Source organism: Rhodococcus sp. FH8 (genome assembly GCF_019266085.1).
Lineage (GTDB): Bacteria > Actinomycetota > Actinomycetes > Mycobacteriales > Mycobacteriaceae > Rhodococcus_F > Rhodococcus_F qingshengii.
The window spans coordinates 1-230,686 of the sequence record NZ_LPNQ01000057.1 but is presented as its reverse complement, the minus strand read 5'-3'; the positions used below and the strand labels follow the sequence as shown (position 1 = coordinate 230,686).

General features: G+C 63.0%; 210 protein-coding genes, 2 tRNA genes and 1 pseudogene (1 of these 213 cut by a window edge). 128 read left to right on the top strand and 85 right to left on the bottom strand.

Annotation, left to right across the window (positions count from 1 at the left end; all coding sequences use genetic code 11):
* The 3 genes from ATN38_RS03730 to ATN38_RS03720 all read left to right on the top strand — a co-directional run.
* A protein-coding gene (locus ATN38_RS03730; RefSeq protein WP_003943278.1) for a class I SAM-dependent methyltransferase crosses the window boundary here: on the top strand, nt 1-636 show its 3' portion. The gene continues 501 nt to the left of window position 1, outside the view; 636 of the gene's 1,137 nt are visible here — the last part of the coding sequence; the start codon falls outside the window, past its left edge; the stop codon is at nt 634-636.
* 194 nt (nt 637-830) lie between these two features.
* Nucleotides 831-1,682 carry a Bax inhibitor-1/YccA family protein gene (locus ATN38_RS03725; protein WP_003943280.1) on the top strand — a complete coding sequence of 284 codons (852 nt, stop codon included), beginning with the start codon at nt 831-833 and terminating at the stop codon, nt 1,680-1,682.
* A gap of 120 nt (nt 1,683-1,802) precedes the next feature.
* Nucleotides 1,803-2,558 (top strand): enoyl-CoA hydratase/isomerase family protein, encoded by a 756-nt coding sequence (locus ATN38_RS03720; RefSeq protein WP_218747594.1) that lies wholly within the window; start codon nt 1,803-1,805, stop codon nt 2,556-2,558.
* A gap of 66 nt (nt 2,559-2,624) precedes the next feature.
* On the opposite strand, the gene ATN38_RS03715 is transcribed toward ATN38_RS03720, so the two are convergent.
* Together ATN38_RS03715 and ATN38_RS03710 are read right to left on the bottom strand one after the other, a co-directional pair.
* Nucleotides 2,625-3,842: an acetyl-CoA C-acetyltransferase gene (locus ATN38_RS03715; protein ID WP_019744600.1), complete on the bottom strand. Its 1,218-nt coding sequence runs from the start codon at nt 3,840-3,842 to the stop codon at nt 2,625-2,627.
* A gap of 121 nt (nt 3,843-3,963) precedes the next feature.
* Nucleotides 3,964-4,935, bottom strand: a complete 972-nt coding sequence (locus ATN38_RS03710) for an SGNH/GDSL hydrolase family protein (protein ID WP_042448870.1) — start codon at nt 4,933-4,935, stop codon at nt 3,964-3,966.
* 71 nt (nt 4,936-5,006) lie between these two features.
* On the opposite strand from ATN38_RS03710, the gene ATN38_RS03705 reads away from it, so the two are divergent.
* The 3 genes from ATN38_RS03705 to ilvA all read left to right on the top strand — a co-directional run bounded on the left by ATN38_RS03705 (nt 5,007) and on the right by ilvA (nt 8,908).
* Nucleotides 5,007-6,392: a cystathionine beta-synthase gene (locus ATN38_RS03705; protein WP_003943292.1), complete on the top strand. Its 1,386-nt coding sequence runs from the start codon at nt 5,007-5,009 to the stop codon at nt 6,390-6,392.
* A 44-nt stretch (nt 6,393-6,436) separates the two neighbouring features.
* Nucleotides 6,437-7,609, top strand: coding sequence for a cystathionine gamma-synthase (locus tag ATN38_RS03700; protein WP_003943272.1), 1,173 nt, complete (start codon nt 6,437-6,439; stop codon nt 7,607-7,609).
* Between the two features lie 135 nt (nt 7,610-7,744).
* Entirely contained in the window at nt 7,745-8,908 is a 1,164-nt protein-coding gene (gene ilvA, locus ATN38_RS03695; RefSeq protein WP_256931634.1) for a threonine ammonia-lyase, read from the top strand.
* 6 nt (nt 8,909-8,914) lie between these two features.
* Here the strand turns inward: ilvA and ATN38_RS03690 are convergent, their stop codons facing one another.
* Both ATN38_RS03690 and ATN38_RS03685 read right to left on the bottom strand, forming a co-directional pair.
* Nucleotides 8,915-9,709 (bottom strand): FAD:protein FMN transferase, encoded by a 795-nt coding sequence (locus ATN38_RS03690; protein ID WP_003943281.1) that lies wholly within the window; start codon nt 9,707-9,709, stop codon nt 8,915-8,917.
* On the bottom strand, nt 9,706-9,951 hold the full coding sequence (locus tag ATN38_RS03685) for a hypothetical protein (protein WP_153211881.1): 246 nt from the start codon (nt 9,949-9,951) through the stop codon (nt 9,706-9,708). Before ATN38_RS03685 ends, ATN38_RS03690 begins: the two co-directional genes overlap by 4 nt.
* A gap of 205 nt (nt 9,952-10,156) precedes the next feature.
* Here ATN38_RS03685 and ATN38_RS03680 point away from each other — a divergent pair, with 205 nt between their 5' ends.
* Complete coding sequence (locus tag ATN38_RS03680; RefSeq protein ID WP_218747592.1) at nt 10,157-11,257, top strand: bifunctional lysozyme/C40 family peptidase; 1,101 nt, start codon at nt 10,157-10,159, stop codon at nt 11,255-11,257.
* An 88-nt stretch (nt 11,258-11,345) separates the two neighbouring features.
* Here the strand turns inward: ATN38_RS03680 and greA are convergent, their stop codons facing one another.
* Both greA and ATN38_RS03670 read right to left on the bottom strand, forming a co-directional pair.
* The gene (gene greA, locus ATN38_RS03675) at nt 11,346-11,840 is read right to left on the bottom strand and encodes a transcription elongation factor GreA (protein ID WP_007726385.1); all 495 of its coding nucleotides are present in this window, start codon (nt 11,838-11,840) and stop codon (nt 11,346-11,348) included.
* A gap of 227 nt (nt 11,841-12,067) precedes the next feature.
* On the bottom strand, nt 12,068-12,493 hold the full coding sequence (locus tag ATN38_RS03670) for a DUF4307 domain-containing protein (protein ID WP_007726384.1): 426 nt from the start codon (nt 12,491-12,493) through the stop codon (nt 12,068-12,070).
* 279 nt (nt 12,494-12,772) lie between these two features.
* Between ATN38_RS03670 and mca the strand changes: the two genes are divergently transcribed.
* From mca to ATN38_RS03655, 3 genes are read left to right on the top strand one after another with little or no spacing between them, the layout of a single operon-like run.
* Complete coding sequence (gene mca / locus ATN38_RS03665) at nt 12,773-13,651, top strand: mycothiol conjugate amidase Mca (protein ID WP_007726383.1); 879 nt, start codon at nt 12,773-12,775, stop codon at nt 13,649-13,651.
* Nucleotides 13,648-13,962, top strand: a complete 315-nt coding sequence (locus tag ATN38_RS03660; protein WP_003943283.1) for a hypothetical protein — start codon at nt 13,648-13,650, stop codon at nt 13,960-13,962. The genes mca and ATN38_RS03660 overlap by 4 nt, the downstream gene beginning before the upstream one ends.
* Before the next feature lie 19 nt (nt 13,963-13,981).
* A complete protein-coding gene (locus tag ATN38_RS03655; protein ID WP_218747591.1) occupies nt 13,982-16,009 on the top strand; it encodes a thioredoxin domain-containing protein in 2,028 nt (675 codons plus the stop codon).
* On the opposite strand, the gene ATN38_RS03650 is transcribed toward ATN38_RS03655, so the two are convergent.
* Nucleotides 15,976-16,644, bottom strand: a complete 669-nt coding sequence (locus tag ATN38_RS03650; RefSeq protein WP_003945269.1) for a hemolysin III family protein — start codon at nt 16,642-16,644, stop codon at nt 15,976-15,978. The two genes, ATN38_RS03655 and ATN38_RS03650, sit on opposite strands and share 34 nt — an antisense overlap.
* A 172-nt stretch (nt 16,645-16,816) precedes the next feature.
* Between ATN38_RS03650 and ATN38_RS03645 the strand changes: the two genes are divergently transcribed.
* Nucleotides 16,817-17,584 (top strand): isoprenyl transferase, encoded by a 768-nt coding sequence (locus tag ATN38_RS03645; protein ID WP_003945211.1) that lies wholly within the window; start codon nt 16,817-16,819, stop codon nt 17,582-17,584.
* Nucleotides 17,585-17,590: 6 nt separating this feature from the next.
* On the opposite strand, the gene coaA is transcribed toward ATN38_RS03645, so the two are convergent.
* Nucleotides 17,591-18,523 carry a type I pantothenate kinase gene (coaA, locus tag ATN38_RS03640; protein ID WP_003945270.1) on the bottom strand — a complete coding sequence of 311 codons (933 nt, stop codon included), beginning with the start codon at nt 18,521-18,523 and terminating at the stop codon, nt 17,591-17,593.
* A 172-nt stretch (nt 18,524-18,695) separates the two neighbouring features.
* On the opposite strand from coaA, the gene ATN38_RS03635 reads away from it, so the two are divergent.
* The 5 genes from ATN38_RS03635 (at nt 18,696) to ATN38_RS03615 (ending at nt 25,248) form a co-directional block, all read left to right on the top strand.
* Nucleotides 18,696-19,892: a hypothetical protein gene (locus ATN38_RS03635; protein WP_007726370.1), complete on the top strand. Its 1,197-nt coding sequence runs from the start codon at nt 18,696-18,698 to the stop codon at nt 19,890-19,892.
* Nucleotides 19,893-19,968: 76 nt separating this feature from the next.
* Nucleotides 19,969-21,276, top strand: a complete 1,308-nt coding sequence (gene glyA, locus ATN38_RS03630) for a serine hydroxymethyltransferase (protein WP_003945195.1) — start codon at nt 19,969-19,971, stop codon at nt 21,274-21,276.
* Nucleotides 21,277-21,428: 152 nt separating this feature from the next.
* Nucleotides 21,429-22,862 (top strand): amidase, encoded by a 1,434-nt coding sequence (locus tag ATN38_RS03625; RefSeq protein ID WP_214927030.1) that lies wholly within the window; start codon nt 21,429-21,431, stop codon nt 22,860-22,862.
* 26 nt (nt 22,863-22,888) lie between these two features.
* Nucleotides 22,889-23,605 carry a LuxR family transcriptional regulator gene (locus ATN38_RS03620; RefSeq protein WP_037132017.1) on the top strand — a complete coding sequence of 239 codons (717 nt, stop codon included), beginning with the start codon at nt 22,889-22,891 and terminating at the stop codon, nt 23,603-23,605.
* 275 nt (nt 23,606-23,880) lie between these two features.
* Nucleotides 23,881-25,248: a PhoH family protein gene (locus ATN38_RS03615; RefSeq protein ID WP_003945274.1), complete on the top strand. Its 1,368-nt coding sequence runs from the start codon at nt 23,881-23,883 to the stop codon at nt 25,246-25,248.
* Nucleotides 25,249-25,308: 60 nt separating this feature from the next.
* Here ATN38_RS03615 and ATN38_RS03610 read toward each other — a convergent pair whose 3' ends face one another.
* The 5 genes from ATN38_RS03610 to ATN38_RS03590 form a co-directional block, all read right to left on the bottom strand.
* Nucleotides 25,309-25,713 (bottom strand): carboxymuconolactone decarboxylase family protein, encoded by a 405-nt coding sequence (locus tag ATN38_RS03610; RefSeq protein WP_003945227.1) that lies wholly within the window; start codon nt 25,711-25,713, stop codon nt 25,309-25,311.
* A gap of 30 nt (nt 25,714-25,743) precedes the next feature.
* Nucleotides 25,744-26,169 carry a limonene-1,2-epoxide hydrolase family protein gene (locus ATN38_RS03605; RefSeq protein WP_007726363.1) on the bottom strand — a complete coding sequence of 142 codons (426 nt, stop codon included), beginning with the start codon at nt 26,167-26,169 and terminating at the stop codon, nt 25,744-25,746.
* Nucleotides 26,170-26,186: 17 nt separating this feature from the next.
* The gene (locus ATN38_RS03600) at nt 26,187-27,800 is read right to left on the bottom strand and encodes a serine hydrolase (RefSeq protein ID WP_007726361.1); all 1,614 of its coding nucleotides are present in this window, start codon (nt 27,798-27,800) and stop codon (nt 26,187-26,189) included.
* Nucleotides 27,801-27,897: 97 nt separating this feature from the next.
* Nucleotides 27,898-29,469 (bottom strand): MFS transporter, encoded by a 1,572-nt coding sequence (locus ATN38_RS03595; protein WP_047270321.1) that lies wholly within the window; start codon nt 29,467-29,469, stop codon nt 27,898-27,900.
* A 97-nt stretch (nt 29,470-29,566) separates the two neighbouring features.
* Nucleotides 29,567-30,133 carry a TetR/AcrR family transcriptional regulator gene (locus tag ATN38_RS03590; protein ID WP_003945239.1) on the bottom strand — a complete coding sequence of 189 codons (567 nt, stop codon included), beginning with the start codon at nt 30,131-30,133 and terminating at the stop codon, nt 29,567-29,569.
* A gap of 340 nt (nt 30,134-30,473) precedes the next feature.
* Between ATN38_RS03590 and ATN38_RS03585 the strand changes: the two genes are divergently transcribed.
* Nucleotides 30,474-30,929, top strand: a complete 456-nt coding sequence (locus tag ATN38_RS03585) for a nitroreductase family deazaflavin-dependent oxidoreductase (RefSeq protein WP_047270323.1) — start codon at nt 30,474-30,476, stop codon at nt 30,927-30,929.
* Between the two features lie 59 nt (nt 30,930-30,988).
* Nucleotides 30,989-31,708, top strand: coding sequence for an NADPH-dependent F420 reductase (locus ATN38_RS03580; RefSeq protein WP_080552824.1), 720 nt, complete (start codon nt 30,989-30,991; stop codon nt 31,706-31,708).
* 49 nt (nt 31,709-31,757) lie between these two features.
* Here the strand turns inward: ATN38_RS03580 and ATN38_RS03575 are convergent, their stop codons facing one another.
* Both ATN38_RS03575 and glpX read right to left on the bottom strand, forming a co-directional pair.
* On the bottom strand, nt 31,758-33,161 hold the full coding sequence (locus ATN38_RS03575; RefSeq protein WP_003945220.1) for a class II fumarate hydratase: 1,404 nt from the start codon (nt 33,159-33,161) through the stop codon (nt 31,758-31,760).
* A 101-nt stretch (nt 33,162-33,262) separates the two neighbouring features.
* Nucleotides 33,263-34,297: a class II fructose-bisphosphatase gene (gene glpX, locus ATN38_RS03570; RefSeq protein ID WP_003945202.1), complete on the bottom strand. Its 1,035-nt coding sequence runs from the start codon at nt 34,295-34,297 to the stop codon at nt 33,263-33,265.
* Nucleotides 34,298-34,477: 180 nt separating this feature from the next.
* Here glpX and ATN38_RS03565 point away from each other — a divergent pair, with 180 nt between their 5' ends.
* Nucleotides 34,478-35,047, top strand: a complete 570-nt coding sequence (locus ATN38_RS03565; RefSeq protein ID WP_003945206.1) for a DUF4245 domain-containing protein — start codon at nt 34,478-34,480, stop codon at nt 35,045-35,047.
* A gap of 21 nt (nt 35,048-35,068) precedes the next feature.
* Here the strand turns inward: ATN38_RS03565 and ATN38_RS03560 are convergent, their stop codons facing one another.
* From ATN38_RS03560 to ATN38_RS03550, 3 genes are read right to left on the bottom strand one after another with little or no spacing between them, the layout of a single operon-like run.
* Entirely contained in the window at nt 35,069-35,287 is a 219-nt protein-coding gene (locus ATN38_RS03560; RefSeq protein ID WP_003945276.1) for an exodeoxyribonuclease VII small subunit, read from the bottom strand.
* Nucleotides 35,284-36,549: an exodeoxyribonuclease VII large subunit gene (xseA, locus tag ATN38_RS03555; protein WP_003945258.1), complete on the bottom strand. Its 1,266-nt coding sequence runs from the start codon at nt 36,547-36,549 to the stop codon at nt 35,284-35,286. Before xseA ends, ATN38_RS03560 begins: the two co-directional genes overlap by 4 nt.
* Nucleotides 36,546-37,145 (bottom strand): lipid droplet-associated protein, encoded by a 600-nt coding sequence (locus ATN38_RS03550; protein WP_030536251.1) that lies wholly within the window; start codon nt 37,143-37,145, stop codon nt 36,546-36,548. The genes xseA and ATN38_RS03550 overlap by 4 nt, the downstream gene beginning before the upstream one ends.
* A gap of 153 nt (nt 37,146-37,298) precedes the next feature.
* Between ATN38_RS03550 and ATN38_RS03545 the strand changes: the two genes are divergently transcribed.
* Nucleotides 37,299-38,312, top strand: a complete 1,014-nt coding sequence (locus tag ATN38_RS03545) for a 4-hydroxy-3-methylbut-2-enyl diphosphate reductase (protein ID WP_003945273.1) — start codon at nt 37,299-37,301, stop codon at nt 38,310-38,312.
* A 70-nt stretch (nt 38,313-38,382) separates the two neighbouring features.
* Here ATN38_RS03545 and ATN38_RS03540 read toward each other — a convergent pair whose 3' ends face one another.
* A complete protein-coding gene (locus tag ATN38_RS03540) occupies nt 38,383-39,339 on the bottom strand; it encodes a DUF6542 domain-containing protein (RefSeq protein WP_042448843.1) in 957 nt (318 codons plus the stop codon).
* Nucleotides 39,340-39,556: 217 nt separating this feature from the next.
* On the opposite strand from ATN38_RS03540, the gene ATN38_RS03535 reads away from it, so the two are divergent.
* The gene (locus ATN38_RS03535; RefSeq protein WP_054826655.1) at nt 39,557-40,732 is read left to right on the top strand and encodes an exonuclease SbcCD subunit D; all 1,176 of its coding nucleotides are present in this window, start codon (nt 39,557-39,559) and stop codon (nt 40,730-40,732) included.
* A complete protein-coding gene (locus ATN38_RS03530) occupies nt 40,729-43,707 on the top strand; it encodes an AAA family ATPase (protein ID WP_058226020.1) in 2,979 nt (992 codons plus the stop codon). The genes ATN38_RS03535 and ATN38_RS03530 overlap by 4 nt, the downstream gene beginning before the upstream one ends.
* On the opposite strand, the gene ATN38_RS03525 is transcribed toward ATN38_RS03530, so the two are convergent.
* A complete protein-coding gene (locus ATN38_RS03525; protein ID WP_003945249.1) occupies nt 43,708-44,901 on the bottom strand; it encodes an AI-2E family transporter in 1,194 nt (397 codons plus the stop codon).
* A 152-nt stretch (nt 44,902-45,053) separates the two neighbouring features.
* Between ATN38_RS03525 and ATN38_RS03520 the strand changes: the two genes are divergently transcribed.
* A complete protein-coding gene (locus tag ATN38_RS03520; RefSeq protein WP_003945253.1) occupies nt 45,054-45,458 on the top strand; it encodes a hypothetical protein in 405 nt (134 codons plus the stop codon).
* 6 nt (nt 45,459-45,464) lie between these two features.
* Here ATN38_RS03520 and ATN38_RS03515 read toward each other — a convergent pair whose 3' ends face one another.
* The 3 genes from ATN38_RS03515 to ATN38_RS03505 all read right to left on the bottom strand — a co-directional run bounded on the left by ATN38_RS03515 (nt 45,465) and on the right by ATN38_RS03505 (nt 49,649).
* Complete coding sequence (locus ATN38_RS03515; RefSeq protein WP_003945213.1) at nt 45,465-45,674, bottom strand: YbdD/YjiX family protein; 210 nt, start codon at nt 45,672-45,674, stop codon at nt 45,465-45,467.
* A 2-nt stretch (nt 45,675-45,676) separates the two neighbouring features.
* Complete coding sequence (locus ATN38_RS03510) at nt 45,677-47,959, bottom strand: carbon starvation CstA family protein (protein WP_007726338.1); 2,283 nt, start codon at nt 47,957-47,959, stop codon at nt 45,677-45,679.
* A 112-nt stretch (nt 47,960-48,071) separates the two neighbouring features.
* Entirely contained in the window at nt 48,072-49,649 is a 1,578-nt protein-coding gene (locus ATN38_RS03505) for an FMN-binding glutamate synthase family protein (protein ID WP_042449196.1), read from the bottom strand.
* A gap of 92 nt (nt 49,650-49,741) precedes the next feature.
* On the opposite strand from ATN38_RS03505, the gene ATN38_RS03500 reads away from it, so the two are divergent.
* Together ATN38_RS03500 and ychF are read left to right on the top strand one after the other, a co-directional pair.
* Nucleotides 49,742-50,260: a CD225/dispanin family protein gene (locus ATN38_RS03500; RefSeq protein WP_374104613.1), complete on the top strand. Its 519-nt coding sequence runs from the start codon at nt 49,742-49,744 to the stop codon at nt 50,258-50,260.
* A 70-nt stretch (nt 50,261-50,330) separates the two neighbouring features.
* Entirely contained in the window at nt 50,331-51,410 is a 1,080-nt protein-coding gene (gene ychF / locus ATN38_RS03495) for a redox-regulated ATPase YchF (protein ID WP_054188760.1), read from the top strand.
* Between the two features lie 201 nt (nt 51,411-51,611).
* Here ychF and ATN38_RS03490 read toward each other — a convergent pair whose 3' ends face one another.
* Entirely contained in the window at nt 51,612-51,800 is a 189-nt protein-coding gene (locus ATN38_RS03490; protein ID WP_218747589.1) for a hypothetical protein, read from the bottom strand.
* A gap of 5 nt (nt 51,801-51,805) precedes the next feature.
* Between ATN38_RS03490 and ATN38_RS03485 the strand changes: the two genes are divergently transcribed.
* From ATN38_RS03485 to ATN38_RS03470, 4 genes are all read left to right on the top strand, one after another.
* The gene (locus ATN38_RS03485) at nt 51,806-53,725 is read left to right on the top strand and encodes an AAA family ATPase (RefSeq protein WP_218747588.1); all 1,920 of its coding nucleotides are present in this window, start codon (nt 51,806-51,808) and stop codon (nt 53,723-53,725) included.
* 118 nt (nt 53,726-53,843) lie between these two features.
* Nucleotides 53,844-54,596, top strand: coding sequence for a GHKL domain-containing protein (locus tag ATN38_RS03480; RefSeq protein WP_218747587.1), 753 nt, complete (start codon nt 53,844-53,846; stop codon nt 54,594-54,596).
* Nucleotides 54,593-55,990: a phosphotransferase gene (locus ATN38_RS03475; protein WP_218747586.1), complete on the top strand. Its 1,398-nt coding sequence runs from the start codon at nt 54,593-54,595 to the stop codon at nt 55,988-55,990. The genes ATN38_RS03480 and ATN38_RS03475 overlap by 4 nt, the downstream gene beginning before the upstream one ends.
* Before the next feature lie 1,105 nt (nt 55,991-57,095).
* Nucleotides 57,096-57,168, top strand: a tRNA-Asp gene (locus ATN38_RS03470).
* Nucleotides 57,169-57,642: 474 nt separating this feature from the next.
* Here the strand turns inward: ATN38_RS03470 and ATN38_RS03465 are convergent.
* Entirely contained in the window at nt 57,643-58,623 is a 981-nt protein-coding gene (locus tag ATN38_RS03465) for a pseudouridine synthase (protein ID WP_218747585.1), read from the bottom strand.
* A 189-nt stretch (nt 58,624-58,812) separates the two neighbouring features.
* Here ATN38_RS03465 and ATN38_RS03460 point away from each other — a divergent pair.
* Nucleotides 58,813-58,888 (top strand) — tRNA-His (locus ATN38_RS03460).
* Between the two features lie 296 nt (nt 58,889-59,184).
* Here ATN38_RS03460 and ATN38_RS03455 read toward each other — a convergent pair.
* Together ATN38_RS03455 and ATN38_RS03450 are read right to left on the bottom strand one after the other, a co-directional pair.
* Nucleotides 59,185-60,282, bottom strand: coding sequence for a glycerophosphodiester phosphodiesterase family protein (locus ATN38_RS03455; protein ID WP_172827019.1), 1,098 nt, complete (start codon nt 60,280-60,282; stop codon nt 59,185-59,187).
* Nucleotides 60,283-60,344: 62 nt separating this feature from the next.
* Nucleotides 60,345-61,187 (bottom strand): PE-PPE domain-containing protein, encoded by an 843-nt coding sequence (locus tag ATN38_RS03450; protein ID WP_256931555.1) that lies wholly within the window; start codon nt 61,185-61,187, stop codon nt 60,345-60,347.
* A gap of 107 nt (nt 61,188-61,294) precedes the next feature.
* Between ATN38_RS03450 and ATN38_RS03445 the strand changes: the two genes are divergently transcribed.
* The 7 genes from ATN38_RS03445 (at nt 61,295) to ATN38_RS03415 (ending at nt 65,949) form a co-directional block, all read left to right on the top strand.
* On the top strand, nt 61,295-62,260 hold the full coding sequence (locus ATN38_RS03445) for an L-lactate dehydrogenase (protein ID WP_047270326.1): 966 nt from the start codon (nt 61,295-61,297) through the stop codon (nt 62,258-62,260).
* A 40-nt stretch (nt 62,261-62,300) separates the two neighbouring features.
* A complete protein-coding gene (locus tag ATN38_RS03440; protein WP_003945275.1) occupies nt 62,301-62,687 on the top strand; it encodes a phage holin family protein in 387 nt (128 codons plus the stop codon).
* Complete coding sequence (locus ATN38_RS03435; RefSeq protein ID WP_064113484.1) at nt 62,684-63,049, top strand: VOC family protein; 366 nt, start codon at nt 62,684-62,686, stop codon at nt 63,047-63,049. The genes ATN38_RS03440 and ATN38_RS03435 overlap by 4 nt, the downstream gene beginning before the upstream one ends.
* A 75-nt stretch (nt 63,050-63,124) precedes the next feature.
* Nucleotides 63,125-63,601 carry an SRPBCC family protein gene (locus tag ATN38_RS03430; RefSeq protein WP_007726321.1) on the top strand — a complete coding sequence of 159 codons (477 nt, stop codon included), beginning with the start codon at nt 63,125-63,127 and terminating at the stop codon, nt 63,599-63,601.
* A 32-nt stretch (nt 63,602-63,633) separates the two neighbouring features.
* Nucleotides 63,634-64,962: a WS/DGAT domain-containing protein gene (locus ATN38_RS03425; RefSeq protein ID WP_218747583.1), complete on the top strand. Its 1,329-nt coding sequence runs from the start codon at nt 63,634-63,636 to the stop codon at nt 64,960-64,962.
* Between the two features lie 20 nt (nt 64,963-64,982).
* Complete coding sequence (locus ATN38_RS03420) at nt 64,983-65,546, top strand: mismatch-specific DNA-glycosylase (protein WP_003945221.1); 564 nt, start codon at nt 64,983-64,985, stop codon at nt 65,544-65,546.
* A gap of 52 nt (nt 65,547-65,598) precedes the next feature.
* The gene (locus ATN38_RS03415; protein WP_003945214.1) at nt 65,599-65,949 is read left to right on the top strand and encodes a hypothetical protein; all 351 of its coding nucleotides are present in this window, start codon (nt 65,599-65,601) and stop codon (nt 65,947-65,949) included.
* A gap of 60 nt (nt 65,950-66,009) precedes the next feature.
* Here the strand turns inward: ATN38_RS03415 and ATN38_RS03410 are convergent, their stop codons facing one another.
* Entirely contained in the window at nt 66,010-67,707 is a 1,698-nt protein-coding gene (locus tag ATN38_RS03410) for a fumarate hydratase (RefSeq protein WP_042449188.1), read from the bottom strand.
* Between the two features lie 114 nt (nt 67,708-67,821).
* A complete protein-coding gene (locus ATN38_RS03405; RefSeq protein ID WP_047270331.1) occupies nt 67,822-68,943 on the bottom strand; it encodes a winged helix DNA-binding domain-containing protein in 1,122 nt (373 codons plus the stop codon).
* 272 nt (nt 68,944-69,215) lie between these two features.
* Here ATN38_RS03405 and ATN38_RS32585 point away from each other — a divergent pair, with 272 nt between their 5' ends.
* From ATN38_RS32585 to ATN38_RS03370, 8 genes are all read left to right on the top strand, one after another.
* Nucleotides 69,216-69,347 (top strand): hypothetical protein, encoded by a 132-nt coding sequence (locus ATN38_RS32585; RefSeq protein ID WP_256931554.1) that lies wholly within the window; start codon nt 69,216-69,218, stop codon nt 69,345-69,347.
* Nucleotides 69,348-69,680: 333 nt separating this feature from the next.
* On the top strand, nt 69,681-70,685 hold the full coding sequence (locus ATN38_RS03400; protein WP_047270332.1) for an alpha/beta hydrolase family protein: 1,005 nt from the start codon (nt 69,681-69,683) through the stop codon (nt 70,683-70,685).
* 50 nt (nt 70,686-70,735) lie between these two features.
* Nucleotides 70,736-71,668, top strand: coding sequence for an alpha/beta hydrolase family protein (locus ATN38_RS03395; RefSeq protein ID WP_230691681.1), 933 nt, complete (start codon nt 70,736-70,738; stop codon nt 71,666-71,668).
* Nucleotides 71,669-71,753: 85 nt separating this feature from the next.
* The gene (locus ATN38_RS03390) at nt 71,754-72,233 is read left to right on the top strand and encodes a VOC family protein (protein ID WP_218747582.1); all 480 of its coding nucleotides are present in this window, start codon (nt 71,754-71,756) and stop codon (nt 72,231-72,233) included.
* A 109-nt stretch (nt 72,234-72,342) separates the two neighbouring features.
* Nucleotides 72,343-73,305, top strand: a complete 963-nt coding sequence (locus ATN38_RS03385; RefSeq protein ID WP_256931553.1) for an iron-siderophore ABC transporter substrate-binding protein — start codon at nt 72,343-72,345, stop codon at nt 73,303-73,305.
* A 168-nt stretch (nt 73,306-73,473) separates the two neighbouring features.
* Nucleotides 73,474-74,172, top strand: a complete 699-nt coding sequence (locus ATN38_RS03380; protein ID WP_051720844.1) for a CPBP family intramembrane glutamic endopeptidase — start codon at nt 73,474-73,476, stop codon at nt 74,170-74,172.
* A gap of 69 nt (nt 74,173-74,241) precedes the next feature.
* Complete coding sequence (locus ATN38_RS03375; protein ID WP_218747580.1) at nt 74,242-75,642, top strand: amidohydrolase family protein; 1,401 nt, start codon at nt 74,242-74,244, stop codon at nt 75,640-75,642.
* A gap of 1 nt (nt 75,643) precedes the next feature.
* Nucleotides 75,644-76,585 (top strand): antibiotic biosynthesis monooxygenase, encoded by a 942-nt coding sequence (locus tag ATN38_RS03370; protein WP_158170837.1) that lies wholly within the window; start codon nt 75,644-75,646, stop codon nt 76,583-76,585.
* Here ATN38_RS03370 and ATN38_RS03365 read toward each other — a convergent pair.
* The gene (locus ATN38_RS03365; protein WP_007726301.1) at nt 76,573-76,803 is read right to left on the bottom strand and encodes a PLD nuclease N-terminal domain-containing protein; all 231 of its coding nucleotides are present in this window, start codon (nt 76,801-76,803) and stop codon (nt 76,573-76,575) included. The genes ATN38_RS03370 and ATN38_RS03365 overlap by 13 nt on opposite strands.
* Nucleotides 76,804-77,698: 895 nt before the next feature.
* Here ATN38_RS03365 and ATN38_RS03360 point away from each other — a divergent pair.
* A complete protein-coding gene (locus ATN38_RS03360) occupies nt 77,699-78,481 on the top strand; it encodes a DUF1906 domain-containing protein (RefSeq protein ID WP_042920828.1) in 783 nt (260 codons plus the stop codon).
* On the opposite strand, the gene ATN38_RS03355 is transcribed toward ATN38_RS03360, so the two are convergent.
* Complete coding sequence (locus tag ATN38_RS03355; RefSeq protein WP_007726289.1) at nt 78,468-78,968, bottom strand: nuclear transport factor 2 family protein; 501 nt, start codon at nt 78,966-78,968, stop codon at nt 78,468-78,470. The two genes, ATN38_RS03360 and ATN38_RS03355, sit on opposite strands and share 14 nt — an antisense overlap.
* A gap of 235 nt (nt 78,969-79,203) precedes the next feature.
* Nucleotides 79,204-80,633 (bottom strand): annotated as a pseudogene (locus ATN38_RS03350) (MFS transporter).
* 85 nt (nt 80,634-80,718) lie between these two features.
* On the opposite strand from ATN38_RS03350, the gene ATN38_RS03345 reads away from it, so the two are divergent.
* The gene (locus ATN38_RS03345; protein ID WP_003945257.1) at nt 80,719-81,177 is read left to right on the top strand and encodes a MarR family winged helix-turn-helix transcriptional regulator; all 459 of its coding nucleotides are present in this window, start codon (nt 80,719-80,721) and stop codon (nt 81,175-81,177) included.
* On the opposite strand, the gene ATN38_RS03340 is transcribed toward ATN38_RS03345, so the two are convergent.
* From ATN38_RS03340 to ATN38_RS03330, 3 genes are all read right to left on the bottom strand, one after another.
* Complete coding sequence (locus ATN38_RS03340) at nt 81,168-81,566, bottom strand: hypothetical protein (protein ID WP_042448789.1); 399 nt, start codon at nt 81,564-81,566, stop codon at nt 81,168-81,170. The genes ATN38_RS03345 and ATN38_RS03340 overlap by 10 nt on opposite strands.
* Nucleotides 81,567-81,644: 78 nt before the next feature.
* A complete protein-coding gene (locus tag ATN38_RS03335; protein ID WP_003945233.1) occupies nt 81,645-82,388 on the bottom strand; it encodes a hypothetical protein in 744 nt (247 codons plus the stop codon).
* A gap of 271 nt (nt 82,389-82,659) precedes the next feature.
* Entirely contained in the window at nt 82,660-82,962 is a 303-nt protein-coding gene (locus ATN38_RS03330) for a 4a-hydroxytetrahydrobiopterin dehydratase (RefSeq protein WP_003945236.1), read from the bottom strand.
* A 16-nt stretch (nt 82,963-82,978) separates the two neighbouring features.
* Here ATN38_RS03330 and ATN38_RS03325 point away from each other — a divergent pair, with 16 nt between their 5' ends.
* Complete coding sequence (locus ATN38_RS03325) at nt 82,979-83,404, top strand: (deoxy)nucleoside triphosphate pyrophosphohydrolase (protein WP_007726279.1); 426 nt, start codon at nt 82,979-82,981, stop codon at nt 83,402-83,404.
* Here ATN38_RS03325 and ATN38_RS03320 read toward each other — a convergent pair.
* On the bottom strand, nt 83,382-83,558 hold the full coding sequence (locus ATN38_RS03320; RefSeq protein WP_003945207.1) for a hypothetical protein: 177 nt from the start codon (nt 83,556-83,558) through the stop codon (nt 83,382-83,384). The genes ATN38_RS03325 and ATN38_RS03320 overlap by 23 nt on opposite strands.
* Nucleotides 83,559-83,882: 324 nt before the next feature.
* Here ATN38_RS03320 and typA point away from each other — a divergent pair, with 324 nt between their 5' ends.
* The 6 genes from typA (at nt 83,883) to ATN38_RS03290 (ending at nt 90,279) form a co-directional block, all read left to right on the top strand.
* Complete coding sequence (typA, locus tag ATN38_RS03315; RefSeq protein ID WP_007726276.1) at nt 83,883-85,790, top strand: translational GTPase TypA; 1,908 nt, start codon at nt 83,883-83,885, stop codon at nt 85,788-85,790.
* A gap of 151 nt (nt 85,791-85,941) precedes the next feature.
* A complete protein-coding gene (locus ATN38_RS03310; protein WP_030536226.1) occupies nt 85,942-87,726 on the top strand; it encodes an ABC transporter family substrate-binding protein in 1,785 nt (594 codons plus the stop codon).
* Nucleotides 87,723-88,607 carry an N-acetyl-1-D-myo-inositol-2-amino-2-deoxy-alpha-D-glucopyranoside deacetylase gene (gene mshB, locus ATN38_RS03305; RefSeq protein WP_042448784.1) on the top strand — a complete coding sequence of 295 codons (885 nt, stop codon included), beginning with the start codon at nt 87,723-87,725 and terminating at the stop codon, nt 88,605-88,607. The genes ATN38_RS03310 and mshB overlap by 4 nt, the downstream gene beginning before the upstream one ends.
* 107 nt (nt 88,608-88,714) lie before the next feature.
* Nucleotides 88,715-88,873 carry a hypothetical protein gene (locus tag ATN38_RS03300; protein WP_003945210.1) on the top strand — a complete coding sequence of 53 codons (159 nt, stop codon included), beginning with the start codon at nt 88,715-88,717 and terminating at the stop codon, nt 88,871-88,873.
* Nucleotides 88,874-88,965: 92 nt separating this feature from the next.
* The gene (locus ATN38_RS03295) at nt 88,966-89,382 is read left to right on the top strand and encodes a hypothetical protein (RefSeq protein ID WP_030536224.1); all 417 of its coding nucleotides are present in this window, start codon (nt 88,966-88,968) and stop codon (nt 89,380-89,382) included.
* A 51-nt stretch (nt 89,383-89,433) separates the two neighbouring features.
* A complete protein-coding gene (locus tag ATN38_RS03290; protein ID WP_003945251.1) occupies nt 89,434-90,279 on the top strand; it encodes a uroporphyrinogen-III synthase in 846 nt (281 codons plus the stop codon).
* On the opposite strand, the gene ATN38_RS03285 is transcribed toward ATN38_RS03290, so the two are convergent.
* On the bottom strand, nt 90,239-91,810 hold the full coding sequence (locus tag ATN38_RS03285) for a PH domain-containing protein (protein WP_080726593.1): 1,572 nt from the start codon (nt 91,808-91,810) through the stop codon (nt 90,239-90,241). The genes ATN38_RS03290 and ATN38_RS03285 overlap by 41 nt on opposite strands.
* Nucleotides 91,807-92,310 (bottom strand): PH domain-containing protein, encoded by a 504-nt coding sequence (locus ATN38_RS03280; protein WP_042926352.1) that lies wholly within the window; start codon nt 92,308-92,310, stop codon nt 91,807-91,809. The genes ATN38_RS03285 and ATN38_RS03280 overlap by 4 nt, the downstream gene beginning before the upstream one ends.
* An 82-nt stretch (nt 92,311-92,392) precedes the next feature.
* Between ATN38_RS03280 and ATN38_RS03275 the strand changes: the two genes are divergently transcribed.
* From ATN38_RS03275 to ATN38_RS03240, 8 genes are all read left to right on the top strand, one after another.
* Nucleotides 92,393-92,581, top strand: coding sequence for a hypothetical protein (locus ATN38_RS03275; protein ID WP_003945217.1), 189 nt, complete (start codon nt 92,393-92,395; stop codon nt 92,579-92,581).
* Between the two features lie 118 nt (nt 92,582-92,699).
* Complete coding sequence (locus ATN38_RS03270; protein ID WP_003945208.1) at nt 92,700-95,258, top strand: bifunctional FO biosynthesis protein CofGH; 2,559 nt, start codon at nt 92,700-92,702, stop codon at nt 95,256-95,258.
* Nucleotides 95,258-96,016, top strand: coding sequence for a hypothetical protein (locus ATN38_RS03265; RefSeq protein WP_042448778.1), 759 nt, complete (start codon nt 95,258-95,260; stop codon nt 96,014-96,016). Before ATN38_RS03270 ends, ATN38_RS03265 begins: the two co-directional genes overlap by 1 nt.
* A gap of 146 nt (nt 96,017-96,162) precedes the next feature.
* A complete protein-coding gene (gene fdxA, locus ATN38_RS03260) occupies nt 96,163-96,486 on the top strand; it encodes a ferredoxin (RefSeq protein WP_003945248.1) in 324 nt (107 codons plus the stop codon).
* A gap of 5 nt (nt 96,487-96,491) precedes the next feature.
* The gene (gene dapC / locus ATN38_RS03255; RefSeq protein ID WP_003945226.1) at nt 96,492-97,595 is read left to right on the top strand and encodes a succinyldiaminopimelate transaminase; all 1,104 of its coding nucleotides are present in this window, start codon (nt 96,492-96,494) and stop codon (nt 97,593-97,595) included.
* 63 nt (nt 97,596-97,658) lie between these two features.
* A complete protein-coding gene (locus ATN38_RS03250; protein WP_218747578.1) occupies nt 97,659-98,339 on the top strand; it encodes a rhomboid family intramembrane serine protease in 681 nt (226 codons plus the stop codon).
* Nucleotides 98,340-98,351: 12 nt separating this feature from the next.
* Complete coding sequence (locus tag ATN38_RS03245; protein WP_042449178.1) at nt 98,352-99,764, top strand: acyl-CoA synthetase; 1,413 nt, start codon at nt 98,352-98,354, stop codon at nt 99,762-99,764.
* A 213-nt stretch (nt 99,765-99,977) separates the two neighbouring features.
* Nucleotides 99,978-101,579: a substrate-binding and VWA domain-containing protein gene (locus tag ATN38_RS03240; RefSeq protein WP_042448773.1), complete on the top strand. Its 1,602-nt coding sequence runs from the start codon at nt 99,978-99,980 to the stop codon at nt 101,577-101,579.
* Here the strand turns inward: ATN38_RS03240 and ATN38_RS03235 are convergent.
* Nucleotides 101,576-102,796: an HNH endonuclease signature motif containing protein gene (locus ATN38_RS03235; protein WP_225320099.1), complete on the bottom strand. Its 1,221-nt coding sequence runs from the start codon at nt 102,794-102,796 to the stop codon at nt 101,576-101,578. The genes ATN38_RS03240 and ATN38_RS03235 overlap by 4 nt on opposite strands.
* A gap of 211 nt (nt 102,797-103,007) precedes the next feature.
* On the opposite strand from ATN38_RS03235, the gene ATN38_RS03230 reads away from it, so the two are divergent.
* Together ATN38_RS03230 and ATN38_RS03225 are read left to right on the top strand one after the other, a co-directional pair.
* Nucleotides 103,008-103,997 (top strand): ABC transporter ATP-binding protein, encoded by a 990-nt coding sequence (locus ATN38_RS03230; RefSeq protein WP_161120291.1) that lies wholly within the window; start codon nt 103,008-103,010, stop codon nt 103,995-103,997.
* The gene (locus ATN38_RS03225; protein ID WP_099697852.1) at nt 103,997-104,755 is read left to right on the top strand and encodes an ABC transporter permease; all 759 of its coding nucleotides are present in this window, start codon (nt 103,997-103,999) and stop codon (nt 104,753-104,755) included. The genes ATN38_RS03230 and ATN38_RS03225 overlap by 1 nt, the downstream gene beginning before the upstream one ends.
* Nucleotides 104,756-104,764: 9 nt before the next feature.
* Here ATN38_RS03225 and ATN38_RS03220 read toward each other — a convergent pair whose 3' ends face one another.
* Entirely contained in the window at nt 104,765-106,147 is a 1,383-nt protein-coding gene (locus ATN38_RS03220; RefSeq protein ID WP_042450390.1) for an amino acid permease, read from the bottom strand.
* Nucleotides 106,147-107,100 carry a 2,3,4,5-tetrahydropyridine-2,6-dicarboxylate N-succinyltransferase gene (gene dapD / locus ATN38_RS03215; RefSeq protein WP_042450388.1) on the bottom strand — a complete coding sequence of 318 codons (954 nt, stop codon included), beginning with the start codon at nt 107,098-107,100 and terminating at the stop codon, nt 106,147-106,149. The genes ATN38_RS03220 and dapD overlap by 1 nt, the downstream gene beginning before the upstream one ends.
* 49 nt (nt 107,101-107,149) lie before the next feature.
* On the opposite strand from dapD, the gene dapE reads away from it, so the two are divergent.
* From dapE to ATN38_RS03165, 10 genes are all read left to right on the top strand, one after another.
* Nucleotides 107,150-108,220 (top strand): succinyl-diaminopimelate desuccinylase, encoded by a 1,071-nt coding sequence (dapE, locus tag ATN38_RS03210; protein ID WP_174519520.1) that lies wholly within the window; start codon nt 107,150-107,152, stop codon nt 108,218-108,220.
* Nucleotides 108,221-108,236: 16 nt separating this feature from the next.
* Entirely contained in the window at nt 108,237-109,040 is an 804-nt protein-coding gene (locus ATN38_RS03205; protein WP_003945176.1) for a TIGR00730 family Rossman fold protein, read from the top strand.
* Entirely contained in the window at nt 109,034-109,591 is a 558-nt protein-coding gene (locus ATN38_RS03200) for a TIGR00730 family Rossman fold protein (RefSeq protein WP_003945191.1), read from the top strand. The genes ATN38_RS03205 and ATN38_RS03200 overlap by 7 nt, the downstream gene beginning before the upstream one ends.
* Before the next feature lie 112 nt (nt 109,592-109,703).
* A complete protein-coding gene (locus tag ATN38_RS03195) occupies nt 109,704-111,476 on the top strand; it encodes a long-chain-acyl-CoA synthetase (RefSeq protein WP_003945170.1) in 1,773 nt (590 codons plus the stop codon).
* Between the two features lie 30 nt (nt 111,477-111,506).
* Complete coding sequence (gene folP / locus ATN38_RS03190; protein WP_042450383.1) at nt 111,507-112,406, top strand: dihydropteroate synthase; 900 nt, start codon at nt 111,507-111,509, stop codon at nt 112,404-112,406.
* Nucleotides 112,403-113,344 carry a glucosyl-3-phosphoglycerate synthase gene (locus ATN38_RS03185; protein WP_003945188.1) on the top strand — a complete coding sequence of 314 codons (942 nt, stop codon included), beginning with the start codon at nt 112,403-112,405 and terminating at the stop codon, nt 113,342-113,344. The genes folP and ATN38_RS03185 overlap by 4 nt, the downstream gene beginning before the upstream one ends.
* Nucleotides 113,345-113,376: 32 nt before the next feature.
* Nucleotides 113,377-113,754 (top strand): DivIVA domain-containing protein, encoded by a 378-nt coding sequence (locus ATN38_RS03180; protein ID WP_007736086.1) that lies wholly within the window; start codon nt 113,377-113,379, stop codon nt 113,752-113,754.
* Entirely contained in the window at nt 113,754-114,323 is a 570-nt protein-coding gene (locus ATN38_RS03175; RefSeq protein ID WP_003945189.1) for a DNA-3-methyladenine glycosylase I, read from the top strand. The genes ATN38_RS03180 and ATN38_RS03175 overlap by 1 nt, the downstream gene beginning before the upstream one ends.
* Nucleotides 114,324-114,474: 151 nt before the next feature.
* Nucleotides 114,475-114,642 carry a DUF3117 domain-containing protein gene (locus tag ATN38_RS03170; protein WP_003945169.1) on the top strand — a complete coding sequence of 56 codons (168 nt, stop codon included), beginning with the start codon at nt 114,475-114,477 and terminating at the stop codon, nt 114,640-114,642.
* A 117-nt stretch (nt 114,643-114,759) separates the two neighbouring features.
* Entirely contained in the window at nt 114,760-115,599 is an 840-nt protein-coding gene (locus ATN38_RS03165; protein WP_007736089.1) for a putative RNA methyltransferase, read from the top strand.
* 6 nt (nt 115,600-115,605) lie between these two features.
* On the opposite strand, the gene glgA is transcribed toward ATN38_RS03165, so the two are convergent.
* Nucleotides 115,606-116,778: a glycogen synthase gene (gene glgA / locus ATN38_RS03160; RefSeq protein ID WP_003945186.1), complete on the bottom strand. Its 1,173-nt coding sequence runs from the start codon at nt 116,776-116,778 to the stop codon at nt 115,606-115,608.
* A gap of 132 nt (nt 116,779-116,910) precedes the next feature.
* Here glgA and glgC point away from each other — a divergent pair, with 132 nt between their 5' ends.
* The gene (gene glgC / locus ATN38_RS03155) at nt 116,911-118,125 is read left to right on the top strand and encodes a glucose-1-phosphate adenylyltransferase (protein ID WP_003945185.1); all 1,215 of its coding nucleotides are present in this window, start codon (nt 116,911-116,913) and stop codon (nt 118,123-118,125) included.
* On the opposite strand, the gene ATN38_RS03150 is transcribed toward glgC, so the two are convergent.
* A complete protein-coding gene (locus tag ATN38_RS03150) occupies nt 118,122-118,757 on the bottom strand; it encodes an O-methyltransferase (protein ID WP_007736091.1) in 636 nt (211 codons plus the stop codon). The genes glgC and ATN38_RS03150 overlap by 4 nt on opposite strands.
* Before the next feature lie 330 nt (nt 118,758-119,087).
* Between ATN38_RS03150 and sigE the strand changes: the two genes are divergently transcribed.
* From sigE to tatB, 4 genes are all read left to right on the top strand, one after another.
* Nucleotides 119,088-119,684, top strand: a complete 597-nt coding sequence (gene sigE, locus ATN38_RS03145; RefSeq protein ID WP_029255812.1) for an RNA polymerase sigma factor SigE — start codon at nt 119,088-119,090, stop codon at nt 119,682-119,684.
* Between the two features lie 52 nt (nt 119,685-119,736).
* On the top strand, nt 119,737-120,096 hold the full coding sequence (locus ATN38_RS03140; protein WP_003945180.1) for a hypothetical protein: 360 nt from the start codon (nt 119,737-119,739) through the stop codon (nt 120,094-120,096).
* A gap of 30 nt (nt 120,097-120,126) precedes the next feature.
* On the top strand, nt 120,127-121,650 hold the full coding sequence (locus ATN38_RS03135) for a trypsin-like peptidase domain-containing protein (protein ID WP_370852746.1): 1,524 nt from the start codon (nt 120,127-120,129) through the stop codon (nt 121,648-121,650).
* Nucleotides 121,651-121,724: 74 nt separating this feature from the next.
* Nucleotides 121,725-122,117 carry a Sec-independent protein translocase protein TatB gene (gene tatB, locus ATN38_RS03130; RefSeq protein ID WP_003945177.1) on the top strand — a complete coding sequence of 131 codons (393 nt, stop codon included), beginning with the start codon at nt 121,725-121,727 and terminating at the stop codon, nt 122,115-122,117.
* Nucleotides 122,118-122,181: 64 nt separating this feature from the next.
* Here the strand turns inward: tatB and ATN38_RS03125 are convergent, their stop codons facing one another.
* The 5 genes from ATN38_RS03125 to ATN38_RS03105 all read right to left on the bottom strand — a co-directional run bounded on the left by ATN38_RS03125 (nt 122,182) and on the right by ATN38_RS03105 (nt 127,707).
* Nucleotides 122,182-123,318: an Mrp/NBP35 family ATP-binding protein gene (locus tag ATN38_RS03125; protein WP_003945178.1), complete on the bottom strand. Its 1,137-nt coding sequence runs from the start codon at nt 123,316-123,318 to the stop codon at nt 122,182-122,184.
* Nucleotides 123,319-123,342: 24 nt separating this feature from the next.
* Nucleotides 123,343-124,206, bottom strand: coding sequence for a lytic transglycosylase domain-containing protein (locus ATN38_RS03120; RefSeq protein WP_003945171.1), 864 nt, complete (start codon nt 124,204-124,206; stop codon nt 123,343-123,345).
* A 145-nt stretch (nt 124,207-124,351) separates the two neighbouring features.
* Entirely contained in the window at nt 124,352-125,806 is a 1,455-nt protein-coding gene (locus ATN38_RS03115; protein ID WP_230793084.1) for a lytic murein transglycosylase, read from the bottom strand.
* 75 nt (nt 125,807-125,881) lie between these two features.
* Entirely contained in the window at nt 125,882-126,424 is a 543-nt protein-coding gene (locus ATN38_RS03110) for a DUF1003 domain-containing protein (protein WP_003945067.1), read from the bottom strand.
* Nucleotides 126,421-127,707 (bottom strand): magnesium transporter MgtE N-terminal domain-containing protein, encoded by a 1,287-nt coding sequence (locus ATN38_RS03105; protein WP_003945077.1) that lies wholly within the window; start codon nt 127,705-127,707, stop codon nt 126,421-126,423. The genes ATN38_RS03110 and ATN38_RS03105 overlap by 4 nt, the downstream gene beginning before the upstream one ends.
* 72 nt (nt 127,708-127,779) lie before the next feature.
* Between ATN38_RS03105 and ATN38_RS03100 the strand changes: the two genes are divergently transcribed.
* From ATN38_RS03100 to ATN38_RS03075, 6 genes are all read left to right on the top strand, one after another.
* On the top strand, nt 127,780-128,742 hold the full coding sequence (locus ATN38_RS03100; RefSeq protein ID WP_003945087.1) for a CoA ester lyase: 963 nt from the start codon (nt 127,780-127,782) through the stop codon (nt 128,740-128,742).
* Between the two features lie 107 nt (nt 128,743-128,849).
* The gene (locus tag ATN38_RS03095; protein WP_003945065.1) at nt 128,850-129,344 is read left to right on the top strand and encodes a general stress protein; all 495 of its coding nucleotides are present in this window, start codon (nt 128,850-128,852) and stop codon (nt 129,342-129,344) included.
* A gap of 251 nt (nt 129,345-129,595) precedes the next feature.
* Complete coding sequence (locus tag ATN38_RS03090; RefSeq protein ID WP_037131899.1) at nt 129,596-130,933, top strand: ABC transporter substrate-binding protein; 1,338 nt, start codon at nt 129,596-129,598, stop codon at nt 130,931-130,933.
* Between the two features lie 80 nt (nt 130,934-131,013).
* Nucleotides 131,014-131,895 (top strand): carbohydrate ABC transporter permease, encoded by an 882-nt coding sequence (locus ATN38_RS03085; protein WP_044480569.1) that lies wholly within the window; start codon nt 131,014-131,016, stop codon nt 131,893-131,895.
* 1 nt (nt 131,896) lies between these two features.
* Nucleotides 131,897-132,727, top strand: a complete 831-nt coding sequence (locus tag ATN38_RS03080; RefSeq protein ID WP_003945075.1) for a carbohydrate ABC transporter permease — start codon at nt 131,897-131,899, stop codon at nt 132,725-132,727.
* Between the two features lie 4 nt (nt 132,728-132,731).
* Nucleotides 132,732-133,901 (top strand): ABC transporter ATP-binding protein, encoded by a 1,170-nt coding sequence (locus tag ATN38_RS03075; protein ID WP_003945069.1) that lies wholly within the window; start codon nt 132,732-132,734, stop codon nt 133,899-133,901.
* 3 nt (nt 133,902-133,904) lie between these two features.
* Here ATN38_RS03075 and ATN38_RS03070 read toward each other — a convergent pair whose 3' ends face one another.
* A complete protein-coding gene (locus ATN38_RS03070) occupies nt 133,905-134,141 on the bottom strand; it encodes a hypothetical protein (RefSeq protein ID WP_230691567.1) in 237 nt (78 codons plus the stop codon).
* Between the two features lie 126 nt (nt 134,142-134,267).
* On the opposite strand from ATN38_RS03070, the gene ATN38_RS03065 reads away from it, so the two are divergent.
* A complete protein-coding gene (locus tag ATN38_RS03065) occupies nt 134,268-135,533 on the top strand; it encodes a sensor histidine kinase (RefSeq protein ID WP_047268999.1) in 1,266 nt (421 codons plus the stop codon).
* Nucleotides 135,534-135,543: 10 nt separating this feature from the next.
* Nucleotides 135,544-136,650, top strand: a complete 1,107-nt coding sequence (locus ATN38_RS03060) for a winged helix DNA-binding domain-containing protein (RefSeq protein ID WP_218747576.1) — start codon at nt 135,544-135,546, stop codon at nt 136,648-136,650.
* On the opposite strand, the gene ATN38_RS03055 is transcribed toward ATN38_RS03060, so the two are convergent.
* Together ATN38_RS03055 and ATN38_RS03050 are read right to left on the bottom strand one after the other, a co-directional pair.
* A complete protein-coding gene (locus tag ATN38_RS03055) occupies nt 136,643-137,506 on the bottom strand; it encodes a hypothetical protein (RefSeq protein WP_003945080.1) in 864 nt (287 codons plus the stop codon). The genes ATN38_RS03060 and ATN38_RS03055 overlap by 8 nt on opposite strands.
* Nucleotides 137,496-138,194, bottom strand: coding sequence for a metallophosphoesterase (locus ATN38_RS03050; RefSeq protein ID WP_042923373.1), 699 nt, complete (start codon nt 138,192-138,194; stop codon nt 137,496-137,498). Before ATN38_RS03050 ends, ATN38_RS03055 begins: the two co-directional genes overlap by 11 nt.
* Before the next feature lie 71 nt (nt 138,195-138,265).
* On the opposite strand from ATN38_RS03050, the gene ATN38_RS03045 reads away from it, so the two are divergent.
* Entirely contained in the window at nt 138,266-138,850 is a 585-nt protein-coding gene (locus ATN38_RS03045; RefSeq protein WP_007736116.1) for a suppressor of fused domain protein, read from the top strand.
* A 25-nt stretch (nt 138,851-138,875) separates the two neighbouring features.
* Here the strand turns inward: ATN38_RS03045 and ATN38_RS03040 are convergent, their stop codons facing one another.
* On the bottom strand, nt 138,876-139,322 hold the full coding sequence (locus tag ATN38_RS03040; RefSeq protein WP_007736117.1) for an SRPBCC family protein: 447 nt from the start codon (nt 139,320-139,322) through the stop codon (nt 138,876-138,878).
* 134 nt (nt 139,323-139,456) lie between these two features.
* Complete coding sequence (locus ATN38_RS03035; RefSeq protein WP_007736118.1) at nt 139,457-140,527, bottom strand: magnesium and cobalt transport protein CorA; 1,071 nt, start codon at nt 140,525-140,527, stop codon at nt 139,457-139,459.
* Nucleotides 140,528-140,685: 158 nt separating this feature from the next.
* Between ATN38_RS03035 and ATN38_RS03030 the strand changes: the two genes are divergently transcribed.
* From ATN38_RS03030 to ATN38_RS03015, 4 genes are all read left to right on the top strand, one after another.
* Complete coding sequence (locus ATN38_RS03030; protein ID WP_007736119.1) at nt 140,686-141,540, top strand: PHP domain-containing protein; 855 nt, start codon at nt 140,686-140,688, stop codon at nt 141,538-141,540.
* Nucleotides 141,537-142,151: a MarC family protein gene (locus ATN38_RS03025; protein ID WP_164490628.1), complete on the top strand. Its 615-nt coding sequence runs from the start codon at nt 141,537-141,539 to the stop codon at nt 142,149-142,151. The genes ATN38_RS03030 and ATN38_RS03025 overlap by 4 nt, the downstream gene beginning before the upstream one ends.
* 3 nt (nt 142,152-142,154) lie before the next feature.
* Entirely contained in the window at nt 142,155-142,547 is a 393-nt protein-coding gene (locus ATN38_RS03020; protein ID WP_007736120.1) for a hypothetical protein, read from the top strand.
* Nucleotides 142,548-142,953: 406 nt separating this feature from the next.
* The gene (locus ATN38_RS03015; protein ID WP_003945072.1) at nt 142,954-144,147 is read left to right on the top strand and encodes an NADP-dependent malic enzyme; all 1,194 of its coding nucleotides are present in this window, start codon (nt 142,954-142,956) and stop codon (nt 144,145-144,147) included.
* Nucleotides 144,148-144,220: 73 nt separating this feature from the next.
* On the opposite strand, the gene ATN38_RS03010 is transcribed toward ATN38_RS03015, so the two are convergent.
* The 4 genes from ATN38_RS03010 to ATN38_RS02995 are packed head-to-tail and all read right to left on the bottom strand — an operon-like array spanning nt 144,221 to nt 147,683.
* Nucleotides 144,221-144,910 carry an ABC transporter permease gene (locus tag ATN38_RS03010; RefSeq protein ID WP_003945081.1) on the bottom strand — a complete coding sequence of 230 codons (690 nt, stop codon included), beginning with the start codon at nt 144,908-144,910 and terminating at the stop codon, nt 144,221-144,223.
* Nucleotides 144,907-145,590: an ABC transporter permease gene (locus tag ATN38_RS03005; protein ID WP_007736121.1), complete on the bottom strand. Its 684-nt coding sequence runs from the start codon at nt 145,588-145,590 to the stop codon at nt 144,907-144,909. The genes ATN38_RS03010 and ATN38_RS03005 overlap by 4 nt, the downstream gene beginning before the upstream one ends.
* Before the next feature lie 4 nt (nt 145,591-145,594).
* Nucleotides 145,595-146,740: an ABC transporter ATP-binding protein gene (locus ATN38_RS03000; protein WP_003945084.1), complete on the bottom strand. Its 1,146-nt coding sequence runs from the start codon at nt 146,738-146,740 to the stop codon at nt 145,595-145,597.
* A 4-nt stretch (nt 146,741-146,744) separates the two neighbouring features.
* Nucleotides 146,745-147,683, bottom strand: a complete 939-nt coding sequence (locus tag ATN38_RS02995) for an ABC transporter substrate-binding protein (RefSeq protein ID WP_003945094.1) — start codon at nt 147,681-147,683, stop codon at nt 146,745-146,747.
* A 203-nt stretch (nt 147,684-147,886) separates the two neighbouring features.
* On the opposite strand from ATN38_RS02995, the gene ATN38_RS02990 reads away from it, so the two are divergent.
* The gene (locus ATN38_RS02990; protein WP_042923402.1) at nt 147,887-148,771 is read left to right on the top strand and encodes an ABC transporter substrate-binding protein; all 885 of its coding nucleotides are present in this window, start codon (nt 147,887-147,889) and stop codon (nt 148,769-148,771) included.
* Nucleotides 148,772-148,793: 22 nt separating this feature from the next.
* Here the strand turns inward: ATN38_RS02990 and ATN38_RS02985 are convergent, their stop codons facing one another.
* From ATN38_RS02985 to ATN38_RS02975, 3 genes are all read right to left on the bottom strand, one after another.
* On the bottom strand, nt 148,794-149,735 hold the full coding sequence (locus tag ATN38_RS02985) for an alpha/beta hydrolase fold domain-containing protein (protein WP_007736126.1): 942 nt from the start codon (nt 149,733-149,735) through the stop codon (nt 148,794-148,796).
* A 63-nt stretch (nt 149,736-149,798) separates the two neighbouring features.
* Entirely contained in the window at nt 149,799-150,629 is an 831-nt protein-coding gene (locus ATN38_RS02980; protein WP_007736128.1) for an SDR family oxidoreductase, read from the bottom strand.
* Nucleotides 150,626-152,200, bottom strand: coding sequence for an NAD(P)/FAD-dependent oxidoreductase (locus ATN38_RS02975; RefSeq protein WP_218747574.1), 1,575 nt, complete (start codon nt 152,198-152,200; stop codon nt 150,626-150,628). Before ATN38_RS02975 ends, ATN38_RS02980 begins: the two co-directional genes overlap by 4 nt.
* A 71-nt stretch (nt 152,201-152,271) precedes the next feature.
* Here ATN38_RS02975 and ATN38_RS02970 point away from each other — a divergent pair, with 71 nt between their 5' ends.
* The gene (locus ATN38_RS02970; protein WP_218747572.1) at nt 152,272-152,901 is read left to right on the top strand and encodes a TetR/AcrR family transcriptional regulator; all 630 of its coding nucleotides are present in this window, start codon (nt 152,272-152,274) and stop codon (nt 152,899-152,901) included.
* A 72-nt stretch (nt 152,902-152,973) separates the two neighbouring features.
* Here ATN38_RS02970 and ATN38_RS02965 read toward each other — a convergent pair whose 3' ends face one another.
* The 5 genes from ATN38_RS02965 to ATN38_RS02945 form a co-directional block, all read right to left on the bottom strand.
* Entirely contained in the window at nt 152,974-156,726 is a 3,753-nt protein-coding gene (locus tag ATN38_RS02965; protein WP_218747570.1) for a multifunctional oxoglutarate decarboxylase/oxoglutarate dehydrogenase thiamine pyrophosphate-binding subunit/dihydrolipoyllysine-residue succinyltransferase subunit, read from the bottom strand.
* Between the two features lie 175 nt (nt 156,727-156,901).
* Entirely contained in the window at nt 156,902-160,711 is a 3,810-nt protein-coding gene (locus tag ATN38_RS02960; protein ID WP_218747569.1) for an ABC transporter ATP-binding protein, read from the bottom strand.
* Nucleotides 160,712-160,747: 36 nt separating this feature from the next.
* Nucleotides 160,748-161,521, bottom strand: coding sequence for an ABC transporter permease (locus tag ATN38_RS02955; RefSeq protein ID WP_007736136.1), 774 nt, complete (start codon nt 161,519-161,521; stop codon nt 160,748-160,750).
* A complete protein-coding gene (locus tag ATN38_RS02950) occupies nt 161,518-162,519 on the bottom strand; it encodes an ABC transporter ATP-binding protein (protein WP_083059895.1) in 1,002 nt (333 codons plus the stop codon). Before ATN38_RS02950 ends, ATN38_RS02955 begins: the two co-directional genes overlap by 4 nt.
* 68 nt (nt 162,520-162,587) lie before the next feature.
* The gene (locus tag ATN38_RS02945) at nt 162,588-163,337 is read right to left on the bottom strand and encodes a hypothetical protein (protein ID WP_003945111.1); all 750 of its coding nucleotides are present in this window, start codon (nt 163,335-163,337) and stop codon (nt 162,588-162,590) included.
* Between the two features lie 154 nt (nt 163,338-163,491).
* Between ATN38_RS02945 and ATN38_RS02940 the strand changes: the two genes are divergently transcribed.
* A complete protein-coding gene (locus ATN38_RS02940; RefSeq protein WP_003945129.1) occupies nt 163,492-163,902 on the top strand; it encodes a VOC family protein in 411 nt (136 codons plus the stop codon).
* Nucleotides 163,903-163,913: 11 nt separating this feature from the next.
* Here ATN38_RS02940 and ATN38_RS02935 read toward each other — a convergent pair whose 3' ends face one another.
* The gene (locus ATN38_RS02935; protein WP_218747568.1) at nt 163,914-164,948 is read right to left on the bottom strand and encodes a glutathione S-transferase family protein; all 1,035 of its coding nucleotides are present in this window, start codon (nt 164,946-164,948) and stop codon (nt 163,914-163,916) included.
* Between the two features lie 23 nt (nt 164,949-164,971).
* On the bottom strand, nt 164,972-165,661 hold the full coding sequence (locus ATN38_RS02930) for a hypothetical protein (RefSeq protein ID WP_007736143.1): 690 nt from the start codon (nt 165,659-165,661) through the stop codon (nt 164,972-164,974).
* A 126-nt stretch (nt 165,662-165,787) separates the two neighbouring features.
* On the opposite strand from ATN38_RS02930, the gene ATN38_RS02925 reads away from it, so the two are divergent.
* Together ATN38_RS02925 and ATN38_RS02920 are read left to right on the top strand one after the other, a co-directional pair.
* Nucleotides 165,788-166,411 (top strand): PadR family transcriptional regulator, encoded by a 624-nt coding sequence (locus ATN38_RS02925; RefSeq protein WP_007736146.1) that lies wholly within the window; start codon nt 165,788-165,790, stop codon nt 166,409-166,411.
* A gap of 2 nt (nt 166,412-166,413) precedes the next feature.
* On the top strand, nt 166,414-167,898 hold the full coding sequence (locus tag ATN38_RS02920) for a DHA2 family efflux MFS transporter permease subunit (protein WP_003945132.1): 1,485 nt from the start codon (nt 166,414-166,416) through the stop codon (nt 167,896-167,898).
* Here the strand turns inward: ATN38_RS02920 and ATN38_RS02915 are convergent.
* Nucleotides 167,858-169,258, bottom strand: coding sequence for an FAD-binding oxidoreductase (locus ATN38_RS02915; RefSeq protein WP_218747567.1), 1,401 nt, complete (start codon nt 169,256-169,258; stop codon nt 167,858-167,860). The two genes, ATN38_RS02920 and ATN38_RS02915, sit on opposite strands and share 41 nt — an antisense overlap.
* Here ATN38_RS02915 and ATN38_RS02910 point away from each other — a divergent pair.
* From ATN38_RS02910 to ATN38_RS02895, 4 genes are all read left to right on the top strand, one after another.
* The gene (locus ATN38_RS02910; RefSeq protein ID WP_042450357.1) at nt 169,257-170,057 is read left to right on the top strand and encodes an enoyl-CoA hydratase/isomerase family protein; all 801 of its coding nucleotides are present in this window, start codon (nt 169,257-169,259) and stop codon (nt 170,055-170,057) included. The two genes, ATN38_RS02915 and ATN38_RS02910, sit on opposite strands and share 2 nt — an antisense overlap.
* 93 nt (nt 170,058-170,150) lie before the next feature.
* On the top strand, nt 170,151-171,344 hold the full coding sequence (locus ATN38_RS02905) for a class I adenylate-forming enzyme family protein (RefSeq protein WP_030536925.1): 1,194 nt from the start codon (nt 170,151-170,153) through the stop codon (nt 171,342-171,344).
* A 35-nt stretch (nt 171,345-171,379) separates the two neighbouring features.
* The gene (locus ATN38_RS02900) at nt 171,380-172,141 is read left to right on the top strand and encodes a crotonase/enoyl-CoA hydratase family protein (protein WP_042450356.1); all 762 of its coding nucleotides are present in this window, start codon (nt 171,380-171,382) and stop codon (nt 172,139-172,141) included.
* Nucleotides 172,142-172,148: 7 nt separating this feature from the next.
* Complete coding sequence (locus tag ATN38_RS02895) at nt 172,149-173,114, top strand: adenosine deaminase (protein ID WP_003945144.1); 966 nt, start codon at nt 172,149-172,151, stop codon at nt 173,112-173,114.
* 3 nt (nt 173,115-173,117) lie between these two features.
* Here the strand turns inward: ATN38_RS02895 and ATN38_RS02890 are convergent, their stop codons facing one another.
* The gene (locus ATN38_RS02890; protein WP_030536924.1) at nt 173,118-174,431 is read right to left on the bottom strand and encodes a D-arabinono-1,4-lactone oxidase; all 1,314 of its coding nucleotides are present in this window, start codon (nt 174,429-174,431) and stop codon (nt 173,118-173,120) included.
* A 78-nt stretch (nt 174,432-174,509) separates the two neighbouring features.
* Here ATN38_RS02890 and ATN38_RS02885 point away from each other — a divergent pair, with 78 nt between their 5' ends.
* Both ATN38_RS02885 and ATN38_RS02880 read left to right on the top strand, forming a co-directional pair.
* The gene (locus tag ATN38_RS02885) at nt 174,510-175,157 is read left to right on the top strand and encodes a TetR/AcrR family transcriptional regulator (RefSeq protein ID WP_020908434.1); all 648 of its coding nucleotides are present in this window, start codon (nt 174,510-174,512) and stop codon (nt 175,155-175,157) included.
* 70 nt (nt 175,158-175,227) lie between these two features.
* A complete protein-coding gene (locus ATN38_RS02880; RefSeq protein WP_218747566.1) occupies nt 175,228-176,403 on the top strand; it encodes an amino acid deaminase/aldolase in 1,176 nt (391 codons plus the stop codon).
* A gap of 29 nt (nt 176,404-176,432) precedes the next feature.
* On the opposite strand, the gene ATN38_RS02875 is transcribed toward ATN38_RS02880, so the two are convergent.
* Nucleotides 176,433-179,876 (bottom strand): bifunctional RecB family nuclease/DEAD/DEAH box helicase, encoded by a 3,444-nt coding sequence (locus tag ATN38_RS02875; RefSeq protein ID WP_218747565.1) that lies wholly within the window; start codon nt 179,874-179,876, stop codon nt 176,433-176,435.
* An 83-nt stretch (nt 179,877-179,959) separates the two neighbouring features.
* Here ATN38_RS02875 and ATN38_RS02870 point away from each other — a divergent pair, with 83 nt between their 5' ends.
* A complete protein-coding gene (locus tag ATN38_RS02870; RefSeq protein WP_218747564.1) occupies nt 179,960-180,601 on the top strand; it encodes an alpha/beta hydrolase in 642 nt (213 codons plus the stop codon).
* A gap of 5 nt (nt 180,602-180,606) precedes the next feature.
* Here ATN38_RS02870 and ATN38_RS02865 read toward each other — a convergent pair whose 3' ends face one another.
* Entirely contained in the window at nt 180,607-181,224 is a 618-nt protein-coding gene (locus ATN38_RS02865) for a cysteine hydrolase family protein (protein ID WP_218747563.1), read from the bottom strand.
* A 92-nt stretch (nt 181,225-181,316) separates the two neighbouring features.
* Here ATN38_RS02865 and ATN38_RS02860 point away from each other — a divergent pair, with 92 nt between their 5' ends.
* The 3 genes from ATN38_RS02860 (at nt 181,317) to ATN38_RS02850 (ending at nt 184,459) form a co-directional block, all read left to right on the top strand.
* Nucleotides 181,317-182,018, top strand: a complete 702-nt coding sequence (locus tag ATN38_RS02860) for a FadR/GntR family transcriptional regulator (RefSeq protein ID WP_003945110.1) — start codon at nt 181,317-181,319, stop codon at nt 182,016-182,018.
* Nucleotides 182,015-183,385 carry an FAD-binding oxidoreductase gene (locus ATN38_RS02855; protein WP_218747562.1) on the top strand — a complete coding sequence of 457 codons (1,371 nt, stop codon included), beginning with the start codon at nt 182,015-182,017 and terminating at the stop codon, nt 183,383-183,385. The genes ATN38_RS02860 and ATN38_RS02855 overlap by 4 nt, the downstream gene beginning before the upstream one ends.
* 78 nt (nt 183,386-183,463) lie before the next feature.
* A complete protein-coding gene (locus tag ATN38_RS02850; protein WP_256931624.1) occupies nt 183,464-184,459 on the top strand; it encodes an NAD-dependent epimerase/dehydratase family protein in 996 nt (331 codons plus the stop codon).
* Nucleotides 184,460-184,515: 56 nt separating this feature from the next.
* Here the strand turns inward: ATN38_RS02850 and ATN38_RS02845 are convergent, their stop codons facing one another.
* From ATN38_RS02845 to ATN38_RS02830, 4 genes are all read right to left on the bottom strand, one after another.
* Nucleotides 184,516-186,303 (bottom strand): long-chain fatty acid--CoA ligase, encoded by a 1,788-nt coding sequence (locus tag ATN38_RS02845; RefSeq protein ID WP_003945133.1) that lies wholly within the window; start codon nt 186,301-186,303, stop codon nt 184,516-184,518.
* A 139-nt stretch (nt 186,304-186,442) separates the two neighbouring features.
* Nucleotides 186,443-187,141 (bottom strand): hypothetical protein, encoded by a 699-nt coding sequence (locus ATN38_RS02840; RefSeq protein WP_003945151.1) that lies wholly within the window; start codon nt 187,139-187,141, stop codon nt 186,443-186,445.
* A gap of 126 nt (nt 187,142-187,267) precedes the next feature.
* Nucleotides 187,268-187,894 (bottom strand): phosphoribosyltransferase, encoded by a 627-nt coding sequence (locus ATN38_RS02835; protein ID WP_030536915.1) that lies wholly within the window; start codon nt 187,892-187,894, stop codon nt 187,268-187,270.
* A 55-nt stretch (nt 187,895-187,949) separates the two neighbouring features.
* Nucleotides 187,950-188,777: a carbon-nitrogen hydrolase family protein gene (locus ATN38_RS02830; RefSeq protein WP_050656184.1), complete on the bottom strand. Its 828-nt coding sequence runs from the start codon at nt 188,775-188,777 to the stop codon at nt 187,950-187,952.
* Nucleotides 188,778-188,879: 102 nt separating this feature from the next.
* Here ATN38_RS02830 and ATN38_RS02825 point away from each other — a divergent pair, with 102 nt between their 5' ends.
* Entirely contained in the window at nt 188,880-190,655 is a 1,776-nt protein-coding gene (locus ATN38_RS02825) for a DEAD/DEAH box helicase (RefSeq protein ID WP_003945121.1), read from the top strand.
* Nucleotides 190,656-190,756: 101 nt separating this feature from the next.
* On the opposite strand, the gene ATN38_RS02820 is transcribed toward ATN38_RS02825, so the two are convergent.
* The 4 genes from ATN38_RS02820 to ATN38_RS02805 form a co-directional block, all read right to left on the bottom strand.
* Nucleotides 190,757-192,655, bottom strand: a complete 1,899-nt coding sequence (locus ATN38_RS02820; protein WP_193595118.1) for an ABC transporter ATP-binding protein — start codon at nt 192,653-192,655, stop codon at nt 190,757-190,759.
* A gap of 92 nt (nt 192,656-192,747) precedes the next feature.
* The gene (locus tag ATN38_RS02815) at nt 192,748-193,344 is read right to left on the bottom strand and encodes a hypothetical protein (RefSeq protein WP_007736169.1); all 597 of its coding nucleotides are present in this window, start codon (nt 193,342-193,344) and stop codon (nt 192,748-192,750) included.
* Nucleotides 193,345-193,400: 56 nt separating this feature from the next.
* Nucleotides 193,401-193,811, bottom strand: a complete 411-nt coding sequence (locus ATN38_RS02810) for a YchJ family metal-binding protein (protein ID WP_218747559.1) — start codon at nt 193,809-193,811, stop codon at nt 193,401-193,403.
* Between the two features lie 22 nt (nt 193,812-193,833).
* Nucleotides 193,834-195,396, bottom strand: a complete 1,563-nt coding sequence (locus tag ATN38_RS02805; RefSeq protein WP_218747557.1) for a long-chain-fatty-acid--CoA ligase — start codon at nt 195,394-195,396, stop codon at nt 193,834-193,836.
* A gap of 262 nt (nt 195,397-195,658) precedes the next feature.
* On the opposite strand from ATN38_RS02805, the gene ATN38_RS02800 reads away from it, so the two are divergent.
* The 5 genes from ATN38_RS02800 (at nt 195,659) to ATN38_RS02780 (ending at nt 201,907) form a co-directional block, all read left to right on the top strand.
* Nucleotides 195,659-196,432, top strand: a complete 774-nt coding sequence (locus ATN38_RS02800; protein ID WP_003945134.1) for an ABC transporter ATP-binding protein — start codon at nt 195,659-195,661, stop codon at nt 196,430-196,432.
* 4 nt (nt 196,433-196,436) lie between these two features.
* The gene (locus ATN38_RS02795) at nt 196,437-198,971 is read left to right on the top strand and encodes an ABC transporter permease (RefSeq protein ID WP_218747556.1); all 2,535 of its coding nucleotides are present in this window, start codon (nt 196,437-196,439) and stop codon (nt 198,969-198,971) included.
* A gap of 67 nt (nt 198,972-199,038) precedes the next feature.
* Nucleotides 199,039-199,485, top strand: a complete 447-nt coding sequence (locus ATN38_RS02790; RefSeq protein WP_007736175.1) for a hypothetical protein — start codon at nt 199,039-199,041, stop codon at nt 199,483-199,485.
* Nucleotides 199,486-199,592: 107 nt separating this feature from the next.
* Nucleotides 199,593-200,768: an acyl-CoA dehydrogenase family protein gene (locus ATN38_RS02785; protein ID WP_007736177.1), complete on the top strand. Its 1,176-nt coding sequence runs from the start codon at nt 199,593-199,595 to the stop codon at nt 200,766-200,768.
* Between the two features lie 8 nt (nt 200,769-200,776).
* Nucleotides 200,777-201,907 (top strand): acyl-CoA dehydrogenase family protein, encoded by a 1,131-nt coding sequence (locus tag ATN38_RS02780; RefSeq protein WP_030536908.1) that lies wholly within the window; start codon nt 200,777-200,779, stop codon nt 201,905-201,907.
* 58 nt (nt 201,908-201,965) lie between these two features.
* On the opposite strand, the gene ATN38_RS02775 is transcribed toward ATN38_RS02780, so the two are convergent.
* Both ATN38_RS02775 and ATN38_RS02770 read right to left on the bottom strand, forming a co-directional pair.
* Nucleotides 201,966-203,312, bottom strand: a complete 1,347-nt coding sequence (locus ATN38_RS02775; RefSeq protein ID WP_218747555.1) for a DUF5691 domain-containing protein — start codon at nt 203,310-203,312, stop codon at nt 201,966-201,968.
* 54 nt (nt 203,313-203,366) lie between these two features.
* Nucleotides 203,367-204,128 (bottom strand): GntR family transcriptional regulator, encoded by a 762-nt coding sequence (locus ATN38_RS02770; RefSeq protein ID WP_172403418.1) that lies wholly within the window; start codon nt 204,126-204,128, stop codon nt 203,367-203,369.
* Between the two features lie 211 nt (nt 204,129-204,339).
* Here ATN38_RS02770 and ATN38_RS02765 point away from each other — a divergent pair, with 211 nt between their 5' ends.
* The 10 genes from ATN38_RS02765 to ATN38_RS02720 all read left to right on the top strand — a co-directional run bounded on the left by ATN38_RS02765 (nt 204,340) and on the right by ATN38_RS02720 (nt 215,103).
* Nucleotides 204,340-205,089 carry an inositol monophosphatase family protein gene (locus ATN38_RS02765; RefSeq protein ID WP_052416997.1) on the top strand — a complete coding sequence of 250 codons (750 nt, stop codon included), beginning with the start codon at nt 204,340-204,342 and terminating at the stop codon, nt 205,087-205,089.
* An 11-nt stretch (nt 205,090-205,100) separates the two neighbouring features.
* Nucleotides 205,101-205,379, top strand: a complete 279-nt coding sequence (locus ATN38_RS02760) for a hypothetical protein (RefSeq protein ID WP_042450330.1) — start codon at nt 205,101-205,103, stop codon at nt 205,377-205,379.
* Between the two features lies 1 nt (nt 205,380).
* Nucleotides 205,381-206,922: a sodium:solute symporter gene (locus ATN38_RS02755; protein WP_042450328.1), complete on the top strand. Its 1,542-nt coding sequence runs from the start codon at nt 205,381-205,383 to the stop codon at nt 206,920-206,922.
* The gene (locus ATN38_RS02750) at nt 206,915-208,159 is read left to right on the top strand and encodes a M20 family metallo-hydrolase (protein WP_042450326.1); all 1,245 of its coding nucleotides are present in this window, start codon (nt 206,915-206,917) and stop codon (nt 208,157-208,159) included. The genes ATN38_RS02755 and ATN38_RS02750 overlap by 8 nt, the downstream gene beginning before the upstream one ends.
* Nucleotides 208,156-209,565: an amidase gene (locus tag ATN38_RS02745; RefSeq protein ID WP_139799793.1), complete on the top strand. Its 1,410-nt coding sequence runs from the start codon at nt 208,156-208,158 to the stop codon at nt 209,563-209,565. The genes ATN38_RS02750 and ATN38_RS02745 overlap by 4 nt, the downstream gene beginning before the upstream one ends.
* Nucleotides 209,562-210,518 (top strand): phosphotransferase, encoded by a 957-nt coding sequence (locus tag ATN38_RS02740; protein ID WP_064075508.1) that lies wholly within the window; start codon nt 209,562-209,564, stop codon nt 210,516-210,518. The genes ATN38_RS02745 and ATN38_RS02740 overlap by 4 nt, the downstream gene beginning before the upstream one ends.
* Before the next feature lie 13 nt (nt 210,519-210,531).
* Nucleotides 210,532-211,518: a choline/ethanolamine kinase family protein gene (locus tag ATN38_RS02735; RefSeq protein ID WP_231915236.1), complete on the top strand. Its 987-nt coding sequence runs from the start codon at nt 210,532-210,534 to the stop codon at nt 211,516-211,518.
* A 48-nt stretch (nt 211,519-211,566) separates the two neighbouring features.
* Nucleotides 211,567-212,916: an aspartate aminotransferase family protein gene (locus tag ATN38_RS02730; RefSeq protein ID WP_054781664.1), complete on the top strand. Its 1,350-nt coding sequence runs from the start codon at nt 211,567-211,569 to the stop codon at nt 212,914-212,916.
* Between the two features lie 68 nt (nt 212,917-212,984).
* A complete protein-coding gene (locus ATN38_RS02725) occupies nt 212,985-214,196 on the top strand; it encodes a hypothetical protein (protein ID WP_218747554.1) in 1,212 nt (403 codons plus the stop codon).
* A 136-nt stretch (nt 214,197-214,332) separates the two neighbouring features.
* Nucleotides 214,333-215,103, top strand: a complete 771-nt coding sequence (locus tag ATN38_RS02720; RefSeq protein ID WP_003945109.1) for a hypothetical protein — start codon at nt 214,333-214,335, stop codon at nt 215,101-215,103.
* Between the two features lie 2 nt (nt 215,104-215,105).
* Here the strand turns inward: ATN38_RS02720 and ATN38_RS02715 are convergent, their stop codons facing one another.
* A complete protein-coding gene (locus ATN38_RS02715; protein WP_007732210.1) occupies nt 215,106-216,053 on the bottom strand; it encodes an aldo/keto reductase in 948 nt (315 codons plus the stop codon).
* A 183-nt stretch (nt 216,054-216,236) separates the two neighbouring features.
* Between ATN38_RS02715 and ATN38_RS02710 the strand changes: the two genes are divergently transcribed.
* From ATN38_RS02710 to ATN38_RS02700, 3 genes are read left to right on the top strand one after another with little or no spacing between them, the layout of a single operon-like run.
* Nucleotides 216,237-216,662 (top strand): hypothetical protein, encoded by a 426-nt coding sequence (locus tag ATN38_RS02710; protein WP_042450317.1) that lies wholly within the window; start codon nt 216,237-216,239, stop codon nt 216,660-216,662.
* The gene (locus ATN38_RS02705; RefSeq protein ID WP_218747553.1) at nt 216,662-220,765 is read left to right on the top strand and encodes a cation-translocating P-type ATPase; all 4,104 of its coding nucleotides are present in this window, start codon (nt 216,662-216,664) and stop codon (nt 220,763-220,765) included. Before ATN38_RS02710 ends, ATN38_RS02705 begins: the two co-directional genes overlap by 1 nt.
* Before the next feature lie 11 nt (nt 220,766-220,776).
* The gene (locus ATN38_RS02700) at nt 220,777-221,058 is read left to right on the top strand and encodes a hypothetical protein (RefSeq protein ID WP_030536904.1); all 282 of its coding nucleotides are present in this window, start codon (nt 220,777-220,779) and stop codon (nt 221,056-221,058) included.
* Between the two features lie 87 nt (nt 221,059-221,145).
* Here the strand turns inward: ATN38_RS02700 and ATN38_RS02695 are convergent, their stop codons facing one another.
* A complete protein-coding gene (locus tag ATN38_RS02695; RefSeq protein ID WP_065455508.1) occupies nt 221,146-226,629 on the bottom strand; it encodes a carboxyl transferase domain-containing protein in 5,484 nt (1,827 codons plus the stop codon).
* Between the two features lie 542 nt (nt 226,630-227,171).
* Complete coding sequence (locus tag ATN38_RS02690) at nt 227,172-227,945, bottom strand: hypothetical protein (protein WP_225320093.1); 774 nt, start codon at nt 227,943-227,945, stop codon at nt 227,172-227,174.
* 215 nt (nt 227,946-228,160) lie between these two features.
* Here ATN38_RS02690 and ATN38_RS02685 point away from each other — a divergent pair, with 215 nt between their 5' ends.
* The gene (locus ATN38_RS02685) at nt 228,161-228,892 is read left to right on the top strand and encodes a GNAT family N-acetyltransferase (RefSeq protein WP_030536901.1); all 732 of its coding nucleotides are present in this window, start codon (nt 228,161-228,163) and stop codon (nt 228,890-228,892) included.
* Between the two features lie 53 nt (nt 228,893-228,945).
* A complete protein-coding gene (locus ATN38_RS02680; RefSeq protein WP_003945115.1) occupies nt 228,946-229,920 on the top strand; it encodes a sigma-70 family RNA polymerase sigma factor in 975 nt (324 codons plus the stop codon).
* Between the two features lie 90 nt (nt 229,921-230,010).
* Here the strand turns inward: ATN38_RS02680 and ATN38_RS02675 are convergent, their stop codons facing one another.
* Nucleotides 230,011-230,421: a VOC family protein gene (locus ATN38_RS02675; RefSeq protein WP_003945103.1), complete on the bottom strand. Its 411-nt coding sequence runs from the start codon at nt 230,419-230,421 to the stop codon at nt 230,011-230,013.
* Nucleotides 230,422-230,686 lie beyond the last annotated feature (265 nt).

Sequence of the window (230,686 nt, the reverse complement as noted above, 5' to 3'; positions counted from 1 at the left end):
TCGCGTGGACGGCAGAAGTCCCGCGTACTCAAGGCTTCGGAACCGAAGCCCGATGTTGCTATCACGTTCCCGGTGACCGAACGCCTCGACGAATTCGACCTCGACGTCGTTGCTCACGGCGCAGTGTTTGCCGGTGCGAGCCTGGACATCGGCACCCGGTTGCTCCTGGAGAACCTCGGAAAGATTGCGGTCGATCCGCTGAGCGACGTGATCGATCTGGGTTGTGGCAGCGGCATTCTCGCGGCGGCGATCGCGCGGAAGTTCCCGGACGTGCACGTGATCGCAACGGATCAGTCCTCGGCAGCCGTCGCTTCGGCTCTGGCGACTGCGTCCGCAAATGGCGTCGGCGATCGAGTGAGCGGCCTGCGCGACGACGCCGTGAGTTCGTTGCCCAGTGCGAGCGCGGATCTGGTTCTGTTGAACCCGCCGTTCCACGTCGGCGCGGCGGTCCACACCGGCGGAGCACTCAAGATGTTCGAAGCTGCCGGCCGTGTCCTGCGTCCCGGTGGCGAGTTGTGGACTGTTCACAACGCGCATCTGGGGTATCGCGAACCGTTGAAAGCCGCGGTGGGTCCGAGCGAGGCGATGGCGAAGAACGCGAAGTTCATCGTGATGAAGTCGGTCAAACCGTCCTAGTATCGAAAAGGGACGAGTGTCGAGGAGTGTTGATCTTCCGGAAATGCGCCGGGAACTACAACCGAAGCTTCGACGTTGTAAATTACGAGTGCTTTACTTTTAGTCAGGTACACGGACCGTGTCGGAAACTCGGATCCGTCCGGCGAACCCGCGACGCACCCGTCGTAGGCCACCACGATGAAGGGATGATCACGGTGCGCACCACCAGCAACCCGGTGTTCCGCAATCTGCCCAAGCAAGAGGGCAACGGATACGCCTCGTTCGGATCTGCGACGGCGGGCGCCTCGCAGGCAACCCAGCAGTTCGGTCAGCCGCAGTACGCTCCGGCCGAGCCGTACCAGACCGGTCCCACCTCGCGGGCCATGACGATCGACGACGTCGTCACCAAGACGGGCATCACGCTCGGTGTGCTGACGATCTCGGCACTGGTGTCGTACTTCCTGGTCAACAACAACGTCGACCTCGCTACCCCGCTGGTCATCGGCGGCGGTCTCGTCGGCCTCGTTCTGGTTCTGGTCGCTACGTTCGGCCGCAAGATGGACAACCCGGCAATCGTGTTGGCGTACGCCGTCGCCGAGGGTCTGTTCCTCGGTGCGCTGTCGTTCATGTTCACTGATATTCAATTCGGTGGCGTCGGCGGATCCGCACTGATCGCGCAAGCAGTCCTCGGAACGTTCGGCGTGTTCTTCGGCATGCTGGTCGTCTACAAGACCGGTGCGATCCGGGTGACACCGCGTCTGACGCGAATGATCATCGGCGCATTGATCGGCGTTGTCGTTCTGGCCCTCGGTAACCTCGTCGCGAGCTTCTTCGTCGAGGGCGGACTGGGACTGCGTGACGGCGGAACGCTCGCCATCATCTTCAGCCTCGTCTGCATCGGCATCGCAGCCTTCAGCTTCCTGCTCGACTTCGACGCCGCTGATCAGCTGATCCGCGCACAGGCGCCCGAGAAGGCAGCCTGGGGCGTCGCATTCGGCCTCACCGTCACCTTGGTCTGGCTGTACGTCGAGATCCTGCGTCTGCTGAGCTACTTCAACAACGACTAGTTCTCGAGTCGATCCGTAACACGAAGAAGGGCCCCGCGAGGGGCCCTTCTTTTGTCGTCTGTGGACGGTTACGGTGCTTGGATACCTAGCAACTGCTTGGTTTGGAACGAAGGGGAGCGAATGTCGACAAACACCTCTGAACCCATCCTGGTCGCGGATGCCGGAGCAGTGCGAACGCTGACCTTCAATAATCCGAGTCGCCTGAACGCATTTGATGCAGCCGGTTTTCGAGCGTTCACCAAGGCGCTCGACGACGCGGCGTCGGACGAAGCCGTGGCCGTGGTGATCGTCGAGGGCGCAGGCAAGGCATTTTCCAGTGGCGTCGACCTACGGGCACTGGCCGAACCAGACACGGACAATGCCGACTTCGGCCACGCATTCGCGCCGCTCATCGTTGCGCTGGTGGAGTTCCCGAAGCCTTTGATTGCCGCGGTGCACGGTGCCGCCGTCGGCATCGGGCTGACCATGCTGCTCTACTGCGACGTCGTCTACGTTGCCGAGGACGCACGCTTGCGGGCACCGTTCACCTCGCTGGGTACCGCTCCCGAAGCTGCCAGTAGTTGGTTGCTGCCCAAGGTGATCGGAACGCAGCGCGCCGCCGAGTTGATCCTGTCGGCGCGGTGGCTCAGCGGCGTCGAAGCGGCCGACTACGGACTGGCGACCGTGGCCGTACCGGCCGAAGAGGTTCACATCCGTGCTCGGGAGAGCGCCGAGCAGATTGCCGCCAACGTCGGACCGGCAGTCCTTGCCGCCAAACGACTGCTCCGTCAGGGATGGGCGGACGAAGCTCGCGCTGCCGTGCAGCGTGAGGACGACGCTGCGCGAGAGTTGATTCGCGAGTTGGGGAGTTTTGCTCGGAAGTTCACGACTACCTGAAACACGACCACACGAAAGCGGCCGCCCGGCAGAAGCCGGGCGGCCGCTTTCGACGTGCTCAGGGGATCAGCTGAGGCGCTCGATCACCATTGCCATGCCCTGTCCGCCGCCGACACACATGGTCTCGACGCCGAAGGTCTTGTCCTGCTCCTGCAGGTTGTTGATCAGGGTGTTGGTGATACGGGCACCGGTCATGCCGAAGGGGTGACCCAGGGCGATCGCGCCACCGGAGATGTTGAGCTTGTCCTCTTCGATGCCCAGTTCGCGAGCGGATCCGAGGACCTGCACTGCGAATGCCTCGTTGATCTCGAACAGGTCGATGTCGGAGATCGACTTGCCGGCGATCTTCAGGGCGTTCTTGACGGCCTGGATCGGGCCGAGACCCATGATCTCGGGGGACAGGCCCGAGACGCCGGTGGAGACGATGCGAGCGAGCGGGGTCAGGCCGAGTGCCTTTGCCTTGGTGTCGGACATGATCACCAGTGCGGCTGCGCCGTCGTTGAGCGGGCAGGCATTGCCGGCGGTGACGGTGCCGTCGGGGCGGAAGACGGGCTTGAGGCCGCTGATGCCCTCGTAGGTGGTGCCGGCGCGGGGGCCGTCGTCCTTGGAGACGACGGTGCCGTCGGCGAGCGTGACGGGCGTGATCTCACGCTCGAAGAAGCCGCGCGCGATGGCTTCCTCGGCGCGGTTCTGGCTGCGAACTGCCCAGCGGTCCTGGTCTTCGCGGGTGATGCCGGTGGCCGAAGCGACGTTCTCGGCGGTCTGGCCCATGCCCAGGTACACGTCGGGGATCAGGCCCTCTTCGCGAGGATCGGTCCAGGCGACTCCACCTTCGGCGAGCTTGGCGCTACGGGCCTGCGCTGCGTCGAAGAGCGGGTTCTTGGTGTTGGGGAGGCCGTCGGCGTTGCCGGTGATGAAGCTGGAGACGGACTCGACGCCGGCGGAGATGAAGACGTCGCCCTCGCCTGCGCGGATGGCGTGCAGAGCCATGCGGGTGGTCTGCAGCGAGGAGGAACAGTAACGGTTGACCGTGACACCGGGGAGGAAGTCGTAGCCGAGCTGGACGGCGACGACGCGGGCGATGTTGAAGCCCGACTGACCGGCGGGCTGGCCGCAACCGAGCATGAGGTCGTCGATCTCGGTGGGGTCGAGCTCGGGGATCTTTGCCAACGCGGCGGCAACCATCTGAGTTGCGAGGTCATCCGGGCGGATGTCCTTGAGCGAACCCTTCATTGCGCGGCCGATGGGCGACCGTACTGCTGAGACGATTACTGCCTCGGGCATGAAAACTCCTTTTGTGTACTGCTCGCGGGTGGCTTGAAACGCCGTCGAGCAGGGCAAGTTGAATGCAGCTTCGACTTACAATTTACGTTGCCGCTCCCAGATGGTGGTCACGCAGTCTCACTCAGTTGACGTCGGGGCGCTGACCTGCAGGTTTGGTGCGTCTCGCGAAGGCTTTCCACTGGGTTGCCGCCGCCGTCAGTCGGGCCGCGACGGTGCGGGCTTGCGCCGCCTCTGAAACGTGGGGGAGCTCGGGTAGCGGGCCACCCTGCCATTCACCCAGAGCCGACGCGAGAACCGGGACGATCTGCTTCGCCGCGAGTTCGTATCCGGCCGCGGACGGATGGAAACGGTCGGCCGAGAACATCGTGTCGGGCGAGGCCAGGAATTCCTTGGCCAGCAGGTCGGCCAGTGGAACGGGATGACCCCCGGCGTTTCTGGTCGCGGCCGCCTGGGCGAGTGCGAGGCGATGGCCCCATTCGCGCACCACGGAGCGCAGAGGTTGCGGGATCGCCGTGACCACCCCCAGATCCGGGCAGGTGCCGACAACAACGACGGCGCCGCTCTCGCGTAAGCGTCGAACCGCGTCGCCGAGGCGTTTAGCCGACGCGTGAATCGCGTTCTTGGCGGTGACGTCGTTGGCGCCGATCAGGATCACCGCAGCGTCCGGGGGAGGACCGGCGACGAACATGGCGTCAACCTGCCCACTCAACCCGCGGGAGGTGGCGCCCCCGATGGCCTTGGTGCTCAAACGGATTCGCTTCCCGGTTTCACTCGCAAGCAGCTTCGCGACCTGAACACCCGGTACTTCCGAGGCCGTCAGCGCGCCGACGCCGGCCGCAGACGAATCGCCGAAGATCATCAAGTGGAGATCGAAGGGCACGGCCCGCCACCAGAGTTCCGGGTTGTCGGCGCCGGGTGCGTACACCCCGTCCGCCTCGGGTGGCTTGGCGATATTGCGACCGATCACCCCGCGGGCCGCCCCCGCCTGCGACATCAGATAGTTGTAGCCCAACCAGGAGAGCGTGCCTGCACTCGATCCGGCCACCACCGTGGCCACCGACGCTTTCAGTCCGGTTCGACTCACACTTGCCAATCTAGCCGGATTGCACCACCTTCGCCCGACGTCCGCGCGCACCGTTTTCCTTCATCTGGGAACATGGACGAATGCGCATCGCGGAACACGTCGTCGACCTCATCGGCAACACCCCACTCGTCAAGCTCACGTCCGTCACGGGCGAAAACTTCGGCACGGTGGCAGCCAAGGTCGAATACCTCAACCCTGGCGGTAGCTCCAAGGACCGCATCGCCGTCAAGATGATCGACGCAGCCGAGGCTTCGGGTGAACTGAAGCCGGGCGGCACCATCGTCGAGCCGACTTCGGGCAACACCGGAATCGGCTTGGCGCTCGTGGCGCAAAAGCGTGGATACAAGTGCGTTTTCGTCTGCCCAGACAAGGTCAGCGAAGACAAGCGCAACGTCCTGCGCGCCTACGGCGCCGAGGTGGTCGTGTGCCCCACGGCCGTCGCGCCGGACAACCCGAACAGCTACTACAGCGTCTCCGACCGCCTCACCCGTGAGATCCCCGGCGCCTGGAAGCCCAACCAGTACTCCAACCCGGGCGGACCGGAGAGCCACTACGAGACCACCGGCCCCGAGATCTGGGCCGACACCGACGGCAAGATCACGCACTTCGTCGCGGGCGTCGGCACCGGCGGCACCATCACCGGCACCGGCCGCTACCTCAAGGAAGTTTCGGGCGGCAAGGTCAAGGTCATCGGCGCAGACCCCGAGGGCTCCGTCTACTCCGGCGGCACCGGTCGTCCGTATCTGGTCGAAGGCGTCGGCGAAGACTTCTGGCCGTCGGCATACGACCCGTCCATCCCGGACGAGATCATCGCGGTCTCGGATGCCGATTCCTTCGAGATGACGCGTCGCCTCGCCCGTGAAGAGGGACTGCTGGTCGGCGGTTCCTGCGGTATGGCCGTCGTCGCTGCCCTCGAAGTAGCCAAGCGCGAGGGCCCCGACGCCCTGATCGTCGTCCTCCTCCCGGACGGTGGCCGCGGCTACCTGTCCAAGATCTTCAACGATCAGTGGATGGCGTCGTACGGATTCCTGCGCACCCCACTCGACGGCAAGACCAACGTCCCCACCGTCGGCGACGTTCTGCGTGGCAAGTCGGGCGAGCTGCCGGACCTCGTTCACACCCACCCGTCGGAGACCCTGCGCGATGCGATCGAGATCCTGCGCGAGTACGGCGTGTCCCAGATGCCCGTCGTCGGTGCGGAACCGCCGGTCATGGCAGGCGAGGTCGCCGGAAGTGTGTCCGAGCGGGATCTGCTGAGCGCGGTCTTCGAAGGCCGTGCGCACCTTGCGGATTCCGTCGAGAAGCACATGAGCAAGCCGTTCCCGCTCATCGGTTCCGGCGAGCCGGTCTCGGCTGCCACGAAGGCGCTCGGGGACACCGACGCACTCATGGTCGTCGACGACGGCAAGCCGGTCGGTGTCATCACGCGCCACGATCTCCTGGGTTTCCTGAGTTCGGATTCCTGAGTTCGGATTCCTGCGCCGGCACCGGCGCCATTAGGCTGGGGACCATGAGTGAGCAACGCAGCAAGGCCGACAACATCAGCTGGCAGGGTTTCTCCACGAAAGCGGTGCATGCGGGTTACGAACCCGATCCGCTGACCGGTGCGGTCAACGTGCCGATCTACGCGAGTTCCACCTTCGCCCAGGACGGCGTCGGTGGAATGCGCAGTGGCTTCGAGTACGCGCGAACGGGTAACCCCACCCGTCGCCCACTCGAGGCGAACCTCGCCGCGCTCGAATCCGGAACCTACGGCCGAGCGTTCAGTTCGGGAATGGCGGCCACCGACTGCCTGCTCCGTTCGGTACTTCGACCCGGCGATCACCTGGTCATCCCCGACGACGCGTACGGCGGAACCTTCCGTCTCATCGACAAGGTGTTCACGCAGTGGGGGATCGAGTACACCCCGGCTCCGGTGTCCGACGTCGATGCGGTGCGCGCGGCGATGAAGTCCAACACCAAGCTGGTCTGGGTCGAGACGCCCACGAACCCGCTGCTCAATATCGGTGACATCGAGCTCCTTGCCGAGGTCGCCCACGAGGGCAACGCAAAGATCGTGGTGGACAACACCTTCGCGTCGCCGTACCTGCAGCAGCCGCTGCAGCTCGGTGCCGACATCGCGCTGCACTCCACGACCAAGTACATCGGCGGACACTCCGACGTGGTCGGTGGCGCTCTCGTCTGCAACGACGAAGAACTGGACACCGCGTTCGCCTTCCTGCAGAACGGATCCGGCGGCGTTCCCGGCCCGTTCGACGCGTTCCTGACGTTGCGCGGAATCAAGACACTGGCGCTGCGCATGGAGCGTCACAGTGACAACGCGGAGAAGGTCGTCGAATTGCTCGACGGCCACCCCGCGGTTGCCGGCGTCATCTACCCCGGACTGGCTTCGCATCCGTCGCACAAGGTCGCGGCCAAGCAGATGCGACGCTTCGGCGGCATGATCTCCGTCCGCCTCAAGGGCGGCAAGGCGGCGGCTCTCGACCTGTGCTCGCGCACCGAGATCTTCACGCTGGCAGAATCTCTCGGCGGAGTCGAATCCCTCATCGAATTCCCCGGTGCGATGACCCACGCCTCGACGGCCGGTTCCGCTCTCGAGGTTCCCGACGATCTGGTTCGCCTGTCGGTCGGCATCGAAGACGCCTCCGATCTGGTCGGCGACATCGAGCAAGCGCTGTCCTGATCTTCGCTCTACAGTAATTCGACTTCGAATCTGCAGTGCGCCTTCACACCTCACGAGGGTGTGGAGGCGCACTTTCTGGAGGCATGCGTGAATCTCGAACAGATAAAGGCTGCACAGCAACTGCTCGCCCCGGTCATGCGACGCACCCCGGTCGTGGCCTCGCGAGTGTTGTCCGAAACCACCGGCTTCGCCGTGAGCTTGAAATGTGAAAACCTGCAGCGCACCGGCTCTTTCAAACCGCGCGGTGCGTACAACCGCATTGCCAATCTTTCCGCAGAGGAACGGGCAGCGGGCGTGGTGGCGGCCAGTGCCGGTAACCATGCGCAGGGAGTTGCCTGGTCTGCAACAGAATTGGGAATCAAGTCGACCGTCTTCATGCCGACGGGTGCGCCGCTGCCGAAGTTGGTGGCCACCAAGGCATATGGAGCTCAGGTCCACCTGCACGGTTCGACTGTCGACGAAGCGCTCGTGGCCGCTCGCGAATTCGCGGACCGAACCGGAGCAGTTCTGGTCCACCCGTTCGACCACGAGGACGTCGTGGCGGGGCAGGGGACTGTGGGGCTCGAAATCCTCGAGCAACTGCCCGAGGTCGGCACGATCCTCGTTCCCACCGGCGGCGGCGGGTTGATCGCCGGAGTGGCCGCAGCAGTCAAAGCTGTACGCCCGCAGGTCCACATCGTCGGAGTGCAGGCCGAGACCGCGGCTGCCTGGCCGGCGTCGTTGGCAGCCGGGAAGCCGACCGCCTTGGCGTCGATGTCCACGATGGCAGACGGTATCGCCGTTGGCTGCCCTGGCGAGGTTCCGTTCGCCGAAGTTGCCGCCCATGTCGACGCCGTGGTGACGGTCAGCGAGGAAGCGCTGTCCAAAGCGCTCCTGCTGTGCCTCGAACGCGCCAAGCTCATCGTCGAACCGGCCGGCGTTGCGGCCGTCGCGGCCTTGATGACCTGCTCTCCGGAGGAGCTGGGACTGACAGGGCCGGTGTGCGCCGTGCTTTCCGGCGGCAACATCGATCCGCTACTTCTCACGCACGTCATCTCGCACGGTCTGCGAGCGGCCGGACGGTTCCTCGGCGTTCACATCACCATCGACGATCGGCCGGGCGCACTGGTCTCGTTGCTGGAAGTGGTTCGAGCGAACGGCGCCAGCGTGGTCGACGTCATCCATTCCCGTACCGGTGGCGAACTCGCGCTCGACGAAGTGGAAGTCTTCCTCACCGTCGAGACGCGTGGTCCGGACAACAAGGCGGAGCTTCTGACGGCCTTCGACCGCGCCGGTTACGCAGTACGACTGCAGAACTGAGGCGAGTTACTCGTCAGGCCAGCCGCCCAGAACCGTCACGCGGTACTCCTGGTCGACCAGCCTGGCGGGTACGTCGAGTTGATGTAGCCAGTCGATGGCCGAACCGCCCATGCCGACCGCAACCCGACTGAATGCGGCGGCCTGGGCGCAGGAAGATGCAATCACCGACACCGTGCGCCACATCGGCGTCGCCGTCGATTCGCGGTGCAGTGGCTTGACGGTGCTGGCCGTGGCGATCCCGCAGTCGGACGGAAGTGCTACCTGGCAGGTCGGGTCGCCGGGCAGGTCTTGCACCTGAATCTGCCAGCCGTCTTCCGGCGCCGGGCCGGCAACCGCGATGTCCCCGCCGAGGCCGACCAGCACGCCACACCCGAGAAGAGTCGCAGTGGACGCGGCACAGTGGTCCGCTGAACTGGCGCGGGCCGTCGCGGACAGATCGAGAACGACGTCGTCCGGGCTGTACACGCGGTTGTTCTCGACGCGAATCTTCCACCAGGAGTGAGGGTCTGCCGACCCGGCCGTCGGCGTGAGTTTGCCGTCGGTCAGTCGTGCGACAGCCAACGCGTCTTCGAGGAAGTGCGCGAACATCGGGGTCACGGCGACGCCGTCGACGTTGCTCGCGGCGCTGACATAGGTACGAATCTCGGAGTCGGCACGATCTCGATTGGTGGCGGCGTCGGCAGCGGTGAGGTACCCGCGAACCAGGCTGGCCGCGGAGGGAAGGACTTCAGGGTCGGTGACGACGACCCGGGCCTGAACCCCCCACGTGAGCCACTCGGAGGCCGAGCGCGGAGTACTCACGAACCGTTGGAGACGGCGTCCGGGGTTCCGAATCCGGCGACCACGACGGGCCGCTTCGCTACGGGATTCTTGGTGTGAGAAGCCGACGTGTCCGGCGCGAGTGCCGTGGCAGTGGGAGAAGAAACGAGTGAAAGTCCGCCGCTTGCGAGTGCTCCCGCCACAGCCGTGGCTGCGAGGGCGAGGCGAACGGGTCGATACACCGTAGTGCGTCCCCGGGCGGGTCGTGGCCGATCGTCGCTCATGGACTCAGCTTGCACGCCGAACCTGAGAAAAGCCTTGGCGTCTGTAGTCATTTGCGTAACGCCCGCCGAGATAAATGAGACATTGGTTACAGGAGTCGCGAGACTGAGCCGTGTCGAATGCATGTTCGAAAGAGTAGATGTTCGCACCGACAAGTTTCGGGTACGACCACGTACATGGATTTTCAGAGGTTTATCGGAGGTTCGGATGGCAGTCGGTGTCCTGGCGATCGCTGTGTCGATCGGCACCGCACTGGGCGTGATGAGTGGAACTCTCGGAGCGCCCGCACAAGTCGAGATGAACGAGTCTTCGAATGCTGCAGTCTCACTTGCAGCCTGGAACGGACCGGCACGAACTCAGGACACACCTGAGGGAATCGTGCCTTCCGTACCCTCCAACTTTCCGGGAGCGACATTGGCGCCCGTGGGAGCGGTGGCAGTGTTCGCGCCGTGGATCAAAAAGGCCGGTGCTCTGTGCTCGGAGATCACGCCCGCGGTGATCGCCTCGCTCTACTCGGTCGAGAACGGATTCAAGTACGGACCCGATACCGACATCTCACCGGAAGGTGGGCGCGGGCCTGGCCGCTTCACCACCGCAGCGTGGACGGCATACGGCAAGGACGGTGACGGCGACGGAAAGATGGACATCCTGGGCGTTGCCGATCCGGTGATGACAACCGGATACCGGTTGTGCGATCTCGTGAAGCAAGCGCAGTCCTGGCAGAAGTCCGGTGAGGTCGAGGGCGATACCGTCGACCTCGCGCTCGCTGCCTACGACGTCGGGCCGGATGCAGTTCGTGAAGCGGGCGGCGTTCCGGCAGACAAGTCGGGCGAGGTTCCTGCGGAGCAGGCGGTCGCCGCTCCGTTCGTCGCCCAGATCAAATCGTTGCAGGACTCGTTCGCCCTGATGCTTGCGCCCTTCGACTACAACAACCTCGCCGCAGCGGTGGGCGGCGTCGTCGAGGCCGGTCTGAAGTTTCTCGGATTGCCGTACGTGTGGGGTGGCGGAAACATCAACGGGCCGTCGATGGGCGGGTTCGACTGCTCGGGGCTGACGTCGTACGCGATCCACGCGGCCACCGGGGTGACTCTGCCCCGGACCTCGGAGACGCAGTGGGGTGTCGGCGTCGAGATCCCGCTGGATCAGGCGCAGCCCGGTGACCTGTTGTTCGGCAACTGGCAGGCAGGCGGCCCCGGCCACGTGGCGATCTACGTCGGCAACGGTCAGATGCTTCACGCACCCACGTTCGGCGACGTGGTGAAGGTCGGCCCGATCTTCGCCGGCATGAAGGCTCGCCGCGTGGTGTGAGTGGGCAGGAAACAGCGAGCGCCGACAGAGCAAGAAGCGCCACCCGACCGAGTCGGGTGGCGCTTCTTTTCAGAGCTGGTACAGCCGATCAGCTGTGGTAAGGCTCCGCGCTCAGCAGCGTGACCTTCATGGTGCTGCCGTTGGGCAGGTTGTACTCACGCGTGTCGCCGACCTTGGCTTCGAGCAGCGCGCCGCCCAGCGGTGAGTTCGGCGAGTAGACCTCGAGCTTGGCGTCACGTGCGCCTTCTTCGCGGGTAGCGATCAGGAACGTCTCGGTGTCACTCTCGTCGCCGTCGTAGTAGACCTTGACTACGGATCCGGGCAGTGCGACACCGGACTGAGTGGGGGCCTCGCCGACCTTTGCGCTGTTCAGCAGCTCCTGGAGCTGGCGAATGCGGGCTTCCTGCTGACCCTGCTCTTCGCGGGCAGCGTGGTAGCCGCCGTTCTCCTTCAGGTCGCCCTCTTCGCGACGCTCGTTGATCTCGGCGGCGATGACCGGGCGATTGGCGATGAGCTGGTCGAGTTCGTTCTTGAGCCTGTCATGTGATTCCTGGGTAAGCCAGGTCACCTGGGTCTCGGTCATCTCGATCACTCCCTAGTAGTCGGAGCCGGGGGCTCCCTCGACGATCGCTGCAACAGCAGCGAACAACGACGCAGAAGCACCACCAGGGATGCAACCTTGCCGTCAAACCTTGCGTCAATGCAGCAATACACGGTTCCACCCGGAACCGTGTATCGGGCAATTCTATCACGCATGACTACCCGCCCTGTCCGGCGTCAAACGTCCGGCAGGGTGGGTGCGTCCCGAGGTCAGCTCTTGGTCAGGTACTCCGGAACGTCGAAGCTGCAGCCGTAGACGTCGGCCATGCCTGGCGGCTGGGACGTCTTGACCTCGGTGTTGAACTCGAGGGTCTGATGTTCCGACGACGGGACGTAGACCTCACGTCGACCGGTTTCGGAGCCGTCCTTCGAGCGTGCGCGCACGATGCACATCGCTTCACGCGACGAGTCGTCGCGTGTGACGGTGAAACGGATCTTCACCGTGGAGTCGTTGGCGATGTCGAACGAGATGGTCTCGGTCTCGATTTCCTTGACCGCAAATTTTCCGTACGCGTAGTACGCGATTCCGCCGCCTACGACGATGACGAGAGCGGTCAGAGCCCACACCATCCACTTGCGGGGACTGCCCGTGCGAGTTGTGCTCGGGTACCGATCTTGGGGAAGCGGTTTGCTCATCACTCTGCTCTCGAAGACTCGAGTTCGCGTGTCGTGCAGCAACTGACTGTGTCCCGCCGGATTACCGAAGGGGTCACGGCTGCGCCAGGAACTCTCGGGTGGAACTATAGAGGACGTATCCCGTCGCGCCGTCGGTAGGTTTGTCGGCAGTCGGTACGTTTGACGGCAACGGCCCGGAGTAATCCGAGCGGTGCACAGCGTGTGATTCGAAGACTGCCGGTGACGGCTACAGGTGAACTGCCGGCAACGGCTACAGGTGAAGTTGAGGTGAACGAACACGTGAGCGGATTCCGGCTCATGGCCGTCCATGCCCATCCCGACGACGAGTCGAGCAAGGGTGCGGCCACCACCGCCCGTTATGCAGCCGAAGGCCACGAAGTGATGGTCCTGACGCTCACCGGGGGTGAGCGTGGCGACATTCTCAACCCGGCCATGGACGTACCCGGTGTCCGCGATCGAATCAGCGAGGTTCGCCAGGAGGAGATGGCCGAGGCCGCTCGCATCCTGGGCGTGAAGCAGCGCTGGCTCGGTTTCGTCGATTCCGGGCTTCCCGAGGGCGACCCTCTTCCGCCGCTGCCCGAAGGGTGCTTCGCCCTCGTTCCGCTCGAAGAGTCGACGCGCGCTCTGGTGAAGGTGATTCGCGAGTTCCGTCCCCACGTCGTCACGACGTACGACGAGAACGGCGGATACCCGCACCCGGATCACATCCGGTGCCACGAGGTGACGATGGCAGCCTACGAAGCCGCCGCCGATCCCGAGTACTTCCCCGAGGACGGTCAGCCGTGGGAAATCAAGAAGGTCTACTACTCGCACGGATTCATCCGTAAGCGCCTCGAACTCTTCCAGGAGGAGTACGAGCGTCGCGGTGAGCCGTTCCCGATGGCGGACTGGCTCAAGAAGTGGAAGACCGAACGCGGCGACATGATGGTCCGGGTGACCACTCAGGTCACGTGCGGCGACTACTTTCCCCAGCGTGACGATGCTCTGCGCGCACACGCGACGCAGATCGATCCCAACGGTTCGTTCTTCGCTGTGCCGCTCGACATTCAGCAGAAGATCTGGCCCACCGAGGAATTCGAGCTCGCCAAGACGCGGGTCACCACGTCCATTCCGGAAACCGACCTGTTCGCAGGTCTCGAAGAGGACGCTCAGAAGTGAATGCTCTGTCCGCCGAGGTAGTTCTCGGCACCACACAATTTCTTGCTCAGACCCCGAGTAATCCATCCGGCCCGGAGTTCGGAAAGTCGTCTCCGGTCGGCCTGCTGGTGATTCTTGCGCTGCTCATCGGTGTGATCCTCCTGGTTCGGTCGATGAACCGCCAGCTCAAGAAGCTGCCGGAGACGTTCGAACCGGATCATCCCGAACTCGATCAGCAGGCAGACGAAGGCACCGACCGGGGAGCTATCACTGCTCCGAGCCCGGCGGACCCCAACGTCTCTACCGAGAAGAAGCCCAAGCAAGAATCCTGAGACGAACGAGGTAGCGGCGATGGACCCACGGATGCGGAACAACCTGGGTGGGTCCTCGAGCCCTTACCTGCGTCAGCACGCCGACAATCCGGTCCACTGGCAACAGTGGGGCGAAGAAGCGATGGAGTGGGCGCGCGAGCGCAACGTGCCGATTCTCCTCTCGATCGGATACTCGGCGTGCCACTGGTGCCACGTCATGGCGCACGAGTCGTTCGAGAACGACGAGATCGCGGCCGTCATGAACGCGAACTTCGTCTGTGTGAAGGTGGACCGAGAAGAACGTCCCGACATCGACGCCGTCTACATGAATGCGACGGTTGCGATGACCGGCCAGGGCGGCTGGCCCATGACCTGTTTCCTGACTCCCGACGGTTCACCGTTCTACTGCGGCACGTACTACCCGCCGACGCCTCGCGGCGGAATGCCTTCGTTCACACAGCTTCTCGAAGCGATAGTCGACACCTTCACGAATCGGCGCGACGAGGTCGACAACGCGGCGCAGTCGATCGTCACGGAACTTCAGCGCGCGTCGGGCGGGATTCCGTACGGGGGAGCACCCATCGACGCCGAGCTGCTGAACGCGGCGGGTCGGTCGATCCTCGGCGACGAGGACGTCCCGCGCGGGGGATTCGGTGGGGCACCGAAGTTTCCACCGTCGGCACTACTGGAGGGGCTGCTCCGACAGTACGAGCGAACGGGTTCGGGCGAGATCCTCGGCGGCATCGAGCGCACCGCCGAAGCAATGGCACGTGGCGGGATCTACGACCAGTTGGGTGGCGGTTTCTCGCGGTACTCGGTCGATGCCGAGTGGGTGGTTCCGCACTTCGAGAAGATGCTCTACGACAATGCGCTGCTCCTGCGGTTCTACGCGCACTGGGCGCGGCGCACCGGATCGGACCTCGCCACTCGCGTCACCGAGGAGACCGCAAGGTTCCTGCTCTCCGATCTGCTGACAGAGAACGGTTGCTTCGCTTCGGCTCTCGATGCCGACACCGACGGCGTCGAAGGCCTCACGTACGTATGGACGCCGACGCAGCTGGTCGAGATTCTCGGCGCGGAGGACGGGCAGTGGGCGTCGGAGTTGTTCCGGGTCACCGATACCGGAACCTTCGAAGAGGGTGCGTCGGTACTGCAGTTGCTCCGTGACCCCGACGACTGGTCGCGCTGGCAGACGGTCTCCGACGCTCTACGTGCCGTCCGGGCTCAGCGTCCACAGCCCGGCCGCGACGACAAGGTGGTGACGGCCTGGAACGGGCTGACCGTCACGGCCTTGACGGAAGCCGGACTTGCCCTGGACCGACCCGACTGGATCACCGCGGCGGCCGAGTGCGCAGGCGCTCTTCTCGACCTTCACCTGGTGGACGGTCACTTGCGTCGCGCTTCCCTCGGCGGGGCTGTCGGCGCCCCGACGGGCGTGCTCGAGGATTACGCAATGTTGGCCACCGGCCTCCTGGCTCTATACCAGGCAACGGGATTGGCGCGGTGGCTCGATGCGGCGCAGCAGTTGCTCGACGTCACTGTCGACCACTTCGCTGATCCGGCCGAGCCGGGAAGCTGGTTCGACACGGCCGATTTCGCGGAGTCGCTCGTGACTCGGCCCCGAGACCCGTTGGACGGCGCGACGCCGTCCGGTGCGTCGAGCGTCGCGGAGGCTCTGTTGACCGCAGCGGCGTTGACCGATGCCGAGCGCTCTTCTCGTTACGCCCAGGCCGCGGCGGACGCGCTGGCGAGGGCCACGCTGCCGCTCGAGCGTGCGCCTCGGTCGGCGGGGCACTGGCTCGCGGTGGCGGAAGCGTCGTTGCGTGGTCCGATACAGGTGGCCGTCGTCGGGGAAGGTTCGCTGTTGGCCGATGCCCGCCGGCTTGCGCCGGGTGGTGCAGTGGTTGTCGGGGGTGCCCCGGATTCTTCACCGCTGCTTGCAGATCGACCCCTCGTCGACGGTGGTGAAGCCGCGTACATCTGTCGGGGATTCGTGTGTGATCGGCCGGTGACGACGGCGGTGGAACTGGCGAGTCAGTTGAACACGACGAGCCATACCGCGATGTAGTGGCAGATCGCTGCGACGACCGTCGCGGCGTGGAAGAACTCGTGATGCCCGAACGTCGTGGGCCACGGGTTTGGCCATTTCGTCGCGTACAGAATTGCGCCGACGCTGTAGAAGATTCCGCCGACGAGCAGCAGCACCATAGGCGCCACACCGACCTGGTGCGTCAGTTCACCGACCACGGGAACGATCGCCCAACCGAGGAGCAGGTAGAGCGGGACTCCCACCCATTTCGGGGCGGTGGGCCAGAGCATCTTGAGTGCGACGCCGGCGAGCGCGCCTGCCCACACGATCGCGAGGATGATCTTGCCGGTGTGAGTCGGGAGGCCGAGCATGGCGAACGGTGTGTAGCTGCCGGCGATGAAGAGAAAGATCATCGAATGGTCCGCACGCTTCATCCACGTACGGCCCTTGACCGTCTGCCACTGGATGCGGTGATACGTCGCACTGATGCCGAAGAGGCCGCAGATCGTGACGCTGTAGATCGCGGTTGCCCAAGCCGCTTTGGCGCCGACCTGAGCGCCGGCGACGGAGACGAGAACGATGCCCGCGACGACGGAGACACCGAGCGCCCACAGATGGATCCAACCGCGCATGCGTGGTTTGACCGGAAGCTCGTCGAGCCCGAATGCCGTCATGTGCAACCCCTCTCGTTCCGTACTGTTGCGAACCGCGTAACCTACGGTACCGTAGGTTACGCATCAGTAGCATAACCTACCTGCGGGTTTTCGACGCGTACAAAAAGCGTGACGGCGCTCGCATGTGGCTGTCACTGCCGGGCGTAGTCTTTGACACCATGGTGATGTCACGGTGAATCTGCGCGGACTGCTGTACAGCATCTACGAGCGACGACTCCTCAGTCATCTCGACGGTCTCGCGCACCCACGGCACGTAGCCGTGATGTGTGACGGAAATCGGCGATGGGCTCGCGAGAACGGCTTCACCGATGTCAGTCACGGGCACCGCATGGGCGCGCTCAAAATTGCCGAATTGCTCGAGTGGTGCGACGCCGCCGGAATCGAGATGGCAACCATCTACCTGCTCTCGACCGAGAACCTGCGCCGCGAGCCGGAAGAGCTCGACACCCTCCTCGAAATCATCACCGACGTCGTCGAAGAGATCTCCGGACCCGGCAAGAACTGGAGTGTGCAGATCGTCGGTGCTCTCGATCTTCTGCCTCCCGAGCAGTCCAGGCGCTTGCGGGAAGCGGCGGCGGGGACGAGCGGCCGAACCGGGACACATGTCAACGTCGCGATCGGATACGGCGGGCGTCAGGAGATCGCCGACGCCGTCCAATCGCTCCTTCGCGACAAGATCGGTGCGGGCCTGAGCGGAGACGAACTGATCCAGGCCGTCACGGTCGACGGCATCGACGGGCATCTGTACACGTCGGGACAGCCCGATCCGGATCTGGTGATCCGCACCTCCGGCGAGCAGCGGCTCTCCGGATTCCTGTTGTGGCAGAGCGCCTATTCGGAGATCTGGTTCACCGAGGCGTACTGGCCCGAGTTCCGTCGAGTCGACTTTCTTCGAGCCTTGCGCGATTACGCGGCGCGCCACCGCCGGTTCGGCGCCTGAGCCGTCTCAGAGCTTGCGCAGCCGCAGCCGGTTGATCGTGTGGTCGGCGTCCTTGCGCAGCACCAGGGTTGCGCGGGGGCGGGTGGGGAGAATGTTCTCCACCAGGTTCGGGTGATTGATCGAGTTCCAGATCTCCTTCGCCGCGATGGTCGCGTCACGGTCGGAGAGGCCGGAGTAGTGGTGAAAGTGAGCGTTCGGATCGGCGAACGACGTGTTGCGTAGCGCGAGGAACCGCTGGATGTACCAGGCTTCGATGTCCTCGATGCGGGCGTCGACGTAGATCGAGAAGTCGAACAGATCGGAGACCATCAGACGCGGGCCGGTCTGCAGGACGTTGAGGCCCTCGATGATGAGGATGTCGGGCTGGCGGATCAGGTGGTACTGGCCCGGGATGATGTCGTACGACGTGTGCGAATAGACCGGCGCCGCTACCTCTTCCGCCCCGGACTTGACTTCGGTGACGAAGCGCAACAGCTTGCGGCGATCGTAGCTTTCGGGAAAACCCTTGCGGTGCATGATGCCCCGACGCTGGAGTTCCCTGGTCGGATAGAGGAATCCGTCCGTGGTGACGAGGTCGACGCGCGGATGGTGATCCCAGCGGGCCAGGAGAGCTTGCAGCACACGAGCAGTCGTGGATTTTCCGACCGCGACCGAACCGGCGACGCCGATGACGAAGGGCACCTGACGGTCGGGATGCTTCTCGCCGAGGAAGGTCGCGGTGGCCGCGAACAGTCGTTGGCGTGCCGCTACCTGTAGGTGGATCAGACGTGCGAGGGGGAGATAAACCTCGGCAACTTCTTCGAGATCGATCTGCTCGCCGAGACCACGCAGGCCGTACAACTCGTCCTCGGTCAACACCAGTGGCGTCGACTTACGCAGTGTCCGCCACTGCTTGCGGTCGAACTCGACGTAGGGACTCGATTCGTTGGTGCGCGCCATCAGCCCAGCTCACCGGCACGTAGTGAACCCGGGGCCCGGCGGACGAAACAGCTATGCGAGCAAGCCAGGCGCGTGTGCGCACGATCCGAGTGCATAGTCGGATTGTGCTCGGTGCCACGTCCGGGACTTTCGCCGGGTGGCATTCCGGAGCGAGCGACTAGGCTCGGTCGTTATGGATCCAGACACACTTGTTCGCCAATACCTGCTGCTCGGACTGGGTTTCGACCGTCTCGAAGACGGGTTCGTCGACGCATTCACCGGTGACCCGGCGCTGCGTAAGCAGATCGAGAGCGCCCCGAAGCCCGATCCGCGTGAACTTGCCCGCACGGCACGTGAATTGCGGGGCGAGTTGGCCGGAAGTGGTCTGAATGCCGAACGCTCCCACTTCGTCGACGTACACCTTCGCGCCCTGGAATGCTCCGGGCGCAAGTTCGCGGGTGAGGACATCGGCTTCGTGGACGAGGTCGAGGCGTACTTCGACGTCCGAATCGAAAAGGGAAACGAGGACGCCTACAGCGACGCTCACCGGTTGATGGGTGAAGTTCTGCCCGGTCCGGGACCGTTGGCCGAGCGGGTGCAGGCCCATCGCAAGGCCGACGAGATCCCCGCGGCGAAACTGAACGAATGCGTCGAGGCAATGTCGAGTGCGCTGCGCGATCTGGTCCGCGGCACGTTCGGGCTTCCCGCGTCGGAAACCGTCGAATACGAAGTGGTGGGGGACAAGCCGTGGTCCGGCTTCAACTACTACCTCGGTGACTACCGCTCCAAGGTTGCGATCAATTCGGATCTGCCGCAGTTCATGGCCAACCTGCCGCGGCTGATCGCGCACGAGTCCTACCCCGGCCATCACACCGAGCATTGCCGTAAGGAAGCCGGTCTGGTCGGTTCGGGCCAGCTCGAGCAGACACTGTTCCTGGTCAACACGCCGCAGTGCATCATGGCCGAAGGCCTCGCGGATTTGGCGCTGGAAGCGATTGTCGGCCCGGACTGGGGTTTGTGGGCGCAGGACATCTACGCCGACCTCGGCTTGTCTTTCGACGGGGAAAAGGCGCAACGGCTCTCCGCCGCGTCGGGGCAACTGCTGAGTGTCCGGCAGGATGCGGCGCTGATGTTGCACGACGAGGGGCGCAGCCTCGACGACGTGGCGCTGTTCCTCGAACGGTGGTCGCTGTCGACGCCGGAACGCGCTCGCCAATCGCTCAAGTTCCTGTCTTCGCCGCTGTGGCGGGCATACACCAGCACGTATGTCGAGGGATACCGGCTGCTCGGTGGCTGGCTGGACGAGGTGCCGGTGGGCGCGGAGCGCACCGAACGCTTCCGCAGGCTGCTCGACGAGCCGCTGGTCCCCAGCTCTCTGCGTGCTGCCTAGTGCCGGGTGGAGACGGCGGGAGCGAACTTCGTAGACTGGACGCATTCGTTTCCGCATCCAGCTTGGAGATTCCTCGATGACCGCTGTGCCCGGCTCCGACGTCAACTCTGCATCACTCGCCGAACTCGACCCCGAAGTCGCCGAGGCGATGGCTGGTGAATTGGCTCGTCAGCGCGACACGCTCGAGATGATCGCGTCGGAGAACTTCGTTCCCCGCTCGGTTCTGCAGGCTCAGGGCAGCGTCCTGACCAACAAGTACGCCGAGGGCTACCCGGGACGTCGTTACTACGGCGGTTGCGAGCACGTCGACGTCATCGAGGATCTGGCGCGCAACCGTGCGAAGGAACTCTTCGGTGCAGAGTTCGCGAACGTTCAGCCGCACTCGGGCGCACAGGCCAACGCTGCTGTTCTGATGGCACTGATGAACCCGGGTGAGAAGCTGCTCGGCCTCGACCTTGCACACGGCGGTCACCTCACGCACGGCATGAAGCTCAACTTCTCCGGCAAGTTGTACGACGTCGCGTCCTACGGCGTCAGCAAGGAAGATCACCGCATCGACATGGACGAGGTGCGCTCGATCGCCCTCGCCGAGAAGCCGAAGGTCATCGTTGCCGGCTGGTCCGCGTACCCGCGTCAGCAGGACTTCGCGGCGTTCCGTGCGATCGCCGACGAGGTCGGGGCGTACCTGTGGGTGGACATGGCTCACTTCGCCGGACTGGTTGCGGCAGGCCTGCACCCGTCGCCCGTCCCGTACGCAGACGTCGTCTCCTCGACCGTCCACAAGACCCTCGGTGGTCCGCGTTCGGGCCTGATCCTGGCGAAGAAAGAGTGGGCCAAGAAGCTCAACTCCGCTGTCTTCCCCGGTCAGCAGGGAGGACCGCTCATGCACGCCATCGCGGCCAAGGCAGTCACCTTCAAGATCGCTGCCGGTGAAGAGTTCAAGGATCGTCAGGCACGCACCCTTTCCGGTGCGCGCATCCTTGCCGAGCGTCTGGGCAACAAGGACGTCGCAGACCAGGGCATCAGCGTCCTGACCGGCGGCACGGACGTCCACCTCGTTCTCGTGGACCTGCGTAACTCGCAGCTCGACGGCCAGCAGGGTGAGGACCTTCTGCACGAAATCGGCATCACGGTCAACCGCAACGCTGTTCCGTTCGATCCCCGCCCGCCGATGACCACCTCCGGTCTGCGTATCGGTACCGCAGCGTTGGCCACTCGCGGATTCGGCGATGCCGAGTTCACCGAGGTCGCCGACATCATCGGTACCGCTCTGGCCGGCAACGCGGATCTGCCGGCGCTGCGTGCGCGCGTCGCCAAGCTCGCTCTCGACCTTCCTCTGTACGACGGTCTCGAGAACTGGGGCCTGCTCAGCAAGAACGTCTAGGAATTCCTTCACCGACGGCCCGGTCCCTTTCGAGGGGCCGGGCCGCTGGTTTTTTGCCAGTCGCGGATTGTGGCATCGGTCACATGACCGATGGTGGCCGAGTTCGGCGCTTCCTAGCCTGAGAGCATCACCCCTCCGGCGAAGGAAACCCCATGACCGAACAGAATCTGCATTGGCTCTCCGCTACCGAGATGGCGGCGTCGGTCGCGTCGAACAGTCTCTCGCCCAACGAGATTGCCGAAGCGATGATCCAGCGCGTCGACGCCGTCAATCCGTCGATCAACGCGATAGTCCAGTTCGATCGCGAGCAGGTGACGCGCGATGCGGCCGAACTCTCACGGCAACAGGAAGCGGGCGAGAAACTCGGCCCGCTGCACGGCGTTCCGTTCACGATCAAAGATCTGACGGCAGTCGACGGGCTGCCGACCACGTTCGGGATGAAGCCGATGGCCGACAACATCGCGACGGGAAATGCCGTCGTCGTGGACAGGCTGCGTGGCGCCGGCGGACTGTTCCTGGGAAAGACGAATACTCCCGAAAGTGGTTACTACGGAGGCACGGACAACCACCTGTACGGGCCGACGCACAACCCGTGGAAGCTCGGCAACAGCGCGGGCGGGTCCAGTGGCGGTGCGTCGGCTGCTGTGGCTGCAGGCCTCGGGCCACTCGCCGAGGGCAGTGACGGCGCGGGATCGGTGCGTATCCCGTCGGCGCTCTGCGGGGTCGTCGGGTTGAAGCCGACCACCGGCGTCATCCCGCAGACCATCCTGGCCGGGCGCTTCTACAACTGGGCGTATCACGGTCCGATCACCCGGACTGTTGCCGACAACGCGCTGATGCTCGACATCATGGCCGGGCCGGACAATGCGGACCCGCTCTCGATCGAGCGTGCCGAGACCTCGTACGTCGAAGCCTCGAAGGGCGACGTGAAGGGCCTTCGCGTGGCGTGGTCGACGAATCTCGGTCTCGGCCATGTTGATCCGGAGGTGCTGGCGGTGTGTCTCGACGCGTTGTCGGCATTCGAGGAATTGGGTGCCCGGATCACCGAGGCGACCCCGCAGTGGGGAAATCCGTCGGAGTCGATGTGGAACGGCATCTGGGTTCCCGGTTTCGCTTCCGAATACGACTTGCTCGACTGGGAGAACCAGCGCGGCGAGGTCGACGACAACCTGATCGAGATCATGCACGAGGCCGAGCGGCTCACCGGTGTCGACGTCGGGCGGGCCGACGCATTCCGCGGCGTCATGTGGGACACGTGGACCGCGTTCATGAACGACTACGACGTGTTGGTCTCGCCGACCCTGGCTTCGGCCACGTTCCCGCTCAGTCAGTTCGCGCCGTCGTGGCTCGAAGGTGCGTCGCTGCGTGAGCAGTTGCTCGATTGGCTCTTCACCTACCCGTACAACATGCTCAACAATCCGGCGATCACCGTGCCCGCCGGATTCACCGCCGACGGTCGACCGGTGGGGCTGCAGATCGCCGCACGTCACCGCCGGGACGCAATGGTTCTGCGGACTGCCGCGAACTTCGAAGCGGCACGTCCGTGGGCGGACAAGAAGCCGGCCGATTCACTGGTCGTGGCCTAGCTCACACGATTGGCTAGATTGGTGTGATGACGTCTGTACTGCCTGATCGCGGCGCTGGACCTGACATGTTCGCGCCGCGATCGCCGGCGGCCGGGGCGTACGGCATTCTCGGCCTGTGCGCCGAAGAACTCCGCGCACGTGGACTCGCGTACTCGGCTGCGGCGGTCACGTACCGAGACCCGTCGACCGGAAGGCATCGGGCTCTGGCGAGTTCCGGATACGACGCCAGGGTGCTCGAGTTCCTGCTCGAGGACTTCGTCGCCGATCGCAATCTCTTCGGCATCATTCGCGAGGCGTCGGGCGTGCCCGTGTTCTGGCAGGACGTGCCACGATTCGAGCAGGTCGAGATGGTCACCGATGTTCTGCGGCCGTCCGGGTACGCCGAGGGTGCGTCGGTCGCATTGGGGTTCTCCGGCCGTGAGGTGACCGGATTGCTGCACATGAGCTTCGCGGATTCCGGCGTCGTCGATCGCGTACGGGAGGTGGTGGCGGCGTCCAGCGCAGCCTGCTCGCGCGTGGTGGGGGACCAGGTGGCGCTCGATCGTGTCCATCTGAGCCCACGCGAGATCCAAGTACTGCAATTGGTGGCCAGGGGCGCGGGCAATGTCGAGATCGCCGAGGAGTTGTTCGTCAGCCGTCGCACCGTCGCCACCCACCTCGAGAACATCTTCGTCAAGACCGGAACCAATTCGCGGGTTCAGGCAGCGGTGCGCGCCGCCAAGTGGGGTCTGATCGAGTCCTGAGTGACGCCGAATCACACGAGTGGCATTTTGTTACCTGGCGTTCACCAGATGTGCGGCTCGTTCCGTGGCGCGAGTGTCCGATCCGCAGTACCGTCGGCAGTAACGAGTAACCAGAAGTTACTTGTGCGGGAGGTTCTGATCGTGACTGAAACACTCAGTACGAGAGGGCCGGCGCCCGGCCCTTGTTTCAGCTGACACAGCGTCACCTGACACCAGAGCCGTCCGGCCCAGCGAGCTGAGTTTGCGCGGGTGCCGCGCAGACCTAGGAGCCCAACGTGACTGCATCACGCTCCGTCTCTGCCCACTCGGCCCGGGCTGATCTATCAGCCGGGAATCATTCGGGAGATGCACTTCGCACGTACGTCTTGGATACCTCGGTACTACTGTCCGATCCATGGGCTGTCACTCGATTCGCCGAACACCACGTGGTACTCCCACTGGTCGTGATCAGTGAACTCGAAGGCAAGCGACACCACCACGAACTGGGCTGGTTCGCCCGAGAATCGCTCCGCATGCTCGACGATCTCCGGATCGAATACAGCCGCCTCGACCGTCCGGTACCGATCGGCACCGAGAACGGGACACTGCAGGTCGAACTCAATCACACCGACCCTGCGGTCCTACCCGTCGGATTCCGCACGGACAGTAACGATTCGAGGATTCTGGCGTGCGCGCTGAACCTCGCGGCGGAGGGCAAGGACGTAGTCCTCGTCAGTAAGGACATACCGCTTCGTGTGAAGGCAGGCGCGGTGGGACTACCTGCCGACGAGTACCACGCTCACGACGTCGTGCCATCCGGATGGACGGGCATGACCGAGCTGGACGTCGCCTCGACGGACATCGACGAGCTGTTCAACGAGGGTTTCCTGGACCTCGACGAAGCACGAGATCTGCCGTGTCACACGGGTCTTCGTCTGCTCGGTGGCTCGTCGAGCGCCCTCGGTCGGGTGACTCCCGACAAGCGCATCCAGTTGGTGCGCGGTGAGCGCGAGGCGTTCGGGTTGCACGGCCGCTCCGCCGAGCAGCGCATTGCGCTCGATCTCCTCATGGACGAGAGCATCGGCATCATCTCTCTCGGTGGTAAGGCGGGCACCGGTAAATCGGCCTTGGCTCTGACGGCAGGTCTGGAAGCCGTTCTCGAGCGGCGCACTCAGCGCAAGGTTGTCGTCTTCCGTCCGTTGTATGCCGTTGGCGGACAAGAACTCGGCTACCTTCCCGGTAGTGAGAGCGAGAAGATGGGCCCGTGGGCTCAGGCCGTTTTCGACACTCTCGACGGGTTGGCCTCGCCAGAGGTTCTCGAGGAGGTTCTCGCCCGCGGAATGCTGGAAGTGTTGCCGCTGACGCACATTCGCGGTCGGTCGCTGCACGATTCGTTCGTGATCGTCGACGAAGCGCAGTCGCTCGAACGAAATGTTCTGCTGACAGTGCTTTCTCGTCTGGGAACCGGCTCGCGAGTGGTCCTCACGCACGATGTCGCGCAGCGTGACAACCTGCGAGTGGGCAGGCACGACGGAGTTGCGGCCGTCATCGAAAAGCTCAAGGGGCACCCGCTTTTTGCGCACATCACACTCACGCGCAGTGAGCGTTCGCCGATCGCCGAGTTGGTGACCGACATGCTCGAGGAGTTCGGCCCCACTTCCTGAGAAGTGATCTCCCCGTGCGGACTTCGGTCTGCACGGGGAGATGCCTGGGTTTGAAGTTGTTCAGTTTTGCAGCGGTCCCAGTTCGTTGTCGAGAACTTCCTGCACGACACGCATCGCCGCCAGCCCCGCCGGCGCGCCGCAATACGCGCTCGCGTGGATCACGGTTTCGACGATCTCGGTGCGCGTCAATCCGTTTCGCAATGCCCCACGTACGTGGCCTTTGAGTTCGTTCTCGGCGCGCAGCGCGATCAGCATCCCCAGATTGATCAGACTGCGACTGCGGCGATCGAGTCCGGGACGCGTCCATACCGAACCCCAGACGTTGGCCGTCACGAAGTTCTGCAGTTCTTCGCTGTCCGTTCCCCGGGTGCGCTCGAAGGCGGCGTCGACGAAATCGGCCCCCATGACTTCGGTGCGCACAGCCAATCCGGCGTCGAAGGAGTCAGGCGTGGTGTTTTCGGACATGGCAGGTTCGCTCGCTTTCGGCAGGTGATTTCAGGCCGGAGCAAGCCTACTTCGTGTCCCGGTCCCGACGACTGCGCGGCCGACCGCGGTCACCACGCCCCACGCGACGTCTCGCAGACTGAAGTAGTCCCGCCAGACGCAGACCTTGCCGTCGCGCAGTTCGAAAGTTCCGCATACCCAGAACTCGATGCGCAACGGTCCGACGGTGAGGATGTCGGTGCGTTCGGTGAGCACCGTGGACTCGTCGCCGACGATGTGGTGCATCTCCGCCTCGAATTTCAGTGAAGGCTTGGTGACCAGACGTAGCGCTCGCACGACGGTCTTCTTGCCTCGCAGGGTGGGGAGCGAGACGTTCTGCCAGACGATGTCGTCTGTCATCAATTCGGCTGCGGCGTCCACGTCGAAATCGGTGAGGGCCGCGAACATTGCGTTCACCGTGGCTGTCGAACTACTCATGGGGTGTCCTTGGCTGATTATTCGGCCGGTGTTGCCCGGATGAAGGTACCGAGATGATCGTGATCGAAGTACTCCAAGGTTAGCGAGTTTCCGTCGAAGGTGGCCTTCGAGACCGTCCCGGCCGGTGCGTTCTCGCCGCTGAGCGGGAACGTGAAGGTGTTTCCGTCCCAGTGGGTCAGAGGGTACGTCGCGGCCGCGGGACCCATGGTCAAGGTCAGCGCACCGTTCTGCTGCGTCACGAGCGCGGGACCCCAGTACGGATTGCCGTAGTCGCCGGTCAATTGGTCTGTCGGTGGCGCGGGAGCGGGGGAGGCCGGCGGCGTCTTCCCGGCAAGTTCGCCCTCAGGGTCGGCCTGTGAGGCAAAGGACGCTTCGTACAGCGGGCGCCACTCGCGGGTGATCTTCCCGAACTGCACCAGATCGGCGAATTCGGCGGTCAAAGTCTCTGCGACGCCGGTGGGCGTGCCGTTGGTCAGAACGACTATGCCGACGTCAGCGGAGGGAATCGTCACGAAATTGGTCCCGGCACCGAGCAGGAAGGCGCCGGAGTGGCTGGCGGTCACACGGCCTGCCGCGCTGTCGGAAACGTTGAACCCGTAGCCGTAGAAGCCGGAGCGTTCCCCGATTTCCTGCGCATGGCGCGAGACGATTTCCGGGTTGACTGCGGGCACGAGCGCCTCCGTCTGAACGACCTGCTGCCCCTGATACCGACCGCCCGACAGCACCATGTCCAACCACTTGGCCATGTCGTTCACCGAGGAGCTGACTCCACCGGCGGGGGATTGGGCGTCGGCGTCCCGAACCGGCCCTACCTTGTACTTTCCGTCTTCGAGGATGTGGCCGACTGTTCGATTTTCTCGGGCTTGGTAATCGGCGAACCGCGAAGACGTCGAAGTCATACCGAGCGGACCGTAGATCGTGTTCTGCGACAGCGTTTCCCAATCGGTGCCCGCCGCGGCTGCAACGGCCTCTGCACCGGCTGTGACGCCGAAGTTCGTGTACTCGTATGTGATTCGGAATGGATTGAGCGGTAGTTGGCGAAGTTTTTCGAGTACCTGAGCCCGGTTGTAGCCCAGGTCCTCCAGCCCGTCGCCGGCGTGGTCCGGTAACCCCGACCGATGCGTGTAGAGATCGGAGATCGTGAGGTGGTCGGTCACCCACGGATCGGCAAGCGCAAACCCCGGCAGTTTCGAGATCACCGGAGTGTCCCAGTCGACGGTCCCGATTCCGACTTCGTGGGCGACCACCGTGGCCCCGACCGATTTCGACACCGATGCCAGTTGGAACACGGTGTCGGCATCGACGGTGGCGCTCTTACCCAACTCGCGAACCCCGAATCCCTTTGCGTACACAGTCTTACCTCCGTGCACCACGGCCACCGCCATGCCGGGAACACCGGAACTTGCCATGAGGTCGTTCGCGAGGTCGTCGAGCTTCCCGACCGCGTCGTCGATTTGCCCGTCCGGGATCGGCACCCCGGCGTCGAGACCCGGGCTGGCGTCGCTGACGACCGGCCCGGGCGCCGAGGTGGTGTCTGAATCGGACGAGCATCCGGCGAGCAGGGCGACCGTCAGTACTACCGGAACCGCCGCTGCCGACAGTCGCGAGCTGTTTCTACTGGTGATGGACACGAGATTCTCCCTAGCAGGGTTGTCGTCGGTACCACTCGGTCAACCCAGTATCGGGGAACGGCGGGCTGATATTGGGACAAATCGGGAAACCTTGTAGCTACTTCGGGGTCTTGGTTGTCAGACTGCCGAGAATGGAGCCTTCCGTGACCGGCTTCCAAGGGAGCAACAACGCGACCAGCAGAGCGGTGATCAATGCTGCTCCGACTGTGAAGTACGACGCGATGGCGAAACCTTCCAGGCATGCGGTCTTCATCGTGTAGATCAGACTGTCCTTCTGCTGCTCGAAGAGCGGACTGATGTCGCGGGAGCGGATCTCGATGACGCTGAGCACGGACTCACGAGCGAAGCCTTTCTCCTGCGCCGACATCACGGCGTCGGGAATGGCATCGACGATCGGAGCCACCTTGGACGTGTAGTACGAGGCGACGATCGAACCGATGACGGCGACGCCCAGGGTCCCGCCGAGCTCACGCGTCGTGTCGTTGACTGCCGAACCTGCGCCCGCTTCGTCGAGGGGCACCGAGGACATGATGGAGTCGGTAGCCGGTCCCTGGACAATTGCGAGGCCCAGACCCATGAGGACCATCGAGATCACGACGGGTCCGAGGTAGGGCGTCTCGACGGTCGTCCGACCCGCCAGGAACATCCCGCCGCTGAGTACCAGGAGGCCGAACACCATCACTGCAGTCGTGCCGAGTTTCTGTGCCGCCAAGGTGGCGACTGGGGCGCCCACGGCGACAGCTGCAGCGAAAGGCAAAGAGTGAATGCCGAATTCGAGCGGCGAGTACTCCCGAACGCCCTGGAAGTACTGCGTGATCAGGAACAAGAATCCGAACATGCTGAAGTAGCTGACAGCAATAGCCAAGGCGGGGAAAGAAAACCGCCGGATTCGGAAGAGATTCATGTTCAGGATCGGCGCGTCGGTGCGCAGTTCCCATGCGACGAATGCGGCCAACAACACTGTCGCAGAGAGGTATCCCGTGATGCTGAATGTCGACACCCATCCGCGATGTGGTGCGTCGATGATGGTCCACACCAGAATGACGATGCCCAGTAGCGACAAGATTGTTCCGACGAAATCGAATCGGCCGACGTGGAGCGCCTTCGATTCCGGAACAACCAGCAGCACACCCACGATGACCAACAATGCTGCCGGAACGTTCATCCAGAACACCGAGTGCCAGGAGAAGTGCTCGAGAAGCCAGCCGCCCGCAGTCGGGCCGATGGCAATCGCGAAGCCGGCCATTGCGGTCCAGGCCGCGATGGCGATGGCTCGTTCTCTGGCGTCGGTGAAGATGTTGGTGATCATGGCCAACGTAGCCGGAAAGACAGCTGCGGCAAAGACACCCATGGCGGCTCGCGCCATGATCACCTGTTCGAGGTTGGAAGCCAAGGCGCCGACGAGCGACATCGCACCGACGCCGATCAAGCCGATGATCATCACTCGGCGGCGTCCGAAGCGGTCACCCAGGTGGCCGAAAGTGAGTAGGAACCCGGCGAAGGTCAACGTGTACGCGTCGACGATCCACTGCAGGTCGCTGACGCTGGCGAACAAGTCGACGCTCATCGTCGGCAGTGCGACGTTGACCACTGTGTTGTCCAGCACGACAAGGAGTTCGGCGAGGCAGATGAAGATCAGCGCAGTGAATCGACGGGACTTGGTCATCATGGGCGCCGAGGGCGCCGGTGCAAGTGTGTGAGACATGTTTGTACGCCATCTCTGCTCCTGCGCGGACGGCAGCAGCGGTTGGAAGAAAGAGGGTTGGTCAGCTCGGGGCCGAGACCAGAGCCTTGAGGTGAGCGCCGATGCGATCGAGAGGCGCCGTGGTGTGCTGAGCTTTTGCCATCAGCGTCGCGCCTTCGATTGACGCGATCACGACGGTTGCCCACTGTGCTGCAGTCTCGGACGGCTGTCCCTGCTGCCAGAAGAACGATGTGAGAAGCGATTCCCACGAGGTGAAGGATTCGCCCGCAGCAGTTAATGCCGCCGGCGTCGACGCGCCCTCCACTGCCGCGGCTGCGACCGGACAGGAGGAGGTGAAATCGCTCTCTACCAAGCTGTTTCGAAATATCGTGACAACCGCGTCGATGATCTCCGGTGGGGAAGACTGAGCGATCATCGAACTGATGGCGGCACTGACGCCCCGGCCGAAGTAGGCAACTGCTTCGCCGGCCAGCTGTCCTTTGCCCTCGGGAAAGTAGTGGTACACCGACCCGCGGGGAGCACCCGAGCGTTCGACGATCTCGGTGAGCGAGGTCGTCGCGATCCCGTGTTCACGGAAGGCATTGATGGCGCCGACCAGCATCAGAGTGCGGGAATCGGAGTCGGCCATCCCGCCATCGTATGCAATCGCAGTGCTGTTCGAATCATCTGGTGCCGCTGATTCTCTTGGTACTCCCCACTTGCGACGCGCTGCGGCGATCGGACAACGCGTCTGCGGGCCGGTCATGGCAACGAGGCGTCTCGAGGTGTGTTCATCACTGCCTCCCAGTATGTCGATCGGTATAGGAACTAATCTGAGACTAGATGTAACCGACAGACACAGTCAAGTGTTGTGTGCAGGTGGTGGGCATCGACGGAGATTCTTGGTGGCAAAACTCCCCGAACAGTGGTTATATCGTGCGGTATAGAGCTGTTGCTTCGAGCACCAGCTTCGGAGGAGAGGAAACGACATGCCGGTACCGACGTCAGTTGCACGAAAACGAAGAATCGAAGTCGCAGTCGGGAAGTATTTCGCCAATCCGCTGGTCACCGGATTGAATCGGATCGGTTTGATGCCGTCGTTGATGACCGAGATCGAGACGGTTGGACGCCGAACCGGTCTGACCCGCCGAGTGCCCGTTGCGATCACCTACGACGGTGACGAGGCGTGGGTCATTGCGCAGCATGGCACCGGCACGGGGTGGGGTGCCAATATCTCTGCGATACCGAAGGTTCGGATCCGTCGCCGCGGCGAGTGGGTGGACGGACAGGCCCAGATCATGCCGGACGACGACGTGCCGGCGCGGGTGAAGACATTTGCGTCGGGGAAGATCAGATCGGCGCTGACGGCCTCTGCCTTTCGCGGATTGCAGACCGACCCGGTCAGTGTTCGCATCAAACTCGCACTCGATTCGTCAACCGATTGAATCAACGGGAGTTGAAATGGCCGGTGCGGAATGACCCGGTGCGTTCTCGTCGTTGACGAATGCAGCGGTGGCGCGATCGCCACTGCACACGACGAAGGAGCAGGGTCATGCGCATCGGAATCATCGGAGCCGGTCAGATCGGTGGCACGCTCACACGTAGGCTCGCTGCGCTCGGTCACGACGTGCGCGTCTCGAACTCGCGGACACCGGACACGCTTGCAGAACTGGAAGCCGAGACGGGTGCGAAGGCAGTCCGCAGCACCGAGGCCGCCGAGGGTGCCGAGCTGGTCATCGTGAGCATTCCGCAGAAGAACGTGGTTGATCTACCGGCGGGGATTCTCAGCGGTGCGGTCGCCGGTGCCCCGGTCATCGAGACCAACAACTACTACCCGCAACAGCGTGACGGTCTGATCGCCGCCATCGAGGACGGACAGACCGAAAGCGGATGGGTGCAGGAACACCTGGGTGTACCGGTGTTCAAGGCGTTCAACGGAATCTGGTGGAAGCATCTCCTCGAGAAGGGGCTTCCCGAAGGTGCAGAGGGGCGCATTGCGCTACCCATCGCCGGCGACGACGACGCGAACAAGCAGGTCGTCTTCGATCTGATCAATCAGTTGGGCTTCGATCCCGTCGATGCGGGAACGATCGACGATTCCTGGCGTCAGCAGCCGGGAACTCCCGTGTACGGCAAGGATTTCGATCGCGAAGCGACGCTGAAGGCATTGGCCGAGGCGAGCCCCGATCGCACCGACGAGTGGCGGGCAACCACTACGGTGTAGGGAAAAGTGTGGCGGTTTCCGAAGTGGAAACCGCCACTCTTTTGTTTGTTCAGTCCTTGACCTTCGCCATCGCCAGAACGTCGAGACGCTTGTCGAGTTCTTCCTCGCTCAGCTTGTCCGGGACGAGTCCGCGTTCGATGACGACCTGACGGATCGTCTTCTTCTCTTTGAGTGCCTGCTTCGCGACGGCTGCGGCTTCCTCGTAACCGATTGCCGAGTTGAGGGGCGTCACGATCGACGGCGAAGATTCGGCGAGTGTCTTGAGGTGCTCCTCGTGCGCGACCAGTCCGCTGACGCACTTGTCGGCGAACAGTCGAGAGACGTTGGCCAGCAAGGTGAACGACTCCAGCAGGTTGCGGGCCATGACCGGGATGTAGACGTTGAGTTCGAAAGCTCCGGCGGCGCCACCCCACGCGATGGCGGCGTCGTTTCCGATCACCTGAGCCGCAACCTGAGTGGTTGCCTCGGGCAGGACCGGGTTCACCTTTCCGGGCATGATCGAGCTTCCCGGCTGCAGATCAGGGAGTGCGATCTCGCCGAGTCCGGTCAGCGGACCCGATCCCATCCACCGAATGTCGTTGGCAATCTTCGTCAGTGAGACGGCGATGGTCCGCAGCGCGCCCGATGCCTCGACCAGTCCGTCACGCGCGGCCTGCGCTTCGAAGCTGTTCTTCGCCGGAGTCAGCGCGTCGACACCGGTCGACTTGACCAGTTCGGCAACAACTTTGGGGCCGAATCCATCCGGAGCATTGAGACCGGTGCCGACTGCTGTTCCGCCGATCGGCAGCTCGCCGAGGCGGGGGAGTGTTGCGTTGACGCGCTCGATGCCGGCTTCGATCTGACGTGCGTAGCCGCCGAACTCCTGACCGAGCGTGACCGGCACAGCGTCCATCAGATGGGTGCGTCCGGATTTGACGACGGTCTTCCACTCGGTCGCCTTCGTGGCAAGCGCAGCATGTAGATGTTCCAGTGCCGGAACAAGATCGGTGACCGCTGCTTCGGTAGCTGCGACGTGCGTGGCGGTGGGGAAGGTGTCGTTGGAGGACTGCGACATGTTGACGTGATCATTGGGATGTACGTCCACACCGGCGGCCTTCGCGATGGATGCGATGACCTCGTTGGCGTTCATGTTCGAACTGGTTCCCGAGCCGGTCTGGAAGACGTCGATGGGGAACTGATCGTCGTGCTTGCCTTCGGCGATCTCGTTCGCGGCGGCGATGATTGCGTCGGCCTTGTCCGCGTCGAGGAGTCCGAGGTCCTTGTTGACCTGCGCACACGCTGCTTTCAGCAAGCCCATTGCGCGGATCTGGGTGCGCTCGAGCGGGCGCCCGCTGATCGGGAAGTTCTCGACTGCACGCTGGGTCTGTGCTCGCCACAGTGCGTCGATGGGCACCCGAACTTCGCCCATGGTGTCGTGTTCGATTCGGAACTGTTGATCGTTGCTCTCCGTCATGGCTCCACATTGCCACTTTTCGAGAGCGGGTAGGGGACTACGTCCCCCGTGAGCGGTTGAGGAATGCAGGGACTCCCTAACCACTCACGGGGCGGAGCCCATCAGAACGTCGGGGGAACCGCGCCCTCTTCGCCGTCGAAATCGACGGAGCTGTACTCGCGCAGCTTCTCGAGACGGTGGTACGCGTCGATCATGCGAACGGTACCGGACTTGCTACGCATCACGATGGACTGCGTGCTGGCGCCGCCGCCGTAGTAGCGGACGCCGCGCAGGAGGTCACCGTCGGTGACGCCGGTGGCGCAGAAGAAGACGTTCTCGCCCGAGACGAGATCTTCGGTGGACAGGATTCGATCGAGATCGTGACCGGCGTCGATGGCCTTCTGACGCTCTTCGTCGTCGGTGGGGGCCAGCTTGCCCTGTAGCGATCCACCCATGCAGCGCATGGCTGCTGCGGCGATGATGCCCTCTGGCGTTCCGCCGATGCCCACGAGCATGTCGGTGCCGGACTCCGGACGCGCTGCGGCGATCGCGCCGGCAACGTCACCGTCGGAGATCAGACGGATACGGGCGCCGGTGTCGCGAACGTCCTGGATCAGCTGGTTGTGACGCGGGCGGTCCAGGATGCAGATCGTGATGTCGGAGACCGACGCCTTCTTGACCTTGGCTACGCGCTTGATGTTCTCGGCGATCGGTGCGCTGATGTCGATGACATCTGCGGCATCCGGCCCGACAGCGATCTTCTCCATGTAGAACACGGCCGACGGATCGAACATCGCGCCGCGCTCGGCAACAGCCAGAACAGAGATTGCGTTGGGCATGCCCTTGGACATCAAGGTGGTGCCGTCGACCGGGTCGACGGCGAAGTCACAGTCGGGGCCGTCGCCGTTTCCGACCTCTTCGCCGTTGAACAGCATCGGCGCTTCGTCCTTCTCGCCTTCACCGATGACGACGATGCCGCGCATCGAGACGGAGGAGACGAGCTGACGCATAGCGTCGACGGCTGCTCCGTCGCCGCCTTCCTTGTCGCCGCGGCCTACCCAGCGGCCGGCAGCCATAGCACCGGCTTCGGTGACTCGGACCAATTCGAGTGCGAGGTTACGGTCCGGGGTCTCACGATGAGTGCTGCTGGCCGTCATGTGCGGTGCCTCCTGGCGCGGTCGCGGTCGACGGGGTGTGTCGACGCAGTGGTTTCTTCAGGCGTCATTGTCCCAGATGGGAGCGGCTACGTGCGCTGTCGGGTCGCCGCTGCGACGTTTTGTCTCGCTCGAAGGGGACCGGGAATCGTATCTACTGCGCAGTACCTGGATACTGGGGGTGTGGCATCGAAGAAACCCCGCATTCTCGAAGACAACAAAGACATGGTCTGGTCTCTCGTACCGTTGGTGCTGTTCTGCATCATCATTGCGGGCATCGCCAGCCAGTGCACGTTCAGTCCTGGCGGCCCGACACAGGGGCCTATCCCGAGCGTCGACGTGGACGCAGCTCTGAACTACGACGCGAAGGAACTCGGATTTCCCATCCGTAATCCCGGTGTTCCGGACGGGTGGACCCCGAACTCCGGCAGTCGCAAGATCATCTCCGGCGACGGTGGCGGAGATTCGAGCACTGTGGGATTCATCACGACCAGCGGTCGCTACATTCAGCTGACACAGAGCAACGCCGAGGAATTCCCGTTGGTGTCACACGTTGCCGGTGGACAGCGATTCGCGACCGGAGTCGAGACCGTCGGCGCCGATACGTGGAACGTCTTCGGCGGCGAAGGTGTCGAGTCGATCTGGGTCACCGACGTCGGGGATGTTCGCCTGTTGCTCACGGGCGCGGCGACGCCGGAAGAGTTCCGGATTCTTGCCGAGAAGGTCGGCGCAGCGCAGCCGATCACGCCATAGGATTTGCGGTCGGAGCGGACGTTACTCGTCCGCTTCGGCCAGAGCCTTTTCGACGCGGGCCCTCGCGCCGGCCAAGTGCTCTTCACAGCGCTTGGCCAACGCTTCGCCTCGCTCCCACAGTGAGAGTGACGCGTCGAGGTCCAGACCGCCCTGTTCGAGAATCTTCACGACGCTCACCAGTTCGTCCCGGGCTGCTTCGTAGCCGAGTTCGTTGATGTCGGTGTCGGTGGCGTTGCTCATTTTTCTCTTCCCATCACTGCGGCGCGAACGGCGCCGTCTGCAAGTCGAACTCGAATCTGGGTACCGGGTGGCGCGTCCTCGACCGAGCGCAGAACCTCCGGATCGCCATCGGCGACAACACGTTGCACGACTGCGTACCCGCGGGCCAGCGTCGCGGCGGGGCCCAGCGTGGTGAGCCGGGCGCGCAGATGCTCGATCGTTCGGGACTCGGAGTCGATCAACCGAGTCACATCGCGTCGCCCGGCGGCTTGGAGCCTTTCGACCTCCTCGGCGCGACGGTCCACCGCGAGCAGCGGTGATGCCATGACCGGTCGAGTGCGCAACTGTTCGATCAGATGAGACTCACGCTTGACCCAGCTGCGCAGTGCCGCAGCGCTGCGGTCACGCAGATCCGCAACCAGGGCAGCTTCCGCAACCGCGTCGGGTACGACGCGCTTGGCAGCGTCCGTGGGTGTGGCTGCGCGCAGGTCGGCGACGTGGTCACTGAGCGGGCTGTCCGGCTCGTGTCCGATGGCACTGACGATGGGCGTCGTGCAGGCCACGATGGCGCGGCACAGCGCTTCGTCGGAGAACGGCAGGAGATCCTCGACGCTTCCGCCGCCGCGAGCGAGGATGATGACGTCGACTACCGGGTTGGCGTCGAGTTCCTTCAGCGCTTCGATGATCTGGGGAACAGCAGTCGGACCCTGAACCGCGGTGTTACGCACTGCGATGGCAACTGCTGGCCAACGACGATGGGCGACTGAGACGACATCCTTCTCGGCCGCACTGGCTCGGCCCGTGATCAGGCCGATCGTGCCGGGCAGAAACGGAAGCGGCCGTTTGAGCCGCGGATCGAACAAGCCCTCGGCGGCGAGCAAGGCGCGCAGTCTCTCGATGCGGGCAAGCAGCTCACCGATACCCACGGCGCGAATCTCGGTGACACGCAACGACACCGTTCCGCGTCCGGTGTAGAACGAGAGCTTGCCGAACATCACGACTCGCGAGCCCTCGGTCAACGGCACCGGGGAGTTGTGCAACAACTGCGGTGAGCACGTGATCGACAGCGACATGTCTGCCGACGGATCACGCAGGACGAGAAAGGCCGTTCGGGTGCCGGGTCGTGCATTGATCTGGGTGATCTGACCTTCGACCCAGATACTGCCGAGCCGATCGATCCAGCCGGCGACCTTGGCGGAAACCGTGCGGACCGGCCACGGCTGCTCAGCGCTACTGGCGCCGGACGATCGCTGCGATGAAGCGGGGGGCGTTGCGGAAGTCACTTTGCCTTGGCTGTGGTGATGCGGTTGGTGAGCATGGTCTGGAACGGTGCGCGAGCGAGCGTCGCATTCTCGTAGTCCAGGACTGCGGTCAGCTCGTCGATGCTGAGCGTCCGGATGCGCGCACGGAGCTGTGCGAGTGTGAGGTTGGGGTAGTCGAGTTCGGTGACGATCTCGGGCTCTTCGGCAGGTCCGTCCGTCGTAGCTGCCGTGGATTCGGACTCGGCGACGGGTGCGGGTTCCTCGATGGGGGCAGTCGGCTCGAGCGAGTAGAGCGCGAAGCGACCGGCGTTGGTCGGGGTGTCAGCGGTGGTCGATCCGGTGGAAGGCGTCGGGTCAGCAGGCGCATCGACGTCTTCGTCGAAGACCGCCCACTCGGGCTGTTCGTCCTCGGAAGACCAGTTGATCAGTGCAAATGCCTGATCGCCCTTGATGGCCAGCGAGGTGATCGACTGCTGCACGCGCATGCTTGTCTGCAGCATCTGGCTCACGGCGGTCATCGGCAGGGCGACGGCGGTGGTGGGCAACTTCTTTGCCTCTTCCATCGCGGTGACGGCGAGTCCCGCGGCAACGCGCGCCACGAACGGTGGTCGGATCATTCCCACAGCTTGCCGCAAAGCTCCGACAATCGGTAGCCGACTTGCCTGTGACGGCTGTACTCGTTTACTTCGGAACCTTCGATCGGAGCCCGAAACCGAGGTGTTCACGTTTGCCGGAGTGTCTCACGTTCGAGGTGCCAGTAGGCTGGTCACATGTCTTCGGCTGTTCCTCTCAATCTCGGTATCGCGCACTCGGCTGATTCGCCGTCCACCCGCAAGGGCAGCGCCAAGCGCGTGCTCCTCGCCGAGCCTCGCGGCTACTGCGCCGGCGTCGACCGCGCGGTCGAGACCGTCGAGAAGGCCCTCGAGAAGCACGGCGCACCCATCTACGTGCGTAAGGAGATCGTCCACAATCGCCACGTCGTCGAGACGCTCGAAGATCAGGGCGTGATCTTCGTCGACGAAACCGACGAGGTTCCCGAGGGATCGTTGCTCGTGTTCTCGGCGCACGGTGTGTCGCCGGCCGTCCACGACTCGGCTGCCGAGCGGAACCTGCGCACGATCGACGCAACGTGCCCCCTGGTCACGAAGGTGCACCAGGAAGCAAAGCGATTCGCCCGCGACGATTACGACATTCTGCTCATCGGCCACGAAGGCCACGAAGAGGTCGAGGGCACCGCAGGTGAGGCTCCCGATCACGTCACCATCGTCGACGGCCCGGATTCGGTCGACGCGGTCACGGTTCGTGACGAGTCGAAGGTCATCTGGCTTTCCCAGACCACACTGAGCGTCGACGAGACGATGCAGACCGTCGCGCGCCTGCGTGAGCGCTTCCCCAATCTGCAGGACCCGCCGTCCGACGACATCTGTTACGCCACGCAGAACCGTCAGGTCGCGGTCAAGGCGATGGCTCCCGAGTGTGATCTCGTGATCGTGGTGGGTTCGCGGAACTCGTCCAACTCGGTTCGCCTGGTCGAGGTCGCGCTCGGGGCGGGCGCTGCCGCGTCGTACCTGGTCGACTACGCCCGTGAGGTCGATCTCGCGTGGCTCGAGGGTGTCCAGACAGTCGGCATCACGTCGGGTGCATCGGTACCCGAGGTGCTCGTGCGCGGCGTGATCGAACTTCTTGCCGAGCACGGATACAACGACGTTCAACCCGTCACCACTGCCAACGAGACTCTGGTGTTCGCCCTTCCCCGTGAATTGCGAGCAGCGCGCACGTCCTGAATCAAGAAAATGCGGGGCACCTTCCATCTGGAAGGTGCCCCGCATTTTTTGTGCTACCGGGCGCGTCTGTTCAGGGCTCTTCGCGATCGCGGTACCGAACTCGCGGCGGCGGATACGCGGGAAGATCGACTCCGGGTGGGCGGCGGCGAGGGGGCAGCGGCGGCGATACGTCGTCACCCGAAGCGAAGAAGGGCTCCATCCGCTCCTCACGTCTGGGCGACGGAGTGGGCTCGGGCGCCCGGCGGCGACCGTACGACGGGTAGTCGTCGTCTGCCACGGGCCGACTGTCGGGCTGGGGGCGACGCGTAGGCGGTTGGTGCGTGCGATCGACCCTGGGTGGCTGAGGGCTTCTCCGAGGCGGCAGCGGACGCTCGTCCTGGATCGGCTCGCGCCTGGGGGTGCTTCGGTAGGCGGGCTGCTCGTCCACCTCGGGGGCGCGGCGACGCGGGGGCCCGGGGACGGGCGCGTCCGAGACTCTGCGTCGACGCCCGGTCTCGGGTGCGGGTTGTTCTCGCGTGGCAGCCGCAGAGGAGTCACGAGTGGTGGCCGCCGAGCGGCGGGAGCGGGTCGAGCGCGCGGGCCCGGTGGGGCGCTGATTGAGCAGGAAGTACCGGAAGCCACCGATGATCAGCACGACCACGGTTGCGGCCAACATGATCGGAAAGCGGTTGACCAACGGGTACGCGATGTTGATCGCGATATCGCGCAGCGCGGTGCTGTTGTCCTTGCCGATGAGCGTGTGCCCGATCGGCACCGCAGCGAAGAGCAGCAACGGCGGTTGGGCCATCGCGGTGAAGAGGGCCTTGTTCGAAGCGGCAACCACAGCGAAGAGACAGCCCAGGAAGTAGAACGTCGAGAACACCGCGGTGAGCTCTCCGCCGCCTCCGGTGGCATCGATCAGTACGCCGACGGCGGTCACACCGGCAGCAAGCAGGATCACTCCCCACCAGGGCAGGCCGGGGACGGTCACGATGAGCGATCGCTTGTCCAGCGGTACCCCGGAGCGAGCACGTTGGGTTGCAGACACATAACGACATTAGCGGTTCTTGCGTTGTCGGCCGTGTTTGTGCGGGTCGTGGCTGGCGCATTTATCGACGCGATGGCGCGATGGTTTCGGGTTCTTCGTCAAACGAACCGGACGGATTGTGTGCAGGGTCACCGGACGCTCGTGGGTTGGGGCACACCGACGAAGCCGTCAGCGTGGGAGATCGGCGGTGTCGGTGGGCTGCTCTACCGTCGGATTCATGAAGATTCTGCACACCTCCGATTGGCATATAGGTCGCACCTTTCACGGCGTCGATCTGTTGGCCGATCAGGCGAGTGTGCTCGGTTCCATCGCAGATTCCGTCCGTGAACACGGCGTCGACGTCGTGGTCGTGCCGGGCGACATCTACGACCGCTCGATCCCCAGTTCCGACGCGGTCACCGTGTGCAATCGAGGCTTCGAGGCAATCCGGGCGGCGGGGGCGGTCATCGTCGCGACGTCCGGCAATCACGATTCCGCGGTGCGGCTCGGAGCCGGGGCATCCTTTGCCGCTGCCGGCGGCTTGCACTTGATCACTCGCGTCGGCCAGATCGGTACTCCGGTGATGCTGAGCGATCAGTTCGGGCCCGTCGCCTTTTACGGGATTCCGTACCTCGAGCCGGAGATCACGCGCGTCGAGTTGGACGTGCCCCGGGCTCGTACTCATTCCGACATCCTCGGAGCGGCCATGTCGCGTGTTCGGCGAGATCTCGCCGAACGAACGGCTGCCGACCCCGCGACTCGATCGGTATTGCTCGCCCATGCCTTCGTCGTGGGCGGTGAGGCCTCTGAATCGGAACGCTCCATCTCGGTCGGCGGAGTGGAGACCGTCGCAGTGGGCGAGTTCGACGGCGTCGACTACGTCGCCCTCGGACACCTGCATTCTCCGCAGATGCTCTCGGAGAGTGTGCGGTACTCGGGTTCACCGTTGCCGTATTCGTTCGGTGAACGCAGCCACCGTAAGGCGGCGCTGCTGATAGAACTCGACGCAGCCGGCCTGTCGTCGGTGCAGCGCCTGGATCTCCCGGTCATTCGGGGGCTGAGCCAGGTGACGGGAACTCTCGAGGAACTACTCGGTGAGTCGAAGTACACCGATTCCGAGCAGTGCTACCTCTCCGCATTGCTCACTGATCCGGTTCGTCCCGTCGATGCCATGAGGCAACTTCAGGCGCGTTTTCCCTTTGCCGTTCATCTCGAATGGCAAAGGCCGGAAGGGCAATCGGATCTCAAGTACCGTGACGCGGTACGGGGTCGATCCGACATGGAGATCGCCCGCGGCTTTGTCTCGGCAGTGCGTAGTGACCCGTCCGAGCGTGAGGTCACGCTGATGGCCGAAGCGCTCAGCGCTGCCGCGCGCGCCGAGGAGTCCACGGTAGAACTGAGTGAAACCGCGTGAGGCTGCACAAACTCGAAGTCAGCTCTTTCGGGCCCTTCGCCGACACGGTCGAAGTCGACTTCGACCGTTTGGGTGCAGACGGGCTGTTCCTTCTGCACGGCGACACCGGTGCAGGCAAGACCACGATCCTCGACGCGGTTGCGTTTGCCCTGTACGGGCGGGTGCCGGGTGCGCGCAACGAGGGCAAGCGATTGTTGTCCGATCACGCGCCCGCCGGTTCGGTGCCGCGCGTGGAACTCGAAGCGACCATCAGTGGTCGCAGAATCAAACTTGTTCGTAGTCCAGAGTATTCGCGTCCGAAGAAGCGCGGGACCGGTTCGATCACAGAGAATGCAAAGGCCACACTGACGTGGTTGGACGGCCGCGGCGAGAATCTTTCGCGCATCCCTGACATCGGTGACGAGATCAACCGCCTCATGGGCATGAGCGCTGATCAGTTCTTCCAGGTGGTGCTCTTGCCGCAGGGTGAGTTCGCCAAATTCCTGCGTGCCGAGAGTGACGAGCGAGGCAAACTGCTCGAGCGTCTGTTCGACACCAAGCGTTTTGTCTCCGTCGAGGCATGGTTCGACGCCAAGCGAAAGGCAAGTGCGACCGCGCTCGCGGCAAGGGAGCAATCCGTGCGGCTGCTGCTCGCGAAGGTCGAGACAGCTGCGGGACTCGAGGTAGGCGCCGAGGCACACCCACTGGAATGGTCGCGCAAACTCCTCGCCGAGGCTCAGGACACCCGCGATACAAGTCTTGCGGAGCTGGTGACCGCGAAAGATGCAGCAGCCGAGGCTAATCGGGTGCTCACCGTTGCGCAGCGAACCGCAGATCTGGTCGCTCGCCGTAATCGTGCGACCGCTGAACTCGCAGCATTCAATACGGGCGCCGCCCAAAGAGCTGTGATCGGCGCTGAACTCGAGACAGCCAAGCGCGCACTGCCGGTGGCCGCTGTCGCCGGCGATGTGGACGCTGCCGGCTTGCACCTCGCTGCCGCAGTCGAATCGATGACCGCAGCGATGTCGACCTACTCCGCAACGGGCGGTCCGGAGATTTTCGTGCCGGAGGTGTGGCCACCCACCGACGACGAGCGTCAACGCGTCGTAGCTCGGATCCGGACCTGGCGTGACGAGATCGTTCGCCTGGACGCAATGGCGGAGGATGCCCGCAGAGCCGATGCGGCAGAAGCCGAGATCGAGAAACTCGGAGTTCGGCGAGACGCTCTGTCCGAGCGCATCGATGCCATCGCGGTTGAACGCACTCAACTGCCAGAAATGGTGCGCTCGGCCGGCCAACGACTGGAGGATGCGCAACGCGCGCACGCGGCTCTGCCCGGCCTCGAAGCTGCACTGGCCAAAGCATCGGATGCTGCGGCAGCGGCTCATGAATTCGTCTCTCTGCGTGCGCAAGCCGAGAAGATTCGTGTGCAGGTGTTGGATGCGCGCGACGCCCATCAGAGTGCTCGCGGGCGCTGGCTCGACCTCGTGCAGAAGCGTATCGAGGGCATGGCTGCGGAGTTGGCGAGTTCACTCGCGCCCGGTGACCCATGCCAGGTGTGTGGTTCGCGTGAACACCCTGCGCCGGCGCAGTCTGATGTCGTGACGGTCACCGAGCCCGATCTGGAAGTCGCGTCCGCAGCCGAGCGTGCGGCCGAGAAAGCCCTGAGCAAGGTAGTCGACCGCCAGGTAACCGTCGACCGTGACATCGACCGGGTGATCGCCCGCGGCGGGGACGGCGACGTCGCAGAACTCGACAGGCTCCGCGCCGCGGCTCGGAACGCCGTTGACGAGGCGACCCACTCTGCCGGTCAGGTTGGAGGGTTGGCCGACAAGCTCGGGCATCTCAACGAGCGTGACGGCGAGCTGCAACAGGAATCCGCTTCTCTGACGGCCGAATTGGCGGCACTGACCGAGCGTACGACGACTCTGTCGGCCACGGTCGAGCAGATTCGAGCGGCGATCGTCGCTGCGGTGGGAGAAGATTCGACCATCGCTGCTCAGCGCTCGCGGTTCGAAAGGCTTGCCTCCGCTGCCTCGGCGGCGTCTGAGATGCGTGACGACGCCGTTCGTGCGCAGGCGCGATCGGCGGAACTGTCGACCAAACTGGCCGCTGCGGCGGCCGCTGCTGGATTCGATTCGGTCGAGGCTGCGATCGAAGGGGTGAGATCGCCGGCCCGAATCGCAGCGATCGAAACGGAACTCGCCAAAGCACGCGACCTCGAGGTGGCCGCTCGGACGGTCCTCGACGACCCCGAGGTCGTTGCGGTGAGCGAAGTCGAGACAGTCGACGTCGACGGTCCTCGCGAGCGTGCTCTTCAGTGCGCCGAGGTGGTGAACTCGGCTGTTGCAGCTGCTTCCCTGGCCGAGAACCGTGTGTCGGATCTCGAACGGTTCAGCGGACAACTCGAGAAGGCATACGAAGCGGTTGCACCTGAGCGTGAACTGCACGACGAACTCGCGGCGCTTGCCGACGTGATCGCCGGCAAAGGTCAGAACAGTCGCAAGATGTCGCTGCGAGCGTATGTGCTCGCGTCGCGGTTGGAAGAGATCGCCGTGTCGGCATCGGTTCGGCTGCAGCGGATGTCCGGGGGCAGATACGAGTTCGTGCACAGTGACGAGGCAGGTTCTCGGGGTCGCCGCGGCGGTCTGGGGCTCGACATCCGGGACGACTTCACGGGTGTCGTTCGCTCGGCGAAGACGCTCTCGGGCGGTGAATCATTCTTGGCGTCGTTGTCTTTGGCTCTCGGACTTGCCGATGTGGTTGCGGCGGAGTCCGGCGGAATCGTTCTCGACACGATGTTCATCGACGAAGGATTCGGCACTCTCGACGCCGACACCCTCGACTCGGTGATGGCTGTGTTGGACGAGCTTCGCGACGGTGGACGAGTGGTGGGCATCGTCAGTCACGTGGACGAGATGAGGCAGCGAATCCCGAGTCGCCTGCACGTCATTCGCGGACGTGCAGGCTCCTCGGTGAAGGTGATCGCGGGCTGATCAGGCCTTTTTGTTCTCTACCTCTGACTCGGCGTCGTCGTCTTGATCCTCGAGGATGTCCGACGCATCGCCGGCGGGCATCGGCTCGTTGTCGCTTGCGCGTTCGTCGATCTGCTCGCCGATGTACCGGATGACAACTGCTGCCACAGCGGCGACGGGCACTGCGAGGAAGGCGCCGACGATGCCGTACAGCGAGCTACCGGCGGCCACGGCAAGCAGCACGATGACGGCGTGGAGTTTCATCGACTTGCTCTGCAGCACAGGCTGAAGGACGTTTCCTTCGATCTGCTGAACGGCCAGGATGATGATCAACACGATGATGGCGGTGGTGAGACCGTTGGCCACCAGCGCAACCAACACGGCCAGGGCGCCGGCGACAAAGGCACCGACGATCGGGATGAAGCCACCGATGAACGTGAGAATTGCCAGCACCGGTGCCAGCGGGACCCCGAGTATCAGCAATCCGGCGCCGATGAAGACCGCGTCGATCAGACTCACCAGTGCTTGTGTCCTGATGAATCCGCCGAGCGTGTCCCACATGCGGGTGAGGACCTCTTCGAGATGCCGACCGGCACGGCCGCCGCCGACAGCGTGGAGCCAGGGGATGAACCTCGGTCCGTCCTTGATGAAGAAGAAAGCGAGAATCAGGACCAAACCGAGCGTGACCAACAACGAGCTCGCTGTGCTCACGCCGCTGAAAACGCCTGAAGCGATGGCGGTTCCACTTTCCTGCACCTTGGTGATGACGGCATGGACGGCGTTGTCGATCTGGTCGTCCTTCAGGTTCAGCGGCGGACCCTGGAGCCAGTCCTGAACCTGGTTGATGCCCTCGGTGGTCTTGTTCGCGAGCTCGGGGGCCTGGCTGACCACTGACGGAACGATGCCGGCGATCACACCGGCCAGGATTCCGATCGAGAGCACCAGGGTGATGCCGGCTGCCGCGGCCGGTGGCATCCCGCGCTTGATCATGCCGCGGGTCGGCGGCCACATGACTGTCGCAACAACGATAGCCAGAGCCACCGGCAGGATGATGACCCAGAGCTTTTCGATCAGCCAGCCGAAAATCCAGGCGCCCAGCGAAATCGACGCCAACACCAACGACCATTTTGCGAGCCACATACCCCCTTGCCCGATGATCTCGCCGCGGTCGCGCTTGCGCACCCCTGCGGACGTCCCCTTGTCTTGCTCGCTCACTGATCGTCCTTTCCGTCGGCGCAGGGATCTCCTCGCCGATGTGCGAATCCGGTGATCTAGCTGAGCTGATCGTAACGACTGCATGCGATAACTCGTGTGTTGCGCTGCAATACTGTGTTTTGAAGCATGCTGATCGGACTAACATTTCCGTCATGAGAATCGCAGCAGCAGTCGGGGCAGCAGCAATCGTCGTTCTCGGGCTCACCGCGTGTAGCACCGAGGATCAGGACAACGCGCAGAACAAGATCAGCGAGGCAGTCACGAGCGGGCAACAGGCGCTCGAGACGGCGAAACAGTCAGCGGGCAACGCCATCGATCAGGGCAAGACGGCGCTGTTCGTCGCCACGTTCCGTGGGGCTTACGCACCGTTGGCGGAGAACCGCGACGACGCAGACATCGAGGAGATCTTGACGACCACGTGTACCGAGGTCGCCAACGGCACTGACGAGGCGGAGGTCAAGACCAAGATCACCGACCTGGCCGAGAACAACGGCAACAAGCCCACCGACGAGCAGGCCGGCCACATTTACGAACTCGCGAAGGCCACCTGCCCCTGACCGGATTCAGCAGCAGCGGGCGCCTGGGTTGGCGTCGGCTGCTGCGTGACGGCGGCGCCAGAACTCTCGTTCGCTGATCACCGGTGAGTCGGCGTGGTGGCGTCGGGTGTGCTCGACGTAGCGCTGATAGTCGAGATCACCCATCACCGAGCGAACCCACCACAGCGTTCCGCGGAACGCTGTGGTGAGTTTTGCCGTCATGGTCGCCGTCGTCATGGTCAGTGCCCACCTCCGTGTGCGGCGCCGGGCGCCCGGACTTTCCCGGCTTTGATCAGCTCGTCCCATTCTTTCTGGATTTCCTTCTCCGCGGGCGTCGGAATGAAGCTGGCGGGTCCGAAGATTTTCGACGGTTCTTCCGGGGACTCGGTGGTCGGCAGCCCGCCCGCTCGGATTGCCTTGGCACATACGATGATCCCGGCGATGACCACGACGATCACCAGTGACGCGAAGATGATCGACAACGTGCCCTGGATGAAGGTGTTGCGAATGACGGCATCGATGGCCTCCGGAGTCTTCGCGGAACCGTGCGCCGTCTCGCCGGCAGCCTTCGCGTCCTTGAACACGTTGTGCTGAGCCCAGTACCCGATCGCGGGGTTGTCGGAGAAGATCTTCTGGTACGACGCGGTCATGGTTACGACCAGGTCCCACACCAGCGGCACGCCGGGAATCCAGGCCCATTTGAACAGCCCCTTCTTCATGACGATCGTCATGACCACCGTCAGCGCGATCGCGGCGAGTAGCTGGTTGGCGATGCCGAAGAGCGGGAAGAGTGTGTTGATTCCGCCCAGCGGATCGGTGACACCCATGAGCAGAATCGCGCCCCAGGCAGCGACGACGATCAGCGAGCACAGCCACGCGCCGATGCGCCACGACGGGTCCTTGAACTTCTTTGCCGGACCGCCGAAGTTGCCGAGCGAGTCGGAGAGCATGAATCGAGCGACGCGGGTGCCGGCATCGATCGTGGTGAGGATGAAGAGCGCCTCGAACATGATCGCGAAGTGGTACCAGAACGATTTCAGCGAGTCGCCGCCGAAGACATCGCTGAGCACTTCGGACATTCCGAACGCGAGCGTCGGGGCGCCGCCGGTTCGCGAGATGATCGATTCTTCGCCGACGGCCTCGGCTGCCTGAGTCAGCACGTCCGGTGTGATGGGGGCAGTGCCGAGGGGCAGATTGTTGACGTATTCGGCTGCGGTTTCCGGTGTTCCACCGGTCAGTGCCGCGGGAGCGTTGAGTGCGAAGTACAGGTGCTGATCGAGGATGCAGGCGGTGACCAGAGCCATGATCGCGACAAACGATTCGGTCAGCATGCCGCCGTACCCGATCATCTTGGTCTGGCTTTCCTTCTCGAGCAGCTTTGGCGTCGTACCGGACGCGATCAGTGCGTGGAAGCCCGAGAGCGCGCCACAGGCAATGGTGATGAACAGGAACGGGAACAGTGAACCGGCAAAGGCCGGGCCTTCGCCGTTGGAGGCGAACGGCGTCACTGCCGGCATGTTCAGAGCGGGTCGTGCGACCAGAATTCCGATGGCCAGCAGCGCGATGGTGCCGACCTTCATGAACGTCGACAGGTAGTCGCGCGGTGCCAGGAGCAGCCAGACCGGCAGCACCGATGCGGCGAATCCGTACGCGATCATCAGCCACGCGATGGTGACCTTCGAGAGTGTGAACCAGTCTGCGCCCCAACCGGTATCGGCAACCCATCCGCCGGAGACGATGGCAAGGAGAAGCAGGACGACGCCGATCAGGGAGACCTCGGAAACCTTGCCCGGCCGCAGATACCGCAGGTACACGCCCATGAACAGCGCGATGGGGATGGTCATCGCGATCGAGAACACTCCCCATGGGGACTCGGCGAGCGCATTGACGACCACAAGTCCGAGCACCGCGATGAGGATGATCATGATGACGAACACGCCGATCAGTGCGGCGACGCCGCCGACGAGGCCGAGTTCTTCGCGGGCCATCTGACCGAGGCTGCGCCCGCGGCGCTTCGACGAGATCCACAGGACCATGAAGTCCTGCACCGCCCCGGCGAACACGACGCCGACGATGATCCAGATCGTTCCCGGAAGATATCCCATCTGTGCGGCCAACACGGGTCCGACCAGGGGACCGGCACCGGCGATTGCCGCGAAGTGGTGACCGAACAGCACCCGACGATCGGTCGGCATGTAGTCGGCGCCGTTCTCCATGATCTCGGCGGGAGTGGCGACGTCGTCGCGGGGCTTGACGATCTTGCGTTCGATCAACCGCGCATAGAAGCGGTAGGCGATCAGATAGGTACAGATTGCGGCCAACACGAACCACACAGCGCTGATGTGTTCACCGCGGACGATCGCAATCATGTACCAGGCGCCCGCGCCGACCAGTCCGAGAACAAGGAAGACGACGCGCGCAGTCGTGGAGATGGGTGTTTTGTCGATGACGCCGACAGGTGGCAGGTCAGGATCGGTTTTCAGGTACTCGACATTTGGTTCCGGCGCAGTCGTCAAGCTCATCGTCGAACTCCGTCCACTAGTGCACGTGTGGCCGCCGTCACAGCGGGCCATCTGTCACTGTAGGACCAGAAGGGTGAATCCGCGCGATCTGAAACGCGGGAGTCGACCGACGTCAGAATCGGTGAGCGTCGGCGTCGATCCAATCGGTGAGCCAGCTCTGCGGCGGGGAGTCGAGCAGTTCGCCCGGCATCAGCCAGTCGAACAGGTCGGCATAGGTGCGAGTGGTGAGACCGTCGACGCGGCGGTTGAGCATTCCCGGTTGCAGTTGGTCGAAGGAATCGATGCCCATCGACGCGATCATCTGTTGCGCGCTGGCGACGGTTGCCTTCTGGAATCGGTAGACGCGCTCGCTCTTGTCGGGGATGTCGAGTGCGCGGGTGCGTGCCGGATCCTGAGTGGCAACGCCGACCGGGCAGCGGTTGGTGTGGCACATCTGGGCCTGAATACAGCCCACTGCGAACATCATTGCGCGGGCCGCCATCGTGAAGTCTGCGCCCTGGATGATGCGTTTGACGATGTCGGAACCGCTCGCCACCTTTCCGGAAGCGCCGACTTTCACGAGAGGGCGCAAACCAGTTCCCACCAGAGCGTTGTGCACCAGCATCAGGCCCTCGGTCAACGGCATGCCCATGTGGTCCTCGAACTCCACTGGACCTGCGCCGGTGCCGCCTTCGGAACCGTCCACGATGATGAAGTCGGGCGTGATGCCGCGTTCGATCATCGCCTTGCAGATTCCGAGGAATTCACGACGCGAGCCGACACACAGTTTCATCCCGACCGGCTTGCCTCCCGACAGTTTTCGCAGGGTCGCGATGAAATCGACCAGTTCGACCGGGGTGCTGAACGCGGTGTGCGCGGGTGGCGAAATCACGGTCTGGCCGACGGGTACCCCGCGGGTTTCGGCGATTTCGGGGGAGACCTTGACTCCGGGAAGCACGCCACCCAACCCGGGTTTCGCACCTTGCGAGAGCTTGATCGAAATGGCCTTCACCTGATCGAGTCCGGCACGCTCGGCAAAACGGTCAGGATCGAATCGGCCGTCCTCGGTTCGGCATCCGAAGTATCCCGAGGCGATTTCCCAGATCAGATCGCCGCCGTGTTTGCGGTGATACGGACTGATCGCGCCTTCGCCGGTGTCGTGGGCGAAGCCGCCTTTGGCGGCGCCGGCGTTGAGGGCTTCGATTGCGTTGGCGGACAACGACCCGAAGCTCATCGCGGAGACGTTCAGGAGAGCGATGTCGTACGGCTTCGTGCAATCGCGTCCGCCGAGGCGAACTCGGGGAACGGTGTCGGGGGCGGTCCGTGCGCGAATCGAATGCGTCATGAACTCGTAGCCGATCGCATTGACGTCGCGCTCGGTCCCGAAGGGCTCTTCCGCCAGTGTTCCCTTTGCCCGCTCGTAAACCAGATCTCGCGTTTCGCGATCGAATGGCATTCCATCGGTGGATGATTCGACGAAGTACTGCTGGATCTCCGGTCGAATCTTCTCGAGGAGGAATCGCGCGTGCCCCAGGACCGGATAGTTACGGAGGATGCTGTGGGACTTCTGAGTGAGGTCGTAGGTGCCCATCGCCGCCAGCGCGAGAGTGACGACAGCGATCACCCACCATCCGGGCGAGGCGACAATTGCGAGCGCGGCGGTGCCGAGACCCACTATCCATATCAAGAGCACGATCAGCATCCGAGTCACCTCGAGAGCGTAGGCGCTCACTGTGACACGGCAGCGGTAAGTCTCCACTAGGTTCTGCGATAGAGAACCGAATCCGACACTTTGGGGGAATGATGACCGAACCGCAATATCCGACCGACCCGCAGGATCCGAAGGAGCAGCAGTATCCGAAGGAACAGCAGTATCCGGCGGGCCAGCAGTATTCAGCCGGTCAGCAATATTCAGCAGGCCAGGAGTATCCGACGGGCCAGCAGTACCCGACCGACCCGCAGTACTCAGCCGGACACCAGTATCCGACCGGTCAGCAGTACAGCGCGACCCAGCAGTACAGCGCCGCTCCCACGTACGCGGCGCCTCAGTACGGTCCGCCGAAGTCCAACGCGGGATGGGCCGTCGCGTCGATCATCTTCTTCTGGCCTATCGCGTTCGCCGCGTTCAACCATCTCCACGACATCTACCCGAAGTGGGCGATGGGCGATCACCAGGGCGCGCAGTACGCGTCCGAGCGGGTGAAGAAGCTCGGGCAGATTTCGCTCCTGATAGCCGTCATCTGCTGGGTGCTGTTCATCGCGTTCTACGTGATCTTCCTGGTTGCGATCGTGTCGTCCGTCGATTCGTATACCTACAACTGATCACCTGCCGCGACGTGACGGTGGGGCGAGTACCCGTCACGTCGCCGCGAGGCCGTAGAATCCACAGACCGTGAGCCTTACCCTCGGAATCGTCGGACTGCCCAACGTCGGCAAGTCCACCCTTTTCAATGCACTGACCAACAACGACGTGTTGGCAGCGAACTACCCGTTCGCGACCATCGAACCCAACGTCGGTCTGGTCGAGCTGCCCGATCCGCGGCTGCAGAAGCTCGCCGAGATCTTCGGCTCCGAGCGCATCCTCCCCGCGACCGTGTCGTTCGTCGACATTGCCGGCATCGTCAAGGGAGCGTCCGAGGGCGCAGGCCTGGGTAACAAGTTCCTGGCCAACATCCGTGAAGCGGACGCCATCTGCCAGGTAGTTCGCGTCTTCGCCGACGACGACGTCATCCACGTCGACGGCAAGGTCGACCCGGCCTCGGACATCGAGGTCATCGAGACCGAGCTGGTGATCGCCGACATGCAGACTCTCGAGAAGGCTCTCCCGCGTCTGGACAAGGAAGCTCGCAAGAACAAGGAGCTCAAGCCGGCCCACGACGAGGCACTCAAGGCTCAGGCCTTCCTCAACGAGGGCACGACGCTCTTCAGCGTCAAGGACAAGCTCGACTTCTCGTTGCTTCGTGAGCTGAGCCTGCTCACCACCAAGCCCTTCCTGTACGTCTTCAACGCCGACGAGTCTGTGCTCACCGACGAGGCGAAGATCGCGGAACTGCGCGCTTCCGTCGCCCCTGCCGATGCCGTGTTCCTCGACGCGAAGGTCGAGCAGGAACTGCTCGAGCTGGACGAGGAAGATCGCCAGGAAATGCTCGACTCGATCGGTCAGACCGAGCCCGGCCTGCACGCTCTCGCTCGCACCGGCTTCCACACCCTCGGACTGCAGACCTACCTGACGGCTGGTCCGAAGGAAGCTCGCGCCTGGACCATCCACAAGGGTGACACCGCTCCCCAGGCTGCCGGCGTCATTCACACCGACTTCGAGCGTGGCTTCATCAAGGCTGAAATCGTGTCCTTCGACGACCTCGTCGAGGCGGGTTCCATGGCCGCAGCCAAGGCTGCCGGCAAGGTCCGCATGGAGGGCAAGGAATACGTCATGGCCGACGGCGATGTGGTCGAGTTCCGCTTCAACGTCTAGGAGCGTGCCAATTGTATCCGTACGACTGGTGAAACTCCAGGAGCCACGGTTCGAAGAGATGAACAGTGTCTGCCTCGGAGGGTACGACTGGCCGGCTTTGGGCCGGGTTCGGATGAAGTCGAGAAGATGCCAACAGCGGCTTCGTCAATTGTTCACTTCTGCTGAATCCGAAGTATTTGAGCTCCAAGAATATTCGGGTGGCTAGTCCGTAGTCATGGACGCGCGGTCCGCTCGCTGCGGTTCGGTGCGACCGACATTGAAAAGCTTGTGCGAAAAGGGTCGTTGGGCTTGTGTGTTGTCGATATCCAAGGGCATCCGGTAGCCGCCGAACAGTGCGGCGCTGACAGGGAGGTCGCTGTCGAGCCGGATTGCGATGGACTCCGTGAACATTCGAGATGCAGAACCTCCTCGCCAAATTCATCGGGGTTGATTCCGCGTCTCGGCCCTCTTGTATCCTCAAGCGGCGCCTCCAGCACCAAACGAAAGGCACACGGATGTGGATTTCCAGGCTCAGAATTAATGGTGGCTTCCTCAATGGGCTGGACGTGTCGTTCGTCCGTGGGCTGAACGTCGTAATCGGGTCCCGTGGTGTGGGAAAGACGACTTTGCTTGAACTGCTGCGACACGCGTTAGGCGCTGAACATGCCGACAAGCAAAAGCGACAGCAACGCGAGCAGTTCCTAACCGCAGTTTTGGGAGTCGGCGAAGTGATCGTCGACCTCGAAGATGACGCTGGGGCAACGCAGGTCATCGTCGATGCCAAAGGGCGAGGACGGGACCGTGATCTATCTCATTCCGTATTGGTGCTTGGTCAGAGCGAATTAGAAGAGATCGCATCTGATGCTGCCAACCGACTGAAGCTGATTGATCTTCGCGCAGGGCAAGACTCGGTAGATCAGCCGCGCGAAAACCTCGGCACGCTCTCACGCGAAATGTACGAACTTCGCCGTCAGTTGCGTAAGTCTGAAGAGGAGTCGCTTAAGCGTGCCGGTCTGGAAGCCGACAGGCAGATCTATCGATCGCAGGAGGAAGCACTTGTCGGTGATGCGCAAGGGCCGCTCGCATCCCAGAGGGATGCCCTGCGTGACGTTGAGGCGCGTTCCACGGCGATCACTCGAACGAGTTCGAATCTCCAGTCTTTTGGAGAGCTAGTAGGTCAGATGCGAGAAGCGGTCGACTCAGCGCGGAACACCCTTGCGAGGCTTGAAACGCTTCACACTGAGTTCATTGCCGAAGATATGTCCATGGCTTCGAATCTCGATGCAGTTCGGTTGGGCGTGGAAGGCCTGCAGCGCACAATTCGAGTCCTAGCTTCGGATGTCTCCGGGCATATCGTAAATGCAACAGCCGAGGAAGCAAAGCTTCGAGAGACTGCTGCGCCTTTGAGGGAGACACTGGAGCAAGCAGAAGCCGGACTCGGACAGCTCACGGCTCAGGTCCGCAATATCGAAGCTCAGCTACGAGAACTCGATGATAACGACAAGAGAATAGCTACTCTGGTGAGAGAACTTGAATCTCTGAACAAACGACGCGAATCGGCATTTGCGCTGGTTGAGGCCGAAGAAGAAGGCCTATTTCGCGCCCGGGAATCCGTGGCTGAATCGACGTCCCGTCAAATTGACAGTCATATTGTCGTCGCTGTCGAGCATCTCGCGGACTCGTCTGAACTCCGCGATGTTCTGACCGAGTATCTCAAAGGAACTCATACCAGGGCCGCGCTCATCGACTCGCTTTCAGCACGCGTACTACCCAGGATGCTACTGGAAATGGTGGAGTCGCACGACATCGACGGACTAGCCTCCGCTGGTGATATCACTCAGGAGCAAAGTGCTCGTGTGATTGGTGTTCTCGATTCAGCGGAAGGGGTCGAGCGCCTGGCTAAGGTTCAACTCAAGGACAACGTCGACTTCTTGTTGCGCGATGGCGCGGTCGATAAGAGCGTTGACAACCTGTCAGCCGGTCAAAAGTGTGCTGTTACGCTTCCGATCGTATTGTCGGAGAGAGAGCGCACTTTAATTCTTGATCAGCCCGAAGACCATCTTGACAATGCGTATCTGGTCGATCACGTGGTTTCTGCGATGAACCAGCGAACCGCCGACCAGGTTCAAACAATCGTCGCAACTCATAATGCGAATGTCCCGGTTCTAGGTGCGGCGGGCAGAGTCTTCGTTCTCGCGAGCGACGGCCAGCATGGTCAGGTTCGTGACTCTGGTGCATTCGACACGCCGAATGTAGTTTCGTCGATCACGACGATTATGGAGGGCGGACGCGAAGCATTCGATCGTCGGGCTCGGTTCTATGGTCAAAATGAATAGACCTGCTTCGCCGCCCGATTGGCTTGATGAGTCACTGAACTCCAGTTCGCCCTCAGCGAGACTACGAGCAGCTGCGTGGATCAAATCAAATCCCGACGGGGTGCAGGTGCGCGTGCTCATGCGCGCGATGCAGCGAGAGTCCGTGCCCCAAATCCGGCAAGTCTTCAACGATGTCCTGGCTGCACGAGAAACGCTCACGGATTCAGCATCTTCAAATCCCTCGGGCGAAGAATCTTCACTGATGCAAAGGCAGATTCCTGAGCTTGCTCGCTTAATCAGGCATGAACTTTCGCCGCCAATCGGTTGGATCCGCAAGGCAGGTGGGCGAGAGATCGCCCATTTCCAACGAAGCTCGACCAGTGATGCGGTGAATCGACTGGAGCGTCGAATCGACGCGCTCATTGCTCTGATTCGCGAGGGATCCGATCTGGATCTGGTCGAATGTGGTTTGGAACGAACTCTGCGCGAATGCTGGCCAGACATGACGGCTGAGCCCATGTTTATTCCAGCGCCTGATCTCGCTGGGCGCCCGGCACTTATTCACACAGACCTGGGCCTATTTGAGATCCTGCTGGCAAACGCATACCAGAACGCTATCGATGCCTCTCTAGAGGTGGACGAGCCGCGATCAATTGAAGTGAGTTGGAGTGTCGTAGGCGATAGGTTCTGGGTGAGGATCTCTAATCCATTTGCGGGCACTCAGTTTGATGTCCGAGACGTCGAAACAACCGGAATTTCCTCGAAAAGCGGGCACCAAGGAATCGGCGTATCGCTAATCAAGACTGCTGCAGAAAAACTCGGGTATGGATTCAAGATTGCTGGACGTAGCGGAGTTGCTACTTTCACTCTTACTGGAGGGCGAAACACTTGAGCAACCCACTCGCGGTCCTGGTCGACGATGACAAACAGCAACTAGTGGAGGTATCATCGACAATTGTTGATGCTGGCTATGAACTAATAACCTTTGAGTCGCTAGAAGAAGCGCTGAACTTTCTCGATTCAGCCGACGCGCTTATAGACCTTTTCGTCCTTGATCGCAAGCTTCCTATGCGTATCGGCGAGAAGGCCGTTGATGAATTAGGTGACGAGCTCTTCCGGACCGTGACGGTGAGTCACCCGGACGCACGCGTGATCGTCTTTAGTGGATTCACAGATTTTGACCATGCTCAGGAGTCAATGGAAGGGACTGGCTTCGTTTTCGACGATGGTGCTGTGCGAATTAATCGTGTTTCGGTAGTGCGCAAGTCGCAGTTCGACAAATTCGAACGATTTATTCGAGAACTCCGTGAACTGATTACACGCTTCGAAATGATCGAATTCTCGGTAGACGGTGCACTCGAAGATCATCAGAAACGGGTTCTTCGTCGAATCGCGTATCACTACGGTGCATCTTCAATCTCGGCACGGCCGCTTTCAGGAGGACTGAGCGATGCGGCCGTTTGGCGCTGCGAAGTTGCCTCGCCAAGCGGCCCAATCGCTGCTGTTGTCGCCAAAGTTAGTGAGTCGGTTCCAGCAGCAGGCGGGCTGCAGGACCTGCTCCCTAGAGACTGCATCGCGCGTCGTGTCGAGGTGATACGTGGACTCATGGGCGGATCGATTGTTAGCATCTTGCAGCTCGCGGGTACGTCGACCGCTTCACTCATGAGTTTGATCGCTTCCAACGACCTCGAAGCAGCACGAGTTGTTCAGTCCCTTCGTATCGGTCTGGATGCTCTAGAAAGATCGCAAGCTCGGTCGATCCCACTTCGCGAACTTGTGGAGCAGATCCTTCATTGGGATGTTTTTGCACGGGAGCTTTTGGCTATCGGGCTGAGTACGCCTTCCCCAGATCTATGGGTTACCACTTCGACGGTGATGAGTCACACTGATTTGCATGCCGCTAACGTCCTCGTATGCGACGGATCTCCGGTGCTGATCGACTCAGATGAAAACAAGTTTTCCAGTGCGCTCCGAGATCCGGCGGTCCTGTTGATGTCGAGTTGGGTTCATCCCGATTCGCCCTTTCGTAGCGACTGGCCCACTGTCCAAGGGATCTCGGAGCACTTCGGTGAGCCGTCATTTGCGCAAGGATCCCTATCGCCGGCATGGTGCGCGTCGGTGTTAGCTTGGATGAAGGAGCGCAGAGCTTCTACTCGGGAGTACTGGGCAGTTGTGCTCGCATATGGCGCTCGTCAGTTGCGGTTCGAGAATGTTCGATCTAGCGAGGACCTGACCGCAAAGGTGGTTGCACTGGTCGTTCTCGCGCATACCCGACTGCTCGACTAATTACCGATTGACACGCCAAAGGTGGAAGTCCCGTTTACACTGCACCGGATTGAGGTCCAGTGCTGTACGGAATATGAGGTCCTACATTGCACTTCGAATCGCGCTCGGGCGATTTTCTTGAGGGCGGCGCCTTTGGATGCGAGTTCGTCTCCTGCGTAGATTGCGGATGATCTGTTCAGCGCATGCCGTTTACGTCCAGCCATGAGACGAAGGCTTTCACGAACTTGGTTACGGCGGAGGGAATCTCATGGACTGCGGGTCATTTGATGGGGGTTACGTCAAGATCAACAGCGTCCTCGCGGTCGATCTTCATCGCCCGTTGCGCAGCTACCCGTGACCTGAACGCCCGAATCAACCACGGACTCGTGGCCGTCATCAGGGACGACGAGATCGTGCTCTCGACAGCAGACGGCGAGTTCCGAGCCGGGTGCTGGCATCGGCAGGTAGGTGCACCCAAGGAGGTCGCGCGATGTGGCGACGGTCAAGACTGCCAGTCGATGAGTTGTGCACAGCTTCCTATCCACATCGAACGCCGGTACCCCATTGTCGCCGGGATTTTCAGGTTGACGGCTCGGCAATCAAGCCGAGACCGGCAAAGCAGTTTCTCACGGGGTGGGGGGAATCAGCGGCGAGAGGCTGGGGAGACATTCGAGATGACCCTGGTGCGAAATATCGCGGTTGTTCCACGTTAGGAACTGGATCCACGAAGGTCATCTGGCGCTAACTGGTGCTTAGTGTCAGTGGAAGTCAATACGTTGTCGGTCGCCATCGAAGTTAGGTGGTTGGCGAGTCCATCGTGAAAAACCGCCCAGTCGTTGTCGACTGGGTGATTTCTGATGTGGCATCAAAACTATTGTCTCCCGATCATTCCGTTCGGTGGGCGCTCAAGACATCGATCTGAGTGTGGTGGACAACATAGCGTCCTGCTCCGGCGGTTTCGGTGACATTTACGGGGACGTCCCCGCGGGGACGCGTGGATCTGGGTTGGATCGGGCGACCCGCAACCACCCCGCGACATGCGGGGTCAGAAAACCAGTAGCGCGGACTACCAAGGATCCGTATGGCTTGGACAGACAAGACCGCAGTCGAAGAGCTACAGTCCATACCTTCTGTAGCTCAATTGGTGTGAGCCCCGGACTGTCGCTCGGGCGGCGGCGGGACTTAACCGCCCAGAGGGACTCAGTCAAGATATGCAACGAGGGCTTCGGCGAGCGTCTGGTGGGCGACGTGAGGTCCTGACGTGAAACCGAGTTCCCTTTCGTTGCTGAGTTTGCGTATCGCCGCAGTTAGGAGGCATCGGACGTTGTACAGCTGGTTCGGGGAGATGTTGAGGTCGTCCATCAAGTAGGCGAAGCCTTGGGTCCAGTCGTGTTCGCGGGCAGCGAGAGCTGCTGCGGTCCGAGGGTATTCGGCGAAAATGTCTGCTGATGAATCGCTCGTTGTTCTACTGACCGCATATCGTGTGGTCGAAAACGCTGCATGGAAGGCGTTTGATCGCCGCGACCAAACCAAAAGCCGCGGCCGGTGGGCGTACTGCCAGCGCTCAACCTTCTTTGCTCAGTGACCGAGGTGGACCCAGGGCACGAGGGATCGCGGGTTAGCCACGAGAATCTCGAGCAGGGTGCCTGAGTGCTCAGAGGGCAGGCGGGCGCTCAGCAGTCAGACACGGCGGGCATCTCACTCAGCGTCCGACGTGTGACGAACCGCCGCGCTCTCCCCGACAACGGGTCGGTGAATTCGAGTTCCCTCGCGAGCAATTGGAGTGGGAGAGAATGATCGTCCGGGGCGTCGGGAAGCAGGTCGGGGTATCGCCGGTCGCCCAGGATCCCGGCGCCGAGAGCTGCCAGATGCACCCGCAACTGGTGCATCCGTCCGGAGCGCGGACGTAGAACCGTGTGCAGCACAGCACGTCCGGAGGCACTCACGCCCGTCCCTCGCGCCTCGATCATGGTCTCGGAGTTGGGTTCACGGCTGTCGTCGACGAGGACCCGCAACTCGCCACGCCGTGCTTCGATGTGGTTGCGGTAAACGAGGGGACCGTCGGATTCGGCGAACCCCGGTGCATCCTGGCCCCACCGGGACGGTCGCGCCGACACCGCCTCGTAAACCTTCGTGACCTGACGCTTCTCGAACAGTGACTGGTACGCGCCGCGCGTCGCGGGGCGGGCCGAGAACATCACCACCCCTGCGGTGCCGCGGTCGAGTCGATGGATCGGGATCAGATCTGGGTTGTCGAGACGAACCCGCAGGCGGATGAGCGCCGACTCACGCAGGTATCGCCCGCTCGGAGTGGTCGGGAGAAAATGTGGCTTGTCGATGACGACGAGATTGTCGTCGGTGTGCAGGATCTCCTCGTGGAACGGCACCGGGTCCTCCGCCGGCAACTCACGGTAGTACCAGACGAACCGGTGCGCGCTGAGTTCTGTGTTCAGGCAGATCGAGTGGCCGTCGGTATCTACGAACTCGCCGTCGTCGAACCGCCGATACAGGTTCTCGGCGTCCAGATGGTCGAACTTGGCTACGACGTACTCGGCGATCGTCGCCCACGGCCCAGAGAGCGGGATGCGTAGGCGCGTCGGGCCAACCCCGTTCTTGACGGGCAGCGGTGGGGACATGGACACGCAGGTCATCATCCCATCGACTACTGGTCAGCGGTGATTCGGTGTGGCCTCCGACGGGGACGTCCCCGCGGGGACGCGGAAACCGAACTCACAGCGGTGGTCGGTGTAGATCGTCTACTCGAAAATCAGTAGCGCGGACGAGATGCGGGCCCGTATGGTTCGGCAGAGAAAGATCGCAGTCGAAAAGCACTGCGGGCCATACCTTCTGTAGCTCAATTGGTGAGAGCACCCGACTGTGACTCGGGCGACGGCGGATCGTAACCGCCCAGAGGGACCAGCTCAGATACGGTTGAGGTCGGGCCTCTAGGCGCAGAGGCCGGCGGCCCTTTGCCTGCACAGTTGTCGAACGAGCCCGAGCCGGTATTCCCTGAATCGCCGGACCGCATTCCAGTCGCCGGCCATTTCCGCGTCGGCAAGTAGGTATTCGCAGTTGTCCAACTGATCCTTCAAAGACATCATCAGAATTCACCTCCGATCACCCGAGCAAGTACCTGTCCAGGATGCGGCCGACGGGACCCTGGGGACATCGGCCGTAGTACCTGTTCAGGTACCTGCTTCGGTGCGCGGTGGAGGCTACTTCTTGACCGCAGGTGCAGGTAGTGGCATGCCTCGCTCGGCCAGAACGGCTCGGAGACGATCGGGGTAGTCGGTGATGATCCCGTCGACACCGAGGTCGATCAGGGCGTGCATGGTGGCGGGATCATCGACGGTCCACGGGATGACCTTCATGCCACGCGCATGTGCGCTCGCGATCATGTCGGCTGTCGGATAGAGGGTGAAACCGGGATCCCCGACCTTTCCGCCCTGCGGAGTTCCTTGGACGGGGGAGTAGGCGGAGGCACCAAAGGTTGCTACCGCCGCGATGCCGTCGCCACCGAAATCATCGATGTCCAGACCGCCGAGCCACGGTGACGCTCCGTCCTTGCCTACCTGGAGAAAGTCGCCGTTTGTGAGCGCAACGACGGGGACACTCGGCGCGAGTTGACGGGTGAGCATGAGCGAGCCCCAGTCGAAGCTCTGAATGGTGACGCTGTCCAACAATCCGGCTGCCCGGATCGTATCGAGGACTACAGAGACGAACTGCTCACGCGGGGCGGTCTCGTGAGGCGCTCCCGCTTCCACCTTGGTCTCGATGTTGAGCTTGATTCCGGGTGCGTTGTACGACTTCACCAGGGCAAGCACTTCTTCGAGCGTCTGCATTTTCGCTCCCGGAACATTCTGCTGTTCAGGGTATCCGGCAAGGGGGAGAGTGCCGCAGTCCATGGTCTTGATCTGCTGCAGGCTCAGCGTGTTGACGAATTTGCCGACGTACGGGAACTCCGGGTCACCCGCAGTTGCGGGCTCGGTGTCGAGGCATTTCTTGTTCGAGATCTTACGATCGTGCGTGACGACAGCGATCCCGTCCTCGGTGATCTGGGTATCGAGTTCCAGTGTGCTGACGCCCATTTCGAGGGCATTCGCGAACGCGGCCAGGCTGCTTTCCGTGTACAGGCCGAGCCCGCCGCGGTGGGCTTGGACGTCGAACGTCGAAACCGGCTGGGGTGCTGAACTACCGAACGAACCGGACCAGTCGAGACTGCCGGTTGGCGATGCGCCGGCCGGGGCCGCCAGGGCGGTGAGGGGGAGTGCGACGGTCACGGCGGCACACGACAATATTCTGCTCAGTTGCATGAAAGGAACGTAGAGGCGTCGAATGGCTCGCCGGGGTTCGTTAGGTAAACTAACGGTAAAGGTCAGGCCGCGTGAATGCGCTGCCCGACGCCGCTCGCGTGGACCTTCATCCACGACGCCAGAAGCTCACACCCGGTCAGTCCGCTCTCGTCGAGAGGTTCGATCGCGTAGCTGATGTGTCTACCGCCGCGAGGGTTCTTGAGCTGAAATCGGTTCAGGTTCAACTTCGTCGGCAGGTAACCAAGTACTTCGAGGAACGCGGTGCGAATACGTCGTAGATCGGTACGCCACTGTTTGGGACTGAAACGAGTCTTCTGCGCATTCTGGAAAGCATTGCTACGAAGTAGTTCCCAAACCTTTCCTGCCCACACGCGTGCCTGCGAGAAGGACATCCAGCGCGTCAAGTCTGCGATGTCGCGAATGTAGCTGTCGTCGCTGGCATTACAGATCATGTCCTGCGGGTGCCCGATCCACTTGACCGGAATCCACGGCTGGATATCGGGTCCGTCGCCGGCAACTCCGTGTCCCTCACAACCTTCGATCACGCCTGCCGGTTGTTGAGGATCGGAGATCAGTCCGACTCCGATGATGTTGGCGCGGTTCAGCGTCGGAAGAGCCGAGCGGATCACGGTGCATCCCTGTGAGTAACCGATCAGCATGACCGGGCCGTCTGTCTGTGCGATTTCGGCGGTGAGGGCCTTCACACCCATCGCGGTGCTGTGCCGAAAGCTCAGGCCGCCGTCGGCGACCGGACCGTACGACGCAGGATAAGCGACCCAGCGAGAATCGAATCGACCGTCGAGTTCGTCGGTGACGGCGCTGAGGAGTCCGAGCACGCGGGCGCTGTCGTCGCCAACGTGGGATTCGCCGGTGCCGCCAACTGCAAGAACGGTTACCTCAGCCATGTCAGCGATCATCCACGTCGATTCTGAGAGGTCTGCATCCAAACCCTGAGAAGAGACTGGCAATCCGTTGTACTGCGAAATCGTTATCGAGCGAGCACCATTTACCCATGACGACGCCGAATCGTTCATCCAGACGAAAAGTGTCCGTTGTCGGTGCGGGAAGCGTCGGCACCGCAATTGCGTATGCGTGCCTGATACGCGGATCGGCCGACGCGCTCGCCCTCTACGACACCAACAGCGCAAAGGTCCGGGCCGAAGTTCTCGATCTCAACCACGGCACCCAGTTCACACCGCCGTGCACTGTCGACGGAGGCGATGACATCTCGGTCACCGCGGGATCCGACTTGGTCGTCGTCACCGCGGGCGCCAAACAGCATCCCGGTCAGTCGCGGCTCGAACTTGCCGCGGTGAACGTCAAGATCGCGCAGACACTGACCGAACAACTGTTGGCGGTGTCACCGGACGCGGTCCTTCTCTTCGTCACCAACCCGGTCGACGTGGCGACCTACGCAGCGATCCAGGCCGCGGGACCGTCGTACCGCGGCCGAATTTTCGGATCTGGGACCGTGCTGGACACGGCCCGATTGCGATTCCTGCTGGCTACCGAACTCGGAGTCGCGGTGGAGAACGTTCATGCCTTCATCGTGGGCGAGCACGGGGATTCCGAGATTCCGCTCTGGTCGAGCGCAACCATCGGCGGAGTGCCGGCAACCTCGTTCGTGGGACCGTCGGGTGGCGTCCTCGGCCCCGACCTACGCGCGAAAGTAGCGAAGTCTGTAGTCGAGAGTGCTTACGAGATCATCGAGGGTAAGGGCGCGACCAACCTCGCCATCGGATTGTCGAGCGCATTCATCGCGGAAGTCGTGTTGCGGGACGAACAACGGGTTCTGCCGGTATCGACTTTGCAGAGCGGCGTCCACGGACTCGAGCACGTTTGCCTGTCCCTTCCCACGATGGTTGGTCGCGCTGGTGCCGGCCGAGTCCTCGAAGTACCGCTATCGAAAATGGAGGCTTCGGGGCTCCGATCTTCTGCCCGGACATTGCGAGAGGTGCAGGAATCTCTGGGATTGTGAATATCTGTTCTCCTCGATATCCGACATATAGGATCAACAAATGATCAGCTTCCTGATTCGCGCCGCGATCTTCCTGGGTTCTGCCGCTGTCGGGCTTCTAGTTGCGTCGTTGATTCTTTCGGGCTTCTCGGCGCCCACATCCGGATTCATCGTTGCGGTCGTGATCTTTGCGATTGCGCAGTCGGTCCTGGCGCCGTTCATCGCCACGGTGGCAAAGCGCCATGCACCGGCATTTCTCGGCGGAATCGGATTGGTGTCGACATTTGTCGCGCTGTTGGTGGCGTCGCTCTTCTCCAATCTGTCGATCTCCGGTGTCTCGACGTGGATTCTGGGAACCGTCGTCGTGTGGCTGGTAACCGCCGTTGCGACGCTGGTTCTTCCGTTGTTGTTCGTGCGTAAGAAAGTTCAGGAGAAGAAGGCACAGTGACGCGCCCGAACATCGGCATGGACTACACAGTCCTGGACTGCCCGGATCCGGCTGCATTGGCCAACTTCTACGTCCAGGTCCTCGAGTGGAAAAGTGTTCGCGACGAGGATGATTGGCACGTGATCGAAGGACCCGGCGGGGAGCGGCTCGCGTTTCAGCTCGCTCCGGATTTCGTTCCGGTGGACTGGCCGACCTCCGGTGTCGGGATCCATCTGGATCTGTTCGTGGATTCTCTCGACCCCGCCGAGGCTTGGGTGACGAACCTTGGAGCGCAGCGGGTGACCGACATTCCGGAGCATCAGACTTTCCGCGTGTACCGCGACCCGGTCGGTCACTATTTCTGCCTGTGCCTGCGGGACTGAGTGTCGACTCGCTCCGATCTCGTCGACCGTGGATAATTCCGAACACTTGTCACGCCCGAGAATTGGAGATCGACGATGGCTTCGCAGAATTCCAACGAATTCCTGGTAGAACGTACGACGATCGTCAAGGCAGAAGCACCGGTCGTCTTCGCGTTGATCAACGATTTCCATCAGTGGACTCAGTGGTCGCCGTGGGAAGGTCTCGACCCGGCGATGCAGCGGACGTACGCGGGGCCTGACGCGGGCGTCGGGGCTTCGTACGCCTGGGCGGGAAACAAGAAGGCGGGCTCCGGTTCGATGGTGATCACCGAATCCGTCCCGAATGAACGAGTAGTTTTGGACCTGGCCTTCCTCAAGCCGTTCAAGGCGCAGAACGTCACCACGTTTCTCATCTCGCCGAATTCCGGTGAAGTTCAGGTGACGTGGAAGATGACCGGAAAGAAGAATCTGTTCTTCAAGATCTTCGGTTTCATCTTCAGCATGGACAAGCTTGTCGGAAAGGATTTCGAGAAGGGCCTGTCCCAGCTGAAAGCTGCTGCAGAAAAGAGCTGACAAGCCGGTGGTACCGTCTCCCGGTGTTACGGATGACGCCCACCGATGCCCAAACCTTCTGGATTTCGGAGAAGATCCCGAACGATCAGCTGCTGCTCTACTGTTTCGACGGGCAGAGCCAGCACATGGACGAGCTACGACGCTCGGCGGTGGAAAGAGCGTCGCTCATTCCGGATCTCAATGTTCGGATTCGTGAATCGCCGTGGCACCTCGACTATCCAGTGTGGGAGCCCATGCCGGTCGACGCCTCCTTGGTGAGAGTGCATGAGCTGCCCGAAAACTCGTGGCTCTCGTGCATTCACGGAATCGAGAAACTACTCGAGAACCACATCGACCCGCGCGAGTCCCCGTGGACGCTGCACCTGTTTCACGGCGTCACCGGCGTGCCGCGCTGCAGTGGCCCGGCGCTGATCGCAGTTCTGCAGGTCGCTCATTCTCTGGCGGACGGCAAACGCGCGTCGGCGATTGCTCGCCAACTGTTCTCGCCGCAACCGCCCGCGAAGCAGAAGACGGACGTGCGGCGTAGCGGATCAGCCGAGATTCTGGGCCGCGCCGCCCTGCGCCTTCCGGGCCAACTCGTTTCGCTGTTCCGCGACGGCCGGGCGGGGCACCGCGCGCAGTTACAGCTGCAGGCGGACACCGAATCGGGAGTTGTTGCGCCGCAGGCGGCGAGCCGTCCGAAGGTGCGCTCGAACATCCCTCCCGGACCGCACCGACTGGTGCGCATGGTCGTGCGGGACAGCGCCGATTTCCGTGGCGACGGCGTATCCGTCACAGTCGGAGCGATGACAGCCATCTCGGTAGCGATGGCGAACTACCTCACCGAGCGAGACGGCTCGGTACCGCCCGAATTGGGAGCTGAGGTGACCATCGCCAAGGCAGGTACACCCACGGCGCGCAATCACTTCCGCAATGCAGGTGTCGGTCTGTTCCCGGAAGTCGATGATCTTCGTGAGCGAGCCCAACTGATCAAGGAGTCGATGGACGAGCGTCGCGCACGTGCGTCCCATCCATCCAGCGCAGCGTCGGATCTCGCGCTGAACGCGGTTCCCGGCCCGCTGGTCCGTTGGGGCGTGCAGCAATACGATTTCACGGCAGTACCCGACGATGTCACTGGAAACACCGTGGTGTCGAGTGTCGCGCGCGGTGACGCGGATCTGGTGCTCGGAGGCGGCGTCGTTCGGTTCACAGCGGGCTTCCCGAGTTTGTCGCCGGTCATGTCGTTGACCCACGGCGTACACGGGATCGGGGACACTGTGACGATCAGCATCACCAGCAGTCCGGCCTCGATTCCGGACATCGATGTGTACGAGCAGATGATGCACGACGCGATCGGCGAGGTGCGCGAAGCGCTGTCGTGACGGCCTGATGTACTGGCTGCATGGGATTCACGCGCGCCGAACTGGAATCGTTCCGAGACGCCGAGATCGAGGATCTGATCGGGCCGGATTGCCGGCTGTTGTTCGTCGGTATCAATCCGGGACTGTGGACTGCCGCAACAGGCGCGCATTTCGCCAGACCGGGCAATCGGTTCTATCCGGCACTGCTGCGGGCAGGCATCATCGAGCATGCGATCGATCCTTCCGCGGGTATGTCGGACGCTGACACACAGCATCTGATCGATCGGGGAGTGGGCATCACCAATTTGGCGGTGCGGGCAACTGCGCGCGCCGATGAATTGACGTCGGAGGAACTCGCAACTGGCGGAGTTCGGGTCCGAAACATCGTGCGCGCAACCAATCCAGTAGTCGTTGCCTTCGCCGGGATCACCGCCTATCGAACAGCTTTCGGTGACAAGAAGGCGAAGGCCGGGCGTCAGGACCGTGATTTCGAGGGGGCAAAACTGTGGATCGTGCCCAATCCCAGTGGTCTCAACGCACACGAGACGGTGGACACCTTGGCAGCGAAATATCGTTCCGCCGCATCCGAAGCCGGAATTCTCTGAGAGAAGTCGCAGTTCCGTTCGGCCAGAACAAGGTACAAGTTAAAGTGCTTGTATGTCTGTTCTATACAACGTCTTTGTAGTGATTCACCTACTCGGCATGGCTGCCCTGGTCGGTAGCTACTTCACCGTCCTCAAGGCTCCTTCGATCACCGAGGTCATGGTGTGGGGTGCCAGGATGCAGTTCGTGTCCGGCCTGATCATCGTCGGGTTGGGCGAAGGCGCCCTGGACAAGAACTACATTCACGCGAAGATCGCTGTGAAGCTGGTGCTTTCGCTGGTCATCGTGGCGCTTGCCGAGATCACCCGGGCGAAGCAGAAGAAGGGCCAGCCCAATCCGAATCTGGTACACGTCGTCGGCGGGTTGTCGATCGTGACCGTCTTCGTGGCCGCGCTCTGGACCTGACAAAGACACAAAAGAGCCCCGGCGATCGAAACTCGCCGGGGCTCTTTGCTGTTGACGTGTCTACAGGCCTGGACGCTTACCGATCGTCAGGGTCACTTCACCGGTGTGCGCAAAGAAGTCGTTGCCCTTGTCGTCGACGACGATGAACGCGGGGAAGTCCTCGACGTCGATCTTCCAGACGGCTTCCATCCCGAGTTCGGCGTACTCGAGGATGTCGACCTTCTTGATGCAGTCGAGCGCCAGGCGAGCGGCCGGTCCACCGATGGATCCGAGGTAGAAACCGCCGTGCGAGTTGCAGGCGTCGGTGACCTGCTTGGAGCGGTTTCCCTTGGCGAGCATGATCATCGAGCCACCGGCGGCCTGGAACTGCTCGACGTACGAGTCCATACGGCCGGCCGTGGTCGGGCCGAACGAACCGGATGCCATACCGTCGGGCGTCTTGGCGGGGCCGGCGTAGTACACCGGGTGATCCTTGAGGTACTGCGGCATCTCTTCGCCTGCGTCGAGGCGTTCCTTGATCTTGGCGTGCGCGATGTCGCGTGCCACGACGAGCGGACCGGTCAAGGAGAGACGAGTCTTCACCGGGTGCTTGGAGAGCTCGGCCAGGATCTCCGACATCGGCTTGGTCAGATCGATCTTGACCGCAGCGCCCTTGCCGGTACCCGAAATGCCATCCGTCTCTTCGTCGAGCTGAGCGTCCGTGACCTCGGGCAGGAAACGGCCCGGGTTGAATTCGAGCTGTTCCAGGAACACGCCCTCCGGGGTGATCTTGGCCTTCGCCTGTCGATCTGCCGAGCAGGACACCGCAATGGCGACGGGCAACGAAGCGCCGTGGCGGGGGAGTCGAACGACGCGGACGTCGTGGCAGAAGTACTTACCGCCGAACTGTGCGCCGATGCCGATCTTCTGCGTGAGCTCGAAGACCTTCTTCTCGAGTTCGTGATCGCGGAAGCCGCGGCCCGTGATGGCGCCTTCGGTGGGCAATTCGTCGAGGTAGTGCGCGGACGCGTACTTGGCCGTCTTCATCGCGAACTCGGCCGAGGTACCGCCGACGACGATCGCGAGGTGGTACGGCGGGCAGGCCGCGGTGCCGAGTGAGCGGATCTTCGCCTCGAGGAACTGCATCATCGAGTCGGGGTTCAGGATCGCTTTGGTTTCCTGGTACAGGTAGGACTTGTTGGCGCTTCCGCCGCCCTTGGCCATGAAGAGGAACTTGTACGAGTTCTCATGTCCGGCAGCAGTATCGGCGTACAGCTCGATCTGCGCGGGCAAGTTGTTGCCGGTGTTCTTCTCGTCCCACATCGTGATGGGGGCGTTCTGCGAGTAGCGCAGGTTCAGACGCGTGTAGGCGTCGTAGACACCGCGGGCAATGGACTTCTCGTCGTCGCCGGGGGTGAGCACATGCTGTCCACGCTTGCCCATGACGATGGCGGTTCCGGTGTCCTGGCACATCGGCAGAACGCCGGCAGCGGCGATATTGGCGTTCTTGAGCAGATCGAGCGCGACGAACTTGTCGTTGTTCGACGCTTCGGGATCGTCGAGGATGCTCGCGAGCTGCGTCAGGTGATCCGTGCGCAGGTAATGAGAGATGTCGTGCAGCGCCGTTTCGGTCAGCAAGCGCATCGCTTCCGGCTCGACCTGCAGGAAGGTGCGGCCGTCCGGTCCCTCGACTGTCGTCACCCCTTCGGTGGTGAGCAATCGGTACTCGGTGGTGTCATCACCGATCGGCAACAGGTCCTCATAGAGGAAGTCGGCCATCATCTCTCCTGAACAAGGGTGCGTGCGAAGGTCGCATTCAGGTTATCGTTGGGGGTTTCCTTCTCCGAATCGGGGCGGGTGTGAGCTGGAATTATCCGGATGCCACTGGCTCGATCAAGATACTTCGACCAGTTCGGAGAGCTCGACGCCGCGAAATTCGGCAAGTATTTCGGCCTGCTCGGCCACTGCTGCGCGGGCCGATCGTGACCACGTTCCCCACGGGGTGATCGCGACCTTCAGCTTCTTTCCGGATGCTCGTGGTCGCCACAATCCGGTGATCGTGCCACCGACCACCACCGTGCCCGGTCGCCCGAGGGTCGGCCACACCGTCTTCTGGGCGGTCGGATCGGGAACCAGGGTCTCCCGATCCTTGAGCTGTACATACGGATCGAAAGGCCCGAGCAAGCGCGTACTCGAATCGGTGGGGGAGCCGAACAAGTCTTCGCGGTCCTGTTCGAGAATCCACCGCTTCTCGCCGTTCACCTCGATCTCCTCGGCATCGACTGGCCAGTGGGCTTTGACATCCTTGACCGGGGCATCGAGAAACGACGCGACGTGAGCAGGAGTGGCGGGGCCGTAGAACCGCAGATAACCCCGGATCACGTCGAAGCGGGAATCTGCGTCTGCGCCTGTGGCGCTGAATGGGCGTCGGCGCCAACCCGGAATGCGTTCGAGCACTGGGGGAGATGTGTTCGGCTGTAGCTCGAGGCCTGCCTGGAGTGCCGCGAGCCGGAACGGCATCTCGTACAGATGAGTGGCATTGCACGGGCGGCAGAATCTCAGATAGGGCTCGGTCGCTCGGTTGGTCAACTGCGCGGACATCTCGCCCTTGACGGTTGGTTTCGAGACGATATCCCGCATCGCAGTAGCAACTGTTTGCAGGGCAGTCAGCGTCGGGATGCCGGCGGCCTTCAGGGGCCGATTCGCGTCGTAAATGCGTTTGGCTGCATCGGCTTCGCTGAACGGCGACGTGGCGACGGCGATGGCAGGCAGGTCACCCCGACGGTAATAGTGGGGAGCTCCGCGCAACGTCCAGGCAAGAGCGAGCTCAGTGGCGTCGCCGCGGACGCCGCGGATCCGCAGGGCCCAGGCGGCTCCGTCAGGTCCGGTGTTCTGAATCCCGAGATCGAGAATGCTGCAATCGCTGTGATTGGCGTCACCGGCAACCGCTCGGTCGAGTTGATGGCGGTGCCACCGGAAATTAGCTACCTGCGTGAGTGAGGTTGCGCTAGACATGATTTCAGTTTACTGGTGGGTAACCGCAGGATTTGGGGCGGTTGATCAATGCGGCGACAGAATTGGTCAAATTCGACCGATTGGCCGGAATTTTTTCAGTAGCAGACCTTATTAGTCGAAATAATGACCCCATTGTCGGAATCCTTTGCCAACTGGTCGTTCGTATGATTACTGTTACCCACGTCACGGATACATTACAGATGTGACGCAGCTGTCACAGCACTGTCGGGTGCTTTTTGGCAGCTGACCTCTGACTTCTCTAGGAGATTCACATGGGTTCACTGATGTCGATCGTCGAACTTGCACTCAAGGGCATGGGCTCGCTTGGTGCCGGCGACCAGTTGTTCGAAACCTTCATCGGTTCGGTTCAGGCGAACACGGGCAGCCTCAAGCCGCTCGGCTGATTCCGCTCGCCGGAATCGGACTGTTCTGTCGCACAACTTCCGCTCGGGTTACCGAGACCTAAACAACTGTAGGAGTTTTCATGGGTTCCATCGAAATCGTGGGGAACGTCGTCACGGCTGTCAACAGCGTCGGCACCGCATTCTTCAATGCGTTGACCGAGCTCAGCGGCGGCACGGTTACGCCCAAGTAAGCGTCGTCTGACGAGGAAGGCTCACGCACTCGGTGCGTGAGCCTTTCCGTGTCGACCGGATCGAGTTTTTCCGATCATGTCGGGTTTGCCTGTTTCAGGCGGTACCGTTCGAAAGGTTCCGCTGCCGAAGAGAGTGACCCGGATGATCGAGACTCGTGCGTTACGAACGGTTTTCCGTGTCTTCGTGGCGTTGGCCACGGCAGTATGTGGGCTCCAGTTCCTCGCAGCGCCAGGTCACGCTCAGTCGGCGGACAGCAGGCTGGTCGACATCTCGGTGTACTCACCGTCGATGGGGCGCGACATTCCGTTGCAGGTCTTGCGGCCGGCTGATACTTCGACGCCTGCTCCGACGCTCTACCTACTCAACGGAGTAGACGGAGGAAAAGACGACGCGACGTGGTCGGTGCGGACCGACGCACCGAAGTTCTTCGCGGACAAGCACGTCAACGTGGTCACCCCTCTCGGTGGAGCATTCAGCTATTACACCGATTGGGAGCGGCCGGACCCCGGCCTCGCGAAATCCGGCAACAACAACGGGGTCAACATGTGGACCACGTTCCTGACGGAAGAACTACCGCCAGTCATTGATTCGACGTTCGGGACGACCGGCGAGAACGCACTGGCAGGCCTGTCGATGGCAGGCACGTCGGTACTGGATCTGGCTATGGCGGCGCCCGCGCTGTACAAGAGTGTCGGGTCCTTCAGCGGGTGCGCGATGACGAGTCCGGGCATCGGGCAGGACTTCGTGAAACTCGTGGTCGCCGTCGGTGGGGGTGACGCGGAAAACATGTGGGGTCCGTACGATGGTCCGGGTTGGCCGGCTCACGATCCGGTTGTCAACGCGGACAAGCTACCTCGAATCCCGATGTACATCACAACCGCAACCGGAATTCCGGGTCCGTACGACACACTTGCCGATCCGCGGATCGGCAACGACGTCACAGATTTGGCGTTGCAGCTTGTTCTCGGTGGCGGAATCGAGGCGGCAACTAACTACTGCACCACCCAGCTTGCGGACAGGACGAACGCATTGGGTATGAACAAGATTCGCTACAACTTCAAGCCGGCAGGAACGCATTCATGGGGATACTGGGAAGACGACTTACACGACTCGTGGCCGATGATCGCCGCGTCGCTCGGCGTGTGAGGCCCCAACGAGCAAGTCTTCGAAGCGTCGTTCTCGTAGGCGCGCTCGCCTTGATTTCAGTACTGGCGCCGCCTTCGGCCGCGCTCGCCGACGAGACTCCCCGGATAACGAGCGCCACCGAACTGTCTTCGCGCTTGGTGATTCTCGACGTCGCGAGTCCCGCCATGGGGCGCACCATGCAGGTGAAAGTGCTGCTTCCTGCCGACCGCTCGGAACCGCGCGGGACGCTGTATCTCCTGGACGGCAATTCCGGGCAGATCGAGGAGAACAACTGGTTGGCCCCGGCTAACGGCGATATCGTCCCGTTCTTTGCCGACAAGAATGTGAACGTCGTACTCCCCATCGGTGGAACCGGCACCATGTACACCGATTGGCAGGAAGACCACCCGAAATTCGGTCGTCTGAAGTGGGAGACGTTCCTGACGAAAGAGCTTCCCCCACTGATCGACACGAGGTTCGCCACCAACGGGCACAACGCAATCGGCGGGATCTCGATGGGTGCAGAAGCCGCTCTGATCCTGGCCCAACGCTCGGCCGGGTTGTACGACGCGGTCGCGGGCTACAGCGGCTGCTACACAACCGTCGGAGGATTCGGCAAGGCGTTGACCGATCTCGTGGTCATCAACGGAAATGCCCGTTCGGAGCAGATGTGGGGTCCGGCCGGCAGCGAGGCTTGGCAAGAGCACGACATTTTCGCCAATGCCGACAAGCTGCGCGGCACCAAGGTGTATCTCGCCTCGGGATCGGGACTACCAGGTCCGCACGAAACTCTCGATACTCCTGCCCTGGGCCGGGTACTGGTCGTCGGCGGGGTCATGGAACTGGGATCGAACCTGTGCACCGACCAGATCACTCAGGTGTTGCGTGATCGCGGAGTCGATGTCACCCGCAGCGCTCAGCCGGTGGGGACGCACGGTTGGCCGTACTGGCGCGACGAACTCGTTCGTTCCTGGCCGATGCTCGAATCTGCGTTGTCCGCTTGAGCAGTTCCTGGCGATGAGTTTTCGTTTCGGGTCGGGTCTATAACCCTGTACACCTGTTTCGTAACCTCTCCGACAAGGACAGAACATGCCTTCCATCACTCCCTGTTTGTGGTTCGACAACCAAGCAGAAGAAGCAGCCAACTTCTACATCTCGGTGTTCGGTTCCGGGCAGATACTCGGAATCGAACGGTACGTCGAGGGATCGCCCTCCGGAATGCCGGCAGGCTCGGTGATGACCGTCAGCTTCGAACTCGGCGGTCAGCGATTCACCGGATTGAACGGCGGGCCGATGTTCACGTTCTCGGAAGCAGTGTCTTTCGAGATTCCGTGCGTCGATCAGGCTGAGGTCGATCACTACTGGTCCCGGCTGACCGAGGGTGGGGAAGAGGGCCCGTGCGGCTGGGCCAAGGACAAGTTCGGATTGTCCTGGCAGGTAGTCCCGAATCGTCTTCTCGAACTGATGAAGGATCCGGATCGGGCCAAGGCGCAACGCGCCACGGAGGCGATGATGAAGATGAAGAAGATCGACATCGCGGAGCTCGAACGGGCAGCAGAGGCGTCCTGAACACGATCTGGCCGATGGGCGACAGCCTTCGTTAGCTGATGCTAGCCTTCCCTAATTCTCGCTGAGCGTTGGAGGAGTGCTGGTAACCATGCGAATCAAAGTCTCTCGAATGAAGATTGCAGTCACCGCCTTGGCGGCCTCGCTCGCCGTCGCCGGACTTGCCGGCTGCAGCAGCGACAGCGCTGACGCACCCGCGGAGGCGGGAGCAACCGTCTCGACCATGTTCGGTGACGTCGAGGTCCCGGCCAACCCGCAGCGCGTCGTTGCGCTCGGTTGGTCGGACGCCGAGACGGCACTTGCCCTCGGAACACAGCCGGTCGGTGTCGCGGACTGGATGGCGTTCGGTGGCAAGGGCGTCGGACCCTGGATTGCGGACGAGTTCACCACGGACCCGAAGATCCTCGGAACGATGGACTTGAGCGTCGAAGACGTCATCGCGCTCGAACCGGACCTCATTCTGTGGACGCGAAGCGACAACACGCAGGCCACCTACGACAAGCTCAGTGCCATCGCGCCGACGGTCGGGCCGCCTCCAGGTCTCGCCACGGCCTACGGGACGACGGTCGAGCAGCAGACCGAACTCGTCGCCAAGGCACTCGGCAAAGAATCGGAAGGCAAGGCGCTACTCGACGGCCTCAACGCCAAGTTCGACGCCGCGATTGCCGCCAATCCGAACTTCGCGGGCAAGACCGCGGCGGTCGGCGCCTACAGTTCCGACGGTTACGGCGCGTACGTACCCGGCGACGCACGCGCAGACTTCATGACCCGCCTCGGCTTCACGATCCCGACGGCGATCACCGAAAAAGCCACCGGAAACTTCTACATCCCGGTCGCCAACGAGAACCTGAACCTGTTCGACGCGGATCTCACGGTGCTGTTTCCGATCTTCCTCGACAGCAGTGCGTTTGCGAACGATCCGCTACTGCGCGCAATCCCGTCGGCTCAGGAGGGACATCTGTTGATCCTCGATGACCCGGCACTCGTCAATGCGTTCTCGAGTGGCTCGGTACCGGGGTTGACCTACGCAATCGACAACGCCGTTCCGAAGTTTGCGAGCACGCTCGGCGCCTGATCAGAGCTGTTTCGGGACCTGCCCGTCACTGTGAGCGTGTTCGCAAACAGTGGCGGGCAGTTCTCGTGCGCCGGTACACTGGGCAAAGTGAACTTTCAGCTAACGAGCGGCGGCCCAGTGGAGATCGCTCCAGTGGAGATCGAAGCGACCGCTCCTCGTTTTCCGCGGATGCATGCATACGTGGATATCGCTGTTGTGATCGTGGTGCTGGTGGGAACCAATCTGATCGCGCATTTCACCACCGCCTGGGCAAGCATCGCGACGGTACCCATCTCTGCTCTCGTCCTGTTGGCGCTCACCAAGCGCCGGGGAATGGGGTGGGCGGAATTGGGGCTGTCCCCTCGTGACCTGCGGCGAGGTTCGAAGTACGCGCTTGCCGCCGTCGGCCTGGTCCTGACGGTTGTCGCCGTCGGCGCGTTGCTTCCGCTCACACGTCCTTTCTTCATGGCGGATCGCTACGCCACAATTTCCGGCGCGATCGTCGCGTCGATGATCGTGATCCCGCTGCAGACCGTCATTCCCGAAGAGTTGGCTTTCCGTGGCGTCCTGCACGGCACGTTGAACCGGGTCAGTGGATTCCGCGGCGTCGCCGCTGCCGGTTCTCTGATGTTCGGACTGTGGCACATCGCGTCGTCGATGGGTTTGACCAGTGGTAACGAAGGGCTGTCCGGCTTTCTCGGTACCGGAGTCGTCGGCCAGGTCGCCGGCATCCTCGGAGCTGTTCTCGCCACCGCTGCGGCCGGTCTCGTATTCACCTGGCTTCGTCATCGCAGCGGCAGCCTCATTGCGCCGATTGCTCTGCATTGGTCGTTGAACGGTGCAGGTGCGCTGGCTGCGGCTCTTGTTTGGCATGCAACTCTTGCTTGATCCCAATATCTGACAAAAAGGACAGCATTCGCCGCGCGGCGCCGGGTAGTTTTGTGCTTTGCTCAGTAAGTGACGCACCTTCATCGAGGCCATGTCTTCCACATCTCCGGTCGTCCGACGGTAGAGGATGCGGCGCAGTCGCTCGTCTCGATCCCCGACGGCGTCTTGGCGATCGACGATGCCGGAACGATCGTCTACTGCGGAGAATTCGAATCGCTCCCCGGAGACCTCGCGGGCGGCGAAATTCACGACCACCGACCGGGTTTCCTGCTGCCCGGATTCGTCGATGCACACATTCATTTCCCGCAGACCTACGCTGGCGACGCCTACGGCGGCGGCCAACTCCTCGAGTGGCGCGACCTGTGCGTCTTTCCCTCCGAATCGAGATTCGCTGATCCGGAATTCGCCCAGCACGCTGCCGAGGCCTTCTGCGCTCGCCGAATCGCCACGGGAACCACGGCCGCGATGGTGTTCGGATCGGCCTTCCCGCACGCGCAGGACGCCCTGTTCTCGGAAACTCTGGAACGCGGCCTTCGAGTGGTCAGCGGACGCGGGATTCAGACCACCGGCCCGGCCTCCGCCGCTGCACTGATCACCTCGGAAGAGGACGCGATCAGACTCACCCGCGAGGAGATCGACAAGTGGCACGCGGCCGACACCGGCGACGTGAACACTGCGCTCATTCACGTCGCAGTGGTTCCCCGCTTCTCTCTCGCGGTGACAACACGGACGCTGAAGGACTTGGGGGAGTTGTACGACTCCGTCCGTGACCGGGGCGTCTACTTCCACAGTCATCTCAACGAGAACAATCGGCCCGGAACCGGCGAGGTGGCGACCACACTCGCCGAGTACGAGGTCGAGACCTATCTCGACACGTACGACGGCAAGTTCCTCCCCGGCTCACAGGTCGGCGGAAAGAGCTTCCTGGGTCCACGCGCGATACTCGCGCACTCGGTGCACTGCCAGGACTCCGAACTCGCACGGATGGCCGAGACCGGAACCTCGATCGCACATTGCCCTACTTCCCAGCAGTTTCTCGGCTCCGGCACCATGCCGTGGAAACGAACCGTTGCGTCAGGGGTCAACATCGCGATCGGATCGGACTTCGGTGGCGGCGACGAGTGCCTGCTCACCCGAGTCCTCGGCGACGCCTTCAAGGTTCACATCTCCGAAGCCGGCGACGACGGAGTGTCGATGCACCCTGCCGAACTGCTGTTCACCGGAACACTCGCCGGTGCTCGCGCGCTGGACATGGAGAACCGGATCGGCAACTTCGACGAGGGCAAAGAGGCCGACTTCCTGGTGATCGATCCGTCCGGGTGGCCGCCGCTCGCCGGGCTCGTCAACTACGGAACGCGTTCGGATGATCCGATACTCGCCCGCGACCAGACGCTCTTCGGGCTCCTGATGGCGATGCGCGAGCCCGCGATTGCGCACGTGTACGTGCAAGGGCGCCGGATATCGGGCTGACGTGTCCGCAACTGCCATCACCGGGTACCACCGAACGAGTTCGGGATTCCGGGCGTGGGTCGAGCGTGCGGCCGAGACCGCCGGTCGATTCGACGGCTACCTGAGCTGTGGCATCAGTGATCAACCGGAACCGGTGTCGCACGGCGTGTCCGTCACTTTCGACAGTGCCGACGATCTTCATCGTTGGCTGGAGTCGACTGATCGCCGCGATCTCGAAAGATCAGCTGCTGCAACGGGAATTCTGGCGCAGACGAGTGATCTCGTTCTGATCGACGGCCTGCTGCCGCCGCCCGGTATCGGTGTGTACGACCACGCCGTCGTCGTGGGTAAGGAGAACGAGTTTCTGCGAACGCAACGACACCTCATCGATCTCAGTTCGCGATTCTCCGGCTACGAGTCGGTGATGTTGTTGCGGTCGGTCACCGACTCCACCCAGTGGAAGTCCGTCCTTCGGTTTCGGACAGAGCAGCAGTTGGCGGTGTGGATGGCGTCGCCCGAGAGGGCCGCAGCACTACCGAAACTGCGGGCCGAGTTGGCCGAGGACTTCACCGAGACCACGCGGTCGACACCGTTCGGCACCATTCTGCGCACGGAGAACGGGCAGACTCGCGCGACGCCGAATTGGAAGACAGCGATGATCATCCTGCTCGTCCTCTATCCGACGGTGATGACGCTGTCGAGGTTTCTCGGGCCGCTGCTCGACGGGATCGGAGCGCCGCCGTGGCTGTCGATGTGGTTGAGCCAGATAGTCAGCGTCGGCGCCATGACGTGGTTCCTGATGCCGACGGTCACCAGGTGGTTCCGCCACTGGCTCGACCCGGTCGACGGCGCCGTTCCCCGCACCAACTGGCGCGGTGGCGCAGCGGTAATTGCGGTGTACGTCGTGACTCTGACGCTCTTCGCCTCCGTGAAGTGGCTGCAGTTCTGGGACTACTTCGACTGAATCCGGCCTCGGCGGAAGTAGGTGAGCGGTCCGAAGAAGTTGACGAAGATGATCGCCGCCCACTTCTTCTTGCTGCCGTTGACCGTATTGGCAGGGCGTCGCGCCAGGTCTGTCCACGCGGCGATCGCCAACAGGGACTGAATCGTTGCGAGCACGGCGACGACGCGGCGTTGCGCGGGTGACAGCTCACTCCAGGACTTCTTCTTTGTGAGGTTCATGAACTCCACTGTGCCCTCGAACGTCCAATCGGTGTCGAGATCCGGTTGTTATCGGTGCCGGGAGTTCCTCAAATCAGTGTGAATAGCGTCACCATGATGACCGATAGGTATGGTCCCGCGGGCCGTCGGGCCGGTCGTTTTCGGCGTAAAGATCTCGCTAACTGAAGTTATGGCTGAAAAATTGCGCACACGCTCAGGATGCAATGTGCCCTGGATGGGGAAATTTGGCATCGATTCGCAAGTAAGAGACTTTGACGGCGAATCTCTCAGGGTGGGGAAGTCGAGCCCTCTGTTCTTGCAGCACCGGTCCAGCGGTGATGCTGCACGATAACTGATCTCGGCAACCATGTTCGAATTTTGTCAGGAATGCGCAATATGGTGACAAATTGTTCACCGTGACTGGTTGTTACCTGTGGATATGAGGTCACTAGAGCGGGCCTGAAATGTAACGTCCCGGACACATTTGGTGTCGTAAAAGTAACGGAAGGGCTCTAGTGTTAGCCCCGGCAGCCAGCCAGTGGCCCGCCATCACGGACAGTTCATCACTGACAGGAGCAATATCAATGCCTACTATCGGTTTCGGCGACATCTCAGACTTCCTCGGCGCTTTCGCTGACCTCTTCGGATTCCTCGACTTCATCTCCGGAAGCGTTGAAGGCCTGTCGGCAGAGTAAGTCCCGCAGAGCAAGAAGTGCCCCCGAGCCTGTGGCGCGGGGGCACTTCTCTGTTTCGTCGAGCTGCGCGGTGGAGTGGGCACCGAGCCCATTTGTCGCAAATGTGGCTCATGTTGGCCAAGTGCATGGCGGGGATGATGTGACTGTGGTGGAATGCGAGCGAAAGAAGATAGCTTGCCTGCCCGCCACTTCGAGCGGGACACGCCGATGATCGGAGCTTTGTGCACGTCTCGCGAAGAAACCTCTTCAAGTACGCAGCGGCTGGATCGGCGGCTGCCGGACTCGCTGCATTGAGCGGTACGACGTCGGTGGCCAATGCCGGTTCGCTCGGGACCCTGCTCGATTACGCCGCCGGTGTGCCGTCCGCTCAGGCAATCAAGGCCGCCGGGTATGCGGGCGCCATCCGGTACGTCTCGGACAGGCGCCCGGGCGCCGATTGGATGGTCGGCAAGCCCGTACTGGCGCGGGAAACCGACGCGTTGACCGCGGCCGGACTTCAAGTCGTTTCTTGCTATCAATTCGGCAAGGGCGGAACGGCGGACTGGCGCGGGGCCCGCGAAGCGGGCAAGCGTCATGCTGCCCGTGGCCTCGAACTACATGCGGCGGCTGGTGGGCCGTCCGGTCGCCCGATCTACGCGTCGATCGACGACAACCCGACCAGTACTGAAATCACTACGCTGATCGCGCCGTACCTCGAGGGGTGGGCCTCGGTTGTCGGCAACGGAGCGCTCGGCGTCTACGGAAACACTCGCGTGATCGACGCCATGATCAGTGCCGGCGTCGGAACCTGGTTCTGGCAGCACAATTGGGGCTCGCCCGCAGGGTATGTGCACCCGCGGGCAAACCTGCATCAGTTCGAGATCGACAAGCGCAAGGTCGACGGCGTCGGCGTGGATCTGAACTCGATCCTCACTCGGGACTACGGGCAGTGGTCGTTGGCCGGTGCGGTCGGTCCGGCTCAGCCGGTCGGATCCTCGTTGCCGACAGGATCTATCGCACCATAGCGCCGAATTTGGCGAGCCAGGCCTTGGCGTCGTCGGGGAGGGTGCCCGCCGCTTCCGCGGCGAGGCACCATGCTTTTGCCATCGACAGGAAGTTCATCGGGTTGTAGGCGTCTTCTTCGCGAGACCACAGTCCGTTGCCGGCGTAGTGCAGGATCGTGATGTTGGCGGCTCCGTGCTTGGATCCGTCACCCGGATCCTCCATCGGGTTGTCGATCTCGCACACGATCCATCCGCGCTGCTCGTCGACCACGAACCAGTTGGCTGGAAATTCGGTCATGCGGTGCCCCGGGAACTCCGTCATCGTGCGAGTAACCCACTTGCGTACGGCCTCTCGGCCATTGAGGGTGCCGAAAGCGTGTTCCACGTAGACGACGTCCTCGGTGAACATGTCCGCGAAGGCGTTCCAATCGCCGGAACGAGTGCACTCGACAACGGTGTTCTGGTAACCCGCGAAGGCGTCTTCGAGTTCGGTGCGTGTCCAGGTCATGAAAGGCTCCTCGGGTAGTCGTCGCCTCAAATTAGAACACGTTGCAGAATTGATTGTCGGCGATTCGATGCAGGAGGGTTCTGCGGTACCGTCGTTGGCGGGTCGGGGACCCGTTATGTGAGAGGGCACCACGTGGATATCATCATCAATTTCATCTACACACTTCTGTCGAAGTTGCAGACGGGCAGCATCGAAGGCTCTTCGGAGAAGTGAGTCCTCCGCCGGGTTGATTCCCCTACGAGACTTTCTGTTTGGGAATCAACCCGGCGAACACCATCGTCACGACGGCGGCGGCGATGGAGATCAGGAACGTGGTACGAAACGCCTCGAACGAGGGGATCACTGCGGTGCCGACGGTGATGGTCATTCCGGCCAGGACGACGCTCACGATCGCGGCAGACGTCGACGTGCCGATCGATCGCATCAGTGAGTTCAGTCCGTTCGCGGCTGCAGATTCCGTGATGGGGACTGCGCCCATGATCAAGGCCGGCATGGCCGAGTACGAGAGCCCGACGCCCGCTCCGATGAACATTCCGGCCACGGCGACCTGCCAGACGCTCGACACCGTGAAATATGCGAAGGCGTAACCCAATCCGATGACCAGGGCGCCGAGCATCAACGTGATTCGCGGGCCGCGCCAAGCCGAAATTCGAGCGGAGACGGGCGAGAGCGCCATCATGACGAGTCCGCCGGGGGCCAGTGCGAGCCCCGCTGCAACCATGGACAGTCCGAGTCCGTAACCGGTGGACGTCGGTGCCATGAGCAGTTGGGGGAGCGTCAGGGAATTGCCGTACATGGCAAAACCGACGGCGATCGACGCGAAGTTGGTGAAGAGAACTTGCGGCCGGGCCGATACGCGGAGGTCCACCAGCGGTGCGTTGCGTCGAAGTTCCCACCATCCCCACATCGGAAGCTGAGCGCGGAAACCGCAAGGAGCCCCAGGGTTTTCGCGTCGCTCCATCCCCAGGTTCCGCCCTTGGTGATGGGGAGTAACAGGGTGATCAGACCAACGGTGAGGCCGAGCGCACCGACGAAGTCGAAACGTCCCGGGCGTCGTACGGTCGATTCGGGAATGACGAACGCAACCAGTGCGATGCAGATCAGCCCGAACACTGCCGATGTGACGAAGAGGAAGTGCCAGTTGGCATTCTGGGCGATCACCGCGGCGATCGGCAGTCCGATCGCACCGCCGACGCCGAGGGTGGCGCTCATGACCGCCATCGCGCCGGCCACTTTCTTCGGTGGAAGAACGTCACGAATGATGGCTATGCCCAATGGAATTGCCCCGACCGATGCTCCTTGAAGTGCACGGCCGACAACGAGCACGATCAGTGATGGTGCGATCGCGCAGATGGCCGAGCCCAGAACGACCATCGCGAGACTGACCAGCAGCATTCGTTTCTTGCCGAACATGTCGCCGAGGCGCCCGCTGATCGGCGTGATCACCGCGGCGGCGAGGAGTGTTGCGGTGACCGCCCACGAGGTGTCGGCGGGAGTGGAGTTCAACAGGTGCGGCAATTGCGGAATGATGGGGACTACCAGCGTCTGCATCAAGGCGACGACGATTCCGCACAGTCCTAGAACGGTGAGCACTGGACCCGAGGATGCGTAGTTCGTGTCGGGGATTTTCTCGTCGACATTGGACGACCCTGCGTGAACGGACATGCGGCTCCCGCCATGGCGTGTTCTGATTGGTGCGTTCGCCCCAGTGTGCACGCTACACATCGTGTGTAGTCTGCACAATATGAGGATGGACCGGGACCCTGATCTGGTGAATATCGAGTACGAGTTGACTCTGCTCTCGCGTTACCACGCGCTCGCACAACGGGCCGAACTTCATCTGGACCGGTCGGCGTATCTACTGCTCGGTCGACTGGAATTGCAACATCCCATGAGCCTCAAGGAGCTCTCCTGCGCTTTCTCGCTCGACATCTCCACCATCAACCGGCAGATCGGCGCGCTGAGGCGTCAGGGCTTGGTGGAGCGAGTGGAGGATCCGGACGGAGGGCTCGCGCGAAAGGTCCGGCCGACGGCGCAGGGGCTGTCGAAACTTCGTGCTGATCGCGAACATTCGACAGCCGGTGTCGAAAAGGTCCTCCGCGAGTGGACGCCGGAGCAGCGTCTCGCGCTCGGTGACCTACTGCGGCAATTCAATACCTCGGTCGAAGCGCTGGAAGGCCGCGAATGGCCGCGACCGAATCAGGTCTGAGAGTGCGAGACGGATCGTAGTGAGCGGTCCGGATCGCTCGAATCCGATTCCGGCGCAATGACAACAAGTTTCGGGTGTTCTTCGGGGGCTGCATGATTTCCACGCCAGGAGAGCAGTGACCAACGTGAGAGACCGGACAGCGCGGACCCGAGACTGGCGAACGAGCCCGAACTCAGGACCGACGCCGTAGACCCGATGCTTCCGATCGAAAGAAAAGAGCCGACGCTACCGATCGACAGGATCGAGTACGCCGATCCGATCGAGAGAATGGACCCCTCGGATCGGATGGACAGTATCGATCGCGTCGACTTGTGTGACCGTATCGACTGGTCTGGGCCGGATTTCTTCTCTGGACGACCGTGCGTGATGTCCACTCGTAGATGTCCCATCTATCGGGTCTATCACGGTGATCGGAGATGCAAAAGGGACCCACCGAAATTCGGTGGGTCCCTTTCACAAGACTTCGATCAAGCTACCGCGAACATGCCCACGGTCGGAAGGAAGCTGCAGGTGATGCGATCTGCGCCTTCCGGCTGGGTGGTCAGCGAACCGCTGATCACCGAGAGAACGCGTCCGGGGCCGGTATCGGCGATAGCCGACAGAGTGGCTGGGCCGTCCGGGTTGATGCGTGCGGCGTTGGTCAAGTTCTGGGTGGCGCTGCGCTGGTTGTCGATGTTGACCCAGGTGACGGTCATCGGCACCGGCTGGTCGTCGACGGCGGGAGCCGTACCGAGAGCGGTGAAGACGAATCCGGCCTGACCGGCAGCGGGACCGGGAGGAGGCAGGTGAGCCGGGCCGGGAACGGCAAGTGCGGTTCCGACCGAATCGGCGGTGGCCGAGATGCAGCCCTTGCCAAGCGTCGGGTAGAGGAACTGCGCGATGACGGGGGCGTTCTCGTCCGGGATCGCCGGTCCGCCGCCGCCGCTGCCGTCGAGGAAGGTGATGACCTTCTCGAGGGTGGCCTTGATCTCGGGCGGAATGCCGGGGGAGTTCAGGATCGCGCGAGCCTGGTCGAGCAACGCTTGCTGCGGTCCGCCTGCAACATCGGCCGGACCTGCGGCGGCGCCGATGATGGCGGGCGCAAACGATGCGAGGAACTCGATCGGCACACTTTCGGGTGCGGGCGGTGCTGCCGGATCGGCCATTGCCTGTGCCGGCAATGCCAGTCCTGCTACTGCGGCAATAGCGACGGCGGTGAACGCCTTTCGCATACCTCGGGTTCGAAGCACTGTTTCCCCATCCTTAGTCATACCGCGCGGGCGCCTAGGCGAGCTCCGCGTTTGACGGCTCGAGGGGTCACTCTATGTACAGAGCCCCCGGGTTGTACAGCTGTTCAGTTGCTGAGCAGCTACGCACCGGGGGGAGTCTATGGCATGACCGGCCTCGATCGTGATTTACGGCGACCATACCTGTGACTGAAGTGATCTATGTGAAAGTTGATGCAACTGTTACGTCAGATTGCGAGGTTTGTTCACTCGAAGATCAGTCGAAACGGACCGAATCGTCGACGAGTACGTCAATTCGACGGGCAAGGTCGAAGTCCAGTTCCGTGAGACCGCCCGCCGAGTGTGTCGAAAGCGTGTACGTGACCTTTCGCCAGCGAACGTCGATGTCGGGATGATGATCCGCGGCCTCGGCGACTGCCGCGATGCGTTGAAGAAGCGCGATGGCGTCCGGGAATGTCGCGGAGTCGACCGTGCGAGTGATCGACCCTGGCGACAGTTGCCAGGCGGGCAGTTCGTCGAGAGCGTTTTGGATCGCGGAGTCGGACAACAAAGTGGCCATACTCCATCATGGTGCGATGAGTGATGCACCTGCAAGGGATCGGGAAGTTGTCGCCGGTGCGATCTTCCGCGAGGGAAGGCTGCTCCTCGCGCAGCGGACGAGTCCGCCGGCTTTGGCCGGTCGTTGGGAGCTGCCGGGCGGGAAGGTCGAAGAATTCGAATCGCCACAGAACGCGTTGGCGCGGGAGCTGCTCGAGGAACTGGCGGTCGAGGTGAGATGCGGCGCCAGAATCGGTGTCGACGTGCCACTGTCGCCTGGGTTGGTCCTGCGGGCCTACCGGGCGGAGTTGGTGTCGGGAGAACCGGTCGCGCTCGACCATGCTCAATTGACATGGGTCGACGCCGAAGAACTGTTGTCGATGGATCTGGTGGACAACGATCGAGCCTGGATCCCCGAGTTACTCGCGGAATTGAGCGCGCTTACGCCGCACGAGCCTTCTTGAGACCCGCTTTCAGTTCCTTCTTGGATGCGCCCTCGTTCTCGAGCTTCTTCATCCGCATGATGACGACGGGACACTTGATGCACCGCGTCTTCTTGCGGCAGCACTTCTTCTTCGGCTTGAGCTGCGAGACCTTGCTTGCCTTGACTTTTCCCATGTGACGCTGCGGCTTTCCTGTTTCACTACGGCGGAGAGCCCGCTCTTGGAACGAGGTTAGCGTACCCTTAAATGACCTGTTTCTCCAGGTCGTAATCCTACGCGCATCGGCGTGGTGCAGATCACTATTCGCTGGTGGGGGCGGTGATAGAGGCCGCACAATGCAGGAGTATCAGCCCGGAGCGAGTAGTATTTACTAGGCCGCGGTGCCTTCTCAGGCGATTCGTGCCCTGATTCGGATCACACACTCGTGCAGCGGCCACCAGAAGAGCCGTGCGACTTGACTTTCGCGTGGCCGAATCAACTCAGCCAGGAGAGCCATCGCGTGACCATCACCAGCTTCCGTAACGTTGCCATCGTCGCACACGTCGACCACGGCAAGACCACCCTCGTCGACGCCATGCTTCGTCAGTCCGGCGCGTTCGAGGAGCGCGCCGAGCTGGTCGATCGCGTTATGGACTCCGGCGACCTCGAACGCGAGAAGGGCATCACCATTCTCGCGAAGAACACCGCAGTACATAAGGTCAACGAAGACGGTTCCATCACCGTCATCAACGTCATCGACACCCCCGGCCACGCCGACTTCGGTGGCGAGGTCGAGCGCGGCCTGTCCATGGTCGACGGCGTCGTCCTGCTCGTCGATGCTTCCGAGGGACCCCTGCCGCAGACGCGTTTCGTGCTGCGCAAGGCACTCGCCGCTTCGCTGCCCGTCATCCTGGTCGTCAACAAGACGGACCGCCCCGACGCCCGTATCGAAGAGGTTGTCACCGAGGCTCAGGACCTGCTCCTCGACCTCGCATCGGACCTTTCCGACGAGGCCGCCGAAGCCGCTGAGCTCGCACTCGAACTTCCCGTCCTCTACGCGTCCGGTCGCGAAGGCAAGGCATCGACCGTGCAGCCCGAGAACGGCAAGGCTCCCGACGCCGAGGACCTCACCGCGCTCTTCCAGGTGCTGATGGAGTACGTCCCCGCGCCGAAGGGCTCGGTCGACGCACCGCTGCAGGCTCACGTCACCAACCTCGACGCATCCGCATTCCTCGGTCGCCTCGCACTCGTTCGCATCCACAACGGCGAGCTGCGCAAGGGCCAGACCGTGTCCTGGTGCCGCGAGGTCGACGGCGAGCCCGTCGTCACGAAGACCAAGATCACCGAACTCCTCACGACCATCGGTGTCGAGCGCGTTCCCGGTGAGGTCGCCGTCGCCGGTGACATCTGCGCCGTCGCAGGATTCCCGGACATCATGATCGGCGACACCCTCGCCGATCTGGAGAACCCGGTCGCACTGCCCCGCATCACCGTCGACCAGCCGGCAATCTCGGTCACGATCGGCACCAACACGTCACCGCTCGTCGGTCGCGTCAAGGGTCACAAGCTGACTGCACGCATGGTCAAGTCCCGCCTGGACCAGGAGCTCGTCGGTAACGTCTCGCTCAAGGTCCTCGACATCGGTCGCCCCGATGCGTGGGAGGTCCAGGGTCGTGGAGAGCTCGCGCTCGCCATCCTCGTCGAGCAGATGCGTCGTGAGGGCTTCGAACTCACCGTCGGTAAGCCGCAGGTTGTCACGCAGCTCGTCGACGGCAAGGTTCACGAGCCTTTCGAAGAGCTGACCATCGACAGCCCCGAGGAGTACCTCGGCGCCATCACGCAGCTCCTGGCCAACCGCAAGGGCAAGATGGTCCAGATGTCGAACCACGGCGCAGGCTGGGTTCGCATGGAGTTCATCGTTCCTTCGCGTGGCCTCATCGGCTTCCGCACGGACTTCCTCACGGAAACCCGCGGAACCGGTATCGCCAACGCCGTGTTCGACGGATACGGTCCGTGGGCCGGCGAGATCCGTGCGCGCCACACCGGCTCGCTCGTCTCGGACCGCTCCGGCACGGTGACGCCGTTCGCCATGATCCAGTTGGCCGACCGTGGAACCTTCTTCGTCGAGCCCGGCGCAGACACCTACGAGGGACACGTCGTCGGTATCAACCCGCGTCAGGAAGACCTCGACATCAACGTCACCCGCGAGAAGAAGCTGACCAACATGCGTCAGTCGTCCGCAGACGTGATGGAGACCCTCGCAAAGCCGATCAAGCTCGAACTCGAAGCAGCGATGGAGTTCTGCTCCAGCGACGAGTGCGTCGAGGTCACCCCGGAGGACGTCCGCGTCCGCAAGGTGCACCTCAACGCAACCGAGCGCGCTCGCGAGCGTTCACGTAGCAAGGCACGCGACAAGGCTGCTCTGTAGTCTTTCGTCGGTTACAACCTGACAGGCGGATGTGCCTTTCAGCCGAGTTTTCGGCGGAAAGGTACATTCGCCTTCATGGTTTCCAGGCGAAAGATCTGCCAGGGAATCGAGTGCAAAGGGGCGACGCGGCCCCGTACGGAAGGAATTGTCTGTGGCCTCAGGACGTCGCTACCTGGCGTTGGCAGTGGCAGTGACGGCGTTGTCACTGACTGCATGTACAGCCGATCCGCCGCCTCCGGTCGAGAGCACCGAAACCGTCAAGCCCACACCGACTCCGGTCGTTCCGGCGATGAAGCAGGTCACTGTGGCAATCGACGAGGTGGGAGGCGGATTCAACCCGCACCTGCTCGCGGATCAGTCGCCGGTCAACTCCGCAGTCGGCAACCTCGTACTGCCCAGTGCGTTTCGCCCGATCAATTCGCCCACACAACCTGGCGCGACGGAGTGGGCGATCGACGATTCTTTCCTCGTTTCCGCTGAAGTGACGTCGGAGGCCCCGTTCACGATTCGCTACCAACTGCGCAACGAAGCCCAATGGTCGGACGGCGCTCCCATTGCGGCAGAAGACTTTCGCTACCTGTGGCAGCAGATGATCTCGGTTCCCGGTGTGGTCAATCCCGCGGGCTATCAGATGATCGACGACGTGAACTCGTCCGGCGGCGGCAAAACGGTCAACGTCGTGATGCGTGCGCCGTATCCGGCATGGCGAGAGTTGTTCACCGATATTCTTCCGTCCCACCTGATCAAGGACACTCCCGGCGGTTTCAGCACCGGCCTGAGTGAGGGGATTCCGGTGTCGGGAGCCCACTTTCACGTGCGCTCGGTCGACCGCGGCCGGGACGAAATCGTGCTCGAACGCAACGACCGATTCTGGGGCAAGCCTTCAGACCCGGATCAGATAGTTCTGCGACGCGGAGGAACGGCTGCACAGTTGGCGGATGCGCTGCGTACCGACGATGCCCAAGTGGCGCAGGTTCATTCGGGTAGTGCCACGGATATTCAGCTGTCTGCAATCCCGGGTGTCAGGACGGCATTCTCCTACGTTCCGCGCACTCTCGACATCAACGTGAACGGGCGAAGCAAGAACTTCGCAGATGTTCGGGTGCGTAAAGGTGTTCTGGGACTGCTCGATCCGGACCTGCTCGCCGTGGTGGCGGCAGGGAGTGAATCGGCGTCGGCCCCGGTGAAAGCTCAGATCCTCGCTCCGTCGGATCCGGGATATGCGCCCACCGCGCCGCCGAAACCGACCAGGGAGCAGGCGCTGGGCGAGCTGACCGCAGCCGGCTACCTGACGGCACCGCCCACCGGAATCGTCACGGGCACTGGAACGGTCGGATCGATCGTCCGTGACGGCGCCCAGTTGACACTGCTGATCGGCGCTCCCGAAAACGACGACATCGCGATCGCCGTGGCAAACACCGCTGCCGACGAATTGCGTGACGTGGGAATCCTGGCGACCGTCGAATCGGTGGCGCCGGAGGAACTCTACGGCGAGGACCTGACGACAGGACGCGTCGACATGATCGTCGGTTGGAGCCGGGCAGGCGCCGACACGGCCACTTCGCTGGCCTCGCGGTTCAGTTGCCCGAGCGCACCTTCCACTCCGGCAACAAGTTCGGCAGTGCCCGCACCGACGCCGTCGCAGACACCGGAGCCCATCCGAACGACAAGCGTCGAGGCTCCGAGCAACCTGTCCGGGCTGTGTGATCCGGCGTTGCAAGGTCGGATCGACGAAGCGCTCAGTGGCATCGGGGATCTGGGGTCGTTGATCGCCGATGCGGAACCCAAGCTGTGGGATCTTGCGGCGGTTTTGCCGATCGTGCAGAGCCGAGCGCTGGTCGCGGTCGGGACCGGAGTCGAGGGCGTGGTCCTCGACGGGCCGGTGCAGGTGGGGATATTCGGAAACGCTACGGACTGGGTGAGGGTGGAAAAGTGACCGCGTCGGCGAAGCGACTTCTGTTGGTACACGCACATCCGGACGACGAAACGATCACCACCGGTGGCACCATCGCGCGATACGCGTCCGAAGGCGTCGAGGTCACAGTCCTCACCTGCACGTTGGGGGAGGAAGGCGAAGTGATCGGTGATGCGTGGGCCGGGCTCGTGGCTTCCGAGGCCGATCAACTCGGTGGCTACCGGATCGCGGAACTGTGCGCTGCTTTGTCGGCTTTGGGCAGTGCCGCTCCTCGCTTCCTCGCCGGTGCCGGTCGGTATCGCGACTCCGGAATGATCGGCACACCTTCGGCCGCCAATCCCCGTGCTTTTGTCAATGCTCGACTCGACGAAGCAGTTGGCGCGGTGGTCGCCGTCATTCGTGAGATTCGGCCGCACGTCGTGATCACGTACGACCCCAACGGCGGCTACGGGCACCCGGATCACATCCAGGCGCACGCGATCACGACAGCGGCCGTCGAAGCTGCAGGAACGCCCGCGTATCCCGAGACCGGCGAGCCGTGGTCGACTCCGAAGTTCTACTGGACCGTGACCGAGCGCAGCGGACTCGAACGCGGCATCGCGGCGATTTCCGAGTTCCCGGAGAACTGGCGTCTGCCCGAGCCCGGGGAATTGCCGAGCGTCGAGGACACAGACGTGACGACGGCAATCGACGTTCGAGGCGTCATCGATGCGAAGGCGAGGGCATTGAGCGCCCACGCCACTCAGGTGACGGTAGCCCCGAGCCGAGCCGAGTTCGCATTGTCGAACAACGTGGTCCAACCGATCCTGACGGTCGAGCATTTCGTATTGGCCGCCGGCGCGCTCGGTCCGGTGGGTGAGGACGGCCGCGAGCGCGATCTGTTCGGCGGGCTGCACAGCTGACCTGGGCGTCGGCTCACAGGCATTGCGATCGACGCCGTAGTGGTGTGTGATGCGTGTCACCGGATGGGTGGTCCTTTCGGTAACAGCAAAGCCTGGGGGCTGAAGAAATGTACAACTGGGACCTGCAGAACCAGATCGTCGCCTTCGTCGATTCGTTGCGTCCGATGGCTGGTTATTACCACGACTTGTATTACGGGTCGCTCTACGCATTCGCAGATCAGCAGAGTCATTTGCTGACTCTGCTCGGGTTCCCGCCGGTTCCCTGATCAGCTTCGTGCTTTTCGGGCGCGAGCCGGGGTGCTTGTCGGGAGGGACCCCGCGCTCGCGCGATGACGACCGATAGACCACTATCAAAACCATGACGACGGTCGAGAACAACACGGACGCCTCGACAGGAACGTCGCTGTCGTGGCTCGACCCTGTCATCCTCGGCGTCCTGATTTTCGACGGGTTCTTGTGCGCGGTGTTGTCCGTCCTGTTCTTGCCGACTCATCTCGGTACGACGGCATTTCCCATCAGCATTCTCGTAGCCGCGACCGCGAACCTCGTATTGGTGATCGCCGCCCGCACGGTTACGACGCCGGGTAGGGCCGCATTGCCGCTCGCCGGTTGGATCGTCGGGTTCTTGGTGTGCATGGTGGGCGGCCCCGGCGGCGACGTACTCGTGCTTTCGTCCCCTCTGACCTTCCTGCTGCTGGTCGGTGCGATCGCTCCGGCCGCCGTTTTCCTCTTCAAAGTGGCGATCAACAGACTCGCCACCCTCAGCTCGCAATAGTTCTCGGCGCGCGCGTAGGAAACTGACCCGTGCATAAGGGACACTCAGCCTGTGGCTGAACATGATTTGGCGGGTGCGACTATCGCCTTGACCGCAGAACGGCGTGTCGAAGAATTTGCGACGCTCCTCGAACGTCGAGGCGCGGAGATCGTGCGGACACCGGTGATCCATGTGCTGCCGTTGGTGGACGATCGAGACCTGAGGACTCAGACGTCCGCTTTGATTGCCGATCCTCCGGAATTGGTCGTGATCAGTACCGGGATCGGCTTCAGGGGTTGGCTCGACGCCGTCGCCTCGTGGGGTTTGACCGAGGAGTTCCTCGGGGCTCTCGCCCACACGCGCATCATCGCCCGCGGCCCCAAGGCGACGGGCGCCATCCGAGGCGCCGGACTGCGCGAGGAATGGTCGCCTTCGGGTGAGTCGTCCGAGGAAGTTCTGGCACATCTCGGAAGCGAGGGAGTGGCAGGCTTGCGCATCGCAGTCCAGTTGCACGGCACCATCACCGAATGGGAGCCGTTGACGGACCTGAGCGCCTCCCTCGCCGACATCGGCGCGGTTGTCACTCCGGTATCGGTCTATCGGTGGATCCGGCCGCCGGATCAGTCGCCGGTCCGCGCGTTGGTCGCTGCAGTTCGTTCCGGTGCGATCGACGCGCTGACCTTCACCAGTGCCCCCGCGGTCTCCTCGATGCTCAGCACGGCAAAAGAAATGGGCGAGCTGGAGCGGTTCGTCGCAGCGATGCGCGGACCGGTACCGACCTACTGCGTCGGACCGGTGACGGCCGCTCCGCTGGAACTCCTCGGTGTTCCGACCATCCAGCCCGAGCGATCGCGTCTCGGTTCGCTGGCGAGGCTCATCATCGACGACCTGCCCACACGTCGCCACCGCCCGGAGTGACGGCTTCGATCAATTCCCACGCGTTCTCGGCGGGGAGATCGATCACCTCGTAGCTTCCGGTGCCGGCGGGCGTCGCGGCGACGACGGTTGCCACTCCCGCGCGCCTCTGGAAGAACGTCTCGCGCACCGTCCATCCGATGACACCTTCGGATTCGAGACTGTGACGCTGGCGATCGAGCGAGCCGTTTCGGGTGATCAACCAGCCGGGTAGTACTGCGTGGCCGAGGCCGTTGTATCGGTCGTAGGCGAGGGCGGTGCCACCGATGGCGAGTACGGCGACCCCGAACCACGCGTAGATCGGTACATCGAGTCCAGAAGCCGCGCACGCCACACAGACCAGGAACGCCACCGCGGCGAGGAACAGTGCTCGGGTGTACCGGCGACGCCGCGCGGCCGGGCCGTGCGGGATCAGCGGGGCGGACGCCTGGCGTGAGTCACCGATCACGGTGGCCATCACTCGCTCGGCTTCCCTGCGCGGTCCCTGCGGGAGCAGTAGCGAAGATTCCTTCTTCTCGGCGCTGACCCCGGTCATGATGGCGTCGAGCCGCGCGCCGCGGGCCAATCGCAGCAGGAGCGGTTCCTTGAGCGTCGTGCCGCGGAGGCGGGCGCGGTCGAGTGTGGTTTGCCGAGTCTTCAACAGGCCGTGACTGACATGCAGGATGCGGCCGTTGTCGGTGAGTTTCATGTTGCCGAACGCGATCAGGTACTGGACGCAGGCGAGTGCACTCGACAGCACCAGCAGCACGACGAGTGCGATGACGACCATCAGTGCGATGCCGAGGCTCTCGAGTGAGTCGAAGCTGTCGCTCACTGCCGAGGATTTCGCGACGGCAGTGCCGATGCCGTATTGGAACGAGATGCCGATGATGGCTGCGATGATGGCGATTCCGGTGAACGAAAAGGGGGCGTAGCGAACCCAACTCGGTTCCCAGTGACCGATTTCGGTGTCGACCGGTTCGGTGATGCTTTCGACCGGCGTGCCCGGGGTTTCCAGTCGCCGTGCTTGCTGGGCGCCGGCCAACAGTGCGGCGCGTAGGTCCGGAACCAGGGCGGTCGACAGGGCGTTGAGCTCGAACTTGTTCGAATCGTGGCCGCTCCCGGCGCGCTGGCCGGTACCGATGCGCACGATCGACAGTCCGAGCAACCGGTGCATGACCCCGGCCTCGACGTCGACGGATCGGATGCGGCTACGCGGGACGGAGAGCAGCTTTTTCTGGAAGACCCCGGTGCGCAGTTGAACGTGGACGGGTCCGATTCGGTACGTGGTGGTGAAATACCGCAACAAACCGAAGATGACGAGCAGAGTGACGACGCCGAGTCCCCACCAGTGGTTTCCGGATTGGCTGCCGAGAACTACGGAGACGAGTAGGACCGGGAGCAGTTTGACGACTTCGTTGACGGGGTGGACCAGAAGCATGCGTCGGTCGAGGCGGAGCCAGGGCTGTTCCTCTTCCGCGGCCTCGGCAGCTGCCGTTTCCGCCTCTACCGGGATCTCGATCGCGGTCGGGTCGCCCAACTGTTTCTCGTTCACGTCGCGTCTCCCACGTTGGTACCCGCGATCTCCGTCAGTTGAGCCACCGTGCGGTCGGCGACTTCCTGGTCGAGTGCGGAGATCTTCACGGCCCCGGCCGACGACGCTGTCGTGACCGTGACGGTTGCCAGACCCAACATGCGGTCGATCGGTCCGCGCTCGGTGTCCACGGTCTGCACGCGCGAGATCGGTGCGATGCGTCGCTCCTGGGTGAACCAGCCGGTGCGGGTGTATACCGCGGTGTCACTGATCTCCCATCGGTGGACCCGATACCGCCACGCCGGGACCATCAGAATGTAGGTGGCAGCGAAGAGTACGGTGACTGCGAATACGGTGCCGACCACCCAGGACGGGATTCCGGGTACCAAGACGGCACAGACGATTTCGGCGACGATGACGGGTACCCAGAACAGTGAGGCAGTGATTGCCCACAGCCTCGGGGCTTTGGTGCTGGGTCGCCATAAGGGGTCGGCCATGGTCAGCGGTTGCGGCGCAGTCATGGGCACTACTTTGGTCGAGTGAGGGGCGATCTGTCGACATCGGCCCTATCGTGGAGTGTGGCGACCGCGAAGGGAGCACGTGATGACCGAACAAGATGCGACATTCGACCCGGAGGCTCCGGAATCAGATGCGCTCGAACAATCGACACCCGTAGATCCGAACGCCCCTGAAGAACCCGATCTGACCGACATTCCGCTCGACGCGCCAGTGGCTGACGTGGTGGATCAACGAGTCGAGGTTGCGGTCGACGACGACTACCGGCCGTCGTGATCGAGGCGGTGTCGGGGCGGTGAGGCCTCCTACTTCTGGCACCGGGTGGCACTAGTCGTCCCACATGGCGCATGATCGCTAGGTGAACCGAACTGGTGATGACTCCGGCAAACCCACCATGCTTCCGATGCCAGGTATTTCCGCGTCCGCCTCGTCCAGTCCGTCGCCCGGCCCGTCAGCGTCGGCGATGCGGCGAGTTCTCCGTCGTGCACGCGACGGAGCGACCCTGAACGTCGACGAGGCGGCAACGCTGCTGCAGGCACGGGGAACCGATCTGACCGATCTGTGTTCTTCGGCGGCCAAGGTTCGCGATGCCGGTCTGCTGGCAGCGGGTCGGCCGAACACCGTGACGTATTCGCGAAAAGTTTTCATTCCGCTGACCCGTCTGTGCCAGGACAAGTGCCACTACTGCACATTCGTCACGGTGCCGGGGAAGCTGCGTGCCGCTGGGCACGGCATGTTCCTGGAACCGGACGAGGTTTTGGACATTGCCCGGGCAGGCGCCGAATTGGGCTGCAAGGAAGCGTTGTTCACGCTGGGGGATCGCCCCGAGGCTCGCTGGCCGGAAGCCAAGCAATGGCTGGACGAACGCGGCTACGACTCCACCCTCGACTACGTGCGAGCGATGTCGATCCGGGTACTCGAGGAGACAGGCCTGCTCCCACACCTCAATCCCGGTGTGATGAGCTGGCAGGAACTCTCGCGGCTCAAGCCCGTTGCGCCGTCGATGGGCATGATGCTCGAGACGACCGCTACCCGGCTGTTCACCGACAAGGGTGAGTGCCACTACGGCAGCCCGGACAAGGACCCGGCGGTTCGGCTACGCACCCTGACCGACGCAGGCCGACTGAACATCCCCTTCACCACAGGAATTCTTGTGGGCATCGGGGAGAACTTCCTCGAACGTGCCGAGTCGATCATGGCGATACGCAAGTCGCAGAAGGCGTTCGGCCACATCCAGGAAGTGATCATTCAGAATTTCCTGGCCAAGCCCGATACCGCGATGCGCAATACGCCTGATGCTGGACTCGACGAGTTTCTCGCGGCCATCGCCGTCGCACGCCTGCTGCTCGGGCCGACGATGCGGATTCAGAGTCCGCCGAATCTCGTCTCGAACAGCGAGTGCCTCGCGCTGCTCGGCGCAGGCGTGGACGACTGGGGCGGGGTATCACCGTTGACCCCCGATCACGTCAACCCCGAGCGTCCCTGGCCGAATCTCGAGACCTTGGCCGAGATCAGCGCCGAGGGCGGCTTCACGCTGACCGAACGCACTGCGGCTCAGCCGGCATATGTCCTGGCCGGGGCTCCGTGGATCGATCCGCGTATTGCGGGTCACGTGCAGGCGCTGGCGGATCCCAAGACCGGTCTCGCCTTGCCAGACACCAAGCCGGTGGGTCGGCCGTGGCAGGAACCGGACGAGTCGTGGGAATCGAGCGGACGCGTCGATCTCAATACCGAGATCGACACGGACGGGCGCAACACCGAGACCCGCAGTGACCTGGGCAGTGCGTTCGGCGACTGGGAGACCGTGCGCGAACAGGTTCTCGAGCTCAGTGCTCCGATTCGCGTCGACACCGATCTGCTGGCTGCGCTCCGCAGTGCCGAACGCGACCCGGCCGGATGTTCCGACGACGAGTACCTGGCCCTTGCCACGGCGGAGGGCCCGGGCCTGGAAGCCGTTGTGGCACTGGCGGATGCGCTGCGCAAGGATGCCGTCGGCGAGGACGTCACCTACGTGGTGAACCGGAACATCAACTTCACCAACATCTGCTACACGGGCTGCCGATTCTGTGCGTTCGCGCAGCGCAAGGGTGACGCCGACGCGTTCACGCTGTCGGCAGAGCAGGTCGCCGACCGTGCGTGGGAAGCGCACGTCGCCGGCGCAACCGAGGTGTGCATGCAGGGCGGTATCGATCCGGAACTTCCCGTCACCGGTTACGCCGACCTGGTCCGGGCCGTCAAGAAGCGCGTGCCGTCGATGCACGTCCACGCGTTCTCTCCGATGGAGATCGTGAACGGTGCATCGCGCAGTGGTGAGAGCATCAGGGATTGGCTGACGGCCCTTCGTGAGGCGGGCCTGGACACCATTCCCGGTACGGCAGCGGAGATCCTCGACGACGAGGTGCGCTGGATCCTCACCAAGGGCAAACTGCCGACGGCGGAATGGATCGAAGTGGTCACCACGGCGCACGAGGTGGGGCTGCGGTCGAGTTCGACGATGATGTACGGGCATGTCGATCAGCCGCACCATTGGGTCGGGCACCTGAACGTTCTTCGCGGAATCCAGGACCGTACAGGCGGATTCACGGAGTTCGTGCTGCTGCCGTTCGTTCACCAGAGCGCGCCCCTGTACCTGGCGGGCGCTTCCCGGCCAGGGCCGACCAATCGGGACAACCGCGCTGCGCACGCGTTGGCACGCATCATGCTGCACGGCCGCATACCCAATATCCAGACCAGCTGGGTCAAACTTGGCATCACCGGAACGCAGATGATGCTCAACGGCGGCGCCAACGACCTCGGCGGAACGCTGATGGAAGAGACGATCTCGCGGATGGCCGGCTCCGAACACGGTTCCGAGAAGACCGTCGCAGAACTGCGCGCCATCGCCGAGGGAATCGGACGTCCGGCACGCGAACGAACCACCACACATGCACGACGCGAAGGAGCGATTGCCTGATGGCTGACGTACTGGGGGACCGCAAGGTCGTCGAGGTTCTCGATCGAGCGGTGTGGGGGATCAACCCGGTTCTCGACCTCGCCTACAGCGATCCGCTCGGTATCAAGCGTCGGACGTTCGAACCGACCGATCCCGAGCGAAACGCTGCTGCGATGGTGTTGGACGCGGCCGCTTGGGTCCTCGACGTCGTCAAGTTCCCCGGGACGGCGGCGTGGTCGGTGATGACCGACGAGCAGCGCTCGAAGTGGTGGACGACCCGGTTGGGTGCACTCAACACCGTTGCCGTCGCGTTCCCCGGCATCTTCGGCGTCCTCCTCAATCGGTTGCCGATCCAGGACCTGCTGGCCTTCGCGAATCAGGCCGTTGTGCTCGTTGCGGTTGCCCGTGAACACGGAGTGACCGAACGGGATCAGCAGGTGGACCTCCTGGCGTCGGTGCTGTGCCGGCGTGAGACGAAGTCTCGAGAGCTTCTCACCGGAGAGGACTTCGCCGAGAAATCAGCCGGCGGCGCCGACGAGACCTGGCGCCCGTTCGCGCTCATCGGAACGTTGTGGCGCACGTCCAAGACTTTTCGTGCCATCACGGACGAGTTGCACAAGCGGCCGTCTCGGACAAAACCGTACGAGATTTTCGGCAAGATTCCGGTGGTCGGCGTCGTGGCGGATTACCTCGGTGAGCGGGGCGCACTGGTACGCGCGGCCGCTCTGGGGGAGAAGTGGATCGCGATTCGGTCGAGGAACATCACCGCAGTAGGCTGAAATGTGTTACCCCCGCCTGCTCAGAGTCGGTCGGCAGGGGGATAATAGGCTGTTCCCGCGGTACGTGAGAGTCGTATCGGATTTTCGGCCCCTTGCAACTGCGTGTTGCGGCGGCGATGCACGACAGGAAGGCAGGGAGATCGGCAGTGACCTACACGATTGCTGAACCGTGTGTAGATGTGATGGACAAGGCGTGCATCGAAGAATGCCCTGTCGACTGCATCTACGAGGGTGGACGCATGCTTTACATCCACCCCGACGAGTGTGTCGACTGCGGCGCGTGTGAGCCTGTCTGTCCCGTCGAAGCCATCTTCTACGAAGACGACGTCCCGGACCAGTGGAACGCGTACATCAGCACCAACGTCGATTTCTTCGACGATCTCGGCTCACCGGGTGGAGCGGCCAAGCTCGGCAAGGTCGACTACGACACGCCGTTCATCAAGGCGCTGCCTCCCATGGGTGAGGAATAGAGATCTTGTCTCGTACTCCGGTGGCCGCTGGGCTTCCTGATTTTCCGTGGGATTCGCTCGCCGATGTCACGGCGAAGGCGCACTCTCATCCCGACGGCATCGTGAACCTGTCCGTGGGGACGCCGGTGGATCCGGTGGACCCGGTGATTCAGGAGGCTCTGGCCTCTGTTGCCGAGGTGCCCGGATACCCGACGACTCATGGCACGCTCGCGCTTCGCGAGGCCGTGGCGGAGTCACTGGATCGCCGCTACAACATTCCCGACGTCGATCCGGCAGCGGTGCTGCCGGCCATCGGTACCAAGGAAATGATCGCGTGGCTGCCGAAATTGCTCGGTCTCGGAGCCGACGATCTGGTGGTCATTCCGGAGTTGGCGTACCCGACGTACGAGGTCGCAGCGAAACTGGCAGGTGCTCGCGTCCTGCGCGCCGACGGCTTGAACAAGCTCGGTCCCGAGTCGGCGGCGATGATCTTCGTGAACTCGCCCTCGAATCCCACCGGCAAGGTGCTCGGCCTCGAGCACTTGCAGAAGGTCGTGGCCTGGGCGCGCGAGCGCGGCGCCATCGTCGTCTCCGACGAGTGCTACCTCGGATTGACGTGGGAAGCCGATGCGCTCTCCATTCTCGATCCTCGTGTCAACGACGGTGATCTGACCGGTTTGCTTGCGGTCCACTCACTTTCGAAGACGTCCAATCTCGCGAGCTATCGCGCCGGGTTCGTCACCGGTGATCCGGCTCTGGTGTCGGAACTGCTCGAGGTGCGCAAGCATGCGGGCATGATCCTGCCGCTACCGATCCAGGCGGCGATGACCGCAGCGTTGGGCGACGACCAACACGAGAACATCCAGCGCGAGCGGTACCGCGAGCGTCGTAGTGTGTTGATCGAAGCTGTTCGAGGCGCCGGATTCACCGTCGACAATTCCGAGGCAGGTCTGTACCTCTGGGCGACGCGCGGCGAGGAATGTCGAGCGACGGTCAGTTGGTTCGCCGATCGTGGGATCCTCGTTGCCCCCGGTGAGTTCTACGGACCGAGCGGGAGCAAGCACGTGCGGATCGCGCTCACTGCAACAGACGAACGAATCGCTGCGGCAGCAAAGCGCCTCTCCGCCTGAATCGTGTGCTTCCCAGGTGTCAGGTTCCCTGATGTCGGTATCGGTCCGATGTAAGGTCGCGCTGTGACCACCTCAGGGACCGGCGGCTTGGACGCGGTACTGATTGTCGCCGTCGTTGTTGCCTCGATCGCGCTGATGCTCGCGTGGCTGAAGGATCGTCGAATATTCGGAGACCTACCTCTTTCGGCCGTTGTGCTTTGGCTCGTGGTGGCAGTGCCGTCAATTTTGCAGGCGCTGATGCCGGGACTGTTGGACATGTTTCGCCGTGATCCCACGTTGATCCGCGACGGTCAGTGGTGGCGGATTCTGACGTCGGTGTTCGTCCAGGACGGCGGCCTTGCCGGGACGGTTGCCAACCTTCTCACGTTGGCAGTGGTGGCGCCGCCTGCTTTTCGGCTCTGGGGCGCCGCACGTGGCTGGGCTCTCTTCCTGCTCGGTCAACTGTTGTTCGGTTTGCTCACCACCGCAGTCTTCCCGTCGACCGGCGCAGGCAACTCCGGTGCCACGCTTGCTCTGGCAGCGGCGGCCGCGGGCATCGGCGTTCTGGTGCGCCCGCGAATGCCTGAGATTGTTCTGACGGTCGTGATTGTCGTCGGCGGCGCAACATTGGTGACGGTCGACGACGCACACGGATTCGCGGTGCTTTCCGGGGCGCTCTTGGGGGCTGCGCTGGTGACGCTGTTCCCTCCGCACTCGATGGACGCGCGTCGGGCAGGAGAAAGTTTGCGACCATCCGCGCTGTGAGATGCTGTCGTGGTGCTGCTGAGATCCTTGAACCCCCTTGCTGTTGCCCGCGGTGACGACCTCGATGACGCCGTGACGATCGGTGACACGGTTCTCTCGCGGAGTGCCATTCTCGGTGCCGCGACCTCGGTCGCGGAGCGAGTGGCGCAGGCCGATCGGGTTGCCGTATTGGCAACTCCCACAGCAAAAACGATTCTCGCCGTCGTCGGGGCGTTGATTGCCGGCGTCACCGTTGTGCCGGTCCCGCCGGACTCGGGGAAGGCTGAGCGAGAGCACATTCTGCGTGACTCCGGTGCCCAGGCGTGGCTCGGCGAAACGGACGACCACTGCGAAGGCCTGCCCGTGGTTCCCGTCCGATTGCACGCTCGCTCGTGGCACAGCTATCCCGAACCGGCACCGCAGTCCACAGCATTCGTCCTGTACACGTCCGGAACTACCGGCCCACCGAAGGGCGTTCTGCTCAGTCGCTCGGCTATCGCAGCCGGGCTCGACGCGCTCGCCGAGGCCTGGGACTGGACGTGGCGAGACACCCTCGTACACGGGCTTCCGCTCTTCCACGTGCACGGACTGATTCTCGGAATCCTCGGCCCCCTCCGGATCGGCAGCCGGGTGATCCACACCGTCAAGCCGACGCCGGAAAACTACGCAAGGGCCAAAGGCTCCCTCTACTTCGGTGTCCCCACCGTCTGGTCGCGTATCGCCGAAGACGAAGAAGCTGCCCGCGCGTTGTCCGGTGCCCGACTTCTGGTCTCCGGTAGTGCGCCGCTTCCCGTGCCTGTCTTCGAAAAGCTGCGGGAGCGAACAGGATTGACGCCCATCGAGCGTTACGGCATGAGTGAGACGATGCTGACCCTGAGCACGCGTTTCGACGGCGAGCGACGCCCGGGGTGGGTCGGCGTGCCGCTGCGCGGAGTCGAGACTCGTCTTCGTGACGAGAAGGGCAACGATGTGCCGCACGACGGCGAGAGTATCGGCGGCCTACAGGTACGTGGGCCGATGCTTTTCGACGGCTACTTGAACCGTCCGGACGCAACCGCCGAGTCCTGGACGGAGGACGGCTACTTCAAGACCGGTGACGTCGCCGTCATCGACGAGGGTGGGTTCCACCGAATCGTCGGCCGCGAATCCATCGACTTGATCAAATCCGGTGGATTCAGAGTCGGCGCCGGCGAGATCGAGACCGCCATCCTCGGGCACCCTTCGGTGTCCGAAGTTGCGGTGATCGGTGTCCCCGACGCCGATCTGGGGCAGCGGATCATCGCCGTCGTAGTCCGTAAGCCCGGGAGTCCCGAGGTCACCGAAGCCGAATTGGTCGAGTTGGTCGGGGCGGAGTTGTCGGCGCACAAGCGTCCCCGTGAGGTTCGCTTTGCCGAGACTCTGCCACGTAACGCGATGGGCAAGGTTCAGAAGCGTGAGCTGCTCTAGGCGGGGCGGTTTGCTGAAAAGTCGCTGTGACGCTTGAAGGTTCGTGAATTCGGCCGGCTTGTCCCGAAATGTGGGCTCGCCGGTTCTCCGACGATTCAGCGCTAGTTGGAATTTCTGTGTTCTTGGCTACACTACCGCCCGGTAGGGACAGTTCCAGTCGCGCGCATACCGTCGGTATGCCTGAGTGCGAGTGGCCTCGGAAGGGCAGATTTCATGGCGGGCGGACGGCATTCGAGTCCTGACAGCGGGCGGTCGATCGGGTTCTACGCAGTGGGTGGGTTGGTTGCCGTCGCGGTAGTCGCCACCGGGGTGGTGGTCTTCAAGGCAACACAGTCCGATTCCTGCGAGAGCGTCGACGAGTACTCGCTGGCAGCGGATCCTGCGATCGCGCCGGCAGTCACGGAGATCCTCGCAGAATCGTCGCCGGAGCAGACAGGCTGTTCACGGATCACGGTCACCTCTGCGCTGCCCGGGGACGTTGCGGGAACTTTGGGTAAGGGCGTGGACGCTCCGGACATGTGGATACCGGATTCGACAGCGTGGGTCGGCAAAGCTGCATTGACGGCCAAGGGGCCGGTTGCTGCCGCGGGAGGTTCGATCGCCACCTCGCCTGTCGTTCTCGCCTCCGGCGGTGGCGAACAGTTTGCCAGTTGGCTCGCGGCGCTACAGGTTCCCGATCTGGCGTTGGGCAATCCGTTGTTCACAGGGGTTGCGTCGGCGCCCATTCTCGGAGCTCTCGCGGAAACCGGGGCCACCTCCGAATCCGTTCGAGCGGCACTCGTACCCCATGCGCAAGCGGAGAGTGTTCGTACCGAAGACCAGCCGGTAGGACAGAAGATGCTCACCGAATTGGTCAGCTCCGGAAAGGTCGGTGTTTCGACCGAGCAACAGGTCGTCGAGTTCACGAAGGCCGAGTCGAAGATTTCCGCGACAGTACCGGCGACGGGAACCATGATCATGGATTACCCCCTGGTGGTCAGTGCTTCGGCACCGGACCGGCACTACGCCGCAGCCAAGAAGAGTGACGCCATCGCCGAGCTGTTGCACAGTGAATCTGCTCAGGAAGTGCTGACGCGCAGCGGGTTCCGTACTTCCGGCGGTGGAGCCGTCGAAGGTGGAGTCGGTGACGTCACGGCACTGACCGTGTCCGAACAGTCGGTGGCCGATCAGACACTGGGCGCTTGGGCTCTGATGGCCAAGCCGATCCGGACACTCGTTGCGATCGACGTGTCTGCGTCGATGGACTACCCGGCGGCAGGCGGCAAGACGCGCATGCAGTTGACCACTGCTGCTGCTCTGGCCGGCAATCAGGTCTTCCCAGACAGCGTCGCTGCCGGTCTCTGGGCGTTTTCCCAAGGTATGAACGGAACCCAGGACTTCCAGGAATTGGTGCCGATCAGGCGCTACGACACGATCGTCGACGGTGTGACTCAACGAAAGTTGATGGCAGATCAGGCGAACCGGCTCACCGAACTCAAACGTGGCGCCACAGGTTTGTACGACACGACGCTGGCCGCATTCCGTAAGGTTCAGGAATCGTACGATCCGCGAGCGGTCAACAGCGTCATCATCTTGACCGACGGCGCAAACGAAGATCCTGACAGCATCAGCCGTGAACAGTTGCTCGATGTTCTTGCACGCGAGCAGGATCCGGCGCGTCCGGTCATCATCGTCACCATCGGCATCACCGATGACGCAGATGCGGCGGCGCTCGCCGATATCTCCCGCGTGACGGGCGGTTCGACGTACATCGCTCGTGACCCCTCGGAGATTTCCGAGGTGTTCGTGAACGCATTGGCTCACCGAGGAACTTAGGCCGCATCCGGACTGGTCCAGGGTGCCGGAAGTGGCGGAGCCTCAGACGAATACCGGTGCCCGGTAGGTGTCGTTGTGGTGAAGGTGTGCCGGTTACCTGGTACAGGTTCGGCAGTCCAGTCCGATGCCTGTTTCGCGTAATTGCATGCCGCACACAACCCGGCACCGTTGGCTGCGCTGGTGAGTCCACCCCTCGAGTGATCGCGAATGTGGTCGCGGTGGCGAACCGGCGCGTCGCACCACGGAGTACGGCAGCTTCGATCACGGAGTTCGATCAATCGCGCCAACCCCTTCGGGAAGGTTCTCGCCGTGGATTCCATTGCGGTCAGCGCGCCCGTATCGGGGCGTGCGTAGAGCTTTCGGACCGTTGCCACCGTTTCGGAGTCTTCGCTGGCCTTGGTGATCCATTCGCGTGCAATAGCGGCTGGTACAGGTCCGTACCCGTGGACGTACGCCGGGGCGGAATTGTCGCCCAACAATGACTGGTCGGAGACAACCAGATTCACGGTGACGGGTGTCGGTGTGGCGCGGCCGATTCCGGTAACTCGCTCGACCAGGAGATCAGCCATGATTTGCGCTCGGGTGCGCTTGTCCCCGCCGGCAAGTACGGAATCTGCGTCGCGCCTGAGCGTGGCGTGCACGGCGATACCTTCGGCCGCGGGAAGAAACACATTGAGCCAGCACATCGTGTCGGGCGCAGGCCGTGACGTCACTCGTCTGTCTCCCACGGCTTTGCGTGCTCGTCTGGCAACACTGTCGGAGTCTATTTCGGCAGCGCGTGCGCGGATTCTTTGTGTCAGTTGATGGTTGCCGCATCCGTCCAAGATTGCAGCGTCGCAGCAGAACTCGCGATCCAACGTAGCGCGATCCTGGGCGGTGAGACATGAAGTCTCGCGCATGAGGATCGTCGCCTGATGCTCACTGATGGAGCCATCGACGAGTAGTCGAAGTGTGTGCGGCATCTCGTCGTTCAGTGCGCGGGCCAGGTTCAGATGCTGAGTTCCGAACCAAGCCGACTCTCGCCGTGCGAGGGCAATCTGCGCGTTGATTCCACGGCCTTGGTATGCGCGCGGCACTCCCCGTTCGCTGCGGTCGTTGCGGGTGAACGCGTCGAGATCGGCAGCCAGCAATGCCTGGGCACCAGCGCAACTGGCCTTCAACTCTTCCAAAGCGCGCAGAAGATCCACGCGTGCTGCGTTGTCGATGGATCGATCCATGCTGACGAGTGATGCTCGGAATTGTCCGATGGTCTCTTCGGATATCGCCTGTTTGGATATGGCCTGTTCAGATACTTGCGTCGTCACTTTTACCCCCCGGTAGTGTCGAACATACATTCGATACTAGCCTCGACAGCGAACGGACGCAACGCCTTTCTCCGTTGGCGTCTGAAAGTTCCGACAGTTCGGTTTTCATGGTTGACTGGTCCTCATGATCGAGCTGAGGGGATTGACCAAGGTTTACGGACCGACGAAAGCGGTGGACGATTTGTCGTTCACGGTCAAGCCGGGCATCGTGACGGGCTTCCTGGGCCCGAACGGTGCAGGTAAGTCGACGACGATGCGGATGATCCTGGGTCTGGATCAGCCGACGTCGGGTGCGGCGTTGATCGAGGGCAAGCCGTACCGCGAGCTCAAGACGCCATTGCGGACTGTCGGTGCGTTGTTGGATGCGAAGTGGGTGCACCCCAATCGCAGTGCGCGGGCGCATCTGCAGTGGATGGCTGCTTCGAACGGGATCCCGAAGTCCCGCGTCGACGAGGTGCTCGGGTTGGTCGGATTGTCCGAGGTGGCGGGCAAGAAGGCCGGCGGGTTCTCGCTCGGTATGTCGCAGCGTCTGGGGTTGGCGGGTGCGTTGTTGGGGGATCCGAAGGTGTTGTTGTTCGACGAGCCGGTCAACGGTCTCGATCCGGAGGGCATCGTCTGGATTCGTAAGTTCATGCAGCGGTTGGCGGCCGAGGGCCGCACGGTGCTGGTGTCGAGTCACCTCCTGTCGGAGATGGCGCTCACGGCGGAGCAGTTGGTGGTGATCGGTCGGGGTCGGTTGATTTCGGATTCGACGGTCGCGGAGTTCGTGGATCGTTCGTCGGAGTCGACGGTGCGGGTGCGCAGCCCTCAGCTCGATGCGTTGCGCAGTGTGTTGCTCTCGCAGGGGCTGACGGTGCGTGAAGACGGTTCCGGTGTTGCCCCGGCATTGGTGGTGGTGGATTCGACCACCGATGTGATCGGTGGTTTGGCTGGTTCGCAGGGGATCGTGTTGTACGAGTTGGCTTCTGTGCAGGGGTCGCTCGAGGATGCGTTCATGAAGTTGACCGGGGACGATGTCCAGTACCACGCATCCGGTATCGATCCGTGTGCCGGAGCCCACCACGCAAATACACAGCAGGCAAACACGCAGCAGGCTATGGGAGGTGCACTGTAATGGCTGTTCTCAGTGCTGAACGTATCAAGATCACCACGACCAAGTCGCCGCTGTGGTGCACGATCATCATCATCGTGCTCGGGTTGGGACTCGCTACCGTTTTCGGACTGAGCGCCAAGTCGTCGCTCAGCAACCCCAACGGTGCAATGATGCCGACAGTTTCGGGGGCACTCAGTGGAGTGACCGGCTTCGGTGTGTTGGTTCTGATGATCATGGCGGCTCTCGCGATCACCAGCGAATATCGTTTCGGGACCATCCGCACCACCTTCCAGGCGGTTCCGAACCGCGCCTCGGTGCTCATCGCCAAAGCGGGCCTCATCGGTGGGTTCGGAGCGGTGCTGACTCTCGTGTTGTCGTTCGGCGCCTTCGCCCTCACGAAGGCCACATCAGGTGACGCCGGAAGATTCTTGACTCTGTCCGGCGACGAGAACTGGCGGGTCGTCTACGGAACACCGATCTACGCGTTCTTCTGCGTAGTTCTAGCAGTCGGAGTCGGCGCGTTGCTCCGGCAGTCTGCAGGTGCGATCGCGCTTCTGCTGTTGTGGCCCTTGCTGATCGAGAATCTTTTCAACCTGTTCGGAAGTATCGGCGCGAAGATCATGCCGTTCCTGCCGTTCATGAACGCCAACAATTTTCTCGGTTCCGGCGGTAGCGTCGATTTCCACTGGGGACCCTGGGGCAGCCTGATCTACTTCGCCCTCTTCGTGCTCGTCGTATTCGGTCTCAGCATCGTCGTCGTGAACAGGCGAGATGCATAGGCACACGGATCAGGCGGGCTGATTCTGCTTACGCCAGCGGGCGTTGAGGAAACCCAATGCCGCGATCACCAGGAACAACACGGTGGTCGAGATCAACTGTGCACGGGCATCGGCGTCGAAGAGCATGAGGACGACGAAGACGCCAAGCATCGCGAGTGTCGCGTAGCTCAGATACGGGAACAGCCACATCCGAACCGTCAGCTTGCCCGACGCTTCGAGTTGTTTTCGCAGTCGCAGATGCGAGACGACGATGAAGATCCAGATGACCAGCAGCGCAGCGCCGACTGCGTTGAGCAGGATGCCGAGCAGGTCGTCGGGGAGCAGCCAGTTGAGCAGGACGCTGACGAAGCCGAAGAACACCGACAGCAGAACGGCATTGGTCGGAACTCCGGTGCTCGACAGTTTCGCCATGAAGGCGGGTCCGTCGCCGCGGCGCGAAAGTGAGAACGCCATGCGAGAGGTGCCGTAGATGTTGGCGTTGAAGGCGGAAAGCAACGCCACCACTACGACGAGTTCCATGAACCCGGCAACGCCTGGAATGTTCGCCTTGTTCAGGACGGCCACAAACGGGCCGCTCTCGAGTTCGGGGTCGTTCCAGGGCAGCACCAGAACCATGATCGAGATGGCGCCGATGTAGAAGACGCTGATGCGCCACACGACGCTCCGGACAGCGACGGCGATGGAGCGTTCCGGATTCTCGGATTCGGCTGCGGCGATGGTGACGATCTCGATCCCACCGAAGGCGAATGCCACGACGAGAAGTCCTGCGGCAATGCCGGACAGCCCGTTGGGCATGAAGCCGCCCTGGCCGAACAGATTGCTCGTACCGACCGGGTCGGTATCGGGCAGGAGGCCGAACACCAGCAGGACACCGATGATCAGGAAGCCGATGATGACGGTGACTTTGATTGCGGCGAACCAGAACTCGAACTCACCGAAGTTGCTGACTTTCGCCAGGTTCACCACGGCGAAGAACACCACGAAAACCAGGGCGACAACCCATTGCGGGATCGACGGCACCCAGTCGTTCACGATCGCCGAAGCCCCGGTGATCTCGGCGCCCAGCACCATGATCAGCATGAACCAGTAGAGCCAGCCCATCACGAAGCCGGCCCACTCGCCGATCCCCAGGCGCGCGTAGTGAGAGAAGGAACCGCTGGCCGGGATCGCGGCGCCCATCTCGCCGAGCATGCGCATCACGAACACCACGACGGCGCCCGCAAGGATGTAGGAGATCAGGACGGCCGGCCCGGCCTTGGCGATACCGACGCCGGTTCCGAGGAACAGGCCGGCGCCGATGGCCGAGCCCAGGCCCATCATCGTCAGATGGCGGACCTTGAGACCGTGGCCGAGAGCAGTGGTTGTTCCGTCGGAGACGTCGGTGCTACTCATCAGTCGTTAGCGTGCAAAGCAGCGTTCAGTTCGACGCCGGTGCCCTTCCACGGCACGACCTCGACGGCACCCGAGACCGAGTTACGACGGAAGAGAAGGTTCGACTTGCCGCTCAGTTCCTTGGCCTTGACGACGGTTCCGTCCGGGCCGGTGACCTTGGTGCCGGCGGTGACGTAGAGGCCCGCTTCGAGGACGCAGTCGTCGCCGAGCGAAATGCCGAGGCCGGCGTTTGCACCGAGGAGGCAGCGCTTGCCGAGGGAGATCGTTTCCTTGCCTCCACCGGAGAGGGTGCCCATGATCGAGGCGCCGCCGCCCACATCGGATCCGTCGTCGACGACGACGCCCGCGGAGATGCGGCCTTCGACCATCGAGTTGCCGAGGGTGCCGGCGTTGAAGTTGACGAAGCCCTCGTGCATGACGGTCGTTCCGCTGGCGAGGTGTGCACCAAGTCGGACACGGTCCGCGTCACCGATGCGAACTCCGGACGGCACGACGTAGTCGACCATGCGGGGGAACTTGTCGACGCTGAACACGGTCACGACGCCGCGGATGCGCAGACGCGAGCGAACCTGCTCGAAACCTTCGACGGCGCACGGGCCGAAGTTGGTCCACACGACGTTGCTGAGCAGGCCGAACTGGCCGTCGAGGTTGACACCATGGGGTGCGACTAGACGGTGCGAGAGGAGATGGAGGCGCAGGTAGACGTCATGTGAGTCGACCGGCGCCTTGGAGAGATCGGCGATGGTGGTGCGCACGACGACCTGCGATACCTCGCGAGCGTCATCAGTGCCTGCCAGCAGTGCAAGATCGGAAGGAATATCTGTTCCCTCGACGTTCTCGGTACCGGTCTTGTCGAATGTTCCCAGCTCCGGTGCCGGGAACCAGGTGTCGAGGACGGTTCCGTCCGCGGTCACGTTGGCGATACCTACTGCTGTTGCTCCCTGTGCGCTCACGGGACTAGAGATTACTGGGTGGTGGGTGCACCGGCCTAGGCTGGTGCGTGTGAGCATCCTCGATCTTGCTTCGGACCCCATCGACTTGACGGCCGCCCTGGTCGACATCCCCAGCGTCTCGCACGACGAATCCGTCATTGCGCAGGCTGTCGAGGATGCGCTGCGTGAGCAGACTTCGGGCTTCGAGATCATCCGCAACGGCAATGCCGTGTTGGCGCGTACGTCGCGTGGTTTGCCCAGTCGGGTCATGCTCGCCGGACATCTGGATACGGTGCCGATCGCGGACAACGTTCCTTCGCGGCGTGACGGCGACATCCTGCACGGCTGCGGGACCGTGGACATGAAGTCGGGCGACGCGGTCTTCCTGCACCTTGCGGCCACCATCGAGAACCTGGCCCACGATCTGACCCTCGTCTTCTACGACTGCGAAGAGATCGCCGCAACGTACAACGGCCTGGGACGGATCGAACGCGAGATCCCGCAATGGCTCGCGGCGGACGTCGCAATTCTCGGTGAGCCGACGGCCGGTTTCATCGAGGCCGGGTGTCAGGGCACGATGCGGGTGCGGTTGACGGCTTCGGGAACTCGCGCCCATTCGGCCAGGTCCTGGCTGGGGGACAATGCCATTCACAAGTTCGGCGGAGCGTTGGAGCGGTTGTCGGCGTACCAGCCGCGCTCGGTCGACATCGACGGTTGCGGCTACCGCGAGGGCTTGTCGGCGGTGCGGATCTCCGGCGGTGTCGCCGGAAACGTCGTCCCGGACGAAGCCGAGATGGACGTCAACTTCCGATTCGCACCCGATCGCAGCGAGGTACAAGCCGAGGCGCACGTGCGCGAAGTGTTCGACGGTCTGGGCCTCGGATTCGAGGTCACCGACTCCTCGCCCGGCGCGCTGCCTGGCTTGGCGAACCCGTCCGCTGCCGCCCTGATCGAGGCGGCCGGTGGTCAGTTCCGTGCGAAGTACGGGTGGACCGACGTGTCCAGGTTCTCGGCGCTCGGCATTCCTGCCGTGAACTACGGACCGGGTGATCCGAACCTCGCGCACAAGCGCGACGAGCACGTTCCGGTGCAGCAGATCACCGACGTCGCGGCCGTGCTGAGGAAGTATCTGTCGGCCTGACCGTTAGCCTTGCCGCATGGCACCAGAGAAGAATTCGGCTTCGAAGAAGCAGAGCTCGTCGATCAAGCACCGCGGGCCGGTTCAGCTTCGACGCAAGCGCAAGGACGAGAAGACCACGACGGATCAGCGCTTGCTCGACAAGCGCGGACCCACGGATTGGGTACACACCGATCCGTGGCGTGTGCTGCGTATCCAGAGCGAATTCATCGAAGGTTTCGGCGCACTCGCCGAGGTCCCGCGTGCGGTGACGGTGTTCGGTTCGGCCCGCACCACGGTCGATCATCCCGAGTACCAATCCGGGCGCGAGCTGGGAACGGCGTTGGCCGAGGCCGGGTACGCCGTCATCACCGGTGGTGGGCCAGGAGTGATGGAAGCTGCCAACCGCGGTTGCAGCGAGGCCGGCGGGTACTCGATCGGCCTCGGCATCGAGTTGCCGTTCGAGCAGGGACTCAACGAGTGGGTGGATCTCGGAATCAACTTCCGGTACTTCTTCGCACGCAAGACGATGTTCGTGAAGTACTCCCAGGCATTCATCTGCCTGCCCGGCGGCTTCGGAACACTCGACGAGCTGTTCGAGGCACTCACCCTGGTCCAGACCCACAAGGTCACGCGCTTCCCGATCGTCCTGTTCGGTACCGAGTACTGGTCCGGACTCGTCGACTGGATTCGCGGCACCCTCGAGCGGGACGGCAAGATTTCCGAAGGTGACGTGAATCTGCTGCACGTCACCGACAGCGTGGAAGAAGCAGTACGAATCGTCCTCAACGCCGACAAGGGCGTCGACGAGGCCGCAGATCTGGGGAAAGAAGAAGAATGGTGACCGATTCCGACAAGAAGTACTCGATCTGCGTCTACTGCGCGTCGGGTCCGGTGGACGAATCGTTCCTGGCGTTGGCTGCCGAGGTGGGAACCGCGATCGGTCGACGCGGATGGCAGTTGGTCTCGGGTGGCGGCAACGTGTCGATGATGGGCGCTGTCGCCGAGTCCGCTCGCGCGGCGGGTGCCTGGACCGTCGGCGTCATCCCGAAGGCCTTGGTGCACAAGGAAGTTGCCGACGTCGATGCCGACGAGCTGATCGTCACGGACACCATGCGCGAACGCAAGAAGCTGATGGAAGACCACGCCGACGCGTTCATCACGCTGCCCGGCGGAATCGGGACGCTGGAAGAGTTGTTCGAGACGTGGACAGCCGGCTACCTGGGAATGCACGAGAAACCTGTCGTGATGCTCGATCCCGTCGGCCACTTCACCGGCCTGCTCGAGTGGTTGAACAAGCTCGACGGGACCGGCTTCGTCGGGCGTCAGGCGCTGGACACTCTGCTGGTGAGGACGGACGTCGAGGCCGCGCTCGACGCGTGCGTCAAATCCTGATCAGACGCGTGCGTGAAACCCTGACCTGGGGCATGGCGAGCTTTATTACCGTGCAGTAAGGTGGCCGCAGACTGGGCGGCCGAATGGGCGCCGGATACGTGTTAGGGGAGCCATGAGTTCGGAAGCCCGTTCGACCGTCGGCCTGCTCGATCTGGCGGCAAAACTGCCGTCGATGATCACCGAGGTGCCGATCCTGGCGCGGGGGGCCGCCGGGCTCACCCGTAAGCCTTCGGCCAAGGAATCGATCGGGTTGATCTTCCAGAAGGCCGCGCACGCGCACCCGTCGCGCCCGTTCATCCGGTTCGAGGGCCACGCGACCAGTTACGCGGAGGCCAACGAACTGGTGAACCGCTACGCCGACGTCCTCCGCGGACGAGGAGTCGACCGCGGAGACGTCGTCGGAGTGCTGGCAAAGAACACTCCCGAAGCGCTGCTGATCGCCTTGGCCGCGGTAAAACTCGGCGCGGCAGCGGGCATGCTGAACTACAACCAGCGCGACGACGTTCTGGCACACAGCCTTACGCTCCTCGACGCGCGGGTCCTGGTGGTCGCCGACGAGTGCGAAGAAGCCCTCGAATCGTTGCCCGCCGGATTTAGCGGACCGAACCAACTTCTCGTCAGCGAACTCGCGGATCTGGCGAAGACGGCTGATCCGTCCAACCCCGCGGTCACCGCCGAGGTGCTGGCAAAGGAGAAGGCGTTCTACATCTTCACCTCGGGCACCACCGGAATGCCCAAGGCCAGCTTGATGACTCACTTCCGTTGGCTGAAGTCGATGTCGGGCCTCGGGTTGATGGGCGTGCGCTTGCGCGGCTCGGACACCCTGTACTGCTGCCTGCCGCTCTACCACAACAACGCGTTGACGGTCTCGCTGTCCTCGGTGCTCGCGTCCGGTGCGACAATCGCGATCGGACGTCAGTTCTCGGCCTCGCGGTTCTGGGACGACATCGCACTGAACAAGGCGACCGCGTTCACCTACATCGGCGAACTGTGCCGCTATCTGCTCAACCAGCCGGTCAAGCCGACCGACAGCGACAATGCTGTTCGGCTGATGGTGGGTAACGGTCTGCGCCCTGAGATCTGGGCCGAATTCACCCAGCGGTTCGGCATACCCCGCGTCGCCGAGTTCTACGGTGCGAGCGAATGCAACATCGCGTTCGTCAACGCACTCAACGTCGACAAGACAGCAGGCATCTGCCCGTTGCCGCACGCCGTCGTGGAGTTCGACGAGGACACCGGAAAAGCGTTGCGTGGAGCCGACGGTCGACTCCGCAAGGTTTCCACGGGTCAGGTCGGACTCCTGCTGTCGAAGGTCACCGACCGGGCGCCTTTCGACGGTTACACCGACGAAGCGGCGAGCAACAGCAAACTGGTACGCGGCGGATTCAAGGACGACGACACCTGGTTCGACACCGGAGACCTGGTGCGCAAGCAGGGATGGGGCCACGTCGCCTTCGTCGACCGTCTCGGCGACACCTTCCGTTGGAAGGGAGAGAACGTCGCCACCACGGAGGTCGAGGGCGCGCTGAGTTCGCACCCGGCCGTCGAGGAAGCAGTTGTCTACGGCGTCGAGATTCCGGGCACCGACGGTCGCGCGGGCATGGCGGCGGTCAAGCTGCGGGACGGTCAAAGCTTGGAGGGAAGTGAAGTCGCGGCACACCTCTACGGCAAGCTCCCCAACTACGCGGTCCCGCTGTTCATCCGCATCGTCGACTCACTCGAACACACCAGCACTTTCAAGTCGCGCAAGGTGGAATTGCGCAACGAGGGCTACGACGTCGGCGCCGACACTCTGCACGTTCTCGAAGGCCGTGAGGGTGGTTACGTGGACTCGTACGACGAATACGTCGGAAAGGTCGCGGCGGGCTCGGTACCTAAGGGCTAGACCGAGTTCCGTCATGCCAGTATGAGTGGCATGTCTTCACTCCCCGGTTCTACCGCGCAGCCAGGTCCGGCGCCCACCCTGTGTGGGCGTCCGGTCGCGGTCGACCGTGCACTGGTGATGGCCATCGTCAACCGCACTCCCGATTCCTTCTACGACCAGGGCGCGACGTTCTCGGATTCGGCAGCGATGGCTGCCGTCGATCGGGCTGTCGGAGAAGGCGCCGATCTGGTGGACATCGGGGGAGTGAAAGCTGGGCCCGGTGACCTCGTCGACGCCGACGAAGAGGTCAGGCGAGTCGTTCCGTTCGTCGCCGCGATCAGAGCCAAGTACCCCGAGCTGATCATCAGCGTCGACACCTGGCGGAGCGGCGTCGCGCGGTTGGCACGCGGCGAAGGCGCCGACCTGATCAACGACACGTGGGCGGGTGCGGATCCCGACCTCGTCCTGGTTGCTGCCGAGACTGGTGCCGGGATCGTCTGCTCGCACACGGGTGGCGCGGTTCCGCGCACCCGCCCGCATCGTGTCCGCTACGACGACGTCGTCGCAGATGTGGTCACCGAGGTCGTGTCGGCGGCAGAGCGCGCCCTGGCACTCGGGGTTCCGCGTGACGCGATCCTGATCGATCCCACCCACGATTTCGGTAAGAACACCTTCCACGGGCTCGAGTTGTTGCGGAAAGTGGACGTTCTTGTAAACACCGGGTGGCCAGTGCTGATGGCGCTGAGTAATAAGGACTTCATCGGGGAGACTCTTGGTGTGGAGCTTTCCGAGAGGTTGGAGGGAACATTGGCAGCGACAGCAATGGCCGCGGCGGGCGGCGCCCGGGTGTTCCGTGTTCACGAGGTGGCGTCCACCCGTCGAGTCGTCGACATGGTGGCCGCGATCCAGGGACGCCGTGCCCCGGTACGTACGGTTCGAGGTCTGGCATGAGCATCACCGGTGCGGGCCCGACCCGCGTATGGGCAGACGCCAACAGTTGGGACCATCCGAGTTGGACGGTCGCCGAGCTCGAACGGGCGAAGGGGGGCCGAACCGTCTCGGTGGTGTTGCCCGCACTCAACGAAGAGGACACCGTTGCCGCGGTGGTCGACACCATTCATCCGTTGCTCGGTGGTTTGGTCGACGAGTTGATCGTTCTCGATTCCGGTTCGACCGACAGAACCGCCGAGCGTGCTCGCGCTGCCGGAGCAACGGTGATCAGTCGTGAGAGCGCGGTCCCGTCCATCCCGCCGACTGCGGGCAAAGGTGAGGTGCTCTGGCGTTCGGTCGCCGCAACGACCGGCGATCTGATCGCATTCGTCGACTCCGATCTCATCAATCCCGATCCGGCGTTCGTGCCCAAACTGCTGGGGCCACTGCTCACGGTTGACGGCATCCATCTGGTGAAGGGCTACTACCGCCGTCCGCTGCGCGTGAGCGGCACGGAGGATGCCAACGGCGGCGGGCGAGTCACGGAATTGGTTGCGCGGCCCATGTTGGCCGCGCTGCGGCCGGAACTCACGTCGGTACTGCAACCGCTTGGCGGTGAATACGCGGGCACCCGTGAGCTGCTGTCCGCTGTCCCGTTCGCGCCCGGCTACGGCGTCGAGATCGGCCTTCTGCTCGACACGTACGACACGTTGGGGCTGGCGGCGATCGGTCAGGTCAATCTCGGTGTGCGCAAGCATCGCAACCGGCCGCTCGCCGACCTCGGTGTGATGAGCCGGCAGATCATCGGAACGATGCTCCGGCGGTGCGGGATCGAGGATTCGGGTGCCGGGTTGACCCAATTCCTGGTCGACGGCGATTCTTTCGTGCCCGAGACCACCGAGGTTTCGCTACTCGATCGACCCCCGATGAATTCGATAGTGCGCACCGCGGGGGTCTGACCGCTCACACTCGGGTATGGGAGTATCGGTCCATGATGACGATCCTCCTGTACCTGATTGTCATGGCTCTGGTCGGCGCGATGATCTTCCTCGCCGCCAGCGCTGTGTTCGGGCGCTCGGAAGAGCTGCCGCCGCTGCCTCCTGGCACGACGGCGACCGTACTCCCGGCAGAGGACGTCACCGGGGCGGATGTCGACGCGCTGCGTTTTCAGCAGGTGCTGCGTGGCTACAAGGCGAGTGAAGTGGATTGGGCCCTGCATCGCCTCGGGTTGGAAATCGATTCTCTGCGTGCACAACTGGGCCGTGACGAGCGGTCTGAGGTCCTGGTGAAAGCGGATGCTCCGGACAAGGCCGAAGCATCGCAGGAGGAGCCTGAGACCGTATCCGAATCGAAGGATTCCCAGGGCTGATGGCCGACGGACTCGTTCGGTGCGGCTGGGTGGTCGAGACGCCCGGCGACACGCTCTACCGCGACTATCACGACGAGGAGTGGGGGCGTCCGCTGCACGGGCGCGACGAACTGTTCGAACGACTCGCCCTCGAAGCATTCCAATCGGGACTTTCGTGGATCACGATTCTGCGCAAACGCGAGGCGTTCCGCGAAGCCTTCGACGGGTTCGATCCGGACAAGGTCGCAGCGTACGGAGTTGCGGATGTCGAGAGATTGCTCTCCGATGCCGCGATCGTCCGCAATCGCGCGAAGATCGAGGCGACGATTTCCAACGCCCGAGTGCTCGTGAATTCGCCCGATCTGGACCTCGATTCGTTACTCTGGTCGTTCTCGCCGCCTCGACGCACCAGAAGACTGACATCAATTGCAGAGGTTCCCGCGGTCACTCCCGAGTCGACTGCCATGGCTAAGGAACTCAAGCGGCGCGGGTTCAAGTTTGTGGGTCCTACCACGGCTTATGCGCTCATGCAGGCCACCGGAATGGTCGATGATCACGTGGCTGATTGCTGGGTTCCGGCGCAGGTGTGACGGACGACTGAACACCCCTAAATGTGACTCAGATTCCCGGTTCCCGCATCCATAGGGAACAATGGAGGGTACGAGCCTCGCTGATTGTTGGCGGGGCGCACCGTTAGTCGAGGCGCAGAGCAATGCAGCGCAGATCTGGAGGGAGCAGAGGATGGCGGCCATGAAGCCCCGGACCGGGGACGGTCCCCTCGAAGCAACCAAAGAGGGACGAGGAATCGTCATGCGGGTTCCACTCGAGGGTGGCGGACGCCTCGTCGTCGAGCTGACCCCGGATGAAGCTGCAGCGCTCGGTGTGGAACTCACGAACGTCACCAGCTAGTCGGGTCCAGGTTGTAGCAGTACGAACAACAGCACGTGATTGCACGCAGGCTCCGTATCCGTTTCGGTACGGGGCCTGAAGTGTGTGCGCACCGCCGGTAGCCGAAAGGACGGATCAATGCTTGCCGCCGTGATCGATCTTCTGTCCTGCCCGCAGTGTGCTGCTGATCTGGAATTGGTGGACGGCGCCGCCGAGTGCGACCGCGGACATCGATTCGATATCGCTCGCCAGGGTTACGTGAGCCTGATCAGTGGCGGTGCCACGAAGTTCACCGGCGACAGTGCCGAGATGATTGCCGCGCGTGCACGATTGCTCGGCGCCGGCCACTTCGGCCCGCTGATGGATGCCGTCACCCGGGCCTGCGCGACGACGGCGGGGTCGGACCCCGCGCGGATCGTCGAAATCGGCGCAGGCACAGGACAATACCTCGCACACGTCGTGGATTCGCTGCCTGATTCTCGGGCGATAGCGTTGGACGTGTCCAAGTTCGCGGCCCGGCGTGCCGCGAAGGTCCACGAAAGAATCGGTTCGATCGTCGCAGACGTCTGGCAACCACTACCCATTCGCGACGGAGCGCTCTCTCACGTGCTCTGTGTGTTCGCTCCTCGTAACGGTCCGCAGTCCCATCGAGTTCTCGCCGAAGACGGAGTTCTGGTGGTCCTGACGCCCACCGACAGGCATCTGCGCGAGCTGATCGACATTCTCGCGATGGTCCGGGTCGACGACCGCAAAGTGGAACGTCTCGAATCGTCGATGGCCGGATACTTCGAGCGTGTGAGTAGCGACGAGGTCGAGTTCACGATGTCACTCTCACACCAGGACGTCCTCGACTTGGTGGGGATGGGACCGTCGGCGAGACACCTGACGCCCGCCGATCTGGCTGCCGCCGTGGCGAAGCTGCCGCAGCCGAGCACCGTCACCGCGTCGGCGACGGTCTCGACCTATCGCAAGATCTGACGCGGATCAGCGTCTCGTGACGGCGTCCGCGTAGACCTCGAGCGTCTGCTTGGCGATTTCGGCCCAGGAGAACTCGTCGATCGCACGGATCCTGCCCGCACGACCCATCGCGTCGGCGCCTTCTCGGTCGGCGACAACGGCATTGACGGTGGCCGCGAGCGATTCCTCGAATGCGTTCGGCTCGTAGGCGTTGTAGTGCACGAGTCGACCGGTGACGCCGTCGGCGACCACCTCGGGGATGCCGCCGACGTCGGAAGCGACCACGGCGGTCTCACACGCCATGGCTTCGAGATTGACGATCCCGAGGGGTTCGTACACCGAAGGGCAGACGAATACCGTTGCTGCCGAGAGTATTTCCCTGATCTGCTCGGTCGGAAGCATCTCGCGCACCCAGTAGACATTGCCCCGGTGCCGGGCGAGTTCGGCCACCGCCTTCTCCGTCTCGGCGGCGATCTCCGGCGTATCGGGAGCGCCGGCGCACAGCACGAGCTGAATCTCCGGGTCGAAGTGGTGGGCTGCCGCGACGAGGTGCCCGACGCCCTTCTGCCTCGTGATGCGTCCGACAAAGGCCACGATGGGTTTCGCCGGGTCGACGCCGATCGACGCGAGTGCGGACTGTGCTCCCGGCGCAGATCCCCCGGGATGCCATACCTCGGTGTCGATTCCGTTGCGGACTACGTGAACGCGACTCGGATCGACAGCGGGGTACGCGTCGAGGACGTCGAGTCGCATACCGGAACTGACGGCGATGATCGCGTCTGCGTGCTCGACGGCGTTGCGTTCGGACCACGACGAGATCCGATAGCCGCCGCCTAGCTGTTCGGCCTTCCACGGGCGTCTGGGCTCGAGTGAGTGCGCGGTGAGGATGTGCGGCACGTCGTAGAGAGCCGACGCGAGATGCCCGGCCAGTCCGGTGTACCAGGTGTGGGAGTGGACGATGTCGACACCGGCCGCGGCGTCCGCCATGCGCAGTTCGGTGGAGAGCGTCGTCAGGGCCGGGTTGGATCCGGCGAGAGCGGGGTCGGGAGAGTGGACGATCGCGCCTTCGCGCGGGGCGCCCATGCAGTGCACGTCGACCTCGCACAGCCGTTTCATCTGAGCGACGAGCTCGGTTACGTGTACTCCTGCGCCGCCGTAGATCTCCGGCGGGTATTCCTTGGTCATCATCGCGACTCGCACGCGCTAAACCTAACCGCCCGTGGTCGATCCGGCTACCGATCACGTTATCCCCGGCCGTTCGGAGGGGGACACGATCGGACCTCTCGAACTGCTTCGCTAGCGGGAGTTCACCAGTGCGGATAGGTTAGCGGTGTGAGAAGCCAGCCGCATGTGCTTGGAATCGTGCTCGCCGGGGGCGAGGGCAAACGCTTGTATCCGCTGACCGCGGACAGAGCGAAGCCCGCAGTGCCCTTCGGAGGTGCATATCGACTTATCGACTTCGTGTTGAGCAACCTTGTCAACGCGGGATATCTGCGTATTTGTGTGTTGACGCAATACAAGTCACATTCACTCGACCGCCACATTTCGCAGACGTGGCGATTGTCCGGGTTCGCGGGTGAGTACATCACCCCGGTCCCGGCCCAGCAGCGGCTCGGGCCGCGCTGGTACACCGGCAGTGCCGACGCAATCCTGCAGTCGCTCAATCTCGTTTACGACGAGGACCCCGAGTACATCGTGGTTTTCGGTGCCGACCACGTGTACCGGATGGATCCGGAACAGATGGTTCAGCACCACATCGAATCCGGGGCAGGCGTGACGGTCGCGGGTATTCGTGTACCGCGAAGTGAGGCTTTTGCTTTCGGCTGCATCGACAGTGACGAGTCCGGACGCATCACCCAGTTCCTGGAAAAGCCCGCCCATCCTCCCGGGACACCGGACGACCCCAATTCGACGTTCGCGTCCATGGGTAACTATGTGTTCACCACCAAGGTGCTCGTGGACGCCATCCGCGCTGATTCAGAGAATTCCGATTCCGATCACGACATGGGCGGAGACATCATTCCCGCCTTGGTCGCCGCGGGTGAGGCGTCGGTCTACGACTTCAAGGACAACGTCGTTCCCGGTGCCACCGATCGAGACCGCGGCTACTGGCGTGACGTCGGTACCCTCGACGCCTTCTACGACGCTCACATGGACCTGGTGTCGGTGCACCCGATCTTCAATCTCTACAACCGTCGCTGGCCCATCCGCGGCGCCACCGAGAATCTCGCGCCCGCAAAGTTCGTGAAGGGCGGACTCGCGCAGGAATCGGTGGTCGGTGCTGGGTCGATCCTGTCCGCGGCGACCGTGCGCAATTCGGTACTCAGTTCCAACGTGATGATCGAGGACGGTGCGACCGTCGAGGGCAGCGTGCTGATGCCGGGTGTGCGCATCGGCAAGGGTGCCGTCGTACGGCGAGCGATCCTCGACAAGAACGTCGTCGTCGGTGACGGCGAAATCATCGGCGTCGATCTCGAACGTGACCGCGAACGATTTGCCGTCAGTCAGGGTGGCGTCGTCGCCATCGGTAAGGGCGTCTGGATCTAGAGCTTGCTCGCGCAGAGGAGGCCGTCACCGAGGGGGAGGAGGACTCGAATGAGTCGCTCGTCCTCGGTCACGGCCTTTGCCGCTTCTCGGACCGCAACCGTTGTCGCGTCGCGTGCGGAGCTGTCGGCAACGCGGCCGTCGGCCAGGGCGTTGTGCAGAACGATGACACCGCCGGAGCGCAGCAGGCGGACACCTTCGCGGACGTAGTGCGGGTGGTCGATCGCGGCGCAGTCGACGAATACCAGGTCGTAGCCGCCGTCGGCGAGCCGGGGAAGCACGTCGAGAGCCCGTCCGTTGATCAGGCGAGTGCGTGCCGGAGCGATTCCGCTTTCGCGGAAGGTCAGCTTGGCGGCCCGCTGATGTTCGGGTTCGCTGTCGATCGTGGTCAGGACGCCGTCGTCGCGCATTCCGTGCAGAAGCCACAGGCTGCTCACGCCGGCTCCGGTACCCACCTCGACGGCCGTCTTCGCGTCGAGCATCCTCGCGAACATCGCGAGCGTCGCACCGACGGCGGGCGTCACCGGATGGGCTCCGAGATCCAGCGCTCGATCTCGCGCCGCGGTCAAAATCTCGTCCTCGGAAACTACGTCCTCGACGTGGCGGAGTATCTGTTCGGCGTGGGTCACGCTCATGAGGTTATCGGGCGGTTCGGATTGTCGCTGCAAGGCGCGCAGTCACCAGGATTCTCAGGAATCCCTCAGGCTCCTCATATGGCGTGCACACCGCGATGAGAAAAGGTGTATACATCGCCGGATCGAAGATCGCACGGCGGTATCGATTTCTACCAAGTTGATCTTTCGCAGCTCGGTGATCGGGAACAAATCACAGCATCGGCTGGTTCTCCCGAATATCGCGCATCACGTGATTCGGACAACGCGGTGATCGAAATACGCGATCCCGAGCAGGAGGATCAACTTATTTACCAGGTCAACGACGAGCCTCGCCCTCGAGAGTCGGAAGTTTTGACGACGGAATCGGCTGTGGATTCCGAATTGATCGGCACTGCTGTGTTCGATGCAACTGGTGAGAAGTCCTCCATGCCGTCTTGGGACGAACTCGTGCGTCAGCACGGTGACCGGGTGTACCGCCTGGCCTACCGGTTGTCAGGCGATGCCCAGGATGCCGAGGACTTGACGCAGGACACCTTCATCCGGGTGTTCCGCTCGCTCTCCGATTATCAGCCCGGAACTTTCGAGGGCTGGTTGCACCGCATCACCACAAACCTGTTCCTCGACATGGTTCGCCGACGCAATCGCATCCGTATGGAAGCGCTGCCCGAGGACTACGACCGCGTTCCCTCGCCCGGTCCCGACCCCGAGCAGATCTACCACGACGCGCGCCTCGACGCAGGTCTGCAAGCCGCACTGGACTCGCTCGCACCTGAATTTCGTGCCGCTGTCGTGCTCTGTGACATCGAAGGTCTGTCGTACGAGGAAATCGGTGCCACACTGGGAGTGAAGCTCGGAACGGTTCGTAGCCGTATCCATCGTGGGCGACAGGCGATTCGTGATCATCTGGCAGCGCAGCGCGCAGCCGAATCCGAACTCGTCGGTTTCTGACGGTCGGGTTCGAGCTACAGAGCGGGACGTGGTCAATCACCTGGAGGGACGAATGACGGAGGCGCGGGCACATCGCCAGTTCGGTTCGACCGAACATCTGGCCAGCGAGGCAATCGCTGCCTACGTCGACGGAGAACTCCGAATGCAGGCCTACTTGCGGGCCTCGCATCACATCTCGATCTGTGCCGAGTGCGCTGCGGCCGTCGATGCTCAGCAGCAGGCACGTGGTGCGCTGCGTCGAAGCGGCGAGATGACGATGCCGTTGTCCCTGGTGGGACTTCTCAGCCAGATTCCTTCGTGCAACAGTCCGACTACCGGGCCGAATTCGGAAAACGCCGACAGTTCCGTCGGTAATCAACCCGCCGGCTTCTCCACCATCAGCAAGAGGTTGTCCCGTCGCTGGCGCAAATGACGCCGCGCGCCAGCTTCCCGGCGCGGATCAGTGATACTGGACCATGTGACTGACGGAAAAAGGGGGCACTCCGGAGTGAGTTCGGATTCTTCGGCAAACGGTTCGGTGGACAGACCGGCAGATGCGCCGGTTCTCGACCCCCGTCCGGTCTATCGACCCCAGATCGATCCGGCCTCGCGCCAGGTGTTCGGTCGGCCGAGTGGAGTCGAGGGCTCGTTCACTCCGGTGGCCGCGCGATCGACTCCGTCCTCCGATGTCGTGATCGGGACTCCGGACCCGGTTCTGGCCGAAGCGTTCGGTCGACCCGCAGACGCCACCGAGTCGATCGGTCGCGATCCCGATGCGACGGCGAACAACACGCCCGACGAAGAACCGCCGCGTGATCCGTGGCGTGATCCTGAATCCGCCGTCTCGCTGGGCAAGCCCGCAGAGTCCGAGGCGCCGGTGCAGTTGCCTCCCGCCCAGAAACTCGACGTGCGTGAGCTGTTGTTCGGTCGCAAGGTCGCCCCCTCGGCACTGGCCGCGCTTGCGGGCATGGCGCTTGTCATCGCTCTCGTCGGTGGGTTGCTTGCCACTGTCATCACTGCCGATCGCAGTTCACTCACCAGCTCACGTGTCACGCTCGTTCAATCCGGCGGTGGGGAACAGCCGGAGTCTCAGGTGGCGAAGGTCGCCGACGCGGTACTGCCATCAGTGGTGTCGATTCAGGTCGCCGTCGGCGACCAGGGCAGCACGGGTTCCGGTGTGGTCATCGACGGCGCCGGATACATCGTCACCAACAACCACGTGATCTCCTCGGCCGTTCCGCCCGCTCAGGACGCGAAGATCCAGGTGATCTTCTCCGACGGAACCAAGACCGACGCCCAGATCGTCGGACGTGACGTCAAGACAGACCTCGCAGTGCTCAAGGTGTCGGCGAACAATCTGACGGTCGCTCAGCTCGGAAAATCCGAGGATGTTCAGGTGGGCGACGACGTCGTCGCCGTCGGCTCACCGCTCGGATTGAGCAAGACCGTCACCCGCGGAATCGTCAGTGCACTGAACCGGCCTCTGCGGTTGTCGGGTGAAGGCACCGACACCAACGCCGTCATCGACGCCGTCCAGACCGACGCGGCGATCAACCACGGCAACTCCGGTGGTGCGCTCGTCGACGACGAAGCCCGCGTCATCGGCATCAACACCGCAATGCTCAGTGAGTCCGGCGGTTCGGTCGGGCTCGGCTTCGCGATTCCGATCGACACGGTGACCGAGGTGGCGCAGACCATCATCCGCGACGGCAAGGTTCATCACCCCGACATCGGCGTGAATGCCCGCACCGCGGTCAACGACGCGACCAGTGGTGCGGCAGTGGCCAATGTCCGCGACGGCAGCCCCGCTCAACGTGCGGGGATCGTCGAGGGGGACGTCATCGTCAAGGTCGGTGACCGACCGGTGACAAGCGCCGACGAATTGGTGGTTGCGGTCAACGCGACGACCGTCGACCAACCCGTCAACGTTCAGTTGATCCGCGACGGACGGCAGGTCGACATTTCGGTCACGCCGGTGTCGGACTGATCGGCCCCTGCGATCTTCCTGTGAGGTTGATCCGGACATGCGCGCACCGAGCGAGCACACAGTAGGCTGACCCTGTGTTTGGCAACATCGGTTGGGGCGAGTTCATGATCCTCCTCGTAGCGGCTCTGGTCATCTTGGGACCTGAGCGGCTTCCTGGTGCGGTCTCCTGGGTCACGAAATCCCTGAGGCAGGTGCGCGAATATGCTTCGGGCGCTTCCAATCAGCTCAAGGAAGAACTGGGCACCGATTTCGAGGATCTGCGTAAACCGCTCGCAGATCTGAACAAGCTGCGCGGAATGACGCCGCGCGCTGTGATCACCCAGCACCTCCTCGACGGCGACGACTCCATCTTCACGGGCAACTTCGACAAGAAGCCGCAGAGCGGAGTGCAGGAGCCGAAGACGCTGTCGAAGGACAAGCCACTCACCGCCGGCGAACGTCCTCCTGTGGACTTCGACGCCACCTAGATTCGACATACGCAAGGGCGCCTGTCACCGATCGGTGACAGGCGCCCTTCCGTATGAGGGGGTTCTACAGGTTGCGAACCGTGTTGATACCGAGCGACATTCCGGCCAGCCCGCGCTGACGGACGGCCAACTTGTCGGCGATGTCCTTGAGTGCGATGGCTGCGGGTGAATCGGGAGCGCTGAGGACGATCGGCGTCCCGGCGTCGCCTGCCTCGCGGACGGACGGATCCAGCGGGATCTGTCCGAGAAGCGGAACCTTGGCGCCGACGGCCTTCGTGAGGCGATCGGAGACGGTCTGCCCGCCGCCTTCGCCGAAGACGTCCATACGGGTGCCGTCGGGAAGTTCGAGCCAGGACATGTTCTCGACGACGCCGGCGACGCGCTGGCGGGTCTGCAGGGCGATCGCGCCCGCGCGCTCTGCGACCTCGGCAGCAGCCTGCTGCGGTGTGGTGACGACCAGGATCTCGGCGCTCGGGATGAGCTGAGCCACAGAGATGGCGATGTCACCGGTGCCGGGCGGCAGATCGAGCAGCAGCACGTCCAGATCGCCCCAGAACACGTCGGCGAGGAACTGCTGGAGCGCGCGGTGCAGCATCGGTCCGCGCCAGACGACAGGTGTGTTGCCCTGGGTGAACTGCGCGATGGAGATCATCTTCACGTCGTGGGCGACGGGCGGCATGATCATGCGCTCGACCTGAGTCGGCTTGGCGTCGGTGCCGAGCATGCGGGGGATCGAGTGGCCGTAGATATCCGCGTCGAGTACACCCACGGACAGTCCGCGCGCGGCCATTGCTGCCGCGAGATTGACTGTCACACTGGACTTTCCGACGCCACCCTTGCCGGAGGCTACGGCGTAGACGCGGGTGAGTGAGCCCGGCTGGGCGAACGGGATGACGGGTTCGGCGGAATCGCCGCGAAGCGACTTGCGGAGCTCGGTCCGCTGGGCGTCGTCCATGACGTCGAGTTCGACGCGAATCGCGCCGACCCCGGCGACGTCGGCGACGGCCTTGGTGACGCGTTCGGTGATCTCGGTGCGCATCGGGCAGCCGGCGGTCGTGAGATAGATGCCGATGTCGACGCTGTTGTCACTGGAGAGGGAGATCCCCTTGACCATCCCCAGTTCGGTGATGGGTTTGCGGATCTCTGGGTCCAGAACTCGCGCGAGCGCGGAGCGAACGTCGGACTCGGTCAGTACAGACATGACTCCATGGTAAGTCCAGGTAGGTCAGTGGATGCGCGGCAGGTCCGATGCGGCGGGCACGATGCCGGTGGAGTACCCGAGCGACCAGGCCAGAACGTTGGCGACGTAGGCGGCCGAGTTGTTGTAGCGGTGGATCGCGGAGGCAACCTGCGTGACGTCCTGCATGTTGAGTCCGCCGTCGCACAGGTACTTGCCGGTGGTCAGTGCGGAGTCGAAAAGGTTCTGCGGGTCGGCGATTCCGTCACCGTTGCCGTCACCGGCGTATTGGTTCCACGTGGACGGGATGAACTGCATCGGGCCGACTGCGCGGTCGTAGACGGTGTCGCCGTCGAGGGCGCCGCCGTCGGTGTCCATGATGACGGCCTGGCCGGGGAGGCTGCCGTTGAGTGGCAGGCCGATCACGGGCTTGTAGAGGTTGCCGTTCGCGTCGGCGTCCTTGCCGTCGTTGGCGTGGCCGGATTCGACGCGGCCGATACCGGCGAGGAGCGTCCAGTGCATGTTGCAGTTGGGCTTCTCGACAGCGAGGATTCGCTCGGCGTTCTGGTAGGCGGCGACGCTCACGCTCGGGATTCCGAGTGCGCCCTCGGCCATCGAGGCGGGGAGCGGGGGAGTTGCCTGCACGGGAGCCAGCGGCGCGGGTTCCGGCGCGGGGGCGGGAGCCGGCTCGGCGATTGCTTCGACGGCGGGCAGAATCTGCGCCTGCGGTTCCTGCGTGGCTTGTGCGGCGGTGTCCACCGTTTCGGCGGAGCTGGTGTTGAAGAACGGGACCTTGGGAGCGGCGCCGGCCGTGTTGGCTGCGGTGACGAGTCCGATAGGGATGAGTCCGGTGAGCGCGATGACCGAATTTCGACGGATGTGCGAATCTGTCTTCTTGCTGTGCCGACCCACTGTTTATGCCTCCTGAACCTCCGCGAGGAGGTTTTCCGTTCAACTGACGGAGTCGAGGCTACCTGATTTGTTGCGTTTCCGTTATTCAACCGTGATCTAGAAGGGCAGTTTGGGGCATATGCACTGTTCTTTCGTGATTTTTCGGTTACAGAGCGGGCATGCCGGGCAGGCCCGGGAAGAACGGCACGAATGCCGGAGCCGGGGCCGGAGCGGGCTCCAGTGCGGGTGCGGGTGCCGGTGCCGGTGCGGGCTCCGGAGAGGGGGCGGCGGGTGGAGAGGATTCCGCGGGAGCCGCGTCGGTGGCGGCCACTGCCATGCCCGGGATCGTGCACGGCAGAAGGATGCCGTCCTGCAAGGCGTCGAGGGCTGCGGGGTCCGGAAGGATCACACACATGTCGTCGGGCCAGCGCCATCCCTCGGCCGTCAGAATCGGCCACACGAGACCCCGTGAGGTGAGGACGGGGAGCGGGATGATCGGACCGGGAGCCGCATTCCGGGCGGCGTTGGGTCCCGGAGCGGGGCTGGTCGGCATGACGCCCGGCGGGATCAGTGCCTGGATCTCGGGTGAGAGTGCAGGCATGTCCGGCAGACCCGGGAAGAGGGGAGTGGTGGTCGGGGTCGGCGTCGTCGACGCTGATTCCTTGTCGCCGGCCGCCGGATCGGTAGCCGCAGCCGCGGCGAGTACGGCCGAAGCGGCGGAGTCTGCCGAGGCGGCGGCGTTGATCGCGGAGCTGCCGGTGTTGATGCCCGAGGTGTACGGCAGCTGACCGGAAGGAATGACACCGTTCTTGTATGCCGTCGACCACATGATCACGTTTGCTGCGTAAGCGGCCGAGTTGTTATATCGCAGAACAGCTTTGGTCTCCTGGGCGACATCGCGCAGGTTGAGTCCGCCGCTGCAGAGGTACTTCGCTGCCGAGAGCGCCGCATCGAAGACGTTGTTGGGGTCCTTGATTCCGTCCCCGTTGCCGTCGCTGGCATATCCGGCCCAGGTGGCCGGAATGAACTGCATCGGCCCGACGGCGCGGTCGTGAGTGGGGTCGCCGTCGATTGCGCCCTTGTCGGTGTCCCGAATGACTTCGTTGCCTGCCAGCCGTCCATCGAGGACGGGGCCGAGGATCGGGGTGACCGTCGTACCCACCGAGGTCGTCTTGCCGCCGTTGGCGTGACCGGATTCGATGCGTCCGATGCCGGCCAGAAGATGCCAGGGGATTCCGCATCCCGGTGCCTCGGTCATCATCACCAGCTCCGCGGAGCGGTACGCGTTCAGGACGATCTCGGGGATGCCCAGAGAGGTGAGGACGACGGCCGCAGCGTTGGGCGCTGCCTGGGCGCCGGCGACCGTATCGCTGGGCGGGGCCGATCTTTGCGTTCGGACCGTGCGGGGCGTCGGGAGGAAGTCGACAGAGTCCGGCTGCGCAATCGAGGCGGAGCCCGCCAGTGCGATCGGAACCTGTGACCCTCCGGTCGGTGCGCTTCCGGCAGTGAGGGCCGCTGGACCTGTGACGACGAGCAGTCCCCCCACCAGTGTGGATGCTGCAATCATTCCGCGTACTCGCACGATTCCCCTTTGCTGGCGCTCCCGCTCCGGAGTACCCACCGTGATATCCATATTGCTGTGACTTACGTTACATATCGGTCACGGTGCGTGCAGCAAAACTCAGCGAACGCTCAGCTAGTTGTGACTTTGTTTCGCAGTATTCGAGTCACGGTGCTTCTTCTTCGGGGTCGGTTCGCCGTCGGCAGCAAGGATCGACTTGATCTCCTCGAGCTCCCGTCGCAGGTAGTCGCGGGTGGCAACCTCGCCGACGGCGATACGCAGAGCTGCGAGTTCTCGGGCGAGGAATTCGGTATCCGCCTTGGTTTGCTCGGCGCGTGAGCGGTCCTCCTCGAGCGAGACCCGGTCGCGGTTCTCCTGACGGTTCTGGGCCAGCAGGATCAGCGGCGCCGCGTAGGCGGCCTGGGTGGAGAAGGCCAGGTTGAGCAGGATGAACGGGTACGGGTCCCACTGCAGGGCCACCGCGAACACGTTGATCAGGATCCAGACGATCACGATGATCGTCTGGATTGCGAGATAACGCCCGGTGCCGAGGAAGCGGGCGATGCGTTCACTGACGCGCCCGACAGCTTCGACGTCGAAATCGAGATTGAACCGGCGGCTTCCGCGAGGCGTTTCCAGTCGTTGCCGTGCGGTCGTGCTCGACGCCCGTTCGCTCATCGGAGTAGTTCCTCGTCGTCGGAGTAATCCTCACGCCAGTCTTCCGGCAGGAGGTGATCGAGCACGTCGTCGACCGTCACGGCCCCGATCAGGTGGTTCTCGTCGTCCACGACCGGCCCGCATACCAAGTTGTACGTCGCGAAATATCGGGTGACCGACGCCAACGAGTCGTCCGGGGCCAACCGGGGCATGTCGGTGTCGAGTAGTCCGCCTACCAGGCTGGCGGGAGGCTCGCGGAGAAGCTTCTGCAAGTGGACGCAGCCGAGATACCGCCCGGTCGGAGTCGCCGTCGGCGGACGTACGACGAAGACCATGCTCGACAGCGCCGGGGTCACGTCGTAGTTGCGGGCGCGGGCAAGGGCCTCCGCGACCGTCGTCGAGGCCGTCAGTACCACCGGTTCGGGCGTCATCAGACCACCGGCAGTGTCCGGGGAGTGCTCGAGCAGGCGTCGAACAGGTTCGGAATCCTGCGGGTCCATCAACTGAAGCAGTGACTCGGCCTCGGTTTCGGGCAGCTCGCCCAACAGGTCGGCGGCGTCGTCGGGATCCATCGCTTCGAGTAGATCGGCGGCGCGTTCGACTTCCAGGTGCATCAGCAGATCGGTCTGGTCGTCCGCCGGCAGTTCCTGCACGACGTCGGCGAGGCGTTCGTCGTCGAGCGCCACGGCCAGTTCGTGGCGGCGCTTCTCCGGCAGTTCGCGCATGGCGTTGGCCACATCGGCGGGTCGCATGCCTTCGTACTGGAGAAGCAGGTGAGCTACGCCCTGGCCGGGGAGTGAGAGGTCGCTCTGGGTGAGGCCGGCGACGTGCTGCCAGTCGACGATGTGAATCGCCGCGCGTCGACCGAGGCGTCCGCGATGGCCGCGAACCGCGACCTTGGAGACCACCCAGTCTCGCGTCCGCGTCGATTCGATTCCGAGATCGACGACTATCGTGTCGACGCCGTGAAGCTCCTCGAGTTCCGGGTCGTCCACGCGCACATGCGAATCGAGTACCTGCGCCAGAGCGAGCACTTCGCCCGGGCGCTGGTTGAAGCGCCGCAGACTGACGTTACCGGTGGTGAGGGTGACTGCACTCGGTTCGATTGCTGTCACACGCAACATCGGAACGAAAATACGTTTGCGCGTGAACATTTCGATCACCAGACCGAGAACGCGGGGTTGCTGGCGTCCGATGCGGACCGTGATGACGACGTCGCGCACACGACCGATCGATTCGCCGTCCGGGCCGAGTACAACCAGGCCGGCAAGCCTGGCTGCAAATACCTTGCCTGCTGCTGCCATGATTGCAAGGCTAATTCGTCCAGCGTCAAAATCTGCAACGGCGCCACCGAAAATCGAGAAGGGCAGTCCGCAATGACTTCACGCAACCGTTCCCGTCGATCGGTATTGGCAGTTCCCGGCAGCAGTCGGAAGATGATCGACAAGGCGAAGGGATTGCCCGCCGACGAGATCTTTCTCGACCTCGAAGATGCGGTGGCGCCGCTGGCGAAGCAGGCGGCCAGGGAGTCGATCGGCGACGCGTTGGCCGAGGACGGGTGGGGCAAACAGGTCAAGGTCGTCCGGGTCAACGACTGGACCACCGAATGGACGTATGCCGACGTCGTGGAGGTGGTGGGCCGCGCCGGAGCGCATCTGGACGCCATTCTGCTGCCCAAGGTTCCCGATGCGAGTCACGTCCAGGCGCTCGATTTGTTGTTGACGCAGGTCGAGAAGGCCAACGGTCTCGAGGTCGGCAGGATCGGGATCGAACCGCAGATCGAGAACGCGATCGGCTTGACCAACATCGACGCGATCGCCACCGCGAGTCCCCGCGTCGAGGCGCTCGTGTTCGGCCCGGCCGACTTCATGGCGAGCTTGAACATGCGAACTCTGGTCGTCGGTGAGCAACCGGACGGCTACGACCGCGGTGACGCGTATCACCACATCCTGATGACCATCTTGATGGCCGCGCGGGCGCACGGCGTCCAGGCCATCGACGGGCCGTACCTGCAGATCCGCGACGTCGAGGCTTTCACTCGGTCGGCTGCGCGAACGGCAGCGCTCGGTTTCGACGGCAAGTGGGTTCTGCACCCCACGCAGATCGAGGCGGCCAACGAGGTGTTCAGTCCGCGCCAATCCGATTACGACCGTGCGGAACTCATCTTGGACGCGTACGCGTTCCACACCTCGGCTGCCGGGGGAGGGCGGGGCGCCGTCATGCTCGGCGACGAGATGATCGACGAGGCGAGTCGCAAGATGGCACTGGTGATTTCGGCCAAGGGCCGCGCCGCGGGGATGACGCGCACCTCGGAATTCACGCCGCCCGAACACGCCTGACGCTCGCATAGCCGAACGAATCAGGTCTGTAAAGGGCACAATAGGGGGTAGATGTACTTGCGTCATCCGCGTGGATGACGTGCCCGAAAAGAGGAGCGCAGCCAGCCATGTCCAATCCGCTCGGTCAATCGTCGAATGGGTCGCGCCGTGGAGCGTTGCCGACACCGCCTTCGGGATGGCCCATCGGGTCGTACCCCACCTACGCCGAGGCGCAGCGCGCAGTCGATTACCTCTCCGATCAGGAATTCCCGGTTCAGGACGTCACGATCGTCGGCGTGAACCTCATGCAGGTCGAGCGAGTTCTCGGTCGGTTGACGTGGGCCAAGGTGATCGGTGGCGGCATCGTCTCCGGTGCTTGGCTCGGTGTCTTCTTCGGCCTGGTGCTCGGAATCGTCACCGGTGGTTTCCTCGCTCCGCTGATCGCGGGCATCGTGGGCGGCATCATCTTCGGTGTCATCTCCACGACGATTCCGTACGCCGCGACGCGTGGGCAGCGGGACTTCGCCTCGACGATGCAGTTGGTCGCCGGACGTTACGACGTACTGTGTGAGCCCAAGACGGCGGAGTCGGCGCGCGACCTGCTCGCCAAGCTCGCCATCTGACATTCTCGCTCGGGCTGCCAACTTGTGTGATCTCGGTTACTTTATGTACACGCGGGCGAGGTAGTACTCGCTTCCCGTGACCGTTTGCCGGACAAGGAAATAGGTCCCTTCTCCGGCAAAAGTGCCGATGTGTGGTGCGTCGGCCAGCCGTAACGACTGCGCCGTCTCGCCGCCCGAGGAGGACGGCTGTGCAGAACAAGAGATCGCGGGCGGGGCAGAACGAGAGATCGCGGGCGGGACAGAAGAAGAAATTGCGGGCGGGGCTGCTCGGCGCGGCAACATTGTTGTTGGCGCCCTTGCTCAGTGCGTGCGGATCGGACAATGACGACGGCGTGGTGCTGTCCTTCTACACCGCTGCCGACGGCGCCGAGCAGTATGCGGAGGCCGCCGCCAATTGTTCGGCGGCGTCGAACGGCGCGTACCGGGTCGAGCAGAAAACTCTGCCCAAGGGTGCCGACGACCAGCGACTTCAGTTGGCCCGGCGTCTGACCGGCAACGACAAGTCACTCGATCTGATGACGCTCGACGTGGTGTGGACTGCCGAATTCGCCGAAGCGGGATGGGCATTGCCGCTTCCTGACGACGTGGCGGCCGAGGTCAGCAACGGGACGCTCGAGGGTCCGCTGGAGTCGGCGAAGTGGCAGGACCAACTCTATGCGGCGCCATTGAACACCAACACCCAATTGCTCTGGTATCGAAAGGATTTGATGCCGGACGGGCAACCACCCCAGACCTGGGATCAGATGATCGACATCTCCGAAGGCCTGGCCGCGGAGGGGCGCCCCAGCTGGATCGGTGTGCAGGGCAAGCAGTACGAAGGATTGATGGTCTGGTTCAACACCCTTCTCGCCAGTGCCGGCGGATCGGTGGTGGGGCCGGACGGAACAACCGTGACGGTGGCCGACGGTGATGCTGCCCAGCAGGCGCTGACCGTCATGAAGCGCGTCGCTACCGCCAAGGGTGCGGATCCCTCGATCTCGCAGGGGGATGAAGCGTCGTCGCGACTGGGTATGGAGAGCGGCAAATCTGCCTTCCAGGTCAACTGGCCGTTCGTGCTGCCCGGCATCATGGAGAACGCCGAGAAGGGCGATCTGCCGTACATCGACGACAAGGGCAACGTCACCAGTGAGAACACCGGAAACACGGTGCTCACGGTGAACGGAGAACGGAATTTCCTTGCCGCTCCGTATCCCTCGGTGATCGAGGGTAAGCCGGCCGAGGTCACGATCGGCGGCTTCAACGTAGCGGTGGCCAAGACCAGCCAGCATCCGGACCTCGCGTTCGAGGCGCTCACCTGTCTGCGTAACGAGGAGAATCAGCGCAACAACGCGGTAGCCGGTGGCGTTCCGCCGACTCTCGAGAGCCTGTACGACGACCCGGCGTTCCAGGAGGCGTACCCGGCGTGGCGTGAGGTTCGCGACAGCCTGGACACCGCTTCGGTTCGTCCGGTTTCTCCTGCCTATCAGAGTATTTCGACGCTCATCACTGCCACGCTGAACCCTGTGGGAAACATCGATCCGGAATCGACCGTGAACGATCTTGCCGAGCAGGTACGCAAGGCAGTCAATTCCGAGGGGCTGATTCCGTGACGATCGACAGCGAAAATTCGGGAGCTGCACCAACAGTCGCGACGGCATCGCCGGAGCCGAAGCACTCCGCGAAGTCGAAGATGTCGGACGGAAAGGCGGCCGAGCGTCGCCTCGGTCTCTGGCTGGTGGCCCCGGCCGCGATTCTCATGATCGCGGTGACCGCATATCCGGTGGTCTACGCCGTGTGGCTGAGTTTGCAGCGCTACGACCTGCGCTTCCCGGATCAACGAAAGTTCGTGTGGTTCGACAACTACGTGTCGGTGCTGACCGACGGTTACTGGTGGCAAGCGTTCGCGGTGACGACGTCGATCACGGTTGTCTCGGTCGTCATCGAGTTCGTTCTCGGACTGACCATCGCACTGGTGATGCACCGAACGATCGTGGGTAAGGGGCTCGTCCGCACCGTTGTGCTCATCCCGTACGGCATCGTCACCGTCGCGGCGGCATACAGCTGGTACTACGCGTGGACGCCGGGGACCGGCTACCTCGCCAATCTCCTGCCCGACGGCAGTGCGCCGCTCACCGACCAGATCCCGTCGCTCGCGATCATCGTCCTTGCCGAGGTCTGGAAGACGACGCCGTTCATGGCGCTGCTCCTGCTCGCCGGCCTGGCGCTCGTGCCCGACGACCTCCTCAAGGCGGCTCAGGTGGACGGCGCCGGTGCGTGGACCCGGTTGGTACGCATCATCCTTCCGCTGATGAAGCCCGCCATCCTCGTCGCTCTGCTGTTCCGCACACTCGACGCGTTCCGCATCTTCGACAACATCTACGTGCTGACGAAGGGAGCGAACGACACCGGGTCGGTGTCGATTCTGGGTTACGACAATCTGTTCAAGGCATTCAACTTGGGTATCGGATCCGCGATCAGCGTGCTGATCTTCGTGTGTGTGGCAGTGATCGCGTTCATCTTCATCAAACTTTTCGGTGCTTCGGCTCCCGGATCCGATACGGAAGGACGCTGACATGACCGTGACTCCCAGACTCAAGATCAGCTGGTCCGTCGTCAACCTTCTGGTCTTGCTGTACGCGTTGGTTCCCGTCCTGTGGATTGCGAGCCTGTCCTTCAAGCCCGCCGGAACCATCAAGGACGGCAAGTTCATTCCGGAGAAGTGGACCCTGGACAACTACCGAGGAATCTTCGACACCAGCGCCTTCACCAGTGCTCTGATCAACTCCATCGGCATCGGACTCATCTCGACGGTCATCGCCGTGGTGATCGGAACCATGGCTGCTTACGCGATTGCGCGCCTGGATTTTCCGGGCAAGAAGCTGCTGGTGGCTGTTGCCCTGCTGATCGCGATGTTCCCGCAGATTTCATTGGTGAGCCCGCTGTTCGACATCGAACGACGGCTCGGGCTCTTCGACACCTGGGCCGGACTCATCCTGCCGTACATCACCTTTGCGTTGCCGTTGGCGATCTACACGCTCTCGGCGTTCTTCAAAGAGATTCCTTGGGAACTCGAAAAGGCGGCGCAGATGGACGGCGCGACGCCGGGGCAGGCGTTCCGGAAGGTGGTGGCTCCACTGGCCGCGCCCGGCATCGTCACTGCGGGAATCCTGGTGTTCATCTTCTGCTGGAACGACCTGTTGTTCGCGATTTCGCTGACGTCGACCGAACGCTCCATCACCGCCCCTGCGGCCATCGCAAACTTCACCGGCGCTTCACAATTCGAGGAGCCCACCGGGTCGATCGCCGCGGCCGCCATGGTCATCACCATTCCGATCATCATCTTTGTTCTGTTCTTCCAACGTCGTATCGTGGCCGGGCTTACTTCCGGCGCAGTGAAGGGATAAGCCTGTGGCCGAGATCGTGCTGGACAAGGTGACCAAGCTGTACCCGGACGGAGCCAAGGCGGTCAGTGATGTCGACATCACCATCGCCGACGGAGAATTCATTATTCTCGTGGGCCCGTCCGGTTGTGGAAAATCCACGACTCTCAACATGATTGCCGGGCTGGAAGACATTTCGACCGGTGAGTTGCGGATCGCGGGTGAACGCGTCAACGAACGCGCCCCCAAGGACCGCGACATCGCGATGGTCTTCCAGTCGTATGCGCTGTATCCGCACATGACGGTGCGCCAGAACATCGCGTTCCCGTTGACCTTGGCGAAGATGTCCAAGGACGAGATCAACGCCAAGGTCGACGACGCGGCGCGGGTCCTCGACCTCACCCAGCATCTCGATCGCAAACCGGCGAACCTGTCGGGCGGTCAGCGTCAGCGTGTGGCGATGGGACGCGCAATCGTGCGCAGCCCGAAGGCGTTTCTCATGGACGAGCCGCTTTCCAACCTGGACGCCAAACTGCGCGTGCAGATGAGGACGGAGATCGCCCGTCTGCAGCAGCGGCTCGGTACGACAACGATTTACGTGACCCACGACCAGACCGAGGCGATGACGCTCGGCGATCGGGTAGTCGTGCTGCGCGGCGGAATCGTGCAACAGATCGGTGCGCCGCAGGAACTCTACGATCGTCCGAACAATCTGTTCGTGGCGGGGTTCATCGGGTCCCCGTCCATGAACTTCTTCCCCGGACAGTTGACGGCCGACGGTGTGAGCACGCCGATCGGCGATGTTCGCCTGCCCGCGGCGGCGCAGTCGAAGATCTCGGGCAGCGGCTCGGGCAAGGACGTCGTGGTCGGTATCAGGCCGGAACATTTCGAGGACGTGGCGCTGGTCGATGCAGCGCAGAAGCCGCACGGTGGGACGTTCACCGTCGACGTCGACGTGCTGGAATCGATGGGTTCGGACAAGTACGCGTATTTCCTCGCTGGTGGCCCCGCCGTCAATTCTCGTGAACTCGAGGAACTCGCCGCCGATTCGGGAACGGCCGTCGCTGGTGGCGGTCAACTGGTTGCCAGGCTCTCGTCCGAGTCCACGGTGGCCCAGGGCAGGTCTGTCGATCTGTGGTTCGATCCCGCCAAGATCGCAGTGTTCGACGGCGGTACGGGAGCCAATCTGCTGCTGTGACCTTTACCCGGGCAAGGTGACCGAATACGTCGCGCCCCAGGTGAGCGGTACCTGTTCGGGGCCGGGCGCTGCGTCGGCCGGCTCGGGTAGGGGGACCAGGCGGCCGAATTGTTCGTGATGGGTGGAGGCCGGGGCGGCTTGCGCTGTCCCGGCGACCACGGCGATCGGCGCCGCTGCCAGGGCGCCGGCGACGGCAAATCGAGTGGCGATGCGGCGCTTGCTTGCTCGGGTCGAGATCATGAGCACTCCTGCGTGGTTTCGAGGTTCGGTGAATGCTGTGCCATTCACGGTATTGCGGGTTGATTGTGAAATCTCGTGTGCGAAGCTCATTCACAGGGAACTGGGATGGGCGGCACAGGAGGACAGATGAACGAATCCTCGGTACGAACCGAGCACCTGCCCGGTGGCCCGGACCTCGAGCGGATCATGCGCGAACACGCCTACCGCGGTGCGTACCTCCAACTGACGGTGCGCGGCGCTCTGGTGCTGTTCATCGCCCTGACACTGATTTTCGTCCCGCCGATGAACGACGCGGGATGGTGTTTCGCGATTCTGGGCGCCTATGCACTCTGGTCGGCAGCCGTGGCGCTGTGGATCCGCAAGGGCGGCACCGGCCCGGTGACGATGATCTGGCTCGGCTTGTTCGTCGACCTTGCCGTGCTCGCAACTCTGACATTGCTGACCGGTCTCGCGGCCGAGCAGAGTTGGACCGCCGACATCTTGAGTAACGGGCTCTTCGTCATTCCGGTTCTGGCGTGTACGCAACTGCGGACGGACGTGTGTGTCGGCGTCGTTGCCTGCACGATCGGTGTGTTCTTCGTTTCCAGCTGGGCAACGATGACTTCGAACTCCGAGCCGTGGCCGTCGATCCTGCTGAGCACCATGGCCTTGGCCGGAGTGGGCGCAGGCGCAATCGGACTGACTCGGATTCAAAGATCACGCGTGTTGACCATCGGACAACTCGTCGGGCATCGAACCAGCCTTCTGGCCGAACTCATGGGGCTCGAGCAGCGAGAGCGCACGGAACTGTCCGAGCAGTTGCACGACGGGGCGCTCCAGTACGTTCTCGCCGCGCGGATGGATCTCGACGAATTGGCAGACAATGCGGAGCCTGTCGCGTTGGCGCGAGCCGGAAAAGCGCTCGGTGAAGCGACCACGCTGTTGAGATCCTCCGTTTCGGAGCTGCATCCCACAGTCCTCGTGCACGTGGGTCTCGCCCGTGCAATCGGAGACCTCGCGCGCTCGGCGCAGGGACGCGGCGGAGTGGTGGTCGACGTCGACACTTCGGGCTGGAACGACGATCTGCGCACGTCTGCCGACGACGTCCTGTTCGGCGCCGCCCGAGAGCTCCTTGGCAATGTCGTCAAACATGCCGGCGCGCACAATGTTCGGATCGAGCTCGCACGACTGGACCACCGTGCGGTGCTCGTGGTCTCGGACGACGGTCGGGGGATCAGCGCCGATCGGATTGCCGAACGACGGGCCGCCGGCCACATCGGACTGCTCTCGCACGAACTGCGAGTGGTTGCCGCGGGTGGCTCGTTCTCGGTCGGACCGGGTGAAGAGTCCGGAACCCTCGCGCGAGTCGAGATACCGTTCGAGATCGTCACCGCCACTGACCACGATCGTTGAGGAGTTGTCGATGGCTGCACTGATCACCGATCGCGAGCTCAACCTGGCGACTCTGGCGCGGCAGTTCCTGCTGCGGAGGGCCGAGGTCAGTGCGTTGGATGCGATCGAGCACCTGGCAGGTCTGCAGGCCCAGGCGCCGAACCCGCCCTACCTGGCGCTGTGGGCGCGGCTGAAGAACTTTGCGGCAGAAGACCTCTCCATCCTTGTCGAGAAGCGCCAGGTGGTGCGGCTTGTTGCCATGCGGGGCACGGTCTTTGCTCTTTCGGCCGCGGATGCGGGCCCATTCCGGGCCACGGTTCAGACGATCATGGAACGCGATCTCCACACCAACAGCACACAGCGTGCGGCGCTCACCGGGTTGGATCTCGACGCTCTGGCGCAGGCGGGACGGGACCTCGTAGCGGACGGGCCGCTCACCCAAATGCAGATGAGGCCTCTACTGGCGGAGCGCTTTCCCGGCCACGCGCCAGAAGGGTTGGCACACGGAGTTCGCGGACTGTTGCCGATGGTGCAGGTTCCACCGCGAGGGTTGTGGGGCCAATCCGGCGCACCGGCGCTGACGACGTTGGAGAATTGGCTGGGCGCAGAAGTGGATTCGATTCCGGTGCCCGACACACTGGTGCTGCGTTACCTGGCCGCGTTCGGCCCCGCGAGCGTGAAGGACGCTCAGGCGTGGTCGGGTCTGACCAGACTCGCCGAAGTCTTCGAGAGGCTACGTCCCGGCTTGATCACCTTTGTCAACGCGAAAGGGGCCGAGGTGTTCGACCTGCCGGATGCGCCACGACCGAACTCCGGAACACCGCCGGTCAGAATCCTTGCTCCGTTCGACAACATCCTGCTCTCGCACGCCGACCGCTCGCGAATCATGGACGAGCAGTACCGAACTCGCGTCTTCACCGTCAACGGCATCGTCAAGCCCGCCATCCTGGTGCGCGGAAAGGTGGTGGGATTCGCGACGGTGACGCCGGACAAGGAGACGGTCGAATTGGGCGCGACTCTGTTTGCGCAGCAACCGAAGACCGCGCTCGCATCCATCGAGAAGGAAGCGCGTGCGTTGCTGAAATTCATGCACCCGAAGATCCCGAACCGAGAGGTGCGGTTCGCTGTCGCTACGTAGCGGGCTTGTGCTTTCGCGGTGCTCGATCGCGTAGTTCGGCCACGATCTCGTCGTTCCACATGTGACGCCGCACCAGTCGGTACCGCTCCCGGGCGATCCACAAGTAGGCCTCGGCGTCGGTGTGCTCGGGCAACATGTCGGCACCCCGCAGCATTCGCACGACGGGCAGAAACTCCTCGCCGAACCAGCGGCGGGCGACGGTGTCTCGGCCGAGGAACTCACCCTTCTCCTGCATGAGCCGAAAACCCCACGCCTCCACACACTCACTGAGTTCGGCGTACTCCCACGGGTCGGTGACCTGGACGGCTTCGCGTTGTGAACCCTGCAGCGGAACGCGGGTGAGGAAGAGTCGGCGATGGTCCTTGATGAGCAGATCGGCGCGCTGAGTGATGCCTTCCGGCGAGATACGCGTGATGATCTCGGTGACGTACGCGTCGATTGTCTTCTGGTGCATCGCACACGCAATGGACACTCGGTGGTGTCCGTCGATCACGAAGTGCATGGAGCCGACACGGTACAACTGAACGGGTGGCACCGATTCGCCGCGTCGTTGCGCCACGGCAAGCCGTTCCCAACGCGCACGAGAGTGAGTTGACGTCGGCCGGAAGTACCTGTCGAAATCACCTGTGCGGTCGACACTTCCGACGATCGATTCGATGGTGACGACCTGCAGACCCAGAGACTTCTCGCCGACCTTGCCCAGAGCTGCGACAACCTCGTCGAACGGCAGGATCGCGTTGACGTCGTCGGGTTCGCGTCGTAGCCAACTGACCAGACGGGCAACGTCGGCACGTCGACGCTGACGAGCGAAGTCGTTCTCCGCGTCGGCTGTGGGAAATCCGGTGTCACGAGCCATGTCGGCGCCTCACGATCGTCGGCGGAGTACCTGGGGAAATCTCCATCAGCGTGAAGCCGACGGTATTGAGCACGATAGTCCGGCCTACCGCCAGATCGAGAGGGGTTCGCCCGTGCGGGTGGATGTGTCCGTGGACCATCACCGTCGGATCGAGGTTGTGAATCAAAGGCGTGAAGCATTCGAACCCTCGATGTGGCCGATCCTCGGCGTCGCCGACACCGCGGGCGGGGCTGTGGGTGAGCAGCACATCCACGCCCGCCCGGCCGCCGGGAAGCCGCGATTGCCAGGCGTTTCGCCAGGCGAGCGAGCGAGCGCGTCGGCTCTGCTGGCGCTCGGACCACTGATTGGGACCCGTGTTGTATCGGATGGAACCACCGAGGCCCGCGATCCGCAGACCGGCGACGGTCACGATGCGTCCGTCGGCGTTGACTGCGCCGGTAGGCCCTGGCCACTGCGCCGGCATCCCGGCCCGCGTCCAACCCGATCTCTTGTTCGAATATCCGGACAGATCGGCGTCGTGGTTCCCGGGAACGAACACGCAAGGCGCATTCAGTTGGTCAGACAGGTACTCCAGATAAGCAAACGGCAGATCGCCCGCGCCCAGGATCACGTCGACTCCGAGTGAACGAACCTGACTGCTCCACAGGAATTCGACAGTCTCGTCGCTGACAGCGAGAACGGAGACCATTTCGACGACGCTACCGCCACCGCGAGGTATCTGCGCTGCGAACCTCGCGGGCACGGTGTTTAGATGGACGAGTGTCAGACAGCGTCGTATCTTCCGTCCGGGCCCATCTCGTCAGCAGCATCGAGGGGCCGGACCCCACCGCGGCCTCGGTGACGTTCCTCGGTGTCGAACCGCTGGACGTGCTGCGTTTCGAATCACCCGACGGCCTGGTCCGCTACGTCACACTGGGGTGCTCGCGTCATCCGATGGGCGACCCCAACGAACTGGTCGCAGACCCCACACGCGGACCCCGCGCCGAGTTGGTACTCACGCTGCGCGGTGGCACCGGTGTGGCGTCAGGTGTGGCCAGGACGCTCGCGGTGCTGGCTGCGGCGCCGTCCGTCGAAGGGGTCGTGCTGCTCGAGGACGCACTGTTGGACCTGGGTGAGCCGCTGTGGAAGGACACTGCGTTCACGGCGGTGCTTCTCGGTGACAGCGGGATCGAAGACCTGACGCTGCCGGAGCCGTTCGACCCGGTGCGCTTCCTTGGTGTGGTCCCCCTGACCGGTACCGAAGCCGCCTGGGTGCGTCTGCGCGGCGCGGAGGCACTGAGGGAAGCGTGGACCGAGGCGGGGATCGACATCCGCGATCCGCACCGTTCTGCTGCCTCGCTCTAGCTGCGCTGGCGCTTTGTCCGTCAGATCATTCGGCGTGCACGAGGATGTCCGCCAAGTTCTCGAGACTTACCCGAACCGTCCGTGAAAATGCTTTCGTGACGATCGGGTCGGCCATCTTGCCGAATACTCCTCCCAGGCCGCTTTCGCTGTCGAGTCGGTAGGTGACCCGAGTGCCGTCACCGACTTCTTCGCAGGTCGTGGTCTGCGAGAAGCTGACCGGACTTTCGACGGACGTCGATTTCGACGATCTCGGTGGGTCGTACTCGGTGAATTCGGATGTCCACTCGAGACGCTTGCCCAGGATTCGCGAGACACCGTGCCAGCGGCTTCCCACGCCCATCGGGCCGTCGGTGATCTGTTTGCACTCGACCATCGAATTCTCCCAGTTGGGCCAGTTCTCGGCGACGGCGATGTACTCCCAGACGTCCTTGGGTGGCAACGCGATCTCCACGGATTGCTCGACTGTAGGCATGGTTGCTCCTCCACTTCTCCTTGGATCTGAATTTGCTTGTCGCAAAATGGATTTCGGGAACGGAATGAAAATGCGTACCCATATCCATTGTCCGCCTGCGACGGTGGCAAGTACAGGGAGTCAGCGTGCGAGGTTCACAGCCAGTTGTTGCGACGGAAGAGAAAGAACAAGCCGACACACACCGACGCGATGAGGAACAGGATGGACTGATAGCCGTACTTGTAACCGAGTTCCGGCATGTTCTCGAAGTTCATCCCGTAGATACCGGCAACGCCGGTCGGCACGGCGGCGATAGCGACCCACGCGGAGATCTTGCGCATGTCGGTGTTTTGCTGCACCGCGATCTTCGCGAGTGCGGCGTCGACCAGCGAACTCAACACCTCGTCGTATTCCGAGATACGTTCGGCCACGATCGTGTGGTGATCTCGTACGTCACGGAAGTATCGCCGGATCTCCTTCGGGACGAGGCCGCCCGCGGGCTGGGTCAGCTGGAGCAGTGGCAATCCGAGTGGAGTGACCGAGCGTCGTAGTTCGACGATTTCACGTTTGAGCAGGTAGATGTGCTCGACGGCAACGGTGTTCCGCGGGTTGAACACCAACTCTTCCATGCTGTCGACGTCCTGTTCGACGAGTTGGATGACGGAGAGATAGCTGTCGACGACGTGGTCGGTGATCGCGTGCAACACCGCGAACGGGCCCATGGTGAGGCGCTCGGGGTTCTGCTCGAGTGACTTGCGCACGCTTGCCAGTTCGGAGTGATCCCCGTGCCGGACGGTCACCACGAAGTCGGGGCCGACGAACACCATGATCTCGCCGGTTTCGACGATCTCGCTCGCCGTCGCGACGGACTCGTGCGGCACGTAGACGACCGTGCGCAGCACCAGGAACATGACGTCGTCGTAGCGTTCGAGTTTCGGGCGCTCGTGTGCATGGACGGCATCCTCGACCATCAGCTCGTGGAGTCCGAAAGTTGCTGCGACATCTTGCATCTGACCTTCGTCGGGAGCGTGCATTCCCACCCAGACGAACGCGTTGTCGCGACTACGAACCTCGGCCAACGCAGCGCGGTGCGTGTACTTGCCCGGCAACCGCACGCCGTCCACGTAGACCGCGCAGTCGACGATCGCGCGGGCTGCCGGAACGGGGATCTTGGGCGCATCGGCTTGCGTCGATTTGCCGTTCGACCAATTCGGCAGTGACGGCATGGTTGGCACGCTCGCTCCTTCTCGGTCTGTAATGCAGGGGAACGGCACTACAGCGACACCTGATCGAATTGCGCTGCCGCTGCGGCGTAATCGTACGTCAGCTTCCGGCTCGCCCACCGGAGCGCGATGAAGTTGCCGATTGCTGACACACTGGAACAGTGCGAATAGATCTTCACACCCACTCCAACGCATCGGACGGCACCGACACCCCGGCTGCCCTCATGCGCGCCGCAGCCGACGCCGGACTCGACGTCGTCGCCATCACCGATCACGACACGACTTCGGGCTGGGCCGAGGCGGCGCAGGCCTTGCCGGCCGGCGTCAGCCTGGTTCGTGGGATGGAGATGTCGTGCGAAGGTCGAGGTGAGCGTGGTTGGCCGGTCGCTGTACATCTGCTTGCGTACCTGTTCGATCCGACGCACCCCGAATTCGCAAAAGAACGTGAGCGACTGCGCGCCGAACGCGTCGAACGTATCCGGGTGATGACGACCATGATGGCGCGTGACGGTCTGCCCGTCGATCCCGATCAGATCCTCGCCGACGCCGGTCCGTCCGTCGGACGCCCGCACGTCGCAGCGGCCCTGATGCGGGCCGGTGTGGTGTCGAGCATCAGCGAGGCCTTCTCCGACCTGTTGTCCAGTCGAGGACGATACGACGTTCCCAAGTACGACACTCCGCTCGAGTACGCCGTCGAACTGGTGGCAGCCGCCGGGGGAGTGACCGTCCTTGCGCATGGACGGGCTCGTTCGCGCGGCGGATTGCTTGCGCTCGATCACATCCGCGATCTGGCCGAGTTGGGTCTCGGGGGTCTCGAAGTCGATCACCCGGACCATCGCAGCGACGATCGTGACGTCCTGCGCCGCCTGGCTGTCGACCTCGGTTTGGCAGTCACCGGATCCTCTGACTACCACGGCGAGAACAAGACGATCGGACTCGGCGACGAGCTCACGGACGAAGCCGAGTTCGACAAACTCGTCTCGGCTGCCACCGGCGTGGAGGTACTGGGGCGCTGATGCTCGACACCACGCTCTACCTCACCGTGTTCATCACGCTGTTCGTGATCATGGACCCGCCCGGAGTCATCCCGGTGTTTTTGTCACTCGTCGGACGTAAAAGTCGTGAAGATCGCAATCGAGCGGCATGGCAGGCCCCCGCCGTCTCCCTGGCGGTCATCTCGGTCTTTGCCATCGGCGGTCAGGCGATCCTCAACTACCTCCACATCGGCATTCCGGCGTTGCAGGGCGCCGGCGGACTACTCCTGCTTCTCATCGCACTCGAACTGCTGACCGGCAAGGCCTCCAACCGTCCGCAGGGAGCCGACGACGTCAACGTCGCACTCGTTCCTCTGGGAACGCCGATGATGGCCGGTCCCGGTGCGATAGCGGCCGTCATCGTCTTTGTCGCCCAGGCCGACGGTGAAGCGGCGTCGTATCTGGCGATCGCGTTGGCGATTCTGTCCATCCACCTCGTGCTGTTCGTGGTCCTGCGCTTCTCGACCGCACTGATCCGGATACTGGGCGAGGGTGGCATCAGTCTGCTGGCACGCATCGCCGGTCTTCTGCTCGCCGCCATCGCGGTTCAACTCATTGCGGAATCAGTCCGCGGATTCGTCGCGGGAGCGTAAGAGATGACATACGACGACAGGTACGACCGGAACGACAGGTACGAGGACGACTACCAGTACCAGGAATATCAGGACTATCAGTACGAAGACGATTACGACTATCCCGCCGACAAACGACAATGGCTGCTGGTCCGCGCTCTACGCGCCCTGAGTGGCACCGTGGCGGCCGGAATCGTGGTCTTGACACTTGTGATCATCGGTTCGGCATATCTGGGCGGCAACCGCGGATTCCCGGGTCCGGGAACAACGTCGATCACCGCGCACATTGCGGCCTCGGTGGTTGCTCTGGCCGCGCAGATCTGGTGCGACCGCAGGCGGGGTATCGCGGCGGTTGCCGGATCGGTGGTCGTGCTCGTGGTGGCGGGGCTGTTGTTGGTGACGCAGTGGTGGGGATGACTGGGTGGGGATGACTGGGTGGGGATGACACGGTGGGGATGACGGCTCGGGTTCGAGTGTGGTGAGGAATCCGACCGCTTGGAGGATTTGATTGTGATCCGACTCTGGTGGCAAACTGGAGTTACTTCGAGGCGGCGCCACAGCCCGGCCCCGAAGTGCAGGTTTCGTCAGAATTTCTCCCGAAACCTAGATTGCATGGATACGCCAGGGCTCACCCGCCCCACACCATGACGCTTCGGATGTATTGCGGCCCACTTTCTCGCGCACGCCGAATGCTCTTCTTCTCAGTAGTCGTTCGCGGAAGAAATGATCTCTGACCGTTGTGAACGTAGTTTCGCACCGGTCCGAAGGATTACTTCCCAGTAACCCAGCCCCGCTTGAGGCTGGACTAATCAGGAGTGTCATCGTGTCCCTCGTGACTGAAGCCATCAACGTACCCAAGGTCGAGTTGACCGACGAAGAAATCTTTGCCGCTCACGTCGGTGGCAAGCTCTCGGTCGAGACCACAGCACCGCTCGATACGCAGCGGGCCCTCTCGATCGCCTACACGCCGGGTGTTGCTCAGGTGAGCCGCGCCATCGCTGCAGACGAAACCCTTGCCGATCGATACACGTGGACCAACCGACTCGTCGTCGTGGTCAGCGATGGCACCGCGGTTCTCGGACTCGGCGACATCGGCCCTCGCGCGTCGCTGCCCGTCATGGAGGGCAAGTCGGCGCTGTTCAAGAACTTTGCCGGACTGAACTCCATTCCGCTGGTTCTCGACACCAAGGATCCCGACGAGATCGTCGAGACACTCATCCGACTGCGTCCGAGCTTCGGCGCGGTCAACCTCGAGGACATCTCGGCGCCGCGTTGCTTCGAGATCGAGAAGCGCGTTATCGAAGCTCTCGACTGCCCCGTCATGCACGACGATCAGCACGGAACCGCCATCGTGGTCCTCGCGGCACTCAAGGGCGCCGTGAAGGTCCAGAGCCGCGACATCACCACACTCAAGGTCGTCATCTCCGGCGCCGGCGCTGCGGGTGTTGCCTGCGCGAACATCCTGCTTGCCGCCGGAATCAGCGACGTCATCGTGCTGGACTCGAAGGGCATCATCTCGGGTGAGCGCAGCGACCTCAACGACGTGAAGGCAGAACTCGCGGCCCGCACCAATCCCCGTGACCTGCATGGTGGTGCCATCGAGGCTCTCGAAGGTGCTGACGTGTTCCTCGGTGTCTCGGCGGGCAAGATCCCCGAGGAGCTCATCGCTTCGATGGCTCCCGAGTCGATCGTGTTCGCACTCTCCAACCCGGACCCGGAGATTCACCCCGAAACCGCGTCGAAGTACGCGGCGATCGTGGCGACGGGCCGTAGTGATTTCCCGAACCAGATCAACAACGTTCTTGCCTTCCCCGGTGTCTTCAAGGGCGCGCTCGACGCCGGCGCCCGTCGCATCACCGAAGGTATGAAGCTCGCTGCCGCCGAGGCAATCCTGTCGGTGGTCGGCGACGAGTTGGCGGCGGACAAAATCGTCCCCAGCCCACTCGACCCTCGCGTGGCACCCGCAGTAGCGGAAGCCGTCGCGGCCGCAGCGCATGCTGAGGGCGTGACCAGCTAAGAGGGACTACGAAAGCCCCGATCGGAACCCGCACACAAGGTTCCGATCGGGGCTTTTTCGTGTGTACCGAGAGCTACAGACGAGTGAGGTCGGGTGTTCGGCGCAGCCTGCCGGTCCCGGGAACCGATGCCCAGACCACCAGCGCCAGTAAGCCGTCCACGACGAGAGCCACAACCGCGACCAGGATTGCGCCGACGACGACTCGGTCGTACTTGTAGAGTGCGAGACCGTCGAAGATGTACCGGCCGAGGCCGCCGAGGTTGACGTAGGCGGCGACCGTTGCCGTGGCAATCACCTGCAGTGTTGCGTTACGCAGTCCGCCGAGAATCAATGGCAGCGCATTGGGTATCTCGACGCGGAAGAGCACTTGGAGTTCGGTCATACCCATCGCCCGTGCGGCCTCGACGACGCCGCGGTCGACGCTGGCGATTCCGGCGTACGTGCCGGCGAGTAGTGGGGGAATACCAAGAATGACGAGGGCGAGAATCGGCGGCATCACTCCCAGACCCATGAGAAGAACGAGGAAGGTCAGCAGGCCGAGAGTGGGCAGTGACCGCAGTGCGTTGACCAGACTGACGACCACGATCTCACCGCGACGCAGATGGCCGATGAGTAATCCGATGGGCACCGCGATCACAGCCGAAAGTGCCACGGCCAGAACGCTGTACCAGAGGTGCTGGAGGATGCGGGTGCCGATTCCGGTGTCGCCGCTCCAATTTCCGGGATCGACGATGAAGTCCCAGGCCCCGGTGAAGATGCTCATACGGGTTCCCCCTCGGCTGACAGGACGGCGGGAACCTTCGACGAGGTCGACGTTCTGGTCCACGGGGTCAGGAATCGGCCGATCAGATACAGGATCAGATCGAGCGCCAGTGCCAGCACGACGATCGCGATGATGCCCGCAACGATCTGGTCGGGATAGTCGCGGTCGTAGCCTTGTTTGAACAGGACTCCAAGCCCGCCGATTCCGATCAGAGATCCGACTGACACCAGCGAAATATTGGTAACGGCAATAACTCTGATGTTCGCGATCATCACCGGCAGCGCCAATGGCAACTCGACCGTCAGAGCGCGTCGTAGTGGTGTGAAACCGACGGCGGTGGAGGCGTCGATGACGTTGTCCGGCACCGAGTCGAGTGCTTCGGGTACTGCCCGGATGAGCAGTGCCGTCGCATACACGCTGAGTGCGATCACGACGTTGAGAGGATCAAGGGTCTTGAGTCCGAACAACTGGGGGATGGTGACGAACAGCGCGAGCGACGGAATCGTGAACGCAATGCTCGCCAGGGTCAACGTGATTCGGCGCAGCCATCTGACGTTGCGGATCGCTGTTCCGACCGGAACGGCAATCAGGAGACCGATCAGCAAAGGAAGCAGTGCCAGATACAGATGGGTCTTCGAGTAATCCACGACCGTCGAGAAATTGTCGATGAGCCAGCGCATGCCGCTACGACCCGAATCCCTCGGTGAAGGCGACGCGGTTGCGTTCCTCGTCCTCGCGTCGACGCTGATCTGCCAATTTCGCCACGACTTCGGAACCGAGGATCCCGCCGATGACCGCGCCCTCGCCGTCGACGGCAACGCCGATACCGGAAGGCGACGAGATTGCCGCATCGAGTGCTTGGCGGAGATCGCCGCCGGGGGAGAACAGCGAACCACCGGCAGACGTCGACTGAGCAAGGGTTCGTCCCGAGCGCAGGCCTTCGACGCCGGTCACGTCGATCCATCCCTGCGGAGTTCCGTTGTCCGTGACCACGAGAACCCATTCGCCCAATTCGAGACGTAGAGCCTTCAATTCGTTCTCGACGGCCGTGCGTACAGGGTGCAACGGAACCTCGTCGGCAGCGCGGAACGACAATCCCCGATAGCCGCGATCGCGTCCGACGAATCCGGCGACAAAATCCGTTGCCGGAGCGGCCAACACGTCGCGAGGTGCCGCCACCTGCTGAAGCCGCCCGCCGGGACCGAAGACGGCAATGTGATCACCGAGTTTGACTGCCTCGTCGATGTCGTGGGTGACAAAGACGATCGTCTTCTTCAGTTCGCTTTGCAGACGGAGCATTTCGGTCTGCAGATCCTCACGCACGACGGGGTCGACGGCGCTGAACGGCTCGTCCATCAACAGGATCGGCGGATCGGCCGCCAATGCACGCGCAACTCCCACACGCTGTTGCTGTCCACCCGAGAGTTGCCCGGGGTAGCGGGTGGCAAGTGAGATGTCCAGACCGACTCGTTCGAGCACACCCAACGCGGCTTTACGGGCGGCGCGGCGGGACTCACCGCGCAGCACCGGAACCGTTGCGACGTTGTCGATCACGGTGCGGTGCGGAAGCAGGCCGGCGTTCTGGATGACGTACCCGATACCGAGACGCAGTTTCACCGCGTCGGTCTGGGCGATGTCACGACCGTCGACGAAGATCTTGCCCGACGTCGGTGTGATCATCCGGTTGATCATGCGCATCGACGTCGTCTTGCCGCACCCGGACGGCCCCACGAACACCGTGAACGACTCGGCCTCGATGGTGAGATCGAGACGGTCGACGGCGGTGGTGCCGTCCGGATACTGCTTGGTGACGCCCTCGAAGGTGATCACGTGACTACGAGACCGGCTTGTCGAGGCCCTGCGCCGTCACCCACGCCTTGGCCGCCGCTGCCGGCTCCGTCTTGGTGTCGCCGGACACCTGGACGTTGAGTGCCAACAACTCTTCGGTGGTGAGCTTGGCGGACACCGCATCGAGGACTGTCTTCAACTTGTCGGAAGACTTCGACGCGCGCAGCACCGGCACCACGTTCTGAGCCGGGAAATTGTTCTTCGGGTCTTCGAGAACCACGAAGTTGTTCTCCGGGATGGAGGCCGACGTCGTGAAGATGTTTGCCGCGGTGATGTCACCGGAGGAGAGAGCCTTCACGGTTGCCGGTCCACCGCCGTCGGCGATCGGAACGAAGTTGGCTGCCGAGATGTCGAGGCCGTAATTGGACTTCAAACCGGGCAATCCGGCTGGACGTTCCTGGAACTCGGCCGGAGCACCGAACTTGACCTCGGCGGAATGCGGAGCCAGATCGGCGATCGTCTTCAGGTTCCACTTGTCAGCGGTTTCCTTCGTGACGACGACGGCGTCCTTGTCCTCGGCGGATGCAGGCGTCGCAATTGCCAATTCCGACCCGAGAGCTGCGGGAAGAGCAGCGAGGACGTCAGCGGAGCTGGTGGCCGTGCTGTCGGGATCCAAGTACTGCAGGAGATTTCCCGTGTAATCCGGAATGACACTGATGGACCCGTCCTTGAGTGCCGGAATGTACGCCTCGCGGCTGCCGACGTTGAACGACGTGGACACATCGAACCCGTTGACACGCAGTGCTTCGGCGTAGATGTTGGCGATCGTCTCGGATTCGGTGAAGTTGGCGGAGCCGACGACGATCGCGTTGGGATCGCTGTTGGAGTCACCGTCGCTGCTACCGCACGCTGTCAGTGCAGTCAGAGAGACAACGGTTGCCGCGGCTACGAGCCAACGGTTGGAACGAAATCGTGAGGTGCGCATGAGCGTCCTTCCGGTTTTTCGGGCGTCCCGTGTTTCGGGCGTCGGAAACCATTCCCTTGTGGCGAAGCCACCCGAGTGACTCCGACGGCGCCGCCACCGAGTGGCTGCGTCAGGACTGGTTACCGCGCATCGCCCGACAAGTGTAACGATAGGTACCGACATGGCACGGTTTTCGATCCATGGGATTGGATGTGAGGATTTCGGTGAAGAGCACACGCACGAAGTATTCGACTGTTGTTGCAGCACTGATGGTCCTGCCGATTCTCAGCGGATGCGCAAACGGTGATTCGGTGGTAGAGGGTGCCGAAGCGGAGTCTCGTGACCAGATCGTGGTGGCTGCTGACGCATCGGTGGAGAGTTCGGTGTTGGCCGAGGTGTATTCGACGGTGCTCTCCTCCTCCGGCCTGTCGGCTCGCGTCGAATCGGTGGGTGGTGGCCGAAACCAATCACTCGAGGCTCTGGACGCAGCGCGAGTCACTTTGGTGCCCGAGTTCACCGGCGCGCTGCTCGATCACTACGACCCTTCATCCCCGGCCCGCAAGGCCGACGACGTCTTCGAAGCCTTGAGTCGCTCTCTGCCGGAGGGTCTTTCGGTCTCCGACTATGCGATGGCCGAAGATCGTGCGGTCCTCGCACTCGACAACGGATACGCACAGTCGTTGGGAGCGAAGACGATAGAAGCCTTTGCTCCTTCGTGTGCCGCGGCGACGCCGCTCGTCTCCGCGAGATTCGTCGAGGACGGGGCAGTGGAACAGTTGGCCGAGGGCGCCGAGTGTGTCTTCGCCGGTGTCGATCAGGCAACGCCGGCAGACGTACCCGGTGCACAAGTATTCGGAACCACGACGCTGTCGGCGTTGGCACAATCCGATGCCGTCACAGTGCTCGCTGATTCGAATCACGTTCTGGCTGCGCAGAATGTCGTTCCGCTCTTTCGAGCGGGCGCACTGGGAGATTCGGCTGTCAAGGCGCTCAGCGTCGTTGCCGGTGAACTGTCCACCACCGATCTCGCCGCAATGATCGAGCAGGTGCGGACCGGCAAGGCGTCAGCCTCGGAAGTCGCCCGCACCTGGTGGGACACCCGTCAGTGACATGGACGGAGTGGGCCACCCGTCAGTGACTGTTCGAGCCCACTGCTGAACTCGAATCATCCTTGGCACGAATCAGTTTCGATGCGATGAACTGGCCGAGGTCGGAAACGGCGTCTGCTGCTTCCTTCACCAGTGACGCCTGTGCGTGAGCCACGTGCCAGAGTCTTGCGTACTCGACCAGGGACACATCGACGCCGGCAGCGGAGAGCTTGTCGGTGAACGTCATGATCTGCGGGTAGAGGACTTCCTCGGAACCGACGTGAATCCTGGTGGGTGGCAACCCGTCGAGCTTGCCATGCATCGGTGCGTAGCCGGGATCAGTACGGTCGCCTCCGGCAAGGTAGGCGTCGGCGGCGTCGAAGGACCACGCTGTGTTGACCACCAGGTCGGCCTTTTTGGTAGCACCCCGATCGCCGGGATCGACCCACGGTGAGATCAGGGCAAGCGCGCCGGGGGTCACGCCGTGACGCTCGATCAGACGGATAGCGGTCGCCGCGGCCAGGCCGCCACCGGCCGAATCGCCGGCGATGGCAACGCGGTCTTCCGAATAGTCGAACTCGGTGACCAACTGCATGAAGGCTGAGACCGCGTCGTCGAGAGCGGCGGGATACGGATTCTCCGGCGCGAGACGGTAGTCCAAGGTGAAGACCGCACTGGACGACTCACGGGCGAGATGAGCTGCGAGAGAACGGTGTGTGGACAGCGAACCCAGCGTGTACGCCCCGCCATGCAGGTAGAGAACTGCGGTGGGGCGCTCGGTTGCGCCGACGGTGATCTTCTCTGCCGGTCGGCAAGCCAGCTCCAGCGGGCGCACGACGGCGCCCGCTGGAACCTGCTGTAGCGGTGCCCCGGCCTCGAGCAACAGACGTTGAATCCGATACGGCAGCCGCGAGTTGAAAGCCAGACGGAAGTACGGCTTCAACAAGAATGCGACCACGGGCAGCGGAAGGGTGAACGTGCTCACCGGCAGGGCTCCTGACTCTTTGTGCGAACTGCGCTGTGAAACGAACTGCGCTGTGAAACGAACTCAGCTGGACTTGGGCATCATTCGGCCGGCGACGATCGCGACGATGCGCTGGTAGCCCGATCCTACGAGGCGAACCCAGGCGTCGAGTGCGATTGCGTCCATCCCGATGAGAACTCGCGGCTTGCTCTTCCGAACACCGTTGACGATCGTCTTGGCGGCGTCCTCCGGTGTGGTGCGCGCGAGCTTGCGGTCGAAGAACTCGGAGAAGACCGCAAGATCTTCACCTGGGCCTGCGGTGGCGTTGCGTGCGATGGCGGTCTTGATTCCGCCCGGGTGCACACAGGTCACCTTCACCGGGTGCTTGGCGATCAGCATTTCCTGGCGAAGCGACTCGGTGAAACCGCGAACGGCGAACTTGGCCGAGTTGTATGCGCTCTGACCCGGCATCGACAGCAGACCGAAGAGGCTCGACACGTTCACGATGTGCCCGTCGCCGGATGCGATGACGTGGGGGAGGAATGCCTTGGTGCCGTTGACAACTCCCCAGAAGTCGACGTCCATGACACGTTCGAAGTCCTTGAATTCGGACTTCTCGAAAGTGCCGTGGTAGGCGATTCCGGCGTTGTTGTAGATCTGGTTGACCTTGCCGAAATGGGCGACAACCGCGTCGGCGTACTCGAGAACCGCTTCGCGCTGGGTGACGTCGAGATGGTCCGACTTCACCTCGGCGCCGATGGCTTCCACCAGACGCGTTGTCTCGGCGAGCCCGATGGTGTCCACGTCGGAGATTGCCAACTTGGCGCCCTGGCCGGCCAGGTTCAGTGCTAGTGCGCGACCGATGCCCGATCCCGCTCCGGTGATGACTACGACCTTGCCTGCAAAATCACTCATTGTGCTACTGCCTTCTCGTCGTCGAGGTCGATCTGTGAAGTGGTCGCGGTGCCGACGGCGCCAAGATCCGAGGTGGCGACGCTGCGGTATGCCGCGAGGTCGAAATGCTTGGTGGCATTGCGGAACTGGAAGGTGAAGCCAGGCCACAGGGTGGTGTTGTTTCCGTGCTTGTCCATGTACCAGCTGGCGCAACCGCCGTTGTTCCACACGCTCTTGGACATAGCTGCCTGCAGGTCCTTGTTGTACTTGTCCTGCTTGTCCTTGCGCACCTCGATGGTGCCGATGTCGTACTTGTCGATGGTGGCGATCGCGTCGACCAGGTAGCTGATCTGCGACTCGATCATGAAGACCATCGACGAATGTCCGAGGCCGGTGTTGGGTCCGACGAGGAAGAACATGTTGGGGAAGTTGGCAACTGCCGCGCCCTTGTATCCCTGCATGCCGGTCTCTTCGAAGACCTCGGCGAGCGAGCGTCCGTCCTTGCCGAAGATTCCCGCGAAGGTGGGGGAGTCGGTGACGTGGAATCCGGTCGCCACGACGATGGCATCGATCTCACGCGTGGTGCCGGTCTTCGAAACGATCCCGTTGGCGGTGACCTCCTCGATGCCTTCGGTCACCAGGTCGACATTGTCCTGGGCGAGGGTGGGGAAGTAGTTGTTCGAGATCAGCATGCGCTTGCAGCCGATCTGGAAGTTGGGCATGACCTTCTTGCGAAGATCCTTGTCCTTGATCTGGGCCTTCAGGTGACGCTCGGCGGCGAACTGCAGCGGCTTCATGAAGACCGGCGCCTTGGCCAGGCCGACGACCTGCGTCTCTCGCATCCAGTAGATACCGGTGCGGCACAACTTCTGGAAGCCGGGGAGGTACTTGAACGCGAGGTGCTCGATCTTGGTGTACTCGCGGTCTGCGCGGGGCAGGATCCACGGCGCCGTGCGCTGGTACACGTCGAGATGCGAGACCTTCTTGCCGATGGCCGGCACGATCTGGATGGCCGAGGCGCCGGTTCCGATGACGGCCACACGCTTGCCGGTCAGATCGGCGTCGTGGTTCCAACGCGAGGAGTGGAAGATCTCGCCCTTGAAGCCGTCGATGCCCTTGATGTCCGGAAGTGAAGGCTCACACAATGCGCCGACGGCCGAGACGACGATCTTTGCGACGAATTCGCCCTTGTTGGTGCTGACGTGCCACCGAGCAGACGCCTCGTCCCAGCGTGCGGAGAGAACATCGCAGTCGAAGATGTGCTTGTCGAGCACCTTGTGGCGGTTGGCCACCGACTGGATGTACTTGTAGATCTCGGGCTGAGTGGAGAAGGAGCGCGTCCACTCCGGATTGAGTGCAAAAGAGTACGAGTACAAATGCGACGGCACGTCACACGCGGCGCCCGGGTAGCTGTTGTCACGCCAGGTTCCGCCGACGTCGTTGCCGCGCTCGAGAACGACGTAGTCCGTGATGCCGGCCTGTGCCAGTTTGATCGCCGCACCGAGACCGGCGAAACCACTGCCGATGATCAGTGTGCCGACGTGGCGAGTATCCGCGGCAGGTGCTGAGGTATCTGTAACTGGAAGACTCATGTAGGGAACGATATGCCTTTATTGAGTCACGGTCAATAGCTTATTGACGAATATTCAGTAGTCTATTGGGCATGGACGCAGTAAAGCGAACGCGGCTCGACCCTGCGCAACGCCGAGCGCAACTCATCGACCTCGGGGCGCGGATGCTGGCCGAACGGCCGCTCGAACAGATTTCCGTCGAGGACATCGCCGATCAGGCTGGTGTCTCGCGGGGGCTTCTGTTCCACTACTTCGCGTCGAAAAACGAGTTCCATCTGGCGATCGTCCGACACAGCAGTGAACAGATGCTCCAGCGCACCGAACCGAGCGAGTCGGACGATCCGATGCTCACCCTCCGCTCGGTGCTGGCGTCGTACGTCGACTACGTGACCGAGAACCGCAATACCTACGTCTCGCTGCTCCGGGGGACCGCCAGCGGGGATCCGCAGATGCGTGAGGTGTTCGAGCAGACTCGCGACATCATGGCCAAGAGAACCCTCGATCAGCTCCCGAAGATCGGCCTGACTCGAACACCTCAGGTGGAGTTGGCCGTTCGCGGTTGGATCGCGTTTGTCGAGGAAGCCACCATCAGTTGGCTCCGAGCGCCCGCCATCACCCGCGAGGAACTGATCGACCTGACGGTTCAGTCGTTACCTGCGTTGGCACTGGCCGCCGTCGGCTTCGATGCCGGGCCGGATCTGGGTCTGCTGCAAGCGAATTGACGTGAACGCAGAAAGGCCGGGCCCCACACTCCTTGCGGAATGTGGGGCCCGGCCCTTGTCAAATTACTGAGATCAGTTGGTCGGCAGGAACGCCTCGTCCAAGATCTCCTGCTGCTCCACCGCGTGGACCTTGCTCGATCCCGAAGAGGGAGCGGACATCGGACGACGCGAGATGCGCTTGATACCGGTCAAGGTCTCCGGCAGAAGGTCCGGCAGAGCCAGCCCGAGGAACGGCCACGCACCCTGGTTTGCGGGCTCTTCCTGGACCCAACGGAACTGATCCGCATTCGGGTAACGGTCCAGGGTCTCCTTGAGGCGACGCTTCGGCACGGGGTAGAGCTGCTCCATGCGCACGATGGCGATGTCGTCTCGCTCGTCCTTGTGCTTCTTCGCCAGGAGTTCCCAGTACAGCTTGCCGCTGACCAGCAGAACCCGCTTGACCGATTCGCGTGCGCTTTCGCCGCTCTCGTATGCCGGCTCCTCGAAGACCGAACGGAACTTGCCCGTCGTGAAGTCCTCGACGTTGCTGACGGCAGCCTTGTTACGCAGCATCGACTTGGGCGTGAAAACCACCAGCGGACGGCGGATGCCGTCGAGGTGATGGCGACGCAGCAGGTGGAAGTAGCTGGCCGGAGTCGACGGAACCGCAACGGTCATCGAGCCTTCTGCACACAGCTGAAGGAAACGCTCGATGCGACCGGAGGTGTGGTCCGGACCCTGACCCTCGTGACCGTGCGGCAGGAGCAGCACGACGTCGGAGAGCTGACCCCACTTGGCCTCACCCGAAGAGATGAACTCGTCGATGATGGTCTGCGCGCCGTTGACGAAGTCACCGAACTGCGCTTCCCACAGGACCAGAGCGTCGGGGTTACCGACCGAGTAGCCGTACTCGAAGCCCAGACCTGCGTACTCGGTGAGTGCGGAGTCGTAGACCATGAACTTGCCGCCGTTTTCGGCGTCGGCAGCGATCTTGGCGATCGGGCTGTACTCGTTGCCGGTCTTGCGGTCGATGAGGACCGAGTGACGCTGCGTGAACGTTCCTCGCTTGGAGTCCTGACCCGCGAGGCGGATCAAGGCACCCTGCTCGGCCAACGAGCCGAACGCAAGCAATTCTGCGAACGCCCAGTCGACATGTCCCTCACGGGCCATCTCGCGGCGCTTCTCGGCAACCGGCTTGACGCGCGGGTGAACGGTGAAGCCGTCGGGGACGTTGACGAACGCATCACCGATGCGCTCGAGGACCTCGGGAGCGACAGCCGTGGTCAGGCGAGCCGGGGGAGTCTGGTCGAGTTCGACGGACTCGGACGGTTCGGGCTGGAACTTCTCGAGTTCACGGACCTCGTTGAAGACCCGTTCGAGCTGGCCCTGGTAGTCGCGAAGTGCGTCTTCGGCTTCCTTGAGCGAGATGTCACCGCGGCCGATGAGGGACTCGGTGTAGCTCTTACGAACGCTGCGCTTGGTGTCGATGACGTCGTACATGGCCGGCTGGGTCATCGACGGGTCGTCGCCCTCGTTGTGACCGCGACGGCGGTAGCAGATGAGGTCGATGACAACGTCCTTGCCGAACTTCTCACGGAAGTCGACGGCCAGCTGAGCAACCCAGACGCAAGCCTCGGGGTCGTCGCCGTTGACGTGGAAGACCGGTGCGGCGATCATCTTCGCGACGTCGGTGCAGTACTCGGACGAGCGTGAATGTTCCGGAGCGGTGGTGAAGCCGACCTGGTTGTTCACGACGATGTGCACGGTGCCACCGGTGCGGTAACCGCGAAGCAGCGAGAGGTTGAGCGTCTCGGCGACAACACCCTGACCGGCGAATGCAGCGTCACCGTGCAGCATGAGCGGCAGGACGGTGAAGCCTTCTTCGCCCTTGTCGAGGATGTCCTGCTTGGCGCGGACCAGGCCTTCGAGAACCGGGTCGACGGCCTCGAGGTGCGACGGGTTTGCGGTCAAGGAGACAGCGATGTCGTTGTCGCCGAACATCTGGATGTACGTTCCGCTGGCACCCAAGTGGTACTTCACGTCGCCGGAGCCGTGAGCGGCTGCCGGGTTCATGTTGCCCTCGAACTCCGTGAAGATCTTGGAGTACGGCTTGCCGACGATGTTGGCAAGGACGTTGAGTCGGCCACGGTGCGGCATGCCGATGACGACCTCGTCGAGCTGGTGCTCGGCGGCCTGGTCGATCACGGCGTCCATCATCGGGATGACTGCTTCTGCGCCTTCGAGCGAGAAGCGCTTCTGGCCGACGTACTTGGTCTGCAGGAACGTCTCGAAGGCCTCGGCGGCGTTGAGCTTGCTCAGGATGTACTTCTGCTGAGCGACCGAAGGCTTGGCGTGATGGCCCTCGACGCGGTCCTGGATCCACTGACGCTGATCCGTCTCGAGGATGTGCGTGTACTCGACGCCGACGTGGCGGCAGTACGCGTCGCGCAGCACGCTCAACACGTCGCGCAGCTTCATCTTCTCTTGACCGTGGAAGCCGCCGACCTTGAACTCACGGTCCAGATCCCACAGCGTCAGGCCGTGGCTGATGACGTCGAGGTCGGGGTGGCTGTGGAACTTGTCCTTGACGAACTGCAACGGGTCCGTGTCGGCCATGAGGTGGCCGCGGTCACGGTATGCAGCGATCAGTTCGAGAACGCGGGTGTTCTTGTCGACAGCGCCTTCCGGCACGTCCTTGCGCCACCGCACCGGCTCGTACGGGTTGCCGAGCGCGTGGAAGATCTCGTCGTAGAACTCGTCGCTGATCAGCAGGTTGTGGATCGTGCGCAGGAAATCGCCCGACTCGGCACCCTGGATGATGCGGTGATCGTAGGTCGAGGTGAGAGTCATCAACTTGCCGACGCCCATCTCGGCCAGCTTCTCGTCGCTGGCGCCCTGGAACTCGGCGGGGTATTCCATCGCGCCGGCACCGATGATGGCGCCCTGGCCCTTCATCAGGCGAGGAACGGAGTGAACCGTGCCGATACCGCCCGGGTTGGTCAGCGAAATGGTGACGCCGGTGAAGTCTTCGCCGGTGAGCTTGCCTTCACGGGCGCGTCGGACGATGTCCTCGTATGCCGCGTGGAACTGGACGAAGTTCATCGACTCGGTGTTCCGGATGGCGGCAACTACCAGTGAGCGGTTGCCGTCCTTTCCGGGAAGGTCGATCGCGAGTCCGAGATTGGTGTGCTCGGGCGTGACCGCGTTCGGCTTGCCGTCGATTTCGGCGAAGTGCCGGTTCATGTTGGGGAACGCGTTGACTGCCTGGACGATCGCGTAACCCAAGAGGTGGGTGAACGAGATCTTGCCGCCGCGGGTACGCGCGAGGTGGTTGTTGATGACGATGCGGTTGTCGAACATCAGCTTCGCGGGGATGGCACGCACGCTGGTTGCAGTCGGGATCTCGAGCGAGAGCGACATGTTCTTGACGACTGCGGCTGCGGCGCCGCGGAGAACCTTGGTTTCCTCGGCTCCGCCGGCAGGGGCGGGCTTGGCAGTAGCGGCCGCGGGCTTGGCTGCTGCGGGCTGGGCCGGGGCGGCCTTGGCGGCGGGCGCTGCCGTCTTCGCGGGGGCCGGAGCGGCAGCCTTGGCAGCCGGTGCGGTCTTGGGGGCGGGAGGCGTGGCCTTGGGAGCAGCAGGCGGAGCTACAACAGCGGCGGGTGCAGCCGCGTTGCCGTTCGAGGCAGTCCCGTTTCCACCTCCCGTGTTCGCCGAGTCCGGCGAGTAATCGGTCAAGAATTCGTGCCAACTGGGATCCACGGACGACGGATCGTCCTGGAAGCGTTGGTACATCTCGTCAACCAGCCACTGGTTCTGTCCGAATTGGGATGTAGAACTGCTGCTCACGGCAGGTGTTCGCCTCGTTTCTATTTCGGTACCCGATCAGAGCGCCTATATACATGAGATTAGCCCGAGCGTGTGACGAGCAATTGTGCGGCACACAATTTGTGAGCTGTCTCACGGAAGTCCGTGATCTTGCGATCGCGCACTACCTCTCGGCGGTACAAATCCGTGCCGACTGTCACGCGACGGGGTTGCCTTCGATGACAGTTCTCGACGTCAGATTATTCCCCTCACGCGCCTGCGATGCATCCCAGAGTCCCGAGTAGTGACCACCGGCATACCGCAGAACATCGTGCGGGCCGTATTCAACGATACGTCCCCGGTCAACTACGACAACGAGGTCCGCTCGGGCAGCTGTCGCGAGGCGGTGAGCTACGACGACGGAAGTCCGTTTCCGGGTGACCGACCGACTTGCTTCGAGCACCATTCGTTCGGTCGCGGGATCGAGCGTCGCGGTCGCCTCGTCGAGGAGCAGAAGGTCCGGGTCGACGAGTTCGGCACGGGCCAATGCGATCAGTTGGCGTTGGCCCGCCGAGAGCCCCTGGCCGCGCTCGCCGACGGGATGATTCATGCCTCCACGCATGTCGGCTATCGAATTCAGTGCGCCGACGGAACGTGCCGCTTCCTCGATCTCCGCGTGCGACGCCGACGGCCTGCCGTACGCGATGTTGTCGGCGACCGTGCCGGTGAACAGATGGGCTTCTTGTGGGACCACGCCGAGGCGACGTCGGTACTGCGAGAGGTGGAAGTTCCGGATGTCGGTTCCGTCCACGTCGACCGATCCGGACGTCGGGTCGTAGAAGCGGGCGAGCAACTTCACGACCGTCGACTTCCCGGCACCGGTTCGGCCGACCAGAGCGACGGTCGTGCCCGGCGGGATTTGCAGATCGAAATCGGAGAGGGCGTCGACGTCCGCACCCGAGTACCGGAACCCGACCCCGTCGAGATGGACGGCGCCGTCGAGTCGTCCGGAGATCGCGATCAAATCCTCGCTGTCGGCAGTCTCGATCGAACTGCGAGTGCGCAGCAGGTCGCCGATTCGTTGCAATCCGACGTTTGCCTGTTGGTAACCATCGAACACTTGTGAGAGTTGCTGAATCGGTCCGAACAGCAGACCGAGGTAGAGCACGAAAGCGATCAGTACGCCGGGCGAAGTCGATCCGTTGGCGATCTGGTGCGCACCGACGAACACGACCGCGGCCAACGCGAGGTCGGACAGGAACGAAATGAAAGGGAAGTAGATCGAAATGGCTCGCTGCGACCGCATCCGCGATCGGCGGTAGCTCTCGGAGCGTTCTGCGAACCTACGCGCAGCACCTTCTTCGCGGCGGTAGGCCTGAGCTGCTCGCAGACCGGCGATGTTCTCCTGGAAGTCGGCATTGACGAGCGAGATCCGTTCGCGGGACTGGCTGTAGGCAACCGAGGAGATCTTGCGGAAGACCACGGTCGCGACCACGAGCGGTGGGATGACGGCCAGCGCCACCAGGCCGAGCGTCACGTCGGTCGCCAGGAGGGCGATCGAAATTCCGCCGACGGTCAGGACGCTCACGATCGCCGTCGACATACCGGTTTGGATGAACGACGAGAGCGCGTCGACGTCGGTGGTCATACGCGTCATGATGCGGCCGGACAATTCCCGTTCGTAGTAGTCCAGACCCAGGCGCTGCAAGTGTGCATAGCTGCGGACGCGGAGCCCGAACAGCACGCGTTCACCGGCTCGGGCCGTGAGCACCGTCATGACCGCCACGATGACCCAGTCTGCGGCGACCAGGAGCGCGCCGAACGCCGTCGCGATCCAGAGTGTGGTGCTGTCTGCGGTCACGACTCCGTGGTCGATCGCATATCTGACGAGGGAGGGAAATGCGATCGCCGCGGCGGAGTCCAGGGCAAGGCACACGACAACCGCCAGTAGAACCCAGCGGACCGGCCTCAAAATCTGTCGTAGTGAGAACTGTGGATTCGATTCGCGCAGGCTCTCAGGAGCGATTCCGGGGTCTTCGCGTGCGGGTGGGAGAGCGTCGACTGCTGCCCGCAGAGACGGAGTCACCGCGATTCCGCTGAGCGCTCCGGCCATCGGTCCGCCCGCACCCTGCGTGGTAGCGGCTGTGCTGTCGGCTTCGGATTCCGGTGCCTGCGGCCACAACTGCTCGGTTGTCGGCTCGCTGCGGTCACGTCCGAAAGCATCGGAGTCGACGTCGTCGAGTTCGGCCGGTAGTTCCGGCGGCGAGGAGAACAGTGCGCGAAAGAGCGGACATCGCGCTTCCAGTTCGTCCACGGTTCCGGAGTCGATGATCCGTCCGCCGTCGAGAACCGCGACGCGATCTGCCAGCGTCAAGGTGGATCGCCGGTGCGCGAGGATCAGCGTGGTTTGCCGTCGTCTGGCCCGGAACGCGTCGAAGATCGCAGCCTCGGTTGCCGCATCGACCGCGGAGGTGGCGTCGTCGAGGACCAAAATCCGCGGGTCGACGAGGAGAGCTCGGGCAAGCGCGATGCGCTGACGCTGGCCGCCCGACAGCGTCAGACCTCGTTCACCGACAACGGTGTCGTATCCGTCCGGGAGTGCCTCGATGAAGGTGTCTGCCTGTGCCAATGCAGCTGCGGCGCGGATGTCCTCGTCGGAGGCGTCCTCGCGCCCCAGTGCGATGTTGGCGGCGATGGTGTCCGAGAACAGGAAAGGTTCGTCGAAGACCAGGCTGACGGCGGCACGAAGCTGTTCTGTGCGCAGTTCGCCGATGGGGAACGTCTCGCCCGCGGTATCGACGGTCACTACACCCGAAGTCGGGGCGTAGAACCGGGGGAGAAGCAAGGACAACGCGGTCTTGCCCGACGCGGCCGGCCCCACGACGGCGACGGTCTCGCCCGGTTCTATGCGGAGGTTCAGCCCGGTCAGGACGTCGCGTTCGGTGTCGAACCCGAATGCGACGTCTTCGAAAGTGACGCCGAGCGGACCGTCGGGCAGGTCCACCGGATGGTCAGGATCGGCGATGTCCGGCTGAGCGTTGATGACGTCGTAGACACGCTCGACAGCGGCGCGCGCAAGCTGCGCCATGACGATGACCGACGACAGAGTTCGGGTGACTCCGGTCATCGTCACGATGTAGGTGGCGAACGCGAGAAACGTTCCCACGGTGATCTTGTCGTGCAGTGCGAGATACCCGCCGAGAGCGATCACTCCCACCTGCCCGAGCTGGGGCAAGGCGGCCATGGTCGGCGCGAATTTCGCGTTCAACCACGCGGCGCGAAGACGCTCCGAATACAGCGTGCGGCTGTGCTTTTCGAGTTGGTCGACGGCTCGTTGTTCCTGCCCGAATCCCTTGACGACGCGCACGCCCGTGACGGTTTCCTCGACATGTTGGGCGAGGTCGGCGGCCCGCTGCTGCGCGGACCATGTTGCGGCGAAGAGCATCGGTCGCATCAGGAACACCACCAGCCCGACTGCGGGGATGACGGCGACAGCGACGAGAGTCAACAGCGGCGAGAGCCACGCCATGATGCCGATCGCGAGCACGAATTGCAGGAGCGCACCCGCGGACATGGGCACCATCGCGAGCAAACCCTGGACGAGTTGTAGATCGGTGATGGACCGGGATACCACCTGGCCTGTGCGGATCTGATCCTGCCCGCGTCCGTCGAGGCGTTGCAGCGAGCCGAGCAGGGCGAGCCGCAAGTCGTGTTGAACATCGAGCGAGAGTCGGCCGGCAAGCATCCGTCGGCCGTACTGGCACGCGAAGCGCACGACCGCGAGCAGCGCGATCGCCAGCGCGACGAACCCGATCACCTTGCCTGGGTTCTCCTGGCTTGCGGCGTCGAGCGCATAGCGGGTCAGAAGAGGAAACGAGATGTCGATCGCCGAAGCGATGACGGTCACCAGAAGCGCGCCGATGGCAACTCTTCGGTGCAACCAGCATGCGTGCGCCAAGCGGCGGATCCAGCCCGGAGCTCGATCGACCTCTCCAGCTACCGGACTGTCCGTGTTGATCGTGTTCATCGAGATCCACGGTAGACCCGGCCCCAGACAGCCTTTTCAGGTGATGTCGCGGGTCCTGGTCCGCAGCCAACCGAGCCCGCAGAACAGAACCACCCAAGCTGCCAGCATCATCGGGCCGCTCGGCCAGGACGCAAACGCGTCGACGTCGATCGACGGGGCCGCATTGATGATCGTGCCGATCGTGGCCGACACCGGAAGCGCGGCCCCGACCCCGCCGAGATCCATCGCGAGCAGCACTGCGCGGACGATCCATTCACCGAAGACGAACCACAGGATGACCGAGAGGGCACCGGCCATCGACGAACCGGTGAGCAGTGCCACCCCGGCGCCGAGCAGTGCCCACAGAGCGCACGCCAGAATGCCTGCGGCGCAGATGGCGAAGAGATCGGTGGTGAAGCTGAAGTCCCGGCCGAAGAGCAACATCGCGCCGATGCTGACTACTTCGACCGCCAACGCGTAGCCGACGGCGAATACCGCGACGACGGCAAGTTTTGCGCCGAGAACTCCGTCACGGCCGCGAGCTGTGAGGAACGTCGTGGTGAGAGTTTTGTAGCCGAATTCGGATCCGGCGGTGAGTGCTCCGAAGACAGCCGCGAACACCAGGACAAGCGTGTTGGAGACACCGAGGCTGACGCCGGTGGACACGACATCGACGTCGAAGGTGGTGTCTGCCGAATCGGCCACGGCTTCGACGAACGTCCTGGTGGAGGCAGCAATCAGCACGGCCACGACGACCGGTGCGATGGCCAGTGCCCACCAGTAGCGCAGGGTGAGAACTTTGAGTGTCTCCGCGCGCACGAGCGTGGTCATCGGTGTCCTCCGGTAGGTCCGTATGCGGCAGGGCCGTAATAGCCCGGTCCGGAACCGGGACCGGGTGGGCGGTGGTATCCGACCTGGGGAACCGCGTACTGCGGTGTTGTCATCGCGAGGAACAGTTGCTCGAGATCTGCGCCTTCGGTTGCGACGCCGAAGATCGTGACACCGGCGGCGGATGCCACCGGTGGGAGCACCGACGTGTCGGTGCCGCCCACGGCGAGCCGTCCGTCCTGCGTGATCTGGGCGTCGATGATTCCGCGAGCGGCCAATGCCGTGGCGAGGAGCGCTGGGTTGGAACACGAGACGAGCAGTCGACTGCGCTGCGAGCGGCGAAGTTCGTCCATGGTCCCTTGGTAGACGAGTGAGCCGGCGCTGACGATGACCACGCTGTCGACGGTCGCTTCCACTTCACGAAGCGCGTGACTCGAGATCAGAACCGTTCGGCCGGAACCGGCGAAGGTCTGCAGGAACTGACGAAGCCACGCCATGCCCTCGGGGTCGAGTCCGTTCGCGGGTTCGTCGAGCACGAGGATCTCGGGATCACCGAGCATCGCGGTGGCAAGGATCAGGCGTTGGCGCATTCCGAGCGAGAAGGTGCCGGTCTTGTGGGCTCCGACCGATCTCAGACCGACCATGTCCAGCACCTGCGCCGCGCGCTGAGTCGGCATGCCGATAGCGGCCGCGTAGATCTCGAGGTGTCCGAGGGCCGTTCGTTTCGGATGGAGACTGCCGACGTCGAGTACTGCGCCGACGGTCCGAGCCGGGTTGGGCAGCAAACGCATCGGGGTGCCGTTGATCGTGGCCGATCCCGACGTCGGTGACACCAGTCCGAGGAGCATCCGCAACGTGGTCGTCTTGCCCGAACCGTTCGGACCGAGAAACCCGGTGATCGAGCCCGCCTGAACGTCGAAGCTCAGGTCGTTGACCGCGCGCGCCGCCTTGAACGTCTTCGTCAACCCACGAATCTCGATGGGGGCAGAGAAGGATCCCATTGCGGTGTTCGTCAATGCTGCTCCCGGGTCGGCGGCGAATACGTGATGCGAGCCTACGGCCCGGACAGCTATCTGCGGATGGCCCGGCGTGTCTCCGTCTGGGGAAGCACTGCGGCATCGTCGGCAGGCATCACGATCAGGTGGTCGGTCCACCTGGCCGGTGCCGGTCCGAAGGCTTCGCGCGCATTCTTGACGACGCCCTTGCCGATTGCACGGTTGCCCGCACCGCCGATGACCGCACCGATTCCGGCCGGAACGAGCTTGCCGAGGATCAGTGCGCTGCGCTTCGCGGCGTACTTGGTCACGAATTTCCGCACGAGGGTGCTGTTCATTCCCCTCATCGTGGGTCCGGGAATCTTGCTCGTGATTGCCGTTCCCCAATTCTTGGCTGTGATTCCGGTGGCCTTCTGCACGATCTCCATACCGGATTCGCCGAGGGCGACTGCCAGGACCAGGGCACGTCGTTGCTGGTGATCCTGTACGGAGATTCCATGCACTGATGCAATTGCCAACGTCAGCAGCGCTGACGCCTCGAGGAAGAAAGCCGATTCCGCACCGACGGCAGCGATGGACGCGACCGTTCCGACGCCCGGCACGGCGGCGGTGGCGCCGACGGCACTGCCGCTTCCGGTCACGGCGAGAATGAACATCTTCTCCATCCGCTCGACGATCTGAGCAGGTGACTCGTCGGGGTGGGCCTTACGGACATGGTTGACGTATTTGGCCACTGCGGGCGCTTGCAGGCGGCTTCCGTTGTCGAGAACGGAAACGAGGACCTTCTCGATACGCCCGCTGTCGTTGTTCGTCGACTTGCTCATTGCTGCCCCTCCACAGTTGTCCTCCTCTGAAGCGAGGTGGACCGTATCTCGAGAATAGGTGAAGTTTTCGCTGGCGGCGGTGATCACCGGGGCCATAGGCTCGTACGAGACTCGGTTTTCTTCGTGAGTTTTCCCAGGCAGGAGTTCGAGTGTTATGACCGCCACTTCGGAATCTCGTTCGACGACCATCTGGCCGACGCTGCGCTACCTCGACGCCCGTGCGGCAATCCACTTTCTGGTGAGCACCTTCGGTTTCGTGGAGAAGGCCGTCTACGGAGAGGGAGACGTGGTGGACCACGCCCAACTCGACTGGCCGGGCGGTGGCGGCATCATGTTGGGTTCGCCGCGCACCGATTCTGCGATCGCCGGCCTGCCGCCTGGAATCGGTTCGGTGTACATCGTCGTGGACGACGCGGACGCCGCCGATGCACTCCACGAACGCGCTGTCGCGGCGGGCGCCACGATCACGCAGGGATTGCGCGACGAGGACTACGGTTCGCGGGGGTTCACCTGCCGTGATCCCGAAGGCGTGTACTGGAGTTTCGGCACGTACGCAGGGGAGTAGCCCCCCGCGACCTACCTGGTGGCCCAGTGCTCTGCCGGAACCACTTCCGACGGGATGGGCGGATGAGGTGGTGTGCCGTCCCCGAACGGTCGGCCACCCAACTGTTCGCGTCCGTGCGGTTCGAGCCAGTGTGTCAATTCCGGTCCCTTGGGCACGATTCCGGAGGGATTGATCTCGGAATGCACGATGTAGTAGTGCGCTTTGATCTGTGTGAAGTCGATGGTGTCACCGAATCCGGGGGTTTGGAACAGATCGCGCGCGTAGTCCCACAGCACCGGCAGCTCGCTGAGTTTGCTTCTGTTGCACTTGAAGTGGCCGTGATAGACGGGATCGAACCGCGCCAGCGTGGTGAACAGGCGCACATCGGCTTCGGTGATGGTGTCGCCCACCAGGAAACGTTGCCGGGCAAGACGTTCGGTGAGCCAGTCGAGGCGAGCGAACAGCGTGTCGTATGCCTCGTCGTAAGCCTGCTGTGAACCGGCGAAACCGCAGCGGTAGACGCCGTTGTTGACGTCGCGAAAAACGTACTCGGCCACTTCGTCGATTTCGTTTCGCAGAGGCTCCGGGTACAGATCCGGTGCGCCTTCGCGGTGGTACTTCTTCCATTGCGTCGAGAAGTCGAGGGTGATCTGTGGGTAGTCGTTCGTGATCACCTTGCCCGTGGCGATCTCCACCATGGCGGGCACCGTGATTCCCCTGGGGTAGTGGGGATCTCGGGCGAAGTATGCGTCCTGCAGTCGCGGGATCTTCAGTACGGGATCGACGCCGCCCGGGTCGAGATCGAAAGTCCAGCTTCGCTTGTCGTGAACCGGACCGCAGATGCCCATCGACAGTACGTCTTCGAGGCCGAGTAGGCGGCGGACGATGATGGCGCGGTTTGCCCACGGGCAGGCACGTGCCACGATCAACCGGTATCGCCCGGGTTCGACGGGGTACCCGTCGCGGCCGTCCTCGGTGATCCGGGTCGGGATGTAGTTGGTGTCGCGTTTGAATTCACGACCCTCTTCGACGAATGTCGGTTCGCTCGCGCCGTCTTCCGTACTCATCCGCGGTCCCTCTCGTTCGAGTGTCAACTGGGCAGGTGCACGTGTACCCGAGCGTATGCCCCCAGAACGTCGAATTTGGCTTTACGTGGAAGCGTCGCTCCGATCGCACTGCCGCGACTTGTGCGTAGCTGCGGGATCAATCCGGAATCGAGAGCGTCCTCCGCAGCGAGAAGCGTTACTGCGCAGCCGATTCCGTGACGGCGATGCGCTGGAGCAGTCAGGGTCGTGAGATCTGCCACGAATCCCTGAAATTCGGAGTACGCCGCGCATCCGAGCACCTCGGCGGAATCGGTGAGGGCGGTGAACCACCGCGTCCGGTTCCCGAGGTCGGCTGTGGTGCTGTCGTCGGGTGGGCACAGCGCAGCGACGGCGAGGGCATCGTCGATGTCGTGGGAAATCAGTAGTTGCTCGTCGGGTGGCGCGTCCGTGTAGTCGCCGAGGAAAGCGAGATCGACGGGGCCGGTGATTCGGCCGCCGTGATCGCCGGCGATCTCGAGCAGACGCGCCGGTTGCAGCAGGGCGTCGACGGAGATGTCCTCGGTGCGCTCGATGAACCACTGCGGCCCGACGATTGCACCTGAGCCTGCCAGATCGAGAACGTGGATGTCGTCGCCGACGACGCGGGCCGTGTGTGCCGGCCGAAGTGCCGAGTCGCCGAGGCCCAGTTCACGTGCCCAAGCGAGTCGGATGATGTCGAGGTGATGTTCGTCCACTCGCTACAGGCTAGTCCGATTCGAACGGGTTGATCGAGATGGACAGAGGTCGTATATTCCAGGTGGACTATTTCAGGTGGAATAGTCAAGAAATAGTCAATTGCGGCTTGTCAGGGAGGGGGACTCATGGGTGACGTGTCTCTGACGCCTCTGGGAATCACCGTTCTGGGCCTGCTGTCCGAGCGTTCGATGCATCCGTACGAGATGTATCAACTGGCCTCGGTTCGCCGGGGCGATCAGTTGGTGAAGATCAAGCCGGGATCGCTCTATCACACGGTTTCCCGGTTGGAGAAGCAGGAACTTCTGGCTTCGATCGGGACCGATCGTGAGGGCAACCGGCCCGAACGGACGACGTACGAGATCACCGCCCGGGGCCGTGAGGCCCTCGAGCATCAACTACGTGAGATGTTGGCGGTTCCGGTGCGGGAGTATCCGCGGTTGCCGCTCGCGCTCGCCGAAATGCACAACCTCTCCGCGTCCACCGCGTGTCAGATGCTTCGAATTCGTCTCGCGCACCTCGACAAGACGATCGCGAAATTCGAGGCCGACTACGAAGCGCTGAAGGCGGCGGAAAAACCACGAATCTTCACGGTGGGCGCGGACTACGCCCACGCACTGACCGTCGCCGAAAGAGAGTGGATCGGCGCGTTGGTGACAGACATCGAGAGCGGCGAAATGCCCTGGCTCTCACAAGAACTTCTCGACCGGCTGGCCGGCTCCGCAGGCTCGTCCGCACTACCTAAGGACTGAAGATGGAAAAGCAGGTCAATCCCTGGCACGCGCTGTGGGCGCTGTGTATCGGGTTCTTCATGATTCTGGTGGACAGCACCATCGTCGCTGTCGCCAACCCTGCGATCATGGAGGACCTCGGCACCGACATCAACAAGGTCGTCTGGGTCACCAGCGCGTACCTGCTGGCGTACGCGGTGCCGCTGCTCGTCACCGGCCGGCTCGGTGACAGGTTCGGACCGAAGAACCTGTACATGATCGGCCTCGTACTGTTCACCGGCGCTTCACTGTGGTGTGGTCTGTCCGGCAGCGTCGAGATGCTCATCGTGGCAAGAGCTTTCCAGGGTCTGGGCGCCGCAATGATGACGCCTCAGACGATGGCCGTCATCACACGCACGTTCGCGCCGAACAAGCGTGGCGCCGCAATGGGCCTGTGGGGCGCGGTTGCCGGTGTTGCGACGCTGGTCGGTCCGCTTGCCGGTGGTGTGTTGGTCGACAATCTCGGCTGGGAATGGATCTTCATCGTCAACGTCCCGGTCGGTGTCATCGCCTTCCTCCTCGCGTGGAAGCTTGTTCCGTCGTTGCCGACCAGCGAGCACAAGTTCGACATCCCCGGCGTGATTCTCAGCGCCGCAGGCATGTTCCTGCTCGTGTTCGGAATCCAGGAAGGCAGTTCGTACGACTGGAACGGATTCGTCTGGAGCCTGATCGGCGCCGGTGTGGTGTTGCTCGCGGTGTTCGTGTTCTACCAGTCGCGCAACAAGAACGAGCCCTTGCTCCCACTCGAACTCTTCAAGGACCGCAACTTCTCGCTCGCCAACGTCGCCATCACCGCGATGGGCTTCGCGATCACGTCGATGGTCCTTCCGCTGATGTTCTACACCCAGGCAGTTCGCGGACTCTCCCCGACGCAGTCGGCGCTCCTCCTCGTTCCGATGGCCGTGCTGACCGGCATTTTTGCGCCGATCATCGGCAAGCTCGTCGACAAGACGCATCCGCGCTACATCGCGGGCACCGGCTTCCTGCTGTTCGCGATCGCCCTGGGCTGGCTGGCATTGGTTATGTCTCCCGACGTCGCGATCTGGGAACTGCTCCTGCCGATCGGCCTGATCGGCTTCGCCAACGCATGCATCTGGTCGCCGCTCGCGGCCACCGCCACACACAACCTGCCTCCGATGCAGGCCGGCGCCGGCGCCGGCGTCTACAACACCACCCGGCAGGTGGGTGCGGTTCTCGGCAGTGCCGCGATCGGAGCACTGATCACCGCACGATTGGCGGCTCAGGGTCTGACCGGCGGCAGTTCCGAAGCCGGAGTGGGTCACCTACCCGAGTTCGTCCGTGAACCGTTCAGCACGGCGATGTCGGAGTCGATCTGGCTGCCCGCAGGCGTGCTGCTCATCGGCTTCGTCGCTTCGGTGTGCTTCGCTCGGCCTCTGCGCGGCGACGCACACGACGACGCGATGGCCGTCAGTGCCGAAGCGCGTCGGGAAACATCACTGCACGATTGAGATAGTCGCTCGGGTCCAGGGCTCGCTTGATCGCCCACATCGTGGCTATGTCCTCCGCAGAGAGGGCCAGGTCCAGATAGTTGCGTTTGAGCGAGCCCACCCCGTGCTCGGAACTGACGTTTCCGCCGTGATCGCGAACCAGTTCGAGGACGCTGCGGTACACGGTGTCGGCGTTCGGGCAGTTCAGGACGTTGAGGTGGATGTTTCCCTCGGCGACATGTCCGAAGAGGATCGGAATTGCCTCGGGGGCACGACTCGCGATCACCGCCGCGGCGTCCTCGGCGAAGGTGGCAAGCGAGTCCAGCGGCAGCGCCGCGTCGAATTTCAGTGGGGGACCGAACAATCCGACCACCTCGGCGAAGCATTCGCGCGCCGCCCACAAACGCGTCGAGCCGGGATCGTCGACCGCCACTGCCGGGGTCTGCGGTGGGTCGATGCGTTCGAGCAGCTCGGCCAGGTCTTCCAGCGGATCGTGGGCCGCGGACACCTCGGCGAGAAGGTACCACGGTCGCCCCGTCGGCACCGCGGCGTTCAAATGGTGGGCGGCCAGTTCGAGACCGCGCCCGTCCAACAACTCCAGTGCGTCGACGCCGTCGAGAGTGCGCAACACTCGCCCCGCCTCGACGACGTCTTGGAGTGTGTCGAAACCGGTCAGCGATGTGACGCGGTGAGTCGGTATCTTCCGTAATTTCAGGTCGACGGAAGTGACCACCCCTAGAGTTCCCTCGCTGCCCACCCACAGTGCGGGCAGGTTGTATCCGGAATTGTCGGACAACACTTTCGGTGACCGGCGCACAGGAGTTCCGTCGGGGAGTACCACCTCGAGTCCGAGCACCTGTTCGGCCATGTTCCCGTATCGAACCGTGTGCAGGCCACCGGCATTGGTGGAGACCATGCCGCCGATCGTCGCAGTGTCCCGCGAGGCTATGTCGACACCGAACTTCAAACCGGCGGCGGCGGCCGCCGAATGTACCTCCGCGAGTGTCGCTCCCGCACCGACGGCGATCCGACCGGCGGCAACATCGACTTCGCCGATCGCCTCGAGGCGTTCGGTGGAGAGCAGGACGTCGTCGTGCTCGGGCACCGTCCCGGCGACCAGACCGGTTCGCCCGCCCTGAACGGTGACCGGTACGCCGCGCGAGCGGCACACGTTCAGCACTGCCGAGACTTCGGCGGTATTTCCGGGTCGGACCAGAGCGCTGGCGCGCCCGCTGTAGCGCCCTGTCTGGTCGGTGGAACGGGTCGCCAACACGTCGGCGTCGTCGACGACGAACCGGTGTCCCACAACGTCCGCGAGTGCATTTCTCAGACCGTCCACCCGACGATCGTAGGCCGGTTCGATGTGGCAGTGTGGCGGCATGACTGCTCCCGAATCGCATCCCACCCGTCTCGAGCGCTTCACCACCGATGGTGGTGCCGAGGTGGCTGTCCTGACGTTCGCGCACGGACCACTCAATCTGTTCGATCAGGCCATGTTCGACGCCGTCATCGCCGATGTTGCAGCGCTGACCGAAAACCCACCGCGCGCTGTGCTTCTGCGCGCCGAGGGCAAGGTCAACTCGGCCGGCGTCGACGTCCATGTATTCGACGGACTGAACCCGGAGCAGGGCGCGGAGTTGTGGCGCGAACTGTTCGCCCAGATCTGCCATCCGCTCGAGGCGTTGCCGTGCCCGGTCATCTACGCGGCGCACGGGCTGACGCTGACTGCTGCCTTCGAGATCTCCTTGGCCTGCGACATCATCCTCGCGGCGCCGAAGGCGAAGTTCGGACTGGTCGAGACAGTGGTCGGTCTGACGCCGTCCATGGGTGGACCGCAGCGTTTGGCCGAGCGCGCCGGTTCCGGACGGGCTCGGGAGTTGGTCATGACCGGCGATCTCTACGACGCCGCAACCCTGCACTCGTGGGGCGTCGTCAATGCCGTTCACGACGATGTCGATGCTGCGGCGCGTGCCCTGGTGGCCCGGTTGGCGGACGGGCCCACGCGAGCCCACGACGCCACCAAGCAGATCGTGGCGGCCTGGCGTTCCGGCGGGATCGCCCACGCGGATTCGGTGACTCCCGGGGTGTCCGGTGCGCTGTTCGCCACCGATGACCTACGCGGCGCTGTCCGCAGTTTCCTCGAGGTCGGACCGGGCAAAGCGGTCTACTCCGGAAAGTAAGTTTGCGACGATTATTGCTAGAGACCTCCACGAACTGTGATCCACGTCATATAGTCGAATGGCCGGTGGGTTGTCAGTGACGTGGAGGTATCGATGCGGTCGACACTTGTGGAATACCCGTGTTCGACTCAGCTCCTCGCCGACGCCCGTGTCACCCGTGCGGGTGACGGGGTGCTTCGGTACAGCCAGCTCGACCCGTCGCTGTCCGAACTCCTCGATATCGCCGTTCATCGATTCTCCTCACGCATCGCGGTGGAGGAGGTCGACGGCGAGCAGGTCACCTTCGCGGAGTTGTGGGCCGAGGCGTCGCGGGTCGCAGGCGGGCTGAAGTCGCGAGGCGTCGAGATCGGTGACCGTGTGGCCATTCGCGTCGCCGCCGGGGTGAGGTGGATGGAGGCGTGCCTCGGCGTCATTCTCGCCGGCGGTGTTCCGGTCTCCGTGGGTGTTCATCTGAGCGACGACGCGGCGGACTTCGTCATCGCGGACAGTGGCTCGGTGTTGGTGCTCGACGGGGAACTCCCACACGGTGTTCCGTTCATCGACGACGGTGCCGCCCCGGAGGAGATGGCGATCCTCGCGTACACCGCCGATTCTTCGGGCGAAATGCTGGGCGTCGAGTTGAGCAACGAGAACGTGCTCTCCGCCATCGTCGGCATTCTGCACTCGCGCGATTACGGCGTCGAAGGTGTGCGAAATCTGTTGGTGGACAATGACTTCAAGTCGGTGCGGCAGTTCGTGCACGTGCTCGCGACGTTGGTGGTCGGTGGAACGGTGGTCCTCGCCGGCGACTTCTGGCGTGAGAGTGTGCATACCGTCGACATCGTGACCGGGCGGCCCGAGGACCTGCTCGAGCCACGGTTGCTCACCCTTGGACCGGCGGCGCGTGCCGGTTCGAGGTCGGTTCAGTGGATCGATTGCAGCGGGTCGCCGATCACGGCCGAACAGGAATCCAAGCTGCTGACCCTGTTCCCGGCCGCTCGGCATGTGATCGGGTGGGGCAAAACCGAGACCTGTGGGGCTGGTCTCATTCTGCCAACCGAGTCGGCGCCCACCCACCTCGGAAGCGTCGGAATCGCTTTCGGTGGAATGGAAGTGGCGTTGTACGGCCCGGACGCTCCAGGTGGTTTCGGTGAGTTGCTGTGCCGTGGACCGAGTGTCACGCGTCGGTATTGGAACTCGCCGCAAGCGACCTCGACGAGGTTCACCCAGGGGTGGTTCTGCACTCACGACACCGCGCAGATCGACCCCGATGGCTTCGTCCGTATTGTCGAACGCAACGTCGCGTAGTCACGCGAGCGTGGTCGACAAACGAGAGGGACATCATGGCGGACGAGGTTCTCACCGAGCGGCGCGGGCGGACACTGATCATCACCATCAACCGACCCGAGGCGCGTAACGCCATCAACTCGGCGGTCAGTCACGCATTGGCCGCTGCGGTCGAAGAGCTCGATGCGGACGACGATCTGTCCTTGGCGGTGCTGACAGGGGCCGGCGGAAACTTCTGTGCCGGTATGGATCTGAAGGCATTCGTGGCCGGCGAGAACGTACTCGTGCCGGGACGCGGTCTCGGATTCACGGAAGGGCCGCCGCGTAAGCCGATCATTTCGGCGGTCGAGGGCTTCGCGTTGGCAGGCGGCACGGAACTCGTGCTTGCCACCGACCTGGTGGTCGCGTCGTCCGAAGCGAAGTTCGGTATCCCGGAGGTCAAGCGAGGGCTGGTCGCAGGTGGAGGCGGATTGTTGCGCCTGCCCAAGCGGATTCCGTACCAGAAGGCATTGGAACTGGCCCTGACCGGTGACAGTTTCACAGCCGAGGAGGCCTACCGCTACGGCTTCGTGAACACGGTGACCGAGCCGGGTAAGGCGCTCGAAGGCGCGCTGGAGCTGGCTGATCGCATCACCCGCAACGGACCGCTCGCGGTTGCGGTCACCAAGGAGATCATCGTCAAGGCCGGCGGTTGGTCCGACGACGAAGCTTTCGCGAAGCAGTTGCAGGTCATGGCGCCGGTGTTCGCGTCCGAAGATGCACGCGAGGGCGCGACGGCGTTCGCCGAGAAGCGCGCCCCGGTCTGGAAGGGGCGGTAACACCGACATGGCTACACCTGTCGCAGAGCTGCACATGCACATCGAGGGTTCTCTGGAACCCGAACAGATTTACCGACTTGCCGAGCGCAATCGAATGGACTTGCCGTACAAGGACATCGACGATCTGAAGTCGAGGTACGAGTTCACCGATCTGCAGTCGTTCCTCGATCTCTACTTCGCCAACATGGCCGTCCTGCGCACCGCGGAGGATTTTGCCGACCTGACGCGAGCGTACTTCCGCCGCGCGGCTGCCGCCGGCGTCGCGCATGCCGAGTTCTTCTTCAATCCACAGGCGCACGTGGTCCGTGGTGTTCCGCTGACCGAGGTCCTGGACGGGATCATGGATGCGGTGGCATCGAGTGAGCGCGAGTTCGGGCTCAGCAGCGCGGCAATCGCCGCCATCCTCCGAGATCAGCCCGTCAAAGACGCCGAGGAGATCTTCTCCGAGATAATTCGCCTGCAGGCTCCGATCGTCGGGCTCGGACTCGACTCCGCGGAGGTCGGCAACCCGCCGTCACTGTTCGAGGACGTGTTCGCCCGCGCGCGTGCCGAGGGTTTGCACGTTGTGGCTCACGCCGGTGAAGAGGGACCGCCCGAGTACATCTGGCAGGCGCTCGACATTCTCGGCGCCGAGCGGATCGACCACGGAGTCCGGGCACTCGAGGATCCTGCCCTGATCGAGCGTCTGGTCGACGAGGAGATTCCACTGACGGTCTGCCCGTTGTCGAACGTTCGTCTGCGGGTGTTCGATTCGCTGTCGGATCATCCGCTTCGATCGATGCTCGAGATGGGTTTGATCGTCACGGTCAACTCCGACGACCCGGCCTACTTCGGGGGATATGTCGACGACAATTTCACCGAACTGGGCCGAGCCCTGGGTCTGACGGAGGCCGAGCGAGACACCCTCGCCCGGAACTCGATCAAAGCCTCGTTTGCGAGCGATGCGCGAAAAGCGGAACTGCTGCGGCACTGACCGTCAGTCGCCGAGTACCTGACGCAAGTATTCGTTGTCGAACACACGATTCGCGTCGTACTTGTCTCGAACGGCGACAAAGTCGTCGAGTCGGTCGTACGTAGGACGCAGGTCGTCGACGGTCCGGTTGTGCATTTTTCCCCAATGCGGCCGGCCGTCGACGGCGCGCGCGATTGCCTCCACTGCAGCGAAGTATTCGGTTTCGGGTCGTCGGTGGTACTGGTGTACGGCGATGTATGCGGTGTCGCGTCCGTGAGCAGTGGAGAGCCAGAGGTCGTCGGCGGCAGCAAAACGTACTTCGACGGGGAATGCGACGTTAGTTCCGGACTTCTTCATCCAGCGGTCGATTTCGTGGAGTGTCTCGGTGACGTGTTCGCGGGGGATCGCGTATTCCATCTCCTTGAACTTCACCCGGCGCGAAGACGCGAATACTCGGTAGCTGCGATCGGTGAACTCCCGGGCGCCGAGCAATCGAGACGACACGTTGTTGATTCTCGGGATCGCGGCCGGCGCCAGGGTGGCAACGCGGTTGACGCCTTCGAAGAGTGTGTTCGAGAGGAGTTCGTCGTCGACGAACGCGCGGACCTTGCCCACTGGATCGGGTTCGGTATCTCCGGGCAGTCGCGTATTGCTCTTCGTCAGGACACGGTCGGTGTGCGGAAACCAGTAGAACTCGAAGTGGTCCAAGCCCAGACGATCGCTCTCGAGGGTGTCCAGTATGTGAGACAGCGTGTCGGGTTCCTCGATTGCGCGAAGTGTGAATCGCGGAACGCAGGCGAGAGTGATCTTCGAAATGATGCCGATTGCGCCCAACCCGAGGCGGCCCGCTTCGAACAACTCGACGTTTTCGTCGGCGCTTGCGGAAACGACGGATCCGTCGGCGAGAACGACCTCGATTCCGCGAATCTGTGTGGCGATGCCGCCGAATCGTGCGCCGGTGCCGTGCGTGCCGGTGGACGTCGCGCCGGCCAGTGACTGGACGTCGATGTCACCGAGATTTGCCATCGCATATCCGCGTTGCCACAAGGCGTCGTTGAGAGCATGAAGGCGAGTGCCTGCAAAAACAGTGACCAGCGCACCGTCGTCGGTCGGTGTGATCGAGTCGATTCCGCTCAAGTTGTCCAGGCTGACGAGGACACCGTCAGTGACCGCGACACCGGTGAACGAGTGGCCGGCGCCGACGGCCTTCACACGTTGGCCACGCGAGGCGGCCTCGGCGACCAACGACGAAAGTTCACGGGTATTTGTCGGCGTCGCAAAGCGACGCGGCGCGGCGCTTTGAGTGCCCGCCCAGTTCTGCCAAGTGTCCGAAGCCATTACGCAATAATGTACTTGGACGGTCGTCCAGGCAAGTATTGCGCGAAGATTTTGTCATTTGCGTTCTACGATCATTGGATGCTGAACAGGCTCCCGGCGGACGAACGCCGCACACAATTGGTCGAGTCCGCCTTGTCTATTGCGGAACAGCGCGGTGTCAGTTCTGTGACGGTAAGGGCGGTGGCAGAGGAGGCCGGGGTATCGCTCGGCGTCGTTCATTACTGCTTCGAGAGCAAGGAAGCGCTGATCGCGGCAATGGGTGAAACGCTCATTCTGCAGCTCAGTGCGTCGATGCAGTATGCGTTCGCGCAGGTCCGCCATGCGCCGGATCTCAGTGGCGTGCAGGGGCTCAGGGAATTGCTGCACATCGGCCTGACCGGAATGTGGCCGACCATCGAGGCAACCCCGGATCGCCAGTTGTTGACCTACGAAATTACCGCGCAGGCACTGCGTAGTCGCAATCTCGGAGCCGAACGTGCTGGGGCGGTTGCATTTGAGCAGTACCGAATCATGGATGAGCTCGCGGTGTCGTTTCTCGAAGAGTGCGCCAAGATATCGGGCACGGTGTGGACGGAGCCGTTGAGTTCGATTGCGCGACTGAGTCTTGCAATGATCGACGGCCTTGTTCTGCGATGGCTGGTCGATCGTGACTCCGACGCGACTATTGCCGAGTTCGGAGAAATGGTTCAGGTAATCGCCAATAAAGCCGTGGTCGCACCTCAGTAGAACCGCCATCCTGGACATACGTCCAGTATTGGTGATTGACTGGTCGCACGCCGCGACGATTGGATCATCTGTGACCAGGACCCTTGATCGACTCACTGCTGCCACGCGAGAACTCGACCCGCCTCTGGCTGCTCTGGATCTGACCACACTGCGCAGTAATGCAGCCGACCTGGTGCGCCGCGCCGGTGGAACCCCGGTGCGAGTGGCGAGCAAATCGGTTCGTTGTCGTACGGTTCTGACTGAAACTCTCGGTGACACACTGACTGCATCCGGCGGGTTCCGCGGAATCATGGCGTACTCACTGCGCGAGGCTCTGTGGCTGGTCGGGCTCGGCGCACGGGACATCCTGATGGGATACCCGACCGCCGATCGTGGCGCCATCGCGGATCTCACTGCCGATGACACCGCTCTCGCATCGATCACCTTGATGGTCGACGACGATGCGCAGTTGGATCTCATTCGTTCGGCGTCGACGGGAGATGCGCCTGTCCGGGTGTGTCTCGACGTCGATGCGTCGCTTCGGATCGGTCCGATCCATCTGGGCGTACGACGCTCGCCGCTGCGCGAACCTGCCGCGGTCGCCGCACTCGCGGCGCGTGCGCGCCAACGCGGATTCTCCGTCGTCGGAGTGATGTTCTACGAAGCCCAGATCGCCGGCCTTCCTGACACCAATGCTCCGATCGGTTGGGTCAAGAAGGCCTCTGCCCGCGAACTGGCGTCCAGAAGGGGCGCTGTGGTCGCGGCCGTCACCGATGCCGTGGGTGCACTCGAGATCGTCAACAGCGGCGGTACGGGGTCGCTGGAGGTCAGCTCGGCCGATCCTGTGGTGACCGAGGTAACAGCAGGCTCCGGACTGTACGTACCGACCCTGTTCGACCGCTACCGTGCCTTCCGTCCCGATCCGGCGCTGTTCTTCGCGCTGTCGGCCGTGCGCAAACCGACGCCGTCGGTCACGACCCTGTTCGGTGGCGGATACATCGCGTCCGGACCTGCGGGAGCCACCCGCGTTCCGTCACCGGTCTGGCCCGCTGGTCTCAAACTGCTCCGCAACGAAGGGGCAGGCGAAGTCCAGACGCCGGTCACCGGGAAGGAAGCCGGAAACATCGCGATCGGCGACCGCGTGTGGTTCCGTCACGCCAAAGCCGGCGAGCTGTGCGAGCGCTTCGACCGCGTGTACGTGGTCGAAGCCGACGGCACCCGAACCTCGGTTCCCACCTATCGCGGCGAAGGGCAGTGCTTCGGGTAGGGAAGTGTTTCGGGTAAGACAGGCTTCGGCTAGCTCGTCAGCCTCATGAACGCGCCCAGTTCGACCAATCCCGCAGGCGTACTGGGCATGTACTGCGTCAACGCGTGCGATCGAACGATGATCGCGCACCACTTGCCGCGTGAGACAGCAACATTGAGACGGTTTCGCGACAGCAGGAACGACATCCCTCGCGGGACGTCCTCGACGGCAGATGCGGCCATCGACACGATTGCCACCGCAGCCTCGCGGCCCTGGAACTTGTCGACGGTCCCGACCTCGACCTCCGTGAGACCGGCCTCGGTGAGATCGCGCTCGACGGTGCCCACCTGGGCGTTGTACGCCGCGACCACGAGAATGTCCGACTGCTCCAGCGGCCTGGTTCCCTCGAACTCGCTCGGGTCGGTCCAAGGCGTGCCGAGAAGGCCCTGGATCTGGCGAACGATTTCCTGGGACTCTTCCGGGGAGTAGGTGGAATTGCCGCGGTGATCGACGAACACCGTGTGTACTCCGGCAGCGAGTCCGTCGAGCTTCCTTGCCGCACTGACGGTTTCCTGGGAACGCAGCTTGCCCTCGTACGACAATGCGGACACGGGCGCACACAGATCCGGGTGCATCCGCCACGTTTTCTCGAGGAAGTAGCCGAGTTCGGGTGGCAGTGCGCCGTGTCCCTCGGCGAGCCAACCGAGTGCCGATTCGTCGACAGGTTCGGGGTGAGTACCTTGGCTCACCTGCGGCAACTGCTGCGGGTCGCCCAGCAGCAACAGGTTTCGCGCGGAAATCGCGACGGCAATGGTGTTCGCCAGCGCGAATTGACCTGCCTCGTCGACCACGAGCAAGTCCAAACTGCCGGCGGGAACACGATCGGTGTTCGCGAAGTCCCATGCAGTGCCGCCGATGACGCAGCCGACGCCTTCCGCTTCGGCGATGAATCCGGCGTATTCCTCGGACGCGATGTCCTGCCATTCCGCGGTCTTGCTGCGGCTGCCCTTCTTTGCGACCAGTGCGGGGTCCACGCCGGCCTTCAGAATGCCGCCGAGCATGTTCTCGACCACCGAATGTGATTGTGCCACCACGCCGATTCGCCAATGGTGTTGTTCGATCAGTGTCTTGACGACACGAGCGCCCGTGTAGGTTTTGCCGGTACCGGGAGGACCTTGCACCGCCACGTAGGAATCGTCGAGGTCGAGAAGTGCGGCGGTGATGGCGTCGGCGTAGTTGTTGTCGGTGCGGACAGGTGGCAGCGCTGAACCCGAGAGGGTTCTCGGGGTGCTGCGCCTGAGAATGTCGACTGCCGCGATGTGTGGCAGTTCGGGCAGGCTCTCGCTGGCGTCGGACGCGGCAGCGGCGATGGACTTCTCCATGCGTCCGGTGGGAATCGGACGACCAGGTGCCAACGCGACCGGGGAATCGAGGTATTCGTCACCGCTGAGCAGTTCTTCCACGGTGACCACGTCGAGCCCTTCGGACTTGACGACGGCGGTGACCTTGACGCTGCTGGTGCCGCGCTGGGTGGGGTTCTCGCTTGCAACGGCATCCGGGGAGGGGGTTGCGTAGAGCGCGAAAAGATCACTGCCCGGGCTCAAAGACGTTCCGGTGCCGAAACTTCCGGTCAATTGGATGTGGCGACGAAACTTCTTCTGCCGCGCGGTGCTCTTGTGCCAGTCCGTTTCGATTTCGGACTGCTCGACCACCATGACGTCGCGGATGTCCACGAGGTCTTCGATCGGTGTGACCAATCGGTCGAAGTGGGCCCACCAGTACGGCTTCCGCTCGCGATTGTGGTAACCGACTGCTGCGGCCAATAGAGCAGCAGCCTGCTGATCGGGGGTGCGTGTCGAACCGGCCTTGTGGCCGGCGAAGTCGCGGAGTGCGATTTCCGATTCGGTGAGTTCTTCGAGTGGAATCTTGATCTGTCCGGTCGGCTCTCGAAGTTCGACACCATGTTCTGCGGCGCGCTCGGCGAGCCAATCGCGCAGGCGGAGAGTGGATTCGCAGTCGTACTCGTTGTAGTCGGAGATGCCCTGAAGAAGTTCCCTGGCCTGGTCGGCTTGTCCGCCGTCGCGCAATTCGCAGTAGTCGGCATAAGCGACGACCGAGGCGGCGGCGTTGGTCACGTCACCGTCACGGCCGTGCTCACCCATGTAGAGCGGCTCGAGTTTCTTGATGCTGTACGAGCGTTGTCCGATCCGCAGGCACGCGCGGACGATCGGGTACAGGTCTACGAGCACGTTCTCGCTGAGCAGGGTGTCCACGGTCTGCTCGCCGACACCGTGACGTGCGGCCAAGCGCAACAGCGCCGATTTCTCGTACGCGGCGTAGTGGTAGATGTGCATGCCTGGATGAGCTTCTCGACGCGCGGTGACGTAATCGAGGAAGTCGAGGAGCGCCTGGCGCTCACCCTCGCGATCGTGTGCCCAGAACGGCTTGAACACGTAGTCGTCCGCAGGCCCTTCGACCACACCGAACAGATACTCCAACCCCCAATCGGTGGACCCGTCCTCGGCCCAGAGCGGATCGCCCTCGAAGTCGAAGAAGATGTCGCCGTCGTCGGGGATGGGGAGTCCGCCGAGCGCCGAGGGTTCGTAGACCTCGAATTCGGCGTCGCCGGACAGTTCCTGGCGTAGTTGAACCGCTGCCTGTGCACGGAGCTTGTCGAGTGTTTCCCGGCGGATTCCCTCGACTGGGCCGGTGCTCGCGGCGAGTTCGTCAATTGTCGTGATCCCCGAGACGATCAGCTGTTCACGCTGATTGCCGCGGACACCCGCAACCAGCAGCAGGTCTCGATGGCTTTCGACCTCGACGCTGCAGGTGTCGCATCGACCACAACGCAGGTACCGATCGTCGAGCCACTGTGTCGGTTTCCCCTCGGCGCGGTGCTCGTCGAGGACTCGTTCGAGTTCAGCTCTACGTGCCGCGAATACCGGCGCGATGTCTCCGATGTCGTGCGACGACGTGCTGCCGTCGCCTAGCAGTAGATGAACTTGATCGGAGGCGGCAATTGCATTGCGCTCCAACGCATCCGCGTATGCGGCGAGTTGTAGAAGTGCCGACACCTTGGCGTGCCGGGAGAGCTTGCTGTCGTAGACCGCGTAGGTGTCGCCTTCGCGGACGAGGAAATCGCAGAACCCGAGGAATCGGCCGTCGAAAAAGGTTCCCTGATAAATGACTGGCGCGCCCGATCGTGCTGCCTCGACGGTGGCCAACGTGGCAGCGGTCAGGCCTGCGCGTGAGTGTTCCGGTCGCGGCATGACGACGACGCCGTCTCCGTGCTGATCGATGAACTTCTGAAGCTGTTCGCGCTCGTGCGAGTCGCCGAGGCTCGACGTCCGTTCGAGCATCGGATCCGCCTCGGCGGCCTCGGCCGCGATCAGACCGGTTCGGGCGTCGAGTTGCCGCAGCAGTGCGAACTCGCACGAGGCCGCAGCCGAGAGGTCGCTGGCGCTGTAGACGATCTGATCATCGAGTAGGAACACAGGGCGATTGTGCCATCGCTCACCGACAAGGCAACCCACCAGTAATCGCTCACGAGCCGCGGATATCGGTAGTGGGGTGCAGAATGACGATCATGCCTTTCTTCGACGGACGAACCGGTCAGGTGCACTTTCGGCATTGGCCGGCGGCAGGGGGTGCGGTGCCCACGGTGTCACTGGTCTTTCTGCACGGTCTCGGCCAGCACAGCGGCCAGTATCACCGCTTCGCGGGCGCAATGACGGCGTCGGGGATCGACGTGTGGGCGATCGATCACACCGGGCACGGTTTGTCGGAGGGTGATCCGGGAGTCGGGGCTCCGCTCTCCGATCTTGCTGCCGATGCAGCCGCGCTGGCTGACATCGCCTTGGCGGAACTGCCCGAAGTTCCGCAGGCGGTGATGGGTCATTCGTTAGGTGCCGTGACGGCGCTGACGGTGCTGGCTCATCGCGATCACGATTTTGCCTCCGCAGTGCTGTGCGGCATTCCGCGCAGTGCGGTCGAGCAACACGGGTGGGCGGAACTCTCCGACGCGGGCATCCCAGTCCTGGTCGTTCACGGTACCGACGACCGGATCGCCCCGGTCGATCCCGTCCGGGACTGGGCGCGGACGCTGCGCAACGTCGAGATGCGCGAGTTCGAGGACGCCGGTCACGACCTGCTGCACGAGAAGGTTCACGCCAGTGTCACCAACGTCAGCCGTGAATTCCTTCTCGCGCATTCCAGGTAGTCCTCTCAGGAGAGCGCGCCGAGCACCTCTTTCGACGTGACGGGATGCGAGAACATCGGGTAGTCGTAGGTGATCGCGTTCACGTGTTCGGCGACCGAAGTTCCGGCTACACAATCGGTGAGGGTGATGACCCGGTAGCCGTTCTCGTATCCGGTGCGCATGGTCGATTCGACGCAGCAGTTGGTCAGGAAACCACCGAGAAGGATCGTGCGAATTCCTTTGCTACGCAGAATGAAATCGAGGTTGGTGCTGGCAAAAGTGTCGAGTCCGCGCTTGCCCTCGATGACGATGTCGCCGTCTTTCGGAGTGAGGTCGTCGACGATCGCAGCTCCCCAGGAACCCTTCACGAAAGCCTTGCCGTCGACGACGCCCTTGAGGATGCCGTACGGATGCGAGGTGATTTCGTTGTATCCCTCGGCGAAGGTGATCGGTGCGTGCATCACGGTGACACCCGCCGCCCGAGCCGCATCGACCAGCGCAGTGGTGTTCGCGAGGAGTCCGTTCGATTCCATGACTGGTGCGACGGCCTCGTGAAGAACACCGCCCTCGGTGGTGAAGTCGTTCTGGTACTCGATGAGCACGACGGCGGTGGTCGCGGGATCCAATTCGAGCTTGTCGGTCATGGTCGGCACCTTCTCTGTTGTGGTCCGGGTCACGAATCTCCTCAATTAAACAGTTTGTCAGACAAGCAGGCAAGGGGTGGTAGCGTCGCGGCATGGATACGACTCCGTTGTCGCGCATGCCGCTCAGCCTTGCCGTGTCGGGACGAATCCGCGCTGCCATTCTCGACGGTTCACTCCCGGTCGGTGAGGCATTGCCCACCGAACAGGAACTTGCACAGACGTTCTCGGTGGGTCGATCGACGGTCCGTGAGGCCCTTCGGGTCCTGCAAGCGCAGGGATTGTTGACCGGCGCGGACACCACTTCTACTGCCAGGCCTCGGGTGACGCACGAGCATACGGCCGATTCCGCGGCCACAGCTCTCAGCACGGCGTTGCAGGTGGGTGCAGTTCCATTGGGCGATCTTGTCGAATTGCGAGTGCTGCTCGAAGCTGCTGCGCTGCGCACCGTCGTCGCGGTGCCGAACGGCGCCCGGGCTGCGATTGAGCGAATGCGCGTCGCAACCCTTGCCGACGACTCGGTCGCATTCCACGACGCCGATGTCGACTTTCACGTTGCGCTGGCCGGAGCGGGCGGGAACAAGGCGTTCGGGTTGGTCATGACGGTTCTCCGCGACAGCATCGCCGGCTACCTGCTGAGCGAACTCGACTCGCGCGAGAACTCGGCGGCCACGCTCGGCGCACTGTTGGCCGAGCACGAGGGTATCGCCGACGCGATCGAGCGCGGTGCAGCTGACGAGGCCGCCGTTTTGGTCGAGCGCCATGTGCGCGGATTCTACGAAGGACGAACACAATGACCACGAGTATCGATCTGTTGGGCGAGCGTCTGCAGAAAGCGGTGGGGGACAGGGCGACAACCGATCCCGACCGAATGGGTGCGTACGTCCGGGATCAATCACTGCTCACCGCAGCCGGAAGGCCCGCCGCGCTGGTCAAGGCGAAGACGGTCGACGACGTCGTTGCGGTCATGACGGTGGCCCACGAACTCGCCGTTCCGGTGGTGACACGAGGGGCAGGTACCGGGTTGGCCGGCGCCGCCAACGCACTCGACGGATGCATCGTCTTGAGCGTCGCGGGCATGGATCGAATTCTCGAGATCGATCCTGCCGCGCGCACCGCCACGGTGGAGCCCGGAGTGATCAACGGTGACCTGGCGGAAGCTGCTGCACAGCAGGGTCTTTGGTACGTACCGGATCCGGGAAGCCGGTCCATCTCGAGTATCGGCGGCAATCTGGCGACAAATGCAGGCGGCATCTGTTGCGCCAAGTACGGCGTCACCGGTGATCACGTTGCGGCCCTGACGGCGGTACTCGCCGACGGGCGTGTGATCCGTACCGGTGCACGGACGCGCAAAAATGTTGCGGGGCTGGACTTGACACATCTGCTCGTCGGGTCGGAGGGCACTCTCGCGGTCATCGTCGAAGCCACGATGCGGTTGCGTACGGCGCCCACTGCCGCGACCACTGTGGTCGCCTTCTTCGATTCCGCGGAGTTCGCGATCGATGCCGTCCTCGCCGTGTCGGCAGTGGCCGAACCGTGTCAGATGGAGTTGATGGACGACGTCACCATCGGCGCCGTCAATCGGCTGACCAAGATGGGGCTGGACGAATCGGCCGGGGCGATGCTGCTCATCCAGTGCGACGGTAGGTCGGCGGCCGCCGAGGCAGCGGACTGCGCCGCGGCGTGCGAAAGTGCCGGGACCCGAGAGGTTTTCCACACCGACGATCCGGTGGAAGGTGAAGAGTTCACCGCCGCGCGCCGCATGGCCTTGCCGGCTCTCGAGGCGTTGGGCACGGTACTTCTCGACGACGTCGCGGTGCCGGTGCCGGCGTTGCCGTCCATGTTGGAATGCATTCGTGAAGCGGCCGATCGCCACGGCGTCACGATCGGAACCTTCGGTCACGCCGCCGACGGCAATCTCCACCCGACCATCGTGTTCGACGCTGCCGAATCGGGTGCGCAGGATCGTGCGCGCGGAGCTTTCGACGACATCGTTGCCGGCGCACTGGCGTTGGGCGGAACGATCAGCGGTGAACACGGTATCGGGGTTCTCAAAGCGCCGTACATGGCGGACATGGTCGGCCAGACCGAACGCGAAATGATGCTTGCAGTCAAGGCCGCATTCGATCCGAAGAACGTTCTCAATCCCGGACGAGGTATCTGAGCGGTTCGTCCGTGCCTCAGTCGCCGGAAATTGCGCTACCAGACGAACGTGTTGCCGCACGACGCTTTTCAAGTGACGATGGCCCTCATGAAGCTGTTGATGCTCGGAGGAACACGGTTCCTCGGCCACGCTCTCGTCGATGACGCTTTGGCTCGGGGCTGGGAAGTGACAGTGCTCCATCGTGGGCTCACCGGAGCGCCACCACCTACAGCGGAGGTCCTGTTCGCGGATCGCACCGATCAGCGTGCGATGGTTGATGCGCTCGGTGATCGTCGATGGGATCTTGTCGTCGACACCTGGTCGGGTAGCCCCCGAGTGATCGGGGAAAATGCGCGCGTCTTACTCGGTCACGTCGACCGGTACGCATACATCTCCAGTGGATCCGTCTACCAATGGGGCTTGCACGTAGACGAGACCTCACCAGTGGTGGCCGCATCTGCGACCTCCGATGACTACAGCGATTACGCGTCCGCCAAACGTGGGGCCGAACTCGCTGTCCTGGAATCCTTCCCGGACGCGTTACTCGCGAGGGCAGGTTTGATCCTCGGCCCGCGCGAGGACATCGGGCGGTTGCCGTGGTGGCTGCAGCGTATCGCGGCGGGCGGACGTGTCGTTGCTCCCGGAGTGCCGACCAGACCGTTGCAGTACGTCGATGCCCGCGACATCGCAACCTTTGTCCTGGCCGGACTGGCCGCCGGGATCAGCGGGGCATACGACGTCATCAGCCCGTCCGGCCACACCACTACCTCCGGGCTCCTCCAGTCGTGCGTGGATGCCACCGGTTCGGACGCTGAACTCGTGTGGATTGACGAGGACAGGCTGGCCGCTGCGGGAGTGCAGCCGTGGACACAACTTCCGTGTTGGGTTCCGCAAGAGGGCGAGTTCGCGGGCTTCCTCGAAGCCGACACCGCCATGGCGGGGCAAGCAGGGCTGCGGTGCCGGCCCGTCGAAGACACCGTGCGCGATACCTGGGAGTGGATGCAGCGAGAAACTCTGCCGACTCAGCGGGAGGATCGTGCGGTGCACGGCCTTCCATCCGAGATCGAAGAGGAACTACTCTCCGCCGGACAGTGAAACGAGTCTGGCCCGGTTCGCATTCGAACCGGGCCAGACTCGTGAAAGACGATCGATCAGGCGTACAGGTCGCTGATCTTGGTCTTGTGAGCTTCGTGAATGATGTTGCGCTTGAGCTTGAGCGTCGGCGTCAATTCACCGGTCTCCTGGGTGAAGTCGACCTCGAGGATCGTGTACTTCTTGATCTGCTCGGGGTTGGAGACCTTCTTGTTCGCGTCGGCAACGGCCGAGTCGATCTCGGCGATCAGGTCGGCGTTCTTCACCAGATCGGCAATCGGGGTGCCGGCGGGCAGGCCGTTGCGCTCGACCCAACCGGGCAATGTCTCCGGATCGAGGGTGATCAGTGCACCGATGAACGGCTGACCGTCGCCGACGACGAGGCACTGGCTGATCAGAGCGTGCGCACGCAGGGAATCTTCGAGGCCTGCCGGTGCGACGTTCTTGCCGCCCGCGGTGACGATGATTTCCTTCTTGCGTCCGGTGATGGAGACGTAGCCCTCGTTGTCGATCGAGCCGAGGTCGCCGGTGTGGAACCAGCCGTCGACGATGGATTCGGCAGTGGCCTTCTCGTTGTGCCAGTAGCCGGCGAACACGACCGGGCCCTGCAGGAGGAGTTCGCCGTCCTCGGCGATCCGTGCTGCATGGCCGTTGATCGGCTTGCCGACGGTGCCGACGCGCTGCGCGCTCGAGGTGTTGACGGTGATTGCGGCGCTGGTCTCCGTGAGTCCGTAGCCCTCGTAGATCGGGATGCCGACGCCGCGGAAGTAGTGGCCGAGGCGCGCGCCGAGGGCTGCGCCACCGGAGACTGCACGCTCGCACTCGCCACCCAGAGCTGCGCGCAACTTCGAGTAGACGAGCTTGTCGAATACCGCGTGCTTGAGCTTGAGTGCCAGTCCGGGGCCACCCTTTTCGAGGGATTCGCTGTATTCGATGGCGGTGGCAGCAGCCTTGTCGAAGATGCTGCCCTTACCGCCGTCGACTGCCTTCTGGCGAGCCGAGTTGTACACCTTCTCGAACACGCGGGGCACCGAGAGGATGAAGTTGGGCTTGAAGCCGGCGAACTGCTCGAGCAGCGTCGTCAGGTCCGACGTGTGGGCGACGGTGACCTTGGCGTCGAAAGCGCCGAAGGAGATCGCTCGCGCGAATACGTGGGCAAGCGGCAGGAACATCAGAGTCTTCTTGCCGGGGACCATGGACTCCGGCATCGCCAGGCGGCAGGCGTTGGACTCGGCGTAGAAGTTGGAGTGCGTCAGCTGGACACCCTTGGGGCGTCCGGTGGTTCCGGAGGTGTAGATCAGGGTCGCGGGCGAGGCAGCGGTGACCTGGTGACGACGAGTGTGCAGTTCTTCGTCGGTGATTGCCGAACCGCGACTGGACAGCTCGTCGATCGCACCCGACTCGATGACAAGAACCTCGCGGAGGGCTTCTGCGCCGTCGGTGACTTCCTTGTGAGTCTCCGCGTGCTTGGCCGTTTCGACGACCAGAAGGGTTGTCGCTGAATCCTCGAGGATCCACTGCGCCTGATCAGGGGAGGAGGTCTCGTAGATCGCGACGGTGCATCCGCCTGCAGTCCAGATGGCGTAGTCGAGAACGACCCACTCGTAGCGAGTCGCGGACAGGATAGCGACGCGGTCGCCGAGCTCGACGCCCGAAGCGATCAGGCCCTTGGCAACTGAGGAGACCTGCTTCGCGAATTCAGCTGCAGTGACGTCGACCCATCCACCGTTCGACGGCCTCTTGAACGGCACGAATGTGGGGTCTTCTTCGGCGTGACGGAACACGGAGTCGGCCATGGATACGTTCTCCGGAATTGAGAACGACTGTGGAACTGAGAACTCGCGCACTATTGACCCCTCCAGTGACTACTGACATTTCTGATGTGCATTGCATCACATTAGTCGTCATTTTGCACTGTCGTTACTATTCGGTAGAACTGGTCGGGCGCTGACCTGCAGTTTAGTGTGACCGCCTGTTTACAGGTACTCAGGCGACGTGTTGGAGCGTGCGACCGTGCACGGACAGCCACCGCCGAATTGCGTAGTCCAATCGGTCCGGATCCACTCCGAGTTGCTCTGCAGTAGCTGCAAGGATCTCCGAGGTGTCTCCCGGCAACTCGGTGGTGCCGAGTGTCGCGCTGATGAAGGTGTCGGCAGCGGTTCCCAGATCGGTGTGCGGAATTCCGGCCAACATCAACAGGTGGGCCCAGGTCACTTCGGAACCGTCTCCGCACGCGTCCACCCAGGCATGGTGAACGGCTTCGAGAGCGTTGTCGGAATCGGCGGCCGACAGCAGGTCCTCGACGCTGTTGATCCGCAAGTGATGGAGTTTCTCGGCGACCTGTTGGATGTGCCGTGCCTCGATCGGGACACCCGTCGCCGTGTAGCGACGCTTGTACGAGCCGATCTTGCCTGCCCACTGGTCCGAACTGCCGGCTTCCTCGAAGGTGCGGAGTAGTTCACGTGCGCCATCCGTGACGGGTTTGTCCTCGCGGGCTTTCCGGTACGCCAGGTAGCGATCGACGACGGTCACTTCGCTGTGACCCGACGTGGACTGAACGGATTCGATGATGCACAGGGCGAGGCTCTGTCGATAAGCGTCTGACGCAACCCAGGCGGAAGGGTCGCCCAGGCGGTCACGGCACGCAGCTGCGACGGCGTCGACGGTATCGGTCGAGATGGTCACGGTTCCTCCAGAAAGCCGAATTCTTTTTGTTCCATTTGGGCTATCGGCACCGAGGAGCGAAATGTTGCACACATCACAAATTCACAGAGATCTCTTGGACTGTGCTCAGGCTGGAGAGGTGTGCACTCAGGCGAGGAAGGACAGCACTTCGTCGTCGCTGAGTTGATGAAAGTCCTCGAATGCAGCACCGACGCCGCCTAACAGGGCAGGAACGAAGGGGCAGACGACCCGATCGGCGGAGCACGCGATCACTCTCATGGCTTCGGGGGAGGCTACTGGGACCGCGACGATCACGGCGGCAGCACCCGCGGTGCGCGCGCATCGGCAGGCAACCGCGGCACTCGCGCCCGTAGCCATTCCGTCGTCGACGATCACCGCAGTGCGTCCGTGGAGGGAAACCGGGGTCCGCCCCTCGCGCAGGAGATGCGCCCGCCGTTCCAATTCGGTTCGCTCGTCGCGTTCGACGGCGACGAGTTCTCTTTTCGAGACGCGAACCGCTGCGATGACGTCGTGATTGAGGACCCGCACGCCGCCCTCACCGATGGCGCCCATCGCCAGTTCCGGGTTGTACGGACTGCCGAGCTTGCGCACCACCACGATGTCGAGCGGAGCGTTCAATGCCGCAGCCACCTCGGCTGCGACCGGAACTCCGCCGCGCGGGAGTCCGAGAACGACGGGCTTGTCGATACGCAAGGTCTCGAGCCGCCCGGCCAGAAATCTGCCGGCGGAAGATCGATCCCGATACTGGGTCACTGCGTTGTCCTCGAGAAGCTCGAACCCCGACCAGTTCGACGCTACTCGCTGCAGGTCACCGCGACGAGACTGTGAACCTCCGCAGCGCGAGAGCGGGATTCTTCTCGCGTACCTCGGCGATGCGAGCAGCCGAAACGAGTGCGGTGGCGACCCCGACCTGCTCGCCAAGTGAACACATCACGACGCCCATCGGGTCGACGATCATGCTGGCACCCGCGCCGCCGCGCGCGCTCTGATCTGCCGCTGCGATGTACATCGTGTTCTCGATGGCTCGGGCGCGCACGAGAGTGGTCCAGTGGTCTTCCTTGAGCGGCCCCGGCACCCACTGGGCGGGCAGGAGCAGGATGTCTGCGCCGACGTCGACGATGCGCCGGGTGACTTCCGGGAAGCGCAGGTCGTAGCAGGTCTGGAGGCCGAAGGTCAGGCCGTCGCACCCGAAAGTCTGCGGTTCGGTGATCTCGCCCGCGCGGATCACGGCCGACTCCTGGTAACCGAAGGCGTCGTAGAGATGCAGTTTCCGGTAGGTCGCCACCAGTTCGCCGTTCGGGTCCATCGCGACGAGGGTGTTGGAGATTCTGCTCACGTCGTCGATCCGCTCGTTCATTCCTGCCACGAGGAAGATTCCGAACTCCGCGGCGACCGACGCCAGCGCCGAACCGAATTCGCCGTCCAGGTCCTCCGCGGACTCGATCAAACGCTCATCCGTCTTCGGTGCGGTGAACATCGAGTATTCCGGCGCCACGACAACTTTCGCGCCGCGTGCTGCTGCATCGGAAGCCAGTGATCGCAGTGATTCGAGGTTGGCTTTCTTGTCCGTCCCCGGGGCGAATTGGGCAATCGCGACAACGGTCTGGGAGGGGGTGGCTGCGGTGGCTTCGGTCATGCTTCCTACGCTAGGCGAAACCCGCTGGGAGGGTGGATCTGTCGTAAAAGCACCCCCGGTATGTCGTCGTGTCTATACTCTATCCGCTAAACTGCTGGTCAAATGAGTGATATTGAGCGTGACCCCGAACCCCCAACATTTGCCGACCTCGACATCGATGATCGGGTACTGAAGGCACTGTCAGACGTGGGCTACGAGTCGCCCTCGCCCATTCAGGCTGCCACCATTCCGCCGCTGCTCGAAGGCAAGGACGTCGTCGGTCTCGCACAGACCGGTACCGGCAAGACCGCAGCCTTCGCAGTTCCAGTCCTGTCGCGGATCGACACGTCGATCAAGCAGACCCAGGCGCTGGTGCTTGCTCCCACGCGTGAGCTGGCGCTTCAGGTTGCCGAGGCATTCGGCAAGTACTCCGCGCACATCCCCGGACTCAACGTGCTGCCGATCTACGGTGGCCAGAGCTACGGCGTCCAGCTGTCGGGCCTGCGCCGCGGCGCACACGTCGTCGTCGGTACCCCGGGTCGTGTCATCGACCATCTCGAAAAGGGCACCCTGGATCTGACCAATCTCAAGTACCTCGTTCTCGACGAGGCCGACGAGATGCTCAAGATGGGGTTCCAGGAGGACGTCGAGCGCATCCTCCGCGACACCCCCGGCGACAAGCAGGTCGCTCTGTTCTCGGCAACGATGCCCGGCTCGATTCGCCGGATCTCGAAGCAGTACCTGAACAATCCGGTCGAGATCACCGTCAAGTCCAAGACGTCGACCGCCTCGAACATCACGCAGCGCTACATTCAGGTTGCTCATCAGCGCAAGCTCGATGCACTGACCCGAGTCCTCGAGGTCGAGGCATTCGAGGCGATGATCATCTTCGTCCGTACCAAGCAGGCCACCGAAGACCTGGCGGAGAAGCTGCGGGCCCGCGGGCACTCGGCTGCCGCGATCAACGGCGACATCGTCCAGGCACAGCGTGAGCGGACCATCGGTCAGCTCAAGAACGGCGCCCTCGACATCCTCGTCGCGACCGACGTTGCCGCTCGAGGCCTCGACGTGGATCGAATCTCCCACGTCGTCAACTACGACATCCCGCATGACACGGAGTCGTACGTCCACCGCATCGGTCGTACCGGCCGCGCCGGTCGTCAGGGTGACGCGTTGCTGTTCGTCGCCCCGCGTGAGCGTCATCTGCTCAAGTCCATCGAGAAGGCGACCCGTCAGCCGCTTGCGGAGATGCAGCTTCCCAGTGTCGACGACGTCAACGCCCAGCGCGTGGCCAAGTTCGGTGACTCCATCACCGAGAGCCTGGCCTCGGAGAATCTCGCGATGTTCCGCAAGATGATCGAGGACTACGACCAGGAACACGACGTTCCGCTCATCGACATCGCTGCCGCTCTGGCGTTGCAGTCGCGCGACGGCGAAGCATTCTTGCTTTCTCCCGAGCCGCCGGCACCGCCGCGTCGTGAGCGCGAGCCTCGTGAACCACGTCCTCCCCGTCGTTTCGACGACGGCCCGGCCCCGCGCTCGCGTGGGCCCGAGGGCCAGGAGCTGGCCGCGTACCGCATTGCAGTCGGCAAGCGTCACCGCGTCGTTCCGGGTGCCATCGTCGGTGCCATCGCCAACGAGGGTGGGCTTCGTCGAAGCGACTTCGGGCACATCAGCATTCGCCCGGATCACAGCATCGTCGAGCTGCCGGCCGACCTTTCCAACGAGACTCTCGAAGCTTTGCGTCGCACACGCATCTCCGGCGTCCTGATCCAGCTGCAGCCTGATTTCGGGCCGCCGCAGGGACGTCCGAGTGGCCGTGGCGACCGTGGTGGCCGGGACGATCGTGGTGGACGTGACGACCGCCGCGGTGGCGGACGCGATCGCTACAACGACTGACCTACAGCTTCAACGACTGTCATGAAGACTGAAACAGGCGCTGCCCTCCGCGAGGAGGACAGCGCCTGTTTTCTGTGTGGGGGGCAAGGCGCTGCGCGGTATCAGATCGGCGTCGGTGCGAGGGCGCCGTTCTTCCGGGTGTTGGTGTCGAACTGCGTGCGGTACAACTCGGCGTAGCGGCCACTGCGCGCGAGCAGTTCCTCATGGTTGCCGCGCTCGACGATCTGGCCTGCCTCGACGACAAGGATCAGGTCCGCGGAACGGATCGTCGACAATCGGTGAGCGATCACCACCGCAGTCCGCCCGGCGAGTGCTTCGCCGAGTGCTTCCTGAACCGCAGCTTCCGACGTCGAGTCGAGATGCGCGGTGGCCTCGTCCAAGATGACGACGCGAGGCTGGGCCAGGAGCAGGCGTGCGATGGTCAGGCGTTGACGCTCGCCGCCCGAGAGGCGGTATCCGCGTTCACCCACCACCGTCTCCAATCCGTCGGGTAGCGACGCAACCAGGTCGGTGAGCCGTGCGCGCTCCAGAACCTCACGCAGATCTTCTTCGGTGGCATCCGGTCGCGCAAGGAGCAGGTTGGATCGAAGGCTCTCGTGGAACAGGTGCCCGTCCTGCGTGACCATGCCGACGGTCTCCCGGATGGAATCGGCACTGAGGTCGCGGACGTCGACGCCGCCCAACTCGACCGAACCGGAGTCGATGTCGTAGAGGCGCGGAATCATCTGCGCCACGGTCGACTTTCCGGCACCGGACGTGCCGACCAAGGCGACCATCTGTCCTGCTTCGGTGCGGAACGACAGGTCGTGCAACACGTCCTCGCCGCCGCGGGTGTCGAGGATCGCGACTTCCTCCAGGGACGCGAGAGACACCTTGTCCGCGGATGGGTAAGCAAAAGTGACGTTCTTGAACTCGACGGACACCGGGCCCTGCGGCACCGTGCGTGCATCGGGCTTCTCGGTGATGAGCGGCGCCAGATCGAGAATCTCGAATACCCGCTCGAAGCTGACCAGGGCGCTCATGACGTCCACCCGGGCGCTGGCCAGTGCGGTCAACGGTGAGTACAGCCGCGTCAACAACAGTGCCATCGCCACGACGGCGCCGGCGTCCAACTGTCCGCGCAGCGCGTAGAAGCCGCCGAGTCCGTAGACGAGGGCAAGAGCAAGGGCCGAGACCAGCGTCAGTGCTGTGACGAAGACGGACTGCAGCATTGCGGTCCGGACTCCGATGTTGCGCACACGCCTGGCGCGCACCGCGAACTCCGCAGATTCTTGCGACGGGCGGCCGAACAGCTTGACCAGAGTCGCGCCGGGAGCGGAGAACCGCTCCGTCATCTGGGTGCTCATGAGCGAATTATGGTTGGCTGCTTCACGATTGAGTGCTGCAAGTTTTGCGCCCATGCGCCGTGCGGGGATGACGAAGATCGGGAGAAGTAGCAGCGCGAGGACGGTGATCTGCCAGGAGATCCCGAGCATGACGATCAGCGTGATCACCAGGGTGACCAGATTGCTGACCACTCCGGACAAGGTGTCGCTGAAGGCGCGCTGAGCGCCGATGACGTCGTTGTTGAGACGGCTGACCAGTGCTCCGGTTCGAGTTCTGGTGAAGAACGCGATGGGCATCTTCTGGACGTGATCGAAGACGGTGGTGCGCAGATGCAGGATCAGGTCTTCGCCGATGCTGGCCGAGAGCCACCGGGTCAACAGTCCCAGAGCGGCTTCGAGAAGTGCAACCAGTGCGATCAGGGCGGCAAGTTTGACGACCACGTCGACGGCGTCGCCGCCGACTATCGCGTTGACCACGCGCCCGGCCAGGACAGGTGTTGCCACGGCAAGCGCAGCAGTGACGACACTCAGTACGAGGTACCAGCTGAGGTTGCGTTTCTGTGGAACTGCGAACGTCGCGATCCGCTTCAGTGTCGCCTTCGAGAACGGGCGCCGATCTTCTTGCGCGTGCATCGCGTTGTACATCGCGTTCCACGCGGTGACTTCCATACTCATGACTTCGCCCCTCCGGTCGCCGGCCACGAAGATTACGTGGCCGGTACGACACGAAGGTAGAACCTCAACCAAACTTCAGGTCAAGTGCGGCCTCAGCGGGCCACGTCGACCACCACGCGAGGAGGGTCGCTGAGCGTCGTGACCGTGAACGGCTGCTTCTCGGTCACGCCGATGAACGACTGCGTGACTCCCTCGAAGACGTTGGACCCGTTGACCTCGGTCACGACTCCGCCGACGCCGGGGACCGGGTTGGGGCCGGAGTACTGCTCGACTCCGCTGTCGAAGGGATATGCGGAACCGTCGATCAGGACCTGGATCACTGCGGCACCCTTGATGTCCACGGGCTTACCGCTGCCTTCCTGCGTCGCCGCGTCGACGTACTTGACGCGCCAACCGGGTGTGCCGGTTCCGCCCATTTCGTAGACGACACGATCGAATCCGTCGTGCTCGCCCACTCTGATGTCGACGACGGTGAGCTTGGATTCGGTGCCCGCAGCCGACGTCTTGTCGGAGCTGTCCGTCGGGACTGGTTCTGTGGTCGACGCTGCTGCACTCGAGGTCGAGGTCGAGGTGACGGCCGAGGTGGCTGCCGTGGGAGTGGTCTCCGCGTCCTGCGAACAGGCAGTCAGGCTCACGCCCACTGCGATGGCAGCGACAGCGGCAAATGATCTCGTCCGGTTCGTTGTCATGACTCGATCGTAGGGCTCGCGTTATCGGGATCCGCGGCGGCGGTGCCCGGAGTTACCTAACCGATATCGCCGTCGACATAGAGCCACTTACCCTCTGTTCGCGCAAATCGACTGCGTTCGTGGAGCATTCCCCGCTCGCGTCCGAATGTGTAGTGAGCGCGAAATTCCACGACGCCGTCGGAATCGAACAGCCCGCCCCGTTCGGTGTCCAGGATCTCCAACCGGAGCCATTTCTGGTCGGGGTCGAGATCGAGTTGGGCTGGGCGATGGTCGGGATGCCAAGTCTGCGTGAGATATTCGTCGTCCATCACAGCGAAAGCCGTGTAACGCGAACGCATCAGGGTTTCGGCGGTCGGTGCGTGCGCTACTCCGCTGATGTACTTGCCGCAGCATTCGGCCAACGCGTTGCCGCTGCCGCACGGGCACGGATCGGTCGGATTGGGTGCGGTGGGGCGGCGCGAAGTCACCGCCCCATTACAGCACGCGAACTCAGACCAGTTTGTGTTCGCGGTTCTCCCAGTACGGTTTGCGGAGGTCGCGTTTGAGGATCTTTCCGGTGGGATTGCGGGGAAGAATCTCGACGACGTCGATACTGGTCGGGCACTTGAACTTTGCGAGGCGTTCCTGTGTATAGGTGATCAGTTCGGCTTCGTCGATCTGCGCTTCGGCAGTGAGAACCACGACAGCCTTGACGGTTTCACCCCAACGGTCGTCGGGAACGCCGATGACCGCGACCTCGGCGATTGCCGGATGCTCCACCAGTACTCGTTCGATCTCGGGGGAGTAGACGTTCTCGCCGCCGGTGATGATCATGTCCTTGAGGCGGTCCGCGATGAAGACGAAGCCGCCGGAGTCGGCGCGGCCCATGTCGCCGCTACGTAGCCACCCGTCTGCGGTAATCGTTTCGGCCGTCGCCTCAGGCTTGCCCAGGTATCCGGGTGTGCACTGTTCGGATCGCCACCACAGTTCACCGGTCGTTCCGGTGGGCACGTCCTCGAGCGTGACGGGGTCCACCACGCGCATCTCGACGCCGGGGATCGCCGTACCTGCTGATGCCATGCGCTCGACCTGCGACTCGTCGCGGTGAACGTCCGGCATCAACGCGGTAATGACGCCTGCCATTTCGGTCATGCCGTAGACCTGCACGAATTCGGTGTCCGGCCACGCTGCGAGTGCCGCGCGCAACAGTGGGAGCGGCATGGGGGCGGCGCCGTAGGTGATGCGTTTGAATGCTTTGAAGGCGGCGACCGCCTGCTCGCCTGCGGCCAGGACTCCGGCAATGACCGGTGGGACGAGAAAGGCGATGTTGGCTCCGGCGGCGAGACCGGCGAAGATCGACGGTCCGTCGGCTTCTCTCGTGAAGTAACAGCGGCCACCGGTGTGAATTGCCATGATGGCGTAGCACGTTCCGCCGACGTGGAACATTGGCATCGCGATCAAGAATCGGTGATCCTCGTGGGCCGGCAGGATTTCGAGGACATTGTTGCTGTGCGCGAACAGGTTTCGATGCGTGAGCTGGACACCCTTGGGGCGACCGGTCGTCCCGGAACTGTAGAGAACCAGAGCGGTGGCATCGGGGCTCACCTCGGGGCGGGAGTGCAGCGGTGTGACCTCGTCGATCCACGGCTCGAATTCGTCGTGTTCACCGCCGACGGCGAAGATCGATTCGACGGCCGTCAAGCGGTCTCGCATCGCGACGACCTGGGGGAGTAGTTCGCTGCCGACGAACAGAATGCGAGCGCCACAGTCCGCGAGAACGTAATCCAGCTCTTCGCTCGAAAGTCGCCAGTTGGGAACGACATTCGCGGCGCCGAGCAGTGAGGCGGCGTAGGTGACTTCGAGACAGGACAGATGATTCTTGTCGACGAACGCGACAGTGTCGCCGGCACCGATGCCTGATTCGGCGAGGGCGGCGGCGATACGCAAGATGCGCTCCCGCCACTGAGCCCACGTGAATTCGGTCCCTTGGAAGGTCATCGCTGCTTGATCAGGCTTGACCGTCGCCCAGTGCTCTAGCCGATCGAAAATGATTCCAGCGGTGGCGTCGGACATTCGGCCGCCTCTCTCGTGTGATTGGTGTCACAAGGTTAATGTGCGCCCGGTCTTCGTATCGCTGTTTCCAGTCAATGCGCACAAGCAGGAGGGGTCGCATTCCCCCGACCCTGACCGGCTCGGCCGCAGATATCAGGGTGGTCCCCGATGGCGGGCGCGCCCGCCACCCGACAGGATGGAACCAACCATTGCGGGCGTCCGTGTTTTCACGGGCGCCCGTCACGCCCGCAAAGTAGCACCGAAGTGAACAGGAAAGGCGATCATGAGTTCGCACGCCCAGGATGTCGCGGCCCGCGCAGTCGGCCTGTCCAAGACCTACGGCACCGGAGATACCCAGGTGCACGCCCTCAGTTCGGTGTCCGCAGATTTCGCCCGCGGTGAGTTCACGGCGATCATGGGGCCGTCCGGTTCCGGTAAGTCGACGCTGATGCATTGCCTCGCCGGTCTGGATTCCGCCAGTTCGGGTTCTGTTCTCATCGGTGACACGGAACTCACGACGCTTTCCGACAAACAGATGACCCAATTGCGACGCGATCGCATCGGTTTCGTTTTCCAGGCGTTCAACCTGGTGCCGACCCTGACCGCGCTCGAGAACATCACGTTGCCGCTCGACATCGCGGGACGCAAAGCGGACCCGACCTGGTTGAACAGCGTCCTGACCAAGCTGGGTCTCGGGGATCGCCTCGATCATCGGCCGGGAGAGCTCTCGGGTGGTCAGCAGCAGCGTGTGGCGTGTGCGCGTGCGCTGGCGGGTCAGCCGGAGATCATCTTCGGCGACGAGCCGACCGGAAACCTCGATTCGAAGTCCTCCGGTGAGGTGCTCTCGATCCTGCGGGCGGCCGTGGACGAGTTCAACCAGACCGTGGTGATCGTGACGCACGATCCGCGGGCAGCGGCGTACGCCGATCGTGTCGTGTTCCTCGCGGACGGCAAGATCGTCGACGAATTGCGTGAGCCGACGGCGGATTCGGTCCTTGATCGTATGAAGCGGCTCGACGCTCCGCAGGCGGTCGTGAACGTGGAAGCCGGGGCTTGAGCACATGGCTTCGGTAAGTAACTCGCCGATGCGCAAGGTTTCCCTGCGCAACCTGGCGGCACACAAGGTGCGACTTGCGCTGACGGTTCTCTCCGTGGTGCTCGGCACGGCTTTTGTCGCGGGGTCGTTCGTTTTCACCGACACCCTCCAGAAGACTTTCGATTCGATCTTCGAGAACACCGCCCAGGGCGTCGACGTCCGGGTATCGATGGAAGAGCGCAACACCAGTGGCGTTCCGGTCGAGGATGTCGACAAACTTGCCGCAGTCGACGGTGTCCGAGCGGTAGCCCCGGCCGTCAGTGGACAGATCGTCCTGATCAACGCAGACGGCGGCGCTGTTCAGACCGGCGGCGCGCCGAGTATCGGTCAGTCCTACCTACCGCCGGGCCAGGCGATTGCCGAACCCGACACCTTCGTCGAGGGCGCGCCTCCGACGCAGACCGGTCAGGTCGCGCTGAACACCAGCGCCGCCGAGCGAGCCGGACTGAAGGTGGGGGACTCCGCCAAGGTTCTGGCACCGGCCCGCGGAATCGTGGACGTGACGTTGTCCGGCATCTACGAGGGGGCGGGCAGTGACACCGGCGGGTTCATCGGCGCGCTCTTCACCGACGAGCAGGCCCGTGGACTCTTCACCGACGGCCAACACGTCGAGTACATCGACGTCGCGGGCGACGGGGTGTCGCAGACGGAACTGCAGCAACGCGTCGAGCAGGTTTACCCCGATCTCAAGGTGCAGACCGGCGACCAGGTTCGTGAGGAGACCAAGGCCGAGGTCGACTCGGCGCTGAGCTTCATCAACTACTTCCTGTTGGCGTTCGGCGCGATTGCTCTGCTCGTCGGAACGTTCATCATCTACAACACCTTCTCGATGATCGTGGCGCAGCGTCTTCGTGAGCTGGCGCTGCTGCGTGCGATCGGTGCGAGCCGAGCGCAGGTCGGCCGTTCGGTGGTCACCGAGGCGCTCGTGGTCGGACTCATCGGCAGCATCATCGGTCTGCTCGGCGGTATCGGTCTCGCCTACGGATTGCGCAGTCTCCTCAACACATTCGACGTCGGTCTGCCGGAAGGCCCGCTCCAGGTGGGTGCCCGCACGATCATCGTCGCGTTGGTGGTCGGCGTCGTCGTCACGACGCTCAGCGCTTACGCCCCGGCTCGTCGTGCGTCGAAGATCCCGCCGGTGGCGGCCATGCGTGAGGAGTTCGCCTCCACCGGTGACTCACTGCGAGTGCGGACGTTGATCGGTGCGATTCTCGGCGTGATCGGTGTGGCACTGCTCGTGTTCGGCTCTCGCGGTACCGGTGGTGGCGCGGCGCTGATCGTCGGCCTCGGTGCGTTCTCGTTGATCATCGCGGTGCTTCTCGGGGCTCCCGCGCTGTCGCGGCCGATCGTCGGCGCGCTCGGTGCCGTGTTCGCCAAGCCGTTCGGTGCCATCGGGCGATTGGCTCGTACCAATGCGGTGCGCAATCCCCGTCGCACGGCCGCAACGGCATTCGCGTTGACTCTCGGTCTGATGCTGGTGACGGTCATCGGAGTGTTCGGTTCCTCGGCCAAGGCGAGCATCAATGCTCTTGTCGACGTGGGTGTTTCGGCCGACTACATCCTGACCGGTCCCAACGCGATCGGCGTGCCGCGAGGTGCGGCCGACGCAGTCCGACAGGTGCCCGACGTGCAGAGCGCGACGTCGTTGCACGGAGTGCGTGCGAAGGTCGACGGTGAGGACGAGCAGGGCGCTTCGTTCGACGGTCCGATCGAAGGCGTGCTCGAATACAAGATCCTCGAGGGCACGGTCGATCTGACCGGCAACAACATGCTCGTCTCGAAGTCGACTGCGGACGACAAGGGTTGGACTGTGGGTTCGACCCAGACGTTGACCGGTCCCGGCGGCGTCGAGTACCAGACGGTTGTCGCGGGAGTGTTCGAGGACAACCAGCTGATCGGCTCGTGGATCGTCTCGGACGAGGCGTACAGGAAGCTGATGCCGGCCGAGAGTCTGCCGGACTTCGTGGTTCTGGTGAAGGCGAAGCCTGGCGCGGATCTGACAACGCTGCGATCCGAGCTCGAAACGGCCACGGAGAAGTACGTCGTCGTCCAGGTGCAGGATCGTGAGGAGTTCAAGGGAACTCAGGGCCAGCAGATCAACACGTTGTTGGCGATCCTCTACGGACTGCTTGCACTCGCGGTCGTGATCGCAATCCTGGGCATCATCAACACCCTGGCACTCTCGGTGGTCGAGCGGCGACGAGAAATCGGAATGCTGCGAGCTGTCGGCATGCAGCGCGGACAGATGCGACGCACGATCTACCTCGAGTCGGTGCTCATCGCGGTGTACGGCGCGGCGGTCGGAGTTGTTCTCGGCATCGCGTTCGGTTGGGCCTTCGTGAGCACTCTCGCGGATCAGGGCCTCGACAAGATCACGATCCCGTGGGGTCAGGTGGTCGGAATGCTGATCGGCTCGGGTGTGGTGGGTGTCTTGGCGGCGCTGTGGCCGGCCAACCGAGCGGCCAAGACGAAGCCGCTGGAGGCGATTGCAGACATGTAGGGCCTTCGGCCCCGTGCGCACTTTTGGTAGCGGAAGCAGCCGAAAGTGCGCACGGTACCGTTGCCACATGAGCACCCTTCAAGAAGTCGGCGAACGTGAATCCTGGCGCTGCTGGCTGTGTGACGAACCGGTCGATCCCGATATGTCCGTCAATGATCCGCGCGGCCCGAGTATCGACAGCATCAACACCGCAAAAAAGGGTGGCAAGACCAAAGGTGGCGTCGAACGCTTGGCGCACCGCGCATGCAACACCAAGAAGGGTGCGGTCAAACCTGTTGTGGAATGGCCGGATCGGCTGTTCGTCGTGGATCCCGCCCCGATCATCGGGGTCGTGGAGCAGCTCGAGCGAAAGGGTGGCCGCGTCGCCGTCGCTCGCTGCCCCGGCAAGGACGACGCCCAGGAAGCGTCGGATTGGTTGATCGATCGGTTGTCGCGTCTGGCTCCCGCGTTGAATGTCGAAACAAGTATCGACGCCGCGGGCGGGGGTTACCTGTTGGTCCTGAAAACCGTGTAGGGGGTCGGCCCTGAGTGCCGTCTTTTGCGGTACCTGTTCCGCCTCCATAGCTGTCGGGGTACGGTCGAACCGAACATGAATCCGGTTTCGAGTGCGAAGGAATCCCGATGAACCTGGCATTGACCGACGAGGAACTAGCGTTCCGCGACGAGATGCGGACGTTCTTCCGTACGCAAATCCCCGCGGACATCAGGGAGGCGTACGCCCACGGCGAGGAGTTGGGGCGCGACCGTATGGTCGAGGCGCAGCAGATCCTCAACGCTCACGGTCTGGCGGTACCGCACTGGCCGGTCGAGTGGGGCGGCAAGGACTGGACCCCGGTCCAGCACAACATCTGGCTCGACGAACTGCAGCTTGCGTCGGTTCCCGAACCTTTGGCGTTCAACGCCAACATGGTCGGTCCGGTCATCGCGGCCTTCGGCTCGCAGGAGCAGAAGGAGAAGTTCCTTCCGGCGACTGCGAACCTCGACATCTGGTGGTGCCAGGGATTCTCCGAACCCGAGGCCGGTTCCGATCTCGCTTCGCTCAAGACCCGTGCGGTCCGCGACGGCGACGACTGGGTCATCAATGGTCAGAAGACCTGGACGACGCTGGGACAGTACGCCGACTGGATCTTCTGCCTGGTGCGCACCAATCCCGATGCGCCCAAGCGTCAGGCCGGCATCTCGTTCATCCTTGTCGATCTGAAGACGCCTGGCGTCACGGTCCGCCCGATCAAGCTGATCGACGGCGGCTACGAGGTCAACGAAGTGTTCTTCGAGGACGTCCGCGTTCCGGGAGAGAACCTGGTCGGTGAAGAGAACCAGGGCTGGGGCTACGCCAAGTTCCTGCTCGGTAACGAGCGCACCGGTGTCACCCGCGTCGGTTTCTCGAAGGTTCGTCTGGCCCAGGCCAAGGCCCGCGCTGCCGAGGTCAAGGTCGGCAACGGAACACTGCTCGAAGATCCGCTCTTCGCTGCTCGCCTCGCCGAACTCGAAAACGAATTGCTTGCCCTCGAGCTCACTCAGCTCCGAGTGGTAGCCAGTTCCGCTGACGGCCAGCCGAACCCGGCGTCGTCGCTGCTCAAGCTTCGTGGCTCCGAATTGCAGCAGGCGAGCGTCGAACTGCTGATGGACGTGGCCGGCCCTGATTCACTGCCGTACGACGCGGGCAGCGACATCGCCTCCGCGAGCTGGGCGCAGCACACTGCCCCGACGTACTTGAACTACCGCAAGGTATCCATCTACAGCGGATCGAGCGAAGTGCAGCGCAGCATCATCGCCTCCTCGATCCTCGGATTGTGAGGCGTGGCATGGACTTCGAACTCAACGACGAACAAAAACTTCTCCGCGACACCACCAAGGATCTCCTCGCGCGTAGCTACGACGCCGAGAAGCGCAACGCGATCATCGACTCCGATCCCGGGTGGAGCCCGCAGGTCTGGAAGCAGTTGGCCGAGGTCGGCTTGCTCGGCCTGACATTCTCCGAGGACGACGGCGGCATGGACGCCGGCCCAGTGGAAATCGGCGCGGTCATGACCGAGATCGGTCGACGCTTGGCACCCGAGCCGCTACTCGACGCGGTCGTGACGCCGGGCGGCCTCATCTCCGAAGGTGGCAGTGCAGAGCAGCGTTCGTCGATTCTTCCCGGAGTGGCCGAGGGCACCACGTTCCTCGCGTTCGCCGACCAGGAACCCGGAATCCGTTGGCCGGCAACCGAACGGGCCACCGCGGCGGCCCAGGTCGACGGCGGCTGGACCATCACCGGTATCAAGAATCCCGTCGGCCACGGCGCGACGGCGGACATCTTGGTCGTGAGCGCTGCGCTCCCCGGCGGTGGCGTCGGACTGTTCCTCGTCAAGAGCGATGCCTCCGGTTTGGTACGCAAGTCCTACGCCACTCACGACGGGTTGCGCGGGGCGCAGATCGAGTTCACCGATACGCCGGCCGAAGCACTCGGTGAGGGCGGTGACGCTACTGCTCTGATCCAGGCCGCGCAGATCCGTGAGCAGGCCGCGCTGTGCGCCGAGGCTGTCGGAGCGATGGAAGAGGCGCTACGCCTGACCACCGAATACCTCAAGACGCGTAAGCAATTCGGGGTTCCCCTCGCAAAGTTCCAGACACTGACACACCGCGCCGCCGACCTGTACGTCTCGCTCGAGTTGGCACGCAGCATGAGTCTGTACGCAACGATGTCCCTTGCCGACGGCGTCGTCGATCCAGTGATCGCTTCGCGGGTGAAGTTGCAGATCGGGCGTTCGGCTCGGCTCATCGGCCAGGAGGCGATCCAGATGCATGGTGGTATCGGTATGACCGCCGAGTACCCGGTGGGGCACTACGTGAGCCGACTCGTCGCCATCGAGCACACCCTCGGCAGCACCGAAGATCACCTTCGGGTGTTGGCCGCCGGTGTGGCTGATCACGAGATGGTCAGCGTGGTCTGATCTTTCACGAACGACGAAGGGGCCGCATTCCGTTCCAAGGATGCGGCCCCTTCGTCGTTCAGCGGTGATTGCGCAGGACGTCCAAGCGGAGTCGGCGCTGCTCGATGTTGACGGCGCTGTCGGTGAACGCTTGTTGCCACCCGGGGTCGCTCGTTCGTGCCGCCGCGTCCTGCAGAAGCGGTATGGCGTCGAAAGGGAAGCGCGCCTGCACGCTTCGCAGGGTGGAAAAGTGACTGTGACGCGAGTGGATGCCCAAGTCCTCACCCGTCGCAGCATGATCCAGAGCTTCGTTCTCCAAGGCATTCAACAACTTTTCGGCGACGGCCAGGGGCCATGGGCGGTCGATGCCGTCGAGCAGTGCGCTGCCGTCGACGCCCAGAAGGTATTCGTCTGCGTGTCCGGCGACGATGTACTCGACACGCTCGCGTGGGTCCGCGATGGCGACGATTCTCCGGTCCGTCGTGCGCCCGTCCCGCTCCAGAAATGCCGACGCCCACGCGGTGTTCTTCTGGAGAACGGTTGCGGCAGTCCATGATTCGATCATCACCGCGCGCCATTGCTTCTCGATGGGGATGGTGAGGGCCTCGCGTGGCGAACCGGCCATCGATTCCCACAGCGTCAGCGGAGTGGCGGTCACGACTTGCCGTAACCACCAGCGCCGGATGCCCTTGTTCTTGTAGTGGACGTCTTCGATGCCGTCACGAAATGCGAGGTCGTCGAGCGAGCCGGGCAATCGGACGGCAAGGCGCGGCCGCAAGGGCTTCGTCTCGAGCCGCACCCAGGACCGAGCCCGAGTGACCATTCGAGAGGCAAACGGAGATCGGGGGAGTTGCCGTAGTAGTTGAATTGCACGCTCACGGACCCGCACGGCTGGATCGTCGAGTGCACGCTCGAGGAGTGCGTAGTCGTGTTCACCCAGCCCGACGTCGAGATGGTCGAGGAAGTGCAGCCGGCTTGCCGTGGCCTCGTCGTCCCAAGCGATCTCGAGCTCTTCGCTCGCCAGTTCCGGGTCGACCGTACGTATGTAATCGAACCAGGCCGTGCGGTCGTCCGGATCGGGCGAAAGCCACAGCTCGTCCCGGCGTGATCCGATTCGTCGTAGCTGGGCCCAATCCGGGTTCTGCTCCGCCAGGTACTGCCCGCGTCGACCGGCGAGGCGAAGTAGCGCCTCGCGGTGCTCGGGATACTTCAGCGCGGCTTCCATGAAGAGCGGAACGCTGGCAGCGGGCGCGAGGAATCCGCGTTGGTCGGCCATCGCGAACCATTCCGCGAGAGTCCAGGAACGAACCTGCAACAAGGACTGAAGTTGTTCGATCGCGAGGTCGGGAAGCAGCGGTTGAACTGCTGGATCAGTCTTCGGTGCGCGCGAGTGACCTGCGTGCGCGTCTGATCGCAGGGAGGTCACCCGCCTACGGTATGGCAGAGGTACGTCGACTTTGGGGGCAGGGTCGGCCTGGGCTCACACACGGTGTCCCGGCCGCGTGCTCACGCTCAGTCGTGTTCGGTCCGCACGGAAGAGGTCTACCGAGTACTCGACGGGACGCTCATGCTGGTCGTAGCCGATTCGTTCCAGCTTGAGCACCGGGGCCGGCATCGGTTGTCCGAGAAGCGTCGACACCGAGGAGCTGACTTCTGCCAGTTCGATGGATTCGTCGGTGGCCGAGATGTCGATTCCGAATTTGCAACGCAGGGCTTCGTAGACGGAATCCATGTGCGTTCTGAGCAGATCGCGGCATCCGGGGTCGCCCAGATACATCCGTTCCAGCGACAACGTGTCACCGTCGGCAAATCGTAAGCGCAACAAGGAAATCACATCGCGGTCCGGGGAAACTCCGAGTATCTGGGCGGCTCGCGGGCTGGGTCGCTCCAGACGTGCTGACAGCACTCTGGTGCCATCCTGGAATCCTTGTTCCTGGAGCATTTGCGGTACGCCCATGACTGTATTCAGATTTCGGGACAGTCGTCGGCTGGCACACAGGGATCGTGCGTTCTCCGGAGTGGGGGCGTCTGCGTGGACGCTGGTGAGAAAGGCGCCGCCTGCTCGGCCTTTGACCCGATGTACCAATCCTTCACGTTCCAGCGCGTCGAGTGCGCTGCGCACTGTCGTGCGAGATGTCCCCAGTCGTGCTGCCAGTTCGCGCTCGGGCGGGAATTTGCCCACGGAGCGTCCTTCGAGTTCCTGAGCGAGCCGTAACAGCGCAGATCGAGTCTGCTCCATCATCGACATATGGCGTGACCTCGCAATACGGCAGTTCGTTGAACCCCAAAACTAGTGAGGCACCCGATCCACCACAACACGAAGTGTGATCTGTAACACGCCGTTAACAATTGGTGAGAGAACCAGAAATGGTCTAGCCCGAATCTCTGGGGAGTCCGAAGTCGTCGGTTTCGGACTCCTATTCAGGGAATGGAGGGCACCAGCAGTGAATCGAATGCTTTCGACCCGTGCCGAGATTGCGTTGGCGATTACTCGAGAAGCAGGAGATCTTGCCAGGCACTGGTTCGACAAGTCGACGCTTCGGGTCGACACGAAGTCGGATGGATCGCCAGTCACCCAGGCTGATCAAGAGATCGAACAGATGATTCGCGATGCTTTGTCCGAGAACTTCCCCGATGACGGCATCATGGGCGAGGAGTTCGACGACGTCGTGGGTTCGAGCGGAAATCGGTGGATCATCGACCCGATCGACGGAACGAAGTCGTTTGTCCACTCGGTGCCGCTCTATGCGAACCTCCTCGCATACGAAGAGGCGGGTGAAATCACATTCGGGGCGATCAATCTGCCCAGCGCCGGTGTGCTCGTGTCAGCAGAAAAGGGCGGTGGATGCTGGAGAAACGACGAGCCCGCCGCTGTCTCCGACCGGACGGATCTCGACGGCGCGTATCTGATGGCCACGTGGCTCGAGGACTGGAAGCCGGATACGATCCGCGATCTCAACTCGCGGGGCGTCATTCTCCGCACCTGGGGTGACGCGTACGGCTATGCGATGGTCGCCTGCGGGCACGCCGATGCGATCGTCGATTATACGACCAAGGCATACGACCTCGCGCCGATGCCGGTGATCATCGAAGAGGCGGGTGGTCGCTTCTCGAGTCTCGACGGTCGTCGGAACTTCGACTGTGGCAACGGAATTGCATCGAACGCTCATCTGCACGACTCCATTCGCCAGCTCGTCAACTGAGGGAAGGTCCGATGAAGGATTTCATCCGCGGGCTCAGTCACCGAAAGATCATGGTGTTCTTCGGGTCCGTTTACGGTATTGCGCTGCTGTTTGCACTTTTCCCGCCCCTTTATCTCTGGGGCAGTGGGGTTTCGACGCTGGTGTTCGGAATCCCGTTCAGCATCATGTACTGGATTCTCGACGCGTTGGTTCTCGGGTTGGGCCTGTGGGGCTTGTACAGGGTCGAAGACCTTCGCGGTGAACTCGACGAAGAGCTGGCGCTGACGCCGGCCGGTCCGAATGGAGAATGACATGGCAATCATGCTCGGAATGCTGGCGTTGTTCTACGCCGGAGTGCTCTTCATTCTCTATGCGACTCAGCAGAAGACGAAGCCGACGTTCGAGGAGTACTCGGTCGGCGGCCGTAGCTACGGCCCGTGGTACGTGGCCATGTGCTACGTGAACTCCTGGTGGCCGGGCGCGGTATTCATCGCTTTCTTCGGGATGGCTGCGGGTGCAGGAGTTTTCGGATTCTACGGCCTCGCCTACTCCAGTCTCGGTGTCGCGATGATGTACTTCATGGCTACAAGAGCGTGGCGATGGGGTGCCCGATACAACCTTCGATCACAGCCGGATCTTCTTGGCTTGCGGTTTAATTCACGTTCGGTGAAGATGATCGCCAGTCTCATCGGAATCGTCTCGGTCTTCCCGTGGGTGGTTCTCGGAATGCAGGCACTGGGGGAGGTATTTCAATACGCGAGTGAGGGTCGATGGTCGGTGACCACCTGCCTGCTTGTCGGGTTGGCGCTGATCCTGATCCGTCAGTACTGGACAGTGAAGATGGGCATGCGTGGGTTGATCATGACCGATGCGTTCCAAGGGATCGTCGCGTACGTGATTGCAGCACTTGTATGTCTGGTCTTGTTGTCCGGCGTCGCCGGCGGCCCGATCAGCATGAATGCGCTGGCGCAGGTCCCGATCGAATTCCTGCGGGTGCCCGGCGACGGCGACGCTTACGGTCCGTTCTACCTCTTCAGCCTGATCTTCACCGGCGTAGTCGGATCGTTGTGCTGGCCGATGAGTTTCCAACGGATCTACACCGCGTCGGGAGTCCGTGCAGTAAAAGCGGGGACTATACGTACCGTGTTGATCTCGAGTGTGTTCTACACGCTGTTGATGTTGTTGGGTATCGCCGCATCTCAGATGCCGGAGGTCATCGCAAACCCGCAGGCTGCATGGTTCACGATCATGGAGTCGTACGGGGGAACCTGGCTACTCGGTCTGGGTGTGACAATGGTGTTCGCGGCGTCGATGGGCCACATCGACGGAAGTGTCCAAGTGTGTGGTCTGCAAATTGCGAACGATCTCGTCAACTCCGACAAGCGCAAACTTTCGGATTCGGCACTTACCGTGGTCGCAAAAGTCAGCATGGTGGGGTTCATGGCATTGGCCGGAGTGGTGGCCTACGTAACGTACGACATGACTCGGTTGCAGCTCCTTGCACAAATCTCCTACCAGGGCGTAGTCCAGTTGGCCGTTCCGCTCTTCTTCGGAATCTTCTGGCGGGGTGGCAACAAGTACGGGGCAGTTTCGGGCATGCTGTCGGGTTTCGGGATTGCATTGGTGTTGACCTTCATCTACCCGGATGACATCGCCGGACTTGGCTCACTGACCGGCGGTGTAGTCGGAATGGCCGTCAATCTCATCGTGTTCCTGGTCGTCTCCGCTTTGACCGGCATCTCGGCGGCTGAGCGAACTCGGGTGGAAGAGATGTTCGATATCGCCGCTCGTTCGGTTGTTTCGAATCATGTCTCCAAGGTGGAGGATTCCTCGGTGAGGGTAACGAATGTCTGATTTCCTCGCAGACTTCGACGCGATGTCGAGATTCGGCGCCACCGAGGGAGGTGGAGTGGAACGTCAAGCCGCAAGCGCGGCGGACGGGCAGACCAGAGACTGGTTTCGTATCTGGTTGACGGAGAATGGTTTCAATTGCCGCGTCGACGCAGTGGGCAACCTTTTCGGCTCCCTCGAGTGGATCGAAGGCGCTTCGCACATCTTGGTCGGCTCGCACCTCGACAGTCAGCCGAAGGCAGGTCGCTTCGACGGAGCCTTCGGCGTTCTTGCCGGGGCGCATGCTGCCGCCGCTGTCGCCGAACGAGTCGCCGCCGGAAGTATCACACCGTCCTTCAACCTCACGGTCGTCGACTGGTTCAACGAGGAGGGATGCAGATTCAGCCCCAGCTTGATGGGCAGTGGGGTTTTCACCGGGAAGTTCGCGGCGGGTGAGGTCCTCGACACCGTCGATTCGGACGGTCGGACGGTCCGCGGCGCACTCAGTGATATCGGCTACCTGGGTTCGGACGAGCCGCCGGAGTGCAGTGCGTACGCAGAAATCCACATCGAGCAAGGGCGAGTCCTGGAAGAGAAAGGGATCTCGATCGGCGTGGTCACCGCCAACTGGGCAGTACGCAAGTATCTCGTCCGAGTTCGCGGCGAACAGGCACACACCGGTGCGACGTTGATCGAAGACCGTAGGGATGCGCTCCTCGGCGCAGCACAGATGATCGTCGCGGTTCGTGAAGTGGCGTCGGCGTTCCCTGCGGGGGCTGTTCTCACATCGATCGGAAGATTGACCGTCCAACCGAACTCACCCGTTGTGGTGGCGTCCGACGTAGTCATGTCAGTGGATATCCGGTCAAGTGAGGAAGCGGCTCTCGACAAGGCTCATGAGCTGTTCCTGCAGGCGAAAGCTGATATCGAGGCGCTGGGCGAAGTCTCCGTCGACATCGAATCGGGTTCGCTGCGCCCCAGCACCTCCTACGATCTCGCCGGTATCGAGCTGTCCGAGTCGGTTGCCGGCGGATTGGGTCTGAGCGCCCGGAGAATGCTCACCAGAGCAGGACACGATTCGATCAATCTCAAAGACCTGGTGCCGACGGTGATGCTATTCGTGCCCAGCGTCGGCGGCATCTCGCACGCGGAGAACGAATACACCAAACCCGAAGATCTGTTGGCTGGACTGAACATGTTGACGGGTGTGCTCGAACGGCTTGTAGTAGAAGGATTGTCGTCGGAACAGGAGCAATCGTGATTGACAAGGTACTTCCGCAGAACATGTCGTCGCTCGTTGAGGGGTACCGAACCGGTGAGTTCACGCCCGTGGATTCATTGAGTGCAACTCTCGCGTTGATCGACGCTGTGAATCCGTCGATCAACGCTATGGCGATGGTCGACGTGGACGGCGCCCGATCAGCGGCCGCAAAATCGGCGGCACGATGGGCGACCGGCACCCCGTTGAGCAGTCTCGACGGAGTCCCGGTCACCATCAAGGACAGCGTCAATGCAGTCGGTATGCCGTGGCGTCACGGGAGCGCAGCGCACTCGGATGTTCCTGATGCCGAGAGTGATTCACCGCCCGCGGCGCGATTGAAGGAGGCAGGCGCCGTCATCGTGGGCAAAACGACGATGCCGGACTTCGGCATGATGGCCGCCGGCGTCAGTTCGCTGTACGGCATCGTTCGCAATCCCTGGGATCTCTCACGCAACACCGGTGGCTCCAGTGCCGGAGCAGGTGCGAGCCTTGCGGCGGGCATCGGATATGCCGCGGTGGGCACGGACATCGCCGGCTCGGTGCGATTGCCGGCTGGACACTGTGGGTTGGTCGCACTCAAACCAACGCAGGGGAGGATTCCGCACTTACCGTCTTCGATGATGCGCTCACCGGGTCCGATGGCCAGGACGGTGGACGAGGTGGTCGACATGTACCGGGCCATCGCGCGCCCTGACAGCCGTGACGCCTGGTCACTCCCAGCGCAGTCCATCGACGAATCCCGCTGGGAGACAGAGGTGAGAGGTCTGAGAATCGGCGTGATGACAGGAATGGGCTACGGATACGAAGCGGAACCCGCGGTCGTTGCCGTGGTGGATGCTGCTGCGCAGGTGCTCGCGGCGGCGGGGGCAAAGGTGACGAGGGTGACCCCGCCGTTCGAGTCCGATCCCTATGCACCACTGGATCGATTGTTTCAGGTTCGCGCCCGGGCGGAGTGGGAGTCGATACCTGAGGAACGGAGAGCGGAAGTGATTGCTGCAGTGTCCGAGTGGGCTGAACCGGCGTCGCTCGCGAGCGCTACCGACTATTCACGCGATCTGGACGCGGTGAACACGGCACAGGCACGACTCCAACGGCATCTCGAGCCGTACGACTTCGTGATCAGCCCGGTCATTCCGGTGGTGGGGTTTGACGCAGATACGGTCGGTCTCGACCCCGAACGGCCCTTGGCGCATTGCAGTTTCACAGCGTGGTTCAACCAGACCGGGCAGCCGGCGTCGACGGTGTGTTTCGGAATGGTCGACGGTTGCCCAGTCGGGGTGCAGATCGTCGGATCACGTTTTGCGGACATTGATGTTCTCGCGATGACCAAATGGCTCGAGGACAGGCGGCCTTTCGACATGACGTGGCCTGACGTCACGCTACGTGTATCCGGAGGTGTCCGATGACTGACATCAAACAGCTTGTTCAACAGGAATTGTCGGCGGGTGGGCTGTTTCTCGATACCGAAGTAAGACTGGACGCTGGATCGCCGGTCATGGCCAGCCCGAGTTGGTGGGGCGCCGACTCCGATCATTGGATCGTCGATGACGCAACGCCGAATTCGGTTGGCAGTGACCGGGTCTTCGTCAAAGTGATGCAGCAGCATTCGCTAGAGTACGTCGACGTCGGAGCGTCATTCCGCGCTGCGGTCGCAGCGGGACTAGCGGGTATCGGTCCTCGAGTCCGCCACTCGAATGCCGCAACAGGAGTGCTGGTGATGGACGATCTAGGGCAGATGGCATCGACGGCGACTCTTGATCTCTTCGATGACGTCGAGGCGATCGAACGTCTGGTGCATCTGCGACGGGCAGTCCACGCGCTGCCTCCGTTCACGCGAACATCAACGGTCTTCGAAGATCTCGATGCTGCCTTGCTCATTGCGCAGCACGCCGGTTCGTCACTGCCAGTTGACCTCGACTGGATGCTTCGGGCCTTGGATCCTGCCCGAACACGAATAGCGAGCAGTGGATTCGACGCTGTTCCGTGTCACGGCGACGGCAATGTGTCGAATGTGCTGGTCGTGGAAGAAGGCGCATCGTTGAGATTGGTCGATTGGGATTGTGCGGCGATGATGGATCCGCTGCAGGATCTCGGCGTATTACTCGCGGAGTTGGCTCCTTCCGATCTCGAGGCGCGCCCTGTCTTCGAAATGTACTGGGGAGAATGGGATTCAAGCCTGTTCGATCGTAGCCGCATATACGGGATTGCGGATTCGTTGAAGTGGGGTCTCATCGGCTCCTTTGTCGATGTGATTCGACCGGGAACATTGGAGTACTCGAAGTTCGCAGACTGGCAATTCCTACGTGCTCGAATCGGTTTGCGCGATCAGCATTTCGACGACCGAGTCCGAAACCTGTGAGGCAAGGATGACCATGACCGAGAACACTCAGCAACCTGACCTGACGCACTGCATGGCCGACGAGCGTGTGTGTGGTACTGCTCGAACGGATTTCGAGAGAGGCGTCGAAGAGGCCTTGGCTTCGATCGCAGACTGGCGCGGACGAGAGATCCGATACGCGCCGGTGCACGGTGGCCTGCAGAACAGTAATTGGCGAATCACTGTCGAGGGCATCGACCGCCGGTACTTCTTGAAGATTCCCGGTGCCGGGAGCGAGTCGTTTGTCGATCGCGTTGCGGCGAACGAGGCCGCGATGCTGGCGGGTTCGCTGGGAATAGCTCCGGAGATGATCCTGTTCGATCATCGGACGGGAATCGAGGTGATCGAGTACATGGAAGGGTATCGCGGCTGCACAAACGGAGATCTCAAGCGTCCGGAGATCGCGTTGCAGATCGTCGACCTGTATCGGACACTGCACTCGGCCCCGCTGATGTCCCTGACGAAGACGATTTTCGACATGATCGACGAGCATCTCGATCAAGCGCGCGAACACGGCGTGATGCTTCCTGGGGACTTCGCCCTGATCGAGCGTGAGTATTACACCGCAAAGTCTGCCTTGTTGGCTTCCGGTCTGGATCTGGTTCCGTGCCATAACGATCCGATGCCGGGAAACTTCCTGTATTCGGAAGGGCATCCGCTCAAACTTGTCGACTACGAATTCGCAGCCAACAACGACAGAGCGTATGAGCTGGCGATTTTCGTCACCGAAATGTTCTTCGACGAGCGCCGGACGTTGGAACTGATAGACGCCTTTTACGGAAGCAGCGAGTGGTCCGTCGTGTCGCGTGTTCACTTGTTCGGGGCGTTGGCAGATGTCAAATGGGGCCTGTGGGGATGCATCAACAATCGACTCAATTCGGGTTGGGATTTCGACTATCACAAGTACGGAGTGTGGAAACTGATGCGTGCTCGCGCGAAGATGTCCGATCCGAGATGGGCCTTGTGGCTCGACTCGGTGTGAACGGCGCGGTTGGCCAGCCTATTTCGTATACCCACTTCGGAGGAATTGATGACGGCTCACTTTCGCGATGCGAGAACATCACGTGTCTCGCCACTCGACGCAAACGGTTACGTGCCCGAAAACGCTGCAGGACTCGACGCGCGGACACGAGATCTCATCAGGCGTAGAGCAGATGTTCTCGGCCCGGCATCGCCGTTGATGTATCGAAATCCGGTGGAAATCGTTCGAGCACAGGGACTTCGGCTCTACGATCGTGACGGTACGTCGTACCTCGACATGTACAACAATGTCGCGAGCGTGGGACACTCGCACCCCAAGGTCGTCGACGCCGTGCGTAGACAGATCGCTGAATTGAACACTCACACAAGATATCTGAACGAGGAAATTGTCCGGTACGCCGAAGATCTGGTGTCCACGTTTCCGAGTCAGCTCTCCACTGTGATGTTCACCTGTACGGGATCGGAGGCAAACGATCTTGCCCTGCGCATCGCGAGGGAAGCCACCGGGAATACCGGTGTCATCGTCACCGAAAATGCTTATCACGGAGGCACGATCAACATTGCCGCGTGCTCACCGTCGATGGGTTCCGCTGATTCGGGCGATGAACCATGGGTCCGTGTCGTGCCTTTGCCTGATCCTCGTGTCGTAGCGGACATCGACCGAGAATCCTGGTTCGCTGACCGTGTCAGAGAGTGCATCGACGGACTGAACCGCGACGGCATCGGTGTAGCCGCACTACTAGTCGACACGATATTTGCTTCCGACGGAGTATTGACCGACTCGTTCCTCACAACGGCTGTCGATCAGGTGCACCAAGCGGGTGGTCTGTTCATCGCGGACGAGGTGCAGCCGGGCTTCGGTCGGCTGGGGTCCGGTATGTGGGGGTTCGCGAGGCATGGGGTCGTCGCAGATATCGCCACCCTCGGAAAACCGATGGCCGGTGGCGTACCTCTCGCCGGGGTGGTGCTTGGTGACAATTTGGTCGAGCTGACGGCGGGCGAGCTTCGGTACTTCAACACGTTCGGTGGGAATGCCGTGTCGATTGCTGCGGCGCAGGCGGTGCTCGACGTGATTCGGGGAGAAGAGCTGATCGAGAATGCAGCAGTGATGGGGGCTCGTTTGACCGATGGGTTGCGGACGTCTGCACACCGCGACCCGCGCGTGGGTGCGATCCGTGGAGCTGGGCTGTTCGTTGGGGTAGACGTGGTCGATGCGGATTCGGGCGAGCCAGATCCGTCCGGTGCGCTCGACATTGTCAACGGATTGCGTGCACACGGTGTGTTGATCTCGGCGACAGGCAGACACGGCAATGTTCTGAAGATTCGGCCACCGCTCCCGATTTCGGCCTCGGATGTCGACGAGTTCCTCACGCGGTTCGAGATGGTGTTGGTGGCGTAACGGAGGGTCGACGCGCGTTCGGGCAGATTCTGGAACAGTGGTATCCGGCGACCACAAGGAGGCGTGAGATGACAGACGGAACTGATGACGTCTTTGTCGTGGCGTCGGTGACCGAACGGCGAACGCTCATCTCCACCCGAGTGAGGGAGTGGTGTGAGGCGGGGACAGTCGAGTCGAACCGGCCGGAGTTGTCCGATGATGTCGCGCTGCTGATCGCCGGCGGCTATGCGGACGAGTCGACGCGGTCGATCCTGGCGAACCGGCGCAGTGTCGGACGTTCGTTCCCGGAGATCGGCGGCTTCTCGGAGTTGCGGTATCTCACCGACGAGCTGGCCCGCACCAGACGTCGACTGCTCGCGACTCGCATCGGCCCTGTTCAGGTTGTCCTCGAACGACGGGTGCAGGCGCTCGAGAAGCGCGTTCAGTCGATGCGGTCGGCGATCGTGCATTCCAATCGTCACTTCGCGAGCAGTGTCCGTGCCATCCGCAAGGACCGGCGCGACGGCCTGCATCTCGACGTCGAGCAACGCGAGGCTCTCTTTGCCGGGCTCACCCGTACACCGGTTCCAGCCAAGCTGCCGGTGGGGCTCGGTGTCGTGGCCAGCAGTGGAAACGCAGCACTCGACAAACTCGCCGCCCAGTTCGGGAAGGTCCAGGGAACCGGTGTCATCGCCGATGCCGGAAGGCGCATCGCGGAAGTCCTCGACGGACTGGTCGATTCAGAACCCGAGGGACGCGCCGGTGAGTACGACGCCTTGCTTTACCTCGCCGGGAATCTGTTCGACCGGATCGAAAGCTCCAGCGCGTGGCATTCCGACCACTTCGTCATTCAACGCAACCAACTCGACCTGGCCGACGAGATCACCCAGATCGCGGTCGACACCGTCGCGCTGCGTTCGATTCTTGCGGAGTTGGACGACGCGGCTGCACTGGCACGCGACGAGGGAACCCGAGCCGGAATCGCTTCGCGCAGGGAAGCGCTCGGCGCGGTCTGGGACCAGCTGGTCGAGCGCGTGGCGGCCCTCGCGCGGATCGGTGACCTGGTCGCACGGGCCGAGGATCAGTTGAGTTCGCAGCGCGCGGTTGCGCATGCAGCGAGCCTCGACAGCCGGATCGACGACCTACTTGCGCGCTCCGGCTCACGTGAACTTTCGGCTGCAAACACGCACTACGTCGGGGATCAATTCGACGGTGTGGAAGAGCTGATGTTCGCTCACCGGGCGGCGCTTTACGGGGACATTGCACTGCTGACCTCTGGGAACGAGCGTCGGGCGCCGTAGTCAGGCCGTCGCCGGAGCTGTAAGGTCGGGGGTACTGACCGGCCACACGATCGAAGTAAAGGCCGGAATTTCGCTCAATGCTCGACCCCGATGCCGATCCGGTGATGCGGGCGTACCCGCTCGAGACAGGTCGATCATGGAAGACACCGCAAGCCGCGGCATCAATGCGTTCATTTCCGAAGCTACGCAGCGTGGGGGCAAGGCTGTCCGTCTCACGCACTCACGTCGTAATCCCGTCGAGGTGACGGGCGCTGACGGTGTCAGCCGAATCGTCCGCGTGCGTTCCAAGCTCGACGGTGACTGGCAGGCCAGGCGTCAGGACGAGTCGCTCGAGAGTGACGACACCCGCTCCGAGTTCTGGGTGTTCGTCGATCTGGCAGCAGATCCGCACGAGTTCTACATGTTGCCCTCCAACGAGGTCGCCGACGACATCCGTGCCGAGGTCGACCTGTGGATCATGGACAGCCCCGGACGTAATCGCACCGGCCATCACGCGATTCCGCGTGGGCGCGTCGTGCACGGTCACGATCGTTGGGATGCGCTGGGCTTGGCCGCGGTCAAGGATCCGAGCATTTACGTCGAGACCCCGGTTGCGACCAAGCGTAAGACGTCGCCAGTCGCCGCGAAGAAGCGTCGCGCCAGCGGTGTCGAGGAGATCGAAGTCGTCGACAATCGCCTCGAGATGACAGCCGATTGCCACGGATATCGCTGGGTCGGGCGCTTCGACGAAACCACCGAGGTCGTCGAGATCATGCGCGGACCGATGGAAGGCCGCCGATTCCCTGATCCGACCGCGGCCGCAAATGCCGTCACCGGTCACATCTCAGGCGACACCGAGAGCCATGACGGTTGGTCGTTCTGGACGATCAACAACACGGCCCTCGGCGCTCATCTCAAAACTGCCTGATCTCAGGCTCCGACTGCCGCCGACACCCGTTCGAGAGTGTCCAGTTCGTTCGACGAGAGCACCAGATTCGGGGCGTCCAGTAGCGCCGGGAGCTGCTCGGGCCGGCTGACGCTCGCGATCGGTGCGGTGATGCCCGGTCGAGTCAGCAGCCAGGCCAGCGCGACGGTCGAGATCTCGCTGTCGTGTGCCTGCGCGATTGTCGCCAGTTCCGCGACGACGTCGAGTCCGGCGTCGCTGAAGTATCCGGCGGTCAGTCGTTCGCGGGAGCTGCCTTCGATATCCGCGCGGGTCTTGTATTTTCCGGTCAGGAAGCCGGAAGCGAGAGCGAAGTACGGGAAGACGCTGATGTTGTTGTCGGTGGCGATCTGGGCAAGTTCGGGTTCGTACGACTTGCGGTGAACCAGGTTGTAGTGCGGTTGCAGGGCGATCGGCGCGGCGTAACCGTTCTCTTCGGTGATTCGCAGCCACTCCCGGACGCGATCGGGGCTGTAGTTGGAGATTCCGAGATAGCGAACCTTGCCCGCGACGACCAACGCATTGAAGGCTTCGAGAGTTTCCTCGAGCGGAGTCTGCGGGTCGTCGAAATGCGCGTAGTACAGATCGATGCAGTCCGTCTGCAGGCGCTGCAGCGACGCCTCAGCTGCGGCCGCGATGTTGTCGGCCTTCAGGCCCTTGAAATCGGGATGGCTACCCACCTTGGTGGCGACGACGATGTCGTTCTGCAGTCCCCGATCGGTGATCCATTTCCCGATGATCGTTTCGGATTCCCCACCGGAATTGCCGGGAGCCGACGCCGTGTACGAGTCGGAGGTGTCGATGAAATTTGCACCGGCCTCGGCGAACGAGTCGAGGATCTCGAAGGACGTCTTCTCGTCCGCGGTCCATCCGAAAGGGTTGCCGCCCAAGCTGAGTCGGAAGATGTCGAGATCCGAATTTCCGATGATCGCCACTGTGTGGAACTCCCGTCGATGAAGGTGGTCGCTGCATCCCGCACCGTACCCTCTCACGGCGCTGGCGATGGCGCGCCCTCGCCAGGTTCGCCGAAAAATGTATCGGATCGTGATTGCCGCCGTCGGTGTTGGGTATGGCCTCAAATACTGAATTCTTCGATGGACTGCTGATAGGAGCGTCCGATGATGATTGTGGACGAAGCCACCCGCGTCGTTCGTGGTGTGGCAGACGCAACGACGACGGTGGCCGGAGCCGTCGGCGGTGGAGTGATCGGTGGAGTGACGGGCGGGATACGCGGAACGGCGGAGGGCGTCCGAGACGGAATTCGTGCGGGTAGTTCCTCGACGCCGACGGCGGTTCTCACGATGGCGGCCGTGGGTGCGGCGGGATTGGTGGAATGGCCGGTGCTCTTGGCAGTCGGCGGCACGGCCCTGGTACTCCACGAATGGGATCGCAAGAGCGGTCGGCCGGATCGCCAGGTCAAGGCGGTTGGCCGCACGAGCAAGCCGGAACAGGTAAAGAAGGAATCGAGCGGAAACTCCCACAAGGCGGCCGGCCGGTCACAGGATCGAACTCACAGTTCTTCGCACACTCGATCCACTCACTGATGTTCTCAGCGATGGCCCGGCGTGCGGTGTCGGTGGCAACTTTGCCGCCGCGCCTGGCGTTGTCGGGACTCGCGTTGGTGGGCGGTTCGACGATTCCGCGAACCGCTGTCAGTGACGTGGCGTTGCGGACCGGCACCCTCGCGTTGGCGGGTGTGGGGATGATTCCTGCAGCAGCGGGATCGATATTCGGTGCCCCGCGAATCCCAGGTTCCGCCTATGTCTCGGCGGCGGTGTCGGCGATCAATTATCAACCCCGGGTGCGTCGGCGAATCGAACAGCGCCTTGGCCGTTCGCTCACCGACTTCGCATTGGAGTCGGCGACGTCGTTCGCGGATGTTCTGACCTATGCGCCTGCGTCATTGGGCGTGGATTTCTGGCTGCGGACGATGCTGCTGCGCGAAACTCTGGCGGCGCGAAACTCTCGGCGGGTGTGGTCATTCGAACCTGGCGGTCGCGGTTCTTCCACGAGGCCTGAACCGAGTGGTCCGGGGGAGCGTTACGCAGACAGGATCGCAGGGGTTCAGTTGGTGGCCGGGGCTGCACTGGCTACCGTCTCTGCCGGCGGCGACACCGTCGCGACGAGTATCAAGGTTTCGGCGCCGCGGCCGCTTCGGATGTCGCGCGAATCATTCGCTGCTGGTGTGTCATACGGTCTGTGGCGGACGCACCACACCGCCGTTTCGGACTCTGCGGCTCTACGCATGCTCGATCGTATTGACACCGTCCTCGTCGATCCGAGTGTCCTCTTCGACGACTCGCTCCGGGTTTCCGACATACGAGAGGTGGCCGAGTCGGATCGCGTCGCAGTGTGGGAACAAGCCAGGAAAGCTCTGAACGACGGAACTGTGGGAGTGGGAAGGCACCGCATCGGCGGCGCCGAAGTGGTCGTGCGACCCGTGCGAAAAGGTCTGGCGGAAACACTGATAGGCGAAATACGTGCGGCCGGGGTCGCAGCCGTCACGATCGACGACGACGGGCTCGGATCACTGCGAAGTGGATTCGACGAGCTCTATCCGGCGCAATCGACTGCCGAAGCCGGCCTGCGCGAAGCTCTCTCGGCGTTGGTGGCCGAGGGTCGGACAGTTGCGATCGTGTCGAGTAGGGCGATATCGGGACAGGCAGTGCTACGCATCGGGATTTCACCACCGAGTGGCGAGCACGTGAGTGCCGACATCCACACCGACTTGGCCGGGGCGTGGCGGGTTGTCCATGCGCTCCCGGCTGCTCGAACAGCGACGAGGCGCGGTGTCGAACTCTCCTCAGGTTCTTCGGCATTGGGTGCCTTGATCATGCTTCCGGGAGTTCGAGGGGCTGGGCCGGGGCCGATCACAGCTGGTTCGGCCGCGGGACTGTGGACCGGATACACCTTGTCCCGATCTGTGATTAAAGCGCCCGTCCCTGTCGGTACTCCGAGCGATACCTGGCATGAGATGGACGGTGATGCTGTCGTTCGCGAACTATCCGAATCCATCCGACATACACCGCACCGTGCGGAAGCTCGTGTGCGAGCGCCCGCACGGTTCAGGTTGATCCGTGACGGATTGTCGGCGTTGCGAACAGAATTGGCGGATCCACTGACGCCTGTGTTGGCGACCGGCTCCGCTGCCAGTGCAGTCCTCGGTTCACCGGTAGACGCCGTCCTGGTCGGCTCGGTCTTGGTCGGCAATGCCGCGATGTCCGCTGTTCAACGGCTTCATTCGGAGCGGGCGGTGCAGCGGCTCTTGCGGACTCAGGAACCGGTAGCTCGGCGAGTAACCAACGACGGCACGGTCGAGACAGCGGCCGACGCGCTCGAACTCGGTGACGTCGTGGCAATCGAGTCCGGGGACATCGTGCCCGCAGATTGTCGCCTGTTGAGCGTCGAATCGCTGGAAGTCGACGAGTCGTCGTTGACGGGAGAGTCCCTGCCCGTCGACAAGCAGACCGACCCGACCCCTGGGATGCCACTGGCCGAGCGAAGGTGCATGGCCTACGCAGGGACAACAGTGCTTGCCGGATCCGGTCGTGGCGTGGTCACGGCCATCGGAGCCCGAACGGTGACCAGGCGTGCCGATGTCGGTGTGTCCCGATCCGGACCTGCTGTGGGCCTGACCAACAGACTTCGCGAACTCACGAGGGCGACCCTGCCGGCCAGTATCGGCGGTGGGGCGTTGGTGACAGTCGCGGGTCTGCTTCGTGGTACCGGTCTGCGCCGCGCCGTCACCGGAGGTGTGGCCGTGGCTGTGGCTGCCGTGCCGGAGGGGCTGCCTCTGGTTGCCACTCTGGCTCAGCAGGCCGCAGCGCGAAGGCTCACTGCAGCAGGAGTGTTGGTTCGTGCGCCACGATCGATAGAAGCGCTCGGTCGTGTCGACGTGGTCTGCTTCGACAAGACCGGAACCCTCAGCGAGAACAAGCTACGGGTGGCCGCGGTCGAACGCGTCGACGGCTGGGACGAAAGCGAGATTCTGGAAGTTGCGGCGCGCAGTGCCCTGGGAAGTCGCGACGATCGCGTGTTTCATTCGACGGATGCCGCCGTCGTCGATGCAGCCCAGCAAGCTCTGGACGATGCTTCGGTTTTCGGTGACGTCGAGGCGAACAACCTCGTTCCGTTCAGGTCGGGGCGGCCGTACTCGGCAGCTTTGTTCGGCAGGCGGATCGCACTCAAAGGTTCGCCGGAATTCGTGACCGAAGCAGGACGAGATCCGAATGCTGTGTCGGCGAAGCACGTTCAAAGCATGGCCGGACGCGGACTGCGGGTGGTTGCCGTCGCCCAGCGCGAGTTGTCGGAACACGACGCGCGACGCGCAGGCGAAGACTCGCAATTTCTCGAACAGTGTTGCTCCGAGGGGCTGGAAGCGGTCGGCCTTCTCGGACTCTCGGACACGCTGAGACCCGAAGCAACGCAACTTGTTCGAGAACTTCGAGGCGACGGACGGCAAGTGCGCGTGCTGACCGGGGATCATCCGACAACAGCGGCCGCGGTCGCCACCGAACTGGGGTTGGACGTCGCACGCGAGGATGTTGTCACCGGTCCTGACTGGGAGAACTTCTCTCGCGCCGAAAGACGGGATGCGGTCCGCGGCAGCAGCGTCTTTGCGCGCGTGACACCCGAGCAGAAGGTCGAGATCGTGCAAGCGTTGGAGACCGACGGGCGGGTGTGCGCCATGGTCGGTGACGGCGCGAACGATGCTGCGGCGATCCGAGTTTCCAGCGTGGGAATCGGGGTGGCGTCGACCGACAGTGATCCGGCGCGCGGCGCCGCAGACATCGTGCTCCTCGACGGCCGTGTCGGCGGACTGACCGACGCATTGGACGAGGGCAGTCAATTGTGGCGGCGGGTCAGATCAGCGGTAGGGGTTTTGCTCGGAGGCAACGCGGGTGAAGTCGCATTCGCGCTGATCGGTTCTGCGTTGTCTGGCGAATCACCGCTCAACGCAAGGCAGTTGCTACTGGTCAATCTGATGACGGACGCCTTGCCCGCTGCCGCGCTTGCGGTGAGCACCCCGTCCGAGAACGGATCCGAGAAGTCCGAACAGATGGACGCTCATGCCTTGTGGCAGACGATCGCTGTCCGCGGCGGTGCCACGGCAATCGGTGCGCTGGCAGCGTGGCTTCTGGCCCGGGCGAGCGGTAGGAGGCGGCGAGCGTCGACGGTGGCGTTGGTTGCCCTGGTGGGCACCCAACTGGGGCAGACGCTGCTCGAATCACGCAGTCCGCTGGTGGTCGCAACCGTTGCCGGATCCGCTGCGGCGCTGGCGACGCTCGTCAGCACACCCGTGGTGAGCCAATTTCTCGGTTGCACGCCGCTCGGTCCCATCGCCTGGGGCCAAGCGGTGGGCTGCGCGTCGGCGGCGACGCTGCTCGCCGCGCTGGCTCCGCGGGTGTTGGAGCGGATTGCCGCAACTGAGGAGAACGCGAACGGTCAGTCGACGATTCGCAAGATCCCGACGCGAACGAGCACTGCGTACACCTCCCGAACCGGGGGAGTCAGCGCTCGCGACAGCGTGGAAATCAGCGACGTGGAAATCAAAGAAGCGGAAACCGGTGAATCAGACACGCTTGTGAGCGTCGCTGCTGGAAGTGACACGTCGCCGAACTCCCGGGCGACCCGAGATGAATCCTGAGGAATCGTGACATGTCCCAGAACACCGTCGACCACACGAACCCCGTCGATCACCGCGCGGTAGTCGAATCCGTCCGTTCGGCACGGAGCTTCGAGTTGGAGCTACCGATCGTCGGTGCCATCCCTGTTCCGAGACCCGAGCAGATCGCCTACTTTGCGGTGATGGGACTGATGGTCGCCTTCGAGATCATCGAGTGGCCCGTGGCAGTCACCATTGCAGCGGGGCATCTGCTCGCAACAGAGCAGCACAATCACGTCCTCGAAGAGATCGGAGAGGCGCTCGAGGGGGTCTGACGCAGGCGCTGCCTGGACACAAATCGAGGCCTGGACACAAATCGAGCGGCCCCGCATTTCGCGGGACCGCTCGACGTGCGGAGAAACTTACTGCGCGAGTGCGCGCTTCATGCCGCGTTCGACTGCTGCGATGATCTGCGGACGCAGTTCTGCGGCAGGGACGATCTCATCCACCGAGCCGACCTCTCGGGCCCGCTGGATGTTGTGGATCGCTTCGAATTCGGATGCCACTTCGCCGAGCTTGTCGGAGCGGACGGCGATGCGCTGAGCGTTCAGTTCTACGCGCAGATGTGCTTTCTCCGTGTCATCCTTGGCTGCTGCCAAGTCTGCCTCCAGTTGCTGCACCTTCGGGTCGTTGTTGGTGCGGGTGTTCACCTCACGGGTGAAGACCACTGCGGCGGCGGGGGCGCCGCCGAGTACCGACGCGAACGAGCCTTCGACAGCAAGAACTTCCATGTTGTCGTTGAGCGCACCGGAGAACACGACGAACGCGCCGCCGTGGTAGCGGGAGACGACGCAGAACACGATCGGTCCGTCGAAGTTGACGATGGCGCGGCCGATCTCGGCGCCGTACTCGAGCTGGATGTTGCGCAGCGACTCCGGGGAACCGTCGAAGCCGGACAGGTTGGCCAGCACCACGATCGGACGGTTGCCGCTCGCAGCATTGATCGCGCGGGCAGTCTTCTTCGACGAGTTCGGGAACAGCGTTCCCGACGTCCAGGTGTCGGGACCGTCGGCGGGGAAGTGCCCCTTACGTGGGATCGCGCGGGATTCGATGCCCACCACTGTGACCGGATGTCCGGCGAGGTGCGCGTCCAGAACGACCGAGGTGTCGGCGCCGGCCATGTCGGCCCAACGCTCGAGAACAGAGTGGTCCTGGTCGACCACCGAACGCATTACGGTGCGAATGTCGAAGGGCTTCTTGCGATCCGGGTTCTTCGCCGAGGAGAAGATGTCGCCGACCGTCTCGAAGTCGCTCGACGGGTGGGTGTGCGGGAAGCTACGCACGTCGCGATCGACAGGGTCCGTCGTCGCTGCGCGGCGCGGGAACCGTTCGCCGGGAGCGAGGTACGAGTGTGCGTAGTGACGGAACAGGATCTCGCACGCCGCAGTGAGGTCGGGGGCCCAATACTGTGCCTGGCCGTTGGGGCCCATGACGCGGTCGTAACCACCGATACCGAAGTTGTCCTCGGCCGACACACCACCGGAGTAGTCGAGAGACTGCTTGCCGGTCAGCACCATCGCGCTGTCCGGGGTCATCACCAGAATGCCCTTGGTGTGCATCAACATGGTGGCTTCGGCGTTCCAGTAGGGCTGAGCGCCGACGTTGATGCCCGTGACGACGATGTTGATCTCGCCGCCGTTCTGGGTGAAGGTGATGATTCGGCGCAGGCCGCGGGAGACCCAGTCCATGTTCTCGGTGCCGCTCTCCATCGAGATGGTGGCACCGGAGGACAGTGCGAACCACTCGACCGGAGCGTTCAACTTCTCGGCCAGGTCGATGGCAGCGACGACGCGTGAGCATTCGGCCTCGGCGACGGTACCGAGCGCCTTGGTGGGGTCACCGAATAGCGCGACACGGGTCATTCCCTCGGGATAGCGCGGCGTCGGCGTGTTCACGAGGCCGACGACGATGCCGGCCTTGTTGAGCCCGTACGGACGCTCGACAGGTGAGAGGACGCCCGCTTCGTCGAAGTCGTGCTCGACGAAGGTGCCCTTGGTGCCGGTCAGGAGCGGAATCAGCTCGTACGGGTACACCGTGCCGCGTGCCCGCGAACTCTGGACCTTCTGGGCGTACGCGTCGAGGGGGAGCAGCGGTTCGGTGGGAGGTGTGGTCTTGTTGATGACCACACCGGCACCCGCGCGGTAGGAGAATCGCAGCGCAACTTCCTTGGGCGCGCCGCCCTTTCGGTCCTTCAGCCGAGTGATGAGCGTGATCTCTTCGAGCCCGGCGCCGACGGTCAGTCGGGCTGCGTTCTGAGCGATCACCGAGAACCGCTCGCTGGGAACGTCGGCGACCGGCCACACGTAGAGCACGACGCGGTTGGCTGCGAGTCGACGCTTGTCGCCGCGCTGGGACTGCGCACGGCGGATACCGTCGAGGCAGGCAGCGAGCGTGCGCTCGATGGCCGGGAGTGCAACCATCTGACCTTCGTCGTCGAGTTGCGGTGTCACGTCGCGGATTTCGGCCAGAGCGATCAGGCGCTCGTCCTTCGGATTCTCCTTGGCGGAGAGGTGGAACAGGTAGGTGTTCTCCGGAGCCGGGAGGCGCTTTCCGTTGAAGTTCTTCAGGCGCCACATGTCCAGACGCTGACCCGTGAGCGGATGCATGTCGCGGATGATGTGGTCCTCGACCAGTTCGCCGTCGACGGGGCGGAAGGTGACCCACCGGACCGGATCCCCGTTCGGGTTGCAGATGATCACCGTCGCGCGGCGAGACCGTGTGATCGTCTCGTTGCGCGAGAGTTCGGTGCGCAGCGTCTCGACGAGCACGTCGCCGTCGGCGGGCTGATCAGGCCAGTCGAGGTAGATGTCGACTACCAGCCCGCGACCGGATGGAGCATCCTGCGCGATCGTGGCGACATCGTCGAGAGCCGTACCGAGAGCGTCGAATTCGGCCACCGTCGAGACCAGATGCAGCCCGTCGCCCTTGAGGTCGAAGTTACCGGTTACGAAACGGCGGTCGACGTGCTCGAAAACGCGGACGTCTTCGAACGAGTGAATCTTGTAGTAGCGACGCGTGATGACCTCGAGCAGAGGGCCGCCATCGCGGTTGCCGAGGCCGATCTTTCGACCCAACAGGTCCAGGAGCGGTTCGGGAGTGGCGACGAGATTGGCGATTCGCTCGTCGAAATCTGCAGCGTCCGGCTGCTCCTCGAGGTAGGCGAGGTTGCCGCGTACTCCGTCGTAGACGTCTTCGCGAACCTTGCGGATGCGCGGCTCGTCGAAGAACCGGAAGCGAAGGTTGCGGGCGACGTCGCCGATGACGGGGTAGCGGACCTGCGTCGCGACGATGAGTCGATCGAGAACCTCGTTGAGCTCCTGCGCCGAGCAACCGGGAGCCTTGTCGCCGACGAGCCAGCCTTCGAGAAGTGCTGCAATGACCGGGATCTGGGCTTCCATGCGCTGCAGAGCCAGGAAGAGTCGGTACACCGCTTCCTCGACGGCCTGGCGATCTTCCAGATCGGTGACGTCGTAGTGGCGAAGTGCCCGTTCGAGTCTCGTGCGGAACGACGCCGGCAAACCTTCGCGCTCGGAGTCGAGTGAGTGCAGGAAGGTGTGGAAGTGCTCGCGGGGGCTGTGGACGGACTCGTCCTTCGCGGACTCGCCCGAGGTGGGCTTGTTGCGCGAGAGTTCGCAGATGTCGGCGAAGGTGGTCAGCACAGCCAGTTCTGCCTGGACCAGTTCGCGGTCCTCGGATTCGAGTGCGCTGCGAAGTGCGTCGTATTCGGCCAGAACAGCGTTTGCGTGCTTGCCGCTGACGTCGTAGCCACTGATCATCGCGGTCAGTGCTTCCAGCTGTGCCAATGCATCTGCGCGGGTATCGGACCCGGAAGTTGCTGCGGGAAGATCGAATTGGACTCGCGGAGCCTTCTCCGTGACAGCTTCCTCACTGACCTGGTCGACGCGCAGGAGCGGTGCGCCGGCATCGACCTGGGAGTTGACGGTAGCGAGAACCTCACGCACTTTGCCCGCGTACGGAGCGCGAACCGCGGTCTCCATCTTCATGGATTCGAGCACGACCAGAGTGGATCCGGCTTCGACGTCGTCGCCGACCGCGACCGGTACTGCTACCACTACGGCGGGAGCCGGCGCGCGGACTACGCCGGCGTCGTCCTGGCTGATCTGGTGGCTGATGCCGTCGACCTCGACGAGATAGCGAGCCGGGCTCACGACGGAAACGACGTGGAAGCGGCGATCACCGATCACCAGCCGTGACTCGAAGTCACCGAGACGATCGACGTCGACCTCGATGTCTCCGGCGTCTCCGTCGACGCGGTAGCGGTGCGGGCCGATACGCCCGACGGTCAGTTTGTATGCCTGACCTTGGTAGTTGAGCTCGACGGTACGGCCGATCGCGTGATTGGCGCGTGGGCGGCCGCCACGTGCCGAGGCGAGGAAGGCCGCACGCTCGAGGGACTCCTCGGCGTCGTAAGCATCGATGGCGGTGGCGATCAGCGCGACGTCCGCGCGGCGAGTGGTGCCGGTGAGGGCGCCCGTGCGGTCGAGCCAGCCGGTATCCGCGGATGCCGAGATGACCTCGTCGCGATCGAGTAGATCGAGGAGGAACGACTTGGTGGTAGTGCCGCCGTCGAGTACGACAGTGGTTTCACGAAGGGCAGTGCGCAGACGCGCAAGTGCCTCGGAGCGGTTGCGGCCCCACGCGATGACCTTCGCGACCATCGAGTCGTAGTCGGGCGGAATGACGTCCCCGGCAGCGATGCCGGTGTCGACCCGGATGCCGGAGCCGAGCGGGAACTTGAGGAGCTGAACGGTGCCGGGTGCCGGCGCGAAATCGTTGTCGGCGTCTTCGGCGTTGAGGCGGGCTTCGACGGCGTGGCCGAATGCGGGCGGGCAGTCACCGACCAATTCGTCACCACTGGCGACCAGGATCTGCAGTTTGACGAGGTCGATTCCGGTGGTGACCTCGGTGATCGGGTGCTCGACCTGCAGGCGGGTGTTGACCTCGAGGAACGTGAAGAGCTTGTTCTCGGGCTGGTAGAGGTATTCGACCGTGCCTGCGCCCTGGTATCCGGCTGCCTTGACCAGTTCGGCGGACACCTTCTTGAGGTGGTCCGACTGTTCTTCGGTCAGGACGGGGGAGGCGGATTCTTCGATGACCTTCTGGTTGCGACGCTGAATCGAGCAGTCGCGAACGCCCGGAGCCCAGACATTGCCGTGGTTGTCGGCGATGACCTGTACCTCGACGTGGCGTGCATCGGTGACAAGGCGTTCGAGGAAGACGACGGGGTCGCCGAAGGACCGCTCTGCTTCGCCCTGCGTGCGCTCGAGTGCAACTTCGAGTTCGTCTTCGGCCCAGACCTTGCGGATACCGCGTCCGCCGCCGCCGCTTCGGGCCTTGATGATCAGGGGATATCCGATGGACTGAGCATGACGACGAGCGTCGGCGCGCGTTTCGACCGGTCCGCCGCTCCACGGGGCGACCGGTACGCCGACCTTCTCGGCCAGGATCTTGGCGGCAACCTTGTCGCCGAGCAGGCGCATCGCGTCGGCGCTCGGGCCGATGAACGTGATGCCCAGTTTCGCGACGATCTCCGCGAAGGCGGGATCCTCGGCCACGAAGCCCCAGCCGACCCAGACTGCGTCGGCCTTGGCTGCGAGCAGTGCTCGCTCGAGTTCGGCGTAGTCGAGGTACGGGCTACCGGTGCCGGTGCTGCGCAGGGTCACGCCCTCATCGGCCTGGCGGACGAACATGGCGCGGCGCTCGGCCTCGGTGTGCAGCGCAATGACGCGAATGCCGTAGTCGTGTTCGGCGTTCAGTTCGCGTACAGCCCTGATCAGCCGGACCGCGGCCTCACCTCGATTGACCACTGCGATTCGTTTGAACATTGTCACTGCCACCGTCCTTGATGAGATTCTTCGTCACGTACGTTGCGATATGAGCCGACCGTGTCCCACGTACCCGGATTCCCCGGTTCGTGAACTACGCCGCGATGCGCTGTGTTTCCCCCGGTTGCGCGTCGGCAAGTGATTGCCCTTCCGGTTCGTCGAGTCCCCTGCGCTGAAGCACTGTGTGCACCGAAGCGCTGTGTGCGCTGAGGCACTGTGTGCCTTGTGCGCCACCCTGCAGGCGTGGACTCAGAACCGCTCCAATCACGAATCAGCAACATATTGTGTCTGCTTCCAGGGAATCCCTGGTTTATCTAAGAATGCAGTATGTCGACGCTCATGTCACCTGGGCGAATTGAAGAATATTAGTCAACGTGAACCACGGTTACACATATGGCGTTAAATCATTGCGGTGCAATCGAATTCGGACTTGTGACACGGATCACGATGGTAATGAAATCGGCAAGAAAGTGAATACTCACTGGTAACAAAATCGCATATTCGGAGAATTCTCTGTGTTGCTCGATTATTACTGATCGGTACTACTGGCGAGTATTTTTTATGTCCGGTCGGACCGTATTCGAGAAATCGCCTTCGATGGTTGCGATGTGCTTTGCGATCGCGTCGAGTCCTGAGGGAGGGAGGTGCAATCCGTTGCCGAGAGCAAGTGAAGTCCGCTTGAAGTGCTCCACGAGTGGTTCGTATTTCGTGACCAGTCTCAGCCTGTCGGTCTCGCTCAGGTACTTCACGCTTCCCGCGTTGTCGACGAAGTCACTGAACTTCACGAGGAACACTGCGGGATCCGCTATCGCGCGGATGACGTGATCCTGATATCCGGCGGTGGTGTTGTCGCATGGGTAGTCGATTGGATTGGTCACTGCCTCAACAAGTTCGGAGATTCTGTGGCCGAAGCGCGACGCGATGAGTGTTGACGCACGTTCCTGCGCTTCGGATGCGGACATGTCGTCTGCAGTCTGGCCACCGAGGAGCGCGATGACGGCGTGTGGTCGGTCCTCGACCGTGTCGTGAAGCGCGGTTGCGCTCAGGATCTCGACATCGGAGCACCCGTACCGAAGCAGCCGCAATACATTTCGTAGGGGATGAACGATGTAGGGATCCTCGTCGGACTTGATCCCGTTCTTTCTGAACTGATCGAGGTGCGCAAGGGTAGCGACCTCCATGGCGAGCCGTAGGGTTTCACCCGAGATCGCCAGCTCGTCGACGGCGCTCTCGATGGCGAAGACCAGCGTTGCAGCGTCCATCTCCTTCAGGGGCAACTGGTCGAATGCGGACCTGATCGGGTCGGAGTTGCTCATGCCAAATAGCCTTCCGGTTGGTGAGGCGTCGCGACGAATGTCCTGGTGCAGATCTGCAATCGAGCCCTGATTGACGCCGGAAATACAGGTCGAGGTCAGAATCATCTTGATTCTATCCGGCGACTACGACAGCAAGTGTTCCTAGCGTTGTCATCGAGGTGGGCGGGGAGGTTCGTTCGCCTCCATCACAGGCAAATAGGGCAGGAAGAGGTTCGATGACCACGGAGGCGACCCTGGCGTCGTTTGTCGAGACAGTTGACACGGATGTCGACACCCATCCGCTGGACGATCCTGTGCGACAAGGACTTCGCGGACATCATGCGCAATTCGCTCGCTGGGCAGGGAGAGTTGCGCGATACGACCCGACGGTCGCGCCGTTTGTCGGTCATCCGCCCGAGTTGGACGCCGAGGACTGGGAGAACCTACTCACACTCGTAGGTCCTGGCGGCACAGTAGGTTTACGAGGATTTGATCATCGCCCGCCGGAAGGGTGGCGTGTTGTGGATCAGTTCGGCTCGGTGCAGATGGACGGATCCGCACTTGAAGTCTCCGTTGATCCGTCGGTCGAACTTCTCGGAACGGGCGACGTTCCCGAAATTCTGGCATTGATCGAGCGCACCAAGCCAGGACCGTTTCTTCCTCGTACCGTCGAGATGGGCAGTTACTACGGCATTCGCGTCGACGGAAGACTTGTTGCCATGGCGGGGGAGCGGTTGCACCCTCCGGGATGGACGGAAATCAGTGCGGTGTGCACTGACAGCGACTTTCGGGGTCGAGGCCTGGGTACGACGCTGATCCGTGCCGTCGCTGCCGGGATTCGCGATCGCGGCGAGCTGCCATTTCTCCATGCAGTGCAATCGAATACGAATGCGATCAGACTCTACGAATCACTGGGGTTCGTTCTCCGGAAGAGATCCAGGTTGACTGCGGTGCAGGCGCCTGCCTGATCGAATTCTCGCCGACGCCTGTGTTTCGGGCGCTCGGCCACTAGTCTGAACAAATGACAGTCGATCAGGCGTTGGACAGTGATTTCCTCACTCTTGCCGATCCGTACCGCCGCGAGTTGCTGGCGCACTGCTATCGCATGATGGGGTCGATTCACGACGCCGAAGACCAGGTCCAGGAGACGTTCATCCGGGCTTGGCGCGGGTTCGACGGTTACAAGGGCCAGTCATCTCTCAGGACCTGGCTCTACCGCATCGCGACGAATACCTGCCTGACCGCGCTGGAGGGGAGATCGAGGCGTCCCCTCCCGACCGGCCTCGGCGCACCTAGTTCGGACCCGGCCGACGATTTGATCGAGCGCAACGAGATTGCCTGGTTGGAACCGATCGCCGATTCTGCGTTGGGCGACGTCAATGATCCGGCCGTCATGGTCGTCAATCGCGATTCGGTCAGGCTCGCGCTTGTTGCCGCTTTGCAGCACTTGTCCGCGCGCCAACGTGCGGTTCTGGTTCTACGTGACGTTCTCCAGTGGAAGGCGTCGGAAGTTGCGGAGGCGCTGGACACCACAACCACTGCGGTAAACAGCCTGCTGCAGCGGGCTCGCGCGCAGATCAATCACATCGGACCCACCGAGGACGATCTCGTGGAACCGACTACCGAGGCTGCCCGGAAGTTGCTTCGCGACTACGTGCACAGCTTCGAGAGCTACGACGTCGAGGCCATCGTCGAACTGTTCACGCGCGAAGCCATCTGGGAGATGCCTCCGTTCGAGGGTTGGTACCAGGGCCCCGAGGCAATCGGGCAACTCATCGGAACCAAATGCCCGGCCGACGGACCAGGAGCGATGCGCCTACTTCCGACCGCTGCGAACGGACAGCCGGCGTTCGGCCTCTACATGCGCGAGCCCGATGGTGTTCACCGCGCTTTCCAGTTGCACGTTCTCGATGTCACCGAGTCCGGGATCTCGCACGTGACGTGTTTCTTCGATCTGAGTCTGTTCGCACGGTTCGGATTGCCTGCCGAGCTGTAGGGGCCCTGCCGAGTTGTAGGGGCAAGGAGTTGCGCGAGCCCTCCGGTATGGAGGACCCGCGCGACTGCTCGTTACTGCTGTTGCTGTGCGTTACTGCTGGGGAACAGTCGCAGCCGGGTCCATCCACATGACCTCCCAGACGTGATTGTCGAGGTCGCGGAATGCGCGTCCGTACATGAAGCCGTGATCCTGGGGCTCCATCCACTTGCTGCCGCCGGCAGCAATCGCCGCGTCGACGAAGGTGTCGACTTCCTCCCTGCTGTCGGCCGACACACACATCAGTGCTTCACGAGCTTTCGACGTGTCGCAGATGTCGTCGGCGATGAAGTCCCCGAAACGCGGTTCGTTCAGGAACATGACGGTGGCGGAATCGCTGACGATCATCGAGACAGTGTTCTCGTCACTGAACATGTCGTTGAACTCGAAGCCGAGGCCACTGAAGAATGCACGGGTGGCGGCGACGTCCTTGACCGGCATGTTGACGAAGAGAAGACGAGACATTGGGTGCTCCTTGAACTCGGTTGATTGATTACTGAACGATTCGGTTCCTGTTGGTTCCTGCTCATACAGACCGCAGTGGGCGCAGAAAGTCATCGCGAGAAGCAAAAATTCGAGAAAAGTATCGCCTGTTAACTGACTGCAGTGCTCTGACCTGGCGATTTGGTGTTGTGTTGATCTTCGCGTAACTTTGTCCAGGTCAGAGCGACACGGACACCGACTCCCACCTGCGAGGGTGAGTGACACGAGGTTGTACGAAGTGCCTGGC

Coding starts and splice junctions, on each gene's coding strand:
- ATN38_RS03720 (WP_218747594.1), top strand. CDS start 1,803: ATGTCGACAAACACCTCTGAACCCATCCTGGTCGCGGATGCCGGAGCA.
- ATN38_RS03715 (WP_019744600.1), bottom strand. CDS start 3,842: ATGCCCGAGGCAGTAATCGTCTCAGCAGTACGGTCGCCCATCGGCCGC.
- ATN38_RS03705 (WP_003943292.1), top strand. CDS start 5,007: ATGCGCATCGCGGAACACGTCGTCGACCTCATCGGCAACACCCCACTC.
- ATN38_RS03700 (WP_003943272.1), top strand. CDS start 6,437: ATGAGTGAGCAACGCAGCAAGGCCGACAACATCAGCTGGCAGGGTTTC.
- ilvA (WP_256931634.1), top strand. CDS start 7,745: ATGCGACGCACCCCGGTCGTGGCCTCGCGAGTGTTGTCCGAAACCACC.
- ATN38_RS03685 (WP_153211881.1), bottom strand. CDS start 9,951: ATGAGCGACGATCGGCCACGACCCGCCCGGGGACGCACTACGGTGTAT.
- ATN38_RS03680 (WP_218747592.1), top strand. CDS start 10,157: ATGGCAGTCGGTGTCCTGGCGATCGCTGTGTCGATCGGCACCGCACTG.
- greA (WP_007726385.1), bottom strand. CDS start 11,840: ATGACCGAGACCCAGGTGACCTGGCTTACCCAGGAATCACATGACAGG.
- ATN38_RS03670 (WP_007726384.1), bottom strand. CDS start 12,493: ATGAGCAAACCGCTTCCCCAAGATCGGTACCCGAGCACAACTCGCACG.
- ATN38_RS03655 (WP_218747591.1), top strand. CDS start 13,982: ATGGACCCACGGATGCGGAACAACCTGGGTGGGTCCTCGAGCCCTTAC.
- ATN38_RS03650 (WP_003945269.1), bottom strand. CDS start 16,644: ATGACGGCATTCGGGCTCGACGAGCTTCCGGTCAAACCACGCATGCGC.
- coaA (WP_003945270.1), bottom strand. CDS start 18,523: ATGGCGCGCACCAACGAATCGAGTCCCTACGTCGAGTTCGACCGCAAG.
- ATN38_RS03635 (WP_007726370.1), top strand. CDS start 18,696: ATGGATCCAGACACACTTGTTCGCCAATACCTGCTGCTCGGACTGGGT.
- glyA (WP_003945195.1), top strand. CDS start 19,969: ATGACCGCTGTGCCCGGCTCCGACGTCAACTCTGCATCACTCGCCGAA.
- ATN38_RS03625 (WP_214927030.1), top strand. CDS start 21,429: ATGACCGAACAGAATCTGCATTGGCTCTCCGCTACCGAGATGGCGGCG.
- ATN38_RS03620 (WP_037132017.1), top strand. CDS start 22,889: ATGACGTCTGTACTGCCTGATCGCGGCGCTGGACCTGACATGTTCGCG.
- ATN38_RS03610 (WP_003945227.1), bottom strand. CDS start 25,713: ATGTCCGAAAACACCACGCCTGACTCCTTCGACGCCGGATTGGCTGTG.
- ATN38_RS03605 (WP_007726363.1), bottom strand. CDS start 26,169: ATGAGTAGTTCGACAGCCACGGTGAACGCAATGTTCGCGGCCCTCACC.
- ATN38_RS03595 (WP_047270321.1), bottom strand. CDS start 29,469: ATGATGACCAAGTCCCGTCGATTCACTGCGCTGATCTTCATCTGCCTC.
- ATN38_RS03590 (WP_003945239.1), bottom strand. CDS start 30,133: ATGGCCGACTCCGATTCCCGCACTCTGATGCTGGTCGGCGCCATCAAT.
- ATN38_RS03585 (WP_047270323.1), top strand. CDS start 30,474: ATGCCGGTACCGACGTCAGTTGCACGAAAACGAAGAATCGAAGTCGCA.
- ATN38_RS03580 (WP_080552824.1), top strand. CDS start 30,989: ATGCAGCGGTGGCGCGATCGCCACTGCACACGACGAAGGAGCAGGGTC.
- ATN38_RS03575 (WP_003945220.1), bottom strand. CDS start 33,161: ATGACGGAGAGCAACGATCAACAGTTCCGAATCGAACACGACACCATG.
- glpX (WP_003945202.1), bottom strand. CDS start 34,297: ATGACGGCCAGCAGCACTCATCGTGAGACCCCGGACCGTAACCTCGCA.
- ATN38_RS03560 (WP_003945276.1), bottom strand. CDS start 35,287: ATGAGCAACGCCACCGACACCGACATCAACGAACTCGGCTACGAAGCA.
- ATN38_RS03550 (WP_030536251.1), bottom strand. CDS start 37,145: ATGATCCGACCACCGTTCGTGGCGCGCGTTGCCGCGGGACTCGCCGTC.
- ATN38_RS03545 (WP_003945273.1), top strand. CDS start 37,299: ATGTCTTCGGCTGTTCCTCTCAATCTCGGTATCGCGCACTCGGCTGAT.
- ATN38_RS03535 (WP_054826655.1), top strand. CDS start 39,557: ATGAAGATTCTGCACACCTCCGATTGGCATATAGGTCGCACCTTTCAC.
- ATN38_RS03520 (WP_003945253.1), top strand. CDS start 45,054: ATGAGAATCGCAGCAGCAGTCGGGGCAGCAGCAATCGTCGTTCTCGGG.
- ATN38_RS03515 (WP_003945213.1), bottom strand. CDS start 45,674: ATGACGACGGCGACCATGACGGCAAAACTCACCACAGCGTTCCGCGGA.
- ATN38_RS03510 (WP_007726338.1), bottom strand. CDS start 47,959: ATGAGCTTGACGACTGCGCCGGAACCAAATGTCGAGTACCTGAAAACC.
- ATN38_RS03500 (WP_374104613.1), top strand. CDS start 49,742: ATGACCGAACCGCAATATCCGACCGACCCGCAGGATCCGAAGGAGCAG.
- ATN38_RS03490 (WP_218747589.1), bottom strand. CDS start 51,800: ATGTTCACGGAGTCCATCGCAATCCGGCTCGACAGCGACCTCCCTGTC.
- ATN38_RS03485 (WP_218747588.1), top strand. CDS start 51,806: ATGCAGAACCTCCTCGCCAAATTCATCGGGGTTGATTCCGCGTCTCGG.
- ATN38_RS03480 (WP_218747587.1), top strand. CDS start 53,844: ATGCGCGCGATGCAGCGAGAGTCCGTGCCCCAAATCCGGCAAGTCTTC.
- ATN38_RS03465 (WP_218747585.1), bottom strand. CDS start 58,623: ATGATGACCTGCGTGTCCATGTCCCCACCGCTGCCCGTCAAGAACGGG.
- ATN38_RS03455 (WP_172827019.1), bottom strand. CDS start 60,282: ATGCAACTGAGCAGAATATTGTCGTGTGCCGCCGTGACCGTCGCACTC.
- ATN38_RS03450 (WP_256931555.1), bottom strand. CDS start 61,187: ATGGCTGAGGTAACCGTTCTTGCAGTTGGCGGCACCGGCGAATCCCAC.
- ATN38_RS03445 (WP_047270326.1), top strand. CDS start 61,295: ATGACGACGCCGAATCGTTCATCCAGACGAAAAGTGTCCGTTGTCGGT.
- ATN38_RS03440 (WP_003945275.1), top strand. CDS start 62,301: ATGATCAGCTTCCTGATTCGCGCCGCGATCTTCCTGGGTTCTGCCGCT.
- ATN38_RS03430 (WP_007726321.1), top strand. CDS start 63,125: ATGGCTTCGCAGAATTCCAACGAATTCCTGGTAGAACGTACGACGATC.
- ATN38_RS03425 (WP_218747583.1), top strand. CDS start 63,634: ATGACGCCCACCGATGCCCAAACCTTCTGGATTTCGGAGAAGATCCCG.
- ATN38_RS03420 (WP_003945221.1), top strand. CDS start 64,983: ATGGGATTCACGCGCGCCGAACTGGAATCGTTCCGAGACGCCGAGATC.
- ATN38_RS03415 (WP_003945214.1), top strand. CDS start 65,599: ATGTCTGTTCTATACAACGTCTTTGTAGTGATTCACCTACTCGGCATG.
- ATN38_RS03410 (WP_042449188.1), bottom strand. CDS start 67,707: ATGGCCGACTTCCTCTATGAGGACCTGTTGCCGATCGGTGATGACACC.
- ATN38_RS03405 (WP_047270331.1), bottom strand. CDS start 68,943: ATGTCTAGCGCAACCTCACTCACGCAGGTAGCTAATTTCCGGTGGCAC.
- ATN38_RS32585 (WP_256931554.1), top strand. CDS start 69,216: ATGGGTTCACTGATGTCGATCGTCGAACTTGCACTCAAGGGCATGGGC.
- ATN38_RS03400 (WP_047270332.1), top strand. CDS start 69,681: ATGATCGAGACTCGTGCGTTACGAACGGTTTTCCGTGTCTTCGTGGCG.
- ATN38_RS03390 (WP_218747582.1), top strand. CDS start 71,754: ATGCCTTCCATCACTCCCTGTTTGTGGTTCGACAACCAAGCAGAAGAA.
- ATN38_RS03385 (WP_256931553.1), top strand. CDS start 72,343: ATGAAGATTGCAGTCACCGCCTTGGCGGCCTCGCTCGCCGTCGCCGGA.
- ATN38_RS03380 (WP_051720844.1), top strand. CDS start 73,474: ATGCATGCATACGTGGATATCGCTGTTGTGATCGTGGTGCTGGTGGGA.
- ATN38_RS03365 (WP_007726301.1), bottom strand. CDS start 76,803: ATGAACCTCACAAAGAAGAAGTCCTGGAGTGAGCTGTCACCCGCGCAA.
- ATN38_RS03355 (WP_007726289.1), bottom strand. CDS start 78,968: ATGACCTGGACACGCACCGAACTCGAAGACGCCTTCGCGGGTTACCAG.
- ATN38_RS03345 (WP_003945257.1), top strand. CDS start 80,719: ATGGACCGGGACCCTGATCTGGTGAATATCGAGTACGAGTTGACTCTG.
- ATN38_RS03340 (WP_042448789.1), bottom strand. CDS start 81,566: ATGGGACATCTACGAGTGGACATCACGCACGGTCGTCCAGAGAAGAAA.
- ATN38_RS03335 (WP_003945233.1), bottom strand. CDS start 82,388: ATGCGAAAGGCGTTCACCGCCGTCGCTATTGCCGCAGTAGCAGGACTG.
- ATN38_RS03330 (WP_003945236.1), bottom strand. CDS start 82,962: ATGGCCACTTTGTTGTCCGACTCCGCGATCCAAAACGCTCTCGACGAA.
- ATN38_RS03325 (WP_007726279.1), top strand. CDS start 82,979: ATGAGTGATGCACCTGCAAGGGATCGGGAAGTTGTCGCCGGTGCGATC.
- ATN38_RS03320 (WP_003945207.1), bottom strand. CDS start 83,558: ATGGGAAAAGTCAAGGCAAGCAAGGTCTCGCAGCTCAAGCCGAAGAAG.
- ATN38_RS03300 (WP_003945210.1), top strand. CDS start 88,715: ATGTACAACTGGGACCTGCAGAACCAGATCGTCGCCTTCGTCGATTCG.
- ATN38_RS03295 (WP_030536224.1), top strand. CDS start 88,966: ATGACGACGGTCGAGAACAACACGGACGCCTCGACAGGAACGTCGCTG.
- ATN38_RS03280 (WP_042926352.1), bottom strand. CDS start 92,310: ATGACTGCGCCGCAACCGCTGACCATGGCCGACCCCTTATGGCGACCC.
- ATN38_RS03275 (WP_003945217.1), top strand. CDS start 92,393: ATGACCGAACAAGATGCGACATTCGACCCGGAGGCTCCGGAATCAGAT.
- ATN38_RS03270 (WP_003945208.1), top strand. CDS start 92,700: ATGCTTCCGATGCCAGGTATTTCCGCGTCCGCCTCGTCCAGTCCGTCG.
- ATN38_RS03265 (WP_042448778.1), top strand. CDS start 95,258: ATGGCTGACGTACTGGGGGACCGCAAGGTCGTCGAGGTTCTCGATCGA.
- ATN38_RS03240 (WP_042448773.1), top strand. CDS start 99,978: ATGGCGGGCGGACGGCATTCGAGTCCTGACAGCGGGCGGTCGATCGGG.
- ATN38_RS03235 (WP_225320099.1), bottom strand. CDS start 102,796: ATGGATCGATCCATCGACAACGCAGCACGCGTGGATCTTCTGCGCGCT.
- ATN38_RS03230 (WP_161120291.1), top strand. CDS start 103,008: ATGATCGAGCTGAGGGGATTGACCAAGGTTTACGGACCGACGAAAGCG.
- ATN38_RS03225 (WP_099697852.1), top strand. CDS start 103,997: ATGGCTGTTCTCAGTGCTGAACGTATCAAGATCACCACGACCAAGTCG.
- ATN38_RS03220 (WP_042450390.1), bottom strand. CDS start 106,147: ATGAGTAGCACCGACGTCTCCGACGGAACAACCACTGCTCTCGGCCAC.
- ATN38_RS03205 (WP_003945176.1), top strand. CDS start 108,237: ATGGCACCAGAGAAGAATTCGGCTTCGAAGAAGCAGAGCTCGTCGATC.
- ATN38_RS03200 (WP_003945191.1), top strand. CDS start 109,034: ATGGTGACCGATTCCGACAAGAAGTACTCGATCTGCGTCTACTGCGCG.
- ATN38_RS03195 (WP_003945170.1), top strand. CDS start 109,704: ATGAGTTCGGAAGCCCGTTCGACCGTCGGCCTGCTCGATCTGGCGGCA.
- folP (WP_042450383.1), top strand. CDS start 111,507: ATGTCTTCACTCCCCGGTTCTACCGCGCAGCCAGGTCCGGCGCCCACC.
- ATN38_RS03185 (WP_003945188.1), top strand. CDS start 112,403: ATGAGCATCACCGGTGCGGGCCCGACCCGCGTATGGGCAGACGCCAAC.
- ATN38_RS03180 (WP_007736086.1), top strand. CDS start 113,377: ATGATGACGATCCTCCTGTACCTGATTGTCATGGCTCTGGTCGGCGCG.
- ATN38_RS03175 (WP_003945189.1), top strand. CDS start 113,754: ATGGCCGACGGACTCGTTCGGTGCGGCTGGGTGGTCGAGACGCCCGGC.
- ATN38_RS03170 (WP_003945169.1), top strand. CDS start 114,475: ATGGCGGCCATGAAGCCCCGGACCGGGGACGGTCCCCTCGAAGCAACC.
- ATN38_RS03165 (WP_007736089.1), top strand. CDS start 114,760: ATGCTTGCCGCCGTGATCGATCTTCTGTCCTGCCCGCAGTGTGCTGCT.
- ATN38_RS03150 (WP_007736091.1), bottom strand. CDS start 118,757: ATGAGCGTGACCCACGCCGAACAGATACTCCGCCACGTCGAGGACGTA.
- ATN38_RS03140 (WP_003945180.1), top strand. CDS start 119,737: ATGACGGAGGCGCGGGCACATCGCCAGTTCGGTTCGACCGAACATCTG.
- ATN38_RS03125 (WP_003945178.1), bottom strand. CDS start 123,318: ATGTCTGTACTGACCGAGTCCGACGTTCGCTCCGCGCTCGCGCGAGTT.
- ATN38_RS03110 (WP_003945067.1), bottom strand. CDS start 126,424: ATGAGCGAACGGGCGTCGAGCACGACCGCACGGCAACGACTGGAAACG.
- ATN38_RS03105 (WP_003945077.1), bottom strand. CDS start 127,707: ATGGCAGCAGCAGGCAAGGTATTTGCAGCCAGGCTTGCCGGCCTGGTT.
- ATN38_RS03100 (WP_003945087.1), top strand. CDS start 127,780: ATGACTTCACGCAACCGTTCCCGTCGATCGGTATTGGCAGTTCCCGGC.
- ATN38_RS03095 (WP_003945065.1), top strand. CDS start 128,850: ATGTCCAATCCGCTCGGTCAATCGTCGAATGGGTCGCGCCGTGGAGCG.
- ATN38_RS03085 (WP_044480569.1), top strand. CDS start 131,014: ATGTCGGACGGAAAGGCGGCCGAGCGTCGCCTCGGTCTCTGGCTGGTG.
- ATN38_RS03080 (WP_003945075.1), top strand. CDS start 131,897: ATGACCGTGACTCCCAGACTCAAGATCAGCTGGTCCGTCGTCAACCTT.
- ATN38_RS03070 (WP_230691567.1), bottom strand. CDS start 134,141: ATGATCTCGACCCGAGCAAGCAAGCGCCGCATCGCCACTCGATTTGCC.
- ATN38_RS03065 (WP_047268999.1), top strand. CDS start 134,268: ATGAACGAATCCTCGGTACGAACCGAGCACCTGCCCGGTGGCCCGGAC.
- ATN38_RS03060 (WP_218747576.1), top strand. CDS start 135,544: ATGGCTGCACTGATCACCGATCGCGAGCTCAACCTGGCGACTCTGGCG.
- ATN38_RS03055 (WP_003945080.1), bottom strand. CDS start 137,506: ATGGCTCGTGACACCGGATTTCCCACAGCCGACGCGGAGAACGACTTC.
- ATN38_RS03050 (WP_042923373.1), bottom strand. CDS start 138,194: ATGGTCTCCGTTCTCGCTGTCAGCGACGAGACTGTCGAATTCCTGTGG.
- ATN38_RS03040 (WP_007736117.1), bottom strand. CDS start 139,322: ATGCCTACAGTCGAGCAATCCGTGGAGATCGCGTTGCCACCCAAGGAC.
- ATN38_RS03035 (WP_007736118.1), bottom strand. CDS start 140,527: ATGCCGTCACTGCCGAATTGGTCGAACGGCAAATCGACGCAAGCCGAT.
- ATN38_RS03020 (WP_007736120.1), top strand. CDS start 142,155: ATGACATACGACGACAGGTACGACCGGAACGACAGGTACGAGGACGAC.
- ATN38_RS03010 (WP_003945081.1), bottom strand. CDS start 144,910: ATGAGCATCTTCACCGGGGCCTGGGACTTCATCGTCGATCCCGGAAAT.
- ATN38_RS03005 (WP_007736121.1), bottom strand. CDS start 145,590: ATGCGCTGGCTCATCGACAATTTCTCGACGGTCGTGGATTACTCGAAG.
- ATN38_RS02995 (WP_003945094.1), bottom strand. CDS start 147,683: ATGCGCACCTCACGATTTCGTTCCAACCGTTGGCTCGTAGCCGCGGCA.
- ATN38_RS02980 (WP_007736128.1), bottom strand. CDS start 150,629: ATGAGTGATTTTGCAGGCAAGGTCGTAGTCATCACCGGAGCGGGATCG.
- ATN38_RS02975 (WP_218747574.1), bottom strand. CDS start 152,200: ATGAGTCTTCCAGTTACAGATACCTCAGCACCTGCCGCGGATACTCGC.
- ATN38_RS02970 (WP_218747572.1), top strand. CDS start 152,272: ATGGACGCAGTAAAGCGAACGCGGCTCGACCCTGCGCAACGCCGAGCG.
- ATN38_RS02960 (WP_218747569.1), bottom strand. CDS start 160,711: ATGAACACGATCAACACGGACAGTCCGGTAGCTGGAGAGGTCGATCGA.
- ATN38_RS02955 (WP_007736136.1), bottom strand. CDS start 161,521: ATGACCACGCTCGTGCGCGCGGAGACACTCAAAGTTCTCACCCTGCGC.
- ATN38_RS02950 (WP_083059895.1), bottom strand. CDS start 162,519: ATGGGATCCTTCTCTGCCCCCATCGAGATTCGTGGGTTGACGAAGACG.
- ATN38_RS02945 (WP_003945111.1), bottom strand. CDS start 163,337: ATGAGCAAGTCGACGAACAACGACAGCGGGCGTATCGAGAAGGTCCTC.
- ATN38_RS02940 (WP_003945129.1), top strand. CDS start 163,492: ATGACCGCCACTTCGGAATCTCGTTCGACGACCATCTGGCCGACGCTG.
- ATN38_RS02935 (WP_218747568.1), bottom strand. CDS start 164,948: ATGAGTACGGAAGACGGCGCGAGCGAACCGACATTCGTCGAAGAGGGT.
- ATN38_RS02925 (WP_007736146.1), top strand. CDS start 165,788: ATGGGTGACGTGTCTCTGACGCCTCTGGGAATCACCGTTCTGGGCCTG.
- ATN38_RS02920 (WP_003945132.1), top strand. CDS start 166,414: ATGGAAAAGCAGGTCAATCCCTGGCACGCGCTGTGGGCGCTGTGTATC.
- ATN38_RS02910 (WP_042450357.1), top strand. CDS start 169,257: ATGACTGCTCCCGAATCGCATCCCACCCGTCTCGAGCGCTTCACCACC.
- ATN38_RS02915 (WP_218747567.1), bottom strand. CDS start 169,258: ATGCCGCCACACTGCCACATCGAACCGGCCTACGATCGTCGGGTGGAC.
- ATN38_RS02905 (WP_030536925.1), top strand. CDS start 170,151: ATGCGGTCGACACTTGTGGAATACCCGTGTTCGACTCAGCTCCTCGCC.
- ATN38_RS02900 (WP_042450356.1), top strand. CDS start 171,380: ATGGCGGACGAGGTTCTCACCGAGCGGCGCGGGCGGACACTGATCATC.
- ATN38_RS02895 (WP_003945144.1), top strand. CDS start 172,149: ATGGCTACACCTGTCGCAGAGCTGCACATGCACATCGAGGGTTCTCTG.
- ATN38_RS02890 (WP_030536924.1), bottom strand. CDS start 174,431: ATGGCTTCGGACACTTGGCAGAACTGGGCGGGCACTCAAAGCGCCGCG.
- ATN38_RS02885 (WP_020908434.1), top strand. CDS start 174,510: ATGCTGAACAGGCTCCCGGCGGACGAACGCCGCACACAATTGGTCGAG.
- ATN38_RS02870 (WP_218747564.1), top strand. CDS start 179,960: ATGACGATCATGCCTTTCTTCGACGGACGAACCGGTCAGGTGCACTTT.
- ATN38_RS02865 (WP_218747563.1), bottom strand. CDS start 181,224: ATGACCGACAAGCTCGAATTGGATCCCGCGACCACCGCCGTCGTGCTC.
- ATN38_RS02860 (WP_003945110.1), top strand. CDS start 181,317: ATGGATACGACTCCGTTGTCGCGCATGCCGCTCAGCCTTGCCGTGTCG.
- ATN38_RS02855 (WP_218747562.1), top strand. CDS start 182,015: ATGACCACGAGTATCGATCTGTTGGGCGAGCGTCTGCAGAAAGCGGTG.
- ATN38_RS02850 (WP_256931624.1), top strand. CDS start 183,464: ATGGCCCTCATGAAGCTGTTGATGCTCGGAGGAACACGGTTCCTCGGC.
- ATN38_RS02830 (WP_050656184.1), bottom strand. CDS start 188,777: ATGACCGAAGCCACCGCAGCCACCCCCTCCCAGACCGTTGTCGCGATT.
- ATN38_RS02825 (WP_003945121.1), top strand. CDS start 188,880: ATGAGTGATATTGAGCGTGACCCCGAACCCCCAACATTTGCCGACCTC.
- ATN38_RS02820 (WP_193595118.1), bottom strand. CDS start 192,655: ATGAGTATGGAAGTCACCGCGTGGAACGCGATGTACAACGCGATGCAC.
- ATN38_RS02815 (WP_007736169.1), bottom strand. CDS start 193,344: ATGACAACGAACCGGACGAGATCATTTGCCGCTGTCGCTGCCATCGCA.
- ATN38_RS02805 (WP_218747557.1), bottom strand. CDS start 195,396: ATGTCCGACGCCACCGCTGGAATCATTTTCGATCGGCTAGAGCACTGG.
- ATN38_RS02800 (WP_003945134.1), top strand. CDS start 195,659: ATGAGTTCGCACGCCCAGGATGTCGCGGCCCGCGCAGTCGGCCTGTCC.
- ATN38_RS02795 (WP_218747556.1), top strand. CDS start 196,437: ATGGCTTCGGTAAGTAACTCGCCGATGCGCAAGGTTTCCCTGCGCAAC.
- ATN38_RS02790 (WP_007736175.1), top strand. CDS start 199,039: ATGAGCACCCTTCAAGAAGTCGGCGAACGTGAATCCTGGCGCTGCTGG.
- ATN38_RS02785 (WP_007736177.1), top strand. CDS start 199,593: ATGAACCTGGCATTGACCGACGAGGAACTAGCGTTCCGCGACGAGATG.
- ATN38_RS02780 (WP_030536908.1), top strand. CDS start 200,777: ATGGACTTCGAACTCAACGACGAACAAAAACTTCTCCGCGACACCACC.
- ATN38_RS02770 (WP_172403418.1), bottom strand. CDS start 204,128: ATGATGGAGCAGACTCGATCTGCGCTGTTACGGCTCGCTCAGGAACTC.
- ATN38_RS02765 (WP_052416997.1), top strand. CDS start 204,340: ATGCTTTCGACCCGTGCCGAGATTGCGTTGGCGATTACTCGAGAAGCA.
- ATN38_RS02760 (WP_042450330.1), top strand. CDS start 205,101: ATGAAGGATTTCATCCGCGGGCTCAGTCACCGAAAGATCATGGTGTTC.
- ATN38_RS02755 (WP_042450328.1), top strand. CDS start 205,381: ATGGCAATCATGCTCGGAATGCTGGCGTTGTTCTACGCCGGAGTGCTC.
- ATN38_RS02750 (WP_042450326.1), top strand. CDS start 206,915: ATGTCTGATTTCCTCGCAGACTTCGACGCGATGTCGAGATTCGGCGCC.
- ATN38_RS02740 (WP_064075508.1), top strand. CDS start 209,562: ATGACTGACATCAAACAGCTTGTTCAACAGGAATTGTCGGCGGGTGGG.
- ATN38_RS02735 (WP_231915236.1), top strand. CDS start 210,532: ATGACCGAGAACACTCAGCAACCTGACCTGACGCACTGCATGGCCGAC.
- ATN38_RS02730 (WP_054781664.1), top strand. CDS start 211,567: ATGACGGCTCACTTTCGCGATGCGAGAACATCACGTGTCTCGCCACTC.
- ATN38_RS02725 (WP_218747554.1), top strand. CDS start 212,985: ATGACAGACGGAACTGATGACGTCTTTGTCGTGGCGTCGGTGACCGAA.
- ATN38_RS02720 (WP_003945109.1), top strand. CDS start 214,333: ATGGAAGACACCGCAAGCCGCGGCATCAATGCGTTCATTTCCGAAGCT.
- ATN38_RS02710 (WP_042450317.1), top strand. CDS start 216,237: ATGATGATTGTGGACGAAGCCACCCGCGTCGTTCGTGGTGTGGCAGAC.
- ATN38_RS02705 (WP_218747553.1), top strand. CDS start 216,662: ATGTTCTCAGCGATGGCCCGGCGTGCGGTGTCGGTGGCAACTTTGCCG.
- ATN38_RS02700 (WP_030536904.1), top strand. CDS start 220,777: ATGTCCCAGAACACCGTCGACCACACGAACCCCGTCGATCACCGCGCG.
- ATN38_RS02695 (WP_065455508.1), bottom strand. CDS start 226,629: ATGTTCAAACGAATCGCAGTGGTCAATCGAGGTGAGGCCGCGGTCCGG.
- ATN38_RS02690 (WP_225320093.1), bottom strand. CDS start 227,945: ATGAGCAACTCCGACCCGATCAGGTCCGCATTCGACCAGTTGCCCCTG.
- ATN38_RS02685 (WP_030536901.1), top strand. CDS start 228,161: ATGACCACGGAGGCGACCCTGGCGTCGTTTGTCGAGACAGTTGACACG.
- ATN38_RS02680 (WP_003945115.1), top strand. CDS start 228,946: ATGACAGTCGATCAGGCGTTGGACAGTGATTTCCTCACTCTTGCCGAT.
- ATN38_RS02675 (WP_003945103.1), bottom strand. CDS start 230,421: ATGTCTCGTCTTCTCTTCGTCAACATGCCGGTCAAGGACGTCGCCGCC.